Here is a 229,233-nt window from a genome sequence, read left to right on the forward strand (position 1 = left end):
ATCCGGTATGGGGACAGTGTCAGGTGGGCAGTTTGACTGGGGCGGTCGCCTCCTAAAATGTAACGGAGGCGTTTAAAGGTTCCCTCAGAATGGTTGGAAATCATTCGCAGAGTGCAAAGGCATAAGGGAGCTTGACTGCGAGACCTACAAGTCGAGCAGGGACGAAAGTCGGACTTAGTGATCCGGTGGTACCGAATGGAAGGGCCATCGCTCAACGGATAAAAGCTACCCTGGGGATAACAGGCTTATCTCCCCCAAGAGTCCACATCGACGGGGAGGTTTGGCACCTCGATGTCGGCTCATCGCATCCTGGGGCTGAAGTAGGTCCCAAGGGTTGGGCTGTTCGCCCATTAAAGCGGTACGCGAGCTGGGTTCAGAACGTCGTGAGACAGTTCGGTCCCTATCTGTCGCGGGCGTAGGAAATTTGAGAGGAGCTGTCCTTAGTACGAGAGGACCGGGATGGACGTACCGCTGGTGTACCAGTTGTCTCGCCAGAGGCACCGCTGGGTAGCTATGTACGGAGGGGATAAGCGCTGAAAGCATCTAAGCGCGAAGCCCCCCTCAAGATGAGATTTCCCAGTATGTAAGACCCCTTGTAGACGACGAGGTTGATAGGTTCGAGGTGGAAGTGCAGCAATGCATGCAGCTGACGAATACTAATCGGTCGAGGGCTTAACCACAAATCCTAAATAATACTTTACGCAAGTTTCGTATCTAGTCTTCAGGGAATAAATCCCTACTGTGGCGATCGTGGCGAAGGGGTTAACGCACTGGTTTGTGGATCCAGCATTCGTGGGTTCAAGTCCCATCGGTCGCCCTTTTCCCTTATCTTGTTGGGGATTAGCCAAGCGGTAAGGCAACGGACTTTGACTCCGTCATGCCTAGGTTCGAATCCTAGATCCCCAGTTTACTTTCCTTTAAGCGGTCGTGGTGGAACGGCAGACACACCATCTTGAGGGGGTGGCGCTCACAAGGCGTGAGGGTTCAAATCCCTCCGACCGCATCCCAGTTTTACGAGAAAACCTTACATATGTAAGGTTTTTTTGTTTTATAACAGAGTCACCAGATAACGAGAAACCTCCTATATCCAATTGCTGCTAATTGAGACAATCAATTTAAAGAACGACATTCGGAAAAACGGATATTTCACAAGAGATTAGGTCGAATTACGTTAAATTCCATATAAAATCACGAACAATAACCTTGATTAATTAAGGAATCCTATGTATTATTAGTATAGCTCGAAAAAATACAGATCAATTATTCCTCTTGAAGGTGATTTAATGTCCGTACCGGATGATTCTAATGAATACAAGAAGAAGCTGTGTCACCTGTATAACGAGATATCCAAAGAATTATTCGGTTTTGGTACAACCTTGCTGAAGGTTTCCTTGGATCAGAATATCATTACGTTTCATGCCAAGCATCGCCGGTCGCCCCGCTCAACGGCTTTAGAAGGAGAGGCTCCTACGCTTAAACACGAGGTCGATTTTTACATGTCCTCGATTTACAAGAAGAGAATCCGGGAAAAGCTGGAGCAAGAACTAGGGTTGTCCATGGATGCGGTGTTAAGAGACTATGATCCGCCGACGCAATGGGCCATCACGAACATTATTCTCAAACCAACTAAATAGTCTAGACCACGGCGTATCTCTTTTGATCTATCTTAAGGGCTTACCCGCTTGAATATCACTTGATGTCTCTTTCCATTGTTTACGATGAAAAGTGCTCTTGTTAGAAGTTATCTTCTATCAAGGGCACTTTTCTATTTTTTTCAGGTCTTAGCAAGAGCGCGGCATATATTTGTAAGCCGTTGTAGAATACTAGTAAAAATTTAACAAAGGGATTTTCGCTACAAATTATATATATGATATTGGGAGGATGTTAACGATGAAACAAAAAATGCTTCGTGGTTTGATTTCTTTATCCGTAGTAGGACTGGCTTTGACGGGATGCGGTACCGCGCCTGCGAAGGATCAGGGGAATACTGGCGCCGCAACAGCTTCACCTGCGGGAACATCAGGGGAACCTACACAATTGGTTATTTCCACTTGGGGTTTTTCCGATGATTTCTTCAAGAAAGAAGTTTATGCGCCTTTTGAGAAAGAGCATAATGTGAAGATTGTTTTGGAAATCGGCAATAACTCCGAGCGTTTAAACAAAGTGAAACAAGGCAGTTCCAAAGTGGATCTTATTTATTTATCCGACTACTATGCACAGCAAGGAATTGAAGCAGGACTATTTGAAAAAATCGACCGCAGCCGTATTCCGAATTTAAAAGATATCTACGATATTGCGAAAGCACCGCTTGGTGAAGACTACGGTCCTGCCTATACCGTTGGCCGTTTCGGAATTGCTTACAATCCGAAAGCAGTTGGCAAAGAGATTACGTCGTGGAGCGACCTGTGGAGTCCTGAACTCTCCAAGAAGCTGACGCTGCCAAACATTACGTCTACTACAGGTCCAATGGTGCTGGATGCAGCGTCACTGGTATCCGGTAATGCAAAGTTCAATGAAAATCAAGCTTTCACTAAGGTGAAGGAGCTGAATAAAGGAGTCGTCAAGTACTATGGACAAACTTCAGAATTCGTGAATATGTTCGCACAGGGAGAAATTGCTGCTGGTCCGATCATGGAGATGTATGTGAAGGATTTGAAAGCGGCTGTACCGGATACGAAGTTCATTTCCCCGAAAGAAGGGGCATATGCCGTAATGAATACGGTCAACGTTATTAAAGGAAGCAAAAATAAGCAGCTAGCGGAGGACTTCATCAACTGGCATTTGAGCAAAGAAGTACAAGAGAAATCTGCGAAAGCAAAAGTGGATTCACCTGTAAACACGACGCTGCAGCTTTCAGCTGATGAAGCTCAAGGGATTACGTATGGCGCTGATGTTGTAAACAAGCTGATCAAGATGGATATGAAATTCGTGAATGAGCATCTTAAATCTTGGATTGACCGTTGGAACAAGGAAGTTGCTCAATAATATCAAAGTGGACAAGGGTATATGCTTGGGTGTATACCTTTGTTTTCTTAAAAGGACCTTAAGGGGGCTTGGTTATGAAAAAGAAAGTCATCCTCGACGTGGATACAGGGATCGATGATGCGTTAGGCATCCTGCTTGCTGTACGAAGCGGAGAAATGGACGTACTAGGCATCACTACGGTGAATGGAAACGTATCGCTGGACCAAGCGACCAAGAATACATGCAAAATTCTCCAATTACTGGAGAAAGAGCATGAAATTCGTGTCATTCAAGGCGCGAATAAACCTTTGATGCGCCCGACGTTCTTTGAGCACCGCGTCCATGGTAAGGATGGGCTTGGCGGGGCATTACTTGACATGCCGGTTCACGTGGAGGCAGCGGACGGGCATGCCGTTGATTTCATCGTGGAACAAGTGAAACAGCATGCGGGAGAGGTCACGTTGGTTATGACGGCTCCACTGACGAATCTGGCATTGGCGGTTATGAAGTATCCTGAGCTGGTTCATCAGGTGAGAGAAGTGATTGTGATGGGCGGTGTCGTCCAAGGTTTCGGCAATGTGACGCCTACAGCGGAGTTCAACATGTACGTCGATCCGGAAGCGGCCAAAATCGTATTCCAGGCAGGTTTTCCAGACCTGACGCTTGTCGGGTTGGATGTAACAAGGAAAGCGCTGCTGACAGATGACCATATCCGTGCACTCGGAGACTCGCCGATAGCAAGGTATGTGAAGGAGAGCACTGCGGAATATATGGAACGTTACTATGAACGCAATGGTGTTAGAGCTTGTGCGCTTCATGATCCCCTTGCTGTCGGAGTAGCTCTAAATAAACAGCTGGTCACTACCCGCAAGTACTACGTCGACGTAGAAACCAAAAGTGAGCTATGCGATGGGCAAACGGTATGCGATTTTCAGAATCGCTTGTCCAAAGCGGCCAACGTGCACGTATGCACCGAGGTTGCGGCTGACAAATTTCTCGAACTTTTTATCCGCACTTTACGTGCATAGCGAACCAAGGAACAGGAGTATAGCTGCATGAAAAAAACGTACTTATTATTACTATTGCTGCCAGGCGTATTATTCCTGACGGTTTTCATGGTAGTTCCGATCCTTCTTACGATAGGTTCGACCTTTTTCGATAAAGGAACATTTACCTTTGCAGGGTATTTAAATTTTTTCAAAGATCCCTACTTCCTCAAAATTGTGTGGACGACGCTGCGTGTCAGCTTGGTAACCACGATTCTCTGTATCATTCTTGGGTTCCCGGTAGCCTATTTTATATCCAAACAAGGACCGAGACAGAAGGCGATTTTGCTTGCGCTGGCCATTTTTCCACTGCTGACAAGCTCTGTCGTTAGATCGTTCAGTTGGATGATTATTTTAGGTAAAAAAGGGTTACTCAACAACGCGCTGATCGCGATCGGTCTCATTAAGGAACCACTGGATATTTTGTACACGCCAACGGCCATGATGATCGGTCTCATCCATTTGTTTTTACCGCTCATCCTTATTACGTTGGTCGGTGTTCTTGAGAATATAGATCCGGATCTGATCAAAGCGGCGGAGAGCTTGGGAGCTAACCGATTTAAAGCCTTCGTGAAGGTCATTGTACCACTCAGCGTTCCCGGATTAATCATAGGAAGTATTCTTGTTTTTGTCGGCAGTTTGACGGCATATACAACGCCTGCCTTGCTCGGTGGCAAGCAGCGGGTCATCTCCACTTTCCTTTATCAGAATGCGATTACGCTTAACGACTGGCATCTTGCCTCCGTCATAGCCGTAATTATGATCGTGATTACCTTCGTCGTCATCGCGCTTATGAATAAACTGGCGACTAAATTAAATCCGAAGGGGTAGAAGTATGCGGGAAAAGAATCGAGGGCTGGCGTTTTTCACCCTTCTTGTCTATATTTTCTTGCTCGGGCCGCTCGTTATTATAGCATTTGCTTCATTTGAGCCAGGGAGTGTACTGAAATTCCCACCGACAGGATTTTCGTTGAAATGGTACCGCAACATTTGGGAAGTTAAGATGTTCATGACAACCGCGGGTACCTCTATTATTGTATCGCTGATCGGTAATTTGTTTGCTTTGCTGCTTGGAATTCCAGCGGCGTACGCGTTAAGCCGGTTTACGTTCAAAGGGAAAGAGGCGCTGAATGCCGTTTTTATTTCCCCCGTGCTTATTCCCGGTATCGTTCTTGGTTTTACGATGCTGAGGTATCTTATCGTCACGTATCACCTTCCGATCTATGCAGCTCTGCTGATTGGACATACGGTGATCATGCTTCCGTTCATTATCCGTGTCGTGGCATCAAGCTTATCGAACTTCGATTTCGCGGTAGAGGAAGCTGCTTTAAGTCTTGGCGCCGGACGGCTGAAAACTTTCTTTAAAGTGGTCCTGCCCAACATTAAATCAGGTATTATTGCAGCTATTCTGATTGCGTTCTTGGAATCTTTTAATAATGTCGACATCTCGGTCTTTATGACGGGTCCCGGAATCAGCACGCTGCCTATTCAGATGCTGACGTACGTGGAGAACCATTTTGACCCTACGATTGCTGCTATTTCGGTTTTGCTTATGATTTTAACTGCGGTACTTATGTTCATCATTGAACGGTTGATGGGTTTATCCTACTTCACCAAACGATAACGGAGGCTTTCATCCATGGCATTGCTTACTTTGGAAAATATTTCGGTTGCCTACGACCAGCAATATATTTTGAAGGACTTCAATTTAAGTGTAGAAAAAGGAAATTTAATATCGCTTCTCGGTCCAAGCGGATGCGGGAAAACGACGACCTTGCGGCTCATCGCCGGTTTTTTGGAAGCTAAATCAGGCAAATTTGCTTTAAATGGGAAGGACTATACGCGCATTCCAGTCAGCAAGCGTAACTTCGGCTTCGTTTTCCAGAGTTATGCGCTGTTCCCGCACTTGTCCATTTACGATAATGTGGCCTTCGGCCTTCGTCTTCGGAAGGTAAGCGGAGCAGAGCTTGATCGACGTGTTCGCAAAATTCTGGAAACGGTAAGCTTGTCCGGCTTCGAGAAGCGTTACCCGAAAGAACTTTCAGGCGGTCAAAGACAGCGGGTGGCCATTGCCCGGGCGCTAGTCATCGAACCTGAGCTGCTGCTTTTCGACGAGCCCCTAAGCAATCTGGACGCTAATCTGCGCATCAATATGCGTGTTGAGATTCGCCGTATTCAGCAGGAGCTTGGTATTACTACCGTCTATGTATCGCATGATCAGGAGGAGTGCTTCTCTATCTCGGATCAGGTGGCCATTATGAACAAAGGGATTATTGAGCAGCTGGGTGCTCCGGCGACGATTTTCAAATATCCCAAAACAGAGTTCGTAGCTCGTTTTATTGGTTTCACGAATTTTATCTCTTTTGAAACCAGATATGATGAAAAAGAAGTGATTGCCCTGAAAGTGAAAGATCATATGTTCACTGTAACCAAACATGCCAGTAAGGGAGAGCAGGTCGGGATGCAAGGCGCTATTCGTCCGGATGATGTCCTTCTAGGTATGCCGGGAGAGATTGAGGAAGGTCCCAATGTCGTGACAGGACGTGTGAAAGTGAGCACCTTCTTAGGCAGAAGCTATCAATACGTCGTTCAGACGATACTGGGAGACATTACGGTCAATAAAGAAATGGAATTCCCGTATCCAAGCGGTCAAGAGGTTCGGCTTCATTTTCCAAGCGAGAAATTGGTTCTAGTAGAGTAGTGTACTTGGAGGGAAAGGCATATGCAGGTTGATTTACTGATCGAAAATGTAAAGATTTATAATAGTTATTTTAAAACATTCATTGAAGGCAATGCAGCCATTCTGGATGGCAAGTTTCTATATATCGGGACTAGAGGTGCTGAGAGTTTTGCAGCTACCGAACGTTTGGATGGGCAAGGGCGCTACATGATTCCAGGGCTCATCGACATCCATCTGCACATCGAAAGCACAATGGTCACTCCGGAGACATTCTCGTACGGCCTTATTCGCAATGGGGTTACGACGATTGTTCCCGAGCCGCATGAAATTGCTAATGTTTTCGGACTTGATGGGGTAAAAGAATTCATCAAAGCAAGCCAAAATTGTGTAGCGGACATGTTCTATGCCCTTCCTAGCTCGGTTCCTGCCACATCGATGGAAACGTCCGGCGGCTCGATTGAAATCGAGGATATGGATGAGCTTCTGCGGACGGAGCGCATTATTTGCTTAGGTGAAATTATGAACTTCGTGGATGTCATCACCGATCCGGACTGCAAAACAAATCAGATTATCAACCATATTCGGAAACACTATCCGCACCTTATTATTGAGGGGCATGTGCCAAAACTGCTGGATTTGGACCTGCATAAGATGATTTACAGCGGAGTCGATTCCGATCACACGCATCAGACGATTGAGGGGATGGAAGCCAGAATCGCTGCGGGCATGTTTATTGAAATTCAAGAGAAATCAATGACATCTGAGGTGATGGATTATTTGATCGAGCATGAAGTATCGGAGCATTTTTGCTTTGTTACCGACGATGTCATGGCGGACTCTTTCGAGCGGCGCGGTCACTTGAATCACATTGTGCGTAAAGCCATCGAGATGGGCATGAAGCCTGAGCAGGCGATTTATGCCAGTACCCTTTCCCCAGCCAAAAGAATGCGGATGTATGATCGCGGTGTTATTGCACCGGGCAAAGTCGGCGATTTCCAGTTGATTTCTGATCTGGAGCTTCTGACGATTGACCAAGTGTTCAAACACGGACGCAAGGTTTATGATGTTCGAGAGGCTTATACGTCAGTTACGAACGAACCTGCTTTTCCGCCGCATTATTATCAAAGCGTCCAGATGTCGCCGTTAACAGAAGCGGATTTCTCAGTCAACGTTGACGTAGAGGACGGTTCTTATGCCAGCCGTGTCATGATGGTGAAAAACGGCTCTACCTTTACAGAGGAGCATCATACGGAGGTTCATGTCCGTTCTGGTGAACTTATGTGGCAGGATAGTGGAAAAGGACTTATTGCTACTTTTGAACGCTATGGTAAAAACGGAAATCGCGCTTATGGTTTAATTGGCGGCGATACGATTAAACGCGGAGCCGTGGCGACTACGTACTCCCACGATAACCATAATTTACTTGTTGTCGGTCACAATCCTCATGATATGGTTATCGCGGCGAACGAAGTGATTAACAATCAGGGGGGCTTTAGCGTCGTAGAAGACGGAAAAGTCATCGCTTCACTTAAGCTGCCTGTCGGCGGTATTTTGACGGAAGCTCCACTTGAGCAAGTTGCTAAAGAAGTAGAACATCTGCGTAAAGCGATGGAATCATTAGGCTACTGTCATTATAATCCTATTATGTCGATCAGCACGCATTCTTTACCTGTAAGTCCCGCTTTGAAAATTACCGACCATGGTCTAATCGACGTGAACAGCGGTAAAGTCGTGCCTTTAATCGTCTCTAATTAATATAAAATCCCGCACTCATTATGAGGCGGGATTTTTTGTGTTTATTTCTTGTCGGCAAGCCAAGTAGCGAGGGATGAAATTTCATCATTGGATAACTTGCCTTTGAAGCTAGGCATTGCGCCTTTCCCGTTTGTCACCGTTGAAGCAACTTGGTCCTTAGACAGCTTGTTGCCTACTTTTTGAAGATTAGGTCCTACAGCACCTTCCAAGTTGACGCCATGGCAGCTAACACAGTTGGCTTTGAACACAGCGGATGCTTCCACCTTCGTTGTAGTCCCTGTGCTCGCAGACGGGCTAGCTGACACGGCAGGGCTTGCAGAAGCGGCCGGGCTCGGTTTTGTTTCGGTTTTGCCGCAAGCAGCTAAAGAACTGGCGAGCAGCAGTGTGAGGACTAATAGCGTTTTCTTCATGTGAACTTCTCCTCATATACATAGGTTCAAGTGCAAGACAGCCACTGGTTGCATGCAAAATCTGCCTAATGACTGTAAATTTACATTGCCCGAATTGCTAATTTTTCATACAACAATGAATAAGATAACGGGTCTGAGCTCATGATATCCATAACTACCATAACTAACCTATCGTTCATAAAATTCCAAGGAGGCAATCAAATGGCTGAGAAAAATGTGGAAAATTCTCCTGACCAGTCGCGACGCAGTTTCCTGAAATATACCGGTACCGCCATAGGTGGAGTGGTGGTCGGAGGGGTGATTGGCAGCGCGATTTCCGGTGGATTTACCAAAAAGTCCACGACGCCAACCCCTTCGCCATCACCATCGGCATCCCCGCAAGCTCAAGCCGGAATGGACTACAACAGAGCGCCTATGTTCTTCAATCAGGCTCAGCTGCAAATGACGGAAGCTGCGGCTGAACGCATTTTCCCCAAAGATGAAAGCGGTCCGGGGGCGACGGACTTGGGAGTTGCCTTTTACATCGATCATCAGTTGGCAAGCCCATGGGGAGTGAATGCCCGCACGTATCGGACGGGTCCCTTTGTGAAAGGGGAAGCGACGCAAGGCGACTACTTAAGTATTCAGCGCCACGAGTTAATTACGATGGGCTTGCAGAGCATGGAGGAAACAAGCAAATCGAAATATACCAAATCCTTCGTGGAGTTGGCTCCTGAGGAACAGGATGCGATCCTGACCTCGATGGAAAAAGGCGAAATTAATGTGGTAAATGGCGTAACGGGTAAAACCTTTTTCAACCAATTCCGTGTGCTTGTGATGGAGGGCGTGTATTCAGACCCGCTATATGGGGGGAATAAGGATATGCAGGGTTGGAAGATGCGGAAATATCCGGGCAACCAAATGAGCTATACCAATATCATGGACAAGGATCAATTCGCTGTTATGGAACCGCGGAGCTTGCATGATCATTTTGTTCATTAAGTGTGAAATCCAATGAGGGAAGGGAATAAAGCACATGGCTACTAAAATGCCAAAAGTTCCGGTAGTTATTGTTGGAATGGGATGGGTCGGGGGCATCATCGCTGCCGAGCTGTCCAAGCAAGGAGTCAAGGTGGTTGGTTTGGAGCGCGGGAAGCCAAGAGACACCAAGGATTACTACATGGTGCATGACGAGCTGCGATACGCCTCCAGATACGATCTGATGCAGGATCTATCCAAAGAAACGGTGACGTTCCGTAATACGGATAAAGTAGCGGCAGTCCCCATGCGAGAATATGGTTCCTTTTTGCTGGGTGAAGGGCTTGGCGGATCGAGCATTCACTGGAATGGACAAACGTACCGGTTTCTTCCGTACGATTTTGAAATCTACAGCAAAACGGTCGAGAGGTACGGCAAACAGAAAATCCCGGACGGAATGACCATCCAGGACTGGGGTATTACATATGATCAATTAGAGCCTTATTTCGATAAATTTGAAAAGCTGGCTGGCATCTCGGGGGACCCGGAACAGAATCCGATGGTGGGCAAGCGTTCGAATCCGTTTCCAACCAAGGCCATGGTGAAAACGCCGATTCTGAAATTGTTCGAGGATGCGACGAAAAAATTGGGTTATCACCCTTACATGATGCCGTCTGCGAATCTATCCGAACAATATACGAATCCTGACGGGATCACCAGAGCAGCCTGCCAGTATTGCGGATATTGCGAGCGTTTCGGCTGTGAGTATGGAGCCAAAGCGGATGCTGTGGTCACTGTGCTGCCGATTGCTCAGAAGTCGGGTAACTTCGAACTGCGTTCTTATTCGAATGTGATCCAAGTGTTAAATGACGGCAAAAAAGCTAGCGGCGTTGTGTACGTCAACACTGTTACAGGTGAACAGTTCGAACAGCCTGCTGATGTGGTGATCATGGCCAGCTATGTGTTCAACAACATTAAGCTCCTGCTGACCTCCAAATTGGGTAAACCTTATGATCCAGCCTCCGGTAAAGGAGTAATCGGTAAAAATTACTGCTACCAAACGAACGGCGGGTCGGCTACCGGATTTTTTGATGACAAAGAATTTAATCTGTTTGCGGGTGCAGGATCGCTTGGGATGGAGATTCCGGACTTTAATGGAGATAATTTTGACCACAGTAGTCTTAATTTCCTTCATGGAGCCGGGATTCGGATATCGCAAACCGGACAACGTCCAATTGCTACCAACTCTGTTCCGAAAGGCACGCCAGCTTGGGGGAAAGATTTTAAACAGAAATCGCTCAAATACGCGAACAGTGTTTTGGCCGTATCCCCGCAAGGATCAAGTTTGCCTTGGAAGCATCACTATGTAGATCTCGATCCAACTTATAAAGATGCCTATGGGCTCCCGCTGCCGCGAATTACGTTTGATTTTGAAGAACAGGATCGGCAAATGATTAAATTCGTGAGCGGTAAAGCCGCTGAAATTATGAAGGAAATGAATCCAACGAGCATTGGTTCATCGGATCAGCTCGGGCCTTACAATATCGTGCCGTACCAGTCCACGCATAACACAGGCGGTGTGATCATGGGCTCGGATCCTTCGACTTCAGCTGTGAACTCCTATTTGCAAATGTGGGATGCAGAAAATGTATTCGTTGTCGGAGCATCGGCATTCGCTCATAACAGCGGGTATAACCCGACAGGTACCGTTGGGGCTCTTGCGTATAGAGCCGTTGAAGGGATCGCGAAATATTTGAAACAAGGCGGAATGGTCGTTTAAACATGCTGCCGATACGACCCTATAGATCGGAGGGATCAGATGGGGCAAGAAGATTTGATTTTGCATCTCACTGAGGTTCGCAAACGGTTGATTATTGTTCTTGCTTGGTTTCTGGTTATGCTCTGCGCAGGGCTGTATCTTTCCAGTGACATCTTGCTGTATTTGAAAACGCAGCCTATGATCGGTGAGATTAAGTGGAATGTGTTCTCGTTTACAGATGGGCTGATGATTTATATGAAGTGCGCTTTTCTCTTCGCTTTATTGTTTACAGTGCCGGTGATGCTCTACCAATTGTGGGCATTCGTCAGGCCAGGGCTGACAGAAGCGGAGTCTAAGAGCGCTCTTCCCTACATCCCTGTGGCTTTTGCGCTTTTTATTATCGGGGTAGCGTTCAGCTACTGGGTCGTCTTTCCTATGATGGTTCGCTTTATGATGCGCATGAATCAAACGATTGGCGCGGTGGAAACGTACGGCATTGACCGGTATTTTGGATTTCTGTTCCAAATCGTATTTCCAATGGCGATCGCGTTCGAACTGCCTGTGATTCTTCTATTTCTGACCAAAATAGGACTGCTGACGCCGGAGCGCTTGAAAATGTCCAGGAAATACGCGTACATCGCTTTAACGATCACAGGCTCCTGCATTTCGCCTCCGGATATGGTTTCCCATCTGTCGGTTACCGTGCCCTTGCTGCTGTTGTTTGAGATCAGCGCGTTGGCTTCCAACTGGCAGTGGAGAGCGATGAGGCAAGGTAGGCTGGAGAATAGTTGAAGGATGAGGCAGGGCAGCCCGGCGAAGAGTTGAGTATGAGGCAAAGCAGACTGGAGAAGGGCTGAGGAAGAGACAAAGCAGTCTGATAAGTAGCAAAGTTTTTATAAAAGGAGGATACGTATGTTTAACAATATTGGTGTATCAGGTTTAATCTTGATTTTGGCCATTGCTTTAATCGTCTTCGGCCCGTCCAAATTGCCGCAGCTTGGAAGAGCATTTGGCGATACGCTGCGAGAGTTCCGCAATTCAACGCGTAATATTATGGATGAGGGCGAACGTGAGCATCTGATTGAAAATGAGGGGAAGAAGCCTTTTTGAGCTGGTGAGTCGGCCGAATGGAAGATGAGGGGACACATCAAATGGGAGGAAGGGAACTATGGTCCCCTATTTTGATGAAATGGAACACTTTTCAAGAAGTAGGGGAAGTACGATCCTCTATTTTAGCAATTTGAGCTGAAAAATGCGCCACGGGAGACAAATAAGAGCCTGCAGTTCCGCTTAGAAAGGAAACAGCTCTTTTTGCTCCGAATAAGGGACTCTAGTTCCCTTGATATAGGGATGTTCGCTTAAAGGACCGTCAGGATGTGGAATCCCTGGCGGTTTTTTTACGGGGTGGGTTGTGGTCTCGTTCAGGAGTACGACGATACAACCAAACCTCGACCCTCCGCGAAGGATGGTCGAGGTTTGGCGTATTTATAGGATTAGCCGGGCAAATCCTTTTTGTTCGTTTGTTTCACAGCTGTATTTCCAAGCTGCAGGAACAAGTTTATCGTAAAGAGGATGATGCCAATTACGACAAGCAAGGAGCTGACAATGACAAGCGGGAGCATGGCGGAATTGCCGGAAATAATCTCAATCGCGAGTCCACCCTGCATGAGAGGCAAGCCAATGTTATGTAACCAGAAGTGAAGCTTGGCAAGGCGCGTTTCTGATGCATGAGGATAGAAGTGATAGATGAGACCGAAGAGCGCCATAGAAACCCAACCTAGCAAATTCAAGTGCGCATGGACCGAGGCCAGTCTAAAATCTTGAATAATGCCCATCAACATTCCGAGTAGAACAGCGAGCGTGATGTAAATCGCAGCAATTTTCAAAAATGTCTTAGCCATTCAGCGGATCCCCTCCAAATTTTTACTTCACACTTATTGTATGTTATATACAACGAAATACAAGTCACGAGGAATCAAATTGGATGAAATATTTTATTAAACGGATTAGACGGTACATTGTTATAAAATAAATTAAATTTTTGGTATTGTTTCACATATAATTTTATTATTTATATAATATATTGTAATTGTGTTTAATGTAGTAATACATTGATCGATATGATGAAGGGGGAGCATGTTATGAGCAGCTTGGCATCTTCGATGGAGTTCGAGAGTAAAAAGGTTCCACGCCACCGCACCTATGACTTTCAGAGAGTTATGGCAAATCGGCAGGAACGAAGAGAACACGAGGAGTGCGGAGAAACAGCTTTCTATCCTGTATCACCAGTAGCCTTGGCACTTTATTATGGATTTGATGATGAGACAGAGCCTGTCGGGTAACCCGGCAGGTTTTTATATTGGACAGCGGCTGGTGGAGCCTTCATCTTACTTTTTCCAGTTGAATAGACTATACTTATTTCAATGTTATAGCACAGTTCAGCGAGGTGTGAACGATGAGCACAGGCCATTCGGAGCTGCATACAAAGCATGAACAAATTACGAAGTATATTGAATCTGTGCCTGTCGGCACCAAGCTGTCTGTTCGGCAAATTGCTCAAGATTTGGATGTGAGTGAAGGAACGGCATATCGGGCCATCAAAGAGGCGGAAAACATCGGGCTGGTCAGCACCAAACGCCGGATTGGTACGATACGTATGGAGAAAAAAGAGGAGCCTGTCATCGATAAGTTAACGTTCGCAGAAATCGTGAATGTGGTGGAAGGCGTTGTTCTTGGAGGATCAACAGGCATACATAAGTCACTGAACAAGTTCGTAATTGGCGCTATGCAGCTGGAAGCGATGCTGAAATATATTGAAGTGGGCAACTTGCTAATTGTCGGTAATCGCGTGCAAGCCCATATGTGCGCACTGAGCCAAGGGGCCGGGGTGCTAATTACGGGCGGATTCGATACGACGCCTGAAGTCAAAGAGCTGGCAGATGAACTTCACCTGCCGATTATCGGAAGTTCTTTTGATACGTTCACGGTGGCTACGATGATCAATCGCGCGATGGAAGACAGGCTGATTAAGAAGAAAATACTGATGGTCGGTGACATCATGCGGAAGGACAGTCCGATTTACTCGCTGGAAGGAAAGGACACCGTCAAAGATATGCAAAAGCTGGCGGAGAAAACCATGCACACGCGCTATCCAGTCATCGACGGCAAAAGGGTGCCCATTGGGATGATTACCACCAAGGATATTGTCGGTGCGAAGCCGAGCCAACTCATCAGCAGCTTAATGACGCCGAATCCGCTCATGATTAATTTGAAAACATCGGTCGCTTCGGCAGGGCACATGATGGTGTGGGAAGGGATTGAACTCCTGCCTGTTATTGATATCGAGCGGAAAATGATCGGCGTCATTAGCCGCAAAGATGTCATGAAGGCAATGCAGCATATGCAGCAGCAGCCGCAGAACGCAGAGACGTTCGAGGTGCAGATCTATGCAGGGATCGACGAAGTGCGCGATGCCGAAGGCAAGTTGTCTTTCAGAGGAACGATTACGCCTCAAATGACGAATTTCGAGGGTTTGGTATCGGAGGGGGTGCTCACCACGATTATGATTCGTGCAGCTTATCGCACGGTGAAGGAGCATAAGAAAGGCGATCTCATTCTGGATAGCTCATCCAGTTATTTTCTGATTCCACTGCAAATGGACGAGGTCTTTGAAATTGTGCCGACGATTGTGGAAATGACGCGCAGATTCTGTAAAATTGATATGGAAATCACAGCGAATGGAGCTAGGGTGGCCAGATCGATGTTTACGGCACGCATCCTTTAAAATTTGATGGAAATCTAAGGAGGATATGCACATGCTTGCTTCGATTCATAAAAAGGATAACGGGTTTATCGCACAGTTCGAACGTCCGCTTGGGCATGCTGTCAGCGAGGTTTGGGCAGCCCTTACCGAGAATGTGCGTCTAGAGAAATGGATGACCAATCTGCAAGCCGATGATCTGCGCAAAGGTGGCCATATGAAATTTGATATGAAGGATGGCTCGGGTACTTTAATAGATATGGAGATTACCGACTATGAGCCGCTTTCCGTATTGGAGTTCACATGGGGGAAGGATCGTGTCCGGTTTGAAGTTTCGGCAAGATCAGAAGGTTCCTTGCTTGTTTTAAAAGAATTCATTGGCACGATGACGGACCACACGCCAAAAGACTTAGCCGGCTGGCATGTTTGTCTGGACATGATGTCTGCGCAGCTGGATGGGCAAGCGATGGAGTTCCCGATGGATGAGTGGAAGAAATGGTACGGGCAGTATGGTGAGCTGGTGAAACAGGCTGGTTGATAGATAGGCTGACCGGAACAGTTGGCCTGGTGCGCTGCCGCTTCCCTGACTGTCTAACGGACACAGTTGCTCTTATTTGGACGAATTATAGGCGTTTTGAAAATCTAACGGACACCAGCGCTGCTATTTGCTTGTTTCTGTCTTGATTTTGCCTCGAAATCGGCCAATAAGGTTTCCCGTGTCCGTTAGAAGTGGGATGGGGCTATTTTGACGATTTTAACGGCAGTGGAGTCCGTTAGACTTAGTTGGCAGGTTCATGGCAAAGGGGTATACCGTGAATCAGGACAGGACAGGACAGAACAGGACAGAACAGGACAGGACAGAACAGAACAGGACAGGACAGAACAGAACAGAACAGACCAGAACAGACCAGGACAGCTGGTTGCCAGGTAATTATGCTCGGGTGGCAAGTGTCTGAATGGGAAAAATTTCATAATATTCGCATAAAAAAGAGGCTGCTCATAGGTCGGTATAGACCCTATAAGGCAGCCTCTTTGTTTCGTTTCGGCTATTTGTTAGCGGAGACTGTTTCGATTTCTTTTACGCTTTGGTAGATGAGGTTGAACAGCTCTTCCAGGCTGCCTTCTTCAATACAGGAGAAAGCGACGCGAAGATCAGTCGCTCCAAGAGCGATAGTACCCACACCATGCTGATCCAGCAAGTGGACACGCAAAGCCTCGGCATCAACTGTTTTGAGCTTCAGGCACATGAAGTAACCGGAGTTGAACGGGTAGTAGCCCCATGCATCGTCGAACTTGCCGGAGTCCAGAATGGACTTCGTACGGTTAGCACGGCCTTTCATGATCTCATATTTCTCTTGCTTCTGCTGGTTGAACTCCGGGGAGTTAAGCGCATGAAGCACGAAAGTTTGCGATGGGTGAGGACCGCTGGAAATCGTTGCACGGATGATCCCCATTGTTTTTTGTTCTAGTGCGCTCAGCAACGCTTCGCTTTGGCCGGCATAAGTGACAAATCCAACGCGGAAGCCCCAGACGTATTCTTCTTTGGTAGCACCGTCAATTTTGACAGCGAGCACGCGTGGGTGAATGTCTGCTAATTTACCGAACAAGGACTCATGCAGGGAACCTTCGAAGAAAAGTCCGAAATAGGCATCGTCGGTTAGTACAACAACGTTGATACCAGCTTCAGCTGCATCTTTGATCGCGGCAGCAATCTCATTTCCTTCTTCAGCCCCAGGCGTGTAGCCTGTCGGGTTGTTCGGGAAGTTCAAAACAACAATGGCTTTGCCTTTGGATTGTTGAGCCAGCAGCGCTTCGCGCAGACCAGCGGCATTAAACTTCTGCTCCTCGTTGTAGAGCGGATAGTTCACAATTTTTGCGCCGCGGCGGATTTCGAAAGTGAGTTCGTAATTTTCCCAGTTTTTGTCTGGAATAATAACGGAGTCGCCTACATCAGCGAAAAGGTCCGCTGCAATACTAAGACCGTGAGTCAACGCATTCGTTACAATCGGGTTGCCGATCAGTTTGCTGCCGATCTCAGGGTTTTCTTCAAGCATTTTTTTGCGCCATGCGGTGCGGAGCTCGGGTTTACCGGCTGGCGGCGCGTATTCATATATATCTTTGGGAGCGTAGGTAGAGAGAGTATCTTGAATGACCTTCAAGTGCATCGGCTGACCGTTTTCGATCGCAATGCCAATCGTAGCATTGTATTTTTTGGCCTTTGCCTTGGCTTCAGCCGATTGGCTAAGAATGCCTTCTTTCGGGAAGTAAATCGATTTACCTAATGCAGAAAGCATGTCAAATACGTGAGAATTTTCACGTTCCAGGGTCTCGTTTAACTGTCGTGCCAGAGGATTCATAAGCATGGGTCATTCCTTCCAATTTGCTATTCATTTTTTGCAGTTATTATACCACTTTCCCTGGAGAACGTCACTGCGAGAAACAAATTTTTTTGGATGGATTTTTATTCGGATCTAAACGTTTACTCGATTTAAAAATCCTTCTAGGCGTTGCTTCACATCCACCCATTCGCGGTCAATGATGCTGAACATCACGGTGTCCCGCACATAGCCGTCATGAAGCACGCGATGTTGGCGAAGCGTACCTTCTTTCTGGGCGCCTATACGCGCAATTGCCGCTTGGGAGCGTTCGTTTCTTAGGTCTGTTTTAAGCTGCACACGCAGGAGGTCTAAAGTTTCGAAGCAGTGCCGCAGCAGCAAATACTTACACTCCGTATTGATTCTGGTTCGCCAAACACGCGGATTGTACCACGTATGGCCGATCTCGACATGCCGATTTACGGCAGAGTAGTCGAAAAGGCGCGTGCTGCCGACGAAACTGTCGGAGTGCTTGTCGTATACGCTGAATGGAATGCCTAGGCCGGCTTTTTGCTCATCCAGCGCTTGGCGGACAAATTGTTCAACGGCTGAAGGTTGAAGCAGCGGAGTCATGTAGGCAAAGATAGCAGGATCCGACGCTGCCTCCACTAGAGCGCTAATGTGAGATTCCTGCATCGGCAGTAGAGTAACTTGTGTACCTTCTAGCGTGATTGGTTGGAAATTCATGGGCATATTCTCCTTGTCAAAAAGCCGGATTTATGAGATTTTAGTAAGCATAATGGAAAAATGGTTTAATAAAAAGATCCAATTTAATTGTGTTTTTATGGACCAATTGAGAAAGGCAAAAAGGGGGGCGAGTATGGATTTTCATATACCGTACCATACTTACCAGGCGAAATACGGGAGTAAATATGCGGCTTTGTATCATGCGCTGCATGACAACATTTTGGCGAATAAGCTGCTGCGCCATACGAAGCTGCCATCAAGCCGTGAATTAGCTGCACTTTATGGGCTATCGCGGGGCACCGTTAATCAAGTGTACGATATGCTGATTGCTGAAGGTTATTTGCAAGCTGATGTGGGCAGAGGGACTTATGTTGTTTATAACGGGGTGCAGGAGAAGCAGGTGCCGTTCGAAGGGAAGGATATTCGGCTTTCGGATTGGGGGACGCGGGTTTGTGAGGCGGATCGGGATGGACGCTGGCAGAAGCGGGAGCAAGGACGGGAGTTAGAGCTGGAGCAAGGGCAAGGGCGAGAGCAAGAGCGAGAGCGAGAGCCAGGGCAAGAGCAAGAGCAAGAGCTGGAGCAAGAGCCAGGGCGAGTGCAAGAGCAAGGGAAAAAGATTGCCTTCGTGATGGGTCGGCCGCACTTGGATGAGTTCCCGCGGGAGCTATGGAACCGCGGGATGTATGAGCAGGTACGGCGGATGACGGAGTCGCCGCAGGAAGAGGCATACGTCGCCGAGGGACATTATGCGCTTCGCGAAGCGATCGCACAGCACCTGAGGCGAATACGCGGCATCGAGGCGCCGCCGGAGCGCATCGTCATCGTTAACGGGTCGATGCAAGCGATCGCGCTGCTGACCCAGGTGCTCGTGAACGAAGGCGATCCCGTCATCTTGGAGCGCCCGGGCTACCAAGGCGCCAGCCGCGCGGTGCTTGCGGCCGGCGGTGTGCCCATCCACGCTCCTGTGGATGAGCAAGGGCTTGTCCCGCAGCAGTGGAACGCACGGCTGCTGTTCGTGACACCCAGCCGCCAATTCCCTACGGGGGCGGTGCTGGGTCTAGAGCGCCGCCAGCAGCTGCTGCGCTGGGCGGCGGAGCAAGGCGCTGTCATCGTCGAAGACGACTATGACAGCGAGTTCAGGCACCGCGGGCGGCCGATCGAGCCGCTCAAGGTACTGGACCAGGAGGGCCGAGTGGTCTACATCGGCACCTTTTCCAAAACGATGCTGCAGGACCTGCGCATCGGATATGTCGTGCTGCCGGAGGCGCTGCACGACGCCTTTGTAGCCGCGAAGCGGCTATACGAGCCGCACCCTTCGGGGCTGCTCGAACAGCGCTCGCTCGCCGCCTTCATGGCGAGCGGCGGCTACGAGCGACACCTGCGCCGTATGCGGCGAGTGTACGCGAGCAAGTTCTTGCTCCTGCAAGCGCAGCTGCAGGAGCAGCTCTCCACCCTCTTCGACTGGGTGGAGAGTGATGCGGGGCTGCATCTGTTCGGCTGGTGGCGGGGAGATCCCCGCACCTATGCCGCTTATGCAGCCGAGTGCCGTAAGATCGGCGTCACCTGGAGCGACGCCGGTTCCTACGGCATCCCCCCGGGGAAGGCGGGGGCATGCTTCGGTTTTGCGCATCTCACGGAGCAGGAAATACGCCAAGGCGTTGCCGCCTTGCGAGAAGTTTCAGAAATTGTCATAAAATCAACAATATGATTTTGGCATGGTTGACAGAGTATGCTATGATCTAACATGTGGTCAATTAATCATTTTATTGTAGGAGTGATCCCTAAATGGCAGGATTAAATGGTGGAGGCACAAGCGTGATTGTGCGTTTGGAAATACATAAAGAACAGGTCACGTTTGGGAAAATTGCTACAGCCATAGGCGATGCCGGTGGCGATATCGTCGCGGTTGACGTGACGCGAGCCAGTAAAACAACAACAACACGTGATATTACCGTTCAAGTTAGCGATCCGGATCATACCGAAGTCATTGTTAAAGTATTGAAAGGTATTCCAGGTGTGCGGTTAATTAACGTATCCGACCAGACGTTCCTTATGCATTTGGGCGGTAAAATTGAAGTCACTCCGAAGATTCCGATTAAAAATCGGGACGATCTGTCCCGTGTATATACGCCAGGAGTCGCTCGTGTCTGTATGGCGATTCATGAGGATTCATCCAAAGCGCACTCATTAACGATTAAACGTAATACAGTTGCCGTCGTTTCTGACGGAACAGCCGTCCTCGGACTTGGCAATATCGGCCCTGAAGCGGCTATGCCGGTTATGGAAGGTAAAGCTATGCTCTTCAAGCAAATGGCGGGCGTTGACGCTTTCCCAATTTGCTTGGACACACAAGATACAGAGGAAATCATTCGTACTGTCAAAGCCATCGCACCTGCGTTCGGCGGAATTAACTTAGAAGATATTTCGTCGCCGCGTTGTTTTGAAATTGAAGAACGATTGATCAATGAATTGGACATTCCGGTGTTCCATGACGATCAGCACGGAACTGCGGTTGTTATTCTTGCCGGTTTGCTTAACGCAGTTAAAGTGGTGGGCAAACAGCTGGAGTCTTGTAAGGTTGTTATCACGGGCATCGGAGCGGCAGGAATTGCCTGCACGAAAATGCTGCTTGCAGCAGGCGTCACGAACGTCATCGGTGTAGACCGTCAAGGCGCAATCGTACGCGGTGAAAGCTATACAAATTCCATGTGGGATTGGTATGCGAATAACACGAATCCTTTCAAGCTAAAAGGGACTTTGTCCGATGTCATTGCAGACGCTGATATTTTTATCGGCCTATCCGGTCCAGGCGTTCTGAAGGTAGAAGATGTGAAGAAAATGGCTACGGATCCAATCGTATTCGCGATGGCGAACCCGACACCGGAAATCACGCCGGAAGAGGCAGAGCCTTACGTACGCGTCATGGCGACAGGCCGTTCGGATTATCCGAATCAGATCAATAATGTGCTCTGTTTCCCAGGTATTTTCCGTGGGGTGCTGGACTGCCGCGCTTCCCGGATCACGCAAGAAATGAAGCTCGCTGCAGCCAAAGCGATTGCCGCGGTAGTGAATGAAGATGAGCTAAATGAATATTATATTATTCCGAGCGTATTCAATCATGCCGTTGTTGAGAAAGTACGCGAAGCGGTTATGGAAGCAGCGTTTGAATCCGGTGTAGCTCGTCGCCGCAGCCAACGTGAAACACAAGAGTCTCATCACGAATAAAAATCAATAATTAAAGCCAAAAAAACCTTGCTCCAGCAGCTGTTTCCAGCTCGCAGAGCAAGGTTTTTTGTTTTAATTCTGTTCCTCCGTCCATTCTTTTAGCTTACGGTCAGAAGGGAGAAGGAAGGTTAGAATCCCGAGAAGCGGCAGGAACGCGCATAATTCCATCACACGCGTCGTACCGATCGCATCGCAGAGATTTCCAAGAACGACACTTCCGATACCGCCAAGTCCGAAGGCGAGCCCGGTAATTAGGCCGGATACGGTTCCTACTTTGCCAGGGAACAGGCTTTGGGCATAAACAACGGTAACGGAGAAGCTGGATAATTGAATGACGCCGATGACGACAAGTAAAATATAAGACCAAGTAATTCCAACATGCGGCAGCAGCAATGCGAATGGCGCTGAGCCCAGCATGGAGAAGAAAATGACATTGCGCTTACCGAACCGGTCCGCGATCGGACCGCCAAAAAAAGTACCTACAGCGCCGGCTGCGAGGAACAAAAAGATGAAGTCCTGCGCACGGTTGATGGATAAGCCGTATGTATCATGCAAGAAGAAAGCGAAGTAACCACTCATTGCAGCACCGTACCATGAACGTACGAATACAAGGAAAATCAATACATAAATAGCGAAAAACACACGTTTGCGATGCACGGGATTGACGGTCCGCTTCACAGTGGACTTGGCTCTAACCGGAGTCGTTGCGAGCTCGGCTTTGTACCAGCGAGCAATGAACATCTGAACGGCTATCGCAATCGCAGCAACGCCTGTGAACCATATGGAGCCGAAAAGTCCGAGCGGAATGAAAATCCATTTGGTCATGACCGGCGCCAAGGATTGGCCGAAGTTACCGCCCACCTGGAAGATGGACTGTGCCAAGCCTTTGCGTCCTCCGGCAGCCATATGCGACACTCGTGAGCCTTCCGGATGGAAAGCAGCGGAGCCAAGCCCCACAAAGCATACAGACAGCAGCACTACCCAATACGAGTGAGCGAAGGCTAACAGCAGCATCCCGGTAAGGGTCGATGCCATGCCAATCGGCAGCATATAGGGCGATGGCTTGCGGTCCGAGTATAAGCCGACTACGGGCTGCATGATGGAAGCCGTGAAGTTGATGGCGAACTGTACCCAACCGACTTGGGTATAACTTAATCCCATTTCACTTTTCAAAATGGGGAAGATGGCGGGAATGACGGATTGGATAGAGTCATTCAGCAAATGGACAAGGCCGATGGCAAACAGTATCCGGTAAACAGTTGGTTTGATATCTCCTGCACCCTGCAAGCTATTGGATTTGGGAGATGGTGTTGTTATGGCAGCCATGATGCGCTCCTCTCGCTATTTATCTAGGAAACGGCCGAGGTCTTCTCCCATTTTCACTTTGGAACCAAGCTTAAGGTCTGGGCGAGGTTCAAACATATCATCTTCAAAAAGCAGCACAACGGTTGAGCCGAACTCGAAATAAGCCAGCTCTTGACCGCGCTCCAATGTTTTGGGAATCGGTTTGACATATTGAATCGAGCTCACGTTCAGCGCTCCGACCTTTACGACGGCAACTTCACCTGTATGATGCTGAATGAAAGTGATTAATCGCTCATTGCGGCTAAGAACTCGCTTCATGTGGCGAAGGCCGAATTCATTCACCGGATAAACTTTGCCGAGCACGTGCTCTTTTTCAAGGATGTCCCCCGTAATCGGAGAATGGATGCGGTGATAATCGGTTGGGCTCAAATACAGGACGAAATAGAAGCCGTTTTTGTAATTGACTGTACGGGGCGACCGGTTAAGCAGCTCCTCAATGGTGTAATCTTGACCTTTGACGTTGACGATCAAGCCGTCTTTAATGTCCCCGATCCCAGTAATCATGGCATCAACCGGACTTACGACGCGCGTCTCGTCTTCGTGAATCGGGCGTAAACCCGGCTTTAAGCGGCGAGTAAAGAAATCATTTAGGGATTTGTAATCTTTTACATGCTTCTCAGCATCTTCAATACGTATACCGTAAGTTTGGGCAAAACGGGGAATGAACATCCGGCTTGCTCTGGACCTGGCAAAAGCTCCTGTCACTTGGGATACCCATTTACGTGAGGAGAGCTCGGTTAGCAATTTGAAGAACGGTTTTGACATAAATTAACTCCTGTTCATTCGTGGTTAGGCGGGCTTTTGACCAACGTTCAAGTTTCTTCAAAGATCCCTGTTTATGGTTCTTCGCTAATCTTGCCACAGAAAGGTAAAAGAATCAATTGTCGAATGAAGAAGAAACGGCAAGGTAGGCGGCTAAAAAAATAGTCTGAAGGCTGTTTGAGGTGAAATATGCTTGTCAATGCTGTTAATGAGGTGAACGGGTACAATGTCCATTATGATTATATTGATTCTGTTACTAATTCCAGCCTGCATGCTAGTTGGCTCATGGATGTTCATAAGCTGCCGTATTTGGTTTCATATTCTGGCAATGGTCAGTGCCTATGTCTTTGGTATTATTTCCGCTTTGGCGGTTAATGACATATTACGGGACGATACGGTATTTATGACGAATATTCATGGCGTTTTCAACAATCAATTATTCCTTTTAAGCGGAGGTTATTTGGGATGTTACGGGATCTACTTAATGTGGAAACGGCTGCTGATAGAGATCAGGAAAGAGTAGTTCTGTGTTATTTGTAACAACGTCCTATGTAACTATTTCATTTGGCACATCGTCTAATAGGCATGACTTATTATAAAGGCAGGTGTTAGAGTGAATTTTGTAATTCCTAGATATACCAAGAGTATGATGTGTGCGGCTGTGTTATCTCTCTTTTTAGCGGGGTGTGCATCTTCTCCAAAAGATAACACGTCTTCAGCTGCACCCCTGTCGCCATCGCCGTCTGCTTCTGCTCCGGCAGCTACGCCAGTTCCTACTGCAGCGCCGACCCCAAGTCCAACGCCAGCAAACCCGACGGCAGGCTTGTCACTGGACGAAAAGCTGGGACAGATGATCTTGGCCGGCATCGACGGATACAGCGTAAATGCGAATACCCAAGCGTTGATTTCAACGTACCACGTGGGAGGCATTATTTTATATAAGCCAAATGTCAAAGATTCAAGCCAACTGGTTTCGCTGGTGAATGAACTGAAGCAAAAAAATGCAAAAAATAAGCAGCCGCTCTGGATCGGTGTGGACGAGGAGGGCGGAAGGGTAACACGGCTGCCGGAGGAGCTTCAGAAAACGCCAACGAATCAGGAGATCGGCAAGACGAATAACAAGACGTATGCCTACAATATCGGCAATTTGATCGGTTCAGAGCTTCGTGCGTATGGATTAAACGTTGATTTCGCTCCTGTGCTGGATATTAACAGCAATCCGAAAAATCCGGTGATCGGCGACCGTTCTTTTGGAGCAAACGCTGCTGTCGTCAACGCTATGGGTATTCAAGAAATGAAGGGGCTGCGAGATCAACAGATTACGTCAGTCGTTAAGCATTTCCCGGGGCATGGCGATACATCGGTCGACTCGCATGTAGGGCTGCCCATTGTCCAGAACGATTTGGACAGATTGCGTAAGCTTGAATTAATCCCTTTCGCGGAAGCTTTTAAACAAGACGCAGATGCTGTGATGGTTGCCCATATTTTGCTGCCCAAAGTGGACGGACAGAACCCGGCATCGATGTCGAAGAAAATCATGACGGACTTGCTGCGCAAGGAGATGGGCTTCCAAGGTGTCATCATGACCGATGACATGACGATGGGAGCTATTGAACAAAACTATGATATCGGCGCTTCCGCTGTAAAATCCGTTTTGGCCGGAGCTAATGTGATTATGGTTGGACATGACTACAATAAAGTTGTAAAAGTGATCGAGGCGCTGCGGCAAGCTGTTCAGGACAAACGGATTCCGATGGAAACGATCGATCAGAGCGTAGCAAGAATTCAGAAGCTGAAGCAGAAATATAAGCTGAAGGATGAAAGCGTCGGTTCGGTTGATGTAGCCGCCCTCAATCAAGCTGTAAAGAAAGTGCTAAGTACGAAATAGCACAAATAAAAAGAGTGCCCCTAGTCATGTTATGACGCTTGGGCACTCTTTTTGATTTTTGGGGAAGGAGCGGGACCCATGCGGTGTCATTTTGAGCGATGGGAGCTGGAGCGGAACTAGGGGCTAATAAACCGGGGTACCGCCATCCAACAAATATTTGGCGTAAGCCATGGGGTTATAGTAGGTGGCTTTCCATTCTTCCAGCATGTTCGCTTCCCGGAAACTGTAACGCTGATCTTTGCCGTTGCATTCCTGTAATGTGAAGTGAGAGATACATCAGACTTCCCATATGATTTGAACGTCTTCACCATGTTTAATTATAATTTTATTAATAATTTGGCACAATGCTGACTTCACTCGTATTCGATCCCCAGATAGCAGTTCTTCCTCAAGTTCCTTTATCCGTGCCAATACTTTACTTTCATCGGACTTCTTTTCCGTATCATTCAATTCTTCAAGAGACTTAAGAATAGATGTTTTTTCATTATCGAGTCTAACCCTAGCCATTTTCAAGTCATCATCGGAAATTAAATCTTTCTCATACGCGGCAATTTGTTTTTGCATCCTTGCCTTGATTTTTTCTAATTGTTCCTCTAGAAGTTTACGTTGGTCTAGATTTTTATGTTTGTTCTCATTGTTTACAACGAGGAAAAGCTGCTTATTGGAATTCTGAGTAGTATTTAAAATTTCGATTGCTGACTGTAAGACTGCACTCTCCAAATCGTCCCTATAAATGTAATGAAAGTAACATCCACCTCGTTTAACATATTCCGAGCAAACATATTTTACATTTTTTAAATGGAACGTACGTCCATGCATTTTTTCACCGCAGTGTCCGCAATAAGTCAGACCCGACAGTAAGTACTTGTCGTCAGCTGCATACTTACGTGCTTTTTTCAATCTACCGTTCAAAATACCCTGCACTCGTTCAAACGTATTTAAATCGATTATAGAATCATGATGATCATCGATGACTATCCACTCATCCTCCGGCCGAATGAAGGTCTTTGACCCTTTTCTGTACGTCCTGTTGTAGATGAATTGTCCAGTCAATGTTTCTAGAGATAAAAGATAGCGAATTCTTCGCTCATCCCACCTAACATTATTTTTGGAGGGTATACCCAGCTCATTTAGCCTCTTAGCAATATGTCTAGATCCCACACCTTCAAGAAACCATTTAAAGATATTGTGGACGACTAATGATTCTTCAATGTTAATCTCGTAACTACCATCGACAATGTTATAACCATATGCAGCCTTGCCAATCATTTTCCCTTGCCGCGCCAATGACATATGGTTCTCTTTTACCCTTTCCCTGATCCGTTCGCGTTCAAACTCTGCAAAAGAACCAAGAATTTGCAATGCAAGCATTCCAGTTGGTGTCGATGTATCAAAATGTTCTGTTGATGAAGTGTAATTGCAGTCATATTTTTTAAAGTAATCGACCAAACTTAGCAGATCTAAGAGCTTCCTACATAGCCGGTCTGATTTTGTGGTAATAACCATATCGAAGTTCTTATTTTTAACGTCTTCGAGCAATTTTTTTATCGCTGGCCGGTTTAGATCCTTACCTGAGTATCCGTCTTCTTCATAAAAAGTTGGGTGGTCCCAGCCCATTGCTTTGCAATAAGATGTTAATCGCTCTTGTTGCTCGAAGAGTGAGTTACCCTTTAGTGCTTGTTCATCACTGGAAACACGATAATAAGCGGCAACGCGCAATGATATTCACCTGTCCTTTCCTACCAATCCTCGCTAAAGAACTGATTAATCCGGAGCCCTTTTGCTGTAAGGTCTGAAATATAAATAATAAATTGATTTATTTTATTATAGAAATTTGTGGTGTCTTCTAATGTATTAATGAAACCTTGCTTTCTTTCGGATGCAATTAATTTCTCGATTCTATTTACAACATTTGGTAAGTAAAGTCCTATTATATTTGCTTTTGCAGGGTGAATGAGGAGGTCTCCCTGGTTTACAGAGATACTCATAATATCTTCGTCAATACCCTCAAGGAATGCTTTTTCTAATTTATCAGGTAAAGAGATGTAAAAAAGTTTTTTATTCCAGTCAATTACGTTGTTTTCAAGAGATACGATTAATCTATATGGATTATAAGCATTATCTGGATCTTCATCGTAGTAAAATTTCACGGACTTCCTCCTCAATTGATTTCCTCTTCCGAACAAGTTCTGCAATTACACGCTCCACATGCCCTTCGTCAAGCTCTACTTTTAATTTTCTGGCTTCTTTCATACGCTCATCTTGTTCGAAAATATAAATTCGTTGTTTTATTTGCTCAAGTCGACGAATAACAAATTTCTCAGGCAGTAGAAACTCCTCAGCTAGAATTTTTGTGAGAAACCTTGGCTGAACATCTATATAGTTCTTCAATAAGTAAATTGGCAAAGCTGCACTATATTGAAATTGTGCTGCTTGAATTTCTTGAAATTCAATAAATGATTCTGTCATTTCTTCTTGGTTACCAATATGTCGAAGCGGATGGCAAAGTTCATGAAAGAATGCTTCCCGCTGTTTTTCAATGCTTTGTCTAGAATCAATAAAAATAACCATGTCTTCTGGGTCATCCCAGTCGGCTACACAAGGCCCCTCATAATAAACTATATGAATGTCAAACAAATCAGCTATTACAGGAATTTTCATATCGGAGGCAGAGTATATCCCTCCTAATTCGTAATGTTCGGTAATCCATATCTCTAAATCAGTCAATTTATAATGATCAAGATTCATGATGATTCTCCTAATTAATTGGGTTATAAACGATCGTATGTTCCTATTTTATTGGAAAATAAAAGCCCTCCTGGGCAATTATTTGATTCTTACTTTTTATCTTTTCGCTTTAATGCGCGGTAAGCTTCAATTGCGGCTCTCGCTACATCAAGTTCTTCTTCTGTATATTGGTCCGATCCACCAAAATAGGCTCGTCCGCCGGATGTAGCCGATTGATGCTTAGACTTTTCATTTTCGTTAAAAGCATCAGGCTCAGTTGGTTCTTTAATATAACCAGCTTTAATCATTAATTGCTCGTAGTCCACACCTTTCAAATGCTGGGCGAGCAACCTTAATGTTTCAGGTGTTACTTTTTGAGTGCCTGATTCAATTCTAGCAATTGTCCCATTACTTACTCCACTTTGAATAGCAAGCTGCCTTTGGCTCTTATAACCACTTTTCTCTCTAAGTTCAGCAAAATACAATCCAAACTCGACGATATTCATAAGAATAATCAACACCTCTTAAGTTATAACACTATTTTAACAAAAGTGTTTCGTACATGAAACAAAAACGCTGTGTAGTACACAACAAATTTTTGTTGCGTTTACTACACAACTGAGTTATATTTAGTGTGTAGAGAACGAAACAAAAGATTGAGGTGAGATTATTGAAAATAAAGTTAAGAGTTAGTGTTCTAGAAGAACTACAGAAAGAAGAGAAATTAACTGACACAAAACTTGCTGAGAAGATGGGAATATCAAGAAGCAGGCTGTGGAGAACAAAATTAGACGAAAACCATCCCGAGTACTGCTCACCAGGCGAAAGTCTAATTATTGGGACTCTACATGCTTTTCCAAATAAGAAATTTGAAGATCTCTTTTTTTTAATCTAAGTGTGTAGTTAAGTACACAGTTTGATGAATAATCCCAACCTTTTTCACATTAAATACTCACTGCTCATAGCATGGAGCAAAGGAGTTGAAGCCAAAATGAAAGCAAAAGAACGCAGAAAACCACGTGTTACTAACATGTCATTTGTTGACAAGGAGGGCAAGGTTATAGCTGAATGCTACTTCGATGAAAACGGAAAATTAGCCGGCGATGATCTAAGTAATCCTCTTCTAACTCCCTGGTTCGATAAAGTATCAATTTTCATTGCTGAAATGAAAAGTGGCTTTACCGAGAGATATGAAATAAAACGTGAAGGCAAAGTTAATTAAGTTTCGGAAGGACCCTAAGTCTTTCCATATATAAATTTAGGACAAGTTTCCTTTTTAAAAATTAACCCCCTGTTTCCAGAGGGGATATGAAGGGTGGTGATTCTGGTAGCCGACAGAATCAATCCGTTATAGGTAAATCATACATATTAATGGCGTCCAATATCTACCAAGTAATTAGGACTATATGTCCATAAGAAGTCTCAAAGCATTTTACTTAGAACCAGATTCTTTGAAGAATTAAATAATGAGAGGGGCAAAAGAGTTTGTCTATTGGAGAAGCATTTGTAACTTATCGAAAAACTAGACGCATGACCCAACAGGAGCTTGCAGTCAAATTGTCCATAGATCAAAGTTATTTATCCAAGATTGAGAAGGGAAAGAGAGATCTACCTGCAGGATATGATCAAATTGTGTCATCTAGGCTTGACTGGCGAACGACTTTGGAATTGATCGACGTGCGGACGGATGGTTTTATCTCCAACATTCTAAGACATGTACCAAATTTGGATCTTCATCCAGCCGCACTTAAAGATTTACTTCAAAAGGAAATTTCAGAGCTTACTGCAGCATTGGAGGGCCTCGTGACAGCTAAACATATCGATCCCGAGAAACGTCGGGAAGGCGCAGAGAGAGTTTGGTTTGAAATTAGCGATGTTATTGATAAGGCAATGGTAATGAAAGGCGTTTTAGAGGAAGAGTTTGGTCTGAATCGCAAGCGTTTGATGCAAAAACATCAAATGGAAGTCAAGCGCGGGGAAAGGTAGGCGAATCAAATGTTCATGCAAATGCTAAATGTATCAGGATTAAGCTCTGGAGTTGTGTATGCATCCGGAATTATGAAGGCTAGGGAAGTAATCAACATGGCAGCCGATTTCAGAGCACAAGAAACGATTAGCGAAATGACACAACGGATTCTAAGGGAAAATAATTATTTTCCAAACAAAGAAATAGCCACCGCTGCGAACGATGACTACTTCAAGATGATGCGTTTAGAAACAAATATCTACTAAAGTATACTTTAATTGTTATTAGAAGGCAAGAGGAGAGGAAGCACTAGTCATGTTCACACATATGGACTTTTTTAGAATATCATCTGCTTTGGAAGAAGCGATATATAGGAACAAAGAGCTTTTTTCTCACAACCAAAGGCAGCTTGAAGAAGCTACCAGGGTTGGCGATTCAAAGGGAATCGAAATATATATGCGTTCATTAAATAGGTGTGAGAAGAATATCGAAGAGAATAGAGCGTTAGTATTCAAAACAGAAGCAGTTAGACGGTGGACTGAGGCTGAAAAGATATTGTTCCCTGAACGTTTTGAATCTAACAAAGGAGGGCTCATAGAATGAAATCTAATTTTCAATGGACTGATCGTAACGCATGCGTCTCTGAATTAGCAAAGTTTTGCGTAGAGCGTGAAGCTAAATTTGACCAAGCGATTAAAGGTGTCCTGCTACACGTCTACTGCACAAACATTTCTAGTATGACTCAAAAACACATGACTGCTCTTAAGAAAGATGTCACGAAACGTGTGAAAGACATGAAGCTTGAGCTTAGAGCTCCAGAGATTGGCGATACGGTTCGTGTACCTAAGTTAGTCCCTAATCCGTTATTGGGAGGGTATAGACAGGATGATAAGAAGCTTGTGGAAGCTGTAGTAATTGATGTTCGTCGCATGTCATCGTGGATTCATTATAAGGTCAGACGAGTCCATGATGGCGAAATTCAAGAAGGCAATGGACATATGATCAAGAGTATTGTCAGACGTGCTAGTGAGGCATATAGCGCGGTTTAGCACTCTCGTGGAGGACAAGCTACGGCTTGTCCTGGGCGATGCTGCTAAGCAACATCAAGCAAGGTTAATTTTGAAAATGGAGGTGGCTGATTATACAAACAACAGTGCCAGTAGGTGGTCAGGATATATTCGAGAAACCTTTAACAAAATCGGGTATTAGCGAATCAATTTGGCAGTTAAGAGAAAAAGATCTTGATACGTTTAATAAGCGCATAAATGAATACTTTTCTATAGCTTACCCTGGATTCTCTGTAGTCGCTATCGAGTATCCTGTTATCTACTTGCGTGACGATCGGAGTCCGCGGAGGAGATGACTCATGAATGCCTGACAACCATATAATTCCTATCTCTAACGGGCTTTTTGAACACAGAAGTCGTTTAGGTCCTGCAATTTGGGAGTTCCTCTGGTGCATTGATGCAGTAAGTACAGAGGAAGTCGATGAACTTGGTGTGCATTGGGGGCTTGTTCATGGAGGGGCGCCAATAAAGCATGAAAGAATTGCTCGAGAAATTGGATCTAGCCAAGTAACTGTTCAACGTAACATGACCACTTTGAAGAACCAGGGATACATAAATTCAGTCAGAACAGCACGTGGTGAGATCATAAAAGTGGCTAAAAATAAGAAAGAAACGAACCGTAAGAGATACATCAAAAATGATAGATCACTCGAAAATGATACATCAAAAATGATAGATCATAACGAGAGATACATCACTTTTGATAGATCAGATGAAAGTGATCTATCAAAAGTGATAGATCTAAAAGACTTTAAAGATCTTACTATTACTACTGCTATTATTTATCCAGAATTTGAACCCGAGAATAAAAGCCCGTTACTACAATTGTTGGATGCTTACTGCCAGCTTAACCAGAAGTTTGACATTCACGTTAAACAAAAAGAGCGCGAAGCTATGGGTAAGATGGTCGCCGGAGGTATGCCAAACCCTTTTACCATCCGAACTATGGAGATCCTCCTTGAGGAAAAGCGTGAACGTGAAGGGGAAAGATTCAAGCTTCCATCCAGTTTTTTGTATTACGAGAAAGGGATTTGGGAGGCTTGGGAAAACGAGAATGTTCAAACTATGCCTGTACCGTCAGGTGAAGTAGCTACAGGTAAGGATCATAGAAACAAGCAATTACGAGCTTTTGATATGCTGGATCAAATCGCAAGGGAGGGACGAAAGCGTGAATAGAACGGAAGTTGCCCAGTTGCTCAAGAAGATTAAGGGGAAGTACCCAGGATTTCAGATTCCGGTAGATTTTCAAGTTCTACAATCCATGGTGGATGAATGGTTGGAAGACCTAGCACACACGCCAATCGAGGTAGCAACAGAGAATCTCCGCAGGCACTCAGATAACGCTACTCAATGGCCGCCAAGCATCGGACAACTTAAACAGCCACTAAAAACCGAAGAAGACTTGTATCACGATAACATGAAGAGATCAGCTCAAGAATTCCTTGCTCAAAAGGACGAGTGGATAAAGAAATCAGTTGGTCCGCCTGATCATATTAAGTCCATGATGAGCTTGCCGATTGAGGAAAGATTGGAGGCAATCCAGATATATGCAAGAAAGAATGTTGGACGAGAAACTCAGTGCTGAGCAAGCAGTACTAGGAGCAATATTTATCGAAAATGAATCGATTTCGCTTGTTGCTGAGAGGCTTGTACCTGATGACTTTTTGGAACCAAAGCACCGTGTCATCTACGAGTCCATGATTGAACTCTACGATGCAGCTGAGACGACTACACCAATTGATTTGCTTACGGTAGTAAATCACTTGCAGCGTCGTAAGCAGCTTGAACATGTTGGTGGCGTGACCTACCTGTCTGAGTTAGGGAATGCGGCACCGACAGCTGCGAACGTCGTTTACTATGCCAAGCTTGTTCTGGATTCATCGTTAGAACGGAAGACACGGTCTGGTATGCAAAAGATCTTTCAGAATAACGATTTGAATGCAGAAGAGATGGCAGCTGCAGCTCAGCAGGTAGCGGAAGAAGTAGTCGAACGATCAGCAAACAAACAGGGTGGATTCAAGCGGATCGATCAAGTCAGCATGCAAGTATTCGAGCAAATCGAGAAGAATAGTGCGAATCCTAATCAGGGGGGCGTCACAGGTATCCCATCCGGATTCGATGACTTAGACAAGCAGACCTCCGGTTTTCAACGTCAAGACCTTATAATCATTGGCGCTCGGCCATCAGTTGGAAAAACAGCGTTTGCTCTTAACGTAGCAAGGAGCGCGGGTATAACAAGCAATGAAACAATTGCAGTGTTTAGTCTTGAAATGGGGGCAGCGCAGTTAGTGCAGAGGATGCTGTCTGCTGAGGGACACATTGATGCGAGCCGCATGCGAAGCGGAGTAATGGAGAGCGACGACTGGGAGAAATTGACGATGGCAATAGGCGAACTATCAAGGTCAAACGTGTACATTGACGATAGCCCATCGATTACCGTTAATGAGATTCGCTCCCGTTGCCGTCAGCTTAAAAAAGATACGGGATCACTTGGAATGATTCTGATTGACTATTTACAGCTTATCAGCGGTGCAGGCCGTAGCGAGAACAGACAACAGGAGATTTCTAAAATCTCTCGTACGCTCAAACAAATAGCACGAGAACTGAATGTACCGGTTATAGCCCTCTCACAGTTAAGCCGTGGTGTAGAGCAACGGCAGGACAAGCGTCCCATGATGTCGGATCTCAGGGAATCGGGTTCTATTGAGCAGGACGCCGACATTGTTGCGTTTCTTTATCGGGATGACTACTACGATAAAGAATCCGAGAAGAAGAACATTATCGAAATTATTATTGCCAAGCAACGGAATGGCCCAGTTGGCACTGTCGAACTTGCATTCTTAAAGTCATTCAACAAATTTGTAAACCTAGATAGATCACACCAAGAGTCGATCATCCATGAGAAGTCTATACTTCCCGAAAAAAAGATTTACCAAAATTCTCGGAAAGGAACGGCCTAAATCGAAAATGACGCATGAAGAGTACAACGAAGATAATCAGGCAACTATTGAGGATTATATCAAGGATTGTATGGACCAAGAACCTAATTTTAAAAGGAGTGAACGGGGATAATGCAAGTGTCTATTTCTTTTCAAAGAGATGGAAACGGAAATTATGTGGTTCGTTACAATCGACAAACTATTGTTGTTTTGGGTAGAGCTTTCAAACGGCTTTCAGGAGTAAGTGAACAAACTGTGGTTGGTAGTAAGTATGTAGAATACAGCAGTATTCCAAACTACGGATTTATTCAAGAACCAGTAGTTAGCATTAGTCAGGAAAAGAAGATTGAAGATATGACTATTGATGAATTGTGGGAAGTGCTAGATCGGGAGGGTATTCAGATTCATTCCCCCTGAGGCATCACAATGAATATTGAAGGACATAAAAAGGCCACCTTTACCGGATTGGAACGGCAAAAGTGGCAAGGGGAGAAAGCGTAGGAGCGTTTTATAATTTATGCCAAGAATACGGTGAATGTCGTAGTTAAGGGCCTATTTTGGTTAGCTAAGGTGATTTAATCTCAATAAGTAAAGAATTCTTATTACTCTGTTCCATATTCTCCAAGAGCTTAATAAGTTTAAGAGCAGCTTGCCACTTTCTTTGTTCAATGCATGCCTGCACTATCTCAATGAGGTCTTGCTGGGTGGTAATGTTGTAGTGTTTAATCTAAATTCACCTGCCTTTGAAGAACTAAAAAAGCCACTTTTTCTTTTGAAAGCGAAAAAGTGGAGAAGGGCTGAGTTTGACAGTATTAATATATTCCATTTTTTAAAATCGTTACCCATTAATAAGCCCATCTTTGTTAGATGATGTAACCTGTCCATATCTAATAAAAAAGAGCAACTTCACAGCAATAGCAAAGTTGCTTTCAATGGCCAATATACCTGTTTTCATTATATGCACTATACAGAATTTTAACACCTAATTATCCGTTGATTGTTGTTGAATACTGAAATACATGTGAGGAAACGAAATGAGCAGCGCAAGTAACTTATATGCAATTAAGCTTATAGAGCAAACGCTAAAACCCATGGTCGAATACAGAAAAAGAGACATTTCGAAAATGGTAATGAATGTAACGGCATCCTCTCCTTTAGCCGAACAAGGTTATGTGGATACAAAATATGGTGTACTGGTTGTTGTAGGAAATGAACATCTTCAGAAAGGAAGTTCCTACATCATAGAAGCCACTAGCAAGGGGAGTACGTTTGGATGGGTAACACGAAAAAAAGAAGGAGGCAATTAAGATGGAGATTAGTGATGTAGAAAAATTAAAAGCATATGGACAGCTAAATCAATACTTTGCACAGTCAACAGAGATAAAACCAACTGAAGAGATGGCAGCAGCTGCAGTAATACAACTATGTAGAACTTACGGTGCTGAAAATGAAGAAGAACTTATGCAAAAGGCCCAGCCGGAACTAATAGAATATTATAAAGAAATGAAGTCAGGTATTTTAAAAACTGCACAATAGAAAAAATCCTCTGCGTGTAACCTTGGCCGGGCCCGCAGAGGATTAAGTAATTTCTTCACACCAATTATACAATAAACATGGGGTGTGTGGAATATGATGGTAGCCGAAATTGAAACAGATCAATTTTCATTATTTCCAGTGGCGAGCATTTCTGAAATTAACAAAATGCGTAAGGATCTTTCCAGATACAAAAAAGCGAAGAAAACAAAAGAAGACTTGGAAAGACATCACAATAGGGAAGTGCTAAATAGTTCTGATGTGTATTGTCGACTTATTGCAATGGTTAATAAGATTGACAGGGCATTTAACCTGATATTGGATGAAGAGGTAAAGGAGATTATAGAATACCGATTTATTCAGGGTCATGATCGAAGCGACACCATATGCAATTTCAATTTATGCGAACGGTCGATTGATAGAAAGATATTAGAAGGAATAGAATCGATCGCGAATACGTTCAAGTTATGGGAAGAACTGCATTAAAAACGTGTCTGTAATCTTGCAAGAATCAGTCGCATATCGTTCCGCAATCCCAACTTATGAAAAGGTACAGTTATAGATAGAAATACAGTCAGTTTACTGATAAATTTCTGCACTAATTCTGTACCTTGAAATTTTCATAGGTCGTATGAAAAGCCCGTCGGGCGAAGTAGTCAGGGAATAGTAGGTGCGGTATCCGAGGGGATCTCGGAGGTTCAGATGCCTTGCTCTGGAAAGCGACTCAAAAAAATTAAAATCCAGTAAAATTAAACACAAAAAATTCCGATAATTACCAAAGAGTTGCCTAACAAATAAAAATAGGGATTTCGGGGAGTGGGAATTAGTTGAAAGTAATTAAGTTATCCGCAATTGCATTAGTTTCTTCAGCTTTGCTATTTAGTGGTTGTACATCAGATGGGGGCAAGGGAAACTCGCAACCTGTAGTATCAAATGTAGGTGTTGTTATGCCGGATAATACATTCTTACAGTATGAGAAAGGCGAGACCAAAACTTATGGAAGTAATACTTCAGATCCTGATCCTGGGGATTCAGTAGTATATTTTTGGGAATTCTTCCGCGCTAACGCAAACGAGGAATGGAAATTATATAAAGAGGGAAAAGAAAATCCAAAATCAGTAAGTTTCACGGCTCCTGAAAAGGGGAGCTATCAAGTTGGTGTTGCTGTAATGGATAGTCATGGGGCAATTGGTAGCACCACAAAGGAACTAACTGAAATTGTGCCGAAAAAAGGGTACTATAATTTATTCAAGGAACTTCCTGATATGAAATCAAAAGTAAAGTAGATTATTTAGGCACCCAAATTAACGGGGTGCTTTTATTATTTAACTTAATGAGCAAAGCGAAGTGTATGTCTTTATTTGAAAGACACTTAGTTCCTTTTGTTCATACGGCTACCATGAGCAAAAGAAAATAAAATATATTGGTCTGTTTTTCCGACAAATAAACAGACAAAGTAAGCTGCGACAATCGCGGCTATTTTTTTAGTTGCAAAAGCCCCTTACTATTGAATACTCCGTGCCTCCCCAATTTCAGTCATGCGACGCATGTTGGGCATGTTTTCAGCTCACCGGCAGGGGGAAATGCCGAGACGCGAACTGACTCCTTTCTGCTGTGACCAGTGCAGCTAAGGTACGGATCCTGGCGGCAAGGGCGTAGCCGAAGAAATAACGCCCACTTTATTTGTCCTTTGCTCATCACATCGTGTAAAACCTCGGAATGATGCGGAGGGGATGAACGTGTTCGACATATGGGAGATATGGATTATGGCCGAACAATACAAACATTCAATAGAGGTGATGAATATGTTCAATTTGATTCTCAAATGGATGATACGCCATGCAGCATTATTGCCGGTTCCAATGAGACTAGAGAGAAATAGGGCTGAACGAAGGCGACTGAAAAAAGAAGGTTGGATCATATGAATTTCGTACAGCCAATTCGAGATCCGGAGATCATTTCAGACATTAAGAAGAGGTTACGGGCAGAGAAGGAGATTAGGAATTATATCCTTTTCGAAGTCGGAATTAACACTGGATTACGCATATCGGATATTCTACAGCTTAGGATTCGGGACCTAAAAAAAAGAGAGTTGTATTTGACGGAAATTAAGACAGGTAAGCAAAAAAGCTTTGAAATGAATCCAGAAGTAAGAAAAGAACTTCTCGCACTTGTACGTGATTGTGATGATGACGAATTTTTGATAAAGAGTAGGCAAGGCATAAACAAGCCACTAAAACGAAGCATGGCTTATAAGATCCTTCGCCAGATTGCTCGTGAATATAAGCTTGATGCCATCGGTACACATACGCTGAGGAAAACATATGGGTACCATTTCTATCAAGCCAGCAAGGATGTTGCGATGCTGCAGAAGATTTTCAATCATTCTGATCCAGCTTTCACACTTCGATACATTGGAATCATCCAAGATACGGTTAATGCAGCAACAAAAAGATTTAGAATTTAGATCACATAACCATATTTAGCAATTGTGTAACTCAAATTAATGAAAGCCGAGATCCCTTGTGCTGCATGGTTTGGGGGCGTAGTTTGAGTTAAACACAATATAAGATATGGGTAAGTGGTCATTTATGCATTCTATGCAAAAAAACGACTGTTAATAGTGTGAATAAGTCGAATATAAGTGGGTTTTTATCAATAAAATTAAGGCTGTAGTATCAACACACCTTGTGGATATGTGCATGAATATTTATACATAAGTGATAAATGAGGGTGATTAACATTGTACTGAAAAAGTTTTGTTGTAAATCAGGATGCACCAACCTTACCGAAGCAGGCTTTTGCAGTGATCATAAGGAGCAAGCGGCCATTAATGATAGGCTGCGAGGATCAGCGGCAAAGCGGGGGTATGACAGTCAATGGCGGAAGGCTCGCGTTTATTTCCTTATTAAGCATCCTCTCTGCGTGCACTGTGAGAGAGAGGGAAGCATTGGCGCAGCCACGGTAGTCGATCATATCAAGCCCCATAAGGGTGACAAGGCTTTGTTCTGGGATCGGAACAACTGGCAGCCTCTATGCAAGAAGCATCATGATATCAAGACTGCAACAGAGGATGGTGGCTTTGGGAGAGGGGGTTAGTTATATAAATTGAATCTTAATGAAATATTGAAAATGGACTGCATTGAAGGTATGAAACAAATTGGCAATCAAACCATTGATTTGGTTGTCACTGATCCTCCTTATCTCATGAACTATCAAAGCAATATGAGAAAAGAAAAGTTTGATTTCATTCACAATGACAGGAATTCACACGATCTTATATCAAAATATTTCGAGCAATGTGCCAGGATTATGAAAGATGGAACTGGCATTTATTCGTTCTGCAGCTGGCATCATTTTGACTTTTTTAAATCGGAATTTGAAAAACACTTCAAACTTAAAAACTTGATTATATGGGTGAAGAATCATCATGGAGCAGGAGATTTAGAAGGAGGCTATGCTCCACAGCATGAGCTTATTCTATTCGGTCACAAAGGAAGACATCTGCTTCGTGGAAAGAGAATCTCGGATGTAATCCATCATGCAAAAGTTGTCCCCGCCGATATGGTACATGCTACAGAGAAGCCAGTTGGCCTAATCGAGACGCTAATTAAAAAATCAAGTGATAAAGGCGAGATCGTATTCGATGGGTTCATGGGATCGGGTACTACTGCAGTAGCATGTTTGAACACAGACAGGCAATATATGGGGTTTGAAATGGACGATCGATATTATGAGACATGCATAAGACGAACAACAGTCGGCTATAGCCATCAAATGGATCTTTTTAATATAGATACGTAACAGGGGTGCGAAATTTAATGGTCCATACAGTTCCTAAGGGCTTAGTAGGGTAGGGGGGGGCTAAATCTCTATAGCTCTCGCCTTTGTAGACCGCGTGTCCCTTTTTTCGCGTAAAAACTCCCCATATAACTTTTTAGGCAGGAGGTGACAAGTTTGCCCCGAAATGGACAACCCATTGATTTGGTAATTGCAAACGGAAATAAGCATCTAACCAAAGCCGAGATTCAAGCGCGCAAGGACGGCGAAATTAAGCTTGGCAAAAAAGATTTAGACAAAATGAAGCCACCAGCCTACGTAAAAAATGATGCGGTGGCTTTTTCATATTGGAAGCAGCACATGAAAGAGTACAAGGATGCGGCAGATCAGGGAATTGAACTCATCTCATCTTCTGACATTGGGATCCTGTCTCTTTACTGCCAAACATGCGCTGAGTATGAACGGCTGCTTCGCTCCTATCAGCGAATTGATGAGATTGCCAAAGATGTACAGCCGCTTAATCAATTCATCTTTGAAGACGAAAACGAGTATCGCATGAAGGCGATGATGAGCCTTACAAATATCCTCTCCATTGAAGGGCTGCTACGGATTGAGACGGCGATTAATAAAAAGATGGACATGCTTCTAAAAATGCAGGACCGGCTTTTCCTAAATCCATTGGCTAAAGTGAAGAATGTAGCCAAACCGAAGAAGAACGATAAGCCGCCGAGCCGATTCAGCAAGTTCGGTGGTGGTCAAAGTGGATAATTATCCATTCCATGCCCTTACTGAAGACGATCGCGTCACACGTTATGCGCTGGATGTTGTGAATGGGCGGCTAGATCGGCGCGTTGGCAAAAGCGAAATCCAAGCGTGCCAGCGGCATCTGCGGGATTTAGAGCGGCAGGGCACAGATGAGTTTCCGTTCCTCTGGCATCCTGAAAAGGCACATGAGTTGATTGAGTTCACTGAAACGCTGACGTTGGCAGAAGGCGAAGATCCGCGCCCGATAGAACTCTGGGGGTTTCAAGATTTTATTCTTGGCTCTTGGCATGGCTGGCGGAAGTATTCTGGCCATCGACGATTCCGAACTTCGTATGTACAGGTTGCGAGGCAAAACGGAAAGTCACTCATGAACGCGGTACCAGCGATCTATTACGGCAATTTTGACGGTTACCAATATCCACAAATCTACTGTACCGCCACGAAAGAGCTTCAGGCGAAAATCGTACTTGGTGAATGCATCAAGTTTATTAATGCGGACCCAGAACTGTGCGGCAACGAGTATGAAGATGGCCTTTTCAGAGTCAAGGAATATGCCAACCTGATTGAGTGTAACGTGACCAATGGGAAAATTCGTGCACTGGGACGGGACACCAAATCTATTGACGGCTTCCGTCCATATTTCGCCTCTGTCGATGAATACCATTTACATCTGACGAACCAAATGTACAAACTGGCGACGGACGGAACCAAGAAGCTGCTTCAATGCCTTATCTCGGTCATTACGACGTCGGGCTTTGAACTAAATTCCCCGTGCTACGAACTGTACAAATACTGCAAAGGCATACTAGCTGGTGCGTTTGTGGACGAAACACAGTTTGTGTACATCTGTGAATTGGATAAAGAGGACATCGACAGCAAGGATGGCATCTGGATTCCAGAGAACTGGGGCAAAGCCAACCCCTTATGGACCGAGCAAACGCTTGAAAGTTTGCAGGCGGATGCGATTAAGGCCAAGGAAATGGGCGGCGAAGAACTGCGCAATTTCATGACCAAATCGCTCAACATCTGGGTACAGCATGCGGACAATCAATACATGAACGTCGAACACTGGGCAGATGCAGCCACCGACATGACTTTGGAGGATTTCCGCGGGTATGAATGTTACATGGGCCTTGACCTTTCCTCTGGTGGTGATTTAACGTCTGGCGTACTGGAGATTCCATTTGTCGTGAATGGCGTGCAAAAGTACTATGTGCATTCCCACAGCTTTATTCCTCTCGCGAGAGTCGCCGAGCATATCCGAACCGATCACGCGCCATATGATATGTGGATTCAGGCGGGATTGTTGACGACAACTGAAACGATGGGCGGCGTTAAAACAGATTACAAGTACATTTTGATGTACTACAAGGAACTTATCACCAAATATGGCTTGAAATTAAAAGGCATCGGTTATGACCCTCATAACGCAGATGCTTTTTTAAGTGATTTGGATGCTACGTTTGGCGTGGACTGTGTCGAGATTGTGCAGAGTGCACGCAGTTTGAACGATGCGACCGTCGATTTCCGACTGGAAGTAGAAGCTGGAAACGTGATCTATGACAAGAAAAACCATCTACTCACGTGGTCCATGGTGAATGCCAAAACCGAAAGTAACAGTTTTAAGGAAATCAAGATCATGAAACACACCCAAACAAAACGGATTGACCCGGTCGATGCGGTTATCGACGCTCACAAACTGCTATTGGCAAGCATCAAAAAGCCAAGCGCTAATCCGTATGAAAAACGCGGCATGCGAAGCCTGATGTAAAGATGGAAGGGAGGTGAGAGAAGAGTGAATTTGCTTCAGAAGGCGCGATTTCTATTTTCGAATAATTTTGACGACATGGTACAAAAATTTCTTATCGGCGACGACGAAGTCCGCATCCCATCAACGGGTGTCGGCCCCTTATCCACGACCGCCGCCATGAAATATTCGGTGGTATTAGCTTGTCTTCGTGTCCTATCCGAAACGATAGCCAGCGTGCCCGTGCAGCTCTACCGCAAGAAAGAAGACGGCGACCGCGAGGCGCGCAACGACTTGGCGGTTTATGATATTCTGCATAATCAGCCTAATGAGGAAATGAGTCCTTTCAATTTTAAAGAGCAGTGCATGATTCAACTCAACACCGGCGGAAATTCCGTCTGTGAGCGCCTAGTTGACCGAAGGGGCAACCTGGTTGGACTGTATCCCTATCAGCACCAACAAGTCGCAATCGGGCGCAACAAAGACACGATGAAGCTAGAGTATAAGGTTGGACCCAAGACGCTCACGCGTAACCAGGTATTTCACATTCCTGGGCTAAGTTTAGATGGTGTTATCGGGATCTCCCCGATCCAGTACGCTTCCTCTGCGATTTGGCTCGGTCAAGCGTATGAAAAATTCGGCGTGAACTTCTATAGGAATGGCGCAGCGCCAAGCGGCGCTTTTTCGTTTGAAGGCGAACTCTCTGACGATGCTTTTAAACGGTTGAAAGAAGAACTGAAGCAGAACTACCAAGGCACAATCAATGTAGGGACGCCGATGCTGCTAGAAGGCGGCGGGAAATATCAGCCCTTTGTTATTGCTCCGGCCGATGCGCAACTGATTGAAAATAAGAAATTTCAAATTGAAGATATCTGCCGAATTTACCGTGTGCCCTTGCATCTCGTACAGAACTTGGACAAGGCAACCAATAACAATATTGAGCAGCAATCTTTGGAATTTGTCATGTATACAATGCTGCCATGGTTCAAGCGTTGGGAAGAAAACATTAATATGCAACTCCTAACACCAGCCGAACGAATGGCTGGTTTTTATGTGGAATTTAAAATTGATGGCCTGCTTCGCGGAGATGCTAAAAGCCGCGCTGAATCGTATGCGCTCGGGCGACAGTGGGGTTGGTTATCGGTCAATGACATTCGTAAACTGGAGAATCTTAGCCCAATTCCAAATGGCGATATTTACTTAGAGCCACTGAACATGAACGAGGCTGGAAAACCGAAACCGGCAGGCAAATCCAGTGACACGAAAGCACTTGTCGATGAGATTTACAAGATGATAACAGAAAGAGAGGTGGCATAAATGTCGTTTTGGAGCTTCCGAAATGTGGGTGAGGATGGCGAAGATGTTGAACTGCGCATTCAAGGTGAAATTGTCAGTGATGATGACGCCTGGATTTATGAATGGTTCGAGATCCCTGCTGCCTCTCCCAATGCCTTCCGCCAGCAGCTCACTGAACACAAGGGGAAAAACCTGACGATTTGGATCGACAGTTGGGGCGGTGATGTATTTGCAGCCGCTGGGATGTATAACGCGATTAAAGAGCACAAAGGCAAGGTCACAGCCAAGATTGATGGCAAAGCAGTTTCCGCTGCTTCCGTCATTGCAATGGCAGCGGATGAAATACTGATGAGCCCGCCCAGCATCCTCATGATTCACAATCCATGGACCGGCGCGAGTGGGGAAGCCAAAGACATGCGGCATACCGCCGACGTGCTAGATGAGGTCAAGGAGACAATTATTAATGCGTATCAGGCGAAAACAAACCTGAGCCGTAACAAGCTTTCTAAATTAATGGATGAAGAAACGTGGATGAGCGCGCGCAAAGCGATGGCGGACGGATTTGCTGATGGCATGTTGTACGACTCGAGTTCGACCGTGAATGACGAACAACCACCCGTCGAGAATTCATCTTCGTTCAGTCGTGTAGCCATCATGAACAGCGCAAACTCGGTGATGTCTCGCTTTTTTGAGCAGTGGAAGAAAATGCAAGACCATAAGTCAAATAAAAACGATCCTGCTCCGGCAAATAGCCACAGCGCGGATGCATTTAAAATGCGCGTCAAAGTACGCGAATTACAAAACAGGAGGCACGCACTATGAACAAATTAACCCAGCTTTTGGCCAAACAGGATGTACTGCTGAAGAACATGCGCGCATTGACAGACAAAGACACCATGTCGGATGAAGATATCACGAACTATGAGAGCATGGAAAAGGAATATGACAACAACGAAAAACAGATCGTATTCCTTCAAAAACAGGCCGATCGTGAAGCCAATGATAAAGCGCCAGTGAACAAGCCCGTTTTGGATTATGTGAACGAGTCAATGCCAAAGCCATACAAAAACTTTGCGCAGCAGCTTCTCGATATTCGCGATGCAGCCAATGGAAATATTTCGGAAAACCTACGTACCGTTCAAAATGCCATGGGCGGAAACTCGGGTACTGGTGCTGACGGAGGCTTTGCCATTCAGACTGATTTCGCGGGACTTATGATGGATTCAGCAGCCAAAGCTGGCGACATCCTCCCAAAGGTGGACAGCTACCAGGTCACGGATGGTTCCAACTCAGTCAAATGGGTGGACATTGATGAAGACGATGTCAGTTCGTCAGTGTTTGGAGGCGTTAAAGTGTACTGGGCATCTGAGGCGGGTACCGTTGCAAAGTCCCAGCCGAAGTTGGCAGAGAAAGAACTCAAGCTTGAGAAGCTGATGGGATTTGCTTATTCCACCTATGAGCTTGATAGTGATTCCAGCTTTGTGAACACACTATACACAAGAGCGTTCCAGTTGGGCATTCAGCGCGCACTTGAGGGCGCTATTTTATCTGGCGATGGTGTCGGCAAGCCACAAGGGATTCTTTCTAGCGGCTCCCTGGTTTCCATTGCAAAAGAAAGCGGACAAGATGCTGGATCTATCAAATGGACAAATCTCTCGAAAATGTACAACCGCGTATTGAACAAGTCGAGAAGCATTTGGCTGGCTCACCCGGATGCGCATGAGCAGTTTGATTTCCTTGATTTCCCGGTTGGAAACGGCGGCGTTCCGATTTATCTGCCAGCATCGCAGGAAGGTACAATTGATGTGCTTCGCGGTCGTCCGATCGTGGACAGCGATCATTGCTCTGCACTCGGTACGCAAGGCGACGTCAATTTTGTTGACCTTTCCCAATACATGCTCGCATATAAAGGCGGCGTAGATGCAGCAACATCCATTCACGTGCAGTTCTTGACGGCTGAAAACTGCTTCCGCTTTATCTTCAGAGCTAATGGTATGCCGAAACAAAATAAGAAACTGAAAATCAAAAACTCCAACAATCTGCGAAGCTCGTTCGTTACACTCGATACACGCGGATAAAACAGCACGTAATCATTTCAAAGAGCCGTTTTAGTGAACGGCTCTTATTATAAGGAGGAACCCTCTATGTTTACGAAAATTTCCGATCGATTTCGCTCACGTCCTTTACTCGATGCCCAAAATACGGCAGCTGCCGCCCAAGCCTACGTAAAATTGACGCCTGGCACTATGGGCGCAACGCTTCGCGCGATCGTCACCAAAGGCAACGCCGCTGATTTAGTGTTATCACTGAAATATGCAGACAGTGCAGGTGGCCAGAACGCAGCAGCCTATCCTGTTGATGTGCCCATCTATGTAAATAATGTTCGCAAAGCAGATGGCAAGGCGGCAACCATCACCGGCGCAGCAGGTAGTTCGATCATTGATTTCTGTATTGATCCGGCGGCAATCCCAGACGGCAAGTTTGTCGGTCTTTCGTTCGCCGTTTCCAATGCAGCAACCCTAATCGCAGCAGAAGTGATTGAAGACGTCGCCTACCGAACTAGCTAACTAAAAGAAGCCGGAAGCCGCTTGAAACACTTCGAGCGGCTTTTTATTTGTGGAGGAAACCATGCTGACCTCAATTGCCATAGCTAAAAAGTTTATTCCAGGTGTTGAAGACGACTTGATTGGGTTTGCCCTTCAAGCAGCTTCCGTCGCGGTCGAAACCTACTGTAACCGTTCACTCGCTCTACTTACCAAAACGGAACGTGTGAATGGTGTTGAAGGCAAGGAACTCTTGCTTCGAAATTACCCAGTTCAAACCGTCTCATCGGTTCGTCATCACGAGACTTTAATTGAAGACTTTGATATCGTCCAGGAGCGCGGAACGTTGATTCGTACCTGTGGTTGGCTCGGGAGAAACCATACACTCGAAGTGACCTATACTGGCGGTTATGTCACCGACGAACAAGCAACGGAGGAACTTCCCGCTAATTTGCCCAAATCCATTGAAACGGCTGTGATTTTACTCGCGATGACCTTTTTGCGAACGCCTGGCGTTACTTCGGAACGTGTAGGCGACATTGCTGTCACCTATCAAAGCGAGGGAGATAACCTGCCTGGTCCCGTTCGTGCGCTGCTATCTCCCTATGTTAGTAGGAATGTGTAATGGCACCAAGACGAACACGAAGCCGTAGAGCTAACGTTGAAATCACGGAAAATACCTTTATGCCCTCCATTTTAAAGAAATTAAGGGCGCTAACCACACAAGAGGTTCATATTGGGGTCGAGAGCGATGCAGAAACCGCGATGATTGCCGGTATTCTCGAATATGGTTCAAGAAAAATGAACATCCCAGCCCGTTCGTTCATTGGATCAGGGAAAAAGAAATCAGCGGCAGCCATATCTAAACTGGTGCGCAAAGGCATCACGGAGCTTGTGCATGATCAAGGGGATGCACGCCGTTTGCTCATTAACATTGGCACAACGGGCAAGGATCGGACGCTGAAGAACTTCGATAAAATCAAATCGCCGCCGCTTAGTACCATCTATGCCAGGCGAAAAGGATCAAATAAGATTCTCGTCATGGAGGAACATTTGCGTAAATCAATTACGTTTGTCGTGGTGAGAAAAGGAAGGTGAATCCATGATCAGGTTTCAGTCCGTCATGCGGAAATATGAAGTGGCCTATGACCTTCTCGTATTAGGGCAATCGGGCCGCGATGGTGACGGCGTCTATCGAAAAGGAGAACTTGAAAGGTCAACGCTCAAAGGTGTTATTCAACCTCTAGGGGCGAGACTTCTTCAAGGTGAAGGCGGAAGATACACCGAAGACGATCGCGCGCTCTACACGGCGTACAAGCACGAGAATAGCCACATTGTGGAGTATGAGGGTAAGCAATACCGTGTGATTGTGGATGGTGATCGTTCGGGGCAATGCGACACCAACAAATATATCTTGAAACGGGTGACGACACATGATCCCCTTCCGTAGTATTCGGTCTTCCATCGTCCGGGGGCTTGCGACGGCAACAGGCTTGCCTCTAATAGAAATGAACGATAGCGGACCTGTGGATGCGTACCCGTACATTACCTACGATTTCGTTGAATTTCCCGGCACAGCGCTAGGATTGCCAGCGGAAGCGTTTGACGGTACCGTGAAAACACTCACGGAAACGATAGAGTTTACTGTGTCGTTTCATTCCTATGCGGCTTATAAGGACGAGAGCATTGAAAACGCCCTAAAAATCCGTGAATGGCTACTAACCGAAGGTCGAGAGATTCTCAGTTCTTCCGTCAATGTGGTTGTGATCCGCGCCGGACCCGTTCAAAACCGAGATGTGATGATTGGAAATGAATGGGAGCGCCGACACGGGTTTGATGTGGAAATGCGAACCATGAATACGATGCAAACCGCTGAATTCAGCATTGATTCAGCGGACATTCAAAGGAGTGAATGCAATTGACAAGCTCGAAAAACGACGTCATTGTCGTGATTGATATTCAAAAACCCACCCCGAAACTAGGTTTTGGGAAGCCACTCATTTTAGGCGCCAACGCGACAGGAAAGGCGTATAAGACATACTTGGATCTAGACGCCGTAAAAGTGGATTATGGCACGAGTACGGAAGAATATAAAGCTGCTGCTGCTCTTTTCGGACAGGGCGACGACTCACCGGCTGAGATTGCCATCTATGCTCGTAAAACGGGAGCAACGCCGGAAACACTAGAAGACGCACTATCGAAGTTGTTCTTACAGGACTGGTACTTTCTAGTGACAACAACAACAACCATCGACGATATTACAACCATTGCGGAAGCTGTAGAGCAAGATGACAGTCGGCAGTTCTTTGGACGGACCAGTTCGGCAACAGACTTGGCGGAAATCCTTGCCGAGAACTACACGCGAACCACCATGTTTTATCATACAGCGCAGGAAGTAGCCAAGTATCCAGAAACGGCATGGATTGGTCGCGCCGGATCAGCGCCTGTTGGCAGTGTCACATGGAAATTTAAAAAGCTAACGGGCATCCTCCCCATGGACATTGACGCTACCGAACTGGCCAACATTCATGCAAAGGGCGGAAATACATATGTACTTAAAGCTGGCGATCCTGTGACAAGCGAAGGAAAAGTTGTTAGCGGTGAGTACATCGATATTATTCATGCCAAGGATTACATCCGAGCATCCGTTGAATATGCCGTGCAAAAGTTGTTGAACGCATCACCAAAAATTGCTTATGACAATAACGGGATTGCGCAGCTGGAGAGCACTGTGAAAACCGTTCTTCAACGGGCTTATAATCAAGGCATGATTGCCTCTGATGAAACAGGTAACGGAATTTACGCCACGGAGTTTAAAAGCCGGGCGGATGTAGATCCCGCAGACCGGGCAGCGCGCGAATACAACGAAGGAAAATTTAGCTTTGAGCTTGCTGGAGCGATTCATCAAACGAAGATTCGCGGGATCATCAAAACCTAAGGAGGGCATATCCGATGTCAACAACGAAAACGTATGATGTGAACAATGTCTCTGCTATCGTGGATGGCGTGTATTTAACTGGGTTTTCTGATACGCCAGTGACGGTTGAAAAAGACGAAGACAACTATACGGTCAAGGTGGGTGCACAGGGCGACGTCGTTCGTGCAAAAGTCAATAACAAGCTCGGGACCATTAAAGCAACGCTGCAACCAACAAGCCCCCAAGTCGCTTTTTTAGACGGCCTAGCCAACAGCGGCAAACTAGTACCCATTACCGTCATTTATGCAGGTGATACGCGGGAAACATCAACTGCAACAGAAGCTTTTGTGAAGAAACCTGCCCCGCGTACATATGGTGCAGAAGCAGAGGACCGCGAGTATGAATTTCAATGCCTTGATTTGAAAATGGAATAGGAGACGATGACATATGAATTTTAAACAAAAGAACTTCACTTCTTGCGCAGGTAACACTTTTACTTTCCAGTTCCCAGGTATCCGCACAGCCACACAAATTCGTGATCGAGTAAAAAATAAATTTGGCGTTCCACAAGAAGAAAAAATTGCGGAAGAAATGCTGAAAACAGTCATTGTGGAGCCAAAAATGAAAATGGAGGACTTCTCCTCCATGAAGGAATATGACGAAGTTGTCGGTGCAGCCTACAAATTCGCCAATGGAATGGATGATGACGATGACAATCTCCAAGAAGGAAGCTCGAAGTAGGGCTGAAGCCAATTGGTTCCAGTGGCGATTAGTTATTGGCGGCGTTATTCGCTACAGTGAACTGGATTTATTAGATCCGGATGACATCCTTGAAGCAAACGCGGCACTGGACATCCATATTGAACAAGAAAAAGCAGCAGCAGAAAAGCATAAGAAAAGGTAAAAAGGGCGCCCTACAGGGCGTCCTTTCTCATTCCCGTCAAAAGAAAGGAGGTAGTATCATGGGCGTGGTGAGTAACCTCATGTACGCGGTCGGGTTTAAAATTTCCGATAAAGCCATTAAACAAGCTGACAATCAAGTCTCCTCATTAACTAAAGGCGTGGTTGCATTTGGCGTTGCGGCCGCTGCATCGATGGCCGGTTTTGGTATAGCTGCCATACATGCATCCAGCGAATTTGAAAAATCGATGTCCAAAGTACAGATGGCGACAGGGGCCAGCGCCGAACAGATGGCTGACACGAGAGAGATTGCCAAAAATCTCTATTCGCAGAATTTTGGTGAAGACTGGAACGATTTGGGCAATGCTATTTCCACCGTAAAGCAATTCACCAAACAAACAGGGTCTGAACTTGAGGAAACAACCAAAGAAGCTTTACTCATGCGAAATGCTTTCGGATATGAGGTACCTGAATCGGTCAAGACCGCCGATACCATGATGAAAAATTTCGGAATCTCATCGAAAGAATCCTTTTCATTGCTGGCGCAAGGTGCGCAAAATGGTTTGGATAAATCAGGTGAGTTGCTGGATACCGCGAACGAGTATGCGCCGCAGTTTAAGTCACTCGGATTTTCAGCGAATGATATGTTCGACACATTCAGCGCGGGACTCGATGCGGGGGCGTTTAACCTAGACAAGGTTGGGGATGCCGTCAAAGAGTTTAATATCCGTGCAAAAGATGGATCGACCACAACGGTGCAAGCCTTTAAAATGTTGGGCCTTGACGCAGATAAGATGATGCAAACCTTTGCACACGGTGGTCCAGAGGCTAAGAAATCATTTTCACAAATCATGCAGATGATTTCTGATATCGAAGACCCTGTCCAGCGAAATACAGTCGGCGTCTCATTGCTCGGTTCACAATTTGAAGACTTGGAAGCACCAGTCATTGCCGCACTCGGCACAGCGCGCAAACAATTCGATATGACGAAAGACAGCATGGACCAGGTTAACGAAATCAAATTTACCTCACCAGGGCAAGCCTTTGGCGTACTTGGCAGGCAAATTGAAGTGGGCATCCTTATTCCTTTTGGCGAAAAATTGCTTCCTTACCTGTCTGAATTCGGTCAATGGATGGCGAGCCATCAACCTGAAATTATGGCTGTAGGTGCAGCGCTCGGAGATACGCTTGGCGGAGCTATTTCGCTTACGGCGGACACGATCGGATTTTTGGCTGGCAAAATGGACTACATTATACCCGCTATGGCCGGTCTTGCCGCCGTCATTGGTTATGCCATGATTCCGACATTCACCGCATGGAGCATCCAGTTATATCTTTCCGCTGCCGCTGGCTGGGCGGCTGTAGCCCCGTGGCTGCCGTTTATTGCAATTGGTGTAGCGGTCGTTGCAGCAATCGTCGGCATTGTGTACGCCTTTAAACATTGGGGAGAAATTAGCACTTGGCTGAGTGAAAAGTGGAGTCTGTTCAAAGATTGGATTGTCGGCGTATTCCAATCGATCGGCGACTTCTTTGCAGCGTACTGGCCCTATGCGCTGGCGCTGCTGGCAGGTCCTCTAGCCCCCCTTGTAATGCTTGTCATTGGTTACTGGGATCAAATTAAATCCTTTACGGTTACAACTCTAACGGAAGTCGGCGACTTCTTTACGAATACTTGGAGTAATGTCATGAACTTTCTCACGGGGATTGACTTGTTTGATATCGGAAAAAACGTTATCCAAGGCTTAATCAACGGGATGAGCAACATGGCCAGTAGTGTGGGAGACACCATTAAAAATATTGGCAGCGGAATTACAGACGGCATTAAAGACTTTCTCGGCATTCATTCGCCTTCGCGTGTAATGATGGAAGTCGGATACTACACGGGTGCAGGTCTGGCCGATGGGATTTCTGGGACGGAATCCATGGTGTCACAGGCTTCGACGGATCTCGCCAGCGAAGTGACAGATGCACAAACTCAGCATCTCCCACCAGCACGCGCAAGCGCGTCCGTAGGAAACGAGAGTGCGAGCGCTGGAGGAAATTCACAACGGATCGAACTCTTCCTTACGGTCAAAGTGGAAGGCGAAACAACCAATGCACAAAACCTTGGTGCGAGTATTGTCGGCGAGGTCAAAGAGATTGTGCAGGATATTATTGATAGTTCAATTCGGCGTGCAGCGCTAGGAGGTTGATGTCAGATGGCGCTTATCAATGGGATCTACATCACGGTAGAGACAGAAGATCCTTCCTATGAAATTGACATGACCGAGCAGCCCGTAGAAAAAGGGGCTAATATCGCGGATCATGTTCAGCCGAAAGCAAAAGGCATGAGCATATCCGGCCTCATAGTTGGTGATGACGCTGCCCAAACCCGGGAGGCATTAATTGGACTCATGAACGCAGGTTCTATCGTTCAGTACGATGGACGAAATTTTTTCGTTGGTCTAATTCAATCTCTTTCAACCAAGCATGACTACACGGTCGCCAATGGCTATACGTTTTCCATGACGCTCAGAGAAATCAAAATTGCGGAATCCTCTTACGTCGACGAGCTTCCAGCACCCGTTCGTGCAGCGGCGGCACCCGTTATTAGTTCGGGAACCAAACAAAAGAAAAAGTCAACCAAGGGCAGTGAAAAAGAAGTTGAGAAAGTTACTTTCAAGGCAGGCAGTCCGTGGGCGACATGAGGTGATGATATGGAATATATCGATATTGAAAAACAAAATATCCCGTACCGTTTTGACATTGCGATCGCTGACGTCATGTTTACGTTTGAAGTTCATTACAATGGTGACTTCGATTTTTTTACAGTGGATTTATCTAAAAACGGCGAGGCGCTAGCGTATGGGGAAAGAATTGTATACGGCGTGCCTTTGTTCGGCGATGTTGCCGATTCTCGGTTTCCTACTGTTAAAATTATTCCTTATGATCTTTCAGCACAAAGCAATTCTGTTACTTGGACAACACTCAGCGAGACGGTTTTTCTTTATTTAGATGGTGGTGAGCTAGATGGCTAACTTTGGGCGTTATGTTGAAGTTATGATTGGTCAGCGCAGCTTTCAGAGTGACAAATTTACGATCGAAGGTACAATCCCCTTTGACAATGATCCACTACCCAACGAATCAGAAATTAAAATTTGGAATCTCAGTTTCGAAACCATTGCCGAACTAAAGCGCGGTCAAGTGGCCGTGATTAACGCCGGTTATCGTGGAGATATTGGTTTAATCCTTCACGGTTATGTGTCAAAGGTAGCTACGAAGCAAAACGGCGTCGATCGGATCACAAGCATCTATGTCCTGGACTCCGAGGACCTTTCCAAACGGAAAGTAGAAATTGCCTACGCCAACGGAACACTTGCCAGTTACATTCTAAAAGACATGGCCAAGCAGCTTGGACTTCCACTGGCACAATTTGATTTAAACCAAGATATGCGATACGAGGATGGATATACAGCCAAAGGCGAAGTTACAAAGATTATTAGTGATATTGCCGCAGATTGCGGAACGTCCGCTTATGTCAACAAGAATAAGCTTTACATCCGTAATCTACGATATGGAAGCGACGACGCTTTTGCCCTGTCAGTTTCCACAGGGATGATTGGTTCGCCGGAACCTTTTGAAGAAGATTCATTTAAGGGATTCAACATCAAATCCCAATTACAATATCGAATTACCACGGCTTCCGTCATTGACCTAGATAGCAGACTATTTCAAGGTCGCTTACATGTCCGCGCTGGTTCTCATTCCTTCAGTAATTCTGGCGACTTTATGACCGAAATGGAGGCAATCCAGCCATGACACAAGTTGACCCATCGAGCGCACTGGTTACGCTCATTCAAGGGCTTATTGATAGCAACACGTCTTCCCTTTGCGTATCTTTTCCCTGCAAAGTGATTTCCTTTAATGATGCCACCTGTATGGCCGTTGTTCAGCCACTTTTAAAAACGATGGGAGAAGCAGATCCATCACCTATCCAAAATGTACCCGCACTTGGCCAGCGGTTCATGATTGACGGCATGGAACGTATTTATAAGCCTTCCTTACGTGCAGGTGATGCTGTGTTGGTTGTTTGTTCGGACCGCGAATTGACGAAAGTACTCAGCGGACAAGTTGCACAACCTGATAGCAAACGCATGCACAGCCATAACGACGCCATTATTGTGGGGGTGATGCCGTGCAGTCTCCAAAATTAAGTAATGGCGATTTGACATTTGATAATAACGATCTTGTGCTGGTGGAGGGTACAGAAGAAATTGCGCAGTGCTGCGAAATCATTCTTGGTACGAATCAGGGCGAATGGTTCTTAAATCCCAGTATGGGCATTGATTTTGAAAAACTAAACGCCAAGAACATTCGCGAGGATGTAATCCGTGAAGAAATTCGATCAGGGTTGCGCCAAGAACCACGAATACAGACGATCGATGAAATCAAAGTCAATTTGAATACGAAAACGCGGGAAAGTGAAATCAGTTTTAAAGCTACCAGCACAACAGGGGAGGTGGTTACAGGTGGCACTGGATAAGAACGGTTTTAAGCGGAAGCGATTCGCTGATATTTTTGCTGAAATGGAAGCGAAAGCGAAAGAGGTTTACGGGCAGCAAATTAACACGTCTGAAAAATCCGTAATGGGCATCCTGCTTCGCATTTTCACATGGTTCCTGGCGACGGTTTGGCAACTCGCCGAAGATGTATATAATTCCGCCTACCCCAATACAGCAACGGGGGCTAATTTAAAAAAGCTTGGCCCCTATGCGGGAATCAAAGCGCTGCCACCTATGCAAGCGACAGGAACCATTCGGCTAATTGGTACGCCTGGTCACACACAGGCAGCTGGATTCCGAATTAAAACGAGCAGTGACATTGTATTTGAAACCGTGAGTGCGATCACGCTAACTGGCGGTACCGGTTCGGGCGAGATTCGCGCAGTCATGCCAGGGAAAACGGGTAATGTCGATGCGGGACAAATCACCCTTATCGTGAATCCTACTGCCAACATTACGGCAGCAACGAACATGGAACCCACAACTGGCGGCAGAGAAGATGAAACAGATCAAGAGTTCCGAGACCGTTTCACTATCTCTAGCGAAGGGAGAGGGAAGGCCACACACGGCGCACTCCGAGCAGAACTCTTAAAAGTAGCAGGCGTTCGTGCAGCAGCCGTCATTGAAAACTACACCAATGAAGAGGACATAAGCGGCAGACCTGCAAAGTCTTTTGAATGTTACGTGTTAGGCGGAACGCCTCAAACGATCGGCCAAGCCATATTAGACACGAAAGCGGCAGGCATTGAACCCCATGGCAATGAGCTTGTGACCGTGAAAGATGATGCTGGATTCGATCATATTATGAAATTTTCTTATGCGGACGAAATCCATGTTCATATCAGGTTTACGATCAAAAAAGATAATCGTTATCCCTCTGAAGGTGATGCACTTATTAGAACTTCCGCTATTAAATACTTGGGTGGACTCGATGAAGACGGCACCTTGTTTGTAGGTTTGAATATGGGGGATGACGTCATCCAATCTCGATTAATAGCAGCCGCCTTCCAAGTTGACGGAGTAACCGATGTGCAAGCAGAGATCAGTACAAACGGCACGACATGGACGCAAAGCAATTTACCCATTGCACCCAGTGAAGTCGCTCAGACTTCACACGCACTTGTGACGGTGGTGAGTATTCAATGATTAATCTGTTTACCATGATCAGCCGGTTATCGGATAAGTTCGCCAAAAACCCTGACAGTAATCTGGGGAAACTCTTAAACATCCTAGCGGATCAATTGCACGAAGTTGAGATAACATTTGAACGCATGCGGAATTGGCGGGAAATTGATGTAGCTGAAGGCACGACACTCGATAGAATCGGAAACATTGTTAATCAGTCTCGCGGGGTGGCGACGGACGAGGTTTATCGGATTTTGATTAAATCAAAGATTGCCCGAAATCTCAGCACAGGTGATATCAATACCATCATCGGCGTTATATCCACGGCGCTGAATTGCGAACCTAGTGAAATTGAAATTAAAGAACTGTATGCAGAATCCTTCGCCCCCGAACCTGCATCGATTTCACTTATTAAAATGCCGCTGAAGGCAGTTAACGAGGCAGGAATGTCACCACCGCAGTTCGCGCGTATTGTTCAACAAACCGTGGCTGCCGGGGTGCGTGTAGGGGCTGTTGAAATGACAGGTACGTTTCAATTCGCTAGCGGTGATACAACGGAGAGTAGCTCCACTGCCGGTTTTAGTAATGACGATGGGGTAATCGGTGGGTATTTAGGTGCTGCCTACGCGCCTGGTAACAACACGGACTTACCCATTTAGAAAGGATGATATTAAATGAGTTTTAATGAGGCACTTCCTGAATGGTTGGCAGAAGGAACTGAACCGCCGTTATCTAAAAAAACCAATGGCTGGCAAGCAGAAGATAAACCGCCAGCTAGTTATTTCAACTGGCTATTTCATCGAACATATAAAGCTCTTTTAGAAATTCGAGATAATTTCGCTGTAGCAGGGACGGCAAATCCAGGTATGAACGGTGCGGCAGCACCTGGAACGTCCGAAGCTTATTCACGCCAAGATCATATTCACCCATCTGATACATCGAGAGCGCCAGTCAATAATCCTGTTTTTACAGGCACAGGGATAACCCTTCCCGCCGATCCAACGGCACCCATGCACGCTGTGACATTACAGCTCTTAAATGCAAAATTTGCACAAGCGACAAAGTACGCTCCTTAATTGGGGCGTTTTCTTTTGGGGAAGGAGTAAATAGAATGGCAGTAATTTACACATCTTCGCAGGCAGCCGGTAGTGCTTCTGGACGTAAGGTCACCAAACTAAGCAACGGGTGGCTGATTGCTATAGTGTCTGAAGGACTAGCTAGTAACCGTGTCATGAAGTCCACGGATAATGGAAATACATGGACAGTTTTGACACAACTGTATTATCCATCTGCTAGTAGATATGCTTCGTCAAGTTCATCTATTGTTTCAACAGGCACAACCGTCATTGTATTGGCTACAGTGGACAACCCACAAACGAGTAGTGGATACCTGATTTGCTTTAGGTTTGATGCTACGACAGTTGGAGCTACAGCGAATGGGGTTGCGTACATAAACGGACCCGCAAGAGCTATTGATATGGTATATGACGCAAGTACAAATACCTTACACGCTGTAACGGCTCATTATCAGGGCGTTAACGGTAACTATGTAGCTTTCTATCTATGGTCGGGTGACTTAGGGACAACTTGGACTTCAGTTACGCTTGTACAGACATCCGGGCAAACCGTTGAAGAAGTTGCTATTACCGTAAACGCAAGTGGTCAGCCTATCGTAGCTTACCAAAATAGTATGACAGCCCATCTATTTCTAGGTAAGGGTACTGTGCAAAGACCTACGACACTTGCCCAATTGGGTATAGTGGATATGAACCAATTTGGTTATGCGCCGAATCCGCAAGGTCCATACAATGCTATGTCGTTGGTTAAGAATCCTACGAACGGCTACCTGTTCTTTGTGACAGCAGGTGGAGGGAATGGGTACATAACTGCTATGCGATCCGGGAACGGTGGGGTATCTTGGGAAACTAAGTACACTTTTGGTACGCAGAGTTTCAACATGCAAGACGTTCAAGCAACAATAGACAATCAGGGGCGCGTAGTAGCAATTTACAGTACTAAGAATTCTAGTACTACATCAACTTCTGAAGTCTTCATAGCCACTTCGGCTGTTAATGATGTGTCTTCATGGAGTGCTCCCACCCTATTGGACTCGGGTAATATTTCTACGACTCTAGTTAATTCGCCGTCTATGTCTCACGACCCTAATACCCTCGCTTCCACGTATTATTACATGTGGAGGAAGAACGCTAGCGGAACGTACACGGACCAGGCGAGAACGTCCAACACACAACCCAACGCACCTGTGATTACGTACCCTGCGGCGAATTCATGGATCAATACACGAACGCCGGTTGTCACTTGGAACTTCAGTGATCCAGATGCCGGTGACTACCAAAGTCAATACTGGATTCAGCTAGTAGATAGCGCTTATTCTTTCGTTATGAAAGACACTGGATGGCTAAACGGCAATGTGAGAAGTTGGCAGATGCCCGCCGATTGGATCACTTCGGACGGAACATATTATTTGCGAATGATGGTTCGCGACTCTGCGGGAGCTAATAGCGGGCCGGGTATAGGCACTCCCGGTGATACCACGTTCTACAACGTTTATTTTGGTGTGGATACAGCTATACCTGTTATCACTAGCGTATCAGCGCAACAATACATAACGGGTAACGCTGCGAGAGTATGGGCTTACGGTGTAGTCGATAACGTTGCGGTGCAGTATATTTCGGTATATGCAGTAAGACCGGATAGTAGTTATTATCTTTTGGGGAATATGACTAGGAACGGATCGACAAACGACTATTATTTCGATGTTACAGATATCAACATTGACGGAAATTGGCATTATGATTTCAGAGCGTATGATGCTGCGGGAAATGTATCTTGGATAGGGCAGCCTTTTGTATTTAGGGATACAGTTAAGCCGACTGCACCAACACAAACTAACGGCATACCCTACGCAATTTCAAATGGCGTTTCATGGTCTGCATTCAGTGACGGCGCAAACTCTTCAGGGTTATTGCTCACGACTCTGACACTTCAAAAATGGAACGGCAGCACATGGGTCACAGAATCAGGATTTCCCAAAAGCGTGGCAGGTCTGACCTATAGTTTCACTGGCTTGACTCCAGGAACCCAGTACCGTTGGGGAGTGACGTATACAGATAATTCTGGAAATACAGGCGTATTAAACTATACAACATTCACAACAAATAGCTATGCAGTAACGACACAAACGAATCTAGTTTCTGCGGGATATATATTCAACAGAAGACCAAAATTTAGATTTACACCAACGGACGCTAATGATAGTACTCTGACTGACTTTCAAATTCAGGTAAGTACGGTCAGCAACTTCTCATCTACGATTTTGGATACCAAAGCATCAACGGTCGTAAGTGGCTGGTCTGGATGGTCTGGCACAAGTGTCGCATCAGGAGGAGCTGTTTCTTATATTCCTCAAACGGATCTACCGTTAGGCACTCTGTATGTGCAGATTCGAGCGTATGATGGTAAGGATTGGGGAACTTGGAGTACAGCAGTCTCTATCTCGATACAGGCTGTTTCATGGACAACTACTATAGCTGCGGATGATACAGCTATCAGCAAACGAACAATTGATGAAATTAGAACGAATGTGAATGCAGTTCGTCAAGCTAGGGGATTGGCTTCTGTCGTTTGGACGGATTCGGTCATTACCGATTGGAATGGAGTAACTCCTACAAATGTTAGAGCGGCTCATCTCATCGAACTGCGACAAGCCATTAGAGACATCTACACGGCCTTAATCGTAACAGCGCCTACATGGTCGACAGATTCAATAATTGATACAACCGTAAACCGTAAGGGACAGCATTGGATTGATTTACGAAACGCAATAGTAGTAGCCTAACAGACGACTTCCTAAAAATGGTTGTTGTCTTTTCAATATTTAATCAAAAAGCCCTTCAAGGCAGAAAAGAGGAGTCATGAACAAATTTCTACAATCAGCGCTTACTCTAGAGACATTATTTAAACCCGCAAATGCAGGGGCAGCTACCATTGGAGCGATTATTGGACCATTTATTTTGCAGTCATTTAGCAATGGGAAGGCTTGGGCTTTTATATTGTTTATTGCGGTTATCATTGCTGATTGGATCACCGGAACTGCCGCAGCAAAGAAAGATAACACCTATGCTTCTGAGTATGGCATTCAAGCCATTCCCCGTACGATCTTAATGCTTTGGCTTCCAATCATTGGCGGGTTGCTTGATAAAGTTACGTTTACAGTGTTTGGCATAAATCAGCCAGGATACGCCTTCTTCGCAATCACAATTATGCTTATTTATCATACATGGGAGAGCATGACGGCTAATGCTTATAGAGCCGGTTGGGAGCAATGGATTCCGAAAAGCGTAACTGCTTTTGTGAGTAGTGAAATTAAAGCAAAGATCGAGCGAGCACAGGCAAGAAAGGGTGATGGTCAATGAGTAAGGGTTTCGATTGTGCAACACCGCTGAACGCCAAGACAGCGGCTCTTTTTGTTAATCAAGGATTTACGTTTGTATGTAGGTATCTCGCCCCAGTGGGTTCGTGGAAGCGTCTTACAGCTAGTGAAGCTAACGTTTGCACTAATGCAGGACTTTGGTTGGTTTCCGTCTTTGAACGTGGCGCAGAAAATGCGCTATCTGGGGCAGTTCAAGGGAAAGAAGATGGGGCTTTAGCACTCAAGTATGCAAAGGAGGTTGGGCAGCCGGAAGGAACTGTTATTTACGCTGCTGTTGATACGGATGTAAACACATCTCATTATAATGCGATTGAAGCTTATCTCCGTGCATTTGACGAGCAAATAGAAGGCTACGAACTTGGTATTTATGGCGAGTATGAAATATGCGAAGAGATGCGAAAACGAGATGTAGTCAACAAAATATGGCAAACATATGCGTGGAGTCGTGGCGCCAAAGTAAGTGATCCAAATGTTTATCAATACGAAAATGACGTCACCGTGAATGGGATCGGTATCGATCGAGATGAATCTAACGGGGATGCGGGAGGATGGAAAGTAGGAATGGCAATTCAACAAAAGGCAGTGCTTGATAGTGGAGTAGCAAATACAATCATCAATACATGGCTCTCACCAGATTGGGAGAAAGCCGACAAAGCAGGCGCGAATGATGAAGCTGTTTATATTCACTGGCTTGCTAATGAATTGCGCAAAGCTTCAGGACAACCATTACAATAAATAAGATTAAAGCGAAATAAAAAGCCCTCTTTCCCTAATAGGGATTGAGGGCCATTTTTATTTGAAAAGTTTCTTGATCAAGCTGAAAATATCAAACGTTCTTCGATTATATATCTTGTTATAGGCGGCTTTCTTCGGGTTTCTTAGCCATCCATAGCCCCTCGGCATTTTAATACCAATTCGATGTACAATCTGTCTCTTCAGGCTTGTACGCGCTGCGATTCGCTTCTTTAAACTGGGCGTGCGAAATCCATATTTCACGTTCATCATCCCCCGAGTAATAATTACCTAAGTTTACCATAGATAATCCATTTTGAGACATTTAAAAAACATCCAATAATTATTGCCCAGCAAAGACATATGTATAAAATTCGATATTTTGTGAATATGTCTGGAATTCCGGTTCTCAAATTCGTTCAAATTCCCCCATGAGCGCCGATTTACTCCCCGTGGAACATTTGATTTTTGTCGTAATTAATCAAACTTACAAACTCTCGTTTTCTTCGTTTTACTCCGATTTACTACCACAAACCATTTATATAAGATTAAGTTAATTATTTCATACAGAACAATTATTTTCCTTGACCTCCGATATCGGATATGATATAATTATAAATGTAAGGGAGGTGATGAAGTGCAAATGCTTCTAATGACAACGGGTATCCTGCTCATTCAGTTAATAACAGCAATCATTAATCTGAAAACAGCAAGGGTAAACAGTGGGAAAAGAAAAGTTCCTACACGTCAAATAAAAAGTAAAAACCCCAACCGCTCGCAACGGTTGAGGCGCTCTAGAAACAAACGAAGGAGTTAATACCTTCAGGAAGAGGGATGGTGCCCATCCCCTTCCTCCCTTACATTCTAACCCCATTATATCACGATTATGACAAGGAAAAAAGGAGGAACCGCCATGCTATTACTAACGATCATAAACTTTGCATTGATAATCGTCACACTTGGAATATGCTCGTATACGCTTTATCTAATTAAAGCTAGGCGGAAATGACATGAACCCTTTGGAACATATTATGGGCACCGAAGAAGCTGCGAGGCTTTGGGGATATTCCAATCAAGACACAGTAAAACATCTTTGTCGCGAGGGAAAGGTTAAAGCCATTCAGATCGGGAAAACTTGGGTACTAGATAAAGATCAGCCGAATCCAAGTCAGCCGGATCACCCTAAGAACTGGAGACGCAGTAGAAAAGAAAATGATTGAAAATTGGCTACAAAATAAATCAGTGGAGATAAGGTATGCATAGAAAAGTCCCTCAATCTTCTTAGATTAGAGGGGCTTTTCATAATTCTATTTACATAATATAGAAAAAAGGTTATTTCGAGAATCAATTTACTATAACTTTTATTTATTAGTTGAAAGAAAAATTTTATCGAATAAATTGTTGTTTTATGTCGAAATCATATATACGGCAAAACGGAAGCATGTGATAATAGCTTTACTAAGACAAGTCTTAGTAAAGTGGGCTTAAACTTTTCTTCCGAGAAAATGGAAATATTGGATGGGAAAGGCAGTGAAAATCTGCCTCAATATAGCATGAAAAAGGAGCCTGAAACATAATTATGAATTATGAAACAGTCAATTTAAATATCAGCCTTGTGAAATCAATTGGTGAGATTTCTGATAAAAAAATTAAACGTATTATTGAATCAGGCTATGACCTGATTCAAAACGTAAATGGTGTAATGGCTCATTTCATCGAAAAGTCAAGCGGCACAGTAATAGCGCTTGCACAAAATCAAATAACAATTGGCGCAAATTCGTCTATTGCTGAAGAACTGCTAAGAAAACCAGAAGCTGTTGTTGCAACATTTGACAAGTTTCTGGACATACTTTTCTTAGATGGTAATAATTCCTCGTTACAACTTAAACTTGAACGAGTTTATCCTTCTGAGAAGAATACCTTGGAACAAGGAAAGGGATTAACTCATGTAGAATTATTTGAAGGTGCACTTTCAGTCGGATTACGGATTCCATTTAAACGTGCAGACTTTGGTGGAGAACTAAAGATTGAACCGGTGTTTAATAATGCTCAAAGATATTTTATGGATTGTGTTATCCAAACTGAAAATTATTCAGTAGAGTCCCTAATGGCGATGGTTGACGTGATTGAGAAGGAATTCCAGCCTATGGCTCGCAGACTTTATAGCTAAATAAGCCTTTCCAAGAAGAGAGGTCTAATTAATGAGGGATTATAAAGGTCCGATGGAAAAGAAAAAACAATTGACGGATGCATTTAAACATCAGAAGGCAGCACAAGGTAAAAATGAGAGCACACCATTTAGATCATTCAAAGATCTTGGATTGAAAATTAACTCGAAAGCGTACGAATGTTACTCTGCTTCAAATGGAGGTAGAGTGGATGAGTAGTGCTGGAAGTATCTCTCAAGCCTTTAGTATCAGAAAAGGCAACTGGAATAATACTGGGGTTTTTTCAGACCTAGTTTACATCGAAGCTAACCCTGTTCTGGATATGGTATTAGGACGGCCACTCGGTCCCTTAGTAGAGGATTATCTTCAAGAGAACGTCAGACGAGGTGGAATGGCAACCTGGTCATACCACACGATAGATGAAGTGAAAAAAATTATCCATATAGGGAAATACGCTGATCATGCTTATCAAAATGGAATAAATGATTCTAATATAGGCGGTAAACATATTTACGCATGGAAAATTGCTGAGAATACAGTTGATGAGGCTACCTCCCAATCTATATCAGAGGATGTAGAAAATGAGACAGAGGCAGTTGTATCCCTTCTTGAGCAATACGGAATTGAAACTGATGTTGAGCAGCAAAAAGTAAGACGGCTTTCAAGTTATCTATACCGTAACTTTGGAGGCGGTCCGCAAGATGCTATGCATGTAGCCATTGCCAATCTTTCAGGGACTAATAATATTTTATCACAAGATTCTGGACTGTTACGGTACCCATCACAAAATATTTTTGGTGCCAGCAGGATAGTTGTAAGTAAATATACACCTTCACAACACGCAGTCGCATATGTTGACTTAACTCAGAGTCTACCTAGCACTGAAAAAAAGGCTGAAGGAACTTCTTAAAGTAAAAATCCTCCCATATTTGATGGAGGATTTTTTTAGTTTCAATAATCAGATGAACTGATCCTAGATGATCCCGACATTCGCTGCCACGGCTGTAACATTCAAGAAAGCTCTTTGAAATAAATATGAACTTATTCTCTAACTACACGTTACATTCAATGAATAGAGGATAACCATCCGTGGTGATCCCGATATCCAGTCCGAGATCGGCCAAATGCGGCAAATGCCTGCTTAGAAACCTCGCTACCTGAAGGGCGAACTCCGAAATTTGTTCACACACCGCGCGGGAATTCAGCGACGGATAGTCGGCCGCCAAAATTTCCGTCAGCGTCCTCACTTGGCCTCCTTGTGCCACATTGGTCAAGAACAGCTTGCGCGAAGCGACCTTGGCGACGATTCCTGTCACGCCCCAATCGCCGCAGGCTCCGCGCTGCACAGATACACGCATGTCGAAGGGACGTTTGTCATAGGTAGCCAAAGGCAGGCGCTGTTGCACGAGGTAGGCGCGGCTTTGGATTTTGCGCCGCAGGGTTAACGGCAGTTGTTTGCGAAAGTTGACCTGCCGCCAAACTTTATTGCTGATTTTCAGTGTCGCGGGATAAACAAGCTGCCAGCCCGTGGGGGTTCGGTCCATTTTCATAACACCGCGCCCGATGCTGGAGTTCGTTGGTTTGATAATGATAGAGTCGTAGGCACTCATCATGACTTTCATATTTTTGAGGGTGGCGGGGTAGGTGCCGGGCAGATGGGGTCTGATAGTGTCATCCAGCAGCAATATTTCGTGAATTTGCAGCTTGCTGTACCGATTCCATCGGTTAAAAACGTGAATGCCGTGCTGTGTCCAACTTTCCAGCTCCTGATCGGAGGTGGCGTCCAAGTAAATGGCGCGATTATGAATGATTTTCGGCAGGGCAATCCACTCACGCACATATCGAGTCCCTCTTTGCACATAGGCATGAACTCTCATCGTATGAATGTGAACATCCTGCATACGGAAGTAGCAAGGGGTGATGCCAAATTGTTTGCCAGCGTCACTGTAAAAATGGATGGCTTCATATTTTGTGTTCCCTAGGGGAATGCCTTCGTATAAGGAATCGTTCACTAATATACCCACATAGGGATTGACCATCTACTTCACTCCTTAGAGTTTTTCGTCAGAAAAACTGACGTCGAAAGCATAAGCTTAGAGTTTTTCGCCAGAAAAACTGGCTTGCCAACACGCCGCGACACGATAGAGGCTCCTTTACAGCTTATGGAAAAGCAGTGCAGCTTGTTTGTACGGATGCTGATACTTTTGCGCAAGTAGCGGACAGCTGCCCAAACTTTGCCTGTATATCCGCATATGTATAGAAGAGAAAGGGGGGAGTTACGTGTGAGCCAGAGACCTATGCGTGTTGTCATTGTTACGCCAGGTTCTTTTCCCATTCCCTCAGGAAAAAGCTCTTCGGTTGAACAGGTTGTCCAAAAAACGGCCGAAAAGCTCGTTACATTTATGCCCGTTTGTGTTCTGGGGAGAAGAACGAAGTATCAACCACGAAGTGAAATGCGGGAAGGATGTACGTATATAAGGGTTCCTTACGGGGGCTCTCGTTCCTATATTTCCGCCGTCTCTCGGAAAATCGCGATGCGAAAACCCAGCGTCATCCAGGTTGAGAATCGGCCGCATTTCGTGCTCTATCTGCGCAAACGTTTTCCAAGATGCTTCATTAGTCTGGTGCTGCACTCAAAAATATTTATTTCTTTGCCTTATATCTCACAGAAATATTTGAAGGCATGCCTAGCCGCGGCGGATGTCGTGATCGTCAATAGCGATTATCTCAAGCAGGCGGTGCAGGCGAAAGTACCGTCAGCCGCACATAAAATTGTGACGCAGCATTTGGGCGTCGATGTTACCAAATTTACGTCAAGATGGTCTCCGGAGGGGAATGAATCCCGCGCTCAAATGTTGCAAAAGCTCGGCTATGAGAACCGGAAGATCATTCTTTTCGTAGGTCGGCTTATCCCGAGAAAAGGGGTGCACCATCTGCTCAAAGCGATGAAAACGGTGATTCAGACGGAGCCGAATGCGGTCTTAATTCTAGTCGGCGGTGCCTTCTATGGCTCCAGGAGATCGACGGCTTACGTGAAAAGGCTGTTCCGGGAAGGGAGCAAGATGCCTCAGAATGTGAAATTCGTCCCCTACACATCACACGCTGACATCCCGAAATGGTATCACCTCGCTGACGTTGTTGCCGTGCCTTCCGAGGAAGGAGAAGCTTTTGGACTCGTAAATATTGAGGCTATGGCTTCTGGAGTTCCTGTCGTAGCGACAAATTCAGGCGGGATCGGCGAAGTGATTAAGAATGGGACGGTCGGGTGTTTAGTTGATTTGGGCAAGATCGAGTCGGACCTGCCTCTGTATTTATTGCGTCTTTTGGCAGATGAAGAGCTGAGACGAGCCATGGGGGAGCAAGGTATTCAAAGAGTCGATCAATTGTTCACGTGGGATAAAGCGGCAGAAATGAGGTATGAGTTATACAAGCATAAATTGGGGAGGTAACTATTTATCTGGGTGTCCGCACATTTTTCAGGGCTAACGTACATCTGGGATTGAGCTTGAATATGTTACAAATGACCAATTTATGTGGAATGGAGAGGAGTCTATGAGTAAGCGTAAGAGCAGCAGCAACAGAGAAAGGCCTTATGTGCAAAAAGTGAACTCCCGAACAAATGAGTTGAAATGGCTCGATGAAAGTGAACAGCCTTCACCTGCTCCGGTTAAGCAGGAGAAAGCGGAAACAAGTCCAAAAGTTGCACCCGTCGTTGAAACAAGTATTACTCCCAAAACGACGACGCCCAAAACACCGGCAGTGAAAACTTCGATTGTAGAGCCGGCCAAAGTAAATAAACCCGCAACGGTGGTAAATGTATCTCAGACCTCCGTGCCGGCACCTCCGCTGCTGCTGCTTTCTGAGCGTAAAACAGGCAAATTTGTAAACCCTGTCGTCTACACGGATGATATCGTGGAAGAAGCGATAACTTGGGAGAAAATTGCAAATCGTTCGGTTGACGAAAGTAAAATCAAGCCGCAAAGCATCGGGACGAAAGTCATTAAGGATTTTGCGATCGATCAGTCAAAGTTAGCATCAGCCAGCGTGACGCGTGATAAAATCGCCGGGCACAGCATTTATGATGAACATATCGCTCCACACAGCATCTCCGGTGACAAAATTCAGGATCAAACGATTCCCGGAAGCAAACTGCTGGATAACAGCATCACAGCGGATAAGCTTGCCGATCAAACGATTGATTCCATTAAGATTGCGGACGGCTCCATTTTGTCGCAGCATTTATCCGAGTTGGTTATTACGAATGAGCTGATTGACGACCAGTCGATTACAGCGGACAAAATACGTAGCGGCGCAGTGCAAGCCAAACATATTTCCAATTACAGCATCGATACCGCCAAGCTAATGGATGCCGCGATTACAACGGATAAGTTAAGAGATCAAGCTGTTACGGAAGAAAAAATTGCGAATGAAAGCATATGCTCCGTTCATATCCAGTCCAAAGTTATTTTCAACGAACATTTGGCCGATGGAAGCGTTCAGAGCCGGAGTATTGCGCCAGGTCAAATTGAAGCCGATCACATCGCTGACGGGGCAATCGACAGTTACCATCTGGAAAGTCAGATTATTACAGAAGATAAACTCGCTCCTTTATCGGTCTCAGAGGAGAAGTTGGCGAATCAAGCCGTTACGAATCAAAAGATCGCCCCGTTGTCGATTGAAGCTAAGCACATCGTGAAGTCTTCGATCCGCACGGAGCACCTCGCAGACGGGTCTATCCAAACCTCACATCTTGCTTCCGGCGTGATTCAATCCGGACATCTGGCAGAGGGTGCAATACACGCTAAACTGATCCAGGATGGCTCCATTACGGCAGACAAACTAGCTGCAAATGCGGTAGAGGATAAACATATTTTCCCGAAAGCCATTCAAATCGGACACCTCGCTGACAATATCATTTCTAATGCGAAGCTGCAGGATGAATCGATCACCTCTTCGAAGCTCGTGGAAAGCTCGATTGAAGCCAAACATATCCAACAACAGGCGATTCAGAGTGAACATCTTGCCAACAACAGCATATCCAATGCCAAGCTGCAAGATGAGTCGATCACTTCATCCAAGCTGGTTGAAGGCACGGTTGAAGGCAAACATATCCGGCAGCAAGTGATTCAAAACTGGCATCTGGCTGACGGCATCGTTTCCAGCTCGAAATTGCAAAATCAGTCCATTACATCAAGCCATTTAACGGAGAATCTCATTGAGGAAAGGCATATCAGCGAAGGGGCAATCACGCAGCTGCATTTGGCCGATGGGATCATTTCTTCCTCCAAATTGGAAGAGGGAGCTGTGACGACAGATGTATTGGCGGCAGGCAGTGTAGATACGTCGAAGCTGAAGTCGCAAAGCGTGACCGCTGATAAGCTTGCAGTAAGTTCGATCACCGCCGAGCATTTGAACCAAGGCATCGTGGCAAGTGAACATTTGGCCGAAGGGGCGATTCTTGGTATCCACTTTTCGCCAGAGACGATTGGAACGACACACCTGCTGGATGGGATCATTACGAGTGAGAAGCTGGGCTTAGGCGCTATCCGCTCGGAGCATATCGGAAATGGCGAGATTGGCGCTGAACAAATCGTGGAATCGGCGATTGGGCGCGATCATATTGCTGAAGAGGCCGTGACAACGCAGCATTTGCAGGATCAAACGATTACGACAAGTAAAATTGCTGAAGAAGCGGTGACGGGTACGAAAATTGCTTCCATGAGCATTGAAACTCGCCATCTTCAGGAAAACAGTATCGATGGCAGCCATCTGAAGCCGGGGGCGATTTCGTCCCAGCACTTGGCGCAGGGCTCGATTACACTCAATATTTTTGCTGACAGGAGCTTGGATGGAACGAAGTTAATGGAACAATCCATTACCGGAGAAACGCTTGCGAAAGCGGCTGTCACCGAAGATAAGCTGGCGAATGGTGCCGTTAGTTCGCAGCATATGCAACCAGGAGCGATCTCTACCAGGTCATTGCAGGAGCAGGCCGTAACAACTAGCAAACTAGGTGAGCAGGCTGTGACTGAAGCTAAACTGGCTGATTCCAGCGTAACGGGCCGCAAAATCTCCAACAAGTCTGTGCATAGCGAGCATATTGTTGACGGCGCAATTACGGCAGCGAAGCTGGCTAATGAGAGCATTCATGGCAGTAAGCTGGTAGCCGGTGCGTTAAGCTCAAGGCATTTGGCCGATGGAGCGATCAGCAGCGCGAAGTTGGCTGCACGGGCGATTAGCAGCGAGCACATCGCGGAAGGTGCTGTGACCGGCGCGAAGCTGGCGAAAGAAAGCGTGGATAGCGCGAAGCTGACAGCTGGTGCTGTGACCGGCGATAAGCTGGCCGATGGCGCCGTTAGTGGAGCGAAGATTGGACTTGGCGTAATCGCTAATGAGCATCTGGCAGAAGCGGCGGTCGAAAATAACAACCTTGCGGCAAATTCCGTGGATGGCACCAAAGTGAGCCTAGGCGCGATTAGCAATTATCATCTTGCGGATAGCTCGGTGTATGGCGCGAAATTGGCGACAGGCAGTGTGGACAGCAGCAAGCTGACCGCTGGCGCTGTGAACCATGAGCACATCGTGGACGGAGTGATTGACGCCAGTAAGCTTGCAAAAGGCAGCGTGGACGGCAGCAAAGTGGTTCCAAGCGCAATTCAACGGGAGCATTTGGCGGATAGTAGCATTGACTCCACGAAGCTGGCGGAAGGCGCTGTGCTGAGAAGCCATCTGGTAGCAGGGATCGTTGATGGGTCGAAGCTGGCGGATAGCAGTGTCGTTAGCTCTAAGCTGGCAGTAGGCGCTGTAAAAACAGATCATCTGGTTGACGGGGTCATCAATGGAGCGAAGCTGGCACCCGGCAGTGTGGACAGCAGCAAATTGGTGTCCGGCGCCGTGAACAGCGATCACATCGCACCAGGTGCCGTGAACGGCAGCAAGCTGGCGGCGCTTAGCGTGGACGGCAGCAAACTCGTAGATAACGCGGTGAGCAGCGAGCATCTTAATGTGAGCTCGGTGACAAGCGCGAAACTGGCAACAGGCAGCGTGGACGGCAGTAAACTGGTAGCCGGTGCAGTAAGCAACTACCATCTCGCTGACGGTGTAGTGGATGCTGTGAAGCTGGCGGCTGGCAGTGTCGACGGCAGCAAGTTGACCGCTGGCGCAGTGAACGGCAGCCATATCGTGGATGGCGCGATTGACAGCGGCAAGCTGGCTGCGAACAGCGTAGACAGCAGCAAATTGACCGCTGGCGCAGTCACAGGAGACCATTTGGCGGACGGCGCCCTGTTCGGCGCGAAACTGGCGGCAGGCAGCATTGACGGCAGCAAATTAGCCTCTAACGCGATCAGCAGCTACCATTTATCCGCCGGCAGTGTGGATGGCAGTAAGTTGGCAGCCGGTGCGGTGGGCAGCGGACATCTTGCGGAAGGTGCTATAGACGGCGGGAAACTGGCGTCAGGCAGTATCGATAGCAGCAAGCTTGCAGCCGGCGCGGTAAACGGCAGCCATATTGCGGATGGCGCGATCGACAGCAGCAAACTGGCTGTGAATAGCGTGGACGGCAGTAAATTGGCTCTGGGCGCAGTGACGGCAGATCACTTGGCCGACGGCGCGTTGAGTGGTTCGAAGCTGGCGGTAGGCAGCATCGATGGCAGCATTTTGGCAGCCGGTGCGGTGAGTGGTGAACATCTTGCGGAAGGTGCTTTGAATGGCGCTAAGCTCCAAGCGAACAGCATCGATGGCAGCAAGCTGGCTTCCGGCTCGATTAGCGCTTTCCATCTTGGAGCAGGCTGCGTTGACAGTTCCAAACTGGCGGCTAACAGCGTGGATAGCGGCAAGCTGGCGCCGGGCAGTGTGGATGGTAGCAAGTTGGTGTCTAGCTCGATTAGCAGCTTCCATCTGTCGCCGGGCAGCGTAGACAGCAGTAAAATCATCGCCGGCGCCGTTCATGGAAAACATTTGGCGGAGGGCGCAGTCGAAGGTACGAAGCTGGCGGCTGGGAGTGTGGATGAGAGCAAGCTTAGCTTCAATGCCGTGCATACTCCTGCGGCAAAGCCGGCGGCTCTGCAGCAATTCGGGTTGGTTCCTTTTGAATTGAAGGTGCAGGACGAAATCGTCGAGGTCACGTTACTCTTTGATGAGCCGTATGCCGATGTTAACTATGTCATCACAGCGACAACCAGCCATTCTTCGTGTTATGCCGTAATCAAACAAAAACAAACGAATTCAGCGCAAATGATTATTGTGCGTTCCCGTTTCTCACCGGACGCGTACGGGATCATAAACTGGATTTCCATAGGAACAAAAGGATAATGGCTTCCTCCAAAAGGATCGCGTCTAATGTGCGTGATCCTTTTTTTGTGTGTGATTCGCGGAGCTTTTTTTGGATATGTACAATCATTTATGTGTCTTGAAGAATAGGATAGAGAATAACCCTAAATGGCATGTATCTACGAAAGGAGGACTTTCATGAAAATTGCCTTAATCTGCCCGGATTCTTTGCCCTGTCCACCGATCAAAAGCGGAGCGATTGAATTATTGATTGATCGCATGGCTCCATACTTAAGCAGATTGGGCCATTCGGTTACTGTTTTTTCGATACAGGATCCTTCGCTCAGCAATGATGAACGGACGAATGGTGTGAGATTCATTCGTTATGACCAATCCACGTATTTCAATGATGTGCTGAGCTACTGTGAAAAACGATTGTTTGACGTAGTTCAATTATTTAATAGACCGAATTGGGTTGAAGAAATGAAGAGAGCCGTTCCGGATGCCCGCGTTTATTTATCGCTTCACAATTTATTAATCAATCATGAGACGCGTAATCAGGCTGCACTTCAAGCTTACGAACTAGCCGATCATCTCATTACGGTCAGTAAATTCGTTGCACAGGACATCATCAAAGCCATTCCTGCTGTCAGTAGCAAAATCACCACGCTCTATACGGGAGAAGATCCTAAGCGGTTTACGCCTCATTTTACAAGGGAAGGTAAAAAGATTGCTGACAAGCTAAAGGGAGAATTGGGTATCCCTCCTGGCTTCCATGTCGTCCTCTTTGTCGGCAGGCTGCTGCCCAAAAAAGGGTGCCATCATCTAATTAACGCCATGAAGCTCGTTATCAGAAAATATCCCAAAACAGCGCTAGTGATCATTGGCAGCAAGTGGTATGGTGACCGGACCATTAGCACCTATGTTACAAAACTTCGAAAAAGAGCTTTGGCTGTGTCCTCTTATATATATTTCACCAATTTTATACCGGTAGACAGGCTTCCCAGCTATTATACAATGAGCGACGTGCTTGTGGTCCCATCCCAGTGGCAGGAGCCGCTTGCAAGAGTTCAATATGAGGCTATGGCAGCCGGCATCCCGATCATCAGCTCGAATCGGGGCGGGAATCCCGAGCTTGTTCTAAATGAGAAAAACGGTTGTATCATTGATCTTTACACAGACCCAAGAGCTTACGCTCAGGCCATTATCACCTTGTTAAGCAACAGCGAGAAACGCATCCGAATAGGACGCGAGAATAGGAAATTGATTACGGATCGTTATAACTTTGAGAAGTATGCGCAACGACTATCGAATTTATATGAAACCACATGAAACCGTATACGATTGGAGTGAACAGGGTGAGGATTGCTTTGGTTTGTACAGAAATGCTAACCGTTCCTTCTATTCGGGGAGGAGCTATTCAAATTTTCATCGATGGCGTGATTCCCTATTTAAGCGAGAGCCATGAAATAACGGTATTTTGCATAAAAGATAATGACCTTCGTGACCGGGAGGTGGTAAAAGGTGTGACCTATATCCGGGTGCCGAAAAATGATTATCAAATAAACGTCGCCAACGAGTTGAAAAAGTTGAAGGCCAGTAATCGGACATTTGATGTTATCCATGTGTTTAACCGTCCCATGTATGTCCCTATTATCAAGCAGGCTATGCCTGAGAGCCGGGTTGTTTTGAGCTGTCATAATGAGATGTTTCGTCAACAGAAACTGCCCGATGACAAGGGTCGCCATGTGGTGAAGATAACCCACAACATCATGTCCATTTCCAACTACATTGGAAAAACGATCGTAGATCGGTTCCCTGAAGCTGCAAGTAAAGTGAAGACGGTGTACTCTGGCATCAATCTGGATCAGTACAAACCCATATGGCGGGAAGATGCTCAGGCCGAAAGAAAGGCATTGCGCAAAAAATACGGCGTCGAAAATAAAAAGGTTGTGTTATTCGTTGGACGGCTGTCTGCCAATAAAGGGGCCGATGTTCTGCTGCAGGCCATGCAGCGGGTCGTCCAAAAACATAATGACGCCGTGCTGGTCATTGTCGGAAGCAAATGGTTCAGCGATAACCGTGTAGACGATTATATCTCGAATTTGCGAAGGCTTGGCGATTCGTTGGGGAAAGACAGAGTTGTGTTCACGAACTTTGTGCCCCCAAGCAAGATTCCCTCGATTTACCTGCTCGGGGATGTGTTCGTCTGCAGCTCCCAGTGGCAGGAGCCGCTGGCCAGAGTGCACTACGAGGCCATGGGGGCGGGCCTCCCGATCATTACGACGAATCGCGGGGGCAATGCCGAGATCATTTCGAACCATAAGAACGGTATCGTCATAAGCGCCTATACCGATCCATGGGCATTCGCGAATTCGATCAGCCACATTTTCACGAATCCATCGAAAGCGAATGAGTTAGGCCGTGCTGGCCGCACATTTGTGGAGGGCAACTATGGGTTCCAGCATGTTGCTAAGCGATTGCAAGAGCTGTATGTGTGAGAGGTGGCGAGGGCGGCGGCAGTGTGTGGGAAGGCCAACTTTACGGTTGGCCTTTTTGGGCTGCGGGGCGGCTCCGCGTTAGGGGCTGCCGCCGACGGTTGGGTAGGGCGGAGCCGGTGGGGCCAGAGCAAGGGAGGGGCTGGAGCTGGGGCTAGGAGCAGGAGCAGAACCCGAGTCTGCCGCCCGGCCGAGGGGAACCACAGGGCGCTATTTCGGCGAAATGGGCCGTTTTCGCACGGAAGGGGAACTAGGGTCCCTTATTTCAACAATTTGGGCGGAATTTCAGCCCAATCCGTTGAAATAAGTCCCTGTAGTTCCCCAAGAATGTGAAAACGGTCCGAAACGCAGAAATAGCGCCCTCAGGTTCCTCTATGTGCTGCAAGGCGAGCATTCACTAAGACGCCTCAGCTAAAGTAGCTGGAAAAACTACCGTTCATCTGCGCTGCTCAGTGGCAGGGAAAGAATTAACGGTAGAAACCCCAGCTAAATCGCCGGTAGGAGGCGAGAATTGGGCATACTCGGCAAAACTAACGCCAGAAAATCCAGCTACTTTAGAAAAAGTGGAACAATTGCAGCAATTAGCAGGAGGAATCAGCGTTATCTACTAGTAGCATATGCTGTGTGTGAGGGCCAACTTTGCGGCCCGGCCGAGGGGAACCACAGGGCGCTATTTCGGCGAAATGGGCCGTTTTCGCACGGAAGGGGAACTAGGGTCCCTTATTTCAACAATTGGGCGGAATTTCAGCCCAATCCGTTGAAATAAAGCCCTGTAGTTCTCCAAGAATGTAAAACGGGCCGATACGGCAGAAATAGCGCCCTCAGGCTCCGCTAAGCGCCACCGCCCAAGGCCAAGCCGCTTAAGCCAGCGACTCCGCCTCCAGCCACTGCACGAAGCGCGCAATGCCAGCCTCCAAGCTCGTCGATGGCGTGTAGCCGAGTAGTGTGTGCGCTTTCTCGAAGTTGGCCCACGTTCGTGGGACATCGCCGATCTGCATCGGCTTCCAGTGGATGATTGCCTTCTTGTTCATCGCATTCTCCAACACGGTGACAAGGTCCAATAAACTGGTCGGGTGGTCGTTCCCGAGGTTAAACACTTCGTAGCCGGGATGGTCGAAGTCGATGGATTTACGGATGCCCCCAACGATATCTGCTACATACGTATAATCGCGACTGGTCGTGCCGTCTCCGAACAGGGAAATCGGTTCGCCTTTTGCGATTTTTTTGGCGAACAGATGAATGGCCAAATCCGGCCGCTGCCGGGGACCGAATACGGTGAAGAAGCGCAAAGCGACAATCGGCAAGCCGAAGCAATGGCTGTAGCTGCGGCACAGCGCTTCGCCTGAAGCTTTGGTGGCGCCGTATGGCGAGGCGATGAGCAGGGTAGGGTCCGTTTCTGAGAACGGCACCTTGTCATTCAAGCCGTACACCGAGCTGGACGATCCAAAAACAAACTTGGAAACGCCGTATTTGACGGCAGCATCCAGCAGATTGACCGTGCCCGCAAGATTGACGTCGACGTAGGTGCTCGGGATTTCGAGGGATGGCCGGACACCGGCTTTGGCGGCTAAATGGACGACGGCGTCCGGTTTCCAAGCGCTGAATATGCGGTCCATACCGGCTCTGTCGCGAATGTCGGCTTCGATTAGTTCATATCTAAGTGAACGCAAGTGATGCTGAATGTTGTTCTCTTTCACTTTGCGCTCATAGTAATCGTCAAAGTTATCGATTACAAGCACTTCGTAATTATCATCCAAGAGAAGAGAGTCCACCAGGTGGCTTCCGATGAATCCCGCCCCCCCGGTAACCAGAATTTTTTGTTTCATTATGGTTTCCTCCTTGGCTGCTTGATCATAATGCGCTTATCCAAGCGCGGACAGAATCGTCTTTGACGGGATGGGCAAACATGACTTCCGACTTCTGTGAAGCCGCTTGAATTTCTTGCAAGGAAATATTTGGCCGATAGCGGAAGCACTGCCTGATTTTGGCAGGATATTCTTGGCACCTGGCTCCGCACTGCATGGCTAACGTCATGTACAGGATCTCTCCCAGCGCAAAAACATCCGTTTTGGCAAGAATTTGCTCGAACAAAGGTTTGTTCACTCTGGCCAGCATCTTTTTCACAAGGCTATGCCGATAAACCTGCATCGGGTTGAACGTGCCGTAGAAGTGATTGCTTTGGAAAAACGGCTGCCAAAGTCCCCATTCCTTCCACATGCCGAGTGCTGTTGTCCAATTGCTTTTGTGAGGCGTCGTCTCTGTTTTGAGAGCCTCTACTAAACAATCGTAGTCCTCCATGTGATTGCTCAGGAACGACTCAAATCCGCCGTGAATGAACATCACATCATATTCGGTATACACCAAATATTCGTAGGGAATTCGGATATCTTCCAGCCATCTCATGACGTCGTAGAAGAATCTTCCGGTCCGTCCTCTGCGCAAGGGTCTGCTGTACGGACAATACAGGATGTGCTCGCTCTGGCAGACCTCTTTGCCGAAATTCCTGTCCGTGCCGCCATTATAAAGCACGATAAAAGCATTCGGGTTATACTTCCGAAGGTTTCGAATTTGTTGGCGAAGCGCAGGTTCGTTCTCGTGGGCTAATAGAGCGAAACAAATCATGCGGCTTCCTCCTTTATTTTTTAAGGTTGAAAATCCAATCGCGAACATCAGCGTCCTTGACCGGATGGACGAACATGACCTCAGACCGCGTACTTGCCTCTTTGGCGTCGTCCAGACGAATGCGATGGTACACGCGAAGATAGTCTACACTCGGTTTAGGGTAAGCTTTTAAGCGTCCGCCGCATTTTTTGGCCAGTGTAATATAGAGCATCTCGCCTAAGGCGTATACATTCGTAGCGTCAAACAACTGTTCCAGCATAGGCGTATCAATGATAGCCAACATCCGCTTCAGGATGGAACGCCTATACACTTGCATCGGATTAAAGGTCCCATAGAAATCGTCCGTCTGGAAGAACGGCTTCCAGCGGTGCCATTCCTTCCACATCGTTTTGCCGGGAATCCACCAATTGCGCTTACGGTCTTTCTCATGGCGGATTAATTTCACCAGAGCGTCGTGGTCTCTAAGCTCATTCTCGACCATTCGTTCAAATCCGTGATTGACGAACATCACATCATATTCGGTGTAGACTAAGTAATCGTAGTTGACGTTTTTCTCCTCTAGCCATCTCATAACGTCATAATAGAAACGCCCCGTCTTCCCTTTCTGCAAAGGCCTGCTGTAAGGGCAGTACATGACTTTCATTTTTTTGCAAAGGGCTTTGCCGAAGTTTGCATCCGGTCCGCCGTTGTACAAAACAATGAGTACGTTATTCGGGTTATATCTGCGAATGTTACGGATTTGTTTGTAGAGGGCGTTTTCATCGGCATGCGCTAATAGTGCAAAACAGAGCATGTTCCAGCCTCCTAAGGTTGATTAAAAATCCAATCACGAACTTCGGCGTCTTTCACGGGATGAACGAACATAACGTCAGACCGGCTTTTAGCCTCTTTGATTTCTTTCCGTGTAATGGCGGGGCGGAATCGTAGAAACCGTTTGGTGTTATCCCCGTAAATTTTACATTTGCCGCCGTATTTTTTGGCTAATGTAATGTATAGCATTTCACCCAGACAAGGAATGTTCGACGTATCAAACAGATGCTCCAGGCGCTTCTTATTCAGTCCTCCAAGCATCTTCTTAATGATGCCATGACGGAAGACGGACATCGGAGAGGAGGTACGGTAGAAGGCATCGGATTCGAAAATCGACTTCCACCGTTCCCAGTCCTTCCACATGTCCCTGGCAGGAGGCCACGAGGCATTTTTCGGATCGACTTCTTTGCGAAGTATTTTAACCAGGCAGTCGAAGCCTTCCATTTTACTTAACAAGTACTCGCGAAACCCGCCATTGACAAACATGATGTCATATTCCAAATAAACCAGGTACTCATAGGCTATTTTTTTATCCTCAAGAAACCTCATGACATCATAGAAAAACCGGCCGCTGGTGCGCTGCTTCAAAGGACGGCTGTAAGGACAGTACAGGACATTCTCGTCTTCACAAACCTTTTTACCGAAATTCGTATCCTGACCGCCGTTGTAGAAGACGATTTGGACATCCTGGGGATTATATTTGCGGATATTACGAATTTGATTGCGCAATGCTTGTTCATTCTCGTGAGCTAATAAAGCCATACAAATCATGAATGCAGCCTCCTCTGCCTATACGCTTATTTCTGAATCTCATTATGGAAAAGCGTTAACGCACGAGCGACGGCCTGATCCATATTGTAGTATTTGTAATCGGCCAATCTTCCCGCAAACAGCACGGTATCTTTGATTTTGTCAGCTTCCGCTTGATACAACTTGTAGAGGTCTTTGTTTTCATCGCGCGGAATTGGGTAGTAAGGTTCATTTTTACCTATGGTATAGGTTTCAGGGTACACGTAAGAAATGGTTGTTTTGGGAGATTGCTGACCCGTGAGATGCTTTTGTTCCAGAACCCTTGTGTAGTCGTATTCATGCGGATAGTTGACTGTCCCGACTTCCTGATGGAACTCGGTATCCAACGTGTCGAATTCAAAGCGCATGCTGCGGTATGGAAGCTGACCGTGCATATAGTCGAAGTACTCATCAATCGGTCCTGTATAGATCATTCGTTTGTACGTTATTTCGCCGATGAGCTCTTTGTAGTCGGTATTAAGTAAAGTTTTAATATTCGGATGATTGAGCATTTTGTTAAACATAGGCGTATAGCCGTGTTTGGGGAGTCCTTGATAGGTGTCTTGAAAATAGCGGTTATCCCGTGAGATGTAGACAGGGACTCTTGCGGTCACAGACGGAGCAAGTTGTTCCGGATCTAACTCCCAGTGCTTCAGCGTGTATTTGTAGAATACGTTTTGATAAATAAAATCAGCCAAGTCGCTTAGTTCTCCGCTTGCGCTTTGGCGAAGTTTCAAGATCGGCACTTTGACGCCATAACCGAAGTGGTCAATCAGCAGCGCTTCCAGCTTTTCTGCATATTTGGGAGGGAACAAGGCGTAGATGGAGTTGAGATTAAAAGGGACAGGCACCTTCTTGCCATCAATCACCACGCGCACTTCATGAAAGTAAGGACGCCACGGGGTGAACATGGAGAGGTAATTCCAAACCATACTCGAGTTCGTATGAAAGGTATGGGAGCCGTACTTATGAATCAGTATGCCGTGTTCGTCATAGCAGTCATAGGAGTTACCGCCAATATGATCTCTTTTGTCGACAATCAGGACTTTCTCTCCCCGTTGGGAGGCAATTCGCTCTGCCAGCGTTGCGCCTGTGAAGCCTGCGCCAATGATTAACCAATCTGTTTTCATTACTCGACCTCCTGAACGTTGGGTTGTGCCGCTAGTCTAGTTTCCAATTGGTTTTTTTCGCATATTTGAGATACTCATCTTTAAACTTGGGATTGTGCCAGCTGTTCCAAGGCTTTTTATCCGTTGTGTAATGAATGATGGCCGGAGCGAAACGCTGATGGTGGGAACGGTGCACTTGATAGTTCCACTTGGGGTCGAGCTTGAGCCACTTCTCGTGCAGAACGGCGTTTAAAGCATCTTGATCCATGAATTTAAGCTTCTCCGGATTTTTTCTCATATAATGTAGAACTTTCTCCGAGGTTTGGTTATCACGCCATTTTTTCAAGTTCAGGAGCAGCACGCCTGCGTTAAAATAGCCAAATTTTTCAGGAATGGAAAGTTCTTCGAAACGAAGCACTTTACCGGGGATCGGCACAGCGCCGAGATGGTACTTATCAATGTTGACATCCCACAGGTTGGTAATATCCTCTTTCACAATGAGATCACAATCCAAATAAAGCGCTTTGCGGACATCCTTCGGCAAGAGGGCTGGAATCGCAATTCGATAGTAGGTTTCTTTACTCAAATGGTAACGAACGACGACATCTTGAAAGAGAGAGTCCTCTACCGTTAAAAAAGAAAGCTCCACTTGGTAGGATTTCAAGGCATTATGAAGCTTCTGCTTGTTCTCGTTAGATATTTTGCCGTCGATCACATAGAGGGAGAGGGGCCGATTCGTTGATTTATGTTCGAATAAGGAAGTAAGCATCACTGCCAAATGCTTCACGTACTTGTCATTGGTAGCCACGACGATATGGATTCTTTCCAAGCGTAATCCTCCTTCGTACACATTGGTTTTTACCCGTCTAGATATTTGTATTACCGGAGGGAAAGGGTGGTTTGTACGTTTGTCCCGAAAAGCAGAATAAAGCTTGCTCAGGTAGGTAGAAGTTGATTTTTCCTAGGGGTTAGTTATCCGTCCGAGTTTGTAATAAGACAAGGCGCATACACTTTAAGATGACAGTGATTAATGTCTACCCGCACCTGCGGTTAGCATCAATGAACTCTACACAACAAGGGAGAGCGGCCATGAAGATTTGCATGATTGGAACTGGTTATGTAGGACTCGTGGTTGGGGCATGTTTGGCGGAAATGGGGCATGAAGTCATTTGCGTGGATAATAATCCCGCCAAAATATCCGCATTGCTCAGCGGTCAATTGCCCATTTACGAACCTGGATTGGAACGGCTGGTTGAACGAAATGTGCTAGAGAGTCGGTTAAGCTTTTCATTGGATATTAGCGAATCTGTTGCACAGAGCCAATTCATTTTCATCGCTGTAGGAACCCCTCCGTCTGAAGACGGGTCTGCCGATCTTACTTATGTGATGAAGGCCGTCGAGCAGATTGGTGCAAGCATCCGGGATTATGCCATTGTGATTACGAAATCAACGGTTCCTATCGGCAGCAGCGAGCGCATACGAGGCATCATTGAAGAGCAGTTGAAGAACCGAGGGCTCACGGACTTGGAGTTCGATATTGTTTCGAATCCGGAATTTTTAAGAGAAGGCGCTGCCGTCAATGATTTCTTGAACCCTAACCGAATTGTTGTCGGGATCAGCAACTCCAGAGCACTGGCTTATATGGAGAAGCTATATTTGCCGCTTACGAGCAAAGGATTTCCTATCGTCCACATGGATATTGCCTCTGCTGAGCTTGCCAAATATGCTTCCAACGCGATGTTGGCCACACGGATCAGTTTTATGAATGAAATGGCTGGAATCTGTGAAGCTGTCGGTGCCGATATTGAACGGGTTCGTCAGGGGATGGAGCTCGATCATCGGATTGGCCATTACTTTTTATCAGCTGGGGTCGGTTATGGCGGCTCTTGTTTCCCTAAGGATGTACGGGCTATTATCCAAAGCGCCACGGAGCGGAATATTCCAACGCATATCTTAGAAGCTGTCGATAAAGTGAACCATAAGCAGAAGCAAAAGCTGTTTGAGATGGTTGTAGGCCATTTTGGTGAAGATTTAAAGGGGCTTAGATTGGCCGTATGGGGATTATCCTTTAAACCGGAAACCGATGATATTCGGGAAGCACCGTCCATTGAGACCATCGAACAGTTAAGGAAACGCGGGGTCCAGATTCAAGTTCACGACCCGGTCGCCTTGCAGAATGCATACCAGGCTTTAGGTGAAGAGAATATTACGTATTTCACAGGGCTCTATCAAGCTCTTATGGATGCGGATGCGCTGTTGATATTTACAGAGTGGAAGCAGTATCGGTCGGCGGACCTTGGCCGTATCAAGAACTTGCTGAAGCAGCCGGTACTTTTTGACGGAAGGAACTTATTTAATCCCTACATGATGAAAGAAGAAGGATTCGTCTATCAAAGCATCGGTAGGATGAAGTGATCGTTCATCCTATCCCAATCCACACAGAAGGATGATGATCATTATGAAAGTTCGGAAAGCAATAATTCCTGCAGCAGGTCTGGGTACCCGGTTCTTGCCGGCAACCAAAGCGATGCCAAAAGAATTGCTGCCGATCATTGATAAACCTACGATTCAATTTATCGTGGAGGAAGCGGTTGCTTCAGGCATTGAGGATATCATCATTGTGACGGGAAAAGGCAAGCGTGCGCTGGAGGACCACTTCGACAACGCTTTTGAGCTGGAATACCATTTGCAGCAAAAAGGGAAGTTGAGGATGCTGGAAAAGGTGCAGGAACCGGCGCAACTGATCGATATCCACTACATTCGCCAGAAAGAGCCGAAAGGCTTGGGCCACGCCATCTGGTGCGCCAGAAAGTTTATTAATGATGAGCCGTTTGCTGTTCTGCTTGGCGATACATTCGTACAGTCCGATGTTCCCTGCTTGAAACAGATGATGGATTATTTCGATAGGTACAAAACATCGATTATCGGTGTGCAGCCTGTGAATCCCAAGGATGTTTCGAGCTACGGCATCATTGACGCCCAGCTGTTGTTTGATCGCTTTTACAATATTACGAAGCTTGTGGAGAAGCCGAAGCCTCAGGAGGCTCCGTCTAATCTGGCCATGATTGGCCGATATATTTTGACCCCCGCTATTTTCGACATCCTGGAGGGGCAGGAGCCGGGCGTCGGGCAAGAAATCCAGCTGACCGATGCGATCTCGAAGCTGAATGAGCAAGAGGCGGTTCACGCTTGTGAGATTAACGGCGTCTGGCATGACGTTGGCGATCATCTGGGTTATGTGAAAGCGATTCTTGATATCTCGGTGCAGCGGGAAGATTTGAGACAGCCTATTTTGGACTATATCCGGTTTATCGAAAGGAAATAACGATGGGGTTAAAAAGGAGCGAGCGAAATGACGCGATTTGAAGTCAAAGGTGACAAGAGGTTTCTTGTAATCGGCAGAGTGGGCGATACCTCTATCCATCAGCAATGGCTGCAGCCTGCGGAGTATAAAAACTTCGATCTTTGTCTTAGTTATTTCGGAAATACGCCGCAGAGGTATGTGAACGATTGTGACTTCTATCATGAAATCCCAGGGTTGAAATGGCCTACGGTGAAGGATACGATTGAAGCCTTTGGGGATGGCATCTACCACTATGATGCGATCTGGATGCCGGATGATGATATAAGCGCGAATGCTTCTGACATTAATCGCATGTTCAAGATTTTCATGGAGCAGGGTCTGGAGCTGGCACAGCCGAGCTTAACACAAGACTCCTACTATGGACATGGGATCACGCTGCAAAATAGCAACTACCATTTACGATATTCCCAGTTCATTGAACCTATGGTTCCACTCTACACGAGAGAAACTTTCCAGAAGCTTTTGCCTACGTTTGAAAAGAGTGAATCGGGCTGGGGCCTCGATTTTGTTTGGCCTAAGGTTCTGGGGTATCCGCATCAAAAATTAGCCATTATTGACGAGGTCGCTGTCAAACATACAAGACGTGTCGGGGGCGGCGATCTCTATAAAAATATATCAGGCTCCCAATGGGACGATTTGTACCGAATTACAGCCGAATATGATGCACCCATTAACTTCCGTATGACCCATTATGGCGGCAAACCGAAGGGCAAACGCGTCATGTTTGCGCTGTTGGCTCACAAAGATGAGCACGTCCTTGCCGCACAGATTGAAAATATTCGTAAATTCAACCCGGAAGCGGGCATTGTCCTTTATAACGGAGGCGAAGACAGCCAATTCGGGAAAGGCATGAATGCCGCCGTTTGCGAGTACAGCCGCCACTTGACCTGGGGACATCTGGCGCCCTTTCTATGGGACGTAATGAAATGGCTGGATGAGCATAAGGTGAACTACGAATATTTGGTCAATCTTGACGATGATATGCTCTTCGTGAAGCCTGGCTTCGAGGCTTATCTGGATCAAACGATGCGGGGCTACGACTGTATGGGTTGGGATATGCAAACCTGTCGCAACGTACGTGAGGCAGACAACATGAATAAGCAATCGATGTGGGAAGAATGGGGTCGTTGGGGCTCCTTGTTCCAGACAGACCATTTCCTTCGATACTTTAATCCTACGCAGGTTTACCGGCGCGGTATTGTGAAGAAGATGCTGAAAGCTGCGGATGTCTCGTTGGTCGATCAATGGCTCTCCGAGAGTCAAGTTGTGGCCTTGGAAGAATTTTTCTTTGTCACCTTCGCTGCCTCATTGGGTGGGAAATGCCGTGAGTTTCCACGGGACCAACGGTTGAATGTGATGCGGCATGAGCATGAGATTGAGCAGAATGAAGCGCACGCCGCCATGCACCATTACATGTATCATACGATCCATCCTGTCAAAGGAGATCGGCTCCTTCACCTGCACAACCAGCTGATGGCCGGGGATATTCCTTATGTGGATCCGAATCCGCCACAGCCGCAACCGCAGCCGAGTCCATCTGCGCAAGCAAGGCGCCCCTTGGTACGAAGGAAACGTGTTGTTCTGAAGAAAAGGCTGCTTCCAAGGAAAAAGCCGATGCTGAAAAAAGCAGCAGGCAAGAGAAAAAAAGTGCTGAACAATAAAAAGCCGCTTCTAAAGAAAAGAGTGAAGACGGTTAAGGCAGTTAAGACAGTTAAAACAATTAGAACAATCAGAACAGTTAAACCAGTGAAGGCAGTCATTCCTAAGAAGCCCAAAAGTGGGAAGAAGCGTATTCAGCCTAAAGTAGGCATGAAGAAACTTTCAGCTCCAGGAAGAGGTTGGGCTAAGCCCCAGTCGACCATATGGAGCAAGTTTGGTAAGAAGGTGGGCGCGTAAATCTAAGCATGTGGCATAATCATGAGGATTGAGGATTAAAACCTCCACGAAGAATCACTGATTGGAGTGGTAAAGATGAAGATTGCATTTATTTGCACTGAAATGCTTACCGTTCCGCCTATTAGGGGTGGCGCCATTCAAATTCTAATCAATGGCGTCACCCCGCATATTGGCAGTAGGCATGATCTCACGATTTTCTGCATTACGGACCCCGATCTCCCCAATCGGGAAGTGGTTGACGGAGTCAAATATATACGGATTCCGCGCGAGGATTACGTGAACGACGTTGCCAAGGAGCTGTCTAAGCAGCGCGCCGGCAACCAAAAGTATGATGTGATCCACGTGTTTAACCGTCCGAAAAATGTGCCTGCCTATAAAGCAGCCATGCCGAACGCCCGTTTTGTCGTCAGCTGCCATAACGAGATGTTCCGAGAAGGAAAGATCACACCGGAAGTGGGTCGTTCCGTGATCAAAATGGTTCATAAAATTATGTCGATTTCCAATTATATCGGCCAAACGATTATCAGCCGTTTCCCTTCGGCCAAGGGAAAAGTGAAGACGGTATACTCAGGTATCAACTTGCAGCATTATAAGCCGATCTGGACATCTGAAGCGCAGGATCTTCGGAAGGAACTCCGCCAAAAATATGGCGTGGACAATAAAAAGGTCATTTTATTCGTAGGGCGATTAAGCAAAACGAAAGGTCCCGACGTGCTGATCAAGGCCGTTGAGCAGGTAAGCAGGACCCAGAAAGATGTCGTGCTCGTTATTATCGGAAGTAAATGGTTCCATAATGAGCAGTTGGATGAGTACGGGGCAAATCTTCGCCAACTGGCCAAATCGCTTGGGGACCGGGTGATCTTCACAGGTTTTGTTCCACCGAGCGAGATTCCCGTCCACTATTTGCTAGGAGATATTTTCGTTTGCTCTTCCCAGTGGCAGGAACCTCTGGCGAGAGTTCATTTTGAAGCGATGGGCGCGGGACTTCCGATCATTACAACCAATCGCGGAGGGAATGCAGAAATTATCAAACCGAATGCTAACGGTATTGTGATCGAAGATTACAGCAATCCAGGGGCGTTCGTAAAGGCGATTACGTTTCTGCTATCCAATCCTGCCGAAGCACTGCGTCTAGGCAAAGCAGGCAGAGTGGTTGTAGAGAGCAACTTTGGTTTCGAGCATGCGGCTAAGCGGCTTGAAAACTTATACGCCCCAGACAAAAGCAAATGAGCTTAAAGCTTGAGGCCATACATCTACGGAGGTGTCAGCATGGATACTACTTTTTCGGACGTAGTGAAGAAGGTTATGACGCACTATCCTTTGAAGGTGAAAAATATTTATCTCTTATCCTTTAAAGGGAAAAAAGCAGTCTGGTCCATCCAAACCGACATGGGTGAATGGATTATGAAAAAGGTGCCATTCGATGAAACCCATATTGATTTCATGCTCCATGCCATTACCTATCTCAAAAACAATGGCGTTAACACGCCTGGCGTGCTCAAAACCAGTTCTGGCGAAGGTTATGTGAAATTAAATGGGGAATATTTCGTCGTTTTTGAAACCGTATACGGACGTTCACCGGAATATAACAATGATGGTGATTTAGCTCTCATGCTAAAAGGAATGGCAGCTTTTCATAAAGCATCAAGAGGGATCGAATCTCCCAACGGTTTCTACCCTTCCTATCTGTTGACGAAATGGAAATCGGATTTGCAAACGAGAATGGAGCGCCTGAAAGCCTGGAAAGAGCAGCGTCAGCAGGTTAAAAATAAAAATGAGTTTGACCGTGTCTTCCTAGCGAATATAGATACTTTCCTACAGCAAGCGCAAGCAGCACTTACGACGCTGAATCAGCCGTATTTTGAACAATGGGTGAAGGAAACGGAGAAGACCAAAACACTGTGCCATCAAGATTTTGCAGCGGGTAATTTGGTTGTAGGCAAAGATGGAAAACTCTATGTCTACGACATGGATTCCTTGACGGTAGATCTGCCTGTGCGCGATATGAGGAAAATATTAAACAAGGTCATGAAGAAAGACGCCAACTGGAACCTCCCGATGATGCTCAAAATGATGAAGTTTTACCAGCAGGTCAATCCTTTAACGAAAGAACAATATCTGATTCTGGCAGCAGATATTCAGTTTCCCCATTTGTTTTACGGACAAGTGTCCAAATATTATGAAAACCGCGAGGACCAATGGACGGTTGACAAACATATCGTTCGTTTGAAAGATATGATCTCTACCGAGCTGAGCAAAAATGCGGTTCTGAAATCGTTCCTCGCCCGTCTGGATGAGGTGGTGAAACGTGGTTCCTAGTCAGGAAGAACTCCATTTGGGGAAACGTCTCATGGCACAAAGTTATCCACAGATAGTCATTAAAAACATCCAGGTTATACAAAGCGGAGGCATTAAAACGATATGGAAGCTGGAGACTTCTGTAGGAACCGTTTGTCTGAAGCGGATACGGAAGTCCATTCCGATCGTCAAATTCACCACAGCAGCACAGGCTTATCTGTACCAAAAAGGAGCCAATGTTGCAGCGATTATTCCAACGAAGGATGGCCAGCTCTATTTTGTCCATGAAGGTTATGCGTTGGTTCTCTATGCTTGGGTCGTGGGAAGCGACTTGGAAATGGATCGGGTGCCGGAGCATCTCTATACGGGGTTGAAGGGTCTCGCTCAATTCCATAAGGATACCGTAGGGTTTATCCCTCCTGATGACTGTGAGGTCTATAACCGAATGGGGGTATGGCCGAGTCATTTTAGCGGGATGTGCGAAGAGCTCAAGCAGTGGAAAGAGCAGGCTAAGCAAGGAAAAACGCTTTTCCATCAGTCTTATGTGAAGACCGGCGATACGATGATTCAGATGGCAAGCCATGCCGTCAAGCTGCTGGAAGCGTCCTGTTATGCGGATTGGGTGGCTGACATCGGTCATCACGGTTACATGTGCCATCAGGATTACGGCAAGGGCAATGCGATTAGGACGGATCGAGGCGTGTGTGTGTTGGACTTGGATAATCTGACGTATGACATTCCATTGCGCGATATCCGGAAGCTCCTGACAAAGCGCATGGAAGAACTGGGACGCTGGGATGCCGATGAGCTGAAACGGTGCATGAGCTATTATGAAGCTGTTCTTCCGTTCACGCCTGAGCAAATGCAGGTGCTTTATATTGATTTGCTGTTTCCGCATAAGCATTATGGCTATGTCAAAACGCCTTTCAAAAAAGGCGAACCAGGGGACGAGAAAAAGCTGAACAAGATTGTGTTATTTGAAATGGAGAAGCTGCCTGTTCTTAAGAAACTCATCAAGGGATTTTGAGGGGGAACACTATGAGGTCAGAAGAGGAATTTGTCGGCCGGGGCTTGCAGTTTGCTGAACTGCTAAGAAAAATTGCGGATCAAATAACAGCAGATAATCTCGTTATTCGAGGTAAACAAATCACCTTGCCGAATGTTGATATGGAATTTAAAGTGAGTCATAAGAGCGATTTGGGTGCAAATAAACTGACAATCGGGATTGAATGGGTGGATAAATAAATAAGAGGACGGAGTGGGGATTATCCCAGCTTCGTCCTCTTTTTGGGTTTGGCCGTTTTTTGTTTCGTGGCAGATCGGGAACGCAGCGGCTTTTTGGCAAGCTTCTTTATCATTCTTTTTCGGCTGCGCTTTCCGAACTTGAGCTTACGCCGTTTGATGCGTCTTCGAGGAAGTGCTCTCTTCAGAAGTCTCCTGCGCCTGATTCTTTTTCTTCTTAGAGCGGCAGGGCGAGGAGCGGGCAAGGCAACTGGCATTGGTTCCGGTTTGGGAAGCAAAAGCTGATGCATCTCCAGCAGTTTATCCCCTTTTACCGGATGAATCCAATAGTAGTAAGGATGATCTCGATGCCGCTGTACATTTTCAAAGGTGACGTTTTCGCCCCAGCGGACCATATCGTTATACTTGGCTCCCTCGGGGTATTCCCGAACCCTGCCGCCGCAGGCCATAGCCAGTGTGACAAAGAAAACTTCTTCCAAAGCAGCGGCCTCCGTTATACCGAACAGGTGATCTACGGCGGCATGGTCGACATGTGCGAGCATACGTCTGACGATATCATGCCTGTAGACTTGGCCAGGGTTAAAGTAGGTCAGAAAGCCTTCTGTCCGGAAAACCGGCTGCCATAAATGCCATTCCTTCATCATGTTTCGTACAGGCAGGGAGAAGTCGTGATCCCGGTTGTTTTCGAGCCTCCAGCCCATGCTGTCGGACTCAGCCATCACCTCATCCAAGAAGGGCTGGAAGCCGTGTTTCACAAACATCACATCATGATCCAGCGACATGAGATATTCATAGCCGGCGCCAATTTCCTCCAGCCATTTCATGATCTCCCACATACCCGGCGCGATAATGCCGGCTTTTAAGGGATGGCTGTGCGGAAAGGACCAGATGTTCACGTTTTTTCCGAAATCGGGATTAGGCCCGCCGTTGTAAAGAAGAATGCCGGCTTCAGGATTAAAAAAATGAATATTTTCGACCTGTGCCGCCAATACCTGTTCGTTCTCGTGAGCGATTACGATAATGACCAATTTTTTTTGGATCAGTTCATTTATGTGAGTAGGCGTCATATCCATTGCGGCACTCACCACCTTATGATTTGTTTCGCTGATGCGCTGTATTTATCATATTCTGGAGCTGGCAAAGTGTGAGAGGCTAGTCAGCGTGTTTCATCCACGCATGCAAGTCAGCAATCATTTGGGGATAAGAAGAAACCGGATAGTTGAAGTCAGCTCTTGTGGAGACTAAGCTCTTGTCGGATAGGAATTCATCGTTAGCGTGAATGGTGACGGCATCATGATGGAACTGCTGCTGAATCAGCTTCAGCAAGTCATATTTGGAGAGCTTTGGCTGGCCGGCAAGGTGTACAAGCCCATCAATAGGATGCTGGAAGCACCAGTCGATGGCTTTAGCCAACTCCAACGTCGTAACCCCGTTCCAGAACACCTTGCGATAGCCCTGAATGTCGCCTTTCTGCTGCATAAACCAGTGAAAGAGCCCAATGCCGTTCTGCTTTAACTCAGGCCCGATAATCGAAGTGCGGATCGTCAACACGCTCTGGCCGATGACTTCGCCCAGGCTTTTGCTTTTGCCGTAAACCGACAGGGCATCCGCGGGATCAGATTCCGTGTAATCTCCGCGCGAACCTGAGAACACACAATCGGTGCTGATGTGAAAAAGGCGGAAGCCATACGGCTCCGCAAATTCAGCCAGCATATGGGGAAACAGGCTGTTGACATAAATGGCTTCAGCCTGCCGCGTTCTAGCCTCTTCATTCAGCAAGCCGACAGCGTTGATGACGGCATCCGGCCCAATCTGTTTCAGCAGATGCCGCAAGTGCTCATCGTTCCTGACGTCCAGCGCTACAGCCCGAGGGTCCGCCGGATCGGCGGATCGCACGGTCGTCCATACGTCACCCTTATGCTGACGGGTAAAATAGCTTTTCAACATGTGTCCGGCCATGCCCTGACCGCCGATAATGAGTAGTTTCAAGGAAGAAATCCTCCTTTAAGCAGCATCTGTAAAATCTCTTGGGATGTCATGAGTGAATCGTTGGAGGCATACTGGGTGAAGGTTGTTTTGGGCAAATGACTGTAATGGTCATAGAGGGAGGGCGTCGCATTCGCAGGGAGGATGACAAAGTATTTCTCGTTGTATTGGTAGGTATAAGGGATTTCATGTGAAGAAATAAGCACTTCATGCAGCTTCTCTCCGGGACGGATACCGACATCCTTCACGGACAGAGGTTGGTCCGATAATTGCTCCATGAGGACTTCAGCCAAATCAAGAATGAGGCAGGCATTCATTTTCATCACAAAGGTTTCTCCGCCTACAGCCGCTTTGGCCGCGCTTAGCAGCAATTCAATCGCTTCAGGCAGCGTCAGGAAGAAACGGGTCATGTCCTTGTGCGTAAGAGGGAGGGCTTCTCCTTGCAATATGCGGTTTTTGAAGAAAGGGACGACGCTGCCGTTGGTGCCAAGCACATTGCCGCCTCGAATACAGACAAACTGGGTTGTGGAGCTGAGATCATTCGCCCGAACCATGAGTTTCTCTCCCAAAGCTTTTGTCATCCCGTAAAAATTGATCGGATCTACGGCTTTATCGGTGGAGACGTCGATGACTTTTTTGACGCCGCCCCGAATACTGCCTCGGATGACATTTTCGGTTCCTTTTACATTCGTTTTGAGCGCTTCATCCGGTTGGGCTTCACAGATCGGCACGTGTTTGAGGGCGGCCAAATGAAAGACATAATCGACGTTCCGGCAGGCGTCCTCGACAGCTTCCTGATCCCGGACATCACCGATCATAAAAGTGAGAGAAGGATGGAAGGCGAAGTCTCGCTGCATCTTCACTTGTGAGAATTCGTTTCGGGAGAAAATGCGAATTTCCTTAGGTCCCTCCTGCAAGAGGCTGCGGGTAAGCTCCTGCCCCCAAGATCCGGTTCCCCCTGTGATGAGGATTGTTTGATTATGAAACATAGCTCTGTCCTCCTAGTACAATATTGACAACCTTACTCGATACATTCGGGTCCAGATAGCCATCTGGACACTGCCATGTATGGTGAGGCTGCATCATCAGCTTGACGCTGGCGGCGATCCGCTCAGGCACAAGACCGGAAAGTAAATTGCTGCCGCAAAGCAAAGTTTCCGGCCGCTCGGTGCTTTGGCGAATGGTGACGGCCGGTACGCCCAGAATGCAGCTTTCTTCCTGCACCGTGCCGCTATCCGTAATGACGCAGACGGCATGCTTCTGCAGCTTCAGAAAGTCGAAAAACCCAAATGGCGGAAGGAAACGAATGAGCGGGTGGGAAGCCATAACCCCAAGCTTATCGAGGCGGTCCTTCGTGCGGGGATGCGTGCTGCAGATGATAGGGAGCTGTGTATCTTCGGCTACAAGCTGCAAACCTTCGATAATTTGCCGCAGTCGGGCTTCATTATCGACGTTTTCGGCCCGGTGGGCGGTAACGAGGAGATATCCCTTATCCGATAGGCCTAGTTCGTCTAAAATACGACTCGCATCCGCCTGCCCTTTGTAATGCTCCATCACCTCATAAATCGGATTCCCCGTCATCCAAATTCGCTGAGAAGGAACACCGTCCCGCAGCAAGTTCTCGCGCGCGCCGGGCGTATAAGGCATATTGCAGGTAGAGATGGCGTCGATTGCTTTTCTATTAATCTCTTCAGGAACGCGGGTATCATAACAGCGATTTCCAGCTTCCATGTGATAGACGGGAACACCATGCCGCTCGCCTATGAGAGCGGTGAGCGCACTGTTGGTATCGCCAAGAACGAGCATGCGATCCGGTTTCTCCTTCAGCAGCACTTTCTCAACTTCGACGAACATTTGCGCAATTTGCTCGCCAACGGTTTGCGCTTGAAGCCGAACATGAACGTCGGGGAGCCGAATGCCCATTTGCTCGAAAAAGACGTCGCTTAGCGTGCGATCATAATTTTGTCCGGAATGCACGAGTAGATGTGAATCGGCAAGGAGATCCAGTTTGGCGATCACTAAGCTTAACCGGATAATTTCGGGGCGTGTTCCTAGGACTGTCATGATCTTCATCGCGTAAATCTCCTTTTCATATGAGGCTTCGATAGTAATCCAATGTATCGGATACCGACTGGGCGAGTGAAAGGGTGGGTGCCCAACCGGTTGCTGCGCGAAGCTTGGTGTTATCCCCTTGAACGAGGGGGGCTTCGTTAGGGCGTATTAAACGCTCGTCGACTACCACCTCGAAAGTGATTGCGGCATAATGCTGCAGCAGGTCAACAATGGCACTAATGGGGGAGGCTGCTCCACTGCATACATTAAATATTTGGCCGAAAGGTGCTGCGGTTAGCTGCAGGAGTGAGGCGTAGGCGATAACAGCATCACGTACGTCAAGAAAGTCGCGCTGTACAGCGGTGTTGCCCATAACGAGCTTAGGAGGGAGATGGCCTTTTTCCATCATCGCGACTTGCTTGGCGAGCAGAGCGCATACACCGGTTGCGTTTCCTGGGCCAATCAAATTGAAAGTCCTGGCTATGAACGTTGGAACGGCATATGCGCTGCCATACATTTGCATGAATGAAGTCATGATCTGTTTGCTCCAGGCGTAGGGGCTGACAGGCAGAATAGGCGAGGTTTCTGTTAAAGGCATCGTTTGAAAATCATATTCATAAGCGGTTCCTATGGCTAGAAACCCTTGAATTCTGCTTGTAGCAGCAGATCTTACAGCTTCCAGCATGTGTAACGTAGACCACGCGTTCGTATGCAGGACTTGAACCGGATCCGCATAAGATGCACTTACATCGTTAGCTCCGGCCAAGTGGACGATATGTGTGACCGGATGCTCTTGAAGAAGCTGTGTAAGGACAGCGCTCTGCGTGATGTCACCTGAAAGGTAGTGCAGATTCGGATGCTTCATAAGGCAGCCGGACCTGCGTCCGATCCCGAGCAGGTTCATGTTTTGGTGCAAGAGATAGGCCGCCATGTGCTGCCCGACGAACCCGTTGATCCCCGTAAGGAGCACGAGTGGAGGATTCGCCACCTTCGTCGTGCTCGTCATACCGGTTCGCCGGGCAGCAAGAGAGATTTGAGTTTGCCGAATTGCTCATTGGCCAAGGTATAATCCACCGGGCGGCCGATATCGAGCCAGAAATCATTGTTTTCATAATGGCGGACCTTCTCATCTGCGTCTAGCAGGGCATGAATCAAATCAGGAATGTCGAAATATTGATGGGAAGGGATATAATCGGCTACTTCCGGATTCATCATATAGATGCCCATGCTGACATAAGCCGATCGGGTAGGTTTTTCTACAAAGTTAGTGACATACTCATCCTTTGTTTCGAGGACCCCAAGCTCAATTGGAATCCCTTTTTTCTGTGAAGCGATAGTAAGTATGCTGCCGCCTTGGATATGAAAATCTCTAAAGCGGGAGAAATCCAAGGTAGTTAGGACATCACAATTAATTAACAAGAATGGACCGGACCTGCGGCTGATGAGTTTAATTGGACCCACAGTGCCCAGGGGCTCATTTTCTACATAATAAGAGATGGAGACACCCCGAGAGCTTCCATCTCCGAAATAGGTCTGTATAAGCCCCGACAAGTAGCCGCATGCCATGGTGATGGAGGTAAACCCATAATTACGGAGCTGTTTCACGATGATCTCCAGTATGGGTTGTTCGCCAACGGGTAATAACCCTTTTGGAAGCACCTTGGTATAAGGCGCCATGCGCATCCCCTTGCCGCCCGTCATGATTACGACTTCCACAGATATCAACTCCTTATACGACATATTCATTAGGCCGATACAGCTCGGGATGGTTGTTCATCCACTCAATCGTCCGAGTCAAGCCTTGCACCAGAGGAACGGTTGGCTTCCATCCCATCAAAGCTGCTGCTTTGCTGCTGTCCGAGAAGAGGCGGTCCACTTCGCTTTTTTCCGGCCGTACCCGTTCGCTGGCGATACGCACAGGCAGATCTTTTCCAACAATTTGCTGAATGGTTTGAGCAAGCTCGCCAATGGAGATTTCCGCCCCTGATCCGGCGTTTATCGTCTGCCCAATAGCTGCATCATGGCTGGCCGCACATATAAAAGCTCTGGCGGTATCTTCTACGAAAGTAAAATCACGGGTCGCACTGAGATTGCCGAGGACGATTTCGGGTTGATGCAGCGCTTGATTAATAATGGTAGGAATGACTGCTCGCATGGACTGTCGCGGACCGTAGGCATTGAAGGGTCTGACCGTTACGACAGGCAGTGAATACGAGCAATAAAAGCTTTCAATGATCTTATCGGCGCCGATCTTACTTGCGGAGTAGGGGGATTGGCCTTGCAGCGGATGCGTTTCATCCATAGGCACATAACGTGCGCTTCCGTACACTTCGCTGGTGGAGGTGTGAATCAGTTTCGCTGTCCCTAAATCCAAGGCGGCTTGCGCGATATTTAGGGTGCCAATGACATTGGCTTGCACAACATCCGTGGGATGTTGATAAGAATAAGGAATAGCGATCAGCGCTCCTAAATGAAAAATGGTATCCATGCCTTTCACGGCACGATAGACGCCATGAGGATCGCGCAAATCTCCTTTGACGACGTCAATTTCCTTCTGAATATCACGGGGCAGTTGATCGAGAAAACCGCGTGAATTCGTTGAGTTATATCGAATAAAGGCCCTGACCTTCGCACCTTCCGCAACTAGCTGGTGGACGAGATGACTGCCGATAAAGCCGGCTGCACCTGTTACCAGTACTTGCTTCCCTCTCATCATGAATGAGATCACTCCTTCCAACATATGGTTACAGTCTATTCCCTTTGTCTATGGAAGTAGTGGACTATCCCCCATTCGGAAGGATGATTAGGAAAAAATAGGTAAAAGCAGGTATGACGAAAAGACCACCCCAGCGGATCTTTGAAGATCTTTTTGGGGCAGCCTGTTTTATTCAAAGTTCTCCGTTAGCCATACGTATAAGAAATACCGGAGAGTGTAACTGGACCTGTAACCGTTGCCCCGGTTAATAAACCTGGTTCCAATTGTACAGTGAAGGAGTAGCCTTGGTTCGAAGTAGCTGGCACATTGGTATCAATGGCTTGGAAGGAGACGGTTAGTTCTTGCCCAGTGGACAGAAGGGCTTCTTGTCGGGCGGAGAAAATGACGGCGTTGCCACGCAACACGTTAAATAGGAGCACAGGAGCAAGAAGAGTAGAGGAGACACCAACGGTAGCCGTTAGAAGAACTCTGTTCGGTCCTTGTGGAATCGCTAATCCGAATTCTGCGAGTGTGATGGGCGTCGTGGAGACAACGCGATTGAGAGAGCCGCTAGATGATCCGGGAACGCTTGTCCCGATGCTAACAATGTTTGACATGAAAATCACCTCCTTTCCTATATTCTATTAAATTTAATAGAATTTGCTTGGATGGGAGTTGGTGTTTTCCATTTTAATGGTAAAATGTGTGCCTGTTCTAACTTTGTTAAGGGATATAGACGCATTAACAGGTCAAGTTGGTGCTGTGACACATACGCTAAATCTAAACAATTATTGGGAGGTGCTGCCGATCATGGATGCACGCAGAGCTTATCAGCTTCGGCCCGTTATTTTTCTAAATACTGTTCCCAAAAGTGGAACAAACCTTCTGAATCAGCTGTTGTTAGGCATTCCCGGTTCGGTCATGAACGACTATGTCTTTTATGAGGGTCTGGTTAAGGATTTGCCATTACAAGCTTCAATCCTGAGCAAGGCAGTCCCGAATGATGTGTATATGGGACATGTATACTACTCCCCCGAATGGGCCAAACTCCTTGTCCGGCCTGGCATTAAAACCATCTTTATGATCAGGGATTTGCGGGATGTGCTTGTGTCCCTAACGTATTACATCATCGAGAAACTCCCGGATTATCCTATTTATAAGGAGTTAGTCGCCCTGCCAACTCAGAAGGAACGTTATTTACTCCTGATTAATGGGCTGGATGACTACCCGAATATTAAAGACTGGTTCGGGGTCTTTCAGGGCTGGTTGTCCGTGCCGGGTATTTTTATCACGACGTATGAAGAGTTGATGATTTCCAAGGCGTCAAGGCGTAGAACGATTACAGCCATGGCGGAATTTTTGTGGAAGGGGAGCGTACCGCCCATGCCGATAGCGAAGTTGGTTCGCAGCATGGAAGCGAATATGGATAGCGGCAGCTCGTTTACTTTTCGCAAAGGTGTTGTAGGCGGTTGGAGAAATGAATTTGACGAAGAGGTTATAGCAGCCTTCAAACGTGTGGCAGGTGATGTATTGATACAAACCGGCTATGAAAAAGATATGTTTTGGTCATAACCGGAGAAATGGAGGTTAACCATGAAAATCGTAATACCTGCGGCTGATTTGCATATCGGTGGCGGTTGTAAGGTATTGGTCGATATCGCCGGAGCCCTTACGAAAAAGGGACATGAGGTTGAGGTCGTCATCCCCAGGACGGCAACCGTGAAGTATAACATTCCTTGCAAGCTGACGATCGTTCCGAAGCTGGAAGCAGAATATATTCCTTATGGTGATATTATTTTGCCTAATTTCTATACCACCTTTCAATCGGCTTTCGAGGCATGGCCAGAACAAACGGTTAGATTAAGCCTTGGCTTCGAGCCGCTTTGGGTACCTAACCGCGAGGCAGCTTTATGGACTTATGCCCAAGATGTCCCGATCCTTTCCATTTCCAGTTGGTTGGATCAGCAAATATTTGATCACGTAGAGCGGCGCAGCACCATTGTATCTCTTGGTATAGACCCTCGCATATTTCGTCCGCAAGGTCCTCGCATTCACCCGCATCCTAGCAAGAAAACGACGAAAGTGATTCTGTATATCGCACGGGATAGGAGAGATTATGCGCTAAAAGGATTTGATGATTTCTATGCTTGTATGGAAATTATCAAAAACGAGTACGCAGGCGATTATATGGTTTATCTGATCTGCCCGGATGGCGCAGTTTCACTTGTGACGCTAGGTATTCCGGAACGCATCTTTTATCCCAAAAATGAATTTGAGATGGCGAAGCTCTTCCGGACAGCCGATGTTTTCGTCGCATCATCTTGGTTTGAAGCCTTCTCGCTGCCTCCCTTGGAGGCCATGGCTTGCGGTACGCCTGTCGTGACGACGAATTCAGGCGGAGTCATGGACTTCTGCTCGCACATGGAAAGCGCGTATGTCACCAAACCAAGGGATCCCAGGCAGCTGGCGCAGGGCATTTGTGCCGTGTTATCCGATCGCCAGTTGGCGGAAAAACTCGCTCTTGGTGGCAAAGCCAGTGCGGCACGACTAACGAAAGCCCATTTTGAACGCAATATCGTGAACGCATTGGAGGAGATTTACAACAAACGTGCCTCGCTGAACTAAAAACAAGGTAGGTGTTTCAACCGTGAATGCAAATTCGAAAGTCTCCATTGTGATTCCTTTCTATAACTGTGCTTATGTCCGCACAGCGATTGAAAGTGCGTTGAGCCAAACCTATCCGAATATTGAAATCATCGTCGTTAATGACGGCTCAACCCAGCATATGGAGAAAATTGTTCCGTATATGGACCGGATTGTTTATGTGGAAAAAGAAAACGGCGGTACGGCGAGTGCGCTGAATGCCGGTATCCGGCGCGCCACTGGCGATTATTTTGCATGGCTTAGCTCCGACGATATGTTTGAGCCAAACAAAGTAGCTAGGCAATTGGCTTTTATGCAGGAAAAAGGGGCTAAAGTCAGCTACACCTCCTATGTTCATATGGATGGACAGGGGGCCATCTTTGGAGGCCCTTCAGGTATTGGCTGTTCCACCAAAATGGAATTCTATAAAACCATGCAAAAAGGCTGTATTATCAACGGTTGTACCGTGATGCTGCATATGGATGTCTTCCAGAAGACGGGTTACTTTAATGAGACTCGCAAATATACGCAGGATTATGATTTTTGGATGCGAGTCATGAAGCGGTTTCACTTCTTCTATTTAAATGAAAGCCTTGTTCGCTACCGGGTGCACCCCGAAATGGGATCTCGCAAGCATGAAAGCGCAATTGTCAAAGAGATCCAGTCGATTCAAGCCATCTACCGGAAACAGCTGGATGCCTTAATCGCCAAGGAGAGGTTGACGATCACTTTTCCTATTATTACACTCAGCATCGGCGGAGCTCAGAGAATGTTGGCTGAAATGGTCAATGGGCTTGCGGCCAAAGGGCATGACGTTAGCGTGCTAATGCCACCTGAGGGCGTCGTAAACTATACGATTAATGCCAAAATCATCCGCACCAAACAGAACTATATGATTCTTGAAAAAGATTATCCCAAAGCGGATATCATTGTTTCCAATTTCTATACGATTGTACCCGGAGCCCATCAGGCCAGCTTGAACGGAAAAGGCGTGCACGTCCGCTTAAGCCTATGCTACGAGCCTACCTTTCTCCCGGAGAATCAACTCTCTTTCCCTACTTATCATATTTCGAAACACACCGTTGTCCTCTCCAATTGGCAAAAGCAGCTTATTGCACTGAATCACGGTCATCAGGCGCATATTGTGCCGGTGGGCGTCGGTCATGCTTTCAGGAACCTCCATATTCGCAATACGCAGACCCAACTGCAAATATCGGCGATTATGCGGAGGCCGGAGGGCGGTTATTCCTGGCACAGAGAACAGGATTATTTGATCAACCAACTGGAAATGGTGCAGGCCAAGTATCCCCATGTCCGCATCAACCTGATGTCTCCTCCAGAAGAGTTTCGAAGCTCCCCTCTTTTACAGGCGATCAAAGCCAATCATCCGACTTTTCGCTACTTAACTCCCGGGCACGATGGTGCTATGGCCTATCACTACAACGAGACGGATATATTCGTTAACTCTTCTACCTATGACTCTGCCTCGCTACCAGGACTGGAGGCTATGCGCTGTGGGGCGGCTTTGGTCACAACCTACAATGGGGGAAATATGGATTACTGCCGGCATGAACAAAACGGTTTGATGTCTTACCGCTATGAGAACCGCTTGGCGGCCGATGTTGGCCGGCTGATTGAGGATGCCGATTTGCGCAGGAGACTGGCGGCTGCCGGGGAAATTGAGGCTTCGAAATGGACGTGGGAACGCAGCGTAGATGCCTTTGAAAGAGTGCTATATGACATTCGAGCATCGCGATAGATACCCAGATTTATATTTTTAGGTGATAGTCTAGGACGAGGGTCTATTCCGCTGAGTAGTATAGGAGTGTGATGGAATCCAATTTTTGTTAGGATATGTAAAAACTTTGGAGGTGCCCTATGTCCCGTATAACAGAAGACAACGTGGTTAAGAAAACCACTCGTGTTGTTAGGAAAAATGACTGCAGCACGAGGAAAAGAGGCAAGAAAAATAAGTGTCATGTATGCAAGAAAAGATTAAGAAAAAGAACGATCAAGGTCATATGCAAGCAGCCGAAAGCTCCTATTGTCCATGTTACGACCCCTCCAGCGGAAGTCAATGTGCAAACAAATCCCCCCGAAGTCCACGTAACAACCCCGGAAGTTCATGTCACAACACCTCCGCCTGTCGTAAACATAGAGACTCCTAAACCCGATGTTCACGTCAAAGTAGAAACACCAAAAACAGAAGTGAAGGTTAAAGTGGATTACCCGGATGAGAGTTGCAACGAAGAGTTGAGAGACTTATTGGAGCAATATTGGGATACAGAGGTTGAACTGTTCACATCAAGCGGAGCAGGTTCCGGGGGAGAGCCGCCAAACCGGATCGGAATGGTTGAGAAAATTGGGAAAACGACGTTGATTCTTCGCCCAACAACGGGGAACGACATGGATCAAATTGTGATTTTCTCGATTTGCCATATCATCGGTTTCAGGCCTTATACACCGGTTGCGGCTCCGTAACGGCAAATCAGATCCTATTACAACCTAATTGAAGGAGGAAGTGTTAGATGGATGTAATCGTTATTGTTGCTGGTAACAGTTATGCTACGCAGCGCGCCGTTATTAACTGTTTTGACGCTACATTGGATTTTCCCGGACTTGAGGTAGGGGCTAAGTTAACACCTGTTCTTGCATCATTGATGGAGGCAGGATTTTCAGTGGTGGATTTCACCGGTAACGGTAACGTTACGACGTACTTCATGGTCCGTGAACAGGCCGTCACAAGCTGTAATCCGTTAACAGCAGTCGAAGGACGCTCAAATACACAGGTCACCATTCAAACAGGCGCAGGAACAGAGAGCGGTACGCTGATCCTTGTTGGTTCCGATGTCATTGAAATTCTTGAGCCGTCAGGAGATATTCTCCTTATTCCAGCTTCCAGCATTGAATCCGTGATATAAGGAGGAGAAACTATGTCATTCGCAGAGTTACTGGCGAGTTTTATCGGTAGAACGGTTGAGGTGTACTTCACGAGTAATCCGCCTATTATTGGCACATTAGCTTCCGTAGATGATTGTATTTTTACGATACAAATCAATAACACGTATTACTATAGTCCACCAGTAATTATGACCATCGTGGCGGATCAGATTGATTATGTGCGCGTAGTAGCGTAATCGGAAGGGAGGAGATTACGTCAACGGCTGTGTGTCTCCTCCGTCCCCCCGAAGGAGGACGGTCTGTTCCTTCATCCACTTCATCCAGCCGGCATACTTCTCGGAATGTTGATGCGTAATGCTGGATTGGCGGACTCTCCGATGATAGAGAGGCTCAGGCAGATGTTTCAATCGATGAGCGTGCGACAAGCGGATGATGATTTCGAAATCCTCGTATAACCTCCCCCCATAAGGAGCATTCACCATCCAGCCATGGATGCTGTGAAGGGTCTCAACCCGATAGCATCGAGGTGCTATCGGAAGAGCTCCGGCAAGCAGCGCCTCAGCGTTAAAGGCAACAGGCGTCTTGCGTAACCCTCCGAAAATAAGCTGTTTTCGTGCTCCTTCTGTCCACTCGTAATAATCCCCGTACAAGAGTGAAGTATCCGGTGCTAGGGTATCGGCCGTGTTAAGCAAACGCCGAATGGCGTCTGGGGGCAGCCAGTCATCGGCATCAAGCTCCAGCAGCCAAGGGGCCTCAGCTGCCGATAAAGCAGCATTCAAACAATGGGATTTGCCATAGTTAGCTTGGTTTACATACGTACGAATACGCGGATCTGCGGGTAAGGATGCCAGTTTCATCTGCGTGTTGTCGCTGGAGGCATCATCCATAATAATGAGTTCCCAATCAGGCATGCTTTGTGCAATAACGCTTCGAATCGCCCAAAGGAGATAGTCGGCATTATTGTAGGTGCATATCACGATACTAATGGCGGGAGTTGGCTTTGCTTTCGGCAGGGCAGTGTTTGATCCTGCTTCCAGAATGGGTCTGATCAGGTCCCACTCTTCCTGCGCCTTTTGCCATTTGGGGTAATGTTTGGCCTGGGGCTGCCACCATTTGCTATCGATGGTCTGCCATGACCATTCTCTCTTTAAATGAAACTGATTATCGTAAAGCAAATAATTGGCAAAGGGCAGTTCATCCTTCTCCAGGAAAAAGGGACGGCCACTGGATCGCGCTGCGCTTGTTCTCCAAACAAGAGGAGGGGAAGAAAGATTGTGCAGGGTATTGGCGGCCCCGCGTTCATAGACCATGCCGGCACAATGCTCCGGCAGCGCTGCAAGCTGCGTGGACAGCTCGGAGATAAAGCTGCTGCTTAGTAAGTCTCCTGCATGCAGAGTCATAAAAAAGGATTGATCATAAGCAAGTAGATGATCGTTCAAGGCGGCTGCGTCGTAATCATGCAGGAGCATAACGGACCAATTCGGAGCGATATGGGACAGATTGGCCATCGTAGCATTGGTATGAGCTTTGTTGGACGTTCCTAGCACGTAGACCAGCATAGGCGAATAATTCCCCCGATCATCAGCAGGCTTATTGCATTCTATGCGGATGGCAGGGGTGTGGTTCTGCTGCGGGCAAGCTCGCACTACGAATAGTTGAGCCTATTCATTGGGACTTGTCCCGAGCGGGACACGGTTTTAAAGCGTGAAGCTCGATTGTGGAGCAATCACTTTATGGACAATGAGATAATCATAGATTCGAGAGGCTGATGCTTGTAAGGAGTGTTGATTGGACGAAACCACGATTTCGGGTCTGCCGGGCTGCTCATAAGGTGCTGAAATTCCCGTAAAGTCAGGAATAACGCCTGCCCGCGCTTTTACATAAAGCCCTTTCGGATCTCGTTTCTCGCAGATTTCAAGAGGGCAATCGATGAAAACCTCGATAAATTCCCCAGCGGCGTATAAGGAACGCGCCAGCTCCCGATCCGCGCGGTAGGGCGAAATGAGAGCAACAATCGTAATGATGCCAGCGTCCATGAGCAGCTTGGCCGCTTCTGCCGTCCTACGGATGTTTTCACTGCGATCATTCGGGGAAAAACCAAGGTTGCCGTTTAAACCATGCCGAAGATTGTCTCCATCCAAGACGTAAGAACGTATATGTTGGGTGAAGAGCAGTCGTTCCATTTCATAAGCAATTGAAGATTTGCCTGAGCCGGAAAGCCCTGTGAGCCATAGCACACAGCTTTTGTGGGAATTCAGATGGTGCCTCTCGCTCCTGGATACGTTGGAAGGCTGCCACTGAATGTGTTTATCGGACAAAGGGTTTCCCTCCTTAGCAAGTATTTCTATATGTATATGTTAGAAGAGAGTGTCAGGTTCTGGTCTGAAATCCTTATAGGAATCCAATCTGATAGATGAAAAACTAGATTTTGAAAAATTGGATGAATGGGGTGTATTCCCACTTCAACCCGAACCGCATATGTTAATTGGGATAGCCTAAGCGCATGAGGAGGGAAATACACATGCAGGATCAGATTACTTCGATTCTGGAGCATATGGCGAAGTCGCAGCACGAGTTGGCACGTACCCTGGAAGCCAAACGCGAGGTGATTGCTCATATGGCGAAGATGGTTAGTGAAATCCCTGACCATCATCCTTCCTTCGGAGAAATTGAAGCATTAATGGAACATTCCTTGAGTATAACCAAAGGGATAACCAGCTATTTAAACAGTCTTGCCGATTTAGAGGATGCCATCGCGGACAATCTTTCGCCCATTATGAAGGTTATGAAAGAACAACCCGCTGATGAATAAATGAGGGGCAGGGAGTGGAGACATTGAGCAGAAATGATAGTTACTTGTCTTACCTGGATGCTACCGCCAAGATTCAATATAATGTAGCTCTCATTCTGGAGGCTAAGGCGCTGCATGCCGAGAAGTCGCGCAACTGGATATGCCAGCACCTGTCAACAGCCGCCTATGAAAGCAATGCCGAGCATGTGAAACAAGCGGTGGATATCCATGAACAGCTCATTGAGGTGATTGATGGCATTACCAAGATGGAGGTAGCCTTCGCCAAAAACTTGGGCGTGCTCATTGCAGAAGAGGATAATTCCAGCCTTGGCGGCAGTGCTGGCGGCGGATTTGGCGATTTGTTCGGAGGTTCAGGCCTCGACTTTAACAAATGAAGATAAATGAAAGAGAGCAGCAGATTAAGCTGGATATACTAGATTCTCTCGCAAAGAGCCAACGGGCCTTGGCCCGAATCATTGAGAGTGTGGCCGATTCGGTAGAGAGTTCGCCGAAGCTGGCCGGTCAAGTTGCTGACAATCTGACAGCTATCGTGAGTTATCAACGGATTTTGACGAGGAAAATCATCGGATTACCGATTCGTGTGAAACAAAAAGGAACGGCCAAACAACCGTGGTTAAACGCGAATACCGGCGTTCTTCAAGGCAAGCGCAAACGCAAGCCCCCCTCTTCTTCTAAGGCATAGAAGGGGATGGGGCTTTTTTACATACACGATGCTAATTTCCTTTTGACTATAAGCGCTTTCATCAAAACCGCAGTAGTCATTCGCCAATTTCTAGCCAAGCTAGGTAAGTGCATATGAATCTGTCCCAAGGCAGTCATACTATAAAAGCAGGTCGAACGTACATGATCCAGTTGCCTTGCAGGCGATCTGTGATAGATGTCCTATTTTGAGCTAGAGATAATACGGGCTTAAACGTATGCCGTGTCCATCGGGATGGATAAACATACAATGGGAACGAAAACGAATGCACATCACAGTGGGAGGGTGTGGACATGAAACAGCGTGGGCAGCGAAAGTTGTTAGTACCCAGGAGGAGAACGAGGCCTGTTTTCAAGCCCATTTCAAATCATCAATCGCCAAAAGTATCTGTCGTCATCCCTGCAATGAACGAAGGGAAGACAATCGCGTCCGTCATTCGTCAAGCCCGATTGGTTCATCCAGCTACAGAAGTCATTGTGGTCGTCAATGGCTCCTACGATGAGACGGAGCGAATCGCCCGCCAGATGGGGGCACGGGTGATTTCATTTAAGGAATCGTTAGGGCATGATGTCCCCCGAGGCATTGGCGCGAGTCATGCGAGAGGGAACACCATCCTGTTCATTGATGCGGATATGGTGATTGCAGCCAAGGATTTGCGGCCATTCGTGCAGGCGGTGGATCGTGGGGTGGATGTCGCGTTAAACAGCTACTCTGGCAAAACAGAGAAGGTGGATGTGCATCCTGTAGTGCTAGCTAAACACGCGCTTAATGTTGCACTTTCCCGGCCAGACTTGCGAGGAGCTTCGATGACGACAATCCCGCACGCTATTAGTCGTAAAGCGCTAAACGAGATTCATGCCGCTAATTTAGCCGTGCCGCCACTGGCTCAGACGATAGCATGTGTGAAAGGACTCACGCTGCACAAGGTTTACAACGTGAATGTGGGTCGGACGAATCCTAGAAAACGAAGAAAATTTAAGGTGGACCCGCTGCAAAATCTTATTCTTGGAGATCACCTCGAAGCCCTGAATTGGCTGCATGAACAGACGAATGAGCGTGGTCAGCTAACGGATTTAACAAGGGACCGAACCTTTGTGGGGTGAAGCTGTTGAATAAACCAGTGAAGAAACGTGTGAAACAAAGGCCAAAAGTGAGAACCCTGAGAACGGTGAGAATCCCCGTCCCTGTACGCCGCCTGCGCAGGGGCTCCAGACCAACCAGAACAGCAGCGACGCTGTCTGTCGCGTTAAAAAGAAGAGTACACGCAATTGGCGCTCGTTATGCTACGGACCACCCGTTGATCGATGGGGTGGATCCGAACTCGTATATCAACTCTCTATGGTGTTCCTTTTATACATCCGGGGAAATTGGGACGATTTCGGTGGGGCAGTACCTTCCTGTCTCCCGAGCGTTCCTTGAAGGTTATAGCGAGAAACAGGGGATGCCAACCCCGAATCTCGTACTTGTTCCGACAAGGCAATCCATTGGAGCCGTCATTACGGTTTCTAATGAGGAAAAGACGATTGCGCGCGTGCTGAACGCACTGGAAAGAATGCCGATGAAGGAAATTATTGTCGTCATTAACGGCTCAATCGACAATAGCGTTCATATCGCCAAGCAGTGTCCAAGGGCAACAATTGTTCATTATCCGAATCTCGTTGGCCATGACGTTGGCAGGTCTATTGGCGCCAAGCTTAGCACAGCCGACATGGTGCTGTTCCTGGATGGCGATATCCCGATTCAAACCGAGGAATTGTTGCCTTTCATTCGGGCCATCGACCAAGGCTGGGATGTTGCATTAAACGACATTTCCCCTTATATCGGTCTCTTCACGCATCGCGATGGCGTGTCTATGGTGAAACAATTCGTAAACCGGGTTCAGGGTCGACCGGAACTGGGTGCCAACTCCATGACGGCGATTCCCCACATGCTTTCCCGCAAAGCGCTCCAGGTTATCGGCAGCGCAGCGTTAATGGTACCTCCTAAAGCGCAGGCGAAGGCAATCCGTTATGGATTGCGTATTTGTGCACCAGCAAGCATCGATGTGGTTACGGCCAACAAACCTACCCGATTGAACACAGGGAGTACGAATCCCGTTTCAAATCTGATTGTAGGCGATCATTTGGAGGCCCTCCATATGCTGCTTCATGAACGTGGAAGAAGACTTGAATTTAAGGATGTTCTTCGTACGAGAACTGCTCTGTCGGGGGGATCCATATGAACAGCACAAGTATCATCATCCCAAGCTTTAATGAAAGACAGTTGCTTCTAGATTGCATCTACTCCATCAGAGAACATACACGAATCCCCTATGAAATTATTGTGGTCGACAATGCCTCTACCGATGGGACCCTGGATGCTTTGATTCGTGAGCAGGTTCCCTTCGTGTCCTTCTCCGAAAACAAAGGGTTTCCTGCAGCCTGTAACGCCGGCATGAAGCTGGCCAGGGGCAGCTCCGTGCTTTTGCTGAATAATGACGTCCTGCTAACACCTAATTGGTTGGATCATATGCTCACTTGTCTGTATTCTCGACATGATATTGGCATCGTAGGTCCAATGACCAACTATGCCAGCGGTATTCAACAAATGAAAGAGCCATATACGAATCTGCCGGATATGGTTCTGAAGTACAATGTGGGAAATAAGGGGAAATACAAAGAAGTTCAGCGTTTGATTGGCTTTTGCTTTTTATTCAAACGTGAAGTGATGGATAAGATCGGTTACCTGGATGAACAATTCAGTCCCGGGCATTACGAGGATGACGACTACTGCTATCGCGCGAGGAAAGCCGGCTACAAGCTGATGCTGACCGAAGACACCTTTATCTTCCATCATGGCAGCGCAAGCTTCGGCAAGAAAAGCGAAAGCCAACTGCAAGCTATCGTGGAGCGTTCGCGCAAGATTTTTATAGAAAAGTGGGGCGTCGATCCCCAAGCATTTTTTGAGAAAGCATGATGAAAGGATGTCGTTGCTATGAAGGGAGTCATTCTAGCCGGGGGAACTGGCACACGTCTGCGACCCTTGACGAAAATGATTAACAAACATCTTCTACCCGTCGGTAAATATCCTATGATTTATTATGGGATTGAGAAGCTGAGAGCAGCGGGAATCACCGATATCCTTCTGATCACGGGTAAACACTCCGTTTCCCTCTATACGGATTTCCTGGGGAGCGGGAAGGAGTGGGGCGTTAACATTTCCTACAAAATACAGGAAGAGGCCGGCGGCATTGCCGATGCGCTGGAGCTTGCCCAGAACTTCGTGCATCCGGGCGAGAAGCTGCTTGTGCTGCTTGGCGATAATCTGTTCGAGGATTCGCTGGCTGGGTATGTGAAGCAATTTGAAGCTCAGCCGGAAGGAGCCAAAGTGTTTCTGAAGGAAGTAGAGGACGCCAGAAGATACGGGGTTCCGGTCATGGAAGGCGACTTGATCAAGCGGATTGAAGAGAAACCCGAGCATCCGCAATCCTCGTATTGCGTCACAGGGATTTATCTGTACGATTCTACGGTATTCGACTTAATTAAGACGGTAGAGCCGTCTGCGCGAGGCGAGATGGAGATTACCGATGTGAATAACTTATATGCGATTCAAGGCAAGCTCAGCTATCACCTGCTGACAGGGTGGTGGATCGACGCCGGCACCTTTCCTTCTTGGTTCGAAGCGTCCGATAAGCTGCGCGAATATCCGAACGTTGAGGCTGCAGCACCCAAGTCGGGCGCCGGTGATGACAAGTGAGGAAGTACGATTACATCATCATCGGAGCGGGGATTATTGGCCTCACGATCGCCCGTGAGCTGAAGAAAAGAGAGCCGGAAGTGTCCATTTGCATCCTGGAAAAAGAGTCCGATGTGGCTGCACATGCAAGTGGACGCAACAGTGGAGTTCTGCACGCCGGCTTCTATTATTCAGCGAACAGCTTGAAAGCGAAGTTCACGAAAGATGGCAATCAGGCCATGCGAGCTTACTGTAAGCTTAATGGTCTGCAGCTGAATGAATGCGGCAAGCTGGTCGTCGCCAAAGATGAAACAGAGTTAGCCGGCTTGGAAGAGCTGAAGCTGCGCGCAGACATCAATGGCGTGCAGCTCATCTGGTTGAATGAGCAAGAGATTGCTTCCATTGATCCGAATGCGAAGACATACCGGAAAGCTTTGTATTCACCAACAACGGCGTCGGTTGATCCCGTAGAAGTTTGCAGGACTCTGAAACGTGAAAATGTAGAGAACGGTGTAGAGTTCCATTTCTTGACGAAATACCGCAAGCACCGGGGAGATCTCCTTTTTACGAGCTCAGGCACCTTCAAGTACAACTATTTGATCAATTGCGCCGGGCTTTACGCCGACAGCATTGCCCATGATTTCGGATTTGGCGGGAAATATACGATCATTCCGTTCAAAGGCATTTACTTGAAATATACGAAAAACAAAACGGATGTCGTCACGAACATCTATCCCGTCCCCAATTTGAAAAACCCATTTCTCGGGGTTCATTATACCAAAACGGTGGATGGCAGCATTAAGATCGGGCCTACGGCAATGCCGGCTTTTTGGCGGGAAAATTACCAAGGATTGCAGGGCTTCAACCTGAAGGAATTCCTGCAAATTGTCGGCTTTGAGCTGAAGCTGTTTATCACAAATTCGTTTCACTTTAGACGCTTGGCCTTTCAGGAAATGCGTAAATATATCAAATCCTATTTCATCGGGTTAGGGATGGGAATGGTCAGAGAAATCGACCCCAAGGGCTTCGGACATTTTCTAAGACCGGGTATTCGAGCGCAGCTGCTCAACGTTGAAACCTTGGAGCTCGTACAAGACTTTGTCATCGAAGGCGACAAACGCTCGATGCATGTACTCAATGCGGTCTCACCGGCATTTACTTGTTCGATGCCTTTTGCCGCTTATGTCGTGGATCATATTATGAAACAACGAGGAGGAGCCCTTTCATGAAAGTGATTTCGACCAAGCTGCCGGGGGTCCTGGTGCTCGAACCGAAAGCGCATGGTGATCATCGCGGTTTTTTTATGGAAAGTTACAACCAACAAACGTTAGCTGGCGAGGGTATTCATCATGCCTTTATTCAGGATAATCATTCCCTTTCCGTAGAATCGGGGGTTCTTCGAGGCCTGCACTACCAATTGGCGCCGAAAGCGTTAACGAAACTCGTTCGCGTTGTATCCGGTGCGGTTTATGACGTCGTCGTTGATATCCGCAAAGGTTCCCCGACTTATGGACAGTGGGTCGGCGTTATCTTAAGCGCAGAAAACAAACGGCAAATCTTGGTTCCGAAGGGCTTTGCCCATGGCGCATGCACCTTGGTTCCGAACACGCAGCTGCTCTACAAAGTGGATGATTATTATTCCCCTGAGCATGACCGAGGCATCGCGTGGAACGATCCTGACCTTGGTATCGACTGGCCGGTATCGAATCCGATCTTGTCGGATAGGGATCGTCAGCAGCCTACGCTTGCGCTGGCGGACAATAACTTTGTTTATGGAGGGGACTTATCATGAAAACCATTATGGTGACGGGAGCGGGCGGCTACATCGGCAGTGTGCTGGTTCCGAAGCTGCTGGATAAAGGTTATGCCGTTAAGGCGGTTGACCGCTTTTTCTTCGGTATCGATAAGCTCCCGCAGCATCCGAATCTGGTAACGATCAAGGAGGATTCCCGCCGTCTGAAGGAGGAAGCCTTCGCTGACGTGTATGCCGTCATTGACTTAGTGGCGATCTCGAACGACCCGAGCGGTGAATTGTTCCAGGAAGCAACGCACCAAATTAACCATATTTCCCGTGTGAGCACGGCACATAAAGCGAAGAAACTTGGCGTGAAGCGATACATTCTTCCGTCTTCCTGCAGCTTATACGGCTTCCAGGCGCCGGATGTCATCGTCGATGAAAATTCGCCGACAAACCCGCTCACGACCTATGCCAAAGCAAACGAAATGGCGGAACACGGCGTGCTTCCACTAGCTGATGAGGCCTTCACCGTCGTTGTCATTCGGCAGGCCACCGTCTACGGCCATTCTCCCCGCCTTCGCTTCGATTTGGCCATTAATGGCATGGCGTTAGGCGCTTATCAGAATGGGGTTATTCCCTTAATGAGAGACGGTTCCCAGTGGAGACCGTTCGTTCATGTTCAAGACACAACGGATGTCATGTGCTTGCTGTTGGAAGCTGATCCGAAAGTCATCAACGGCGAAATCTACAACGTGGGTTCGGACAGCAACAATTATCAGCTCGGCCAATTAGCGCAAGAGATTACCGCAGTCATTCCTAAACCTGTAACGATTGCCTGGTATGGAGCGCCCGACCACCGTTCCTATCGCGTCAATTTTGACAAAATCGAGAAAGCCTTAGGTTGGCAAGGCAAATGGACGGCTGCACAGGGGGCATTAGAGATTTATAACGCTCTGGCTGCAGGCGATGTACCAAGCATGGATCAAACGATTACGCTGGATTGGTACAGCGAGCTTATCAAGTGGCACAAAATTATTAAGGACGCTACGCTCTATGGCGGTATCTTGGATATTCAAGGATCGAGCGAGTAATGAAACGCATCGCGCTGCTAGGCGCCAAAGGCCAGCTAGGCTCCGATATTCATCGGGTATTGAAGGAAAACAGCCAGTTCGAGATCATCCCGGTGACGAGGGATATGCTGGATGTGGAGAATACAGAAACGATTATCCCCATTCTTGAAAAGCTTGGCCGCATTGACGTACTCATTAACTGTACGGCGTTTCATAACACCGAACAGTGTGAAGCCGATCCGCTCAAGGCTCTCCGCATTAATTCCATTGCCGTCCTGCGTATGGCGACTTATTGCAAACAGAATAGCACGCTTTTCATTCATTTCAGCACGGATTACGTGTTCGACGGCAGCAAGCAGGCGCCATATACGGAGGAAGATCGGGTCAGTCCCCTGAATGCTTACGGCAGCAGCAAAGCAGCAGGAGAGGAAGCTATTGCGGCTTACTTGGATACCTACTTTGTTTTTCGTGTATCCTCGTTGTTTGGCGAAGCTGGGGCCAGTGGAAAGGGCGGCAATTTTGTAGAGACAATGATTAGACTCTCGAAGCAAGGTAACCCTATTTCGGTTGTTCAGGATGTCATCATGTCACCGACGCATACACAAGATGTGGCTGAAACTGTGCGGGTTTTCCTTGAAAAAGAGATAACGGATTACGGTGTGTATCACTGTTCGGGTGAAGGCGCGTGCAGCTGGTATGAGCTGGCGGTCCAAACGTTTGCGTTTTGCGGTATTACCTGCGAGACGATACCGATTATGAACAGCGCGTACGCTGCCAAAGTGCGCAGACCGTTATATAGTGTGCTGGACAACAACAAACTGAATCGTATTTATCCGATGAGAAGCTGGCAAAGCGCCTTGGAGCAATATTTGCAGCGCAAAGGATATGTCGTTATCCATGGAGGTGAGATGGAATGAGCGCTTTAAGAGCCGTGAAATCGAGGAAATTGCCGATCAGACCGCTGAAAAATCAGAGGAGACGTGTGCGCAGAGCCGTGAAAGTGAAGAAGCAGCCGGCTCCCCTGTCTCGCTACCAGGATGAATGGCGAAGAGGGAGTGACCAAGGGTACGGAAAGGGCTGGTCGCATGGTTTTCACATGGGACGCTGCCAAAGCATCATGCGGGACATTCCGCAGGAGCGGGGCATTATCTGGGATTTAAAGGTGATGTTCGTTAGGGCGAACGGACTGCCTTATACCGCGATGGATGAAGGGATCGAGGCTAGTCTGCGGGATATGGTGAGAGAAGTCATTGTCGTGAATCCCGTCGACCCTCTTGTTCAAATTGCGGCGGAGACAAGGCCGGACCTTGTTCTGGTGCTCGATGCCATTGGGCAATCCTTGCCGGGAGATGTGGTGCAGGCCATTCGGGCGCACGGTATTCGTACGGCGATTTGGCTGCCGGACGATCCGTATCATTCGGATCAGTCGACAGGGCTCGTCCCGCACTTTGATTATGTGTTCACCCTGGAGAAAAGCTGTGTTGAACCTTATAAGGCACTCGGCTGCCAGAATGTGCATTATTTGCCGTTCGGCATAAATCCGGATTCCGTGAAGCTGGACTATGTGCCTACGAATTTTCGCAAAGATATTTGTTTCATTGGCACAGCTTTCTGGAATAGGGTTGCGTTCATTGATGAAATAGCCGATTATCTGCAGCACAAGGACGTCATGATTAACGGCTATTGGTGGGATCGGCTAAGTTCTTACGACAAGTTGTCTTCCAAAATTCAAGGCTTATGGTTGAGCCCGCAAGATACGATGAAGTATTATCATGGGGCCAAAATCGTGATCAATCTTCACCGGGCGACCGATGACAAATCCCATAACAGCAACAGCAGGCAAATCCCCGCTTTCTCCCCTAATCCTCGGCTTTTTGACATTACAGCAGCGGGCACATTGCAATTAACGGATGTCCGTGACGAATTGGCAACCTTCTATAAACCTGGGGAAGAAATTGACACCTTCAGTTCTCCACAGGAGCTTATCCAGAAAATAGAGTACTATTTAGCCCATGAAGAAGAGCGGCAGCATATCGCATTGCGAGGATTGGCGCGGACGCTGAAGGATCATACGTATCGCAAACGATTGAATGAATTGTTAACGATAACGAACAAAGGCGGGTGAACGTATGTTGCCCATAAAAAAGAAACAAGGCGGTAAGAAGTTAGGCAAAGTGATCTCCTTCCGGCGAGGCAAGCTTTCTCGCAAGCGCAAAGGTTTGTTCTCTTCTCTGCGCAAAAAGAAAAAACGCCGAAGACTTGCCGCGCTGCCGCTGACACGGCTCATGCCGATTGAAACCGTGACCGTCTACGATCAGGGGTATAATGCGGGGTATGACAAAGGTTTCGATAAAGGGTACCGGGATGGAAAACATGATGGGGGCGATGCGATTGTCGATCGCTTGCTGCCGGACTATCAGATCCTGCCCGAAATTACGATTGACCAGATTGTTGCCGCCGGCGTGGAACATTTGCGGCCGCACATCTATCACTTGCTTACCGCAAGGGATCTGGGAGACCGGATCATCGCTGCGCTTGACGCCAGAGCGCCATTTTCCCTCGTCCGACTAGGTGACGGGGAGCTGCTTACCTTAGCGCAGGAGACTATTTTACCGATTGAACAGATTAAGCAAGACGGCCCGTTTCTCCCGTATGCCGGCGTCGAAGTACCGGATCTGGAAATTAAAGCGGAGCTAGTGCAGGCGATTCGCGGAGCTAGCGTCGTAGGTATTCCGAAGCTGCGGGTACGCAATTTCCAACCGCTCGCGTTCGCGGTGTTTAAAGCTGAACATATAAACTACCATGAACTTACTTTGACGGACTCGCTGGTGAATTATTATATCTATCACGAGGGTTATCTGTCACGGATTACACAAGGCAGAAGGGTGCTGCTGGTTGGCAACTTAGCGCCGCATTTGGCAGAAGTACTTCGCGCGAACGGCGTGAATATTGTTGGCGAGATTACGCCGGTCCATGGCGTGAAGGATATCCCGCACATCAAGGAAAACATCGCCGGTTACGATTTTGATATCGCGCTGGTCTCCGCAGGGATTTCGGCTGTCATCATTTCCGAATGGATTGCGTCGAGTATGGGGAAAGTAGCGATCGATTTCGGGCATTTGGCGGATTCTATCGTGAAAGGGGAGGCTCCTTACCGATGAGAACAGCAGTGAAGCGACGGGGCCACAAATCCATGGGCAAATCCCGCAAGTTTCGTAAGATTGGCAAACTGGGCAGGGTAGGCAAGACGGGCAAGGTTGCCTCCTCCTCCCAAGCAAGTTATAACCGCGGTTACAATGAAGGTTTTAACATGGCCTACGATAGCGCGCACGATCATGCCTTCCAGCTTGGCTGGGATGCGGGGGTCACCCCCTCGAAGTTTCAGGGAACGAGCATCATCATCGTTACGACGAACGATCAGCGCCACCACCTCCAGAATTGTATCGACAGCATTTATGAATATACGCCGGAGCCCTTCGAACTCATCGTGATCGATAATGCCTCAACGGATGATACGGCCGAGTATTTGAAGTCTCTGACGGGGAAAATCCGTTACAAGATCTTTACTTCCAACCTTGGCTTCGCCGGAGGGACGAATCAAGGTTTAAGGATGGCGCGCGGTTCCAACCTGCTGTTTTTAAACAATGACACCATTGTGACCAAGGATTGGCTGGAAAATATGCTGACTTGCCTTAACAGTAATGAGAAATTCGGGCTTGTCGGCCCGATGACGAATTACATTAGCGGCGAGCAATTGCTGCAGACGAATTACACCTCCACGGAGGAAATGCACCATTTCGCTGCAAACTTTAATCAGTCGAACCCTGCCAAATGGCATGTGACCACGAGATTAACAGGCTTCTGTGTCCTTATGCGGCGCGAGGTTTTCGAGCGGTTGGGGTATTTGGATGAAGGTTTTGAGATTGGAAACTGCGAGGATGACGACTTCGGTTTTCGAACGCGCATCATGGGATTAGAACTTGTTATTGCTATGGATACCTTCATTCATCATGTCGGAAGCGTCTCGATTAAAGCGTTGGGCGAGAAGCGTTTTGAAGAAGTATATGGCAGAAATTTAGAGTTTTACGCGCGAAAATGGGGAGAAACCCACAGTTTGCTGCATGAAGTCCACCAAAAGCTCGGTGGCGGAAGTGCAGCGATGGTTGATTTCTACCCAAGTCATATCGTTGTGAGAGGGGTAACATCCGAGCTCTATTGGATCGAGAATGGCCATCGCCACCCGATCGAAGGGGAGTCGCATCACTTGTCGGCTACCCGCGTCTCGCAAGTCGATCTGCGGAGCTGGCCGAAGGGACATTCCTTATCGCAACATGACGTACAGAACAAGCTTGCCGCTCTTGCACAGGGTGTTTGCGTCGATGGGCACTTGCAAGAAGGTGCGCTTGCGCGGACCGAAGATCATGCCGTCTATCAAGTCAAAAACGGCAAAATGCAGCGATTCATTAATGAATGGCCGCTGCGCTACTGGAATTTGGATCTGCGTCACCAAACGGCCATGAGCTGGGATGACTTTCATCGGTTTGCGCCAGCGCTGCCGATTATTGCCCCCGCCATCATCGCGGCGAATAATGTCTAAAGGAGTGAGGTATCTATGAAAGTAAAGTCATCTGTGCGCAGAAAGGTTACTGGTAAGCTTCTCAAGAAAGCGAAGCCGGTTCGTGGCAAAAAAGTGCTCCTGAGAAAAAGAAATCGCCCTGCCAAAGCGCTCCTGACACATCGGGGAGGCTTCGATAAGGGCTTTGACAATGGATACGATAGAGGGTATATGGATGGGTTTCACAAAGGTTTTGAACAAGGCTTCGACCATCTCTATTCAGCCTCTTAAGCAAGGGGCGGCAGCTTAATCGTGGTACGTAGGTGCTGCCGCCTCCTTTGTTTCACTTAAACCGTGCGTTTATCCCCAACGTAAAATAAGTCCAGCGTGCGTTAGTCCCCCGCCAAAACCGTATAACAGGAGCGTATCGCCTGCCTGCACCCTGCCATCTTTTACGCCGAGATCAAGCGCCAGCGGAATAGAGGCGGCAGAGGTATTGCCGTAATACTCAAGGCTGTATATGGCCTTTTCAAAAGGAATTTCACTCTTTTCACAAATCGACTGAATAATCCGCAGGTTAGCGCTATGCGGGATGAACCAATCAATCGCGGAACTCGGCAGCCCGCTTTTGGTTAGCAAGTGCTCGATCCCTTCCGGTACGGTCGATACCGCAAATTTATAAACTTCGCGGCCGTTTTGGACTAGCTTGCCGCCGCCGGTAAGCGGTATGTCCTGCCACTGCTCTGACAGGCCGGTGCGATACACATGCTTACCGCCGGAGCCGTCTGAGCCAACATGATGCGCCAGGAATGCCGGATGTTCCTCCTCGCGTTCCACCACCACGGCTCCTGCGCCGTCGCCGAACAGAATGCAGGTCGACCGGTCCGTATAGTCGGTGATTTTAGACATCGCGTCTCCGCCGACCACGAGCACTTTGCGGTGCAAGCCAGCCGCGACTAGTCCGCTTGCGGTATGGACCGCATAGGCGAACCCTGCGCAGGTGGCGTTAAGGTCGTAAGCGCCGACAGCAGGGAGGTCGAAATGAGCTTGAATCATACAAGCTACCGGTGTTGATGGCAGGTCTGGCGTATGCGTAGTGACAATGATCAGCTCCACATCGTTCAGCGCTTCCGGATATCGGTCAAGCATGTTTTGGACAGCAGCTATACATAAATGGCTAGTGAATTCCTCGGGAGCGGCGATTCTGCGTTCCCGCATGCCAGTGCGTTGAACGATCCACTCATCGTTGGTTTCCACCATAGCTTCAAGATCGGCGTTGCTTAAAATATGCGAAGGCACATAACTGCCTATTGCTGAAATACGGGCATTCAAGGGATTTGAGACAGGCATGAGAAGCTCGCTCCTTTTGTTATCAAGTATTAGTACCAGGTACTAAATATAATTTAACTTTACTGTAAAATGTGGTTGCTGTCAATGTGTTGTTTTGCTCAATTATTTCGATCTGATCTGTAAATTCGGAGTAATTCATAAACAAACGGAGGATATTAAAAGGAGAGGAAATTACATGTAAAAGGCGAGATGAGAGATGAATACCTCGACAAGGGCAGCAAAATTAGCTTATATCGATCAAATTTTTGAGCTTAATTCTGATTTTGTAAATAGGGAAGTCTATATTTATCAAGATCGAGTCCAAGTATGCTATTTGGAGACACTGGTTCATTATGAACAAACGTATGACACATTGATAACGAGATTGTCACATTTACACGGCACGGATAGCCCGATCGACCAAATCGCGTTATCTCCTTCAACGAGGGTGAATGTCCCTTTAACCGAGCTTGTGAACGCGATATTAGTAGGTATGTTGATTATTATTCCCCAAGAAGGTTACGACAACATCGTGATAGAGCCCTCTTCGGTCAACAACAGTAGAAGCATAGTGGAAGCCCAAACGGAGAATCCGATCCAGACCTCACTAGATGCTTTTACGGAAGATATGTATGTCAACATAAGTCTCCTTCGCAGAAAAATGAGAATCAAAAACTTGCATATTCAGAACTACACCCTGGGTACGGATCTTCCTCGTGAAGTAGCTGTTCTTTATGTGGAAGGGCAAGCCGATCCGAAGATCGTTCAACTCATCGATACCTATTTGAATGAAAACGCCATGATGGATATTTCTGATGTTCAAGGACTACTCAAAGCTCTTAAACAGCCTAGTTATAGTCTTGTTCCTACTTACATAACTTCTGAGCTTCCTGCCACTACCAAACATAATTTAATGGAAGGCCGAGTGGTACTCCTATTGGATCATTTTCCGTTCTCACTTTCGTTTCCCTCTATTATTTCGGACTTTTGGAATGTAAAAACGGATAAAGACCAACCTAAACTGTTTATGTATTTATACAAGATTATTCGTATCGCAAGTTTAATCATCGCCATTACGTTGCCAGGGTTATATGTGGTTCTCAATTCTGTCAACCCTGAACTTTTGCGTATTCAGCTGGCTGTATCGATCACAGACTCCAGGGAGGGCGTTCCTTATCCTGTTCTTGTGGAATTGTTGATGATGCTGTTCATCATTGAAATGGTCATAGAAGCGAGTATTCGTCTCCCCAAAAGTATTGGCCCAACCATTACGATGGTTGGAGGTATTATTTTGGGTCAGGCCGTCGTTTCAGCCCGGTTAGTCAGTTACTTTCTTATTATTGTCGTAGCCGGCTCGACTATCGCGCATTTTACGATGGGCACATATATGAACACAGTCTCCATTCGGTTGTACAAGTACGTCGTAATCTTGTTTAGCGCTTTGTATGGCATACTTGGCCTTATGTCGTCGATTGTCTTGTTTTGCTTTTACCTTGGCACGATTACAACGTTTGGGGTGCCCTATTTGAGCCTCTCCACCAAAAGGGGGAGATCCGAACCGAATGAGCAATAGAGCCCTATTAACGATGTTCGTAGTCGTTCATCTCTCGTTGTATTTTTATATCTATCCTGTAAAAATGATTGAAGCCACATCCTCAGGGCATTGGGAACCTATTCTTGTTGGTTTTCTTATAGAAATGTGTTGTATATGGGTATATGTAAAGGGGCTTTCTGCTTTTCCTGGAAAGGACATTGTAGATATATGTATAACTGTAATGGGGAAATGGTTTGCTCTCCTTCTGCTTATTCCTTTGCTGCTCTATTTTTTTCTGAGCTCCAACATTACCCACAGTTTTGAGATGGCATCGATCAGCATCCTTCTGCTTCCTAATACCCCAACGTATTTCATTTTGTTTCTTTATATTATTCCTCTGTATATTGCATGGAAAGGCTATGAAGCCATTTCACGAGGAGGAATCTTAGTATTTATTTGTGTGCTTCCTTTGGTTATTTTCTCGTTGGTAAGCTCGATGAGTAATTTTGATTTCGATAACATCTTTCCCATCTATGATACTCGCTTGAGTTTCTTCAAGAAGCCGATGTTTTATTCTGCTTTTTTTGCGCACGCCGGTTTCTTGTTTTTAGGTTTTGTTAAGATGAAACACAAATTTCCGATGCGTAAAGTCGCTCCTATTTTAGGGGTGCTTCTTATTTTTGCTTTATGCTCTGTCTATGTGCCCATGCTCATTTTCGGTCAGGAATCGATTATCTATTTCCGCTTTCCGAATGTATTGACATCAGATACGGTTGACAGTGAGTGGGTTGTATTTGATTGGCTTCCTACTTTTTTTGTTATTGCGATGATTGCCATCGCGATGGTTGAAGCAGCAGTGAGTTTCTGGATGATGGTAACTTTGATCGAAAAGCTACTTATGAAGAAGAAGTGGAAGCAGAAAAGGGGGATAGCTGTCATCATCGTTGCCATACCCTCTTATTTCTTCAGCTTATATTTGGACAATATTGATACTTTGGCGCATTATACTCGCGTGAGTACCTACCTCTGCTTTTACAGCATTATAGGTATACCGCTTGCCGTCATTCTCATGAGTTTGAGGTATAGGAGGAAACCTGCTTGATCCATCGCTCATTCCTATCGGTTATACTGTTGCTATGCACCTTAAGCACGCTCCTTACAGGCTGTTGGGACACCAAAGATATTAATAAGCGGCTCATGCCCGTTGTTATGGGAATTTGTAAGGAGAAAAATCAGGATTATCGAATTGTCTTGCAAATTCCTAGTCCTGAAAAGCAAGGATCTCAGTATATGGAGAGCAGCTCCGCGACAATCACCAATGCGATTGACAACATTCGAACAAAAGCAGAAAAAAGTATCGACCTTCTACATATCCGATTGTTTCTTGTCTGTGAAAAAACGGCAAAAGAAGATATTGGTGATATTATCGATTATGCGATTCAGGCAAACGATATCTCCATTAAAGGGTTGCTAGCGATTGTTAGGGGGGACTTCGACGAAGTGATCCATCATCAAATAAAAGCGAATCCAGAGCTCTCTTCTTATGATTTTTTCAGTGAACAATCTGGCTGGACGCCTGAAAGTACGATCATACGCCTATGGGAAGCATACCGGAATATCAAGTCTTATACACAGGATATGTCCATTCCGATTCTCACAAAAGGAACGGATACGTTGTATCAATTTGATGGCTCAGCCATCATAAGTGTTGATAAAATGGTAGGTGAAATTTCTACAAATGAAGTATTGATTTACAATATTTTTCAGGAGAAGTACAATGGCGGCACCATTGAGATTGCCGATCAAAGCAGTGTTAAGATTAAAAGAGCAAGTATCAAACATGACATCGCTTGGACGTCATCAGGGCCTCAATTAAAGAGTCGTATTCTGTTGAAAGTAGAGATTATTGAGAATAAAAATGAACAATCAGAAGAGAAGATTACAGCGAAGCTCAAAGAAGCCATTGAGAAAAGAGCTAATAAATTACTAACTCAGCTTAAAAGTGAGAAATCAGACGCCCTTGGCATAGGACAACTCTTTCGAAGAAAGATGAACGAAGATCAGCTTAAACAATGGAAACAACAATGGTATTTGGATTTGGACCACGAAATTACGGTAGAAGTTACCATACTCAACAGCATTTATTTAAAGTCTCCGAATAAGATCAAAAAACCTGCCAACTAGAAAACGAATCGAATACACAAAAGAAATAAATCCCCATTCAGGGGATTTATTTCTTTTGCACCGCTATTTCATGCAATAAATTCTCGCTGCTTTGTTCCAGTTTCATAGGGAATAGCAACGTTTTGTCAGGCTGCAGCTTCTTCAGTTCAGAAAATACGGCGGCAGATGCGTAGATTTTGTGCGAGTGCTGAAGAGCTTCATTCAGACGATCGGATTCGTTCATGCCTACAATCTCAACATGAAGCTGATGAATCCCTGCTTCCCGAATCCGGTTGGCCATCCATTCCCCGCCTGTTCTACCCAGACAAACAAAGGCGACATGTGTGCCCGGCTGCAGTTTGGCAATCTCAAGCAGCTGTGAGGCCTCAAGCGTTGCTCCGATCACAATCACTTTACTGTCATAGCGAGCAAACAGTGCTTTGGTCTCCTCGGCATGATTCAAGGTTGTAATGACGACGTCCGAACGCATAACGGCGTCTCTTACGACATCCTCATTAAGGGAACTGTCACCGAGAAATAAAGTCTCCACTTCACCATCGGTTGCTCGTTCAATTTCCTGCCGGTAGAAAGGGTAATCATGCCCTCGGCATTCCACCAGCAAAATCCGCAGCTTGCGGGCAGGGGAGGGAGGCTGCAACAAGGAGTAGGCAAGGCCCGCGATGAAGAAGGATGGCAAATCAAATCCCATAGCCGCGGCCTCGCGAATCGTATCATTCAAAAGCTGCTGCATGGGTTTGCGCTCTTCCAAGAGATGCTTGGTCTCGAACCCGCTAGCGATCTGCGTACCGCGTCCTTTCTGTATGGACACAAGCCCCTCATCACGCAATTGGTTGTATACCCAGTTAACCGTATTTCGATTGAGGCCAAGCTCATCCGCCAATTGACTAGCCGTCGGCAGCATATCGCCGGCTTCCATTTGTTCAATGCCGATTAACCATTTCAGTTGTTCTTTGATTTGTGTATTTACGTTAAAGGTTAATTGGGGATTAACCTGAAGGATATATTTTTTATCTTCTTCCACAACAAACAACCTCTTTTCATAGTTGACTAGTTATATTATAACCCTTATTCCTTCGAAATCCAACAAAATGCGTGATAAGAGAGGGAAATAAACAGTTGACATAACGGCGAATAAATTATATAACTAGTTGACTAGTTCTTTAACGTAAAAGGTGGTGAACAAAATGAATACCCATGAAGAGTCAGGATTCTGGCGCAAAATGAGAAGCAAAGACAGAAGTCCGCTAAAAGTCGTTCCAAAAAATGCCTTGATCGGCTCGATGGGGGGATTTATCGCTATAGCTCTTTTAGCTTTCCTAACGGATTTGACCGCGAATGCTTGGATCATGGCCCCATTTGGTGCAACCTGCGTGTTGGCTTTTGGCCTTTGGGATGCGCCGCTATCTCAGCCGCGCAATATCATCGGAGGGCATTTGATTTCAAGCTTAGTAGGACTCATCTTTTTCCATCTGTTTGGCCGAGGCTTTTGGGTTATGGCCATTGCTGTAGGATTGGCCATCGGCTTGATGATGCTGACCAAAACAACACATCCCCCTGCCGGGGCCGATCCTTTAGTCGTTATTTTAAGCGGCAGCAGCTGGTCCTTCCTGTTTGCACCGGTATTGATCGGTTCTGTGCTTATCGTAGTTGTTGCTTTGTTAATTAACAATTTGGACAAAAAGCGTAGATATCCAACATTTTGGCTTTGATTGGGGGAAAGCAGCATGAATGATGTGTTTCATCAAGGTGAATTGATCGTTCAGAATCGAACGGGAGAAGGGGCTAATGCTGCTCAAAATTCGAAGATGATCTCTTCTTATTTCTCGAACGGGATCATGACATTTCTCCAATTTCAACAGTTCGCCGTATTGTCGTCAACGGATCGCAATGGAAACGTATGGGTCACATTTTTGACAGGACAGCCGGGGTTTGCTGAAATAATAGACGAAAAAAGGTTGGTCATACGCGCTGAATTGCTTAAAGCTGACCCTCTCGCGGAAGAGGAGCCGGACAAAGAGAAGCAAATAGGGCTGCTCATTATCGATACGAATCGGAGAATCAGGCTGCGGATTAATGGAACGGCCAGGATGAACAAAGAACTCATGGTTACCGCTAAGCAGATTTACGGGAATTGTCCGAGATTTATTCAAAAGAGATCGTTTCGCCCGGAGAAAGCCGCTTCTAGAGTATTGAAGTCGGCACAACGAAATCAATCACTTAGCCAGCAACAGCAGGAGTGGATTGCTCGTACCGATACATTCTATATTGGCAGCATGAACGATAGGGGAGAGATGGACGCCTCGCATAGGGGAGGAAACCCGGGGTTCGTTCATGTGTTGGATGCGCAGACCATCCTGTTTCCTGATTACTCCGGCAATTCGCTGTTCAATACTTTGGGAAATATTTATTTGAACCCCGCATCAGGATTGTTATTTATCAACTATGAACATGGTCACTCGCTGCATCTAACGGGCACCGCCGAAATTATCTGGGATGAGGAAAAGTCGGCAGATTTTCCTGGCGCAGTAAGACTAGTACGTTTTGAAATTAGAGAAGTCGTGCAGTTGGAGAATGCTGCAGAGATGCGTTGGGAAGGAACAGAATTGTCAGCATATAATCCATAAAGCCATAGCCATTTATTATACGTTTACCCCGGTTAGAGGGACATCCCATTACCATTATTAGAAAGAGGTTGTTATCTATGAATATTCAGAAGCTTCCTTGGGCGGGCATTCGCGTTGAATTAGAAGGTTTTGCAATTGCCATCGACCCCGTTTATCATTTTCCTGCCATTCTAGGCGAGCCGAAAGAGCCGTTTTTTCCTTTGGAGTCGTTCGGGCCTGCTGGCGCAGTTTTGATCACGCATCAGCATGCGGACCATTTCGATCCGCAAGCTATTATTGCCGCATATGGCGCTGACGTCCCGGTATTCGTTCCAAAGGAAATCGTCGAAATAGCTACTTCCAGTGGTTTAAAGGACGTAACTGGCGCTGCTGTCGGAGACACTTTCACCGCCCAGCCATTCACGTTGATCGCGGCGCAATCCGTGGACGGCACGGGTGACCCGCAAGTATCCTGGATCGTACGCGGCGGCGGCAAGCAGATGATTCATGCTGGAGATACATTATGGCACGGATATTGGTGGAAGCTGGTTCAAGCTTACGGCGCGTTTGATGCCGCATGTTTGCCTGTGAATGGCGCAGTGATCCAATTTCCCGGCGTTGCCCCTCACAGTGATCAGCCAATCTGTCTCACACCGGAACAAGCGGTTATAGCGGCACAAATCCTTGGAGCGAAGACACTTATTCCGATCCATTATAAGGCAGCGCACAATCCGCCCGTTTATTCGCAGACACCTGATCTGTTAAACCGTTTAACGCAAAGCGCTCAGGATCGCGTTCATTTAAACATCTTACAAACCAGAGAGACGGTTACGATTTAAAAATACGCTGCAATTGCCGCTGCTAGCAAGCTTGTCAGCTCTTTCTGCGAATTATTCATGCAAATGGATAAAATCCAAAAAATAGGTCACTCTAAGGGCAGTCGCCCGTGTCGGGCGAATGAAACTGACGACGACAGGGAGTGAACGTAAACGCATGTTTCATGGCAAGAAAAAGCATGTCTGGATCATACTTATCTGTATCGCCTTGTTCTGCTCTACCTCAACGACCGCTTTTGCCTATGGAAAAGGGGCCAAGGGGCCGGATGTTTATGCGGTTCAAGGGATGCTGAAATCTCTGGGTTACTATAGCGGACCCATTACAGGCTACTATGGTAATCAAACACAATCTGGTGTTAAAGCTTTTCAGAGCCGTTACGGCCTTCCGGTTACCGGAAACGTTGATGATCAAACCCTGCAGTCCATCCTATGGGCTTATGGAAATTTGAAAATTCCCAAGAAGCAGACGCCGCCAACCCCAGCACCGCCGCGTTCCGAACCGCCACCGTCCCAGCCTGAGCCAGCACCTGCACCGGCACCCCAAGCTCCTCCGAGTGCGAATCTGACGGCAGAGGAGCAGCAAATGTTGGACTTGGTGAACAAGGAGCGAGCTGCTGTGGGATTAGCAGCCCTAGTCGCCGATCCTGAGCTGACTAAGACAGCAAGACTCAAAAGCCAGGATATGGTCGATAACAAATATTTCTCTCATGATTCACCGACATATGGCTCGCCTTTTGATATGATGGAGAAATTCGGTATTACCTATAACGCGGCAGGAGAAAATATCGCATGTAATCAATCGGTGCAAGCCGCGCATGAGGCGCTGATGAATTCGCCTGGCCACAAAGCGAATATTCTAAGCAAAGATTATACGCACATTGGCATCGGTATTGTTGCCGGGGGACCGTGCGGTAAAATGTTCACCCAGCAGTTTATCGGAAAGTAAATAACTTAGTAAAAAAATATAAGCCCTCAGCAGAAAGTTTCTGCTGAGGGCTTATAAGCATTTGTTAAGTTGCAGACACCGGCTTAATCGCTTCCGTCCACTCGGTGTAGGTCTGAAGTGCTTTTCCTTGCTCGATCGCATGACGGGCCATGTAGATGCCTTCTTCAATGGAGCCGGCTTTCTGGGAAACCCAGAGGCGAACAGCGCTGTTGAGCAGCACCATGTTCAAGTAAGGAAGTTCAGCTTCTCCTCGTAATACGGCCATCGCCGTTTCACCTTGCAGCTGCGCTGTCCATTCGACTTCAGGCACTTCAACCATTAATTCATAGATTTCAGGATCTACAATGAATAATTCACTGGAGCCATTTTGAATCACATAGGTCCTCGTACGTTTTTCGATGGATAGATCTTCCGAGCCTTCCATGCCTTGCACAACGATTCCGTTGGTAATCCCCAGTTCGATGAGTAAATTCGTTATTTTCTCGAAAACCGTACCATGAAACACACCGACGGCCATGAACGGGGCTTCCGTGAAACGAAGCAGCTTCTCGGCGGTGTTAAACACAGTCCGCAAGCCGAGCTCCTTGCGGAGCTCGCGCAGCTCGCCAAGCGGTGCGCACCAACTTTCTGTAGGCGCGAATAGGAAGCCTGTTCGCGCCGCTGCGGATACTAGCGCCTCGCGCGACGAGGTTAGCGCCGGTACGCCAAGTGCGTCCAGCACGTCAGTCAGCGTGATGCCCCATTTGGGCGGCATGCTCGGGCTGCCGTGCAGCGTAGTCGGGAGACCGCAAGCCGCAAGCACAAATGCGGTCGGCAAGGTCGCAATGAACGTGCGGGTGCGGCCGTCATAAGGTCCTGCGCAGTCCATGCTGCCAGGTATCGGATAAGAAAACGTACGTTTACGCAGCACGTGGATGAAGGCTTTAATCTCATCCGGCGATTCCATTTTAATACGCTCAGCTACAAGAAATGCGCCCATTTGGGCCTGAGTAGCGCCGCCGGTTAACATAAGTTCTGCTGCTTGGGATGCCTCTTCATACGAAAGATCTCTTGCCCCGCGCTTTCCGCGTCCTACTTCTTTTAGTAAAGATATCATCGTTTGCGGCCTCCTTGATTCTGATCTCGTAGTATTTGGTACACCTTGACGATGGAGGTAGCGACATCTACCATACGTTTACGCTCATTCATGGCTTGTTTGCGCAGGAAGTCGTAGGCTTCCGCTTCGGAAATTCCTTTAATCTCACATAAGATCCGCTTGGCTTGATCGACCCATTTGCGCTCCTCCAGCTTGGAGAGAAGCTGTTCGCGCTCCTGCTGCCATTCGGTTCGATGAAAATAGTGATTTACGCCTAATAGCAGAGCGCAGTGAATTTCAAGCGGACTCATCGTTGAACCGATTAAACCATCTATACCTGCATCCATTCTGCATTCATTAGAAGGAAAAGTGTGCGAATCACACCACCAGAAGAGGGGAAGGCTGCGCTCAGCCAATACGCGTTTGCGCCAGGTCTCCACTTGATCGGGGCTTACACTTAGTAGAACAGCATCAACTTTGGGAATGATGAAGGAAATTTCTTTGCCAGTAGATGCCGTATAGACGCGAAAGCCCAAGTCCTTCAATACCTCGTCAGGTATGGATGCTTGTGTACGATTAGAATAGCTCATCTCGTTTGTGGATGGTGAGGAGGTAGCTGAGCGAGTTTGCTTCAACTCGTCGATCAGTATAAATGATTGCAACATTTGAATACCTCCATCGTTGTAAGCTTTTTAATCTATGGTAACTTTATGTGAGGTTTCTCGGGTGTTTGAATGGTTATACGGCATAACTATAGCATATGAATTTGTTTTTTGTCGATATAATAGGTGACATGGAAGGGTTAAAATATTTTTATGTTATGTTTATTGACATAGTTGTAAAGCCGTACTATAATCAAGTTAGAAATCGGCACAATGGTGTGCCCCTAACGCAGGCAATGGCGCCTATCCCCTTACAAATACGTAACCGGATAGGCTTTTTATGTTTACTTTTCAAAAAACGACGAAACATGCTGTTCACGAAGATGTGGCAGCAGTGGCAAAGAGGCCGACAAACATCCCGATGTATGTAGGGGTATGTTTGTCGGCCTTTTCTGTCCATGGGTGTGCAGACAGAGAGAAAACAGGATAGGGAAAAAAGGAGAAGGCGAAAAGCCTCAAAAGGAGAGGGACGCACATGGTTGATCGGAAAAGTTTTCTGCAAGTGGGACACAAAGGGTCTTTGTTCAGTGCATTCTTGTATTTTGACATGAGCTTCATGGTATGGGTCATTTTAGGGCCGTTGGCGGTCGTACTGGCGAATGATTTTCACCTAAACGCTGCTGAAAAAGCAAACCTCGTTGCCTTGCCTACATTAGGCGGAGCGGTACTCCGACTGGTGCTGGGCGTACTTACCGATAAAATTGGCCCTAAGCTGACAGGGCAAATTGGACTCTCGCTAACCCTGATCCCCTTGTTCTGGGGATGGCAGTTCGCTGACACGATGGGTGATATGTATTTCGTAGCGTTGATGCTCGGTATTGCCGGAGCGAGTTTTGCAGCCGCACTGCCGTTAGCCAGCTCTTGGTACCCACCACAATATCAAGGTCTGGCGATGGGCATCGCCGGAGCAGGGAACAGCGGGACGATCTTCGCTACGCTTTTTGCCAACCGGATTGCTCAGCATTATGGCGACTGGCACGTTGTTTTCGGGATTGCGATGATTCCAATTGCGATCACGTTGATTGTTTTCAGTATTTTGGCTAAAAACAGCCCGAACAAACCAGCACCCAAAACGGTTGCTGAATATGGCAGAGTTTTGAAACAGAAGGATTCCTGGTTGTTCTGTATTTTATATAGCGTAACGTTCGGCGGTTTCGTTGGCATGTCTACGTACTTAACCATCTTCTTTAATACACAATACGGTCTTTCACCGGTCCGTGCTGCTGATTTTACAACCTTATGCGTTATCGGTGGCAGTTTCTTCCGGCCTGTAGGCGGTTGGTTAGCCGATAAAATTGGCGGCATTCGGATGCTGATGGGATTGTATGGGGTTGTCGCATTAATGATGGCGGGGATTTCTACGCTTCCAGCGCTTTCGGTTACAACGGTCTTGTTATTCATCGCAATGATGGCGTTTGGTATGGGGAACGGTTCTGTCTTCCAGCTTGTGCCTCAACGCTTTAAATCGGAGATCGGCGTGGTTACGGGAATTGTCGGCGCTGCCGGCGGCTTGGGCGGATATTTCTTACCTAAAATTCTCGGAAATGTGAAATTGGCAACAGGTTCTTTCGCACCAGGATTCCTTATTTTAAGTGCAATCGCCGTGTGCTGCGTTATTTTGATCGCCTCTGTGCAAGGGCAGTGGAAACGCAGCTGGATTGGCGACGGCGGCAAAGTGAAAGTTGCTCCATCAGCCATTGATAGCGTTCATGCTTAAGTAATGGGTAGACTGCTGGTCCTGTGGGGAGTTAACAACAGGATCGGCAGCTTCTGCCAAGTGAAGTAAAGGGTTTGCTCATGCAGCTTGCGCCCTCCTGCAGGCTGTATGCGCAAAGACGTTTACGACTTGCCGTCTTTGGCAGCTCAACCCGAGCTGCTTAAGCTCCATATCCCATAATTGCCATTTGGGAGTATCCGTATCGAGCAGATCGCTGCTCCCGAGTGGACTTTTTTAAAGGGATATGTGTAACAAAATGGGATATAGAGATAGACACAGTAGAGAGGAAGATGAGACCATGACTCAAAAAGAAAAGTTGGTTTTAGTCGGAAATGGCATGGCCGGTGTTAACGCAGTTGAACATTTGCTTAAACTAGCTCCGGATAAATATGAGGTAACTATTTTTGGGAGTGAGCCTCATCCGAACTATAATCGGATTTTGCTGTCCTATGTCCTTTCGGGGGACTCCAACATTGAAGATATTGTTATCCATCCTTATGAATGGTACAGAAACAACCATATAACGCTTTATACCAACCAAACTGTGACGGCACTCGATACCGCAGCTCAAACGGTCACGAGCGATAAAGGTGTAACCGTTCCTTATGATAAATTGATTTTGGCAACAGGGTCCAATCCTTTCATGATTCCAATGCCTGGTGCAGATAAAGAGGGGGTCATGGCCTACCGGACCATCCGTGATTGTGAAATTATGATGGAATCCGCGAAAAAGTATAAAAAGGCGGTTGTTATCGGCGGGGGTTTGCTCGGATTGGAAGCCGCCAGAGGTTTCTTGAACCTAGGAATGAAAGTGGATGTCGTTCATATTTCAGATGCGATCATGGACCGTCAGCTGGACCGCACAGCATCCAAAATGCTGCAAGCGGCTCTGGAAGAACAAGGAATTAACTTCTTGCTAGCGAAGCAGTCCGCAGAAATCGTCGGTCACAAACGGGTTACCGGGTTGAAATTCAAAGACGGCACAATGACGGATGCGGACCTGGTCGTCATGGCGGTGGGAATTAGACCGAATGTAGAACTTGCCAAAAATTCTGGTGTAGACTGCAATCCCGGTATTATTGTAAATGATTATATGCAAACAAGTGTTCCTGGTGTGTATGCGGTTGGGGAATGCGCGATGCACCGTGGCGTTGCCTACGGGCTGGTTGCGCCGCTCTACGAGCAAGGCGCTGTGTTAGCGAAGCATTTGGCAGGCGTGGAAACAGGTCCTTATGAAGGCTCGGTTCTTTATACGAAGCTGAAAGTGTCTGGTGTTGACGTTTTCTCTGGCGGGAAATTCGTGGATGAAGAAGGCACCAAAGCGATTCGAATTCATGACGAGTTCACAGGTGTATACAAAAAAGTGATCATTAAGGACAACAAAATTGTTGGTGCTGTGCTCTTTGGAGATACGTCAGACGGCACGCGGCTCATGCAAATGATTCGTGAGGAAACCGATATCAGCGGGATGGCCAAAACAGCGATTTTGACGGATTCAGCGAGCGGCGGCGGAGCAGCATCCGGTGTTGCTGAGATGAAAGACGATGCGATCATATGCGGGTGTAACGGGGTAACGAAGGGAACGATTTGTTCTGCGATTAAAGATCAAGGTTTGACCTCAGTTGAAGAAGTGAAAAATTGCACGACAGCTTCCCGTTCCTGCGGCGGATGTAAACCGCTTGTCAGCGATTTGTTGGCTTATACGCTAGGCTCCTCCTACGATAAAAATGCCGTTAAAGAATCCATTTGTTCTTGCACAGCACATACACGGGATGAGGTTGTCGAAGCGATTCGCGAAAAAGGATTGTCGCATGTACGTGAAGTCATGAGCGTGCTTGGTTGGAAAAATGAAGAGGGCTGCTCCAAATGCCGCCCTGCGCTTAACTACTACCTGGGCATGATTAGCCCTGAAACGTATAAGGACGATAGCACTTCGCGCTTCGTTAACGAGCGTATGCATGCGAATATTCAAAAGGACGGTACGTATTCCGTTGTTCCACGGATTTATGGCGGCGTTACGAATCCGACGGAATTGAAGCGTATTGCCGAAGTAGCAGAGCAGTTCAATGTTCCGACTGTGAAGTTCACGGGCGGGCAACGTCTAGATTTGCTAGGCGTGAAAAAGGAAGATCTGACGGCCATGTGGGAAGCGCTGGATATGCCGTCCGGTTATGCCTACGGTAAAGCCCTGCGTACGGTCAAAACATGTGTCGGCGACACGTTCTGCCGGTTCGGCACAGGGGATTCCATGGCCGTGGGCATCGAGCTGGAGAAGCGTTTTGAGCGCTTAAATACACCGGCCAAAGTGAAGCTCGCGGTATCAGGATGTCCCCGGAACTGTGCGGAATCCGGTATTAAGGATTTGGGCATCGTCTCCGTCGATGGCGGGTGGGAGCTGTATGCCGGAGGTAACGGCGGTGTGAAGGTGCGCGTCGGCGATCTTTTAACAACCGTGAAAACAGAACAAGACATTATTGAATATACCGAAGCTTATCTGCAATATTATCGCGAAACTGGGAAATACGGCGAGCGTACAAGCGAATGGGTACACCGTTTGGGAATTGAGCATATTCGTGCTGTCGTTGAAAACGAGGAAGAGCGCAAACAACTATGCGCCCGGATTGATCAAGCGTTGGCCGTTACGAAAGACCCTTGGAAACAAGCCATCGATAGCAAAAAAATTCAACGCGATCTCTATGAAGTCGTCGAGCTTACCAAATGAAATCACTCAGGAGGAGAAGACCATGAAGACACAAGAAGAGCAAATGATTTGGGTTGAGGCCGTATCTTATGAGGATTTGTCGGTAAATACAGGCAAGACGATTCGGTATCAAGGGGAGGAAGTAGCCCTCTTCAAGATGAACAGCGGCAAACTGACGGCGATTCAAAATCGATGTCCGCATAAAGCAGGCGTGCTTGCGGAAGGTATCGTCTGTGATGAGCATGTCTTCTGTCCGATGCATGATCGCAAAATCCATCTTTCAACGGGGCTCGTGCAAGCCCCGGATACGGGATGCGTACGGACCTATTCGACGAAAGTTCATAATGGCCTTGTATTCATTGGGTTTCTGGTATGACCATACCGAAAGATCAACCTTCCTCCCATTGCTGCTTCTGCAGCATGCAGTGCGGGCTAGAGATCGTAACAAGTGACAAAACAGCCGGCCTCATTACCAAACCAAGCCAGAACTTCCCGGTTGCAACAGGCCGTCTGTGCCAAAAGGGCTTAAATGCTTTGGATCATGTGTTTCACTCCGAACGCATTCTCGAGCCTTTGCTCAAATCCGCTGCCGGATCGGGGCATTGGCAAACGGTGACATGGGACCACGCCTATACCGATATTGCCAGGCGCATCCAAAGCCTGCAAGCGGAATTTGGCGCAGATGCAATCGGCGTCTACGGCGGCGGATCTTTAACCAATGAGGTCTCTTATTTGCTGGGCAAGTTCACTCGAGTTGCTTTGAGCAGTAAATATATCGATTACAATGGCCGTTACTGCATGTCTTCCGCAGCGGCGGCTTCCAACCAAGCATTCGGTATTGATCGAGGCATGTCGATGCCTTTGTCCGAAATTCCGAATGCCAAATATATCATTCTAGCGGGCACCAACATTGCTGAATGTCAGCCGACCATGATGCCGTATCTGCTTGAAGCGAAAAAGAAAGGTGCGGTCATTGTCACGATTGATCCACGCAATACCATGACTTCGAAGGTCGCTGATATTCATGTTCGTTTGCAGCCCGGGTTCGATTCGGTGTTTGTTAATGGTCTACTGTATGTCATGCTGGAAGAGAAGCTTGTCGACGAACGTTTCATTCAAGAGCGGACATCGGGCATCGAGAGTTTGCAGGAAGCGGTGAGATCTTACACGCCGGAAAGAGTGGAGGAACTGACTGGTGTTCTGGAGCCTGTCATTCGAACCATCGCTCGCGGCTTTGCCAAAGCGGAAACGGGAATCGTTCTGACGGCACGAGGACTGGAACAGCAATCCAACGGTGTGGAGAATACGCTGAATTACATTAATTTATCCTTGATTACGGGAAAAATAGGGCGTAAAGGCTGCGGTTATGGGGCCGTTACCGGCCAAGCAAACGGCCAAGGCGGTCGCGAGCATGGCCAAAAAGCCGATCAACTGCCCGGTTACCGCTTAATCGAGGATCCTGCTGCGCGTGAGCATGTTGCGAAAGTATGGGGCATCGATCCCAGCGAGCTGCCAGGCAAAGGGGTCTCCGCCTACGAACTTCTGAAGAAAGTCGATGAGGGTGAAATCAAGGCCTTATTTGTACTTGGATCGAATCCGCTAGTTTCTAGTCCGAATAACCGCATGGTGGAGCGGGCGCTGCAAAAGCTGGATCTGCTAGTTGTTGTGGATATGTTTGAAACAGAAACAGCACGCTACGCCCATTACTTGCTGCCTGGTTCTTCCTTCGCAGAAGCGGAGGGCACGATGACCAATCTGGAGGGGCGTGTGTTCCATCGCTCCCAAGCGATGGAGCTGCCAGGAAACAGCAAGCTCGATTATCATATTATTTGTGATTTAGCCGAAGCGCTGGGGCGCGGAAGGTACTTTCAATATGAAGGCATCGAAGACGTGTTTCGCGAATTGGCAGCCGCATCCGCAGGCGGGAAGGCCGATTACAGCGGTATCACGTACCACAAGCTTCAAGAGGAAAAAGGAATATTCTGGCCATGTCCGGCTCCTGATCACCCGGGAACACCGCAATTATTCGCCGATCATTTTCATCATCCCGATGGTAAAGCCAAATTATTCGGCATTCAGCCCAAAATGCCGGCAGAGCCGATCGATAGCGAGTATCCTTTCGTCTTAACTACAGGGCGTCTGGCAAACCATTATTTGAGCGGCGTTCAAACGCGCCGGACGGAAGCTCTGCATAAGAAAGCTCCCGTACCCGTGGCGGAAATACATCCATGGCTGGCCAAGCGAATCGGACTTGGCATGAATAGCAAAATCCGGTTAACGAGCCGCCGGGGTTCACTTGTTTTCGAAGTGAAGGTAACCGAAGGCATCCAGCCTCGTACGGTGTTCGTTCCCTTCCATTGGGGGGATGAACACTCGATCAACGTGCTGACGAACGATGCCCTTGACCCGACGAGCCGGATGCCGGAGTTCAAAATATGTGCTGTACAAGTGGAACGTGCATAGAAGACCGTATCAGCTTAATTGGCTAGGCCAAAGAACGAAGCTGGTGCGGTCTTTTTCTGCGCCAAGAAGCTTCAAAACTTCCTGTTCAGGCGCATCGGAAATACGGACACCGTTCCATGTCTCGATGACGATTTTGCGCAGTTGGTGCTGTTTCAGCAGTTGCCGGAACATGAGCTTGAGCTCGTGGGCAGTCTCCGTCAATTCATGGCTATGTGCAGAGAGCTGGTAGATGCGCTTCCCGTTGTTTTCGATCCAATACAACCACTCGCTGCCTTTGAGAGCTAAGTAATTGCCGGTTTTGCGGGAGAAGGAAATACCGGGTTTTTCAGGCCAGGGAACAAGCAGCCCACAAGGATTGGCTGGATCGACTGCACTAACTAGCGTGAAAGAAGATGAGTGGTCAGATCCTTGTGCCACTGGCTGTTGCAGCAGACGAATAAAGTCTTTCGTCGCGAATTGAAGAGCATGCAAATCGGTGATGAACAGCCCTCGGACGACAAGTCCCCATTCTTCCAATTGACGCAAGGCAGTATGAATCGCTTCCCATGGATAGGGGCAAAGCGCAGAGACGAGGTCCTTGGTAATGAGACCATAACGCTCTAACAGATGATGCGTCCACTGCATGGCGGAGGATTGCCTATCAAAAGCCGCATTATGCAGTGTGCTTAGGGCATACCAACGGCCAAGCCCTGATTGGAATTTGTCCCCTTTCTTCGAAGAGGAATTGCCCGTGGCATGAAGCCGCAGCGGCGCGAACTGATCATTGGCCGCCTGACCATCCCAGACAAGCTGGAGCAGCTCTTCTAATAATAAGGAAGGGGTTTTTCCGGTTTCAAGGCCAAGCTTGCTGAGAAACACAGCCCCTTTGGCTTCCATAAGGCTCAACAGTTCTGGAGAAGAGGCAGGTCTATGGTGCATCCCGGCAAGGCAGGGTTCGAAAAGTGTGGAACTTTCGGCTAGAAAGAAAGCGATGCGACCTTCTTTTTCACCCTCATCTTTGTGGCCTATCCAAAAAACTTCACCTGATGAACATAACATATCCAAGTCCTGTTTCCGGTAGGATAACTGCCTTGTCGGGAAAAAAACGGATTCCCAGAGTGAAACGGGCAGGAAGAAGCCCTGCAAATCCGTGATTATTTCCCGCAGCTGCTCCATACCGGGAACGCTTGATCTTCCGATGAGTTTGCGCATAAGCGGCATGTGCAGCAGATAGGTGAGCGGAGGAATAGCTGAGTTCTCGCGTCTCAGAATCTGTAGCGATTGGCGTACTAAGCGGGAAGCGACCTTGCTGCTTGTCCAAAGCGACTCCACTTCAGGATCGGCGAAAGATGCAGGTTCTAATAAGCGGGAAGCGATAGCTTCTTCGATCCAGCTTTCAATATGCGCAATCTCCAGCTCGTAGCGGTCCGCAAGCTCCTCAGCGGTGAAAGACAGCCGCCCGTCCGCATACCTCTGGAAGACGAATGTTCTGGAGAGCGGATCTAAGGTGAGCGAAGTATAAAATGTGACTTCATCGCTGCATATATAACGCGTCTCGCCGGTGAAGGAGATGGCTGAGGTTTTGCCTTGCTCCAGCAGTTCCTTTATCCAGGTCTGAGCGGAGGAAGCAGTGGTAGACCCAGCTTTGACGAGTTCGGTGACGGAGGCGTCTCCGCGTTCTTTTAAATAACGAAAAACATGCTGAGCTGACGTCCATGCTTCTTCCGCCCAGGCAAGTTTGGCTTCTTCGTCTTCCAGGACTTGAGGATTTATCGCGTTACGAACAGTCTCTGCGCCAAAAATATCGGCAGCCATCTGCCGGCTGAAGCCTAGTAATTCGACTTGCAAATCCTGAGATAAGCTGTCGGATTCATATATTTTTTGGGCGACATAATCGGATTGAAATTGAGCCGCCAGCGGTGAAGGGAAGTGGTTGCGATGAACCGCAAAGTGGATTTCACCAGCTTGCATCCCGTCCAGGATACTCCCCAGATGCTCCAAATCCACATGCTCTTGCAAGCATTCGCGCATGGCTTCTTGAAAGAGCGGAAATCGCTCTTTGTAGGGCAGCGCTTCTTTCATCAACTCCTGGCCGCGAAGCCTTTTCAGCCAAGCAGGCATTCGTGTGAAACTGCGGGAAAGCAGCAGGGAAGTTTCCGCAAGCCGCTGGAAAGCCGCACCGAACATGCCGGATTCCGCGACAGCTCCGATAACCAATTGTTCCGCTTCATGATAAGAAAGGGACATGATAGCCTGCGTAACCGTTTCTTGATAGCTGGGAAAAATCAATTCGATGCCGTTGTCCTTGGCATTTGTATAGATAGCCTGGTGTCCGTTCTGGCTCAGATGCTTCTCGAGCGCCATAAGCCAAGTCCGGTTTACTTTCCGTCCAAATAAACTGTGCAGTACGTAATGCGTTTGGTTCTGTTCATCGGCAAAAGTTTCAATAACAACCGTTTGATCGGTCGGTACTGTATTGACCGCAATTTGATTGCGAATGAGCCCGATCAGGGCATGGCTGGCTTCTGTATCGAAAAAATACTGCTCCATGAGCCATTCTTGGACGTCGACATCTCCCTTTGTATGAGACTGCGCGTTCAATCGATCCCGCAGCTCACGCCAAAGCAATCCCGTTTGAACCCCGAGCTGATAGGATTTCCCGCCAGTCTCCCCGCGCCAGAAAGGGATTTCGCTGTACCGGTTCTCGGCTTCCTGCACATAAATGCGTTCCGGGCGCTTGCGAACGATGCGCCACGAAGCCGTACCCAGCTGGAATACGTCGCCGATCGACGATTCGTGAATGAACTCTTCATCCAGCTCGCCTAGATGAAGGCCGGTTTCGTTATGATGCACGGGATAGGCCGTGCTCTGCGGAATCGTGCCCGCGCCTGTCAGCGCGGCCATCTGTGAAGCCGCTACGCGTTCCAAGCGGCCGGTTTCGCGGTCCCATGCGATGAGCGGACGCGCAAAGGGGTATAACCCCGCGAGCACCTCCAGCATCGCGAGCCAGCGCTCCCGCGGCATCTCGCGGAAGGAGTCGCTCTGCGCGAGCAAGCGCGCCAGGAGCGCGACATCCAGCTCGTCGCCGAGCGCGGCCATCGCGACGAGCTGCTGCGCCAGCACATCGAGGCTGCCCCGCGGGATGCGGATGGCCTCGATGTCGCGCGCGGCGATCCGCCGGCTGAGCACGGCGAGCTCCGGCAGCAGGCTGCGGCTGCGCGCCAGCAGCACGCCGCGGCTGACGCTGCCGACGGCGTGGCCGGCGCGGCCGATCCGCTGGATGCCTGCGGCAGCGGTGAAAGGCGAGTCGATCTGGATGACCAGATCGACATGGCCGACGTCGATGCCGAGTTCCAGCGACGACGTGGCGACCAGGCAGCGAAGCTCGCCGGCTTTGAGCTGGCGCTCGACTTCGAGCCGGATCTCGCGGGCTACGCTGCCGTGGTGGCTTCGCGCGATCTCATGACCGACATGGTCATTGAGGCGCAGGGTTAACCGCTCGCACAGTCTGCGGCTGTTGGCGAAGATGAGCACCGTGCGGCAGCCTTCCATTAGCTGCAGCACACGTTCTACAAGAGGCGTCCAGATGGCCTCTTTATCCGCTCCGGCACGTGCCGGCTCCGGCATCGTGACCTGCAGGGCGTAGTGCTTCTCAGCTTTGCTCTCGATAATCGCGACAGGGCGCGGCTCGCCGGCTTCCCATCCGCCGAGATAGCGTGCGACGCGTTCGATCGGCTTTTGTGTGGCAGAGACGCCGATCCGCTGAACGGATCGCCCGCACCACACCTCCAGCCTTTCCAGCGTCAACGACAAATGCATGCCGCGCTTATCCGCTGCCAAATCGTGAATCTCGTCGATGACGACTTGCTCCACGCTCTTGAGCATTTCTCTCGCGCGCGGCGAAGTAAGCAGCAGATAGAGCGACTCTGGCGTGGTCACCAGCAGATCCGGTGGATGCTTTAACATCGAAGCTCGCGTACTCTGCGTAGTATCGCCGGTGCGGACGCCGACACGCAGTCCGTGCCAGGCGGTGTCCTTTTCAAATGAGGCGGCAAGCTCCTCAATCTCCGCCATAAAATGAAACAAATGATCATGAATATCATTATTCAGCGCTTTTAGCGGCGTAACGACCAGAACGCGTACACCGGGAGCGTAGGGCTCGCCGCCAGCCTGTTTCATTTTCACAATACGATCCATACAAGGCAGTAAGGCCGCTAATGTTTTACCTGAACCCGTAGGGGAGGAGATGAGGGTATGCTTTCTGGCAGTTATCTCTTTCCACGCCTGCTTCTGTACGTCGGTAGGCTCGCCGAAACGTGAAATAAACCACTCCTTCAGAATCGGGTGGAAAAGAGACAGAGGTCCCTCTGCAAGTGCCGTCATTTCGTTCGCTCCCTTGCTCATAATTTCTTCCAACATAGCATAATGTAGGCGCTTTCGCCAATGGCGTGCCCAAAAGATAGGAAAATAAAAGTGCACCCTCCTAAAAATAACCAATTCAACGAATTGATTTGATACATGTGATTATTTAAGGTGAAGGAGTGTGAGTAAAGCTTGATGCTCAAAAAAGTAATTGCGACGGGCCTTGCTTTCGTAACAATCATGGGGAGCAGCACAGCTGTTCTAGCTAAAGACAATGGCAACGGCAGCGGTAACGGCAATCGGAAAGATGACGGAAAGGTCGAAATCCACCTCACTTTTAACGATTTGAAAACCGCGGAATGGGCCATACGCTATATCGCGAGCTTAGCATCCATGCGTGTATTTGAGGGGTATGAGGATGGTACCTTTAAACCGCAAAACACGGTTTCACGCATTGAAGCGATAACAGCAGCCGTCCGGCTTATGGGGCTTCGCAGCCAAGCAGAATCTTCAGCCAAAATGAGCACACATCTCAATTTCAAAGATGCCAATCAAATTCCGGCCTGGGCGGTAGGCTATGTAGCTGTTGCACTGGAAAATGACCTGTTTTCCGAAAATGACGACTCCGTTCAGCCTCAAAAAGAAGGCGATCGGTTATGGGCGACGACGCTTTTGGTCAAAGCTCTGAAGCTGGACGCTCAGGCCAAATCCAAAATGAACACGGCCCTTCCGTTCAAAGATGCAAAGCAGATTCCTGCAGGTTCTGTTGGTTATGTCGCTGTGGCCATTGAAAAAGGCCTGGTTGATGGCTTTGAGGATAACACGTTCAGGCCGAATCAGCCGGTTACTCGGGCTCAACTTGCCGCATTGCTTGACCGTACAGGAGGTCAATTGCCGGATCAAGGAAATAACACACTGACGGGAACTGTAAAAGGTGTAGTTAACGGGAACGCCTTAGTATTGGCAACCTCAGGTGCGACATCAACCTATGCCTTGCATCCGGACGTTTACATTTACAAAAATGGAGTGAAAATCGCTCCTTCGGCTTTGCAGGCTGGAGACGAAGTGAGTGTGCGGACTTTTAACAATCAAATTATATATATTGAAGTAACTAAACCAGTGCAAACCATTATAACTAGCGGTACCGTCAGCGCAGCGGTTGCCAACAATACATTGACACTTACCAAATCGGGCGTTACCTCATCTTTGCAGTTCCATCCGGATATTGTCGCCTACCGCAATGGTGTGAAAGTGAGTCCTTATGAGCTGAAAATCGGGGATGAAGTTAACATTCGCACCTCGGATAACAAAGTCATCTATGTTGAAGTGACCAAATCGGTTGTTCCGATATCCAGCAGCGGTACCGTCACAGCCGTTGTGAATAACAATGTCCTTAAGCTTACCAAGTCAGGAGTTACAACCAACTATACGCTGCATCCAGACATCGTTATTTATCGAAATGGCGTCAAAGTTGCGGCTACCGCTCTGATGGTCGGTGATGAGGTGAATGTTCGGACCTCGGACAATAAAGTTATTTTTATTGAAGTAACACAAACGGCGCAAGCAATTACGAATAGCGGAACGATCACGGCAGCGGTGAGTAACAACGTACTAAAGCTCAAGAAAGACAATGTGAATTTTGAAATAAAGCTGCATCCGGATGTCGTGGTGTATCGCAATGGTTTGAAAGTGGCTCTATCCGAACTGAAAATTGGGGATGAAGTTAACGTTCGCACCTCCGAGAACAAAGTCATTTATATTGAAGTGACCAAAATGGTGCAGCCTATCACGAATAACGGCACCGTTAGCGCAGTTGTTACCAATAACGAGCTGAAGCTAACGAAATCGGGAGTTACAACCGCTTTTACCTTGCATCCGGATGTCATCGTCTATCGTGGCGGCGTGAAGGTTAGAGCCATTGACCTTAAAGTAGGCGACGAGGTCGATATCCGCACTTCTGACAATAAAGTCATCTATATTGAAGTAACGAAAAGCGTTGACGAGAATTTGCCTTTTGATCTTCAAGGGAAATTGAAAGGAACGACGCTTAATGCGCAAGGCGAGCTTGCTACGATTTCTATCGTGCAATCGATTAATGGCAAGGATCAGACGACCGTGTATCAAGTTGCTTCCAGCGTGACTATTGCAGGCAACTTGGCGTTATTTAAGGAAGGACGGCTTGTTCAGCTGAAAGGCGCGAATAAGGTTGTGACTTCTATCACGATAAAGTGATGGAGAGAGACTAGTGGGAGATAGGGAAGAGGTTAGAAAAAGAGAGAAGAAGGAGCCCTGCATGGGGCTTCTTTTTTTGTGATGGGAACTGTGGGTCACTATTTTAGCGAGTTCGAATCCTTGGCGATCTTGGTTCGTAAGTAGAAATTTATTTTTGTGGTCGCTGCTTATGCATGTGTGTCACCCTTACTTGTGCCTACCGGGTCTGTTCCATAACACGAGAAAGTCGAAAAGGCCATTTCAAGTGAAAGAAAAGTTCGTATAGATCGTGAGACGTTCGAAAAAGCCGGCTCAACCGCTATTTCTCCTCGGAAACAGCTGGCATGTCGTGCGTGAGTTCAAAAAAGGCTCTCTCACGAGCCTTTAAGACCGTAGCCCTATTGTGAGAAGTTCAACATTGACGTCTCACCAACATACAAACTGATTATTTATCCGCTGCACTAAAACAAGCTAAACACCCAAAAGGAGCCTCACTCAGTGCTTCGCTCCTCCAGAACTCATCCCGAAGCTCCTCTCTGGGCCTCGCTCCCCTCCGACCTACCACAAGCAAACAAAAAAGCCCATTAATAATGGGCTAAAATCACAGCAATATCATTATCATTGAATTGGAAGGCGCCTTCTTCTGATTTCGTGAAATGATGGCCCCTTGACTCAATATACTGGCAGAGCCGAAACAGAATGCCTGGTTCCACATTCAGGAGTTCTGACAAGGAAAACACATTTTTTTGCTCGGTAATCATTTCGATCATGGATTGAAATAGCCCCCTAAAGGTGTAATGTACTTGTTAGTTACTACTATAGTACATGCTAAGGATCATTTACTGTCGAAATGTTGGGTTAACAAAACGTTCACTTTTTAACGCGCGCGCGAACAACATAAAAGCCCTCGAATCCTCCAATAGGAGGCATCGAAGGCTTACATGGATCCGTTTGCTGACGGAATCAGATCTTTAATTCCCCAAGCTTGATCAGTTCTACAACCGCTTGTGAACGACCCTTTACGTTCAGCTTTTGCATGACATTGGAGATATGATTTCTCACAGTTTTTTCACTGATAAAAAGCTGCTGTGCGATATCTTTCGTCGTTTTGTCCTGCACTAATAGTTCGAATACTTCGCGTTCGCGGTTCGTAAGTAGAAATTTGTTTTTGTGGTCGCTGGCCATGGATGTGTGTCACCCCTCCTTGCTCGGGTATTGGGAAATACAAGGTTTAGGGATACAGTCAAAATTAGTTTATGAAGGGCTGCTGCCAATGGTGCGGTGTATATGGAAAAATAGGCGATATCCGCTTTTGAGTTTCTATCCGAGGCGTGGTAAGCTGAAACGAGGCATATCATTTGGGCACGGGAGGGTTTCTTATGTTCAAACGTGATTATTTTATGCGGCAGATTGAGCAGATGACTCAGGTCCTGCATCGCATTCTTTTTAATAAGGAACATATTCCACTGGCGGATGCCCAGCAGTTGTTGGACGAAGCCAGCCGGCATTTGCTCGGGCTCAATGTTCGTTCGTTAATGGCTTTATCAAGCAAGGATATCCTGGAGCTGCTCTCCTATCATGGAAATTTGGATACGGCGAAAGCGATGGTCATTGGAGATATGTTCGTCGGTCGCGGAGATCTGTTGAAGCAGCATGAACAAATGGACGAGGCCTACCATGCCTATGTAAAATCTCTCGATTTACTGCTGCACTTGTCTCTTTCTCCCGAAGTTAGTCCTAAGGATGATGAGAGCGTAGAAGTGGCTGCTCGCATACAAACCAGTCTGGATCGGCTCACAGCCTGGATGGTTCCGGAGGATATGAAGAGGTTGCTTTTTGCCCATTATGAAAAACAAGGCGACTACGCGAAGGCGGAGGACGTGCTGTTTCATTATATGGAGGACCATCCGGACCAATCGGAGTTCCTGCGGCAAGGCGTTACCTTTTATAAAACACTGCTAAATACCGAAGAAAAGTTGCTCGAAGCAGGTAACTTTAGTACGGAGGAAGCCGCAGAAAGCTTGCGCCGGGTGCAGATGAAACTGGACTCTTTTTAAAACTTCTAACGATTATGAATAGAAATTGCAGGTGATAAAATGGCTTGGTATCAGGAAAGCTTTGGAAATGATTATTTATTAGTATATAAGCATCGGGATATGCAAGGCGCTTATCATGAAGTGAAAAAAATGATGGATTGGCTTGACCTGGAGCAAGGGGCCGAGGTGTTGGATTTGTGCTGTGGGATGGGGCGTCATTCCTTGGCACTGGCTGATTTTGGTTATGAAATCACGGGTGTTGACTTGTCTGAAGTGCTTTTGACAGAAGCGGCAGAATTGGATAAGCAGAAGCGTGTGACATGGGTGCGCGGTGATATGCGGGAAGTTCCCTTGGGGCGCCAGTTTGATGCGGTTGTGAATTTATTTACTTCATTTGGCTATTTTGATGAGGAAGATCAGAATGCCAAGGTGTTTTACGAGATGCATCGTCTCTTAAAAGAGGGCGGTCGTTTTATCATCGATTTTCTGAATCCGATTTATGTTCAAACTCATCTCGTACCGCAATCACAGCGGATGGAGGGAGACATTCAAATTCTCGAAACGAGAGCCATTGAAGATGGCTGTGTGCGTAAGCGAATTGTGATATCGCAGGAGGGATCTCCGGAGCGGAAATATTTGGAACAGGTGAAATTGTACGACCGAGTGGCGTTTGAGGCGATGCTGCAAAAAGCAGGTTTACATATAGATCACGTATACGGCAGCTATGACGGTCATCCGTATGAGGCTGACGCATCGTGCCGGATGATTTTTGTAGGGCATAAGGAAGGATGACGACTCGCTAATGAACATCGTAACCGAACATACAGATGAAATTACGCAAGTGAAGGTGCCGCTGCCTTTTCCGCTTCGTTGGGTGAACGCCTACCTGATTCGCGGCAGCAAAGGATACACGGTCATGGATCCGGGGCTGCATACCCCGGACGCGGAAGCGCTCTGGCTGCAGGTGCTGCAGGAGCACGGGATCGGCTTCGAGCACGTCGAGCAGATCGTGCTCACCCACCACCATCCCGATCACTACGGGATGGCAGGTTGGTTCCAGGAGCGCACGGGCGCGCCGGTTCTCCTCTCGGAGACCGGTTACGCGCAAGTGCAGCTCCTGTGGGGGCCGGAGCAGCCGATGTCGGCGCGGCTGCTGGAGCTTTTTGCCCGGCACGGCTTCCCGGAAGCCGGGCTGGCGGAGATGACGAAGCACATGGTGAGCTTCGTCGATTTGGTTTCCCCGCAGCCGCAGGTTACGCTGCTGCGTGAAGGCCCTGTGCGCCTCGGGGACCGCGTATACGAAGCCATGGAGACCCCCGGCCATGCCGCGGGTCACCTGGTCTTCTACGATGCCGAGGCGGAGGTGATCTTTTGCGGCGACCACGTCCTGCCACAAATATCGCCGAACGTTTCCTTCCTCCCGCAGGTGGAAGAGAACCCGCTCGGCGAGTACTTGCGCAGCCTGCAGGAGATCGGCAGGCTGCCGGTCAAGATGGCTTACCCGGGGCACCGGGAGCCTTGGTCCGGCTTTGGCGCACGCACCGAGGAGCTGGTGCGCCATCATCATGAGCGGCTTGCGCTCATGGAGGGTCAGCTAAGCGCGCCGCTTAGCGCTTATGAAGTGTGCCGCGCGACCTTCGGCGACCGGCTCAGCGTGCATCAGATGAGGTTCGCGTTGTCGGAGACGATCGCTCACCTCATCTTGTTGGAGGCGGAGGGCCGCGTTCAGCAGGTCGACCCTGCCGCGGAGCTTGTGCGCTACGTAGCTATCACCCGCTAAATGAATAAAAGCACATCACATCCCCATGTTGAGCGGATGTTGATGTGCTTTTTTGTCATTGGCGGCGGCTCTACGCGAGTTAGAGGGAACTATGGTCCACTATTTCCGCGAGAAACAGTCACTTCGCGGTCTGAAGGGAACTACGATCCTCTATTTTCTCGATTTTAGCTGAAATTTGGCGGTTTGAGATCAAATAGCGCCCTGTAGTTCCGCTAAAATCAATAAATCGCTTATTTCCCGTGAATAGCGTCCTCTGGTTCCCTTAACCTACTCCTGACTCGCTCAAGCATCTCTCTGCCTTCATCTTTACGACATCTCCGCGAGTTCGCATCACGCGTCAGTCTCGGTCTTCATCGTCTCGGCGACTCCGCGATTTCGCATCACGCGTCAGCACCGCTTTCATCGTCCCGGCATCGCCGCTAGCTCCGCCTTCATGTTCTCGGCATTCCGCGAGTTCGCATCACGCGTCAAACCGCCTTCATCTTCTCCGCCATCATCCTACACTACTTCAAAGGCTTACTGTAAGTAGGAATATTATTATGCGCTAACCGGCCGCAAGCAGCAGCCACAATGCCGCAAACCATATCGTCAATAAACGTATTGCATTTCCCCTCGGAATGATCGCTGTCCAAATCTTTAATGATCCCGATTTTCTCTTTGTCCAAGTAGCCGAAATTCGTAAGCGCAATCGTTCCATACATCAGCGGTACAGCGGTTGCGATACTTTCATCTACTCCGAAAAGCCCTTCGTCTTGCCCGACAATATGGTTATATTGCGGATTGAATTCGCCGGCTTCGACGGCGGTGTCTATTTTGATCGCCAACTGCAGCGCATGGAAGGTCTGTTGTTTGCGCAGCACAGCAACAATATGTTCTTCGCATAGGCTGCGCTCCATGTCAGGATTGTAGGGACGCTGAAGCTGGTCCAGAATTTCCACCATATCTTCAAGCTGGACACCTCTCTCAGCCAGGAGAGCGAGATTGCGCTGCGAATAGTCGACTTTTACATTCTCCGAAATGATGACACTTGCCGTTGAAGCAACAATCGCGCAAATGCCTTTTGAAATAAACGATTTAGGGCGTTTGGTCGGAAAGAAAAAACGGAATTTACAATCCATGAAACCGAAAAGGGAGGCTGCGCCGCTGCCGTACAAGCCACAGATTGACATGGCAATGGTTCGATGTACGTTGTAGGCAGGGTCTTTCATGCTAGCTAAAAGCTCGGAGTCATGTTTGACCTTTTTTTGCAGCTCCATGAGTGTGGTCATGACGTTATAAGTTTCTGTTTTGCTTAAAACACCTAATAAAGTCGTGGTGATCGTCTCGTAAGGGATTTTTTTGATGCCTTTGATTTCCACAAGCAGGCGGGCAACAGCTTCTTCGATGACGGCTTGTGGATAGTGACTGAATACTTCATCCCGGAATTCGTTGAAAATGAGCGTTTTATCTTTGAGGAATGTTCTCATCTGTGCGCCTCCAGTTAGATCAAATCTGTCTATTTTTACAAGTATAGCATATCGCGTTAAGAAGCCGAAAAGGCATGGATGGGGCAGAAAAAGGGTGGGGACTTTTCGGGACTAGTTTTTTGAACATGTGGACAAAAAGTAGTTATAAATCGGACAAATCCCCGTATACATAATAATACGAAAAAGCAATGTACAGGCCATGCCGAAAAGTAAATAAGCGGCAGACGCTTCAGAAGAGGCTTCTGCGAAAACTCGAAGGAGGAAATAAGCAAATGAAACATCAACATTGGATTCGTTCAGCCGCTATCGCGGGGGTGATTGCCTTGCTGACCACAGGATGTTCGGTCCTGGGCACTGGGAAAAAAGCTGACATTGATGCACCTCCGACCACGGGTGCGGAAGCAGGCGTTCAGACGACATCTGCTGCGGTCACGATCGATATGATCGACGATAATTCATCCCAAATGACGGTGTATGTGAAGGACGCCAAAGGCTTCGTCGCTCCGCTGAGTCTGGGATTGCCGAAATCGGTGTCGGTTGCGAAGACGACGCTGGAGTACATGGTGGATGGCGGTCCGGTCTCCAGTTTACTCCCATCTGGCTTCCAGGCCTTGCTGCCAAAAGGGACGAAAGTCATCAGCCTAAATGTAACTTCAGACAAACGCGCCATTGTCGATTTTTCAAAAGAGTTCCTCACGTATGATCAGCAAAACGAAAGAAAAATATTAGAAGCAATCACTTGGAATCTGACGAATTTCCCAACGGTAGAGAAAGTACAACTCCGTGTTGAAGGTAAGGATCTCAAAGAGATGCCAAAAGGCAAGACGCCGCTTGATACTCCGCTGGCGCGTTCGATGGGGATTAATCTTGAGAAGGCAGAAGACGCGGAATTCGGGCAATCCACACCGGTTACGCTTTACTTCCTTAATCAAAACGATCAAAACTACAAATATTATGTACCTGTAACAAGGCTCGTCAAAAGAACGGATAATGTAGCGAAAGCCGTTGTAGATCAGCTGATCAAAGGGCCTGATCAGAAGAAAGGGCTGGCTAGCGTACTGAACGCCGCAACGGAAGTGAAGAGCATTAACCCGGCGGACGCTTTGATTACGGTGGACTTCTCGAATAAGCTGCTGGGCGCTGATCAGAAAGCGCCTGAAGATGCGCTGAAATCCGTTATTCTTTCCTTGACGGAGAATACAGGCTTTAAGCAAGTTCAGATCAAAGTGGATGGCGCAGTGAAATTTACATCTTCGGATAGCACTCAGAACTATACGAAGCCAGTTGCAAGACCAGCTCATATTAATCCGACCAAGTCATAATCAGCTTGCGTCGCTTCATAGACCTCTATGCAAGGAATCTTGCATAGAGGTTTTCGCATCCTTTTGATCAGCCGGGTATCATTGTTCTTGTTGAGGGTGCTTTTCTCCGGCTACTTTGTTACAATGGGGCGAGAGTATTCAGCTTCCCTTGGAAGCGACAGGAGGAGAACACGATTTATGCGAATTGGCGGAAGAACAAATGAAGAATTGCGCCCTATGAAAATAACCCCTCATTATATAAAACACGCTGAAGGCTCGGTGCTCATTGAGGTCGGGGATACGAAAGTGATTTGCACAGCAACGGTTGAAGAGCGTGTCCCGCCTTTTATGAAAGGACAAGGCAAAGGTTGGGTAACCGCCGAATATTCCATGCTTCCTCGCGCCACGCAAGTGAGAAATCAGCGTGAAGCGGCCAAAGGCAAGCTTGGCGGACGGACGATGGAGATTCAGCGTTTGATCGGCAGGGCGCTGCGTTCCGTCGTTAACTTGGAAGCTTTGGGAGAAAGATCCATCACCTTGGACTGTGATGTTATCCAAGCTGACGGAGGTACTCGGACCACTTCGATTACCGGTGCATTCGTAGCGATGGCATTCGCGATCAACAAACTGGCAACGGATAAAAATTTGGCGAAGTTTCCGATTAACGACTTTTTAGCTTCTGTTTCTGTTGGCGTTATCGGCCAAACACCGCGATTGGATCTCAACTATGAAGAGGATTCGCAGGCTAAGGTGGATATGAACGTTGTTATGACGGGGCAAGGCCAATTTGTTGAAATCCAAGGAACGGGCGAGGACTCTCCGTTTTCACGCAAGGAATTGGATGAGCTCCTTGCGCTTGCAGAATCAGGGATTCATACGATGATTGAAGAACAGTCTAAAGTGCTAGGCCCTATAGCGGATCGTATTCGGGGTGTACAACATGCGGCTACGAAGTAATATCGTTGTGATTGCAACCCGCAATGAGGGGAAGGTCAAGGAGTTTGAAAGTCTTTTTGGCCCAAAAGGGTACAAGGTCCGCAGTTTGGCCGATTATACGGATCTTCCGGAAATCGTCGAAAGCGGCAAAACGTTTGCGGAGAATGCGCGAATCAAAGCACAGATTATTTCGGCGCATCTGCATGTTCCTGTCCTTGCCGACGACTCAGGCTTGTGCGTGAAGGCGCTCGGCGGTGACCCCGGTGTTTATTCGGCTAGATATGCCGGTGAGAACGCAACGGATGCAGCCAACAATCACAAACTGCTTCAAGCTTTGAGTGAGTCCGCGGCGGCTGATGGGTTGCCTATGGAAGCGGGACATCCGAAGTTTTTAAGCGAGGCTGCCTTTGTTTGTGCCCTTGCTCTTATCGATCCGGTGGCGAATGAAACCATTGAGGCTGAGGATTCTTGCGCGGGGTACATTATTGCGGAACAACGCGGTGAGAGTGGCTTCGGCTACGATCCGCTGTTTTATATTCCTTCTCTGGGAAGAACCATGGCGGAGCTGACGGTGGAAGAGAAGAATGAAATTAGTCACCGCGCCAAAGCCTTGAGATTATTCCTGGATAGGCTTCCTGATCAAAATGAATCCTAATGAAAAGGCCTGCTCCCACATCAACAGTGGACAGCAGGCCTTTTTCTATTAACGAATTGATATTTTATAGTTTCGCAACCACATATCCACTTGTGCCAAATAGGCGAACAGCTGAGGTCCCGTCATCAACTGGCCGAACCATGGGAGATCGAAGTCGTTCGTGTCGGAGCTGGCGAGTGCCCGTATTTTTTTTACATCAATGAAGGGCAGCAGCGGTGAGCCGGGGTCATCCAAAATTTCCAGCACCCATTTGCGAACAGCCGTTAAATAATTAGGGTTGTGCGTCTTTGGATACGGACTTTTCTTGCGGGTTAAGACATCATCAGGCAGAACGCCTTTGAGTGCTTTTCGTAAAATGCCTTTTTCCCGGTCTCCGGATGTTTTGATTTCCCAGGGAATGTTCCACACATACTCAACGAGACGGTGATCGCAGAATGGAACACGCACCTCAAGCCCGACAGCCATGCTCATGCGGTCTTTGCGGTCGAGAAGAGTCGGCATGAAACGGGTGATGTTGAGGTAGGACATTTCCCGCATCCGGTTTTGCTGCTGCGTTTCTCCTGCTAGCCGCGGTACCTCGCTTAAGGCCTGCTGATAGCGATTGCTGACATATTCAACTGGCTTAATCCAGTCAACTAGGTCAGGTGCCAGCAGATCGACTCGGTTAGGCAATTTCAGTGACCAAGGGAACGTATTGGCAGAGAGGGCTTCTTCGTTGTGGAACCAAGGATATCCGCCAAAGATTTCATCAGCAGCTTCGCCCGAAATGGCGACCGTGGCTTCCTTTTTGATTTCCCGGCAAAACAAATAAAGGGATCCGTCAACATCGGCCATTCCCGGGGTATCCCGGGCAAAAACGGCTGTTTTCAGGGATTCCACTAGTTCAGGCGTATCGAACTCAATATAATGGTGCTCGGTGCCAAGATGCTCTGTCATCCGCTTAATCCAAGGGGCATCCGAGTTTGGCTGAAAAAGGTTGGCTTTGAAGTGCTTATCATTATCTTTGTAATCGACTGAGAAAGTGTGCAGAGCGCCTTTTCCGCTTTCTTTGTAATGCTCCGCGGCAAGTGAGGTCAGTGCGCTGGAGTCAAGCCCTCCGGATAGCAGCGTACAAATCGGTACGTCGGAGACGAGCTGCCGCTGGGCTGTGTCGCTCAGCAATTGTTGAACCTGAAGCGCCGTCGCTGCCACATCATCTGGATGAGGTTGGCTTTCCAGCTTCCAGTACGTTCTGATGGATAGGCCGTTGCGGTCAAAAATAGCGCATTGTCCCGGTTTCAGCTCCGACATATTGCGATATATGCCATGTCCCGGTGTGCGCGCGGGACCTACTGCGAAGATTTCGGCCAACCCTTCCGCGCCGACTTCCGCTTGAAAGTCAGGATGTGCGAGGATCGCTTTTGGCTCAGAACCGAATAGAAGGACACTGTTCTGATGAGAATAAAAAAGCGGCTTTACGCCAAGCCGGTCTCTGACCAAATAGAGGGATTGCTCCTGGTCGTTCCATGCTGCGAAGGCGAATATGCCATTCAGACGGTCTACACAAGCCCGCCCCCATTCAATGAAGGCAACAAGCAGCACCTCGGTATCGCAGGTTGTTCGAAAATGATGTCCGCGCAATTCGAGTTCTTTCTTCAGCTCGGGGGCATTGTAAAGTTCGCCATTATATACGATCGTATAGGTGTAGTCTCCTTGTTTCCGGATCATAGGCTGAGCGCCGTTTTCCGGATCCATTACACTAAGACGTCGATGGCCCAGGGCGCAATGCTGTGAGATCCAGGTGCCAGAAGCATCCGGTCCACGCAAATGGAGCGTTTCCGTCATATTTTCTAGAATGGACGGGTACCCGGTCAAGTCTTTCCGCCAATCTATCCAACCCGTTATTCCGCACATAGACGTTCCTTCCTTTCTTTATGAAGAGAGCATGATGATAAAGGGTATGCAAATTGGGAATATATAATGTCTGTCCAAGAATAGCGAGAAATGTCATCGGATAGATTTTGTGTTTTAAATCCAAGCCTGTTATTATTAATGAATTATTATTACTAAACAGTAAAGGTGATGGCCATGAAAAAGAAACATTCCAAAGCACAAATCGATTATCTAGCCTCCAGAGAGCATTTTTTGCAAATTAGTAATCAAGCGGATAAACGGATTGCCGATTTGAAAGAGGCTGGCCAAGAAGTCGGACAGGCTGAAATGGAAGATATCATTGAACGCGTTGGCCTGCACCGTGCCTATAATGAACTGACACAAGCGGAGAATTTGCTGATTAATTGGACGCAAATCGCCATTAAAACAGAGCCTGAATTCATTGCAAATCGCAGTAATTTCGAGGAACTCTATGAAAGAGTCAAAACAGATGCAGAAGCTAGAGGCGCTCTTCTAAATTTAGCCATGCGTTTAAATCTTGACCTTGCGTGACATTCTAAAGGGGTAGTGCCATTCTTTCTTCAGGAGGCGAATGCTCATGGATAGTCATTTCATTAGCAAGCTGCACGACAAGCAGAGGAAAGCCGCGAAGAATTTCAAGACACAAGGTGACGGTCAGCCAGGCAGTAACTTGCCTCACAAGAAGCACTAAAGTCTAATGGCATTAACAAGAGCCTGTAGAGATCACTCTACGGGCTCACCTTACTAGGAGGGAATTCATCATGGGCAAAAAAAGTATGAAACAAAAAGCGCAAAGCACGATCGATCATTCCAAGCAATCGTCACGCGTGCAGTCTAATTTGGATTCAACTGAGCCTGGCCATCATCAGCCGAATCGGCCTTCTGTGTAGGAACGGATTGTATTTTAAAATAATGCTTCAAGAAGCCGCAACCGTAGGTTGGCGGCTTTTTCTATTTAGAGGACTTACGGGCCACTATTCTAGCAAATTCAGCCCGTTGCCGCGTTCAGCGGAACTACAGGGTCTTATTTGACCCACTCATCCCGTTTTCTTCAAGAAAACGGATAAATAGAAGCCCACAGTTCCCCTCGCGCGAAAAAATGGCTATTTCGATGAAATAGCGCCCTGCAGTTCCTTCGTAAAGTACCGTTGGAGGAGTTATCTTCTTCCGTAGTTTAGCTTGTTAAGAGCGCCACGCGATAGCAACTAATTTCATTGGGTAGTTTGCTCCATACAATTAGAGGAGAAGCTTCGCTTACCTCAAAAAAACAAAAAAAGACCGCGAAATCTCGCGGTCTTCTCTCCTTGCAATACGTCCCAGGAGGGATTCGAACCCCCGACCGCACGCTTAGAAGGCGTGTGCTCTATCCAGCTGAGCTACTGAGACATGGACCTCTTCTTACCTAGCAGCGTGTAGCTGTTTGGCGAAGCAAGAGTTATATTATCATATCTTTTTAAGAGAAGTCAACACTTGTTTAAAAATTATTTTGCAATCACCCGAACAATCAAGTAAACTGTCACCAGCAGACCAAGATTTCTGAGGTGATCCACATAACCGAGTTGTCGATGAATAATGTTATTCTTTTCCCGAAAACAGAGCAATATTACGAAGAGGAACTTACCAGGTTTCTAAAAAACGAACAGTATAGCGATGCTCTTCAACTGCTGACATTTCTGCTTCAATTTCCAGCTGCGCAATCGGATAAGATCGAGCAGTGGGAAGCATTGCGGATTTGGCTGCAAACGATGTTTCCAGAAGAGCTATTCCCTATGCCGAGTCCATCGGAAGAGGATTTAGAGGAAGAAGAGGATTTATTAAGGCAATACATACATGAGAAGTCGTCAGATGATGGGGCATATGCCTTGAAGCTGCTGGACTTGCTCAAAGAAGGTAATTTGGAGCAGCAAGTAAGCAGTCTTGAGCAATTGGGTTTTATCGATCAACCCGGCATAGGCTCGGCTATCAAAGAATGGCTCAGCGAAAAACCGCGGCACCCGCATATCCAATTCAAGGCGCTGCAGGCGCTTAAGCAAATGGGGGAGCAAGGATTCATTGAGTTTCCCAAAAACGGGAATAGGATTGCCGTCCAGATCGAGGAGACACCGCTGTGCCCGGAGGATTTTCCATCCCAAATTCGTGATATGATTCGCAGAGTCGGGGATATTAGTGAAATAAGCCAGCCGGATTTTGTTTATTTTGCCAAACAAACTTGGCAGGAATTTTTGGCCTATGCCTATGGAACAGCCATTTATTCAGACTTGCTGAAAACCGAAGAAGGCGCCGTTGACGTTTGGGCATCTGCCTTGCACGCGATTTTGCAAGAACGATTATTCGGTTCTGTTAACAAAGAGGAATTGCTAGATAATTACGGGATTGTAGGGTCGATGGCGCTGCAATGGAAGCGGGCGCATCTCGTACTGCAAGCGTTTGTGAAGCAGTTTAACCCGGATCCGTTTTAGGGGCGAAAGGTCGCCTTGAAATGAATTTGTTATATGTTATAATAGAATGGTTATAATGAGCGTAACGTGAAAATATGTCATCGTACATTTTTGGAAGGGGAAAGCATAAAATGAAAGCAAGTTGGGAAAAAATAGAGAAGAACGTAGGCGTTCTTGAAGTGGAAGTTGGCGCAGAGCGCGTCGCAGATGCATTGGATAAAGCTTTCAAAAAAGTATCCGCGAAAGTAAATGTACCAGGTTTCCGTAAAGGGAAAGTGCCACGTTCAATCTTTGAAGCTAAATTTGGTGTAGAAAGCCTATACCAAGATGCACTAGACATCATTTTGCCAGAAGTTTACGTACAAGCGATTGAAGAGGTTAAAATCGAGCCTGTTGATCGTCCGGAAGTAGACGTAGAGCAATTCGGCAAAGGACAAGTTCTTAAATTCAAAGCGAAGGTTACTGTTAAACCGGAAGTAACGCTTGGCGATTACAAAGGCATCGAAGTTGAAGCTGTAGATGCTAACGTAACGGACGAAGAACTGGACAGCGAGCTTTCCCGTCTGCAACAACGTCATGCTGAATTGGTTGTTCTTGAAGAAGGACAAGCAGCTAACGGCGATGTAGTTGTTCTTGATTTCGAAGGTTTCGTTGATGGCGAAGCATTCGAAGGCGGAAAAGCAGAGAAGTACTCCCTTGAGCTTGGCTCCAACTCCTTCATTCCAGGGTTCGAAGAGCAGCTTGTAGGACTTGGTAAAGGCGAAGAGAAAGATGTTAACGTTTCTTTCCCTGAGAACTACCACTCCGAAGATCTGAAAGGCAAAGCGGCTGTGTTTAAAGTGAAAATTCACGACATCAAACGCAAAAACTTGCCAGAACTTGATGACGAGTTCGCTAAAGATGTGAGCGAGTTCGACACGCTTGTTGAGTACAAAGAAGAATTGAAAAACCGTCTTCAAGAGCGCAAAACAAAAGATTCAGAAGCTGCTCTGGAAACAGCTGTTGTTGATAAGGCTGCGGCTAACGCTGATGTTGAAATTCCAGCATCCATGGTAGAAGCAGAACTTGATGTAATGGTGAAAGAATTCGAAAGACGTCTTCGCTCCCAAGGCATGACGCTTGAGATTTACTTCCAGTTCTCCGGTCAAAACGAGAGCGTGCTGAAAGATCAAATGAGAGAAGATGCTGAGAAGCGTGTTCGCAACAACCTTGTTCTTGAAGCCATTGCAGCTGCAGAAAACATCACAGTATCCGACGAAGAAGTTGACGCGGAACTTGAGAAATATGCACCATCCTACCAAAAATCAACGGCAGAACTTCGTGAGCTGTTTGCTTCTAACGGCAGCCTAGATGGTCTGAGCAATGATCTTGTGATTAGAAAAACGGTTGACTTCTTGCTTGAAAATAGCAAGCATGTTTCCGCAGCAGTATAAATAAGGTAAGTAAAGGCACGTACGTAAGCAACGTGCCTTTCTTTTACCCTATTTTAGCCACAAACTGCCTACAAACATAAGAAATTCATTGAATACATAGCAGTCTTCTGAAAAAATGACTTTGCTGCTCAAACATGTTAAACTGTTACTGAATCCCAATTTGGAAAACATGGCTTTGGCCACAAAAGGAGTTGGTACAATGAGTCTTATTCCTATGGTTGTTGAACAAGAGGCACGTGGGGAACGCTCTTACGACATCTACTCGCGTCTACTTAAGGACCGCATTATTTTCATTGGGACTGCCATTGATGATGATGTGGCTAATTTGGTCATTGCCCAGCTGCTTTTTTTATCTGCTCAGGATCCCGAAAAGGATATCCACTTATATATCAACTCACCAGGTGGATCTGTAACAGCTGGAATGGGTATCTTCGATACCATGCAATTTATTAAACCGGATGTATCTACGATTTGTGTAGGTATGGCCGCAAGTATGGGTTCCTTGCTGTTAACAGCGGGCGCCAAAGGCAAGCGATACGCGCTGCCGAATGCTGAAGTTATGATTCACCAACCGCTCGGCGGTGTAAGAGGTCAAGCGACCGATATTAAGATTCACGCGGATTGGATTATCAAAACGAAACAAAAACTCAACCAGATTTATGTGGATCGTACGGGACAGCCGCTTGAAAAGATCGAAAGAGACACCGACCGGGATAACTTTATGAGCGCTGAAGAAGCGAAGGCATACGGGTTAATCGACGAGGTTATCACTCGAAACGACTTGAAATAAAGGAGTGATCCCATGTTTAAATTTAACGATGAAAAAGGCCAACTCAAATGTTCCTTTTGTGGAAAATCCCAAGACCAAGTTCGCAAGCTTGTTGCAGGTCCGGGAGTTTACATTTGTGATGAATGTATAGAGCTTTGCACGGAGATTGTGGAAGAAGAACTAGGCCACGAAGAAGAACTGGATCTGAAGGATGTTCCGAAACCGAAGGAAATCCGCAACATTTTGGACCAGTACGTCATCGGCCAGGAACAAGCGAAGAAATCACTTGCTGTAGCGGTTTATAATCACTACAAGCGTATCAATTCCCAAAATAAACTGGAAGATGTTGAGCTTCAAAAAAGTAACATCGTTCTTCTAGGACCAACAGGAAGCGGTAAAACGCTTCTTGCACAAACGCTTGCCAAAATCTTGAATGTTCCTTTCGCTATCGCGGACGCAACTTCATTGACGGAAGCAGGTTATGTAGGGGAAGACGTTGAGAACATTTTGCTCAAACTGATTCAAGCTGCAGATTACGATGTGGAGAAAGCAGAACGCGGCATTATCTACATCGATGAGATCGATAAAGTAGCACGCAAATCCGAGAACCCGTCTATTACTAGAGACGTTTCTGGTGAAGGCGTTCAGCAAGCTTTGCTGAAGATTCTTGAAGGTACGGTTGCATCAGTTCCTCCGCAAGGCGGACGCAAACACCCGCATCAAGAGTTTATTCAAATCGATACAACCAACATTCTGTTTATTTGCGGCGGAGCTTTTGACGGTCTGGAGCAAATTATCAAACGCAGAATCGGTAAAAAAGTGATCGGCTTCAGCACAGACGGAGCTAAAGTAGATTTGAAACCGGGCGAGTACCTGTCCATGGTACTTCCTGAAGACCTGCTCAGATTCGGATTGATTCCGGAATTCGTAGGCCGTCTGCCGGTTATCTCTACCCTAGAGCCGCTGGATGAAGCAGCACTGGTTCGTATTCTTTCCGAGCCGAAAAATGCGCTCGTGAAACAATATCAGAAGATGCTCGAAATGGATAACGTTTCACTCGAATTCGACGCAGAGGCGCTTGATGCCATTGCGAAAGAAGCGATTAAACGGAATACCGGCGCGCGCGGTCTGAGAGCAATCATCGAAAGCATTATGCTTGACGTGATGTTTGAAGTCCCTTCAAGAACCGATGTCTCTTCTTGTGTAGTCTCCAAGGAGACTGTTCAGAACAAGCTAACGCCTGTGCTGACAACGAAAGACGGTTCACAAGCGTCAGGCAAGAAAAAAGAAGAAAGTGCGTAACCCATAATTTCATTAACGAACACACAGCCTCCAATCCGGTTTCCTTATTCAGGAAATTGGAGCGGAGGATGTTTGGTGTCATGGGGAGAGAAACCATAATGTTCCATAGAAAAGATACGCGGCCCGTTCGAGTAGGCGATCTGACCATCGGCGGCAGCAATGAAGTCATCATGCAAAGCATGTGTACGACGAAAACAGCGGATGTAAAGGCCACTGTTGCTGAAATTCTTCGTCTGGAAGAAGCAGGCTGTCAATTAGTTCGCGTAACCGTGAACAATAAGGAAGCCGCTGAAGCGATTAAAGAAATTAAGAAACAAATCCATATTCCGCTAGTTTCCGATATTCATTTTGACCATCGTCTAGCGCTTGCTGCAATTGAGAACGGGATCGATAAAGTGCGGATTAACCCGGGCAATATCGGTCGCCGAGAGAAGGTTGAAGCGGTAGTTAAGGCTTGTAAAGAGCGCGGGATTCCAATCCGAATCGGTGTGAATGCAGGTTCGCTGGAGAACCATCTGCTCGAGAAGTATGGTTATCCGACGCCGGAAGCTATGGTGGAAAGTGCTTTATTTCATATCAACATTCTAGAAGAATTAGATTTTCATGATATTATCGTCTCCCTCAAAGCTTCTGATGTACCGATGGCGATTGCCGCTTATTCACAAGCTGCGAAAGCTTTTAACTACCCACTTCACCTTGGTATTACGGAAGCGGGAACGCTCTTTACGGGCGCAGTGAAAAGTGCCGCGGGTATTGGAACGCTTCTCAACATGGGCATCGGGAACACGCTTCGTATTTCACTTAGCGCGGATCCGGTTGAAGAGATTAAGGTGGCGCGTGAGCTTCTCAAAACGTTCGGGTTAATTACGAACGCAGCAACGCTTGTATCCTGCCCGACTTGCGGACGTCTAGACATTGACTTGTTCTCGATCGCTAACGAGGTAGAGGACTACATCGCCAAGATTAAGGTGCCGATTAAAGTATCCGTCCTAGGCTGTGCCGTAAACGGTCCTGGAGAGGCTCGTGAGGCGGACATCGGGATTGCCGGAGCTCGTGGTGAGGGCATGCTGTTCCGCTATGGAGAAATGATCCGTAAGGTGCCGGAAGCCGAACTGCTCGATGAGCTGAAGAAAGAAATTGATATTATCGTCAAAGCCTATGAAGAAACAGGCGTCATTCCTGGTCGTAAGCACTAATTTTTCTTTAACATAAGTAAAGCCGTTAAGAACCCTTGTAAGGGATCTTGACGGCTTTTTGTTATTCAACGCGCGCATATTTGAGACGTAAGAGAAGCATAATGAGAGAACTGGAAAGCTTGCTCAATTCGCGCAAGTTTTACTATGGATGAAGGAGAATGACCATGAATTTGTTAAAAAAGAACGCTGCAACACGTCGAATTTCCTTAGCAGTTACGATGGGGATTTCGCTGTTCCTGCTGCCCGCACATTCCGGCGCTGCTGATAGCCTGAACCCCAATCAGCCTGTTGCTGAATCAAAAACGAAAAAGGTAGCCATTGTCATTGATGACTTTGGCAACAATATGGATGGCACCACGGAAATGTTGAATCTACCCATCCCATTCACAGTAGCTGTGATGCCATTTCTGCCCTCTACCAAGCAAGACGCTCAACTAGCACATGACAAAGGCCATGAGGTCATCCTGCACCTGCCTATGGAGCCAGTGCGAGGTAAGAAGAGTTGGCTTGGCCCCGGAGCCATTACTACGGACTTATCCAGTGATGAGATTCATAAGCGGATCGTAGCGGCAATAGAAGATGTCCCTTATGCGATAGGGATCAATAATCATATGGGCTCTAAAGCGACAGCCGATGAAAGAGTTATGAATATTCTCGTTGATATCTGCAAAGAGAAAAATCTCATTTTATTGGACAGCCGCACGACACCGCATAGCTTGATCGGGAAATTGGCGGGCCAGAAGGGCGTTCCATTTTCGGAAAATCAGCTGTTTTTTGACGACCTCTATACCTACAGCCACATTAGCAAGCAGATGGTAAAGTTTAAGAAGTTTGTGAAAGACAGAGATTTGGTCATTGCAATTGGACATGTTGGCCCTCCAGGCAAGAAAACAGCTCAAGTCATCAAAGAGGCCATTCCAACGATTCAAAAAGATGCAACCTTTGTACCTCTTTCGCATACGGTGAATCTTAACGCGAGATAGTAGGATTATCGACCATCCCAAAGTATTCATCAATAGCCCGGGCAACGGCATCCGCAAGTTTGGCTTGATGGTGAGAGCTATTCAACAGCTTGCGGTCGGATTTATTCGAAATAAAGCCGAACTCCACGATAACAGCCGGGTATTTGGTATTTCGGAGCACATAATATTTTTTCCCGAGAATAGGCAGTTCCTTTGAGCCGTACACACGATTAAGCGAGTTTTGCAGCAAATTGGCAAACAGGATACTTTCGGATCGATTTTGGTGAAAAACAAGTGGTCCTCGCCGATTTGGTTTGCCCGACCAGTTAATATGCATGCTGAGCATCATTTTGGGCTTAATCGTGTTGGCTATTCCGGATCGCTGTGCCAAATCTTTGCGATGTCTTCCTCCATAGGACCATTTATTATCTTGGCTCAAGGCATAATCATCGGTTCGGTTAATAATGACACGGTAGCCTTTTTTCTGAAGTAATTTGTAAGTCTTTTTAGAAATTGCTAAGTTCATATCTTTTTCTTGGTATTTGCCGTATTTAGCTCCGGAATCAACACCGCCGTGGCCTACATCAATAATGATATCGGCATAAGGGAGCAGGGGGTTTCCTGCAAAAGCATAAGCATCAGAGCCTGCTGCTGCGAGGAGGCACAGAAAAAGAAGGACGATTGTCAATAAGCGCTTCAAAATGCCACATCCTTTTGCATGAAAGGTCATCTCTTATCCTTCTTCATAAAGGGAGCTTACATACGCCATTCAAAAGTTTGCATGGATTGGATTAACCTTCTTTTACACGGGAATAATGGAAGTTATCGCTAAGGTTTTACTAAGGAGGCATGACAATGAGTCTAAGTATTATTTTAATGGTAATTCAAGTGTTTTTTGCGGTTGTTATCGGGCTGTATTTCTGGAATTTACTGCGTAACCAACAGACGAATCGGACTGCTGTCGATAGAGAATCCAGAAAAGAATTGGAGAAGCTCAGAAAGCTTAGATCCATATCACTGACAAAGCCGTTATCGGAGAAAACGAGACCTTCCTCCATGCAGGATATTGTTGGCCAAGTGGAAGGCTTGAAGGCTTTGAAAGCCGCTCTGTGCGGCGCTAATCCACAGCATGTTCTCATTTATGGGCCTCCGGGTGTCGGTAAAACGGCTGCTGCCCGCGTCGTATTGGAGGAAGCGAAGAAAAATCAGGAATCTCCATTCCGCGCGGATTCTAAGTTCACGGAGATTGATGCGACAACAGCTCGCTTCGATGAGAGAGGGATTGCCGATCCCTTAATCGGTTCTGTTCACGACCCTATTTATCAAGGTGCAGGCGCAATGGGCGTAGCGGGAATTCCGCAGCCGAAGCCAGGCGCTGTAACCAAAGCGCATGGGGGCATTCTGTTCATCGATGAAATCGGTGAATTGCACCCAACGCAAATGAACAAATTATTAAAGGTGCTGGAAGACCGTAAAGTATTTCTTGAGAGCGCGTATTACAGCTCGGAAGACACGAATATTCCAGGTTATATCCATGATATATTTCAAAATGGCCTTCCTGCGGATTTCCGTTTAGTGGGGGCTACGACCCGTACGCCAAGCGAGATTCCACCAGCTATTCGGTCACGGTGTCTGGAAATCTTTTTCCGCCCTCTTTTACCGGAAGAAGTTGGAGAGATTGCACGCAAAGCTTTGGATAAGATCGGCTTTAAGAAATGCGAAGCAGCCGTCGGGGTTGTCATGAAGTATGCAACGAACGGCAGGGAAGCTGTGAACGTTATTCAACTTGCAGCCGGTATCGCTTTATCGGATAAAAGAGATGAAATTACGGCTTCCGACATAGAATGGGTTGTAAATTCATCACAAATCCCTCCCAGACCTGAACGCAAAGTACCTGCCCAACCGCAAGTCGGATTTGTTAACGGGTTAGCTGTCTATGGTCCTAATTTGGGTACCTTGCTTGAGATTGAAGTATCAGCCATTCCGATTGCTGTCGCAGGTACAGGGAAATTCAACATCACAGGTGTGGTGGATGAAGAAGAAATGGGAGGAGGATCACGGACAATTCGCAGAAAAAGCATGGCTCGCGGCTCTGTAGAAAACGTGCTGACAGTCCTCCGCAAGCTCGGATTCAACACTTCCGATTATGACCTGCATATTAACTTCCCCGGCGGTGTGCCGATTGACGGGCCTTCTGCCGGTATTTCAATGGCAACAGCTATCGCATCTGCGATACACAGAATTCCTGTCGATAACAAACTGGCCATGACGGGTGAAATGAGCATACATGGGAAAGTCAAACCGGTAGGCGGCGTAGTCGCGAAAGTGGAGGCCGCATTCCAAGCTGGAGCAACCAAAGTCATCATCCCGAAGGAAAATTGGCAGGAGATGTTTGCCGATTTGCCAGGCGTAGAGGTCATTGCTGCGGAATCCATTGAGGAAGTTTTGAGTGCTGCGCTGGGAATTGAGCTTCATGACAATGTCATTCCTATGCCTTTTGCCGCGGAAAGAACAATTGCTTCATCGACTTTGCCGATTCTGCATGCGAATTCACAGCATACGATTGATTCCTAAATTCAGCTGCAATTACCTTACATGCCGCGTTAGGTGCCAATTGGTGTTTTCTGTGCAGTTTTGATAAAATGTAAAGGGCAACGGATGAATACAATAATGAGAGACTTTGAGCAGGGCTCAGAGCTCCCTATATATGGAGGTGCAGAGGATGGGACCCGGAAAAATCAAGGTGCGCAGATTGCCGCTATTGCCTCTAAGGGGACTGCTGGTTTATCCGAGCATGGTTCTACATCTGGATGTAGGGCGGGAAAAGTCGGTTAAAGCATTAGAGCGGGCAATGGTGGATGACAGCATGATACTCCTCTGCTCTCAATCTGAGATCAACATTGAAGAGCCTTCCAAAGAAGATATTTATCGCATCGGGACCATTGCGAAGGTGCGGCAAATGCTGAAGCTGCCGAATGGAACGATTCGTGTCTTAGTAGAAGGCGTGTTGCGTGCTGAGATTGTAGAGTACCTCGTGAATGACGAATACTACGAAGTGACGGCCAGAGAGCTGCCTGAGCAAGAAATAACGGATCCAGAGATTGATGCGCTGATGCGTACCGTCCTGAACCAATTCGAGCATTATATCAATCTATCCAAAAAGGTGACACCAGAGACGCTCGCGGCTGTATCCGATATCGATGAGCCAGGCCGTTTAGCTGATGTCATCTGCAGTCATTTGTCGCTCAAAATCAAGGATAAGCAAGACATTTTGGAGACCGTGGATGTGCGCGAGCGGCTTGAGAAAATGCTGAATATTCTCAACAATGAGCGAGAAGTGCTTGAACTGGAGCGCAAAATCAGCCAACGCGTCAAAAAGCAGATGGAAAAAACGCAGAAGGAATACTACCTTCGCGAGCAGATGAAAGCGATCCAGAAGGAACTTGGCGATAAGGAAGGCCGCGCAGGCGAAGTCGATGAGCTGCGGAATCAATTGTCGGAAGCTGAGCTGCCTGACAAGGTGCGTGAGAAGGTCGAGAAAGAAATCGACCGTCTGGAGAAAATGCCGGCAACCTCTGCAGAGGGCGGCGTCATTCGCAACTACATTGATTGGCTGCTTGGGCTGCCATGGTCCAAATCTACCGTAGATGATCTTGATTTGAACATCGCCGAAGAAATTCTCAATGAAGATCATTTCGGGCTTGAGAAACCGAAGGAACGCGTGCTGGAGTACCTGGCCGTACAGAAGCTGGTCAAAAAGCTGAAAGGTCCTATCCTTTGTTTGGTGGGTCCGCCAGGGGTTGGTAAAACGTCCATCGCCCGTTCAATCGCAAGATCCATGGGCAGACAGTTTATCCGCATCTCGCTCGGCGGTGTCAGGGATGAAGCGGAGATCCGCGGCCATCGCCGCACGTATGTTGGAGCTATGCCCGGCAGGATCATCCAGGGGATGAAAAATGCCGGAGCCAATAATCCCGTTTTCTTATTAGACGAAATCGATAAAATGGCCATGGATTTCCGCGGTGATCCCGCATCGGCGCTGTTGGAAGTTCTGGATCCCGAGCAAAATAGCACTTTTAGTGATCATTTCATTGAAGTTCCGTTCGATTTGTCCAATGTCATGTTCGTCACAACTGCTAATGCCGTTCACAATATTCCGCGTCCTTTGTTAGATCGGATGGAGGTTCTATACATCCCGGGCTATACGGAAATTGAGAAAATGCAAATAGCCAAGAAATATTTGCTGCCGAAGCAAAAGCGCGATCATGGTTTAGAGGAAGAACAACTTGTCGTTGACGACGCAGCGTTGATGAAAATCGTCCGTGATTACACACGAGAAGCCGGTGTTCGTAATTTAGAGCAGCAAGTTGCCGGGATGAACCGTAAGGCAGCCAAGAAAATTGTGTCCGACCCATCCACGCCGGTACATGTAACGGAAGAGAACCTGAAGGACTACTTGGGTCCTGTTAAGTTCCGGTACAATGTAGCGGAAGAGAAGGATCAGATCGGAGCGGTCACAGGGCTTGCCTGGACGGAAGTCGGCGGAGATACGCTGGTCATTGAAGTGACTGTGATGCAAGGCACAGGCAAGCTGACTCTGACAGGTAAGCTCGGAGATGTCATGAAGGAGTCCGCACAAGCAGCGTTCAGCTATACGCGAACACGCGCTGATGTGCTTGGGATTGCACCTGACTTCCACGAAAAGAATGACATCCATATCCACATCCCGGAGGGTGCGATACCCAAAGATGGCCCTTCCGCGGGGATAACGATGGCAACCGCCTTGATCTCGGCTTTGACGAATATCCCGGTTTCCCGCTCAGTGGCGATGACAGGCGAAATCACACTTCGCGGCCGCGTACTGCCAATCGGAGGACTGAAAGAAAAGGCACTTGCTGCGCATCGTGCTGGTATTCGTACCATTCTGCTGCCTCAGGATAATGAGAAAGATATCGTCGAAATTCCAGAAAGTGTCCGCGATGAGATGACCTTTATACCGGTCAGCCACATGGATCAAGTGCTCGAACATGCACTTGTGAAGAATAGGCCGCCAGCTCACGTCGGATAACCATAGAAAGTAGTTGAACATTCTTGAAAGTCAATCAAGCTGAGTTTGTTATCAGTGCGGTTGGACCTAGCCAATATCCAGAGGATGCCTTGCCGGAGATTGCTCTGGCAGGGCGTTCTAATGTCGGGAAATCCTCGCTCATTAACTGCTTGATCTCCCGCAAAAACTTGGCCAGAACCAGCTCCCAACCGGGTAAAACCCAAACACTGAACTATTATAGAGTAAATCAGGACTTATATTTTGTTGATCTTCCCGGTTATGGTTACGCGAAAGTATCCAAAACAAAAAGAGAACAATGGGGAAAATTCATTGAGAATTACTTGTTGAACCGCGAAACGTTGCGTCTTGTCATGCAGCTGGTGGATTTAAGACATCCGCCGTCCAAGGATGACCAAGCGATGTATGAATGGTTAAGACATAACGATGTGCCTGTTCTCGTGGTTGCAACGAAAGCAGATAAGATTCCCAAAAGCCAATGGGCCAAACACCTTAAAATCGTGCGAGAAACATTGGGAATGGATAAAGGCGTTCAGCCTCTGATGTTCTCTTCTGAGCTTACGCTCGGGAAGGACGAGCTGTGGGGGATCCTGGAGCAAGCTATCGCTTATGGAGAGCCGGAAGCGGAAGCAGCTGAAGCCCCGGCTGGAACGATTGAAACAAACGAAGAAGTAATCCAGCGAGAACCGTCCTGATTCTAAGGGCGGTTTTTGCGTATAGTTGAGCAAGATGCCAAAAGAGAGAGCAAATCAAGAAGAAGCATACAGGAAAGTGAGGTTTTCTAGGGAAAATTTACTGGCATTCCGTATTTCCTTGGTTTTTTCAGAATATTTGGCGGATTATCATGAAATGCACGCAGGAATATTAATGCCGCTTGTAGTATAATAATAAACAAGGTAATTGTTCATTGCTTGAAAACAAAGAATCGAGGGATTTTTATGGCACAAAGGTTAGCGACTGAATATGTCAAGACCTGCCTCCAGTTAACAGAAGCCGAGATGTTCAGGTTTTTTCAAATGTTCGTGGACCATCAAGTGACTTTGCAAGTGAAGGTTTTGGAAAATGGCAATCAAGAAGTTGTTTTTCAAGATGGTGCAGGTCAAGAAATCGTCCTTTCATTTGAGAAGAAATCGGGCCTATATGAATGTACAGGATCCTGCAGATTAAGTAATACTTTACTGGCTAATTTAATGCGAAAAGCTGTATCAGAGTTCAAAGGAAGCGCGACGGTAAACCGAATTTATTCCAGTTATACCATGGTGTACTACTATGAACGCGGCACTGTTGTGAAGATTGAAGAAGTTAAAGGGCAATTGATAACGGTCATTTATGAGTTCCGAGATACCATTGGCCTCATGCAGGAAATGTTCCAAAAGAGAGAAGTCGAACAAGAGATCGAAATGATCTACGACCAAATTAATCACCTTCTCGACTTGCGCAATATGGTGCAGGATCAAGGAGAACATCAGCAGATCGACACTCGCCTCAATGAGCTCACACATCGTTTGTTTATTTTGGAGGCTTAACAACCACATATACATGCAAATGGAAGACCCGATTAAGGGTCTTTTTTGTGTCCAAATTACGACTTTTTGAGTCGAATGAACAAGTTAAACGCCTTCTACATAGATTAGATATTGCGTGCTCGGATGAGAAGGGCTTTGGCAAAAAAAACTATTGCATTTCTCGTCGATAGATGTTATTTTTATTCTCGTTGAAACAATATAGGAACCAGGATTCACTCAGGACATTGAATGTTGCGAGAGATAATACCCTCGGGAAGTGAATGACGTAGGTCCTAGCGGATGAAATTTTTACACACATTTTATTCCTAGGAAGGGGGAACCGAAAGATGGAAACTGAATACTCAACTTTCGGAAGACACGTTGCTGTAGATACTTGGGGGGTAGATTTCGAACTTCTGAACAATGCAGAATGGTTGCAGGCTCAGATGGTAGAAGCTGCCGAGGTATGCGGAGCAACCGTACTATCTGTACAATCCAAGCAATTTGAACCACAAGGAGCAACTGTACTTGTTATGTTGTCCGAGAGTCATCTCTCCATTCACACTTATCCTGAGAGAGGTTTTGCCGCGCTTGACTGTTATACTTGCGGTGAGACAGTGGACCCTCAATTAGCAATTGATTTTATGGTATCCGTATTGAAACCAGAAACATTCCATGCGAAGAAACTAGTTCGCGGAATGGGTGAATTGCAAGTAGAAACTCCTGAAATTAAGCTAGCAGAGCTTGTGAAATAAGGTTCTGCACATAACAATAACGATGGCCACGGAGAAATCCGTGGTTATTTGTTTGTCCTTCTTCCCATACAATGTTATTGCGGCACATGTCCAATAAGGGAAGCGGGGAGTTAAGCAGTGAGACGAAAATTAACGAGAAAAGCAGTCCTGTACAGTATTGTTCTGTTTCTTATCATTTGGCCCATCTATCAGCTGTCACAAATGCTTGGCCATCATAAAGAAAAACATGACGCATCCCATCTGCTGTATCAGGTTTCGTTATTTCAGATGGAACTGTTAATGAGCTACCTGGAGGAAGCCGCGCAAAGCAAAACGACGGATGAGCTGGCGGCGAGCCAGCAGGCCTTATACTCTGCGGGCTATACGCACGAACGTCTTGTACTGGCGGCAGGAGGATCGGATTATCTCACTCCCATGTCCAGTATGATACAGTTATCGCAGTACTTGCAGCGACTCCAGATCGGCGGTGAACGGGCATTAAAGCCTGATGAACTGCAAACGCTCAAAGAAGCGGGGCTGCAATATAAAAGCATGTATGAGATATATGAGAAAATCATGGCCTCCAATGGAGAAATTGTGGCTTCCCAAAACACGAAACTGGCGGAGCTCGATAGCAATTTAACGGCTTTTCTCCGCAAAAAACTGCTTCAATAAATGGGCTTCTTGCCAATTCAGGTATAGGCGAGCCGAATGCTGTTAAAACTAACGAGCATAGTGAAGCATTCATAATTTATTCAAAAATTTTGTCGGATTGAATAGTTTGCTGTGCTATAATGTTCATAGAAAATGAAAGAAGGGCAGGTGGTACACTTGCATATCGTAACAGTTGGTCTTAATTATCGAACAGCTCCAGTTGAAATTCGCGAGAAGTTTGCTTTTTCCGAACAAGATTTGCCGATCGCATTGGCGGAATTGAAAGAAACAAAAAGCATCTTAGAATGTGTAATTGTCGCCACCTGCAATCGCACGGAAATTTACGCCGTTGTGGATCGACCACAGATGTGCAATCATTATTTAACACATTTTATTGAGCGGTGGTTCCAAGTTCCAAAGGCTCAGTTTCAGAAACATTTATATATGCATGAAAATGAGAAGGCGATTGAGCATTTATTCCGCGTAACCAGCGGTTTAGATTCTATGGTGATAGGGGAAACCCAAATTCTAGGACAGGTCAAAGAAGCTTTTTTATCGTCTCAAAAAATGAAAGCGACGGGTTCGTATTTCAATACGTTGTTTAAGCAATCCGTTACTTTAGCCAAAAAGGCGCATTCCGAAACGGGCATTAGCAATAATCCGGTTTCTGTTTCTTATGCTGCGGTGGAGCTCGGTAAGCGGATTTTTGGTACATATAACAATAAAACCGTTATGATTATCGGTGCCGGGAAGATGAGCGAGCTCACGGTTAAGCATTTGTATGCGAACGGGGCTAACAAAGTTATCGTCGTTAACCGTACGTTTGAGCGTGCAGCCGAGTTAGCGGATAAATTCAACGGTATTCCGTGCACTATGGACAAAATGGCATCGTATTTGCCTGAGGTGGATATTATTATCTCCTCGACAGGTGCTCCGGGTTATGTTTTAACAAAAAATGATATTCAGTCTTATGTCCAAAAGAGAAAATCGCGCCCATTGTTCATGATGGATATTGCCGTGCCTCGTGATTTGGATCCGCAAATTAGCGAACTCCCGAATGTGTTCCTGTATGATATTGATGACTTGGAGCATATCGTTGATAAGCATTTGCAGGAGAGAAAGAAAGAAGCCGCCAAGATTGAGACGATGATTGAAACGGAAATCGGTGTGTTTGAACAGTGGACAAAGACACTTGGCGTAAGTCCGGTGATTAACGCTCTTCAAGCGAAAGCCAGCCAGATTCACGAAGAGACGATGGAAAGCATGCTGAATAAGCTGCCTGATCTCGATGAGCGTGAAATCAAAGTGATCCGTAAATTAACCAAGAGCATCGTGAACCAAGTGCTGCGCGACCCTATCCTGCGTATTAAGGAAATGGCGGGAGAACGCCATGGGGAAGAAGCGCTTGACCTCTTCACGAAATTATTTGCCCTGGAAGAGACATTAGAACAACAAGAGCAAGCCAATCAATTAGCACAAGAGCTGGAAGCCGGTCAGAAAGCGCAGGAAGCGAAACAGCTTCTGGAAGAGAAACTGTCCGTACGCGGGTTACAAGCCGCGGACATTCTGGCAAAATCTTGAGAATAAAGGCGCTAATCGCCTGGGAGAGGTGCCATGGTAACTCGTAGCTGGTTGTTTGATGCGATGATTTATATGTATGCCCTGAGCCTATTGTTTTACTTTTCGGATTTCGCGAATGCGAACCGAAGCGCAAAACGGATGGGGACGGGGCTCCTTTTATTTGTATGGGTCCTGCAAACCGCGTATTTAGCAATTAATTTATACAATCATTTAACAGAATGGGCATTTGCCGGAACAGACGTCCTGTTTATGTTTTCATGGTTGATCGTGTCTATTTCCTTGCTGGTCAACCGATTTTTCCGAATCGAATTGTTCGTGTTTTTTGTTAACGTTTTTGGTTTCGCCATACTCGCCTTAAACATATTTGGAAACCCGAATGTCATGCCGATCAAAGCTGGTTGGGACGTCAACGATGAGCTCTTATTTATACATATTTCCCTAGCGATCGGCAGTTACGTAGCATTTTCCATTGCAGCCATTTTCTCTTGCATGTATGTGTTTTTACACAATATGTTAAAGGCTAAAAAGTTTTCTCAAACCGTGATGCGATTGCCTTCGCTTGAGAAAATTGAGCATTATACGTATTTTTCCGTCATTATCGGAGCTCCATTGCTGCTGATGGCGTTAAGTCTTGGCGTGGTTTGGGTTGTCCTGGAGGGGAATCACAACTTGCTCTATGATCCGAAGGTGATTAATTCATTCTTTGTGCTCGCCGCCTATGCGTTCTATTTATTTCAACAGAAGTCGATGCGGATTTCCGGCTACAAATTAGCGGCTTGGAACCTGGCTGCTTTTTTCATTGTCGTGGTTAACTTTGTTGTTTCCAATTTAGTTTCCGGTTTTCACGACTGGATATGGAGCTATTGAACATGAAGTACCCGTACCCGATTATGGTGAATCTCGCGGGAAAGCAATGTTTGGTAATTGGCGGTGGTCCTGTTGCTGAACGTAAGGTTTTCTCATTGCTTGAAGCTGAGGCCCGCGTGACGATGATCAGCATGGAGTTCACGGAGGGATTAGTCGAACTGGGCAATCGTTCGGAAGTAGTCCTGCACAGGCAGACGTTTCATCCGTCTATGATGACCAGTGAAGAATTTATGCCTTTTACACTGGTAGTTGCGGCAACTAACAGCGCTGAAGTAAATGCACAAGTCTATGAATTTGCAACGGCGCAGGGGAAGTTGGTCAACGTGGTGGATCAGCCGGAGCTTAGCTCGTACATACAACCTTCAGTTGTACGAAGAGGGAAGCTGGTGATTGCCGTTTCAACCGGGGGAGCAAGTCCTTCGGCAGCACGTAAAATCGCTCGGGAGCTGGATAACAATTACGGTGAGGAATACGAGATTTATCTTGATTTTCTCAGCGAAGTACGGCATCTCGTTCAAAGTAAAATAGCGGACAAGCAAGCCAGACAGCGAATGTTCAAAGAAATGCTGGACTGGGACGTGCTGGACAAAATTCGTGACGGTTCGTTCAACAGTTGGAAGGACAAGCTTTACTTGGCGATAGAAAGAGGACCTTGGCCGAATGGATTAGTAGGTCAAGTGGATACAGACCGGCCTTCATGGTCAACGATTACAGATTTCGGACAGCGAGTTTAGGAGGCGGGTAGAGATGAGAACCATTATTGTAGGTACTAGACAAAGCGCACTAGCGTTAACCCAAACGGGGCAGGCGGTAGAGCTCTTAAAGCAACTTGCTGCGGAGCACGGGATTGACTGTCAATTTGAAATCAAGAAAATTGTCACGAAAGGCGACCGCATTTTGGACGTAACGTTATCCAAAGTAGGCGGGAAGGGGCTGTTCGTCAAGGAAATCGAACAGGCGCTTACGGACGGCGAGATCGACATCGCTGTCCATAGCATGAAAGATATGCCCTTCGAGCTTCCTGAAGGGCTTGTGGTCGGAGCGATACCGAAGCGTGAGGATCCGCGAGATGCGCTTATCACACGCGGATACGGCTCCCTGCAGGAGCTGCCGCAGGGCGCGCTTGTAGGGACCAGCTCGCTGCGCCGTGCCAGCCAGCTGCAGCATCTCCGCCCGGACCTCCGCATCGAGTCGGTCCGCGGTAACATTGATTCGAGGCTGCGCAAGCTCGATGAAGAGAACTTCGATGCGATCATGTTGGCCGCAGCCGGTTTGCACCGGATCGGCTGGCAGGATCGCATCAGCGCGTACTTGCCGCCCGAAGAGTGCCTCCCTGCCGTAGGGCAGGGGGCGCTCTGCATCGAGTGCCGGGGCGGCGATGCTTTCGTGCTGGACTTGCTGGGCAAGTTCCAGCATGAGCCTACTGCGCTCGCGGTGCGGGCAGAGCGGGCATTCCTCGGCAGACTCAATGGAGGCTGCCAGGTGCCGCTCGGCGCATACGCGAGCGTAAGCGAAGAAGGCAGCGAGTCTGAAGGACCGCTGCTTACGCTGACAGGCATGGTCGGAACGCCGGATGGCGCGACCATGCTGAAGGAAACGGCTTCCGGGCGTGATCCGGAAGCGCTTGGCGAACTTATTGCGGCCAAGCTGATTGAACAAGGCGCTGAACGTATCCTAGCTGAGGTAAGGGAGTGAGCCACTTGAACAAGGGAAGAGTTTATCTCGTTGGCGCGGGTCCTGGCGACCCGAAGCTGATCTCGGTTCGTGGTTTGGAAGCCATTCAGAAAGCGGATGTCATTGTCTACGATCGTCTGGCGAATCCCCGTTTACTCAAGCATCGCAGACCGGACGCTGAGCTGATCTTTGTCGGCAAGCTTCCGGATAAACATATTTTAAAGCAAGAAGAAATCAATCATTTACTCGTAGATTTGGCTTTGCAAGGCAAGGTCGTGACGCGTCTAAAGGGCGGCGATCCCAGCGTTTTCGGACGTGTGGGGGAGGAAGCGGAGCTGCTCGCGGAGCACGATGTGACCTACGACATCATTCCGGGCATTACGTCTTCCATTGCCGTTCCGGCTTATGCGGGCATTCCAGTCACACATCGCAATTTCACGTCGTCCTTCGCGATTATTACGGGTCACGAGTATCCCAATAAAACGTATTCCGGTCTGGACTGGGAGCATCTGGCCAAAGCAATCGGCACGATGGTCTTCTTGATGGGTGTTGCGAATATCGAACAAATCAGCCGTGAATTAATACGCTGCGGCAAGCCCCCGGAAACGCCGGTAGCATTGGTCAGATGGGGCACTTGGGCTGACCAGGCAACCATCACAGGCACGCTTTCCGACATTACGGAGAAGGTGAGAGAAGCTGAATTCAAATCACCGGCTGTCATCATTGTCGGCGAAGTTGTGAAGCTGCGTGAGAAACTGGCTTGGGTCGAGAAGAAGCCGTTGTTTGGCCGTCGAATATTGGTGACGCGCGCCAGAAGCCAAGCCAGCGAGCTGGTTGATCTGATCGATGACCTCGGCGGAGAAGCTGTCGAGTTCCCGGTGATCAAGCTGCAGCCGCCAAGCCGTCCTGAAGCCCAGCAAGCGTTGGACGAGGCTTTAGATGAACTGCATACTTACGATTGGATTTTATTGACCAGTGTGAATGGGGTGGAGTTTTTCTTCAACCGGCTGCGCGAGCGGAGGATCGATGTTCGCAGAATGGGCAATGCCCGCATTGCGGCAGTTGGCCCCAGAACGGCTGAGGCGCTTGCTGAGCGAGGCATTATCGCCGATGTACTTCCAAGCAAATATCAGGGTGAAGGCATGCTGGAGGCCATTCAGGCTGATCTGATAGCCGGTCAGAAGGTCCTGCTGCCAACAGCCGATTTGGCACGTGATTATTTACCTGCTAAGATGCGCGAGCTTGGTTTGCAAGTGACAGAAGTTGATGTGTACGAGAATGTGCTCACAGCGGATGACGGAGATGAAATCATTCATCTGCTGCAAAATCATAGCATTCATATTATTACTTTTACGAGCTCATCCACCGTTACGAATTTGATTGAAGCCTTGAAGCAGCTTGGCATTGAAGAGCCTTTATCTCTGCTGCAAGGTGTTGAAATTGCCTGTATCGGACCCAAAACCGCAGAAACGGTAAGTCAATATGGACTGCCGATTACGTATATGGCTGAAGAGGCCACCATTGCTTCACTTGTTCAAAGCATGATTCAACCTAAATAATGGCATTAAAAAAGGAGGCGGAATCTTCTATGAGTTTCCCCATTGTTCGTAATCGCCGCTTACGCGGTAATGCAGCTATTCGTAATTTAGTTCGTGAAAATCAGGTGACGGTCAATGATCTGGTACAGCCTATTTTTGTAACCCATGGCACGAACGTAAAGTCCGAAATTGCTTCTATGCCTGGTGTTTACCATCTGTCATTAGACATGCTGAAAGCCGAGATTGATGAAATTACATCGCTTGGTATCCAAGCCATTCTCCTGTTCGGAGTTCCCGACTTCAAGGATGCTAAAGGCACATCCGCTTACATGGATGAAGGCATCGTGCAGCAAGCAACACGTTTTATCAAAGAATTGAACCCGAACTTGCTCATTATTGCAGATACTTGTCTGTGCCAGTTTACAGATACAGGGCATTGCGGTGTCATTCATCATCATCCGGTTACAGGCGCAGCCGACGTTGCGAATGATGCTTCCCTTGAGCTTCTGGTCAAAACGGCGGTTTCCCAAGCGAAAGCCGGTGCTGATATTATCGCCCCATCGAATATGATGGACGGTTACGTTCATGCGATCCGTTCCGGATTGGACGAAGCAGGCTATGAAAATACACCGATCATGGCCTATTCGGTGAAGTATGCGTCAGCTTATTACGGCCCGTTTCGGGACGCTGCACATTCCACACCGCAATTCGGCGACCGCAAAACGTATCAGATGGATCCTGCGAACGGAAGAGAAGCGCTGCGTGAAGCGGAAAGCGATGTTGTAGAAGGCGCTGACTTCTTAATGGTGAAACCGGCTCTTGCTTACATGGACGTCATTCGGATGCTCAAAGATAATTTCGACCTGCCTGTCGTGGCTTACAATGTGAGTGCTGAGTACTCCATGATTAAGGCTGCTGCCCTGCAAGGATGGGTTAATGAAGAAGCGATCGTGATGGAAACCATGCTGAGCTTCAAGCGCGCCGGTGCGGATATTATCCTGACCTACTTTGCCAAAGATATTGCCCGTTATTTGAAAAACAGTTAATTTTAAAAGTTAGAACCATCCACCTAGAAGGCGCAGCCAGGCAGTTTCCCGAGGAAATTGAACCGCTGCCACACCTAGTCGCGGGTGGTTCTTTTGTCATACATTTGTCGCAAAACGTAAGCTTACGTCGGTTGTGACAGGGGTATAATTAGGGCATAATGAATGAGAATAGATGGAAACCAGAGGAAGGTGCCTCATGAGCTACAACGACAATTTTATTAAAGCGTGCCGGAAAGAACAGGTGGATACGCTGCCGGTATGGTACATGCGCCAAGCTGGCCGTTACGATCCGGATTATCGGAAAATTAAAGAAAAGTTCACTCTGCTCGAGATTTGCAAACAGCCGGAGCTTGCTGCAGAAGTTACGATGATGCCCATTAAGAAGCTTGGTGTTGATGCGGCAATTTTATATTCAGACATTATGAATCCCGTTGCTTCACTTGGGATCGATTTTGATATTGTCAAGGATGTTGGTCCAGTTATTCATACACCGGTTCGGACGGCGCAGGATGTTGAACGTTTGCGTCCGATTGATGTGGACAAAGACCTGTCCCATATCATTGAGACGATCCGCATATTAGACAAAGAGCTTGAAGTTCCGCTGATTTCATTCGCCGGCGCGCCATTTACGATTGCCAGCTACTTGATTGAAGGGAAGCCGTCCAAGAGCTATATTCGTACGAAGCAGCTTATGTACTCTGAACCTGCTGTTTGGTTTGCGCTGATGGATAAACTTGGTGACATGGTGATTACTTATTTGAAAGCCCATATTGCCGCAGGTGCGAAAGCTGTTCAAGTATTTGATAGCTGGGTAGGGGCGCTGTCTCCTGCAGATTTCCAAGTGTATGTATTGCCTACAATGGAGCGGATTTTCAAGGAGCTGTCTTACTTGAAGGAGCCGAAAATCTATTTCCCAGGCGTAAGCTCAGGCGAATTGCTTCCTTATTTGCACAATCTGCAAGCGGATGTCATTGGTTTGGATTGGCGTATTCCGATCCCGGTAGGACGTGAGCGGGTAGGCGAGCGCTTCGCGGTACAAGGCAACCTGGATCCTTATATCCTGACGGCTCCTATGCATGTCATCGAGCAGCAGGCGAAAGCGATTATGGATGAGGGCATGAAGAAGCCAGGTTATATTTTTAACCTTGGACATGGGTTATTCCCGGAAGCGCCGCTGGAAAAGCTCAAAGATTTGACGGCATTCATTCATGCGTACTCGCATTCCGTGTTAACTCAACAAGCAGAAAAGAGTGGTGTTTAGGATGACAAAACGTCGTGTTGGTATATTAGTCATGTCCTACGGGACACCGGAAAGTCTTGATCAGGTGGAAGCGTATTACACGCATATTAGACGCGGGCATCCGCCTACACCTGAGCAGCTGCACGAATTAACTGCGCGTTATGAAGCAATTGTAGGCGGGTTCTTCCCACTGCGCGAAAATACGAATAAGCAGGTCCAAGGTCTTGAGGACACATTGCGCGCCGAGCATCCGGAAGTTGAGTTTGTGTGCTATCAAGGCCTGAAGCACGCGCAGCCGTATGTTGAAGACGGTGTGGAGCAAATGGTCAAAGACGGGATCACAGAGGCTGTAGGAGTCGTTCTGGCCCCTCACTACTCGACGATGAGCGTTGGCGGCTATGTGAAGAGGGCGAAGGACAAGGCAGAGGAGCTTGGACTTAAGATGAGCTTCGTTCTGGATTACCATCTTCATGCGAAATTGATTGATGCTCTGAGCACTCGGGTCGAAAAGGCGCTAACGAAGTTCAATGTTGCGGAGCGGAGTGACATCCGTGTTATTTTTACGGCACATAGTTTACCTGAGAAAATTCTGGAAATGAAAGATCCATACCCGGATCAATTGCTTGCGACTTCCAAAGCTATCGCTGAACGCGTACAGTTGACCAATTGGCAGTTCGGTTGGCAAAGCGCAGGCCAAACGGCCATGCCATGGCTTGGACCTGACATTTTGGACGTGCTCAAGCAAATTCATAAAGAAGAAGGCGTGAAGAGCGTTCTGCTCTGCCCAATCGGTTTCGTATCCGATCATTTGGAAGTTCTTTATGACATTGATATTGAAGCGCAGGCTTTGGCTAAGGAGCTGGGCTTGCATTTAGAACGAACGGAATCGCTTAATACGGACCCGTTATATATGCAAACACTTAGTGATGTTGTTTACACCAAATGGCAGGAAGAAAGTAAACAGTCATGAGTACCCCTACACCTCACTACATGATCGTTGGCGGGGGGATTACGGGACTTAGCGCTGCGTTTTATCTAAAGAAACGCTTGGAAGCGGAAGGCAGGCCATTTCGTATTTCTGTGGTGGAAAAAGCGGCGGCGTTTGGCGGGAAAATTCGTACGATCGAGAAAGAGGGCTTCGTTATTGAAAAGGGGCCCGACTCCTTTCTTGCCCGGAAACGGCCTATTATTGATCTGGCGTATGATCTTGGACTTGAGCAGGAGCTTACCGGCACGAATCCGAAGGCCAAAAAGACATATATTGTGCGTCAAGGCAAACTGCATCGGATGCCTCCGGGTTTAGTGCTTGGGATTCCGACACAAATGACTCCGTTCATGAAAACAGGTCTCATCTCTCCGCTTGGCAAAGTGCGGGCAGCTTTAGATTTGATTTTACCTAAGCGTGAAATAACGAACGATGAGTCTTTGGGACATTTTTTGGAACGCCGATTAGGGAAAGAAGTCCTGGAGCGGATTGTGGAACCGCTGTTAGCGGGGATTTATGCGGGAGATACGTTCAATCTCAGCTTGAAATCAACGTTTCCTCAATTCCGAACGATGGAGCAGAAGCATCGCAGCCTGATCCTAGGCATGATGGCGAGCCGCAAAAACGTTCCGGAAGAAACGGCACATTTGCCTGCAGCGATTCGTAGTTCGGTTTTCGTCACGTTCAAGAAAGGGCTACAATCGCTTGTTTCGGGCTTAGTGGCAGCACTGGAGTCAGCGGACTTGCGAACGGGGGTAGGGGTTGCTTCTATTCGTCAGGCAGGGCAGCAGACAGAGGTCTTATTCGAAGATGGCAGCAGCGAAATCGTCGATGGCGTGATTGTAACGTCGCCGACTTATCAGGCTGCCCAAATGTTGGGTCATTTCCCTCCAGCAAGCGAATTGAAGAAAATCGATTATATTTCCGTGGCGAATGTCATCATGGCATTTGATCGGAAAGATATTCCATTTGAACTGGATGCCTCGGGCTTTCTAGTTCCGCGAAATGAGGGCAGCACGATCACTGCGTGCACGTTAACCTCCGCCAAGTGGCTGCACACGGCGCCAGAAGGCAAAGTGCTGCTGCGCTGCTACATCGGCCGCTCAGGCGAGCAGGAATGGCCTGCATGGTCTGATGAGCAGTTGATCAGCAAAGCGCGCCATGATCTGCGTAACTTGCTCGGTTTAACGGCTGAGCCGCTGTTTACGGAAGTAACGCGTCTCAACCATTCAATGCCCCAATACCCGGTAGGTCATCTGGAGCAGATTGCTCGCTTCCGCGAAGAGCTGAATGCCGCAATGCCACAGGTTCTGGTGACAGGGGCAGGTTTCCATGGGGTTGGTCTTCCTGACTGCATCAGGCAGGGGAAAGAGGCTGCCTGGCAGCTTGCAGACCGTATCATACATCAATCCGCTAAGGAGCCGGCTGTAACATCCGCCTCCGTCTAGCGCAGCTTGGCCAGATCCAACTTGAAGTCCGAAGGGGAGATGGCCAAAATTTGTTTTTCCTCTAGATCGCGAATCACTTGCATGAGGATCCCCTTTTGCACACCGGCGAGCTGCGAAATTTCATCGAAATTGAGCACGAGCTTGATGGTGATCTGGTTCTCTGAGCGAATGCCATGTTTGTTAGCCAATGTAATCAAGCTTTTGATAACCCGCGTTCTGGCGTCTAAAAAGGTTAAATCATAAACCTGCTGATTCGTATCGCGAAGCCGGTTGCTAAGTTCCTGCATAATGACTAACGTGATATCAAAATGGTTGCGCAGCAGCTCGAGGAAGTTTTGCGCTGTCATGGAAAGCAGCACACAGTTTTCCAAGGTTTGCGCCGAGGCTGACCGCGGCTTGCCGTCGATCAGAGACAGCTCGCCGAAGCTCTCGCCGGATTTGCAGATGGACAGTATTTTCTCCTCGCCGGAGCTGCCGGTTGTGAAGATTTTAACGGACCCGCTGACAACCATATAAAACACGTTGCCGATTTCTTTTTCGGAAAAAAGGACGGTATTCCCTTTGTAAGAGCGTCTTATGCAAATCTGTGCCAGCGCGTTCTGCTGATTTTCATTGAGCCGAGCGAATAAAGGGACTTTTTTAATATAATCAAGCATGTCAGTACCGCCTTTTTATAGGTATAATGTCAATATTTTAGCATAGAAAGTATAACGGGGGGTATTAAATTATGGAAAATTCGAGCAGAATCGACACGCGCTCTGCAGCCGCTTTTCAAGAATCCAAGAAGGTTATTCCCGGTGGCGTCAACAGCCCTGTTCGCGCCTTTAAATCGGTGGGACTCACACCGTTGTTTATGGAGAAAGGTGTTGGATCCCGCGTTACGGATATCGACGGCAACACGTTTATTGATTATGTAGGTTCTTGGGGACCGCTTATCGTTGGACATGCACATCCTGCCGTGCTGGAAGCGATTAAAGCGACGGCCGAGAAGGGGACGAGCTTTGGCGCTCCGACGCTTCTGGAGACAGAAATGGCGCAGATGGTCATCGATCGTGTGCCGTCTATAGATATGGTTCGAATGGTAAACTCAGGTACAGAAGCGACGATGAGCGCATTGCGATTGGCTCGCGGTTATACGAAACGCGACAAGATCGTTAAGTTCGAAGGAAGCTACCATGGTCACGCGGATGCGCTGCTAATCAAAGCGGGTTCGGGTGTAGCTACGCTGGGCTTGCCTGATAGTCCGGGTGTCCCTAGCAGTGTGGCAAGCAATACCATTACAGTGCCTTATAATGATCTTGCTTCTGTGCAGTTAGTTTTTGAGAAGTTCGGTGAAGAAATCGCCGCTCTGATCGTTGAACCTATTGCTGGCAATATGGGCGTTGTCCCTCCAGCACCGGGGTTCTTGGAAGGACTACGTGAAATTACGAAGCAATACGGTTCCTTGCTTATCTTCGATGAAGTGATGACGGGCTTCCGAGTGCATAAGAACTGCGCACAAGGCCTGTACGGCGTTACACCGGACTTAACCTGTCTGGGTAAAGTAATCGGCGGCGGACTTCCTGTAGGCGCTTATGGAGGCCGTCTGGACATCATGGAACAAATGGCTCCGGCTGGTCCGATCTATCAAGCGGGCACGTTGTCCGGAAATCCACTGGCGATGGCAGCAGGGTATGCCACGTTGTCGCTACTGGGCGAGCCAAACGTCTACGAGGAGCTGGAGCGCAAATCTGCCATGTTGGAAGCCGGGTTTACGCGCAATGCCGCTGAATTCGGTGTGGCAAGCACGATTAATCGCGTAGGCTCGATGATTTGTCCGTTCTTTACCGAGACGAAGGTCACGAATTATGAGACGGCCAAAACGTCCGATCTGGCGAAATTCAATGCTTACTTTGGCCATTTGCTTGATCTAGGCGTATCGGTTGCGCCTTCGCAGTTTGAAGGGATGTTCGTATCCACAGCGCATACGGATGAAGATATCGCGGCGACGATTGATGCTCATCGCGAAGCGTTGAAAAGATTGTAAGACCAGCATGAACAACAAAAGAGGCTGTATCTGAGTCATCTGCGATCGATGACTTCGGATACAGCCTCTTTGGCGGTCTTATGTAGCCCGGACCTATTCGGTTTTCACCGGAGGACTAGTCACGGGCTGAGAAAGGTTTGCACCGTTACTGTTGCCCTGCTGGCCTTGCGAAGCGTTCGAGCTCGGCGTCGGTGTCGCGCTCGGTTTTGGTGTTGCGGAAGCTCCTGTCGAGGAGCCTCCTGTTGTGCCGCCGCCTGTTCCCGGTGTCGGCGTCGGGGTTGCCGATGACGCTGGTGGAGTCGGCGTTGGTGTTGATGTAGGTGTTGTTGTCGGTGAAGTTTGCGGTTTCCCCGTCGAATTTGGCTTGCCAGAACCGTTATTTGATTCTGAAGGGTTCTGTGTTGTCCCGCCGTTCTTGACTGGATCACTGCTGGATTCAGGCTTTTGGGACGGTGTAGGAGTAGCTGATGGTTTCGGTGTTGCTTTTGGCGGATGCGCTTTGAGTTCAGCTTGTTCTTTCAAGAAATCTGGGTGATCGTAAGCGCCGCCTGGATCGATGTTGGTCAATCCTGCCCAAACGTTTTTCACTTTTACTTCATCCGGATGATCGAAAACAAGGAAGGCTGACGGCAAGCGGCGCTCGCCATAACGGCTGGAAGGACTCGTGATCAACTCATCGTTGTAAACCATCTCGGAAGAAGCTCCGCCATCCAAGAAACCTGCATTAATAACGCCGTCTGCCAGGAAAATATCCTGTACTTCTTTCAAGGTAGCACCCACACTGTGAGTTTGACGGCCGTCGATGACGATGAAAATAACAGTGCCGTCTGCTTTTTGGCCTACAGCCGTACGAGGAGCGCGTCCCCAACCGCCATCTCCGCTTGTAATAAGCGGTTTGCCGTTTGCGATAACACGCGGATAGAATGAAACCGCATCTGTAACGCCTAACTTCAATAGATCGTCAATCGTATATTTTCCGATAATGAGTGTACCTTCTTTGGTAAATCCTACAATATGCTGAGGAATGCTGCCTTCTTGGTCGGTATAAAGAATTTCGCCGCCGGACATAATAGCTCCAATTGGGGCAAATCCGTTTCCTAAACCGTCCGGATCGTTAAATCCGCCGCCGTTGACGCCTGCGACAGCGCCTGTGCGCTGAACCATCGAGGTGATTCTCTCGCCTTCGCCTTGCTTATCAGGAACGACAACGCGAATCGTACGCGGATCGTAGACATACATCTTTTTACCTTTCCAGAATTGACCGGAAATATCTTCGACCTTCACGAGGCTCTCTATGGAACGGTTCTTATTAAATTGAACAGCTTGCAAGTCTTGTTTTTCTACTGAGTTAACTTCGGTTAAATTTTGCATTTCAAGAACCATCTGGTCTCTGCGCTGGGCGCCAACGAAAATCCAGGCCCAATCCCGGTGCTGCGTGGTGATGACCGTTTTGGCTAAATACTCACGAATAAATGTCCCTGGTGGGGTCAGAAACAAAAAGCTTGAAGTAAGGAAAGTACATACAGCTATAACAAGTAAAGTGCGCTTCAACCAACTATAGTTGCGAAAATGATCTAAAATTGAACTGCCCAATTTGTTCCTCTCCTGCTCTAGTATTCTATTTGATGATTCAATGTCGAAAAAAATCAATACTAGAGTTATATTATCATATTTTTGCATGCAATTGATATTGGTAATTGTTAAAATAAAATGTACGTCATCCAATACCCATATCCAATATCCATAAGGAGTTATTGATCCATGAAACGTTATTACTTTTTTGATTTTCCTATAGATTTAATGGCTTTGACCTTGTTGTTTCTACTGATTCTACTTGCTATCGTCATTTCTTTTCATAGAGGGACACGTTCATGACGGTGTGGAAACGCAGCGGGGAATGGCTGGAACTTCCTCTTCCGAGTGAGACATGGAAACCCTTGAAACCCGGTGCTGTAGATGAAATCGCTGCTTTACTGCCGGTTCCGCGCAAGTACTTCCTGCGTTTAGCTTCCCAAGGACGCATCCGTGTGCAAGACAATCAGGTAAGGCTTCATGTGTTTGCGAACGAAGAGGCTGCGTTCCGAGCTGAACGCCAAGCCGTTGACGTCCTGTTCGAGGACGATTTCTGCCTTGTCGTTAATAAGCCGGCAGGCATGTCGGTGCATCCTTCCGAGGCAGGTCAAGGCGGCACGCTGGCTTCTGCCGTAGCCTATTATTATGAATCGACCGGTCAAGCCTGCGCCGTGCGGCATATCCATCGTTTGGACCAGGATACGACTGGCGCTGTTTTGTATGCCAAAAATGAATGGGCACATGTTCTGCTTGATGAAGCCATGCGCGATAAGCGGATCGATCGCCGTTATGTCGCTCTGGCCCAAGGAATTTTCAAAAGAAAGCAAGGAACAGTGGACGCGCCAATCGGCAAAGACCGGCATCAATCGGGCAAACGCAGAGTGACGGCAGGCGGCGATCAAGCAGTGACGCACTATCAAGTGCTTCGTCAATTGAACCATGCTGCCCTTGTGGAACTGGAATTGGAAACAGGGCGTACGCATCAGATTCGGGTACACCTAAGCCACTTGGGGCATCCGCTAGTTGGCGACGCTTTGTACGGGGGATCTTCCCTTTTGTTTCATCGTCAGGCCCTGCATGGAGAGAAGCTTACGTTCGAGCATCCGATTACTCAAAAGCTGATTGAGGTTCATGCGCCGCTCCCGCTTGATTTTCAGCAATTGCTGGACAAAGTCGAGCCGACAACAAAAATGTAGTCATGCCTCGCCCCTACCACCCATATACTTAGAAAGACAAACAAGTAAATGGACCAGCAATCCGAGAATGCCTTCGGCATCCGGGTTTGATGGAAGGGAGGATTAATCCGGTGTCTGAACAACAACCAGGTCTGAGATTCGATATCTACGAGCGTGTTCATTTGCAGGAGGATTTGGCGGGGATACAAGAGTTGAATGATGTAGAATTGGTTCCTCATATTCAGGTGCTTACTTTGGATAATCAGGCGATCCTTAAAGGGAATTTGCTGCTAACAGGCAACTATGCCAGCGAAGAAGGGGGAGCACCAAGACTACTTGAACATTTGATTCCGGTAGAGATCACATTGCCCCTCAATCGTATTCATCGTGTAGAAGAAATTCAAGTGGATATTGAGAATTTTGACATTGATTTATTATCAGCAAGAAGTTTGAATGTGACAGGTGTGTTATCTCTGCAGGGCGTCGAAATTGTTTCGGCTCCGGTCGAGAGCTGGAGAGAGGAAGAGGAAGTTACGTTCGTGCATGAGATTAATTTCCCACGGTACGAGCCGCCGCCTGCCAACTATCCGACTCAGCCGATCCAAGAGAATCCGTCGATTCAACCGATCCCAATGCCTTATATGCAGCCGACTCCCCAGGTTCAGGAGCCAATAGAACAACAGATGCCAACGCCTACACAAATGCCAGTGAAAGAAGAGCCCGTTCCTGAGCTTTTGCAGCCATCGCCTTCGTTGATTGAGGAAGACGACTGTGAGGACGGCGGCTCGGCAGTCGTAGATATTGAGCAAACGGAATTGAAGGTGAGCCCCCATTCGGACAGCACGGTTGTTACGGAGGAGAAAAAGGATCTCAAAGTTGCGTTCGGGAAGAAGGCCAACGAGGCTGTCGATCTCAACCCGTACGGCCTCAAGTCGCTGCTCTCGAAAGCGGGCTCGTACCTTACGGACAAGAGGCGGGCTGAGGAGGAAGCGCAAGCTGCTCTCGCCGAGGAGTCGCGGATAGATGCCGTTGAGTGGAAGCGCCTGTTTCTTCAGAACCAAACGAATTCGCAAGAGTTCAGAAAGCTGAAAATGTGCATCGTTCAAAAAGAAGAAACGTTAGAGACGATTGCCAAGCGCTATCAGATCAACCCGCGTGAGCTGCAGCTACTGAACAGGCTCGGCGATCAAGAGATTTCCGTAGGGCAGGTTATTTATCTCCCTAGATAATAAGCTGGATACATAGGCAAGAGCCTCTGGCCGTTTTCACGGCTGGGGGCTCTTCATTTGTTGCGGAACATCTTTTTTGAAAGCGGCATATTTTACTTATAAACGGTAATACTTGAATGATATATTGACTCTATTTCAAATGTTCGTTATCATATGATGTAATCCTTTTGAGTAATATTGGAAACGTTGATAGGGAGTAGTAGGCGGAATGCCCTTCAGAGAGTGGAACTGCAGCGCTGAAAGGTTCCATAGGAAGCAACCGAACGAAGTCGCCCTGGAGTTGTGAATGTGACGGGAAGCGCCCGCGATCCGCGGAGTAGCTCACTTAGCATTTGCCGGCCGCAGCCGTTATCTGTTTGAGAGCCACGCGCTTCATGTTGAAGCTGCGCGGAATAAAGGTGGTACCACGGAAGCAAGCCTTTCGTCCTTTGCGGGCGGAGGGCTTTTTTTGTTTGATTTAACCTAGCAGACGAGCTTAATGACAGGCCTCAAAAGCCTATTTAACAGAGATAACAGTAATGGAGGTAATCTTATGACCGAAGCGAATGAAACGAAAGAGCAATTGCAAATGCCTACCACGTACGACCCCAAAGAAGCGGAGCGAAAGTGGTACGATTACTGGATTAAAAATGAGTTTTTCAAAGCGGGCGGCCGTCCGGACGCGGAAACCTACACCATTGTGATTCCGCCGCCTAACGTAACAGGTATGCTGCATATCGGGCATGCGCTTGATTTCACGCTTCAGGATATTTTGGTTCGTACGAAGCGGATGCAAGGGTATGACACGCTTTGGCTGCCTGGTTCCGACCATGCGGGCATTGCGACACAAACGAAAGTGGAACAAAAGCTCCGCGAGGATGGCCAATCCCGTTATGATCTGGGACGCGAGAAGTTCCTGGAGAAAGTTTGGGAGTGGAAAGAGCAGTATGCGAACACGATTCGCGAGCAGTGGGCTAAAATGGGCTTTTCTTTGGATTATTCCCGTGAGCGTTTCACGCTGGATGAGGGGTTGTCCCAAGCCGTTCGTGAAGTTTTCGTCAGCTTGTATGAAAAAGGGCTTATCTACCGCGGAAACTATATTATTAACTGGGATCCTGCGGCTCGCACGGCGTTATCAGACATTGAAGTTGAATATAAAGAGGTTCAGGGCGCACTTTACCATTTATCTTACAAAACGACAGACGGCCTGGATTCCATTGTTGTCGCTACAACGCGTCCTGAGACGATGCTTGGGGATACGGCGGTTGCTGTACATCCGAAGGACGAGCGCTACCAGCATTTGATCGGCAAGAAGTTGCTGCTTCCAATTGTAAATCGCGAGATTCCGGTTATTGCCGATGAGTATGTTGAGAAAGAGTTCGGAAGCGGTGCTGTGAAAATTACACCTGCTCACGACCCGAACGATTTCGAAGTAGGAAAACGCCATGATCTGCCGCAAATTCTTGTCATGGATGAAACGGGTACGATGAATGCGAATGCGGGCCCTTACCAAGGCAAAGATCGTTTCGAATGCCGCAAGCAAATCGTTGCTGATCTGAAAGAACAAGGCGTTCTGATCAAAATCGAAGAGCATGTTCACCAAGTAGGCCACAGTGAGCGCAGCGGGGCGGTCATCGAGCCGTACTTGTCCACGCAATGGTTCGTGAAAATGCAGCCGCTTGCCGATCAAGCGATCGATGCGCAAAAATCAGGCAAAGGGGTCAATTTCGTACCAGACCGCTTTGAGAAGATTTATTTGAACTGGATTGAAAATGTTCGCGATTGGTGTATTTCCCGTCAGCTATGGTGGGGTCACCGCATTCCTGCTTGGCATTGCGCGGATTGCGGCCAAATTACGGTATCCCGTGAGGACGCTTCAGCATGCACACACTGCCAAAGCACGAATCTGAAACAAGATAACGATGTTCTTGATACATGGTTCAGCTCAGCTCTATGGCCGTTCTCCACATTGGGCTGGCCGAACGATACGGAAGACCTTAAACGCTACTATCCTACGAATGTTCTAGTAACGGGTTATGATATTATCTATTTCTGGGTAGCTCGCATGATCTTCACGGCCCTTGAATTTACGGAGCAAATTCCGTTCAAAGACGTGTTGATGCACGGACTTGTACGCGATTCCGAAGGCCGTAAGATGTCCAAATCGCTTGGTAACGGCGTAGATCCGCTAGAAGTGATTGAGAAATATGGCGCAGATGCTATGCGCTATATGATTTCTACAAGCAGCACGCCGGGACAGGATCTCCGCTTCCGTTGGGAGCGAGTAGAGCAGGCTCGCAATTTTGCCAATAAGATCTGGAATGCATCCCGCTTTGCGCTTATGAACCTTGAAGGCGTAAAAGCTGAAGATATCGATCTGACAGGCCAACTTGGCACAGCCGATCGCTGGATTCTGCATCGTTTGAATGAAACAGTTCGTGATGTAACTCGCTTGATCGACAGCTATGAATTCGGTGAAACCGGCCGGTTGCTGTATAATTTCATCTGGGATGACCTGTGCGATTGGTACATTGAGTTCAGTAAACTCAGCCTATACGGCACAGATGCAGCTGCGAAGAAAAAGACGCAATCCGTATTAGCTTACGTGCTTGATCGTACACAGCGCCTTATTCATCCGTTCATGCCGTTCATCTCCGAAGAAATTTGGCAGCATTTGCCGCATGAAGGCGATACGATTACGCTTGCTTCTTGGCCGACTGAGAACCCGGCGTTCGAGTCTCCGGATGCTGTTCGCGAGATGGAGCTGCTGATGGATGCGATCCGTTCCGTTCGTAACATCCGCGCCGAGGTTAACGTTCCGATGAGCAAAAAGGTTGAGCTGTTGGTCAAACCGGCAAGCAGTGAGACGCAAAGTATTCTTCAAAGGAACGAAGAGTACCTGAAGCGTTTCTGCAACACATCCCTGCTGCAAATCGACGCTGACATGGGCGCACCGGAAAAAGCGATGACAGCAATCATCACAGGAGCAGAGCTGTTCTTGCCGTTGGCAGGGCTGATCGATATCGCGCAAGAACTTGTGCGTTTGGATAAAGAGCTGCAAACTCTGCACGGGGAAGTTGAACGTATCGAGAAAAAGCTGGGCAATGAGGGCTTTGTGGCCAAGGCGCCTGCAAAGGTGATTGAGGAAGAAAAGGCTAAGCTTGCAGATTATGCGGATAAGCGGGATAAAGTGATTGCTCGTTTAGCGGAATTAAAGGGATAATTTCAATAAAACCAACGATTGCCTAGTTACGTATACAAGGTGATTCATATAGTAAATGAGGATGAGATCGATGAACGAATTCAAAGACAACCATCCGGCTGCTTTCCAAAGCGCGCAAGAAGCGATCGCTTGGATTGTCGGGCGGATGGAGAAACTCGGTATCAAACCGGGACTCCAACGGATGCAGATGTTGATGGAGAAACTCGGTCACCCTGAACGCAGATTGAAATTCATTCATGTGGCGGGTACGAATGGCAAGGGCTCTACATGTGCTTATTTAACCTCTGTCTTGCGGGCATGCGGGTATGATGTGGGGACGTTCACGTCCCCGTATTTGGAAAAGTATACGAATCGTATCCAAGTGAACGGTGAGGATATTCCAGATGCTGATCTGCTTAGACTAGTGAATGACATGAAGCCTGTGATTGACGAGATTGCTGAAACCGAACTCGGCGCTCCGTCGATGTTTGAAATTTCTACGGCGCTCGCTATCATGTACTTCGGCAAGGTGGCTTATCCCGATTACGTCGTATGGGAAACAGGCTTGGGGGGAAGGCTGGATAGCACGAATATCGTGAATCCGGTCGTAACCGTCATTACCAATGTGGGTCATGACCATATGGACATTTTGGGAGATACCATCGAAAAAGTAGCTGCTGAAAAAGCGGGTATCATTAAAGCCGGTGTCCCTATTATTACGGCAGCCCAGCCTCATGAAGGCTGGAGTGTTATCGAACAAACGGCGAAAGCCAAGAAAGCGACGCTTTACTCGCTTGGAGATCAATTCAATTACGCGAATGTGACGAGTCAATTGGATCTTCAGACCTTTGATTTCACGGGTCCATTCCGGCCGATTCCGGGCGTGCCGATTTCGCTGAATGGCGAACATCAGCTCAAAAATGCCGCTGTAGCTGTGATGACGCTGGAAGTACTTCGTCAATACTATGCATGCATTGTGGACGATGAGGATTTGTATAAAGGGCTGAAAGAGACTCGCTGGCCTGGACGGCTTGAGATGATTTCGAACGAGCCTCGTGTATTGCTCGATGGTGCGCATAATCCTGAAGGTGCCGCGACACTTGCTGCTGCGCTTCAAACGGTCTATAGCTACCGAAAGCTGAATCTCATGATGGGAATGCTTTCGACAAAGAATCATACGGGCTACCTCAGGCATATACTACCATTGGTGGATACACTTATCATTACGGAACCCGATTTTCATAAAAAAGGGGATGCCGAGATGCTCGCGGAGCTAGCACGTGAACTTCTTCATGATATGGGCCGTCAGGTGGATATCGTGGTTGAGCGCGATTGGAAGCGGGCATTAGAAATCCTTACAAGCAGAACTGAGCAGGATGATCTGGCGGTCGTATCCGGCACGCTGTATTTAATCTCTGATGTTCGTTCTTGGATTACCTATCAAACCGATTCTGAAAAAGGATGGTGAGAACGGCGTGAGTCAAGCAGAACACGTACATTTTATAGGCATCGGCGGATACGGCATGAGTGCTATTGCCAAAGTCATGCTTGAAATGGGTTACCGGATTTCCGGTTCCGACCTGGCACACCAAGAGTTAACGGAAAAGTTAAAAGCGAAGGGTGCGCAAGTTTTCATAGGGCATGAAGCTCGCAATGTTTCAGGTGCTGATTTGGTTGTTTATTCGACAGCCTTATCCAAAGATAATGTGGAGATGCAAGCGGCGGAGGAATTAAACATTCCGGTCATTCACCGCTCACAGATGCTGGCAAGACTTATGAACGAACGCAAAGGCATTGCGGTTGCAGGAGCACACGGCAAAACGACGACCTCCTCAATGATCGCTTTGGTTATGGAAATTTGCGGAATAGATCCGACTTATATTATCGGCGGCGAAATCATGAATGTCGGCAGCAATGCCAAAGCAGGCAAAGGTGAATTCGTTGTAGCGGAAGCCGATGAAAGCGATGGTACGTTCCTTCAATATCATCCAACGCTTGCTCTAGTAAATAACATTGAAGCTGATCATTTAGAGAACTATAATGGCGACTTCGAGAATTTAAAGCAAGCTTATAAGCAATTCCTCAGCCAAGTAAGACCTGGCGGAAAAGCGATTGTTTGTCAAGATGATATGTTTTTACGTGAGATGATTCCAGCCATTCAAAGCGAAGTCATCACGTATGGAATAGATAATGACGCTGACTATGTAGCCAGCGATATTTCGTTAGGCGACCGCAAGGTTACGTTTAACGTTCACAACAAAGGCGCGCTGCTTGGGCAGGTTAGCTTATCTGTGCCAGGGAAGCACAACGTGTATAACGCATTGGCGACATTGATCACATGCCTGGAAGCGGGACTGCCTTTTGAGAAAATTGCTGAGGCTATTCAAGAGTTCCGGGGGGCGAAGCGTAGATTCCAGGTGCTTGGGGAAGTAGAGAATATTTTGGTCATTGATGACTATGCGCATCATCCGACTGAGATTCAAGCAACAATCTCTGCTGCCAAAGCAACAGGTAAACGGATCATTGCCGTTTTCCAACCTCAACGCTATACGCGTACCTATTATTTATTTGAGCAATTCAGCCGTTCTTTTGATGAGGCGGACGAGGTGATTATTACCGATATTTATTCTCCTGCGGGCGAGAAGCGGATTGAAGGAGTAGATTCAGCTAAACTAGTTGAATTGATCAAGAGCAATAGCAATCCTAATGTTCAGCACATTGCCACAAGGGAAGATGTTCTTGGGTATTTAATCGATCATGTGCAGCCAGGTGATTTGGTGCTGACGATGGGTGCCGGGGATATTTGGAAAGCGGCCGACGGTTTAGCGAAGTCACTGCGCAAGAAATACGAGACGAACGGTTAGAGGAAAGATCGCTGTAAGCCAATTGGCTGCAGGCGGTCTTTTTTTGCTTAACCAAACATATTTCAATTCTCTCAATCATAATCTAGTAACAGAAGATTTGGACAAGATGACGGCGGGTCCGTTTCCAAATACATTTTATGAGGAGTGAATGGAATGAGTAAAGCAAGAATCACGTATCGTTTCGACACCAAGGAGCCGGCAGAATCGAACCGTAAAGCCTCGCGAGTACCCGGTCCGGAAGAAAAGGTGATTCCACTCTATCAGGAAGAGTATAAGGTTGTAACGAATTCTCCCAATGACGGGCAAAACTCAGAGGAGATAACACCCTATCAACAAGCTGAGAGAGAGCAAGTAGAGAGCTTATTTGAACCGCATGCGCTGAATACGTTTACTACTGATTTCGGCAGCTGGAACAGCCAGATTGAGACGGAAGGCGAAAGAGTTGAACGAATTATCCGCGAGTCTCAGGCCATCCGGGAACAGCAAGTGAGGTCAGAGGTTCCTGTCCAAAGACCAGAGCCGATAACAGAGCAAAATCGTGATGAATGGTCCAGCTGGACGCATAAGGGGCCTTATATCGAACCGGAAGTTGGTACTAGATATGCTAAATCAAACGGTGCGCCTTGGATTCGTATTGCAACCTCCGTAGCAGGAGCTGTCGTGACGGGAGTCGCTTTCGGATTTTTTGTCCTCTCGATGTTCTCGCCATCTGACCGCACCCCGACGGACACAGCGCCTGGCAAGACTACGATTGCTGTTCCTTCCGCTAACGTAGCGGCTGTTTCTTCGAAAGCGCCGGGTGGTGCTACCAAAACAGGCACAGATCAAGCAGCTGGCTTGCCTGCAACGGCTGGCGCTGTCACACCGGTTCAAATTCCGGCTAAATCCTATACATTCCTGCAAAATGGGGTGTTCAGCTCCATGCAGGGTGCCCAAGCCATCCAGGATACGCTGAAGAAGAAAGGTTTGGCTTCCGCCCTGGACAGTTCGGATAAGCCCACGGTTTTTGTAGGATTTGCCAATAACAAAGATGACGCCACAGCCTTGAGACAACAAGTCCAATCCGTGGATAAAACGATAGAAGTGTACATCAAAAGTTTAGACATCCCGGCAGTGACAGGAATTCGTTGGGGCGGCCAAAAGCCCGATTCAGTGCCTGCATTCCTAACGGAAGCAAATAAGCTTGTGAATACAATCAATGAATTGGCACTTATTCATCTGGCTGAAACGAAGCCTAGCGCGCTTTCAGATAGCTCTCTGCAAACGATTCACACTTCTCACCAATCGCTGACTACGTTGTCTACGGCGCTTAATGAAGGCTTAAGCGATGACGCCAAGCCTATCGTCCAAAAGATGACTTCCTCCTTGAACAGTGCCGTGCAATCGATGGATGAGTACAAGAAAAGCCCGTCCACGGCGATGCTCTGGCAAGCTCAAACCTCCATGATGCAGTACATTCTGGCACAGAAAGATCTGCTGAAGAAAATAAGCGTTTCTTAACTTGAAAAAAACAGGTGTCCTCAGAGCTCGTCGGAGCTTTGAAGGACACCTGCTTTTTTATTTCGTGAAGTAACGATCTAACAGGGCAGCCATCTCTGCGCGTGTCATCGTTTGCTCCGGTTTAAACGAAGTATCTGTGATTCCGTTAATGATACCCTTCTGTTTCAAAGCATAAATGGCTTTGGCGCTCCACAAGTCCGCCGGCACATCGTCAAAAGTTGCTTTAGGGGACGGGCTTTGCCCACCACTTTTTGTAGACAATTGAATGAGGCGGTCGAAAAGATAAGCGACTTCGCCACGGGTGATCGGTTGTTCAGGGCGAATCGTTCCATCGGCATATCCTTGAAGCAGATTTAATTGTTGCGCTTTGGCGAAAACGGGGCTTGCCCAGTAAGAAACGGGCAGGTCTTTGTACGTTTGGTCAGCCGTCTGGCAGCTGTATACCGCTGAGGTGACGGTTCCACTTGGCGTACAAGCGGCTGCGAGTTTGTCGAATGAAAACGCCCGGTCCATCAAAGTGAGGAATTCCGCTCTTTTCAAAGCACGATCCGGTTGATACTGATTGTATATTCCATCAATAATGCCTTTATTTTTCATGCGCAGAATGGACTCTCTTGCCCAATGCCCAAGGGTATCTGTGAACAAGGGCGGCGCATAGCCCGCAATGCCGTTCGCAATCCCAACGGCCATTTTCGCTCGAACGGCGTCGCTTGCAAGCAATGCTGCATCGTTGGGTTGGTTTAGAAAGGCAGTTTCCACAAGAATACTTGGAATGCTGCCCATTCTCGCTACGTAAACCGCGCTTGGAACTAAACCTAAGTTCTTCGTGCCAGCTGCCGAAACCAAGGAATCCAGAACATGCTGGGCCAAATCTTTACTGTAGGGTGTCAACTGTTTCATTTTGTCGCTTGCGGGATAATCTTCTTGGGGGTAATCGTTGTCGTAGTAAAGCACCATACTGCCTCTGGTTGTGCCATTGGGATGTGAATTGGCGTGGACGGATACGAATAAATCCGCTTGCAAGGCATCCGTGAAATTCACGCGCTCCGCGAGTGACCAATACGTGTCATCGGTTCTTGTCAGGACGACCTCGTAACCTCGCTTCGTTAGCTCGTCCCGTAGCTTTCGCGTGATGTCGAGATTGACCTCTTTCTCCTTCAAACCGTTCACGCCCAAGGCACCGGGGTCGCTTCCGCCATGTCCGGCATCAAGAACGATTTTATAGGCAAAAGCTTGATAAGGAAACGCTATCGTAAGTATAAAGGTGAGCAAAATAAGTCTTTTAAGTAAAGTCATAAGTTGAAGTACCTCCAAAATCTATCTTACTAGGAACAGCTAAGGATGTAAGCAGGTAAGAATCACCATCCGGCTACATTTTTCATGGAAAAAATTAGAGTGTGCCCGTATAATAGGGCTTGTACATAGAAGAGAGGATGACAGCGATGAAAAAAGGCACTTTTACCTTAGTCATATTTTTAATCATCGGATTAATAACCGGGATTATCGTCGGCCAGCTGCTGACTCCTGTGCCTGCTCTATCTTTTTTAACCAAATCGGCCTCAATTACTTGGGATCCAAAGGCAGATCTGCAAGTTGTGAAATATGAGCTGCATCTTCTGGTGAGACTAAATTTGTGCAGTATTCTTGGATTAGTGGGTGCTTTCCTCCTGTATCGCAAGCTGTAATCGGCATTGAATCCTATACGGACATTATCATAAGCTAGGAGTTGTTTCTGTTGAATATTTCACCAAACCACGAGCAAAGATTAATTCTTGCTTCATCCTCGCCGCGGAGGCAGGAGCTGATTCAAGGACTTGGACTACCCTATATCATTCGGGTGAGCGACGCGGATGAGACCGTAGAAGGAAAAATAACGCCTTCAGAACTAGTAGAAGTTCTGTCGGTACGCAAGGCGTCAACGGTTCTCGAGATGCTGGAGACCAGTGAAAAGCACGGGATTATCGTTGGTTCTGATACGGTTGTTGTGCTTCATAATGAGGTTCTTGGCAAACCTGTGGATGAAGAGGATTCTTTCCGGATGTTGAAAGGTCTGCAAGGCACAACGCATCAGGTATACAGCGGAGTGGCTTGCATCGATGCAGCTACAGGCAAGCAGGCGGTCTCGCACAGCGTAACGAATGTGAAGATGAAAGCCATGTCAGACGAGCAGATTCGTCGATATATCGCGACAGGCGAGCCTAAGGACAAAGCCGGCTCGTATGCGATTCAAGGGATTGGCGCAACCATCGTTGAAGCCATTGAAGGGGACTATTTCACAGTTGTTGGCTTGCCGCTTTCCTTGCTTAGTGATTTGTTGTTAACCTTCGATATCCAAGTATTGTAATCTCTCCTTTCTAATCGTTCACACATTGACTGTGCAATCTGTAACGGTTACAATGACAGTAAGCGACATGACATCGCAACTTCAGGGAGGATTGGCCATGAACAGCGAATTTACAATAGCCGTCCACAGTCTCGTATTTCTTGCAAATTTGCCTGATCATATGGCAACCAGTGAAGAAATTGCTACGAATGTATCCACACATTCTGCTCGCATACGCAAAGTAATGGGCTTTCTGCGAAAAGCAGGTTACGTTTCAACCAAAGAAGGCATCGGGGGCGGATTCATTCTCTGCCGTAATCCGGATGATGTGACACTCGGTGAAATTTACCGATTAACGTGTCACGGTTCTTTGAAACCAAGCTGGTGTTCCGGCGATGAGAAGAATAACGATTGTATCATTTCATCCAAAATGGATAAATTGATGGGCAACGTTTTCGCAGACGCCGAAAAGCAGATGGAATTGTACTTCGATGGTTATACCATCGGCGGTATGCTGGAACGAATTAAAGCATACGGATGCCCGGAATTGAATAATGAGCAGTTATCCTAGAAGCCCTCGGATCTTATAATCCGGGGGTTTTGTGTCGTTTTAAGACCCTTATCGCGATGAATGGGATACCGATAAGTAACACAACCTACAGATGGAAAGAGGGGAATTGATGGAAGTCACAAGTTTAATGCTTCGTGAAGTACCGACAGAAGAAAGACCTAGAGAGCGAATGCTTCAATATGGAGCTGAGGCGTTAAGCCACGCCGAGCTGTTGGCGATTATTCTTCGAACAGGAACGGTTTCGGAGTCAGCGGTTCGTCTGGCAAGCCGCATCTTAAGCGAGTCCGGAGGATTGCGCAGCCTTGTGGACATGAGCAAGGATCAGCTTACGCAAATCAAAGGCATTGGTGATGCCAAAGCGCTGCAAATTCTAGCCGGTATCGAGCTCGGTCGACGAATTGCCAAAAGCACTTTCGCAGAGCGGATTACGATTCGATCACCGAAGGATATCGCGAATTTAATGAGCGAAGAGCTTCGATATTTGCAGAAGGAGCATTTCGTTTGCTTGTTTTTGAATACGAAAAATCATGTGCTTGCGCAAGAAACACTCTCCATGGGCAGCTTGAACGCGTCCATCGTCCATCCCCGCGAAGTTTTCCGTGCAGCCATAAAAAGAAGCAGTGCTTCTATTGTTTGTGTACATAATCATCCTAGCGGGGACCCCACACCAAGCCCGGAAGATATACAGCTAACCCACCGTTTGGTGGAAGCGGGAACTATTATTGGTATTGAAGTGTTGGATCATGTTATCATAGGTGATCAGAGATTCATAAGTTTGAAGGAAGAAGGCTTTATGTAATATAATAGGTTGGCAATAGGAAAGGAGTAACTGCCATGTTTGGAGGCTTTACGAAAGATCTGGGAATTGATTTAGGTACAGCGAATACACTGGTTTATGTAAAAGGCAGAGGAATAATCGTTAGAGAACCATCGGTGGTTGCTCTACGTACGGATACGAAAACAATCGAGGCTGTTGGGGACGCAGCCAAAAAAATGATCGGCCGCACGCCAGGCAACATTCGTGCGATTCGCCCAATGAAAGATGGCGTTATTGCTGATTTTGAAACAACGTCAACCATGATTCGCTACTTTTTGAGACAGGCTCAAAAACAGCGCTGGTTATTCCAACGTCACCCTAATGTGATGGTTTGTGTGCCTTCTGGCATCACGGCCGTAGAGAAACGTGCGGTGGAAGACGCAACGAAACAAGCCGGAGCGCGCGAAGCCTATACGATTGAAGAGCCGTTTGCGGCAGCGATCGGCGCAGATCTTCCCGTGTGGGAACCAACGGGTAGCATGGTTGTTGATATCGGAGGGGGAACCACGGAAGTAGCGGTCATCTCACTTGGGGGCATTGTTACGAGCCGTTCCATCCGAATTGCCGGGGATGAAATGGACGAGGCCATCATTCAATACATTAAACGTACATACAATCTGATGATTGGGGAACGCACATCGGAGACACTCAAGATGGAGATCGGTTCTGCGCTGCCAATGGAACAGCCGGAAACACTGGAAATCCGTGGACGTGACCTTGTTTCCGGTCTGCCGAAGACAATGAGCGTAACCTCTGATGAGATCACAGAGTCATTGACGGATACGGTAAATGCGATTGTTGAAGCTGTGAAAGTTACGTTAGAGAAGTGTCCGCCCGAACTGTCAGCGGATATTATGGACCGCGGGATTGTGTTAACCGGCGGTGGCGGTTTGCTGCGCAACTTGGATCGCTTACTTGCCAGAGAAACCGGCATGCCCGTTCTGGTTGCAGAGAATCCGCTCGATTGCGTAGCGATTGGGACAGGCCGCGCCTTGGAAAATATTCATTTATTTAAAAATAAATCAGGTTCAGGTTCGCGCTATAAGCGTTAATATTCGTCAAGAATTCGTTAGAAGGTGCTCATTTTGTTCAAATTCATGGGAAACAAGAGGCTGATTTTCCTGATGTTCGGTTTAGTCTGCTTCTTTATATTGATGGGATTAACGCTGGGAAACCGGGGACCGATGACATGGCCGGAGAAATTCCTCAAAGACTCGGTATCGTGGACGCAAGGACTCTTCTACAAGCCCGCTGCGCAGGTAGCGGGTTTCTTTGAAGACATTCGGCAGCTTAGAGTCATCTATGAAGAAAATAAGGCGCTGAAGCTGACCTTGACGCAGTATGCGCGAGACACCCAACGTCTGAACGATCTGGAATCGCAAAATAAACGGCTGATGGAAGCCCTGGGCTTTACAGAACGACAGCGTCAAGCCAACGCATACACGTATCGGATTGCCGAGGTTGTTACGGTGGATAATGATCCGTACAACAGTACAGTGACGATTAATTTAGGCGACAAGGACGGCATCAAAGAGAATATGGCGGTTATGACGGTCGACGGATTAGTTGGCAGAGTGAGTAAAGTGTTCGGCTTTCATTCCAATGTGCAGCTGTTGAAAGAAATCACGGATTCCGACAACAACTCCAAAGCGATAGCGGTTACTGTGAAAGGCAATGCGAGCCAGCCGTTCGGCATGATTGAGTCTTATGACAGCAACACAGGGGAACTCGTGATGAATAAGGTGGAACATGCGGACGACATGAAAGTCGGGGATACGATTATTACATCAGGCTTGGGGCAAGTATTCCCTAAGGGAATTGAAGTAGGGACGATCTCTTCCATAGGTCCAGGGGAATTCGGAATCACCTACAAAGTTATGGTGAAGCCCAAAGCTTCGTTTAACCGTATTCGCGAAGTGTTCGTCGTCGAAGTTCCGGAAGTGAAATGAGGTGAGCCGTTACGTGACTCGACATTTGCTGTGGCTCATTCTATTAGGCTTGTTTATCCTGCAAGGCTCCATTGTGGTTTGGCTGATCCCATCTGCGTGGCAAAGCAGCGTTCATGTTACCCCCCATTTTACACTGGTCTTTATCTTGTTCATCGGACTTTTCCATCATCGACATTCTGCACTGATTTATGGGCTTTTGTTCGGTCTGCTGCACGATTTTAACTATTATGGGGCGATGCTCGGCGTGTATTCCTTCGGGATGGGACTCACCGGGTATTTGGCGGGACTGGCGCAGCGCAGGCAGCCTAACCTCATCTTTTATAATCTGCTCATTATAGGCGTCGGTCTGCTGTTGTTTGAGTTCATCGATTTTGGCATTAACCATTTGTTTAAGCTTATTGATATTGAACTGAAATTTGCTCTCACCCATTACATGCTCCCAAGCGTGCTGTTTAATTTGCTTTTCGCCTTGATTTGCTACGTACCGATTCGCAAGCTGCTCGAAGGAAAGCGGATCGTACCTGCGAATACCGAAGATTAATTTTCCAGGCGGTTAGCAGGAGAATCCACGACAAGAGCCGAAATGTATAGGTTGGGAGGTCGTCATTCAATTATGTCTGTAGCTAAGCACCATGTGATGATAAAAGGGGTCAAGGATGGCCTTGTTTTTTTACTAAACGATGCATGTGAGTGGCAAGATTTGCTGAAAGAGCTGCAGCATAAGCTGGAGAAAACCCATCAGCAAATACTGACCGGACCGATTATTCATGTGCACGTTAAATTAGGCAGCAGGGAAGCAACCGAGGAGCAGAAAGAAGAAATCAGATCTGTCATTAAGCAAAAGGGCAATCTGCTAATTCAATCGATCGAAAGCGAACCTCGGAAGGAAGTAGTCGTAGAACCTGCTGCAAGAATGTCAACGCTAAGAGGCATGATTCGTTCGGGACAAACCCTCCATCATGAGGGGGATTTACTTTATTTAGGCGATGTTAATCCAGGCGGAACAATTACCTCTACCGGGAACATTTACATTATGGGCTCGCTTCGCGGAATGGCGCATGCCGGGATTGACGGCGATGATAAGGCGATTATTGCCGCTTCTCATATGCGTCCGACCCAATTGCGGATCGCTGGAATTATTAGTCGTTCTCCGGATGAATGGGGCATTGAAGAGGCTTTTATGGAGTTTGCTTATGTGAAAGATGGTAAAATGGAAATCGATAAGCTTCATCAGCTTCATCGGATTTCTCCTGATTCGAATTTGAAATTATAGACTTATATACGTTATAGAAAATAGCGCGTGGGGTGAGAACATATGGGAGAGGCAATCGTTGTTACTTCGGGAAAAGGCGGCGTTGGCAAAACAACGACTTCAGCAAATCTTGGAACAGCATTGGCGCTTTTAGGGAAAAAAGTATGCATGGTGGACACCGATATTGGCCTGCGCAATTTGGATGTCGTCATGGGACTCGAGAACCGAATCATTTATGACCTTGTGGATGTCGCGGAAGGACGCTGCCGTTTACCACAAGCCTTAATCAAAGATAAGCGCTTCGAAGAACTGTATCTGCTGCCTGCCGCTCAGACGAAGGACAAGCATGCGGTATCGCCGGAGCAAGTCAAAGATATTATTCTTGATCTAAAAAAAGACTTTGAATTCGTCATCATAGACTGCCCCGCAGGCATTGAGCAAGGCTTCAAAAATGCGGTAGCGGGCGCTGACAAAGCGATCGTTGTAACGACTCCGGAGAACGCTGCTGTACGGGATGCCGATCGCATTATCGGACTGCTGGAGAATGAGAAAATTTCTTCGCCGAAGCTCATCATTAACCGGATTCGCCCAATGATGATGAAAAAAGGCGAGATGCTGGATATTGACGAAATCTGCTCAGTGCTAGCCATCGATCTGCTCGGCATTGTGCCAGATGACGAACATGTCATTAAGGCGGCCAATGCAGGTGAGCCGACCGTGATGAACCCATCGTCCCGCGCTGCGATTGCTTATCGAAACGTGGCTCGCCGGATCTTGGGCGACACGGTGCCTCTCATGCAGCTCGAAGACAAGACTGGCTGGGTCAAACGTATGAAAAAGTTTATCGGAATAGGATGATCTTGCTGTGCTCGCAAAACTGAAAAACATCGACATTCCTATTGTTGTTATTTTGTTCGCCTTCATGGTTATCAGCACAATGACGGTCTACAGTGCGTCCGTGGATCATCCGTCGATTGTCATCTCGATATCCAAAATTCTTATTCTCTATGCCGTTGGATTACTTGCCTTTCTAGCCTGCAGCCTTTTTGATTATCGTGTACTCATACGGATTGCTCCAGTCTTGTACGGTATCGGTATCGTATCTTTGGTGGCCGTTTATTTTTTCGGTAAAAAAATTCACGGAGCGCGCGGCTGGTTTGAACTTCCGGGAGGCCTGACCTTCCAACCGGCGGAACTTGTGAAGCTGATTTTGATCATTTGTGTGACAGCGCTACTGGCCAAACGCGGCGGCGAGCTGCTGCAAATCAAAAACGATCTGATCCCTGTATGCGCGGCTGTTCTGCTTCCGTTTATTCTCGTCTTGATTCAGCCGGACTTGGGGAATGCGATCATCTTCGTTATTATCCTGCTCGGTATGCTTTGGATCGGGAACATCAAATACACGCACGTTTTATTGAGCGTCGTTATCTTTGCAGGGCTGGGTTTCCTGCTGCTCACCCTTTATAAGACGTTTCATACAAGTTTGTTTGAAACACTCAAAGCGTACGGCTTCAGCCACTGGATGGACCGTATCGACACCTACCTATACCCGCAAGATGTAACGGAAGATGATAGTTATCAAGTGAAAAATGCGATTCGAGCAATCGGTTCAGGCGGTCTTGAAGGGGAAGGCTATCTCAAGGGTACTTCTGTCCACAGTAACTTCATTCCTTTTGCATATTCGGATTCCATCTTTGTCGTGGTGGGGGAAGAATTCGGCTTTAGAGGTTCTGCCGTTCTGCTGCTCATCTATTTCTTGCTTATCTACCGCATGATTCTGATCTCCATTCAAAGCACTCAGCTTAGCGGAGCCTATATCGTGGTTGGCGTTGTCTCTATGTTCGTCTTTCAAATTTTTGAAAATGTGGGCATGATGATCGGCATTATGCCATTAACGGGGATCACCTTGCCATTCGTTAGTTATGGGGGAACCTCGCTTTTGATCAACATGCTGTCGCTTGGCCTGGTGATGAGTGTTAAGCTCCATCAGGATCGTGAACCGGAATTGTTTTAAAAAGGATAAGTCCCTGGCGTTCAGCCAGGGGCTTTTTTCTGTCCGATCGTAGGCGTTTCCCTGCGGATTATCACATAATCTTGTCCTTCTTCTCATAGGCTGTACTATGCGAGAATTGTGAATACAGCGATATGAAGATTGTTTTCCGTGAGGAAAACGTTTGGGAGGGGCTTCCATGGAAGTCAAAGATAAAGTGAAACAAAGGCGATTGGAACGGCTTCGCCATTTGCGCGAATCATCGGAGCATGCGAACGTCAAGGGAAGTCCGGAGAGAGCAACCAGAGTGATGGAACATGCGCCTGTGCCGCCGCCACGGCAGCAGCAGGTGGAGCTTCCGCTTTATGTGGATGCGGACTGGAAAAGGCGTATGGAAGATCCCGAATATGCTTGGCAGCAAAAAATATTGATGGACAAGACGCTAAGCGGCGGCGGACCACCGGAAGATGGAGAGAGAGGGCTGTTTGCGCCTCCTTCACCACGCAAAATAGCGGTCAAGCTGTTAGTTAGCTGTGTGCTATTTGCCTCTCTGTACGGCATGTTTCAGTTGAATCAGCCATGGGCGGATAAAGGTAAGCAGTTCGTTGCGGCTTCGTTAACACAGTCTTATGATTTCAACGCCTTATCGACTTGGTATACGAATCAATTCGGTGGCTCGCCGTCCTTTATTCCGAGCTTTAATCGCGTAGGGGACGAAGCCGTAAAGGTAAGTACCTCTAAGCGGACCCTGTATGCCCCTGTAAAAGGGAGTATCATTAAGCCGTTCGATGGGACCAACCAACTTGGCGTCACGCTAAATACGGCGGAGTATGCGCCTGTCTATGCGCTGGACACGGGACAAGTCGTTTTCTCCGGGGTTTCGGCTGAAACGGGTACAACGGTTATCATCCGCCATCCAGGAGGAATGCAGTCCCTGTATGGGGGGTTAAGCGAGGTTAGCGTTGAAACAGGAGATTGGATGAAGGTAGGAGAACTCGTCGGCAAAGCCTCTAAGAAAGATCCGGCCAAAGGCACACTTTATGTTGCGTTTACGAGAGATGGCCGCCCTGTGAACCCAACGGATGTGATCTCCTTTGATTAAATTGGCCGGAACAACCTATCGGTTTCACCCTTTATTTACACTTGTTCTAATAGGCTCTGCTTTGACGGGCTATTTTCTAGAAGCGATTACCTTATTCGGTATCGTTCTCGTTCATGAACTCGGTCATCTAGCTGCTGCTAACGGCTTCGGCTGGCGGGTGCGGGAGGTTCAATTGCTCCCTTTCGGCGGCGTGCTTGTTGTTGATGAGCTAGGAAGTGTACCGACCTGGGAGGAACTCGTGGTTGCTTTAGCGGGGCCGCTGCAGCACGTATGGCTGATTATTCTGGCGCTTCTTATGAAGTGGCTGGAGGTTGGGACCGCGAGTTGGTGGGATTACTTTATTGAAGCTAACATCATGATCTGTCTGTTCAACCTGCTTCCGGTCATGCCGCTGGATGGCGGAAAAGTGATGCAGTCCTTACTTGGGTATTTATTGTCGTACCATAACACGATTTTATATTCGGTTTGGATATCGATGTTCTTAAGTCTTGGCATCATTGTGATGGCCATTCTACAGCTGATTAGCGGTCAGCTGCCGCTGAATATATTAGTGATCGGCATTTTTCTGCTAGTGTCAAATTGGTATGCGTACCGGCAGCTGCCGTATCACTTTTTTCGCTTTCTGATTGGCCGCGGGAGCCGGGTAAGCCTGCTGCTGAGTCGCGGTACTCTGGCGCAGCCGATTGTCATAACGAAACATCGGACAATGGCCGATACGTTGAAGCTTTTTATGCGGGAAAAATACCATTTAATTTACATTGTCAACGAGGCCGGACGCATTCAAGCTATATTGCCTGAACAGCAGTTGGTGAGCGGTTATTTGGATGGAAAAAAACCGGGGAGTGCAGTTTCCGATCTTTTCATGTAAAATAACTGGTGAGGTGAACGTGTATGAAGCAACTTATAATTCACTGCGCACCGGAGCTTACACAAGCGGCATTGCTGGAAGAAGGTCGCCTTGTTGAGTATGATTCGCAGTATCCGCTTGATTCCCAACGAGCAGGCAGCATCTACATGGGTCGCATCGTCAACGTACTTCCCGGCATGCAGGCGGCATTTGTCGATATTGGACTTGCGAAAAATGCCTTTCTTTATATAGACGATCTCCTCCCTGTCCATTTGGACAAGCAACCTAAGATTAAACCCTCAATAACGGAGCTTGCTGAAGTTGGGCAATTGCTTATGGTACAAGTATCCAAAGACCCGCAAGGCACGAAAGGCGCAAGAGTAACGACGCATGTTTCAATTCCTGGCCGCTGGATTGTGTATATGCCAGGTGCCGACTACATCGCAATTTCCCGTAAAATTGACCTGGAAGTTGAAAGACAGCGCCTCAAGCAGCTGGCCGAAGGCAATTTGCTCCCTGGCGAAGGGGTTATCCTTCGGACGGGTTCTCTTGGCCAAAGCGAAGAAGCGATCCGCGACGATTTGCAAAATTTGCGTGAATTGTGGCAGATGATTCAGTCCAAAGCACAAGGCGCAGAGGCTCCTGCGCAGCTTTATCAAGATCTGGATCTCTTGCCGCGCCTAGCCCGTGACGTGATCACTTCGGAAGTGAACGAAGTTTGGCTTAATGATTCCAAAGTGTTCGAAGAGATGAGACAGCTGCTTCGCAAGCAGCACCCGAGTTGGCGGGGGCGAATCGCTTTCTACGACCGGAAGACTCCGCTGTTCGATCATTTTGGCGTAACGGAAGAGTTGAATGTAAGCTTTAGAAGGAAGATATGGCTGCCGAGCGGCGGCTACTTGATTATTGATCAGACCGAAGCGCTGACGGTTATTGATGTGAACACAGGCAGATATACCGGATCGATTAATTTGGAGCAAACAGTCACGGATATTAATCGTGAAGCGGCAAGTGAGATTCCAAGGCTTCTGCGCCTGCGGAATATTAGAGGCATTATTATCGTTGATTTTATTGATATGATTTCGGAAGTCAACCGCGCGGCGGTTATGGAGAACATTACGCAGGCTGTGCGCAAGGATCGTTCCAAAACGATCATCGTTGGCTGGACGAAGCTAGGCTTGCTGGAAATGACGCGAAAACGCAAATAAAACATTGCATATCAAAATGTTTCTGTGATATAATACTCGGAGTGTGTTGTTTAGGCATGCTGTAACCGCACGAAACGGGTTGAAGCACGGTTGGATATTCATCCGGACCGTCACCTGGACAAGGCGAGTCTGAGACATGAGGAGGTCATGAAAATGTACGCAATTATTGAAACAGGTGGTAAACAGTACAAAGTTCAAGAGGGCGATGTTCTTTACATCGAGAAATTGAACGCAGCTGAAGGTGAAGTTGTTTCTTTTGATCGTGTGCTTATGGTATCCAAAGAGAGCGGCGTAGTTGTAGGTGCTCCATTGGTATCCGGTGCTGCAGTTTCCGCGAAAGTGGAGAAACACGGCAAAGGCGCGAAAGTTATCGTGTATAAGTACAAACCGAAAAAGAACTACCACAAAAAGCAAGGTCATCGTCAACCATACACAAGAGTTGTAGTTGAGAAAATCCAAGCGTAAGAGGCGAGCTTATGATCTACGTGACCATAAAGCGTCTAGTACCGGATTCACCTCAAATTGTATCTTTTGTAGTGGAAGGCCATGCTGAATTTGACGTACCAGGCAAAGACTTAGTCTGTGCTGCAGTATCGGCGGTAACGTTCGGTACATATAATTCGATTGAATCCTTAACGGGAGTCATTCCTATTCACGAGATGGAACGCGGCTTTATGGATATTACGATACCAGACAGCGCACGGACTGTACCGGAGAAATGGAGCCAGATTCAAGTGATTCTGGAATCGATGGTCGTCATGCTAGAAACCATTGCAGACAATTACGGTGACTATATAACGATTAAAACAATCTATAACAAAGGAGGATAACATCATGTTGAAATTGGATCTCCAGTTTTTCGCTTCCAAGAAGGGTGTAGGTTCCACAAAGAACGGACGTGACTCCCACTCTAAGCGCCTTGGCGCTAAACGTGCAGACGGTCAAACCGTAACTGCAGGAAGCATTCTCTATCGCCAACGCGGTACGAAAATTCACCCAGGAACGAACGTGGGCATTGGTTCGGATGATACGCTTTTCGCTTTAGTACCAGGCGTAGTGAAATTCGAGCGTCTTGGCCGCGATCGCAAAAAAGTGAGTGTATACCCAGTTGATGTAGCTCCTGTGGCTGCAGCTCTAGAAGCGTAATGAGAATCCCTGGCGAGCGATAAGCCCGTCAGGGATTTTTTCCTCATATGAAGATAACCTCTAATCGCGGTCAGTCATTATGGATGGCCAAGGGCAGAGGTTTTCTCATTTGTTTGGTGACGTTTGCAAGATGGCCATGCTATACTGGATAAACGGTTACAAAGCAGGGAGAACGGAGCGGACGAGGAATGAAACGAGTGAGCAGCGCACAGGCTTATTTATTGGCACTTGTGCTCATTGGGTTAACGGGAATGTTATTTCTAGAACCCTGGATTGTCAGGGTGGCAATACTCCTAATCATCGTCATCAGTGGTTACACGGCTTTTAAATTGCAGACAAGCAGCGTTCAAGAGAAACAGCACCAAGAACTTCAGGAGCAGGAAGAGCTTGCTCAGAGGAATTTGATACAGGTCATCAACCGATTGCGCCATGATTGGATGAACGATACCCAGATTTTATTTGGTTATATTCAGTTGAAGAAGTTTGATAATTTACAGCCTTATATGGAAAAAATAAAAATGACTATGCAGCAGGAAAGCAATCTATCCAAGCTGGGTATCCCCTCTTTAATTGCTTACTTGCTGTTGTTCCGAGTGCAGTCAAAGTCCTTAGAGCTCGAAGTCGCCTTAGACGAAGAGATAAATTTGGGACAGCTTCCTTTGCGAAGCGGGCTAATTGAGAGATTAGTCAGGCAAACGGCTGAATGCGTGCAGGCGCATGCGGCAACAAGTGACGGTGAGAGCGGCAAACTAAGCTTGGAATTCGAGCTTCAAGAAGATGGCTTACTGCTTGATTTCGTATATCAAGGTCCTTATCGCAGGGACCAGCTGGAAAGCGCAGTGAAGGAAATGTTACGCTCCCATGCCCATTCATCTTCACTTGAGAATAGCGATTGGCAAGAGGAAGAAGCGGTTATCACGGTACGACTGCCGTTTCTTACATAATAGAGGGATCTTGGACTTTCATTGACCAAAGTCCTATCTTAGTTGAGGTGTAGAAATGTTTGTAGATAAAGCGAAGGTTTTTGTAAAAGGCGGCGACGGCGGCGATGGTTTAGTTGCATTTCGGCGCGAGAAATATGTACCGGAAGGCGGTCCAGCCGGCGGTGACGGAGGCAATGGCGGCGATGTGATTTTTCGCGTCGACGAGGGTCTGCGTACCCTGATGGATTTCCGCTATCAGAAGCATTTTAAGGCGGATCGCGGCGAGAAGGGCCGCAATAAATCCATGCACGGCGCTAACGCGGAGGACATGATCGTTCGCATCCCGCCGGGCACAACCGTGATTGACGATGATACGCAAGAAATCATCGCAGACTTGACGCGCCATGGCCAGGAAGTCGTTGTGGCCAAAGGCGGCCGGGGCGGCCGGGGCAACACGCGTTTCGTCACACAGCGCATCACAGCGCCGGAGATTGCCGAGAACGGTGAGGAAGGTGTAGAGCGCTGGGTTGTGCTGGAGATGAAAGTGATGGCGGACGTCGGCCTAGTTGGTTTCCCTAGCGTAGGGAAATCTACGCTGTTGTCGGTTGTTTCTGCCGCGAAGCCCAAGATCGCAGCGTACCACTTTACAACCCTTACCCCGAATCTTGGGGTTGTCGATGTCGGTGATGGACGCAGCTTCGTTATGGCGGACCTTCCCGGTTTGATCGAAGGCGCGCACGAAGGCGTAGGCCTTGGGCATGAGTTCCTGCGTCATGTGGAACGGACGCGGGTTATCGTGCATGTCGTGGACATGTCCGCAGCGGATGGACGCGATCCTTATCAAGATTTCCTGATGATCAATGAGGAAATAAAGCTCTATAACGCTAAATTGGAGCAGCGTCCGCAAATCGTTGTTGCTAATAAAATGGACATGCCGGAGTCCGAGGACAATCTTGCTTTGTTCAAGGAACAGCTTGCTGCTGATGGCAAAGAGTTTGAGGTGTATCCAATCTCGGCTTTAACCCGTGGCGGCGTGCAGGAGCTTCTCTATAAGATTTCTGACATCGTAGAGAGCATTCCGCAAGCGCCTGAAGTGGAAGGCGTAGCAGAGAAAGAAGAGCGTAAGGTGTATCGCTTCGAGAAACAAGAAGAGAATGATTACACGATTCGTCGCGTAAACGATGTCTTCGTGATCGAGAGCCCTTCGATTGACAAGTTGATCAAACGTACGAACTTCAGCACGCAGGATGGCGTCGCGCGATTCGCCCGCATTTTGCGGAACATGGGGATTGATCAAGATTTGCGCAGCAGGGGTGCTGTGCATGGACAGACGATTCAGATCGGTGATTTTGATTTTGAGTTTGATGAAAAAGGCTAATGGGAACACTCATCCTTTGGGATGGGTGTTTTTTTGTTGTGGCGTGCCCTGATTAATGTCACAATACTTGACATATAAATTGGAAAGTATTACGATTTCCTTATAAAAGCAATTTTTATGTTATTAAACATGACATTGATTTAAGAGCTGGAGCTCTAATAGGAAGGAGGATGAACGATGAAAAGATGGATTCAAGCGATCGGTTCGGGCCAGCAGGGAACCACGCGCGATCTCACGTACGAAGAAGCTTTGGAAGCAGCGCATGAAATGGCCAGAGGAAATTCTACCGACGCGCAATGTGCAGCTTTCTTGATGGCGCTATGTATGAAAGGTGAAGCTGATGAAGAGATGAGGGCGTTTATTGACGTTTTTCACAGCTATGCTCAACCTTATCATCCATTTGCGGATTCGCTTAATTGTGCAGGCCCTACGGAAGGGCGTCAATTTTTTCCCGTTACACTACCTGTTAGTCTCTTGCTTGCCTCAGTAGGTTTCTCCCAAGTGCTGCACGGAGGAGATTCTCTCCCGTCAAGGCAGGGAACAGCCATGCAAGAAATTTTGGAAAGCTTCGGCGTTGCCATGGATTTATCGGCCAAAGCTTGGGAAACCATGCTGTTTCACTTGCACATTGGCTTCCTGCATACTGATCAACTCTGTCCACCGCTTGGAAAGTTGAAACAGGTTCGTGAACAGATAGGGCTGCGAACGGTTATCGATATGATTGAGAAAGTGATGAATCCTGTACAGTCCATGAATATGATTATTGGCGTCAATCAGCGGAAAACGATGGAGTCGCTCATTCCCATCTCTATGAGATCCGGCGTACAAAGTATTTATCTGGTGAACGGTATCGAGGGCTCTGAAGATTTGCCGATTTACCAAAACAGCACAATCCGCATCGTTACCCCTTGGGGAGACGAGTCGCGCGTGGTGGAACCGCAGAAATTCGGTTTTCTGAGCGGCCCCCTGCAGCCCATGGAGAAGGCTGAACAGCTCTCGTCGCTGCGCCGAATTATCGGCGGTGAGAATACCGAAGAGCTGAAGCGGGAGCGTGATCACGTTATTTTTAATGCTGGATTGAGATTGACGTGGTTCGATAAGGTGGGAAGTTATGAGGAAGGCTTTCAATTAGCGGAATCTTTGTTGCAAAGGAGAGAAGCTCAGAAGGTGATGCAGAAATGGGTGGATCAGAGTCAGCGTTTCACACTGCAAGACTATCCTCACAATGATTCCTCTTCAAAAATTGGATAAAAAGACCATTTTGCGGTTAATTCGGCAAAGATGGTCTTTTTTTTATCTCTACCCTCTGAAACAAGCTCCCCCCTGCGAAATGATATAAGAGGCAACGCTTTCGGTGCCGGACAACCTGGCACAAGCAAGATCACGAAAGTCGATGCACAACGTGAAAAGCAGAACGCTAAGGAGGCATACAACATGAAAAAACAAATACTCACCCTAGCGCTGGTTCCAGCACTTATTTTCGGCGCAGTTACCGTTCCTATGGCCAAAGAAGCTTCGGCCGCTACGACGACCACAACTGGTCAAATCGTAAGCTCCGTCAGTTTCCGTCAAGGTGCAAGCACGGATGCTGCACGTATTCGCTACTTGAAGGCAGGCGAGAAAGTAACCATCTTGTCCAAAGTGAATAGCTATTGGTACAAAGTAAGAGCATCCGATGGCAAGGAAGGATATGTAAGCACCGACTCCAAATACATAAAAACGTCTAGCGTGACAACGCCGGATGGTTCCGATAATAACAGCGGTTCAACGTCAACGGGACAAATTGTAAGCTCCGTCAGTTTCCGCCAAGGTGCAAGTACGGATGCTGCCCGTATTCGTTACTTGAAGGCAGGCGAGAAAGTGACCATTTTGTCCAAAGTGAACAGTTATTGGTACAAAGTAAGAGCGTCCGATGGCCAGGAAGGGTATGTAAGCACGGATTCCAAGTACATTAAAACTTCAGGCGTAACATCGCCGGGAGATTCAAACAATAACGGTGGTACAAGCGGCGGAACCGCCAGTGAAAAAGCGCAAAAAGTGATTGCGGCCGGCAAAAAATATTTAGGAACACCTTATGAATATGGCTCTAGCCGTGATAATACCAACACGTTTGATTGCTCTGACTTCGTTCGTCAAGCTTTCTTGGACGGTATTGGGTTGAAATTGCCAAGTGACTCCAGAGGGCAAGGGAGTTATGTGAAATCACTCGGTAACGCCAAAACCGATTGGCATGATTTGAAACCTGGCGATCTCATGTTCTTCATGGATTACAAAGGGACAAGCAAGTCAAATTACAGCGGTATCGATAAATCGAAACAAACGATCTCACACGTGGCCATATACTTAGGCAATGGGCAGATTTTATCGACGTATTCCAAGGAAAGCGGCGGAGTTCGCATTGATTCCTTTGAAAATCGTCACTGGGAATACCGTTTCTTATATGGCGGCAGCGCACTTTAAAATTCAAAAAGCAGACTTCGAAATCGAAGTCTGCTTTTTTTTATACTTCCATAGGATCAACAAATGGATGCCAATGAATGGTAGGTAAATTGCTTTGTTCACTTACGCCAGCAGAACCGATCCAGGGGGTTGTTGTAGGTCCAGCAACTAAATAATGCTCCAGCAAATTGCGGAAAATAAATGGAAGAGGACGTTCTAGAACAAGATCTTTCGGAACCCAGTGCAGCTCACCTTCAGGGGTGGTGATACGGGGATTCACATCGGTGGAGCCGACGTAGAAAAACTGCTGCCGAACTTCTTGTCCATTTAGACGCAGTAAAATATACTGCAAGCGAAGTCCTTGGATTTCATCGTGTTCTATGCCAGTTTCCTCCCATATTTCACGTAAGCACGCGGCACGCGGGTTGTTTAGTTCATCTGGTTCTAAATGGCCCCCGATAGCGGCCCACAGCCCAGGGGACAGTGTGCGCGTTAAAGAGCGTTTCATCATAAGCAATTCATTCCGGCTGTTCCATAGGAGAGCGGTAGACATCATACGCAATGTAATCATGGTGGCGATCCCTTTCTTTTTCTAGTACACTCAGCTTAGCACAAGTAAACTAGCTCCTGCAAAGAAGGTAGTTTCAGAGCAATTTGCCTATTGCTTCAGACCTCGTGATTCGATATAATGTCCTCTATAGGTAAACAATAGTCTTTCTAGAGAGGACGGTAAGGTCGTGCCGGAAAGCAAAGAGTTTCTACAAACGATCAAGCACACCGGTCCTGAGAGGTACTACTTAGTCCGGGAAGATATTTTGCCAGAAGGTGTACTGAAGACAGTGCAGGCCAAAGAGCTGCTCGCTCGGGGTGAAGTGAAGACGATTCATGATGCCGTGGAACAGGTTGGGCTCAGCCGCAGCGCTTTTTATAAGTACAAGGATGGCATTCATTCGCTAAATAAGCTGGAAAGAGAGCGTATCGTAACGATTTCGATGGATTTGGAGCATCGGTCGGGGATTTTGTCCCGCGTTCTTGCGCTTATCGCTAATTTGGAAGGGAATGTGCTTACTATTCATCAGACGATTCCGCTGCAAGGGATGGCCAATGTCGTCATTTCTGTTGAAACCTCAACGATGGGGGAAGAGATTCGTCAGATTTTGGACCGGCTGCAGTCGCAAGAAGGAGTTAAGCGTGCCGTGATTATCGGTCAGGGCAGTTAAGATAAACATACTACTATTCGGGAGGACAAATGAAATGAAACCGATCAAGGTTGGATTACTGGGACTAGGCACAGTAGGAACAGGTGTCGTACGTATTATTGAAGGACATCAAGAGGATTTACACCGTCAGACAGGCTCTGCGATCGAAATTGCCAAAATTTTGGTGCAAGATAAATCAAAGCTTCGCAACATTTCCGTAGACGCGGACAAGCTGACGGAGAATGTTTGGGATGTTATCAGCGATAGCGAAATTGATGTCGTTGTTGAAGTGATGGGCGGCGTTTCCGCTACGAAAGATCATATTCTAACGGCTCTGGGCAACGGAAAGCACATTGTGACGGCGAATAAGGATCTCATGGCGATGCACGGCGCTGAAATTTTGGCGAAAGCAGCTGAGCACGGCTGTGATGTTTTCTATGAAGCAAGTGTTGCCGGCGGTATTCCGATCATCCGTGCACTCGTAGAGGGCTTCTCCTCTGACCGTATTACGAAGATCATGGGGATTGTTAACGGAACAACGAACTATATTTTAACCAAAATGAGCCAAGAAGGCGCTGCTTACGCGGATGTGCTGAAAGAAGCCCAAGCGCTTGGTTATGCAGAGGCTGACCCGACGTCCGATGTTGAAGGACTTGACGCTGCCCGCAAGATGACGATTCTTTCCACACTTGGTTTCCATGCCAATGTTAGCCTTAGCGATGTCGAAGCAAAAGGAATTTCTAAAGTAACAAAAGAAGACATTCAATACGGCAAGAAATTAGGATACGAAGTGAAGCTGCTTGGTATTGCTGAAAATCATGACGGACATATCTCCGTAAGTGTTCAGCCTACGATGGTGAAGAGCTCTCACCCGCTTGCTTCCGTAAATGGCGTGTTCAATGCCGTGTACGTGACGGGCGAAGCGGTTGGCGAGACAATGTTCTACGGAGCCGGCGCAGGCGAACTGCCTACAGCCACATCTGTTGTAGCGGATTTAGTTGCCGTTGTCCAGAACTTGAAGCTTGGTGTGAGTGGGCGCAGGGTGCTTGCTCCTTACAAAGAGAAGAAGCTGAAAACGGATGAGCAAATCGCATGCAAAAACTTCATTCTTTTGCACGTTGAAGATAAAGCTGGTGTGCTTGCGCAAATTACACAAATTTTTGCTGAGCATGAAGTCAGTTTGGAGTCTGTCTTCCAGCATCCCAACAAACACAACCCGAAAGCTGAAATTATCATCATTACGCATGACGCCAACCAAGCCAGCATGAAAAATGTGCTGAAGCAGTTTGAATCCATGGACGTTATCCACGCCATCAAAAGCGTCTACCGCGTTGAAGGCTAATCTATTGAAAAGAGGCGCAATTTCGAAATGAGTTATAAGGCAGTGCAAAAGGTAAGAGTGAAAGTGCCGGCAAGTACGGCAAACTTAGGTCCTGGCTTTGACTCACTGGGGATGGCCTTGAATTTATATGCCTGGATTGATATGGCCATCTCGGAGCAAACCACGATTGATTTGATCGGTGATCAAATGCACGGGATTCCAACGGACAAGACGAATCTCATTTATAAAGTTGCGCAAATGGTATTTCAAGAAGCGGGCGTTTCCCACCCGGAGCTGTCTATCTCGATGTACAGCGATATTCCGCTAACCCGCGGACTGGGCAGCAGCGCGTCGGCGATTGTTGGCGCTCTGGCCGGAGCCAATGCACTGATTGGCAATAAGCTCACAGAATATGAGCTGTTCCAAATTGCAAGCCGCCTGGAGAAGCATCCTGACAATGTAGGGGCGAGCCTTTTTGGCGGCATCGTGGTTGCGTTCTGGGACGGAGAGAAGGCGGAATCCATCCGGATCGAGCCGGACCCGAACCTGGAGGTGCTGGTGGCGATTCCAGCTTTCCAATTGGCTACAGAGAAGGCGAGAGGCGTTATGCCGAAGCAGGTAGCCATGAAGGATGCGGTGTTCAACCTCAGCCACTCATCGCTGCTTGTTGCCGCGCTAATCACAGGCAACCTGGGGATGATCCGCCATGCCATGAAGGACGCGCTGCATCAGCCGTATCGCGCGCCTCTTATTCCCGGCATGAAGACGCTGCTCGAGCAAGCCGAGAATCACGGCGCGCTTGGGGTTGCACTAAGCGGAGCGGGCCCAACCATGCTAGCGCTGGTGGACCAGCGAAGCGGCCGCAAGGCGGAGCTGGAAGGGTTTTTGAAAGAGACGCTGGCTAAGGAAGGTATCGAGGCACAGACGTTGTGGTTAAAGCCAAGCTGTGAAGGTGTAACAACGACTGCGCTGCAGGAAAACGACGGGGATCTCCAGTCCTTCGTAGACAAGGAGGTTCATGCATGAAGCGAGTCGCGATTCTTGGACCGAGCACTTTTTCGGAAGAGGCTACCCGTCATTTTTTGGGCGAGGACTTTACCTATGTTTCTTATAAGTTAATTTCCGAAGTCTTCAACGCAACATCGTCCGGTGAAACGGATCTGGGCGTTATCCCCATCGAAAATACACTTGAAGGCTCCGTCCATCTGCATGTGGACTGGCTTGTTCATGAAGTGGATCTTCCGATTCGGGCGGAGTGGGTGTTTCCCATCGATATGAATCTCATTGGGTACCCTGGTCCTGAGGGGAGAACGGATGATTCGAATCCTTTTGGATATATCCGCAAGGTGCTGTCTCATCACGTCGTGCCTGCACAGTGCAGCCGTTTTATGAAGCAATATTTAAGCGGAGCGGAATTTGAACAAGTCAGTTCTACGGCAGAAGGAGTACGGATTGTTTCTTCTCTTCAGGATCCTTCGGTTGCTGCCATCGGAACGGCCATTGCTTCTACGAACTATGGCGTGCCTATGCTGCAAAAAGAAATCCAGGACCACAAAGACAACATGACACGTTTCTTGCTGGTCGGCAAGGAAGCTTCCGAGCTGAAACCCTCGGAGGACATGAAGACGACGATTCTCGTCACGCTGCCGGAAGATTATCCGGGCGCTCTTCACCAGGTGCTCTCAGCCTTCGCTTGGCGGAGAATCAATCTTTCCAAAATTGAGTCCAAGCCAACGAAGAAAAAACTGGGCACTTATTATTTTTACATTGATATAGCGGGATCCTTGGACTCCGTTCTGCTCCCGTCTGCGATTCAAGAAATTGAAGCGATTGGGTGTCAGGTGCGCATATTAGGCTGTTATCCTAGCTATCCCTATACGAATTAACTCAAAGATCCTCCCGCTCTCCAGCGCGGGGGATTTTTTTTGTCCGAAAGGGGCAAAAGCCTAGAAACGTGCATAAGATGTAATATCATTGTGAATATGTAGGTGGCTTAGCTAGCAGGGTTTATGAAAAATTGCTTGTGAATAAGCTTCCAAAGCCAGTTTTTTCTAACGAAAAAAGGAGGTAAGGTGTTGAAAATCCATATTGTCAAAAAGGGAGATACCCTGTACGAACTCGCAAAAAAATATCATAGTACATTGGATCAGATCATTGCATTCAATCCGCAAATTGCAGACCCCAATGTGCTGGACATCGGCATGAAGGTGAAAATCCCTTCCAAACCGAAGCCGGTCGATCCGCCTGCGTCAGAGTTCGTTTACAAGCACATTGTTCAGCAGGGAGACAGCTTATGGAAGCTTGGAAAAGCCTGGGATGTACCTCTACAGGCGATGATTGGGGCTAATCCGCAGCTGAAGAATCCCAACGTACTTATGACAGGGGAAGTTGTTTTTGTTCCCAAAATGCATCATGGAGCTGCGGACACGACGCATCATTCCCCTCCAAAAGCGTCGACGATGCCTTTCGATCATATGCCGGAGGCACAGCCGACGACGCCAAGCGATGCAAGCCCGCCGCCATATATCCCGGCTCCGGAAGAAACGATGCCAGAGGCAATGCAACCAATGCCAATGCAACCAATGCCTACTGTTCCTGCACCTGCCCCAGAGCAGACTTTGATGCCTGAAGTGCCAAGTGGAGAGCCAGAGGATATTGCGCTGCAAGAACCTTACGAGCAGCCAGCCACTCATCCTTTCAAGCAGTTTCATATTACTGCGACGGAAGTATTCGCTTATCCGGAGGCGAACCAGCAAGAAGCAGCGGCGCATCCGGCATTTATGCCGTATCAACAGCAGCCGTGGGAACAAGCGCCTCATCATACTCAGATGCCCACATTCCCTGTGAGCAACGAGGGGTGCGGCTGTGGGGGCCCTGCCATCATGGAGCAGCCATGGATGACAGGACCAGAAGGATTTGCTGCTAACCCATTAGGAAATCCATGGGAAGGGCAGCATCATGGCTACCATCACGGCATGCCATCAATGCCGTACATGGCTGACATGAACACAATACCATCGATGCCGAATGTGGCTGACATGAACACAATGCCATCGATGCCGAATGTGGCTGACATGAACACGATGCCATGGATGCCGAACATGGCTGATATGAACACGATACCATCGATGCCGAACATAGCTGATATGAACACAATGCCGTCGATGCCAAACATGGCTGACATGAACACAATGCCATGGATGCCGAACATGGCTGACATGAACACGATGCCGTCGATGCCGAATATGCCTTACATGCCCGACTTATATCCGCAAGGATCTCCTTTTGACATGGGGCAATCCGGGCATAATCCGTTTGCTTTTCAACCGGGTCCATATGGAATCCCTTATGCCGGAGCTCACTATCAAGCGCCTTTCGAGTCGCCAATGATGCCGCAAGTTCATACGCATGAACTTACGAAAGAAAGCGACAAAGATGAAGTCGTAGAAATCGATATTCGCACGAACAAGTCAGGGAAAGCCAAACATAGCGGCGGTGCTTCCAAAAAAGCGAAATTGACCGGAACAGATGCGCTCAATGCCTTCGTAAGACGTCAGCAAAGAGCAGTTTTAGACCCCCAGGAATCCAGACCCAATGTTCCTTGGATTAATTTCTGAATAACAAAAAAGCCTCCTAAGTCCACAGTCCGTGGATTGGGAGGCTTTTTAATATTTTAGCTGATGGAACCATTATGCAATCATTCCGATGGTGAAGAAGACCATAAGGCCAACGACGAAATTCATGCCCCATTTCTTGCGGAGCAGCTCCCGCCCGCGGTGCAGACGAGTTTTCACCGTTGTAATCGGCAAGTTAAGCTTGGTGCTAATTTCTTGAAGCGAAAGCTCTTCCAGATAATAAAGCGTAATGACGCTTTTATATTTGTCGGCCAACTTATTGATGGAAGTGTGCATGTGATCTTGGATTTCTGTTTGCAGCACAGCGTGCTCCGGCGATTGATCCTGGCTTGCGAGTTTACTGTAATAGCTGTAATCATCGTCGTGATCGCTCAGCTCAGCATCTAGGGATTGAACAGGCCGCTTTTTGCGCAACAAATCAATCGCGACATTTTTGCCGATCCGATAAATCCAGGTAGAGAAGTTCTGGCTTTCATCGTAGTGATTCAAATTCAAGTATACGCGAATAAATGTCTCCTGAACGATATCCTCCGAATCAGGCCTGTTATGAAGCATGCGGAATGCAAGCTTTTGTATTTTATTCCGGTATAACTCGACTAATTCAACGAAAGCGTTGCGATCGCCTCGTCTGGATAATTGAATTAATTGAAGTTCTGCGACATTCATGGTGTTTCCCCTCCTTAGCGTTTTCGTAAGAAAACTGTCTTCGAAAGATCAGGCTTAGCATTTTCTTGAAGAAAATCAGCTGGCAGCCTTTTCAGATATATATCGTTTTTCATGAATAAGTATGAGAATATTTCATCTACTTCTGACTATATCATTTCTGTGGCAACAGTCAAATTTTATAGTTATTTTATACTCAGAACATTCCCATTATTTGCCGAATTTATGGATGTTTGGTTACTTTTCATGTCAGTGGTCGGAAATGAGGCTGAAGTTGAGCGAGGTGTAGGCACGCCTTTTTCAATTTTGAGTACTTCATTCCAAATAGCAACGGCTCCCCATAATAGGACAACTCCAATAATCAGGAGTGTTGTACGCTTGATTCGTCTTTTACCTTTCATGATAGAGCTTCACCGTCCGTCTTGATTGGTTTGATGCTACTCTCCCTATGGTAAATGATGTATAGCGTCTCATGCAAATGGAAACAATACGAAAAAAGAGAATAGAAGGGGATACCAGTGAATGTACAACGTTTTTTGAAGCATTGGAAAAGAAGGCTGCGCTGGAAACGCAGTTGGTTGACATTAGGGATGATCTTCCTTGTAGGTACGGTTTGCTTCATTGGGTACGCAACAGATGGTTTTTCAGGTACTGACCATTCTCCGACTCAAGCTGCGATGGCTCAATTAACGCCGGAAGACGATGAGCGTCTGAAAGAAGCGGAAGCAACGCTGAAGCGGATTACAGATACTAGGGAAAGCTACCTGCTTAAATCTTACGTTTGCGGTGAAGAGAAGAGCACACTCGGTCAGCAAACCTCAGAGCAGCTGCTTGATATGCAAATGAAACATCCGAACTGGCTGCTCAGTGTCAGCCCTAGCGGAGAGGTCACATTTACCGAGAATATTGAAGATTTGTCTCCGGCATGCAAAGAGAAAGCGGTATTCGGCATTGACGGAAGCAGCAATCTCTCGTTGTTTAACGGCACTCCTGCCAAAGATAACGTGATACGGACATTTTTCCAACTAAATATCAAGCATTTGGAAAGCAGCCTGCCCCCGGATACGGTGGAAAAGCTGCGCGAGGGCATTCGCATCTCGGATATGGAGGAGTATAATAGCGTATTATCAACATTCAGCGATTATGCCGTGGAAGAAACAGAAAAAGCGATGACAAGGCCATAATGGAGCAAAAAAGTGTGGTAGATAAGGGGAAATCCCTAGTCTATCTCTTTTTTTTGTTATCTGCTATAATGAGAAATGACTACATATGTTCGCTTTTTTTAGATGGGAGAGAAATGCTGTGCGTATTCTGGGGATTGATCCGGGGATCGCGATTGTAGGTTTTGGCTTTATTGATAAAATTGGCAGCAAGCTTGTTCCTGTGCAATATGGTTCAATTCAGACGGAAGCACATACCGATCCGGGCCTGAGACTGAAGGATGTCTACGACGCTACAACGCAATTGATAGAAAAGTATAAACCGGACGCAATGTCCATAGAGAAGCTTTTTTTTAACCGAAATGTAACGACGGCATTTACCGTAGGCCAAGCACGTGGTGTCATGATTCTAGCGGGTGTTCAGGCAGGTCTGCCCATAGCGGAATATACGCCTCTTCAAGTCAAACAATCCGTTGTCGGCTACGGGAATGCGGAGAAGAAGCAAGTCCAGGAAATGGTCAAAATATTACTCAAACTATCGCAGGTGCCTAAGCCTGATGATGTAGCTGATGCTCTGGCGATTGCTATTTGCCATGCACATTCTTCTGCTTTGCAATCTAGAATAAATGAGGTCAGAAAAAGATGATAGATTTCTTACGAGGAAAAGTGGCGCTGCGCGAGAGCGAGTATGCTGTGCTGGATGTGAACGGCGTAGGTTATCGAGTATTTTGTCCTAATCCCTATGCGCTTTCGCATAAGGATAATGAAGAAGTTACGATGTTCATTCATTATCACGTGAGGGAAGACGCTCATTTGCTATTCGGTTTTGTCTCGCGAGATGAGCAGGCTTTATTCCGTTTGCTGCTGGATGTGACGGGGATTGGACCTAAAGTGGCTTTGGGTATCCTTGCTGCAGGTGGAAGGCCGGAAGCTGTTATTTTGGCAATTAGCCAAGAAAATTTGGCTTTCCTCACGAAGTTGCCAGGCATCGGCAAAAAGACGGCGCAGCGGATTATTTTGGACCTTAAGGACAAATTAGGTTCAGTGACGTTCTCGAGTCCTGAAGCTGCTGTTGCTTTAAGCGTTGTGGGTTCAGCCCAAATTACGGAGGGCGGCCAAGTTTGGACGGAAGCGAAAGAGGCTCTGATGACGCTTGGTTACACGGAAGCGGAAGTGGACCGCGCATGGCTGCAAGTGAAGCCCAAAGCAAATCCTTCGGATTCTACAGATGTTTTGATGAAGCTTGCCCTGCAAGCCTTGTATACGATGTAGCAAGTATTAGCCAATGAAGAAAGCTTTCCTAGGGAAAGCTCGTAGGAGGATCACCATGGATAATGACCGGATTATATCGGCTAATTTGATGATGGAGGACAACGTCATAGAGTACAGTCTGCGTCCCCGTTATTTGGCTGAATATATCGGCCAGAAGCAGGCTAAGGAGAACCTCAAGATCTATATCGAAGCCGCCAAAATGCGCAAGGAAGCGCTGGATCATGTGCTGCTTTATGGACCGCCGGGGCTCGGGAAGACGACCCTGTCCAATATCATCGCCAACGAGCTTGGCGTGAACATCCGAACAACCTCCGGCCCCGCCATTGAACGGCCGGGCGATTTGGCTGCCATCCTGACGAACCTGCAGGAGGGCGACGTGCTGTTCATCGACGAAATTCACCGCCTCCACCGTACGGTGGAAGAGGTGTTATATCCGGCGATGGAGGATTTTGCCCTTGATATTATCATCGGCAAGGGGCCGAGCGCGCGCTCGGTGCGGCTGGACTTGCCGGCGTTTACGCTGGTCGGCGCGACGACGCGCGTCGGTTTGTTGTCTGCGCCGCTGCGCGACCGTTTCGGAGTCGTCAGCCGGCTGGAGTTTTATACGGTGGAGGAGCTCACCTACATCGTCTCCCGGACGGCCGACATCCTGCAGGTCGGCATCGTCGGTGAAGCCGCGCGCGAGATCGGCATGCGCTCGCGTGGCACACCGCGTATCGCGAACCGCTTGCTGAAGCGGGTGCGCGACTTCGCGCAGGTGAAGGGCGATGGCATCATCACGCTGGACATTGCCAAAGAGGCGCTGAAGCGCATCCAGATCGATGACCTGGGTCTGGATGAGATCGACCATAAGATGCTGAGGGCGATCATCCAGAGCTTCCAGGGCGGCCCTGTAGGGCTGGAGACGATCGCAGCCACCATTGGTGAAGAGAGTCAGACGATCGAAGACGTCTACGAGCCGTATTTGCTGCAAATTGGATTTTTGCAGCGTACGCCGAGAGGGCGAATCGTTACGCCGCAGGCCTACCATCATTTGGGCTTGCCGGTACCGGAACAGCGGTCATGAGGAACTTGAGAGGGAGCCGGGAGGCTCCCTTTTTTCGTTACTTGTTGCTGTCGTATCCTTGTCCTCGTCTTCGAGTTTACATCTAGGCCAGACACTCGTTTACTAACTGTTTGCACTCCTGAGCCATACCTCCTTACTTCCAGCCCGAACACCTGAGCTAGTCACTCCTTTTACTTCCAATTGCTATGTTAGCACCGCTCGCTCGTCCGATTTCAGCCTCTATTCCCTCTTGTGAGCACAAGCCGAAGGCTAACGGACTGAGATGACCCTATTTGCCACTTTTGTCGCAAAATTAGCATCTAACGGACTCAGGAGCCGCTATTGAGCATGAATATGCTTAAAACAGCGACAAAGTCCGTGAATAACGTCACCTCAGTCCGTTAGCGCCTCAAATCCAGCCGAATTTGCCCATGTAACGGCTCCTGAGTCGGCTACGAGATGAGCCTACGCGAGCGACGTCTGAGGTTTCATTTCCTAGAACGACAACATACACCTGAGCAGCAACTTAAAGTCTTACCATTTTATTCTACTAAAAAACAAAACTTCTGCGCTTTGCCAGAGTCTAACTTAGTAGAATGCTGCAAAAGAAAGGAAATATTGTCGAATGAAACGAACAAAAAAGCTGTTAGCCCCCAGAACACTAGCTTTGATTACGACGGCTGCTTTAACGTTTGGAACAGTTCCAGTGTTAACGATTCCTGCGCATGCAGCGGGAATATCGCATTTGGATGAAGTACGTGTTGCCTTATTCATAGATTCTGCCAAATATAAATTAATAGAACCGGTTACGACACTTAGCTCGACTGGCGGAATGGATATCAGTGTACGCAGTTCAGCCGCAGCCGCCGAACAGCTCTGGCTCACTCTCCAAGACAGCACCATCCGCATGTCTTTGGATCAGTACAGTGTCATGATGCTGGAAACGACAGATTTCGCTGCTGCTAAAGGTTTAAGTACGAAACTCGCCACCATGTCAGCGGATGGTTACGTGTTAAGCCGGGTGAAACAAGGAAAAACGGTGTTTCAGGTATTTTACGGCAGCTTCCCTACGATGGAAGCAGCAGAAAGCGCTTCAGCCCAAGCGCTAAAAGATGCGACAGTGGCTGCGTTCACGAAGCAAGCCCCTCCTGCAGTGACAGGGCCGCTCCATTTAAGCGCGGGTACGTTTGCGTCAGAGGCTGCTGCATTGCAGCAAGCGGCTGTTTATGCTGGAGCTGGAATTCAAGCAGATGTAGCCTTGCAAGATGATACCACAGGTAAGCCGGCATATAGTGTATGGATTGGCAACGAAGCGAGTCTTGCTCAGTTAGAAACGGTGAAACAGGCCGCTATGCGTGCGGTTCCTGCCATTCCTTTGCAAGCCGCCAATACGAAGGCGTCCTATCTTATTCGCAAATCAGACGTAACCGCGTCGACGAATGGAACTACACCTGTCCCGCATTTCGCTGCAGGAGCTGGTCAGCAAAAAACGTTGGTTCACTCCAAAGGTGAAGCGATAACTGTAAAAGAAAAAGCAGACCGCAAATATCGTGGCGACATGGAAATCAGTACATATCAGAATAAATTAGCATTGGTAAATGAAGTGCCGATGGAGTCCTACTTATATGGCGTTTTAGGCGCGGAACTTGGCTCCGGATGGCCAGCAGAGGCATTGAAGGCTCAAGCGGTCGCGGCCCGCACGTTTGCCATTAAACAGGGAAATAAATACGAAATCGCTCAAGTGACGGATACGACGCTAGATCAAGCTTATTACGGCATGCAAAAAGAGTTCCCGGCAGGCAATCAAGCGGTTGATGCCACGAAAGATGAAGTCATTTCGGATAAAAGCGGGTTGATTTCACCTGTATTCTCATCGAATTCCGGTGGGAAAACGGCAGATCCATCCGAGGTTTGGGGAAATCCAGTGGGTTATTTGCGCAGCGTGGCTAGTCCTGATCAAGGAGCGGAAAATGGCAAAGCAACATGGTACCGCATTCAATTGACGGATGGCCGTCTGGGCTATGTCTCCGCGGAGTACTTGAAGGATACAGGCCAGAAAGACAAGAACGGTACCCCTTACTACGAGTCTACCGATCAAAACGTCAATGTCCGTTTGGCGCCGTACGTGGACAATACAGCGAATCCTTCTATTGATCAGCTTGCAGCTAAGGAAAAAGTACTCGTCATAGGGCAGGAAAGAGAATCTAATGCCTACTCTTGGATGAGAGGCCCATATACGCCGAGTGAGATGAAGAACAAATTAACGGCGGCAGGGGTAAAAATAAACGGTGAACTAACATCCCTGGAGATATCTGCACGAGGCCCATCTGGAAGGGTTACAGAGCTCAAAGCAAATGGCGTGGTAGTGAAAGTGCCTTATCCTGACGCCCTGCGCACTGTGCTTGGCGGCTTGCCCAGCACCCTGTTTGAAATTGAAGGAGCAGGAAGTTATACTGGTAGTACCCCGCAAGGAGCGAATCTGGCGATCGTGGGGAGCGGAAGTGCCGGGACAGGCACTACAAGCGCTGATACCGTCTATGTGCTTTCCGGTAATCAATCCCAGCCTACCTCGCTCAAGAAAACGGATTTGACCGCATTAGGCACCACAGGGTTGGCTAAACCAACGGATCCAGTTGGAACCCCGAACACACCTACGGTAACACCAACGCAAGGCAAACAATTCGTATTCCGCGGCACAGGATATGGCCATGGATTAGGAATGTCCCAATGGGGAGCAAGAGGTTTTGCAGAACAAGGCTATGATTATAAAAAAATACTTCAGACATATTATACTGGAGTCAACATAACTAAGGAATGAATACACACTCATGGATGTACAAGCATTTGACTTTGAATTACCTGAATCATTGATTGCCCAGACGCCGCTGCTTAATCGCACGGCGTCTAGACTGCTTACGCTGAATAAACAGACCGGAGCAATTGGCCATCAGACTTTTGAACAACTGATTGATTATCTGGAAGCCGGGGACTTGCTCGTGATGAATGATACACGAGTCATTCCAGCACGGCTCTTTGGCATGAAGAAAGATACGGGAGCTAAGGTTGAGCTTCTGCTATTGAAACAGCTCGGTGAAGACCGCTGGGAGGCTCTGGTGAAGCCCGGGAAGCGCATGCAGCTGGGGGCTGTGGCCGTTTTTGGAGTGAACCAGGAGGAAGAGCCTCTGCTGACGGCGGAGGTCGTTGAAGTGGGAGAGATGGGAGCACGCGTGCTTCAATTCAGCTATAAGGGCATTTTTAATGAAATTTTGGATCGATTAGGGGAGATGCCCCTGCCTCCTTATATTAAAGAACAGTTGCCGGAGAGGGAACGCTATCAAACCGTATATGCGAAACACGAGGGCTCGGCCGCGGCGCCAACAGCAGGACTTCATTTCACAGAAGCTTACTTGGAGAAGCTGCAAGCGAAGGGGGTTCGTCTTGCATTCGTCACGCTGCATGTGGGATTAGGCACATTCCGTCCTGTGTCCGTAGACACTATTGAAGAGCATCAAATGCACGCGGAGTATTACGTGCTTTCCGCTGAAACCGCAGCGGCGATCAATGAAACCAAAGCGAACGGGAAACGTGTTGTTGCTGTAGGAACAACATCTGCCCGAACGCTGGAAACCGCCGCAGGTATCAGTCGTGAGCAAGGAGGAGCGGAAGCTGGGAAACCATTAGTTATCCAGCCTTCGCAGGGATGGACGAGTATCTTTATTTATCCGGGATATACTTTTGGGGTCGTGGATGCTCTGTTAACGAATTTCCATTTGCCGAAATCAACCCTTCTCATGCTGATTAGCGCTCTGGCTGGAAGGACGCATATCATGCAAGCTTATGAAGAGGCTGTCCGAGAAGAGTATCGCTTTTTTAGCTTTGGAGACGCCATGCTTATTTACTAAATAGAAACAAAGACTAGAGGAAGCTTAGAATAGGAAGTGGATGTAATGGCAGCAGCAGTAACGTACGAACCGATCAAAACTTGTAAACAATCCGGTGCCCGCTTGGGTCGGGTTCACACCCCGCATGGCGTTATTGAAACGCCGGCTTTCATGCCGGTTGGTACGCAGGCTACGGTGAAAACGATGAGTCCGGAAGAGTTGAAAACGATGGATGCCCAAATTATTTTGAGCAATACGTATCATCTATTCATTCGTCCTGGACATGAGATCGTGAAATCCGCAGGAGGCTTGCACAAATTCATGAACTGGGATCGCCCGATTTTAACGGATAGCGGCGGGTTCCAAGTGTTTAGCCTGAGCAATATGCGCAAAATTACCGAAGAGGGCGTTACGTTTAAATCTCATTTGAATGGCGACAAGCTGTTTCTCTCGCCGGAAGTAGCCATGGAAATCCAAAATGCGCTTGGATCCGATATTATGATGGCCTTCGATGAATGCCCTCCGTTCCCGGCAGAGTACGATTATGTGAAGAAATCATTGGAACGAACGACACGCTGGGCCGAGCGCTGCCTGAAAAGTCACAGCCGACCGGAAGACCAAGGTTTATTCGCCATTATTCAGGGCGGGATGCATGAGGACCTGCGCAGAATGAGTGCGGAGCAGTTGACTTCCATGGATTTCCCGGGGTATGCTATTGGTGGACTGAGCGTTGGAGAGCCTAAGCATTTGATGTATGAAGTGCTTGATTATACAACACCATTGATGCCGGCTAACAAACCGCGTTACCTGATGGGTGTGGGTTCACCCGATGCGTTAATTGAAGGCGCTATCCGCGGGATCGACATGTTCGACTGCGTACTGCCTACAAGGATTGCCCGAAATGGGACTTGCATGACAAGCGAAGGCCGTCTTGTGATTCGGAATGCGAAGTTTGCGACGGATTTTGGCCCGCTGGATCCCAAATGTTCATGTTATACTTGCACAAATTACAGCAGAGCCTATATTCGTCATTTAATTAAAGCGGATGAAACCTTTGGAATCAGATTGACAACGATTCATAACCTTCACTTTCTGCTACAGCTTATGCGCGATGTCAGAGGGGCCATTATGGAAGATCGCTTGCTCGATTTCCGTGATGCATTCTTTGCCTCCTATGGGCTGAATGATAATGAAAGAGGATTTTAAGAAAGGAGGATACCTATGTTTCTATTGGCTGAAACTACAACTGCGAATACTGGCGCGGTAGGATATTTGTATACATACGGGCCGTTAGTGCTCATGTTCGTGGTTCTCTATTTCTTACTTATTCGTCCACAGCAAAAAAGACAGAAAACACGCAATCAAATGCTCGGCTCTTTGAAAAAAGGAGATAAGGTCGTTACGATTGGCGGTCTTCACGGCACGATTATGGAGATCACTGACGACATTTGTGTGCTTCGTGTCAACGATGCAACGAAAATGACTTTTGATCGTTCTGCCATCAATGCTGTTTCACAAACAACAGCAAAGGAATAAAATAAAAAAGCGAGAACCTTCATCAGGCTCTCGCTTTTTGTTTGGCTTTTAAAGCTCATTATTTTTGAAAGATCGTTTAAGCAGTACTTGTTCTCCAAGAACCAGGCGTCCTTCGGAAATGCGCAGTCCTAATCTTGCGGCTACAACGCCTAGCACGACACCGGCACACATATCGGATAACCAGTGGATACCGAGATAGAAAATCGTGAAAATGATAAAAGCTGAGGAAATCGGAACGAAAATTTTCCAAAATGTATTGCGGCTCTTCACAGCAATGACGGCCATCGATACGGAGATCGACGTATGCAGGCTAGGGAAGCAATTATCCAATCCCGATAGCGGGCGATAGTCCTGCTCGAAGGTTGGGAATACATCAAGAATTAGCAGCTTAACACTCGGATGAAACGACCAGACTTCGTTAACTGGAAAGAACAGATAAAACGGAATGGCTATCATATAGTTGAACATGAGCGCGTAACAAATCGCGTAGAATAGTTTGTAATTTTTCTGAAATGTATATAGGGCAATGGATGTAATCATGACGGATGGAAAGATCACGACATAGAAGTAACTGCTAATCACGGTCAATATATCATTGTGGAAGAAATGTTGAATCGTAGAAACAAAGTTTCCTTCTATGCTATAGATGGATTTGGTAAAATCAGCTTTATAGTCAATTCGTTTCTCGACCCACATCTCAAGTTTATTGAAAAAAAGGATTGTGATGAGTGCTGCGAAGTGGATTAAATATTTGCGGGATGTAAATATTTCTTGAACGAAGCTTCCAGCGATAACGAACGGATTTTTGCGTGTTGCGGCAATTAGAAAGACGATGACAGTAATTACTATATAGACCGTCGCATGTGTCATAGACTGAAACGGGCTCATGGTGTTTTCCCCCTAATATTGGAAATTATTGCGAATATAACTATGATAGTATACCACAATCAAAGGGGGATAGTGAATTTTCACGGAAACGTCTTATTTCGTCGTGTTAACGCCAAGGATGCCTCCAAGTGCTCCTGCTGCAAATAAAATACCGAGCAATTGCAGGGATTGAAGATTCAATCCTGCGTCAAAAGCTAGAAAGCCAACCAAGAAAATAAGAATAAAATAGACGAATCCGACGAGTCCCCCGTGGTACCAGCCGCGGTTACCGGCTCTTTTGCCTGAAACCCAGCCTCCAATAAACAATGCTGCAGCATGGATAATCGTAGTTAACGTATGCAAGGAACTCTCTTGTGTGCTAGTTAGAAGCAAAAATAATGATGTTACTATTGTCCCAATTGTCATCATGCTTAATGAATAGGCAAGTCCGGAAAATAAAGGTGATGTTATTCGAACCTGACTGACCGTTTTCATGGGATTCACAGGCACCAATCCTTTCTTATATTCGTTCTTTTCATTATCATCATTGTATGGCCAAGCACATAGAATTAGTACAGACTGTTCAAAGGGAAGGTGAATAATTATGACGGAATTTTCTCAAGGACCCGCTCTGTGGCAGGCTATTGCAGCTCTTATTATTTTTTTTGCCGCTTATATTTGTATTTTGATTGAGAAGTGGGACCGTACATATACGGCGCTTGGAGGAGCCATCCTGATGCTTCTGCTGGGCATTATTCCAATTGGAAAGGCGCTTACAACATACGCAAATTGGCATGTTCTTTTATTTCTTGTTAGTTTATTCGTCATTGCCGGTCTATTTCAGAAAACAGGACTTATCGCATTCTCCGCAAGCAAGATCGTACGCGTGTTTCGGTTACAGCCTTTTACGATATTAATAGGTTTGTCGGTACTGGCCGCTGTAAGTTCTGCCTTATTAAACGCTTTGCTCGCCATCGCTGTTATCGTTCCGATCCTGCTCAAAACGACGAAGATGATGAAACTGTCTCCTGTCCCTTTTTTGATTTCTGTCTTGTTATCGGCGAATCTCGGTGGCGCAGCAACGCTTATGGGCAATTGGTCCAATAGGCTGATTGGTGCAGCTGAGCATATAACTACAGGTGAGATGCTGATCAAAATCGGACCGCTAATTATTCTCATGCTGGCTATCGTCTATCTAGCAATCTGGTTTTTTTATGGAAAGAAAATGATTATTCCTGAAACGTACAAGCGGGAGGTGCTTAGTTTACAGCCCGAAACCTACTTAACGGAAGATCGCGTCCAATTTATCGGGGGCAACGCCATTGCCGGGGCAACGCTGCTTGCTTTTTTACTGCAAGGTATCTTGGGGTGGCAAGCCTCCTATATTGCTGCAGGCGGAGCCGTAGCGCTAATCGCGCTTAACTATCAGGACCTCATTCAGCTTTTCAAAAAGAGAGATTACCGTTCCATCTGGAGTGGGGTACTAGAAACACAGGGATTGTTTTTTCTAGGATTGTTTATCATGGTTGGCGGATTAACGTATGCCGGGATATCGGGATTCATCGCTGTTAGAGGTTTGGAATTGAGCCAAGGTTCCATGTCATTCTTATCCATGCTTCTGTTATGGTTGACGGGGTTTGGTTCATCGGTTGTGGATTATATGCCATATACTGCGGCGATGATTCCTGTGATAGAACAAATAGGAACAGAAATGCAGAGTTTTTCTCAAGCATCCATTCAGCCTCTGTGGTGGTCCATCATTATTGGAACCGCGATTGGAAGCGGGGTTACGCTCTTCGGTTCGATATCAAGCATGTATGCGGCAGCACTCGCGGAGCAAGAAGGAGGAGGGCTTAATCCCCGTAATTATTTCATGATTGCAGGGCCGATCTCCTTGGTTTTATTCATCGTAGCTACGATCTATTTCAAGTTATTTCTGTTGTAATTCCCAACAATTGAATACGTAAAATCTGCATGATGAAGTGCATGAGCGGTCAGAATACCAGTGAACTCCGAGAACAAGCAAGAAGCTTAGATCAGGGAGGCTATCGATGGATATTCTGACCATTTTTTTACGTACCGTGCTGATCTACTTTGTCGTTTTTCTAATGCTCCGTCTGATGGGGAAGCGGGAAATCGGGAAGTTATCGCTGTTTGATCTTGTTATTTCGATTATGATTGCCGAGATTGCCGTGTTCGTGCTTGAAGATGTAAAGAAGCCAATCATAGATGGGATTGTCCCGATGGCGACACTGGTGTTGATCCAAATCATCATCGCCTATGTCACCTTAAAAAATAGAAATCTCCGGATTCTATTTGACGGGAAACCTAGCGTGATCATCAAACAAGGATTGATCGACCGTGAAGAAATGAGGAAACACCGTTACAACCTGGATGACTTAATGCAGCAGCTCAGGCAAAATAAGATCATGAATGTCGCAGACGTGGAGTTTGCCGTTCTTGAGCCCTCGGGGAAGTTAAGCGTAGTGGAGAAAAGCTTGAAAGCGAAAGAGACAGCGATTGACGAACAAGGCCTGAAGGGCACGATTCGATATGAGGGTCTACCGCTGCCTCTCATTATGGACGGCAAAGTACAGGACGATAATTTAGAGAAAATAGGCAAAACGAGATTTTGGCTAAAAAACCAGCTTCAATTCAAGGGAGCGCGCGATTTCAAAGAAGTGTTTTATTGCTCCATTGATCACAGAGGGAGAATGTTTCTTGACCGCAAAAGATAGGTTAGCGGATAATTTTTTTGCCCATGTTGAGAACCCGGGTCAGGTCCTTTAAACGAATCAATCGGAAAAGCGTAATCGAAAACAAATAAACAATAAACCCTACGAGCGTCGAAGATACAAAACGGAGCCATTCAATGGTAGTCCATGGCATGTACATGATGAAGTAACAACATAGACCTGAGAGGACCATAGCCGCTCCAATTTTGCCGAAATCACTGCCTTCCATACGAAACTTCAACAAACGCACAACGCTGTTCCAATGTAGGAGCGTAACCAACACAATGTTTACATTGATCGCAAAAACAGCTCCTTGAATGCCGAGTTCCGGCTTGCTGGCCAGCCAATAAATGAGGATTAGTTTGACGGTAGAGCCTATCAAGGTATTGATCAAAGCGGATCCGGGTTTATTCAAAGCTTGCAGAGTCGACTGCAGGGGTGCCTGGAAATAGATGAATATGGCAATGGGAGCCATCATTTTGAGCATAATACCGACATCGGGTTGATTGTACATATACCTGCAGATGGGTTCGGCCAGGACGAACATGACGACAGCAAACGGAGCACCCGTGACTAAAGCCAGCTTTAAGGATTGGTGCAGGCGCGCATGGATCGTTTTCATATCTTTGCGAGCAGCAGCTTCGCTTAAGGATGGAACCAGCGAGACCGATAAAGACATCGTCAGTGCGCTCGGAAGCAGAATGATAGGGATAATCATACCTTGCAGCGCACCGTACTGCGCTGTTGCCAGAGAAGTGGCAATGCCTGCAATGGCTAGACTTTGCGCAATGAGAATAGATTCGAATAAATAAGAGCTTGCCCCAATTAACTTGCTGCCCGTAATCGGAATGGAAATGCGTAATATCCGCCGTAAGTTAGCCAACCGGCCATTCGTTTTCGTCGTACCGATCTGAGCGACAGGAAGTTTCGGTGATGATTTTTTATCGTACCTGAAATGGATGGCCAGAACGGCTAGACCGCCAATCTCACCGGCAAGAACGCCTACCATGGCGCCGGCGGCGGCATATTCGATCCCGTACGGGATCATAACATATGAGCAGACAAGCACCATCACAATACGAATCAGCGTTTCCATAATCTGTGATGAGGCCGTGGGAATCATATTCTGTCTGCCTTGAAAGTATCCGCGGTAAACAGCGGAAACCCCGATGATCGGGATCATTGGACTCATGCACAAGAAGGTGTAATAAACGCGAGAATCGGTTAACAAATGGGAGGTGATCCAAGAGGCGCCTGCGACGCAAGCAATGGTGAATAGGATGCTCAAGCCAATTGTGATCACTAAAGAAATTCGAAGAATGCTGCGAATTCTCGATTCATTATGCTCGGCTTCAGCCTCGGCAATCAGCTTGGCAATGGCAATAGGTATGCCTCCCGTTATGATCGTCAAGATGACGGAAAGGAAAGGCCAGCCCATTTGATAAAGGCCAATGCCTTCTGCGCCGATGACACGAGGTAAAGTAATTCTAGGGATGAAGCCGAGAATACGGTTCAAAATGCCTGCGGCCAAAAGAATCATCGTGCCCCTGATAAATGACTGCTTGGTCATGCCATACCCTCTTCCGATACTTGTCTTACCTTATGGATATGCGAGAGTTGGTCAGGCTCATGCTAACATTTTATGGACAGGTTAAAGCTAGCAGGAAATTGGGGTGTGAATATCGAATAACATGTCAAGTTAACTATGATAAACTGACCTTAGGAGGATCTCTCTATGAATGGAGAAGATAATGATCAAGTTCCTCATCATCCTGAGGACAAGGCAAGCGAACAGATAGAGGAAAGCGATTCAGCCCCCCATCACGCGGACAAGGAAGAAGCGGAAGTTGCACTTTCCGATTTTGAATTGAGCGAGCTCATCGAGAATCTTTGTTTGAGCAAAGTGGAGGAGTTTGTGCTGCTTGGCTATGAACATGTCACTGGAAAAGAGATCTGGGATTGTGTGAGTGACAAATACCGTAAAACGGGTGTCCCTTCTCTTCATCAAATCGTGAATGACATCTTATCACTGAAATCGACCCAGTTTATGAACTGGCTGACGATAAGCATGTATAGAGGGGCCCAATTCTAAGAATAGGGCTTATTTTTTCATGTTACGACTTAAATTGACTCGATTTTCAGACCTGTATATAATAGGCATATTGAGTATCGAAGGGAGACAAGCAAGAGATGCTGGATTGGAAAAGAATATCGTTCTTTTTTCTAACGGTTGTAATTGTTCTCGGCGCAATCGGAGCAACAAGCCCTAGACTTGTAGAACGAATCAAGCTTGGTTTGGATTTAAAAGGCGGATTTGAAATTTTGTACACCGCGGAACCACTAACAGCTGGGCAGCCTTTAACGAAGGAAACGCTTACGCAAGCAGCGGAAAGTCTTGCCAAACGGGCTGACTCCCTTGGTGTAGCAGAGCCTGAGGTTTACCCGGAAGGAACAGATCGGATTCGTGTGCGTCTGGCAGGCGTGGAGAATGAGGAAGAAGTTAGAAGTTTGATGTCCAAGCCATCTGTTCTTACCTTCAGAGGTCCGGACGGTACAGTGTACATGAATGGTACTGACTTCGTGGAAAACGCAGCGAAATTAAGCTACGATCCGAATACGAAACAGCCGATCGTCGAGATCAAAATGAAAAGCAGAGAGAAATTCAAGGAAGTTACGACTAAGCTGGTGGGCAGCACATTGTCCATCTATCTGGACGATCAAGTG

Annotated in this window: 229 protein-coding genes, 4 tRNA genes, 1 rRNA gene, 1 pseudogene and 1 other annotated feature (1 of these 236 only partly in view); of the genes and pseudogenes, 187 read left to right on the forward strand and 48 right to left on the reverse strand. The window is 47.4% G+C overall.

Annotated elements, in window-relative coordinates:
- The 11 genes from AC3WTJ_RS00005 to AC3WTJ_RS00055 form a co-directional block, all read left to right on the forward strand.
- Positions 1-680, forward strand: a 23S ribosomal RNA gene (locus AC3WTJ_RS00005); the annotation flags it as partial.
- A gap of 64 nt (positions 681-744) precedes the next feature.
- Positions 745-817 (forward strand) — tRNA-His (locus AC3WTJ_RS00010).
- 17 nt (positions 818-834) lie between these two features.
- Positions 835-906 (forward strand) — tRNA-Gln (locus tag AC3WTJ_RS00015).
- Between the two features lie 15 nt (positions 907-921).
- Positions 922-1,003, forward strand: a tRNA-Leu gene (locus AC3WTJ_RS00020).
- Positions 1,004-1,283: 280 nt separating this feature from the next.
- Positions 1,284-1,634 carry a DUF2294 domain-containing protein gene (locus AC3WTJ_RS00025; protein ID WP_127456545.1) on the forward strand — a complete coding sequence of 117 codons (351 nt, stop codon included), beginning with the start codon at positions 1,284-1,286 and terminating at the stop codon, positions 1,632-1,634.
- A 256-nt stretch (positions 1,635-1,890) separates the two neighbouring features.
- A complete protein-coding gene (locus AC3WTJ_RS00030; protein WP_492520031.1) occupies positions 1,891-2,985 on the forward strand; it encodes an ABC transporter substrate-binding protein in 1,095 nt (364 codons plus the stop codon).
- Between the two features lie 74 nt (positions 2,986-3,059).
- Positions 3,060-3,992, forward strand: a complete 933-nt coding sequence (locus AC3WTJ_RS00035) for a nucleoside hydrolase (protein ID WP_492520032.1) — start codon at positions 3,060-3,062, stop codon at positions 3,990-3,992.
- A 27-nt stretch (positions 3,993-4,019) separates the two neighbouring features.
- Positions 4,020-4,841, forward strand: coding sequence for an ABC transporter permease (locus AC3WTJ_RS00040; protein WP_127456548.1), 822 nt, complete (start codon positions 4,020-4,022; stop codon positions 4,839-4,841).
- Positions 4,842-4,845: 4 nt separating this feature from the next.
- Positions 4,846-5,634 (forward strand): ABC transporter permease, encoded by a 789-nt coding sequence (locus AC3WTJ_RS00045; protein WP_492520033.1) that lies wholly within the window; start codon positions 4,846-4,848, stop codon positions 5,632-5,634.
- A 15-nt stretch (positions 5,635-5,649) separates the two neighbouring features.
- A complete protein-coding gene (locus tag AC3WTJ_RS00050; protein ID WP_492520034.1) occupies positions 5,650-6,711 on the forward strand; it encodes an ABC transporter ATP-binding protein in 1,062 nt (353 codons plus the stop codon).
- 21 nt (positions 6,712-6,732) lie between these two features.
- Positions 6,733-8,445, forward strand: a complete 1,713-nt coding sequence (locus AC3WTJ_RS00055; RefSeq protein ID WP_492520035.1) for an adenine deaminase C-terminal domain-containing protein — start codon at positions 6,733-6,735, stop codon at positions 8,443-8,445.
- 41 nt (positions 8,446-8,486) lie between these two features.
- Here AC3WTJ_RS00055 and AC3WTJ_RS00060 read toward each other — a convergent pair whose 3' ends face one another.
- The gene (locus tag AC3WTJ_RS00060) at positions 8,487-8,855 is read right to left on the reverse strand and encodes a c-type cytochrome (protein WP_492520036.1); all 369 of its coding nucleotides are present in this window, start codon (positions 8,853-8,855) and stop codon (positions 8,487-8,489) included.
- Positions 8,856-9,056: 201 nt separating this feature from the next.
- Between AC3WTJ_RS00060 and AC3WTJ_RS00065 the strand changes: the two genes are divergently transcribed.
- The 4 genes from AC3WTJ_RS00065 to tatA all read left to right on the forward strand — a co-directional run bounded on the left by AC3WTJ_RS00065 (position 9,057) and on the right by tatA (position 12,681).
- A complete protein-coding gene (locus AC3WTJ_RS00065; RefSeq protein WP_127456553.1) occupies positions 9,057-9,836 on the forward strand; it encodes a gluconate 2-dehydrogenase subunit 3 family protein in 780 nt (259 codons plus the stop codon).
- A 34-nt stretch (positions 9,837-9,870) separates the two neighbouring features.
- Positions 9,871-11,592, forward strand: coding sequence for a GMC family oxidoreductase (locus AC3WTJ_RS00070; protein WP_492520037.1), 1,722 nt, complete (start codon positions 9,871-9,873; stop codon positions 11,590-11,592).
- Positions 11,593-11,631: 39 nt separating this feature from the next.
- Positions 11,632-12,363: a twin-arginine translocase subunit TatC gene (gene tatC / locus AC3WTJ_RS00075; RefSeq protein ID WP_407869297.1), complete on the forward strand. Its 732-nt coding sequence runs from the start codon at positions 11,632-11,634 to the stop codon at positions 12,361-12,363.
- A 120-nt stretch (positions 12,364-12,483) separates the two neighbouring features.
- Positions 12,484-12,681, forward strand: coding sequence for a twin-arginine translocase TatA/TatE family subunit (tatA, locus tag AC3WTJ_RS00080; RefSeq protein ID WP_127456556.1), 198 nt, complete (start codon positions 12,484-12,486; stop codon positions 12,679-12,681).
- A 383-nt stretch (positions 12,682-13,064) separates the two neighbouring features.
- Here tatA and AC3WTJ_RS00085 read toward each other — a convergent pair whose 3' ends face one another.
- Positions 13,065-13,472 (reverse strand): cytochrome-c oxidase, encoded by a 408-nt coding sequence (locus AC3WTJ_RS00085; RefSeq protein WP_492520038.1) that lies wholly within the window; start codon positions 13,470-13,472, stop codon positions 13,065-13,067.
- A gap of 240 nt (positions 13,473-13,712) precedes the next feature.
- Between AC3WTJ_RS00085 and AC3WTJ_RS00090 the strand changes: the two genes are divergently transcribed.
- From AC3WTJ_RS00090 to AC3WTJ_RS00100, 3 genes are all read left to right on the forward strand, one after another.
- Positions 13,713-13,913 carry a hypothetical protein gene (locus AC3WTJ_RS00090; RefSeq protein ID WP_492520039.1) on the forward strand — a complete coding sequence of 67 codons (201 nt, stop codon included), beginning with the start codon at positions 13,713-13,715 and terminating at the stop codon, positions 13,911-13,913.
- A 113-nt stretch (positions 13,914-14,026) separates the two neighbouring features.
- Positions 14,027-15,355, forward strand: a complete 1,329-nt coding sequence (locus AC3WTJ_RS00095) for a DRTGG domain-containing protein (RefSeq protein WP_492520040.1) — start codon at positions 14,027-14,029, stop codon at positions 15,353-15,355.
- A gap of 31 nt (positions 15,356-15,386) precedes the next feature.
- On the forward strand, positions 15,387-15,869 hold the full coding sequence (locus AC3WTJ_RS00100; RefSeq protein WP_492520041.1) for an SRPBCC family protein: 483 nt from the start codon (positions 15,387-15,389) through the stop codon (positions 15,867-15,869).
- A gap of 508 nt (positions 15,870-16,377) precedes the next feature.
- On the opposite strand, the gene AC3WTJ_RS00105 is transcribed toward AC3WTJ_RS00100, so the two are convergent.
- On the reverse strand, positions 16,378-17,688 hold the full coding sequence (locus AC3WTJ_RS00105) for an aminotransferase class I/II-fold pyridoxal phosphate-dependent enzyme (RefSeq protein WP_492520942.1): 1,311 nt from the start codon (positions 17,686-17,688) through the stop codon (positions 16,378-16,380).
- Between the two features lie 114 nt (positions 17,689-17,802).
- Positions 17,803-18,393, reverse strand: a complete 591-nt coding sequence (locus AC3WTJ_RS00110; RefSeq protein WP_492520042.1) for a GNAT family N-acetyltransferase — start codon at positions 18,391-18,393, stop codon at positions 17,803-17,805.
- On the opposite strand from AC3WTJ_RS00110, the gene pdxR reads away from it, so the two are divergent.
- Positions 18,392-20,101, forward strand: a complete 1,710-nt coding sequence (gene pdxR, locus AC3WTJ_RS00115) for a MocR-like pyridoxine biosynthesis transcription factor PdxR (protein WP_492520043.1) — start codon at positions 18,392-18,394, stop codon at positions 20,099-20,101. The two genes, AC3WTJ_RS00110 and pdxR, sit on opposite strands and share 2 nt — an antisense overlap.
- A gap of 77 nt (positions 20,102-20,178) precedes the next feature.
- Positions 20,179-21,618: an NAD-dependent malic enzyme gene (locus AC3WTJ_RS00120; protein WP_127456564.1), complete on the forward strand. Its 1,440-nt coding sequence runs from the start codon at positions 20,179-20,181 to the stop codon at positions 21,616-21,618.
- A gap of 72 nt (positions 21,619-21,690) precedes the next feature.
- On the opposite strand, the gene AC3WTJ_RS00125 is transcribed toward AC3WTJ_RS00120, so the two are convergent.
- Both AC3WTJ_RS00125 and asd read right to left on the reverse strand, forming a co-directional pair.
- Entirely contained in the window at positions 21,691-22,944 is a 1,254-nt protein-coding gene (locus tag AC3WTJ_RS00125; protein ID WP_127456565.1) for an MFS transporter, read from the reverse strand.
- A 15-nt stretch (positions 22,945-22,959) separates the two neighbouring features.
- Positions 22,960-23,748 carry an archaetidylserine decarboxylase gene (gene asd, locus AC3WTJ_RS00130; protein WP_492520044.1) on the reverse strand — a complete coding sequence of 263 codons (789 nt, stop codon included), beginning with the start codon at positions 23,746-23,748 and terminating at the stop codon, positions 22,960-22,962.
- 223 nt (positions 23,749-23,971) lie between these two features.
- Here asd and AC3WTJ_RS00135 point away from each other — a divergent pair, with 223 nt between their 5' ends.
- Both AC3WTJ_RS00135 and nagZ read left to right on the forward strand, forming a co-directional pair.
- Positions 23,972-24,268 (forward strand): transposase, encoded by a 297-nt coding sequence (locus AC3WTJ_RS00135; RefSeq protein WP_407869290.1) that lies wholly within the window; start codon positions 23,972-23,974, stop codon positions 24,266-24,268.
- Between the two features lie 90 nt (positions 24,269-24,358).
- Positions 24,359-25,633: a beta-N-acetylhexosaminidase gene (nagZ, locus tag AC3WTJ_RS00140; RefSeq protein WP_492520045.1), complete on the forward strand. Its 1,275-nt coding sequence runs from the start codon at positions 24,359-24,361 to the stop codon at positions 25,631-25,633.
- A gap of 123 nt (positions 25,634-25,756) precedes the next feature.
- On the opposite strand, the pseudogene AC3WTJ_RS00145 reads toward nagZ, so the two are convergent.
- The 5 genes and pseudogenes from AC3WTJ_RS00145 to AC3WTJ_RS00165 all read right to left on the reverse strand — a co-directional run.
- Positions 25,757-25,885: pseudogene (locus AC3WTJ_RS00145) on the reverse strand (YheC/YheD family protein); the annotation flags it as partial.
- Positions 25,886-25,909: 24 nt separating this feature from the next.
- Positions 25,910-27,352 (reverse strand): recombinase family protein, encoded by a 1,443-nt coding sequence (locus tag AC3WTJ_RS00150; protein WP_492520046.1) that lies wholly within the window; start codon positions 27,350-27,352, stop codon positions 25,910-25,912.
- 20 nt (positions 27,353-27,372) lie between these two features.
- Complete coding sequence (locus AC3WTJ_RS00155) at positions 27,373-27,783, reverse strand: hypothetical protein (protein ID WP_492520047.1); 411 nt, start codon at positions 27,781-27,783, stop codon at positions 27,373-27,375.
- Positions 27,764-28,381 (reverse strand): ImmA/IrrE family metallo-endopeptidase, encoded by a 618-nt coding sequence (locus AC3WTJ_RS00160; RefSeq protein ID WP_492520048.1) that lies wholly within the window; start codon positions 28,379-28,381, stop codon positions 27,764-27,766. The genes AC3WTJ_RS00155 and AC3WTJ_RS00160 overlap by 20 nt, the downstream gene beginning before the upstream one ends.
- Positions 28,382-28,470: 89 nt before the next feature.
- On the reverse strand, positions 28,471-28,866 hold the full coding sequence (locus AC3WTJ_RS00165; RefSeq protein ID WP_492520049.1) for a helix-turn-helix domain-containing protein: 396 nt from the start codon (positions 28,864-28,866) through the stop codon (positions 28,471-28,473).
- Between the two features lie 155 nt (positions 28,867-29,021).
- Between AC3WTJ_RS00165 and AC3WTJ_RS00170 the strand changes: the two genes are divergently transcribed.
- The 43 genes from AC3WTJ_RS00170 (at position 29,022) to AC3WTJ_RS00380 (ending at position 60,667) form a co-directional block, all read left to right on the forward strand.
- Positions 29,022-29,255, forward strand: a complete 234-nt coding sequence (locus AC3WTJ_RS00170) for a winged helix-turn-helix domain-containing protein (RefSeq protein ID WP_492520050.1) — start codon at positions 29,022-29,024, stop codon at positions 29,253-29,255.
- A gap of 96 nt (positions 29,256-29,351) precedes the next feature.
- On the forward strand, positions 29,352-29,582 hold the full coding sequence (locus tag AC3WTJ_RS00175) for a hypothetical protein (protein WP_492520051.1): 231 nt from the start codon (positions 29,352-29,354) through the stop codon (positions 29,580-29,582).
- 263 nt (positions 29,583-29,845) lie between these two features.
- Entirely contained in the window at positions 29,846-30,346 is a 501-nt protein-coding gene (locus AC3WTJ_RS00180; protein WP_492520052.1) for a helix-turn-helix domain-containing protein, read from the forward strand.
- A gap of 15 nt (positions 30,347-30,361) precedes the next feature.
- Complete coding sequence (locus AC3WTJ_RS00185) at positions 30,362-30,592, forward strand: hypothetical protein (RefSeq protein ID WP_492520053.1); 231 nt, start codon at positions 30,362-30,364, stop codon at positions 30,590-30,592.
- Between the two features lie 49 nt (positions 30,593-30,641).
- A complete protein-coding gene (locus tag AC3WTJ_RS00190) occupies positions 30,642-30,929 on the forward strand; it encodes a hypothetical protein (protein WP_492520054.1) in 288 nt (95 codons plus the stop codon).
- On the forward strand, positions 30,926-31,375 hold the full coding sequence (locus tag AC3WTJ_RS00195; protein WP_492520055.1) for a hypothetical protein: 450 nt from the start codon (positions 30,926-30,928) through the stop codon (positions 31,373-31,375). Before AC3WTJ_RS00190 ends, AC3WTJ_RS00195 begins: the two co-directional genes overlap by 4 nt.
- Positions 31,376-31,696: 321 nt before the next feature.
- Positions 31,697-32,569 (forward strand): hypothetical protein, encoded by an 873-nt coding sequence (locus tag AC3WTJ_RS00200; RefSeq protein WP_492520056.1) that lies wholly within the window; start codon positions 31,697-31,699, stop codon positions 32,567-32,569.
- Positions 32,562-32,978 carry a replicative helicase loader/inhibitor gene (locus AC3WTJ_RS00205; protein WP_492520057.1) on the forward strand — a complete coding sequence of 139 codons (417 nt, stop codon included), beginning with the start codon at positions 32,562-32,564 and terminating at the stop codon, positions 32,976-32,978. The genes AC3WTJ_RS00200 and AC3WTJ_RS00205 overlap by 8 nt, the downstream gene beginning before the upstream one ends.
- Entirely contained in the window at positions 32,941-34,353 is a 1,413-nt protein-coding gene (gene dnaB, locus AC3WTJ_RS00210; RefSeq protein WP_492520943.1) for a replicative DNA helicase, read from the forward strand. Before AC3WTJ_RS00205 ends, dnaB begins: the two co-directional genes overlap by 38 nt.
- A gap of 111 nt (positions 34,354-34,464) precedes the next feature.
- A complete protein-coding gene (locus AC3WTJ_RS00215) occupies positions 34,465-34,749 on the forward strand; it encodes a hypothetical protein (RefSeq protein WP_492520058.1) in 285 nt (94 codons plus the stop codon).
- A gap of 617 nt (positions 34,750-35,366) precedes the next feature.
- Positions 35,367-35,639, forward strand: a complete 273-nt coding sequence (locus AC3WTJ_RS00220) for a hypothetical protein (RefSeq protein WP_492520059.1) — start codon at positions 35,367-35,369, stop codon at positions 35,637-35,639.
- A gap of 1 nt (position 35,640) precedes the next feature.
- Positions 35,641-35,868 carry a hypothetical protein gene (locus tag AC3WTJ_RS00225; RefSeq protein WP_492520060.1) on the forward strand — a complete coding sequence of 76 codons (228 nt, stop codon included), beginning with the start codon at positions 35,641-35,643 and terminating at the stop codon, positions 35,866-35,868.
- 93 nt (positions 35,869-35,961) lie between these two features.
- Complete coding sequence (locus tag AC3WTJ_RS00230; protein ID WP_492520061.1) at positions 35,962-36,351, forward strand: hypothetical protein; 390 nt, start codon at positions 35,962-35,964, stop codon at positions 36,349-36,351.
- Between the two features lie 341 nt (positions 36,352-36,692).
- Positions 36,693-37,151, forward strand: a complete 459-nt coding sequence (locus tag AC3WTJ_RS00235) for a hypothetical protein (RefSeq protein ID WP_492520062.1) — start codon at positions 36,693-36,695, stop codon at positions 37,149-37,151.
- Positions 37,152-37,786: 635 nt separating this feature from the next.
- Positions 37,787-38,332 carry a site-specific integrase gene (locus tag AC3WTJ_RS00240; RefSeq protein ID WP_492520063.1) on the forward strand — a complete coding sequence of 182 codons (546 nt, stop codon included), beginning with the start codon at positions 37,787-37,789 and terminating at the stop codon, positions 38,330-38,332.
- 260 nt (positions 38,333-38,592) lie between these two features.
- Positions 38,593-38,964, forward strand: a complete 372-nt coding sequence (locus tag AC3WTJ_RS00245; RefSeq protein WP_492520064.1) for an HNH endonuclease — start codon at positions 38,593-38,595, stop codon at positions 38,962-38,964.
- Positions 38,965-38,973: 9 nt separating this feature from the next.
- Complete coding sequence (locus AC3WTJ_RS00250; protein WP_492520065.1) at positions 38,974-39,669, forward strand: DNA-methyltransferase; 696 nt, start codon at positions 38,974-38,976, stop codon at positions 39,667-39,669.
- A gap of 153 nt (positions 39,670-39,822) precedes the next feature.
- The gene (locus AC3WTJ_RS00255) at positions 39,823-40,413 is read left to right on the forward strand and encodes a P27 family phage terminase small subunit (protein ID WP_492520066.1); all 591 of its coding nucleotides are present in this window, start codon (positions 39,823-39,825) and stop codon (positions 40,411-40,413) included.
- Positions 40,406-42,181, forward strand: coding sequence for a terminase large subunit (locus tag AC3WTJ_RS00260; RefSeq protein WP_492520067.1), 1,776 nt, complete (start codon positions 40,406-40,408; stop codon positions 42,179-42,181). The genes AC3WTJ_RS00255 and AC3WTJ_RS00260 overlap by 8 nt, the downstream gene beginning before the upstream one ends.
- 24 nt (positions 42,182-42,205) lie before the next feature.
- Positions 42,206-43,474, forward strand: a complete 1,269-nt coding sequence (locus tag AC3WTJ_RS00265) for a phage portal protein (RefSeq protein WP_492520068.1) — start codon at positions 42,206-42,208, stop codon at positions 43,472-43,474.
- Complete coding sequence (locus AC3WTJ_RS00270; RefSeq protein WP_492520069.1) at positions 43,475-44,275, forward strand: head maturation protease, ClpP-related; 801 nt, start codon at positions 43,475-43,477, stop codon at positions 44,273-44,275.
- Positions 44,272-45,531, forward strand: coding sequence for a phage major capsid protein (locus AC3WTJ_RS00275; protein WP_492520070.1), 1,260 nt, complete (start codon positions 44,272-44,274; stop codon positions 45,529-45,531). Before AC3WTJ_RS00270 ends, AC3WTJ_RS00275 begins: the two co-directional genes overlap by 4 nt.
- A 33-nt stretch (positions 45,532-45,564) precedes the next feature.
- Positions 45,565-46,020 (forward strand): hypothetical protein, encoded by a 456-nt coding sequence (locus AC3WTJ_RS00280; protein ID WP_492520071.1) that lies wholly within the window; start codon positions 45,565-45,567, stop codon positions 46,018-46,020.
- Positions 46,021-46,081: 61 nt separating this feature from the next.
- Complete coding sequence (locus AC3WTJ_RS00285) at positions 46,082-46,621, forward strand: phage gp6-like head-tail connector protein (RefSeq protein ID WP_492520072.1); 540 nt, start codon at positions 46,082-46,084, stop codon at positions 46,619-46,621.
- Positions 46,621-47,094, forward strand: a complete 474-nt coding sequence (locus AC3WTJ_RS00290) for a phage virion morphogenesis protein (protein WP_492520073.1) — start codon at positions 46,621-46,623, stop codon at positions 47,092-47,094. Before AC3WTJ_RS00285 ends, AC3WTJ_RS00290 begins: the two co-directional genes overlap by 1 nt.
- 4 nt (positions 47,095-47,098) lie before the next feature.
- Positions 47,099-47,446, forward strand: a complete 348-nt coding sequence (locus AC3WTJ_RS00295) for a hypothetical protein (RefSeq protein ID WP_492520074.1) — start codon at positions 47,099-47,101, stop codon at positions 47,444-47,446.
- Complete coding sequence (locus tag AC3WTJ_RS00300) at positions 47,430-47,918, forward strand: phage neck terminator protein (RefSeq protein ID WP_492520075.1); 489 nt, start codon at positions 47,430-47,432, stop codon at positions 47,916-47,918. Before AC3WTJ_RS00295 ends, AC3WTJ_RS00300 begins: the two co-directional genes overlap by 17 nt.
- Positions 47,915-48,934 (forward strand): DUF3383 family protein, encoded by a 1,020-nt coding sequence (locus AC3WTJ_RS00305; RefSeq protein ID WP_492520076.1) that lies wholly within the window; start codon positions 47,915-47,917, stop codon positions 48,932-48,934. The genes AC3WTJ_RS00300 and AC3WTJ_RS00305 overlap by 4 nt, the downstream gene beginning before the upstream one ends.
- Before the next feature lie 14 nt (positions 48,935-48,948).
- The gene (locus AC3WTJ_RS00310) at positions 48,949-49,347 is read left to right on the forward strand and encodes a phage structural protein (RefSeq protein ID WP_492520077.1); all 399 of its coding nucleotides are present in this window, start codon (positions 48,949-48,951) and stop codon (positions 49,345-49,347) included.
- A gap of 13 nt (positions 49,348-49,360) precedes the next feature.
- The gene (locus tag AC3WTJ_RS00315) at positions 49,361-49,654 is read left to right on the forward strand and encodes a hypothetical protein (RefSeq protein WP_492520078.1); all 294 of its coding nucleotides are present in this window, start codon (positions 49,361-49,363) and stop codon (positions 49,652-49,654) included.
- Complete coding sequence (locus AC3WTJ_RS00320; RefSeq protein WP_492520079.1) at positions 49,623-49,817, forward strand: hypothetical protein; 195 nt, start codon at positions 49,623-49,625, stop codon at positions 49,815-49,817. The genes AC3WTJ_RS00315 and AC3WTJ_RS00320 overlap by 32 nt, the downstream gene beginning before the upstream one ends.
- A gap of 58 nt (positions 49,818-49,875) precedes the next feature.
- On the forward strand, positions 49,876-52,005 hold the full coding sequence (locus AC3WTJ_RS00325) for a phage tail tape measure protein (protein WP_492520080.1): 2,130 nt from the start codon (positions 49,876-49,878) through the stop codon (positions 52,003-52,005).
- Between the two features lie 6 nt (positions 52,006-52,011).
- Complete coding sequence (locus tag AC3WTJ_RS00330; RefSeq protein ID WP_492520081.1) at positions 52,012-52,500, forward strand: phage baseplate protein; 489 nt, start codon at positions 52,012-52,014, stop codon at positions 52,498-52,500.
- 9 nt (positions 52,501-52,509) lie between these two features.
- A complete protein-coding gene (locus AC3WTJ_RS00335; protein ID WP_492520082.1) occupies positions 52,510-52,830 on the forward strand; it encodes a phage baseplate plug family protein in 321 nt (106 codons plus the stop codon).
- Positions 52,823-53,611 (forward strand): phage protein, encoded by a 789-nt coding sequence (locus AC3WTJ_RS00340; protein ID WP_492520083.1) that lies wholly within the window; start codon positions 52,823-52,825, stop codon positions 53,609-53,611. Before AC3WTJ_RS00335 ends, AC3WTJ_RS00340 begins: the two co-directional genes overlap by 8 nt.
- Positions 53,608-54,006, forward strand: coding sequence for a Gp138 family membrane-puncturing spike protein (locus AC3WTJ_RS00345; RefSeq protein WP_492520084.1), 399 nt, complete (start codon positions 53,608-53,610; stop codon positions 54,004-54,006). The genes AC3WTJ_RS00340 and AC3WTJ_RS00345 overlap by 4 nt, the downstream gene beginning before the upstream one ends.
- A complete protein-coding gene (locus AC3WTJ_RS00350) occupies positions 53,988-54,335 on the forward strand; it encodes a DUF2634 domain-containing protein (protein WP_492520085.1) in 348 nt (115 codons plus the stop codon). Before AC3WTJ_RS00345 ends, AC3WTJ_RS00350 begins: the two co-directional genes overlap by 19 nt.
- Positions 54,322-55,500, forward strand: a complete 1,179-nt coding sequence (locus tag AC3WTJ_RS00355) for a baseplate J/gp47 family protein (RefSeq protein ID WP_492520086.1) — start codon at positions 54,322-54,324, stop codon at positions 55,498-55,500. Before AC3WTJ_RS00350 ends, AC3WTJ_RS00355 begins: the two co-directional genes overlap by 14 nt.
- Positions 55,497-56,138: a hypothetical protein gene (locus tag AC3WTJ_RS00360; RefSeq protein WP_492520087.1), complete on the forward strand. Its 642-nt coding sequence runs from the start codon at positions 55,497-55,499 to the stop codon at positions 56,136-56,138. The genes AC3WTJ_RS00355 and AC3WTJ_RS00360 overlap by 4 nt, the downstream gene beginning before the upstream one ends.
- A gap of 15 nt (positions 56,139-56,153) precedes the next feature.
- Positions 56,154-56,555, forward strand: a complete 402-nt coding sequence (locus tag AC3WTJ_RS00365; protein ID WP_492520088.1) for a hypothetical protein — start codon at positions 56,154-56,156, stop codon at positions 56,553-56,555.
- Positions 56,556-56,590: 35 nt separating this feature from the next.
- Complete coding sequence (locus AC3WTJ_RS00370; protein WP_492520089.1) at positions 56,591-59,338, forward strand: phage tail protein; 2,748 nt, start codon at positions 56,591-56,593, stop codon at positions 59,336-59,338.
- Between the two features lie 76 nt (positions 59,339-59,414).
- Positions 59,415-59,915, forward strand: coding sequence for a phage holin family protein (locus AC3WTJ_RS00375; RefSeq protein WP_492520090.1), 501 nt, complete (start codon positions 59,415-59,417; stop codon positions 59,913-59,915).
- Entirely contained in the window at positions 59,912-60,667 is a 756-nt protein-coding gene (locus tag AC3WTJ_RS00380; RefSeq protein WP_492520091.1) for a glycoside hydrolase domain-containing protein, read from the forward strand. Before AC3WTJ_RS00375 ends, AC3WTJ_RS00380 begins: the two co-directional genes overlap by 4 nt.
- Positions 60,668-60,836: 169 nt before the next feature.
- Here AC3WTJ_RS00380 and AC3WTJ_RS00385 read toward each other — a convergent pair whose 3' ends face one another.
- Entirely contained in the window at positions 60,837-60,989 is a 153-nt protein-coding gene (locus tag AC3WTJ_RS00385; protein ID WP_492520988.1) for a hypothetical protein, read from the reverse strand.
- Positions 60,990-61,674: 685 nt separating this feature from the next.
- Here AC3WTJ_RS00385 and AC3WTJ_RS00390 point away from each other — a divergent pair.
- From AC3WTJ_RS00390 to AC3WTJ_RS00405, 4 genes are all read left to right on the forward strand, one after another.
- Positions 61,675-61,884: a helix-turn-helix domain-containing protein gene (locus AC3WTJ_RS00390; protein ID WP_492520092.1), complete on the forward strand. Its 210-nt coding sequence runs from the start codon at positions 61,675-61,677 to the stop codon at positions 61,882-61,884.
- A gap of 359 nt (positions 61,885-62,243) precedes the next feature.
- A complete protein-coding gene (locus AC3WTJ_RS00395; RefSeq protein ID WP_492520093.1) occupies positions 62,244-62,834 on the forward strand; it encodes a hypothetical protein in 591 nt (196 codons plus the stop codon).
- A 31-nt stretch (positions 62,835-62,865) separates the two neighbouring features.
- Positions 62,866-63,051: a hypothetical protein gene (locus tag AC3WTJ_RS00400; protein WP_492520094.1), complete on the forward strand. Its 186-nt coding sequence runs from the start codon at positions 62,866-62,868 to the stop codon at positions 63,049-63,051.
- Positions 63,044-63,742 carry a hypothetical protein gene (locus AC3WTJ_RS00405; RefSeq protein ID WP_492520095.1) on the forward strand — a complete coding sequence of 233 codons (699 nt, stop codon included), beginning with the start codon at positions 63,044-63,046 and terminating at the stop codon, positions 63,740-63,742. The genes AC3WTJ_RS00400 and AC3WTJ_RS00405 overlap by 8 nt, the downstream gene beginning before the upstream one ends.
- A 142-nt stretch (positions 63,743-63,884) precedes the next feature.
- On the opposite strand, the gene AC3WTJ_RS00410 is transcribed toward AC3WTJ_RS00405, so the two are convergent.
- The gene (locus tag AC3WTJ_RS00410) at positions 63,885-64,871 is read right to left on the reverse strand and encodes a YheC/YheD family endospore coat-associated protein (RefSeq protein WP_492520096.1); all 987 of its coding nucleotides are present in this window, start codon (positions 64,869-64,871) and stop codon (positions 63,885-63,887) included.
- A 243-nt stretch (positions 64,872-65,114) separates the two neighbouring features.
- Between AC3WTJ_RS00410 and AC3WTJ_RS00415 the strand changes: the two genes are divergently transcribed.
- The 4 genes from AC3WTJ_RS00415 (at position 65,115) to AC3WTJ_RS00430 (ending at position 73,604) form a co-directional block, all read left to right on the forward strand.
- Positions 65,115-66,281: a glycosyltransferase family 4 protein gene (locus AC3WTJ_RS00415; RefSeq protein ID WP_492520097.1), complete on the forward strand. Its 1,167-nt coding sequence runs from the start codon at positions 65,115-65,117 to the stop codon at positions 66,279-66,281.
- 103 nt (positions 66,282-66,384) lie between these two features.
- Entirely contained in the window at positions 66,385-71,145 is a 4,761-nt protein-coding gene (locus AC3WTJ_RS00420) for a WIAG-tail domain (RefSeq protein ID WP_492520098.1), read from the forward strand.
- A gap of 156 nt (positions 71,146-71,301) precedes the next feature.
- The gene (locus tag AC3WTJ_RS00425; RefSeq protein WP_492520099.1) at positions 71,302-72,435 is read left to right on the forward strand and encodes a glycosyltransferase family 4 protein; all 1,134 of its coding nucleotides are present in this window, start codon (positions 71,302-71,304) and stop codon (positions 72,433-72,435) included.
- 26 nt (positions 72,436-72,461) lie between these two features.
- On the forward strand, positions 72,462-73,604 hold the full coding sequence (locus AC3WTJ_RS00430) for a glycosyltransferase family 4 protein (RefSeq protein WP_492520100.1): 1,143 nt from the start codon (positions 72,462-72,464) through the stop codon (positions 73,602-73,604).
- A gap of 857 nt (positions 73,605-74,461) precedes the next feature.
- On the opposite strand, the gene AC3WTJ_RS00435 is transcribed toward AC3WTJ_RS00430, so the two are convergent.
- From AC3WTJ_RS00435 to AC3WTJ_RS00460, 6 genes are read right to left on the reverse strand one after another with little or no spacing between them, the layout of a single operon-like run.
- Positions 74,462-75,427 (reverse strand): GDP-mannose 4,6-dehydratase, encoded by a 966-nt coding sequence (locus tag AC3WTJ_RS00435; RefSeq protein ID WP_492520101.1) that lies wholly within the window; start codon positions 75,425-75,427, stop codon positions 74,462-74,464.
- A gap of 25 nt (positions 75,428-75,452) precedes the next feature.
- Positions 75,453-76,223, reverse strand: a complete 771-nt coding sequence (locus AC3WTJ_RS00440; protein WP_492520102.1) for a hypothetical protein — start codon at positions 76,221-76,223, stop codon at positions 75,453-75,455.
- Positions 76,224-76,236: 13 nt separating this feature from the next.
- Entirely contained in the window at positions 76,237-77,016 is a 780-nt protein-coding gene (locus tag AC3WTJ_RS00445) for a hypothetical protein (RefSeq protein WP_492520103.1), read from the reverse strand.
- 11 nt (positions 77,017-77,027) lie between these two features.
- The gene (locus AC3WTJ_RS00450) at positions 77,028-77,804 is read right to left on the reverse strand and encodes a hypothetical protein (protein WP_492520104.1); all 777 of its coding nucleotides are present in this window, start codon (positions 77,802-77,804) and stop codon (positions 77,028-77,030) included.
- Between the two features lie 26 nt (positions 77,805-77,830).
- Positions 77,831-78,952: a UDP-galactopyranose mutase gene (glf, locus tag AC3WTJ_RS00455; protein WP_492520105.1), complete on the reverse strand. Its 1,122-nt coding sequence runs from the start codon at positions 78,950-78,952 to the stop codon at positions 77,831-77,833.
- Between the two features lie 31 nt (positions 78,953-78,983).
- Complete coding sequence (locus tag AC3WTJ_RS00460) at positions 78,984-79,760, reverse strand: glycosyltransferase family 8 protein (RefSeq protein WP_157325908.1); 777 nt, start codon at positions 79,758-79,760, stop codon at positions 78,984-78,986.
- Positions 79,761-80,020: 260 nt separating this feature from the next.
- Between AC3WTJ_RS00460 and AC3WTJ_RS00465 the strand changes: the two genes are divergently transcribed.
- The 7 genes from AC3WTJ_RS00465 (at position 80,021) to AC3WTJ_RS00495 (ending at position 87,734) form a co-directional block, all read left to right on the forward strand.
- On the forward strand, positions 80,021-81,346 hold the full coding sequence (locus AC3WTJ_RS00465; protein ID WP_492520106.1) for a UDP-glucose dehydrogenase family protein: 1,326 nt from the start codon (positions 80,021-80,023) through the stop codon (positions 81,344-81,346).
- A 43-nt stretch (positions 81,347-81,389) separates the two neighbouring features.
- Positions 81,390-82,256: a UTP--glucose-1-phosphate uridylyltransferase GalU gene (galU, locus tag AC3WTJ_RS00470; RefSeq protein ID WP_127456578.1), complete on the forward strand. Its 867-nt coding sequence runs from the start codon at positions 81,390-81,392 to the stop codon at positions 82,254-82,256.
- Positions 82,257-82,283: 27 nt separating this feature from the next.
- Complete coding sequence (locus tag AC3WTJ_RS00475; RefSeq protein ID WP_492520107.1) at positions 82,284-84,191, forward strand: DUF707 domain-containing protein; 1,908 nt, start codon at positions 82,284-82,286, stop codon at positions 84,189-84,191.
- A 75-nt stretch (positions 84,192-84,266) separates the two neighbouring features.
- Positions 84,267-85,421, forward strand: coding sequence for a glycosyltransferase family 4 protein (locus AC3WTJ_RS00480; RefSeq protein WP_492520108.1), 1,155 nt, complete (start codon positions 84,267-84,269; stop codon positions 85,419-85,421).
- A gap of 39 nt (positions 85,422-85,460) precedes the next feature.
- Complete coding sequence (locus tag AC3WTJ_RS00485) at positions 85,461-86,510, forward strand: CotS family spore coat protein (protein WP_492520109.1); 1,050 nt, start codon at positions 85,461-85,463, stop codon at positions 86,508-86,510.
- Positions 86,511-86,541: 31 nt separating this feature from the next.
- Positions 86,542-87,516 carry a CotS family spore coat protein gene (locus AC3WTJ_RS00490; protein WP_492520110.1) on the forward strand — a complete coding sequence of 325 codons (975 nt, stop codon included), beginning with the start codon at positions 86,542-86,544 and terminating at the stop codon, positions 87,514-87,516.
- A gap of 11 nt (positions 87,517-87,527) precedes the next feature.
- Positions 87,528-87,734 (forward strand): hypothetical protein, encoded by a 207-nt coding sequence (locus AC3WTJ_RS00495; protein WP_315953694.1) that lies wholly within the window; start codon positions 87,528-87,530, stop codon positions 87,732-87,734.
- 20 nt (positions 87,735-87,754) lie between these two features.
- Here AC3WTJ_RS00495 and AC3WTJ_RS00500 read toward each other — a convergent pair whose 3' ends face one another.
- The 8 genes from AC3WTJ_RS00500 to AC3WTJ_RS00535 all read right to left on the reverse strand — a co-directional run bounded on the left by AC3WTJ_RS00500 (position 87,755) and on the right by AC3WTJ_RS00535 (position 95,081).
- Positions 87,755-88,804, reverse strand: coding sequence for a hypothetical protein (locus tag AC3WTJ_RS00500; protein ID WP_492520111.1), 1,050 nt, complete (start codon positions 88,802-88,804; stop codon positions 87,755-87,757).
- 79 nt (positions 88,805-88,883) lie between these two features.
- On the reverse strand, positions 88,884-89,720 hold the full coding sequence (locus AC3WTJ_RS00505; RefSeq protein WP_492520112.1) for an SDR family oxidoreductase: 837 nt from the start codon (positions 89,718-89,720) through the stop codon (positions 88,884-88,886).
- Positions 89,717-90,706 (reverse strand): polysaccharide biosynthesis protein, encoded by a 990-nt coding sequence (locus AC3WTJ_RS00510; RefSeq protein WP_407869271.1) that lies wholly within the window; start codon positions 90,704-90,706, stop codon positions 89,717-89,719. Before AC3WTJ_RS00510 ends, AC3WTJ_RS00505 begins: the two co-directional genes overlap by 4 nt.
- Positions 90,696-91,790, reverse strand: a complete 1,095-nt coding sequence (gene wecB / locus AC3WTJ_RS00515; protein WP_492520113.1) for a non-hydrolyzing UDP-N-acetylglucosamine 2-epimerase — start codon at positions 91,788-91,790, stop codon at positions 90,696-90,698. Before wecB ends, AC3WTJ_RS00510 begins: the two co-directional genes overlap by 11 nt.
- Before the next feature lie 16 nt (positions 91,791-91,806).
- Positions 91,807-92,775: a GDP-mannose 4,6-dehydratase gene (locus AC3WTJ_RS00520; RefSeq protein ID WP_492520114.1), complete on the reverse strand. Its 969-nt coding sequence runs from the start codon at positions 92,773-92,775 to the stop codon at positions 91,807-91,809.
- Positions 92,772-93,485 carry a sugar phosphate nucleotidyltransferase gene (locus tag AC3WTJ_RS00525; RefSeq protein WP_492520115.1) on the reverse strand — a complete coding sequence of 238 codons (714 nt, stop codon included), beginning with the start codon at positions 93,483-93,485 and terminating at the stop codon, positions 92,772-92,774. The genes AC3WTJ_RS00520 and AC3WTJ_RS00525 overlap by 4 nt, the downstream gene beginning before the upstream one ends.
- 13 nt (positions 93,486-93,498) lie before the next feature.
- A complete protein-coding gene (locus AC3WTJ_RS00530) occupies positions 93,499-94,482 on the reverse strand; it encodes an SDR family NAD(P)-dependent oxidoreductase (RefSeq protein ID WP_492520944.1) in 984 nt (327 codons plus the stop codon).
- A gap of 188 nt (positions 94,483-94,670) precedes the next feature.
- Complete coding sequence (locus AC3WTJ_RS00535; protein ID WP_127456591.1) at positions 94,671-95,081, reverse strand: hypothetical protein; 411 nt, start codon at positions 95,079-95,081, stop codon at positions 94,671-94,673.
- Between the two features lie 193 nt (positions 95,082-95,274).
- Here AC3WTJ_RS00535 and AC3WTJ_RS00540 point away from each other — a divergent pair, with 193 nt between their 5' ends.
- From AC3WTJ_RS00540 to AC3WTJ_RS00565, 6 genes are all read left to right on the forward strand, one after another.
- On the forward strand, positions 95,275-96,036 hold the full coding sequence (locus tag AC3WTJ_RS00540) for a sulfotransferase domain-containing protein (protein WP_492520116.1): 762 nt from the start codon (positions 95,275-95,277) through the stop codon (positions 96,034-96,036).
- A 21-nt stretch (positions 96,037-96,057) separates the two neighbouring features.
- Entirely contained in the window at positions 96,058-97,089 is a 1,032-nt protein-coding gene (locus AC3WTJ_RS00545; protein WP_492520117.1) for a glycosyltransferase family 4 protein, read from the forward strand.
- Between the two features lie 22 nt (positions 97,090-97,111).
- A complete protein-coding gene (locus AC3WTJ_RS00550; protein ID WP_492520118.1) occupies positions 97,112-98,866 on the forward strand; it encodes a glycosyltransferase in 1,755 nt (584 codons plus the stop codon).
- A gap of 119 nt (positions 98,867-98,985) precedes the next feature.
- Positions 98,986-99,588, forward strand: a complete 603-nt coding sequence (locus tag AC3WTJ_RS00555) for a hypothetical protein (protein WP_492520119.1) — start codon at positions 98,986-98,988, stop codon at positions 99,586-99,588.
- A gap of 47 nt (positions 99,589-99,635) precedes the next feature.
- Positions 99,636-100,028 carry a hypothetical protein gene (locus AC3WTJ_RS00560; RefSeq protein ID WP_492520120.1) on the forward strand — a complete coding sequence of 131 codons (393 nt, stop codon included), beginning with the start codon at positions 99,636-99,638 and terminating at the stop codon, positions 100,026-100,028.
- Positions 100,029-100,040: 12 nt separating this feature from the next.
- The gene (locus tag AC3WTJ_RS00565) at positions 100,041-100,244 is read left to right on the forward strand and encodes a hypothetical protein (RefSeq protein WP_492520121.1); all 204 of its coding nucleotides are present in this window, start codon (positions 100,041-100,043) and stop codon (positions 100,242-100,244) included.
- Positions 100,245-100,259: 15 nt separating this feature from the next.
- Here the strand turns inward: AC3WTJ_RS00565 and AC3WTJ_RS00570 are convergent, their stop codons facing one another.
- Both AC3WTJ_RS00570 and cysC read right to left on the reverse strand, forming a co-directional pair.
- Positions 100,260-101,567 carry a glycosyltransferase family 2 protein gene (locus AC3WTJ_RS00570; protein ID WP_492520122.1) on the reverse strand — a complete coding sequence of 436 codons (1,308 nt, stop codon included), beginning with the start codon at positions 101,565-101,567 and terminating at the stop codon, positions 100,260-100,262.
- 138 nt (positions 101,568-101,705) lie between these two features.
- A complete protein-coding gene (gene cysC / locus AC3WTJ_RS00575; protein WP_492520123.1) occupies positions 101,706-102,326 on the reverse strand; it encodes an adenylyl-sulfate kinase in 621 nt (206 codons plus the stop codon).
- 203 nt (positions 102,327-102,529) lie between these two features.
- Between cysC and AC3WTJ_RS00580 the strand changes: the two genes are divergently transcribed.
- From AC3WTJ_RS00580 to AC3WTJ_RS00650, 15 genes are all read left to right on the forward strand, one after another.
- On the forward strand, positions 102,530-102,820 hold the full coding sequence (locus AC3WTJ_RS00580; protein ID WP_492520124.1) for a hypothetical protein: 291 nt from the start codon (positions 102,530-102,532) through the stop codon (positions 102,818-102,820).
- 23 nt (positions 102,821-102,843) lie between these two features.
- Positions 102,844-103,194, forward strand: a complete 351-nt coding sequence (locus AC3WTJ_RS00585; protein ID WP_157325868.1) for an alpha-helical endospore appendage domain-containing protein — start codon at positions 102,844-102,846, stop codon at positions 103,192-103,194.
- A gap of 68 nt (positions 103,195-103,262) precedes the next feature.
- On the forward strand, positions 103,263-103,502 hold the full coding sequence (locus AC3WTJ_RS00590) for a hypothetical protein (RefSeq protein WP_407869259.1): 240 nt from the start codon (positions 103,263-103,265) through the stop codon (positions 103,500-103,502).
- Positions 103,503-103,813: 311 nt separating this feature from the next.
- Complete coding sequence (locus AC3WTJ_RS00595) at positions 103,814-104,623, forward strand: glycosyltransferase family 2 protein (RefSeq protein WP_492520125.1); 810 nt, start codon at positions 103,814-103,816, stop codon at positions 104,621-104,623.
- Positions 104,624-104,628: 5 nt separating this feature from the next.
- Complete coding sequence (locus AC3WTJ_RS00600) at positions 104,629-105,741, forward strand: glycosyltransferase family 2 protein (protein WP_492520126.1); 1,113 nt, start codon at positions 104,629-104,631, stop codon at positions 105,739-105,741.
- The gene (locus AC3WTJ_RS00605; RefSeq protein WP_127456604.1) at positions 105,738-106,475 is read left to right on the forward strand and encodes a glycosyltransferase family 2 protein; all 738 of its coding nucleotides are present in this window, start codon (positions 105,738-105,740) and stop codon (positions 106,473-106,475) included. Before AC3WTJ_RS00600 ends, AC3WTJ_RS00605 begins: the two co-directional genes overlap by 4 nt.
- Before the next feature lie 18 nt (positions 106,476-106,493).
- Complete coding sequence (locus tag AC3WTJ_RS00610) at positions 106,494-107,255, forward strand: sugar phosphate nucleotidyltransferase (protein ID WP_492520127.1); 762 nt, start codon at positions 106,494-106,496, stop codon at positions 107,253-107,255.
- Positions 107,252-108,463 (forward strand): L-2-hydroxyglutarate oxidase, encoded by a 1,212-nt coding sequence (gene lhgO / locus AC3WTJ_RS00615; protein WP_492520128.1) that lies wholly within the window; start codon positions 107,252-107,254, stop codon positions 108,461-108,463. Before AC3WTJ_RS00610 ends, lhgO begins: the two co-directional genes overlap by 4 nt.
- Positions 108,460-109,026: a dTDP-4-dehydrorhamnose 3,5-epimerase gene (gene rfbC, locus AC3WTJ_RS00620; protein ID WP_492520129.1), complete on the forward strand. Its 567-nt coding sequence runs from the start codon at positions 108,460-108,462 to the stop codon at positions 109,024-109,026. The genes lhgO and rfbC overlap by 4 nt, the downstream gene beginning before the upstream one ends.
- A complete protein-coding gene (locus AC3WTJ_RS00625) occupies positions 109,023-110,063 on the forward strand; it encodes an NAD-dependent epimerase/dehydratase family protein (protein WP_492520130.1) in 1,041 nt (346 codons plus the stop codon). Before rfbC ends, AC3WTJ_RS00625 begins: the two co-directional genes overlap by 4 nt.
- Complete coding sequence (gene rfbD, locus AC3WTJ_RS00630) at positions 110,063-110,959, forward strand: dTDP-4-dehydrorhamnose reductase (protein WP_492520131.1); 897 nt, start codon at positions 110,063-110,065, stop codon at positions 110,957-110,959. The genes AC3WTJ_RS00625 and rfbD overlap by 1 nt, the downstream gene beginning before the upstream one ends.
- Positions 110,956-112,167 (forward strand): CgeB family protein, encoded by a 1,212-nt coding sequence (locus tag AC3WTJ_RS00635; protein WP_492520132.1) that lies wholly within the window; start codon positions 110,956-110,958, stop codon positions 112,165-112,167. Before rfbD ends, AC3WTJ_RS00635 begins: the two co-directional genes overlap by 4 nt.
- Positions 112,168-112,171: 4 nt before the next feature.
- Positions 112,172-113,203: a GT-D fold domain-containing protein gene (locus AC3WTJ_RS00640; RefSeq protein ID WP_492520133.1), complete on the forward strand. Its 1,032-nt coding sequence runs from the start codon at positions 112,172-112,174 to the stop codon at positions 113,201-113,203.
- Positions 113,200-114,639: a glycosyltransferase family 2 protein gene (locus AC3WTJ_RS00645; RefSeq protein ID WP_492520134.1), complete on the forward strand. Its 1,440-nt coding sequence runs from the start codon at positions 113,200-113,202 to the stop codon at positions 114,637-114,639. Before AC3WTJ_RS00640 ends, AC3WTJ_RS00645 begins: the two co-directional genes overlap by 4 nt.
- Before the next feature lie 15 nt (positions 114,640-114,654).
- Positions 114,655-114,888: a hypothetical protein gene (locus tag AC3WTJ_RS00650; protein ID WP_407869247.1), complete on the forward strand. Its 234-nt coding sequence runs from the start codon at positions 114,655-114,657 to the stop codon at positions 114,886-114,888.
- A gap of 69 nt (positions 114,889-114,957) precedes the next feature.
- On the opposite strand, the gene AC3WTJ_RS00655 is transcribed toward AC3WTJ_RS00650, so the two are convergent.
- Positions 114,958-115,947, reverse strand: coding sequence for a ketoacyl-ACP synthase III (locus AC3WTJ_RS00655; RefSeq protein ID WP_492520135.1), 990 nt, complete (start codon positions 115,945-115,947; stop codon positions 114,958-114,960).
- Between the two features lie 196 nt (positions 115,948-116,143).
- Between AC3WTJ_RS00655 and AC3WTJ_RS00660 the strand changes: the two genes are divergently transcribed.
- Genes AC3WTJ_RS00660 through AC3WTJ_RS00670 form a run of 3 tightly spaced genes read left to right on the forward strand, consistent with a single transcriptional unit; the run spans position 116,144 to position 119,644 of the window.
- Positions 116,144-117,499 (forward strand): spore germination protein, encoded by a 1,356-nt coding sequence (locus AC3WTJ_RS00660; protein WP_492520136.1) that lies wholly within the window; start codon positions 116,144-116,146, stop codon positions 117,497-117,499.
- Positions 117,489-118,562 (forward strand): GerAB/ArcD/ProY family transporter, encoded by a 1,074-nt coding sequence (locus AC3WTJ_RS00665; protein ID WP_492520137.1) that lies wholly within the window; start codon positions 117,489-117,491, stop codon positions 118,560-118,562. Before AC3WTJ_RS00660 ends, AC3WTJ_RS00665 begins: the two co-directional genes overlap by 11 nt.
- Positions 118,559-119,644 (forward strand): Ger(x)C family spore germination protein, encoded by a 1,086-nt coding sequence (locus AC3WTJ_RS00670; protein WP_492520138.1) that lies wholly within the window; start codon positions 118,559-118,561, stop codon positions 119,642-119,644. The genes AC3WTJ_RS00665 and AC3WTJ_RS00670 overlap by 4 nt, the downstream gene beginning before the upstream one ends.
- Before the next feature lie 46 nt (positions 119,645-119,690).
- On the opposite strand, the gene AC3WTJ_RS00675 is transcribed toward AC3WTJ_RS00670, so the two are convergent.
- On the reverse strand, positions 119,691-120,665 hold the full coding sequence (locus tag AC3WTJ_RS00675) for a GntR family transcriptional regulator (protein WP_492520139.1): 975 nt from the start codon (positions 120,663-120,665) through the stop codon (positions 119,691-119,693).
- A gap of 163 nt (positions 120,666-120,828) precedes the next feature.
- On the opposite strand from AC3WTJ_RS00675, the gene AC3WTJ_RS00680 reads away from it, so the two are divergent.
- From AC3WTJ_RS00680 to AC3WTJ_RS00695, 4 genes are all read left to right on the forward strand, one after another.
- A complete protein-coding gene (locus AC3WTJ_RS00680) occupies positions 120,829-121,353 on the forward strand; it encodes an HPP family protein (RefSeq protein ID WP_492520140.1) in 525 nt (174 codons plus the stop codon).
- A 15-nt stretch (positions 121,354-121,368) separates the two neighbouring features.
- The gene (locus AC3WTJ_RS00685) at positions 121,369-122,268 is read left to right on the forward strand and encodes a pyridoxamine 5'-phosphate oxidase family protein (protein ID WP_492520141.1); all 900 of its coding nucleotides are present in this window, start codon (positions 121,369-121,371) and stop codon (positions 122,266-122,268) included.
- Positions 122,269-122,345: 77 nt separating this feature from the next.
- Positions 122,346-123,086: an MBL fold metallo-hydrolase gene (locus AC3WTJ_RS00690; protein WP_492520142.1), complete on the forward strand. Its 741-nt coding sequence runs from the start codon at positions 122,346-122,348 to the stop codon at positions 123,084-123,086.
- A 118-nt stretch (positions 123,087-123,204) separates the two neighbouring features.
- Positions 123,205-124,029: a peptidoglycan-binding protein gene (locus AC3WTJ_RS00695; RefSeq protein WP_492520143.1), complete on the forward strand. Its 825-nt coding sequence runs from the start codon at positions 123,205-123,207 to the stop codon at positions 124,027-124,029.
- Between the two features lie 64 nt (positions 124,030-124,093).
- On the opposite strand, the gene AC3WTJ_RS00700 is transcribed toward AC3WTJ_RS00695, so the two are convergent.
- The gene (locus AC3WTJ_RS00700) at positions 124,094-125,125 is read right to left on the reverse strand and encodes an anthranilate phosphoribosyltransferase (RefSeq protein ID WP_492520144.1); all 1,032 of its coding nucleotides are present in this window, start codon (positions 125,123-125,125) and stop codon (positions 124,094-124,096) included.
- The gene (locus tag AC3WTJ_RS00705) at positions 125,122-125,769 is read right to left on the reverse strand and encodes an ANTAR domain-containing response regulator (protein ID WP_492520145.1); all 648 of its coding nucleotides are present in this window, start codon (positions 125,767-125,769) and stop codon (positions 125,122-125,124) included. Before AC3WTJ_RS00705 ends, AC3WTJ_RS00700 begins: the two co-directional genes overlap by 4 nt.
- 472 nt (positions 125,770-126,241) lie before the next feature.
- Here AC3WTJ_RS00705 and AC3WTJ_RS00710 point away from each other — a divergent pair, with 472 nt between their 5' ends.
- The 4 genes from AC3WTJ_RS00710 (at position 126,242) to AC3WTJ_RS00725 (ending at position 132,647) form a co-directional block, all read left to right on the forward strand.
- A complete protein-coding gene (locus AC3WTJ_RS00710) occupies positions 126,242-127,483 on the forward strand; it encodes a nitrate/nitrite transporter (RefSeq protein WP_492520146.1) in 1,242 nt (413 codons plus the stop codon).
- Positions 127,484-127,781: 298 nt separating this feature from the next.
- Positions 127,782-130,205: a nitrite reductase large subunit NirB gene (nirB, locus tag AC3WTJ_RS00715; protein WP_492520147.1), complete on the forward strand. Its 2,424-nt coding sequence runs from the start codon at positions 127,782-127,784 to the stop codon at positions 130,203-130,205.
- A 22-nt stretch (positions 130,206-130,227) separates the two neighbouring features.
- Positions 130,228-130,560 (forward strand): nitrite reductase small subunit NirD, encoded by a 333-nt coding sequence (nirD, locus tag AC3WTJ_RS00720; protein ID WP_492520148.1) that lies wholly within the window; start codon positions 130,228-130,230, stop codon positions 130,558-130,560.
- Positions 130,557-132,647: a molybdopterin oxidoreductase family protein gene (locus AC3WTJ_RS00725; protein WP_492520149.1), complete on the forward strand. Its 2,091-nt coding sequence runs from the start codon at positions 130,557-130,559 to the stop codon at positions 132,645-132,647. Before nirD ends, AC3WTJ_RS00725 begins: the two co-directional genes overlap by 4 nt.
- Positions 132,648-132,656: 9 nt before the next feature.
- On the opposite strand, the gene AC3WTJ_RS00730 is transcribed toward AC3WTJ_RS00725, so the two are convergent.
- The gene (locus AC3WTJ_RS00730) at positions 132,657-137,009 is read right to left on the reverse strand and encodes a DEAD/DEAH box helicase (protein ID WP_492520150.1); all 4,353 of its coding nucleotides are present in this window, start codon (positions 137,007-137,009) and stop codon (positions 132,657-132,659) included.
- A gap of 174 nt (positions 137,010-137,183) precedes the next feature.
- Between AC3WTJ_RS00730 and AC3WTJ_RS00735 the strand changes: the two genes are divergently transcribed.
- Entirely contained in the window at positions 137,184-139,220 is a 2,037-nt protein-coding gene (locus AC3WTJ_RS00735; protein ID WP_492520945.1) for an S-layer homology domain-containing protein, read from the forward strand.
- A gap of 563 nt (positions 139,221-139,783) precedes the next feature.
- Here the strand turns inward: AC3WTJ_RS00735 and AC3WTJ_RS00740 are convergent.
- The gene (locus tag AC3WTJ_RS00740) at positions 139,784-139,969 is read right to left on the reverse strand and encodes a hypothetical protein (RefSeq protein WP_127455261.1); all 186 of its coding nucleotides are present in this window, start codon (positions 139,967-139,969) and stop codon (positions 139,784-139,786) included.
- A 193-nt stretch (positions 139,970-140,162) separates the two neighbouring features.
- Positions 140,163-140,384 (reverse strand): helix-turn-helix domain-containing protein, encoded by a 222-nt coding sequence (locus AC3WTJ_RS00745; protein ID WP_145661635.1) that lies wholly within the window; start codon positions 140,382-140,384, stop codon positions 140,163-140,165.
- Between the two features lie 194 nt (positions 140,385-140,578).
- Between AC3WTJ_RS00745 and AC3WTJ_RS00750 the strand changes: the two genes are divergently transcribed.
- From AC3WTJ_RS00750 to AC3WTJ_RS00760, 3 genes are read left to right on the forward strand one after another with little or no spacing between them, the layout of a single operon-like run.
- Entirely contained in the window at positions 140,579-141,256 is a 678-nt protein-coding gene (locus AC3WTJ_RS00750) for a DUF6483 family protein (protein ID WP_492520151.1), read from the forward strand.
- Positions 141,257-141,295: 39 nt separating this feature from the next.
- On the forward strand, positions 141,296-142,027 hold the full coding sequence (locus tag AC3WTJ_RS00755; protein WP_157319248.1) for a class I SAM-dependent methyltransferase: 732 nt from the start codon (positions 141,296-141,298) through the stop codon (positions 142,025-142,027).
- Between the two features lie 10 nt (positions 142,028-142,037).
- Positions 142,038-143,015: an MBL fold metallo-hydrolase gene (locus tag AC3WTJ_RS00760; protein WP_492520152.1), complete on the forward strand. Its 978-nt coding sequence runs from the start codon at positions 142,038-142,040 to the stop codon at positions 143,013-143,015.
- Positions 143,016-143,518: 503 nt separating this feature from the next.
- On the opposite strand, the gene AC3WTJ_RS00765 is transcribed toward AC3WTJ_RS00760, so the two are convergent.
- A complete protein-coding gene (locus AC3WTJ_RS00765; RefSeq protein WP_157319246.1) occupies positions 143,519-144,481 on the reverse strand; it encodes a phosphatidylglycerophosphatase A family protein in 963 nt (320 codons plus the stop codon).
- A 272-nt stretch (positions 144,482-144,753) separates the two neighbouring features.
- Here AC3WTJ_RS00765 and AC3WTJ_RS00770 point away from each other — a divergent pair, with 272 nt between their 5' ends.
- The 3 genes from AC3WTJ_RS00770 to AC3WTJ_RS00780 all read left to right on the forward strand — a co-directional run bounded on the left by AC3WTJ_RS00770 (position 144,754) and on the right by AC3WTJ_RS00780 (position 147,373).
- Positions 144,754-145,803, forward strand: a complete 1,050-nt coding sequence (locus tag AC3WTJ_RS00770) for a GerMN domain-containing protein (protein ID WP_492520153.1) — start codon at positions 144,754-144,756, stop codon at positions 145,801-145,803.
- 177 nt (positions 145,804-145,980) lie between these two features.
- The gene (gene rph / locus AC3WTJ_RS00775; protein WP_157319244.1) at positions 145,981-146,739 is read left to right on the forward strand and encodes a ribonuclease PH; all 759 of its coding nucleotides are present in this window, start codon (positions 145,981-145,983) and stop codon (positions 146,737-146,739) included.
- Complete coding sequence (locus AC3WTJ_RS00780) at positions 146,723-147,373, forward strand: XTP/dITP diphosphatase (protein ID WP_492520154.1); 651 nt, start codon at positions 146,723-146,725, stop codon at positions 147,371-147,373. The genes rph and AC3WTJ_RS00780 overlap by 17 nt, the downstream gene beginning before the upstream one ends.
- Positions 147,374-147,421: 48 nt before the next feature.
- On the opposite strand, the gene asnB is transcribed toward AC3WTJ_RS00780, so the two are convergent.
- Complete coding sequence (gene asnB / locus AC3WTJ_RS00785) at positions 147,422-149,266, reverse strand: asparagine synthase (glutamine-hydrolyzing) (protein ID WP_127455269.1); 1,845 nt, start codon at positions 149,264-149,266, stop codon at positions 147,422-147,424.
- A 174-nt stretch (positions 149,267-149,440) separates the two neighbouring features.
- On the opposite strand from asnB, the gene AC3WTJ_RS00790 reads away from it, so the two are divergent.
- The 3 genes from AC3WTJ_RS00790 (at position 149,441) to AC3WTJ_RS00800 (ending at position 150,156) form a co-directional block, all read left to right on the forward strand.
- Positions 149,441-149,797 carry a hypothetical protein gene (locus AC3WTJ_RS00790; RefSeq protein WP_127455270.1) on the forward strand — a complete coding sequence of 119 codons (357 nt, stop codon included), beginning with the start codon at positions 149,441-149,443 and terminating at the stop codon, positions 149,795-149,797.
- Positions 149,798-149,843: 46 nt separating this feature from the next.
- The gene (locus AC3WTJ_RS00795) at positions 149,844-149,957 is read left to right on the forward strand and encodes a DUF4023 family protein (protein ID WP_492520155.1); all 114 of its coding nucleotides are present in this window, start codon (positions 149,844-149,846) and stop codon (positions 149,955-149,957) included.
- A gap of 70 nt (positions 149,958-150,027) precedes the next feature.
- The gene (locus AC3WTJ_RS00800) at positions 150,028-150,156 is read left to right on the forward strand and encodes a hypothetical protein (protein WP_258567559.1); all 129 of its coding nucleotides are present in this window, start codon (positions 150,028-150,030) and stop codon (positions 150,154-150,156) included.
- A 422-nt stretch (positions 150,157-150,578) separates the two neighbouring features.
- Here AC3WTJ_RS00800 and AC3WTJ_RS00805 read toward each other — a convergent pair.
- Positions 150,579-150,652 (reverse strand) — tRNA-Arg (locus AC3WTJ_RS00805).
- Between the two features lie 173 nt (positions 150,653-150,825).
- Here AC3WTJ_RS00805 and AC3WTJ_RS00810 point away from each other — a divergent pair.
- The 6 genes from AC3WTJ_RS00810 to AC3WTJ_RS00835 all read left to right on the forward strand — a co-directional run bounded on the left by AC3WTJ_RS00810 (position 150,826) and on the right by AC3WTJ_RS00835 (position 157,387).
- Positions 150,826-151,725: a hypothetical protein gene (locus AC3WTJ_RS00810; RefSeq protein ID WP_407869223.1), complete on the forward strand. Its 900-nt coding sequence runs from the start codon at positions 150,826-150,828 to the stop codon at positions 151,723-151,725.
- A gap of 110 nt (positions 151,726-151,835) precedes the next feature.
- Positions 151,836-153,137, forward strand: a complete 1,302-nt coding sequence (tig, locus tag AC3WTJ_RS00815; protein WP_407869222.1) for a trigger factor — start codon at positions 151,836-151,838, stop codon at positions 153,135-153,137.
- A gap of 199 nt (positions 153,138-153,336) precedes the next feature.
- Positions 153,337-153,927, forward strand: coding sequence for an ATP-dependent Clp endopeptidase proteolytic subunit ClpP (gene clpP / locus AC3WTJ_RS00820; protein ID WP_127455273.1), 591 nt, complete (start codon positions 153,337-153,339; stop codon positions 153,925-153,927).
- A gap of 12 nt (positions 153,928-153,939) precedes the next feature.
- Positions 153,940-155,208, forward strand: a complete 1,269-nt coding sequence (clpX, locus tag AC3WTJ_RS00825; protein ID WP_127455274.1) for an ATP-dependent protease ATP-binding subunit ClpX — start codon at positions 153,940-153,942, stop codon at positions 155,206-155,208.
- Between the two features lie 98 nt (positions 155,209-155,306).
- Entirely contained in the window at positions 155,307-156,404 is a 1,098-nt protein-coding gene (gene ispG, locus AC3WTJ_RS00830; protein WP_492520156.1) for a flavodoxin-dependent (E)-4-hydroxy-3-methylbut-2-enyl-diphosphate synthase, read from the forward strand.
- 158 nt (positions 156,405-156,562) lie between these two features.
- Entirely contained in the window at positions 156,563-157,387 is an 825-nt protein-coding gene (locus AC3WTJ_RS00835; RefSeq protein WP_492520157.1) for a divergent polysaccharide deacetylase family protein, read from the forward strand.
- Here AC3WTJ_RS00835 and AC3WTJ_RS00840 read toward each other — a convergent pair.
- On the reverse strand, positions 157,374-158,066 hold the full coding sequence (locus AC3WTJ_RS00840) for an N-acetylmuramoyl-L-alanine amidase family protein (RefSeq protein WP_492520158.1): 693 nt from the start codon (positions 158,064-158,066) through the stop codon (positions 157,374-157,376). The two genes, AC3WTJ_RS00835 and AC3WTJ_RS00840, sit on opposite strands and share 14 nt — an antisense overlap.
- Before the next feature lie 155 nt (positions 158,067-158,221).
- On the opposite strand from AC3WTJ_RS00840, the gene lonB reads away from it, so the two are divergent.
- The 15 genes from lonB (at position 158,222) to hemG (ending at position 175,703) form a co-directional block, all read left to right on the forward strand.
- Positions 158,222-159,940: an ATP-dependent protease LonB gene (lonB, locus tag AC3WTJ_RS00845; RefSeq protein WP_407869220.1), complete on the forward strand. Its 1,719-nt coding sequence runs from the start codon at positions 158,222-158,224 to the stop codon at positions 159,938-159,940.
- A 148-nt stretch (positions 159,941-160,088) separates the two neighbouring features.
- Positions 160,089-162,434 carry an endopeptidase La gene (gene lon, locus AC3WTJ_RS00850; protein ID WP_492520159.1) on the forward strand — a complete coding sequence of 782 codons (2,346 nt, stop codon included), beginning with the start codon at positions 160,089-160,091 and terminating at the stop codon, positions 162,432-162,434.
- A 23-nt stretch (positions 162,435-162,457) separates the two neighbouring features.
- Positions 162,458-163,126 carry a ribosome biogenesis GTP-binding protein YihA/YsxC gene (gene yihA / locus AC3WTJ_RS00855; protein WP_492520160.1) on the forward strand — a complete coding sequence of 223 codons (669 nt, stop codon included), beginning with the start codon at positions 162,458-162,460 and terminating at the stop codon, positions 163,124-163,126.
- Positions 163,127-163,369: 243 nt separating this feature from the next.
- Complete coding sequence (locus AC3WTJ_RS00860; RefSeq protein ID WP_127455281.1) at positions 163,370-163,957, forward strand: non-ribosomal peptide synthetase module; 588 nt, start codon at positions 163,370-163,372, stop codon at positions 163,955-163,957.
- A 326-nt stretch (positions 163,958-164,283) separates the two neighbouring features.
- Positions 164,284-164,691 (forward strand): adenosylmethionine decarboxylase, encoded by a 408-nt coding sequence (gene speD, locus AC3WTJ_RS00865; protein WP_127455282.1) that lies wholly within the window; start codon positions 164,284-164,286, stop codon positions 164,689-164,691.
- 117 nt (positions 164,692-164,808) lie between these two features.
- Positions 164,809-165,345, forward strand: coding sequence for an S-adenosylmethionine decarboxylase (locus AC3WTJ_RS00870; RefSeq protein ID WP_492520161.1), 537 nt, complete (start codon positions 164,809-164,811; stop codon positions 165,343-165,345).
- Positions 165,346-165,501: 156 nt separating this feature from the next.
- Positions 165,502-166,905 (forward strand): glutamyl-tRNA reductase, encoded by a 1,404-nt coding sequence (gene hemA / locus AC3WTJ_RS00875; RefSeq protein ID WP_492520162.1) that lies wholly within the window; start codon positions 165,502-165,504, stop codon positions 166,903-166,905.
- Positions 166,906-166,938: 33 nt separating this feature from the next.
- A complete protein-coding gene (gene ccsA, locus AC3WTJ_RS00880; protein WP_127455285.1) occupies positions 166,939-167,772 on the forward strand; it encodes a cytochrome c biogenesis protein CcsA in 834 nt (277 codons plus the stop codon).
- Between the two features lie 2 nt (positions 167,773-167,774).
- Positions 167,775-168,506, forward strand: coding sequence for a precorrin-2 dehydrogenase/sirohydrochlorin ferrochelatase family protein (locus AC3WTJ_RS00885; RefSeq protein WP_492520163.1), 732 nt, complete (start codon positions 167,775-167,777; stop codon positions 168,504-168,506).
- Between the two features lie 13 nt (positions 168,507-168,519).
- Positions 168,520-169,467, forward strand: a complete 948-nt coding sequence (gene hemC, locus AC3WTJ_RS00890) for a hydroxymethylbilane synthase (RefSeq protein ID WP_492520164.1) — start codon at positions 168,520-168,522, stop codon at positions 169,465-169,467.
- Between the two features lie 5 nt (positions 169,468-169,472).
- A complete protein-coding gene (cobA, locus tag AC3WTJ_RS00895; RefSeq protein WP_492520165.1) occupies positions 169,473-171,005 on the forward strand; it encodes a uroporphyrinogen-III C-methyltransferase in 1,533 nt (510 codons plus the stop codon).
- Positions 171,006-171,034: 29 nt separating this feature from the next.
- Complete coding sequence (gene hemB, locus AC3WTJ_RS00900) at positions 171,035-172,030, forward strand: porphobilinogen synthase (RefSeq protein WP_492520166.1); 996 nt, start codon at positions 171,035-171,037, stop codon at positions 172,028-172,030.
- A 196-nt stretch (positions 172,031-172,226) separates the two neighbouring features.
- On the forward strand, positions 172,227-173,291 hold the full coding sequence (gene hemE, locus AC3WTJ_RS00905) for a uroporphyrinogen decarboxylase (RefSeq protein ID WP_492520167.1): 1,065 nt from the start codon (positions 172,227-172,229) through the stop codon (positions 173,289-173,291).
- Position 173,292: 1 nt separating this feature from the next.
- Positions 173,293-174,240 carry a ferrochelatase gene (hemH, locus tag AC3WTJ_RS00910; protein WP_492520168.1) on the forward strand — a complete coding sequence of 316 codons (948 nt, stop codon included), beginning with the start codon at positions 173,293-173,295 and terminating at the stop codon, positions 174,238-174,240.
- Positions 174,237-175,703 carry a protoporphyrinogen oxidase gene (gene hemG / locus AC3WTJ_RS00915; RefSeq protein WP_492520169.1) on the forward strand — a complete coding sequence of 489 codons (1,467 nt, stop codon included), beginning with the start codon at positions 174,237-174,239 and terminating at the stop codon, positions 175,701-175,703. Before hemH ends, hemG begins: the two co-directional genes overlap by 4 nt.
- Here the strand turns inward: hemG and AC3WTJ_RS00920 are convergent.
- The gene (locus tag AC3WTJ_RS00920; protein WP_492520170.1) at positions 175,700-176,359 is read right to left on the reverse strand and encodes a Crp/Fnr family transcriptional regulator; all 660 of its coding nucleotides are present in this window, start codon (positions 176,357-176,359) and stop codon (positions 175,700-175,702) included. The two genes, hemG and AC3WTJ_RS00920, sit on opposite strands and share 4 nt — an antisense overlap.
- Positions 176,360-176,430: 71 nt before the next feature.
- Here AC3WTJ_RS00920 and hemL point away from each other — a divergent pair, with 71 nt between their 5' ends.
- A complete protein-coding gene (hemL, locus tag AC3WTJ_RS00925; RefSeq protein WP_492520171.1) occupies positions 176,431-177,729 on the forward strand; it encodes a glutamate-1-semialdehyde 2,1-aminomutase in 1,299 nt (432 codons plus the stop codon).
- 93 nt (positions 177,730-177,822) lie between these two features.
- Here hemL and AC3WTJ_RS00930 read toward each other — a convergent pair whose 3' ends face one another.
- Positions 177,823-179,322 (reverse strand): phosphodiester glycosidase family protein, encoded by a 1,500-nt coding sequence (locus AC3WTJ_RS00930; RefSeq protein WP_492520172.1) that lies wholly within the window; start codon positions 179,320-179,322, stop codon positions 177,823-177,825.
- 278 nt (positions 179,323-179,600) lie between these two features.
- Between AC3WTJ_RS00930 and AC3WTJ_RS00935 the strand changes: the two genes are divergently transcribed.
- The 6 genes from AC3WTJ_RS00935 (at position 179,601) to AC3WTJ_RS00960 (ending at position 189,250) form a co-directional block, all read left to right on the forward strand.
- Positions 179,601-180,497 (forward strand): RluA family pseudouridine synthase, encoded by an 897-nt coding sequence (locus AC3WTJ_RS00935; protein WP_492520173.1) that lies wholly within the window; start codon positions 179,601-179,603, stop codon positions 180,495-180,497.
- Positions 180,498-180,607: 110 nt separating this feature from the next.
- The gene (locus tag AC3WTJ_RS00940) at positions 180,608-181,705 is read left to right on the forward strand and encodes a LysM peptidoglycan-binding domain-containing protein (protein WP_492520174.1); all 1,098 of its coding nucleotides are present in this window, start codon (positions 180,608-180,610) and stop codon (positions 181,703-181,705) included.
- A 532-nt stretch (positions 181,706-182,237) separates the two neighbouring features.
- Positions 182,238-184,907 carry a valine--tRNA ligase gene (locus AC3WTJ_RS00945; RefSeq protein ID WP_492520175.1) on the forward strand — a complete coding sequence of 890 codons (2,670 nt, stop codon included), beginning with the start codon at positions 182,238-182,240 and terminating at the stop codon, positions 184,905-184,907.
- Positions 184,908-184,968: 61 nt separating this feature from the next.
- Entirely contained in the window at positions 184,969-186,354 is a 1,386-nt protein-coding gene (locus AC3WTJ_RS00950) for a bifunctional folylpolyglutamate synthase/dihydrofolate synthase (protein ID WP_407873159.1), read from the forward strand.
- 7 nt (positions 186,355-186,361) lie between these two features.
- Positions 186,362-187,750, forward strand: a complete 1,389-nt coding sequence (gene murC, locus AC3WTJ_RS00955) for a UDP-N-acetylmuramate--L-alanine ligase (protein ID WP_492520176.1) — start codon at positions 186,362-186,364, stop codon at positions 187,748-187,750.
- Between the two features lie 153 nt (positions 187,751-187,903).
- Positions 187,904-189,250 carry an SPOR domain-containing protein gene (locus AC3WTJ_RS00960; protein WP_492520177.1) on the forward strand — a complete coding sequence of 449 codons (1,347 nt, stop codon included), beginning with the start codon at positions 187,904-187,906 and terminating at the stop codon, positions 189,248-189,250.
- A 57-nt stretch (positions 189,251-189,307) separates the two neighbouring features.
- Here AC3WTJ_RS00960 and AC3WTJ_RS00965 read toward each other — a convergent pair whose 3' ends face one another.
- On the reverse strand, positions 189,308-190,546 hold the full coding sequence (locus tag AC3WTJ_RS00965; RefSeq protein ID WP_492520178.1) for an N-acetylmuramoyl-L-alanine amidase: 1,239 nt from the start codon (positions 190,544-190,546) through the stop codon (positions 189,308-189,310).
- A 146-nt stretch (positions 190,547-190,692) separates the two neighbouring features.
- Here AC3WTJ_RS00965 and AC3WTJ_RS00970 point away from each other — a divergent pair, with 146 nt between their 5' ends.
- From AC3WTJ_RS00970 to AC3WTJ_RS01065, 20 genes are all read left to right on the forward strand, one after another.
- Positions 190,693-190,935 carry a DUF4321 domain-containing protein gene (locus AC3WTJ_RS00970; RefSeq protein WP_127455301.1) on the forward strand — a complete coding sequence of 81 codons (243 nt, stop codon included), beginning with the start codon at positions 190,693-190,695 and terminating at the stop codon, positions 190,933-190,935.
- Positions 190,936-190,991: 56 nt separating this feature from the next.
- Entirely contained in the window at positions 190,992-191,594 is a 603-nt protein-coding gene (locus AC3WTJ_RS00975) for a Maf family protein (protein ID WP_492520946.1), read from the forward strand.
- Positions 191,595-191,691: 97 nt separating this feature from the next.
- Positions 191,692-192,144, forward strand: a complete 453-nt coding sequence (locus AC3WTJ_RS00980; protein ID WP_127455302.1) for an RrF2 family transcriptional regulator — start codon at positions 191,692-191,694, stop codon at positions 192,142-192,144.
- A gap of 109 nt (positions 192,145-192,253) precedes the next feature.
- The gene (radC, locus tag AC3WTJ_RS00985; RefSeq protein WP_157319215.1) at positions 192,254-192,943 is read left to right on the forward strand and encodes a RadC family protein; all 690 of its coding nucleotides are present in this window, start codon (positions 192,254-192,256) and stop codon (positions 192,941-192,943) included.
- A gap of 35 nt (positions 192,944-192,978) precedes the next feature.
- Positions 192,979-194,013: a rod shape-determining protein gene (locus tag AC3WTJ_RS00990; protein WP_127455304.1), complete on the forward strand. Its 1,035-nt coding sequence runs from the start codon at positions 192,979-192,981 to the stop codon at positions 194,011-194,013.
- 33 nt (positions 194,014-194,046) lie between these two features.
- A complete protein-coding gene (gene mreC / locus AC3WTJ_RS00995) occupies positions 194,047-194,910 on the forward strand; it encodes a rod shape-determining protein MreC (RefSeq protein WP_492520179.1) in 864 nt (287 codons plus the stop codon).
- 13 nt (positions 194,911-194,923) lie between these two features.
- Positions 194,924-195,451, forward strand: a complete 528-nt coding sequence (gene mreD, locus AC3WTJ_RS01000; protein ID WP_127455305.1) for a rod shape-determining protein MreD — start codon at positions 194,924-194,926, stop codon at positions 195,449-195,451.
- A 72-nt stretch (positions 195,452-195,523) separates the two neighbouring features.
- Positions 195,524-196,183: a septum site-determining protein MinC gene (gene minC / locus AC3WTJ_RS01005; RefSeq protein ID WP_157319213.1), complete on the forward strand. Its 660-nt coding sequence runs from the start codon at positions 195,524-195,526 to the stop codon at positions 196,181-196,183.
- 42 nt (positions 196,184-196,225) lie between these two features.
- Complete coding sequence (minD, locus tag AC3WTJ_RS01010; RefSeq protein ID WP_127455307.1) at positions 196,226-197,020, forward strand: septum site-determining protein MinD; 795 nt, start codon at positions 196,226-196,228, stop codon at positions 197,018-197,020.
- A 7-nt stretch (positions 197,021-197,027) separates the two neighbouring features.
- Positions 197,028-198,176 (forward strand): FtsW/RodA/SpoVE family cell cycle protein, encoded by a 1,149-nt coding sequence (locus AC3WTJ_RS01015; RefSeq protein WP_181646267.1) that lies wholly within the window; start codon positions 197,028-197,030, stop codon positions 198,174-198,176.
- Positions 198,177-198,351: 175 nt separating this feature from the next.
- Complete coding sequence (locus AC3WTJ_RS01020) at positions 198,352-199,254, forward strand: peptidoglycan DD-metalloendopeptidase family protein (RefSeq protein WP_492520180.1); 903 nt, start codon at positions 198,352-198,354, stop codon at positions 199,252-199,254.
- Complete coding sequence (locus AC3WTJ_RS01025) at positions 199,247-200,122, forward strand: M50 family metallopeptidase (RefSeq protein WP_492520181.1); 876 nt, start codon at positions 199,247-199,249, stop codon at positions 200,120-200,122. Before AC3WTJ_RS01020 ends, AC3WTJ_RS01025 begins: the two co-directional genes overlap by 8 nt.
- A 23-nt stretch (positions 200,123-200,145) precedes the next feature.
- Positions 200,146-201,309: an Rne/Rng family ribonuclease gene (locus tag AC3WTJ_RS01030; RefSeq protein ID WP_127455311.1), complete on the forward strand. Its 1,164-nt coding sequence runs from the start codon at positions 200,146-200,148 to the stop codon at positions 201,307-201,309.
- A gap of 53 nt (positions 201,310-201,362) precedes the next feature.
- Positions 201,363-201,450: a sequence feature (ribosomal protein L21 leader region), on the forward strand.
- 12 nt (positions 201,451-201,462) lie between these two features.
- A complete protein-coding gene (gene rplU, locus AC3WTJ_RS01035) occupies positions 201,463-201,774 on the forward strand; it encodes a 50S ribosomal protein L21 (RefSeq protein ID WP_127455312.1) in 312 nt (103 codons plus the stop codon).
- Between the two features lie 11 nt (positions 201,775-201,785).
- Positions 201,786-202,139 (forward strand): ribosomal-processing cysteine protease Prp, encoded by a 354-nt coding sequence (locus AC3WTJ_RS01040; protein ID WP_127455313.1) that lies wholly within the window; start codon positions 201,786-201,788, stop codon positions 202,137-202,139.
- A 4-nt stretch (positions 202,140-202,143) separates the two neighbouring features.
- Complete coding sequence (gene rpmA / locus AC3WTJ_RS01045) at positions 202,144-202,455, forward strand: 50S ribosomal protein L27 (protein ID WP_127455314.1); 312 nt, start codon at positions 202,144-202,146, stop codon at positions 202,453-202,455.
- A 188-nt stretch (positions 202,456-202,643) separates the two neighbouring features.
- On the forward strand, positions 202,644-203,399 hold the full coding sequence (locus AC3WTJ_RS01050; protein WP_492520182.1) for a Spo0B domain-containing protein: 756 nt from the start codon (positions 202,644-202,646) through the stop codon (positions 203,397-203,399).
- Positions 203,400-203,454: 55 nt separating this feature from the next.
- The gene (gene obgE / locus AC3WTJ_RS01055) at positions 203,455-204,756 is read left to right on the forward strand and encodes a GTPase ObgE (protein ID WP_127455316.1); all 1,302 of its coding nucleotides are present in this window, start codon (positions 203,455-203,457) and stop codon (positions 204,754-204,756) included.
- A 177-nt stretch (positions 204,757-204,933) separates the two neighbouring features.
- The gene (locus AC3WTJ_RS01060; protein ID WP_492520183.1) at positions 204,934-206,007 is read left to right on the forward strand and encodes an anthranilate phosphoribosyltransferase; all 1,074 of its coding nucleotides are present in this window, start codon (positions 204,934-204,936) and stop codon (positions 206,005-206,007) included.
- Positions 206,008-206,190: 183 nt separating this feature from the next.
- The gene (locus AC3WTJ_RS01065; RefSeq protein ID WP_407869195.1) at positions 206,191-207,216 is read left to right on the forward strand and encodes a C40 family peptidase; all 1,026 of its coding nucleotides are present in this window, start codon (positions 206,191-206,193) and stop codon (positions 207,214-207,216) included.
- A 40-nt stretch (positions 207,217-207,256) separates the two neighbouring features.
- Here the strand turns inward: AC3WTJ_RS01065 and AC3WTJ_RS01070 are convergent, their stop codons facing one another.
- Positions 207,257-207,766 carry an NUDIX hydrolase gene (locus tag AC3WTJ_RS01070; protein ID WP_157319205.1) on the reverse strand — a complete coding sequence of 170 codons (510 nt, stop codon included), beginning with the start codon at positions 207,764-207,766 and terminating at the stop codon, positions 207,257-207,259.
- A gap of 166 nt (positions 207,767-207,932) precedes the next feature.
- Between AC3WTJ_RS01070 and AC3WTJ_RS01075 the strand changes: the two genes are divergently transcribed.
- The 5 genes from AC3WTJ_RS01075 to AC3WTJ_RS01095 all read left to right on the forward strand — a co-directional run bounded on the left by AC3WTJ_RS01075 (position 207,933) and on the right by AC3WTJ_RS01095 (position 213,332).
- The gene (locus AC3WTJ_RS01075; protein ID WP_407869193.1) at positions 207,933-208,415 is read left to right on the forward strand and encodes an ACT domain-containing protein; all 483 of its coding nucleotides are present in this window, start codon (positions 207,933-207,935) and stop codon (positions 208,413-208,415) included.
- A gap of 34 nt (positions 208,416-208,449) precedes the next feature.
- Positions 208,450-209,736: a homoserine dehydrogenase gene (locus AC3WTJ_RS01080; RefSeq protein ID WP_127455320.1), complete on the forward strand. Its 1,287-nt coding sequence runs from the start codon at positions 208,450-208,452 to the stop codon at positions 209,734-209,736.
- Positions 209,737-209,763: 27 nt separating this feature from the next.
- A complete protein-coding gene (gene thrB, locus AC3WTJ_RS01085) occupies positions 209,764-210,741 on the forward strand; it encodes a homoserine kinase (RefSeq protein ID WP_492520184.1) in 978 nt (325 codons plus the stop codon).
- The gene (gene pheA / locus AC3WTJ_RS01090; RefSeq protein ID WP_492520185.1) at positions 210,738-211,601 is read left to right on the forward strand and encodes a prephenate dehydratase; all 864 of its coding nucleotides are present in this window, start codon (positions 210,738-210,740) and stop codon (positions 211,599-211,601) included. Before thrB ends, pheA begins: the two co-directional genes overlap by 4 nt.
- A gap of 189 nt (positions 211,602-211,790) precedes the next feature.
- Positions 211,791-213,332 carry a LysM peptidoglycan-binding domain-containing protein gene (locus AC3WTJ_RS01095; protein ID WP_492520186.1) on the forward strand — a complete coding sequence of 514 codons (1,542 nt, stop codon included), beginning with the start codon at positions 211,791-211,793 and terminating at the stop codon, positions 213,330-213,332.
- A gap of 72 nt (positions 213,333-213,404) precedes the next feature.
- Here the strand turns inward: AC3WTJ_RS01095 and sigW are convergent, their stop codons facing one another.
- On the reverse strand, positions 213,405-214,016 hold the full coding sequence (gene sigW, locus AC3WTJ_RS01100; protein WP_127455323.1) for an RNA polymerase sigma factor SigW: 612 nt from the start codon (positions 214,014-214,016) through the stop codon (positions 213,405-213,407).
- A 515-nt stretch (positions 214,017-214,531) separates the two neighbouring features.
- On the opposite strand from sigW, the gene AC3WTJ_RS01105 reads away from it, so the two are divergent.
- The 8 genes from AC3WTJ_RS01105 (at position 214,532) to yajC (ending at position 222,907) form a co-directional block, all read left to right on the forward strand.
- Positions 214,532-215,197 (forward strand): BofC C-terminal domain-containing protein, encoded by a 666-nt coding sequence (locus AC3WTJ_RS01105; protein ID WP_157319201.1) that lies wholly within the window; start codon positions 214,532-214,534, stop codon positions 215,195-215,197.
- Positions 215,198-215,315: 118 nt separating this feature from the next.
- Positions 215,316-215,819 (forward strand): crossover junction endodeoxyribonuclease RuvC, encoded by a 504-nt coding sequence (ruvC, locus tag AC3WTJ_RS01110; RefSeq protein ID WP_127455325.1) that lies wholly within the window; start codon positions 215,316-215,318, stop codon positions 215,817-215,819.
- Positions 215,816-216,445 (forward strand): Holliday junction branch migration protein RuvA, encoded by a 630-nt coding sequence (gene ruvA / locus AC3WTJ_RS01115; protein ID WP_127455326.1) that lies wholly within the window; start codon positions 215,816-215,818, stop codon positions 216,443-216,445. The genes ruvC and ruvA overlap by 4 nt, the downstream gene beginning before the upstream one ends.
- Positions 216,446-216,500: 55 nt before the next feature.
- Positions 216,501-217,511: a Holliday junction branch migration DNA helicase RuvB gene (gene ruvB / locus AC3WTJ_RS01120; protein ID WP_127455327.1), complete on the forward strand. Its 1,011-nt coding sequence runs from the start codon at positions 216,501-216,503 to the stop codon at positions 217,509-217,511.
- A gap of 604 nt (positions 217,512-218,115) precedes the next feature.
- Positions 218,116-220,308, forward strand: coding sequence for a SpoIID/LytB domain-containing protein (locus tag AC3WTJ_RS01125; protein WP_492520187.1), 2,193 nt, complete (start codon positions 218,116-218,118; stop codon positions 220,306-220,308).
- Between the two features lie 10 nt (positions 220,309-220,318).
- Positions 220,319-221,392, forward strand: coding sequence for a tRNA preQ1(34) S-adenosylmethionine ribosyltransferase-isomerase QueA (gene queA / locus AC3WTJ_RS01130; RefSeq protein WP_492520188.1), 1,074 nt, complete (start codon positions 220,319-220,321; stop codon positions 221,390-221,392).
- Between the two features lie 45 nt (positions 221,393-221,437).
- On the forward strand, positions 221,438-222,577 hold the full coding sequence (gene tgt, locus AC3WTJ_RS01135; RefSeq protein WP_492520189.1) for a tRNA guanosine(34) transglycosylase Tgt: 1,140 nt from the start codon (positions 221,438-221,440) through the stop codon (positions 222,575-222,577).
- Positions 222,578-222,592: 15 nt separating this feature from the next.
- On the forward strand, positions 222,593-222,907 hold the full coding sequence (gene yajC, locus AC3WTJ_RS01140; protein ID WP_157319197.1) for a preprotein translocase subunit YajC: 315 nt from the start codon (positions 222,593-222,595) through the stop codon (positions 222,905-222,907).
- Positions 222,908-222,955: 48 nt separating this feature from the next.
- Here the strand turns inward: yajC and AC3WTJ_RS01145 are convergent, their stop codons facing one another.
- The gene (locus AC3WTJ_RS01145) at positions 222,956-223,795 is read right to left on the reverse strand and encodes a phosphatase PAP2 family protein (RefSeq protein ID WP_492520190.1); all 840 of its coding nucleotides are present in this window, start codon (positions 223,793-223,795) and stop codon (positions 222,956-222,958) included.
- 93 nt (positions 223,796-223,888) lie between these two features.
- Positions 223,889-224,269, reverse strand: coding sequence for a TIGR04086 family membrane protein (locus AC3WTJ_RS01150; RefSeq protein WP_246238978.1), 381 nt, complete (start codon positions 224,267-224,269; stop codon positions 223,889-223,891).
- Positions 224,270-224,378: 109 nt separating this feature from the next.
- On the opposite strand from AC3WTJ_RS01150, the gene AC3WTJ_RS01155 reads away from it, so the two are divergent.
- Positions 224,379-225,719 (forward strand): ArsB/NhaD family transporter, encoded by a 1,341-nt coding sequence (locus AC3WTJ_RS01155; RefSeq protein WP_492520191.1) that lies wholly within the window; start codon positions 224,379-224,381, stop codon positions 225,717-225,719.
- A 106-nt stretch (positions 225,720-225,825) separates the two neighbouring features.
- Entirely contained in the window at positions 225,826-226,512 is a 687-nt protein-coding gene (locus AC3WTJ_RS01160) for a DUF421 domain-containing protein (protein ID WP_492520192.1), read from the forward strand.
- Position 226,513: 1 nt separating this feature from the next.
- Here the strand turns inward: AC3WTJ_RS01160 and spoVB are convergent, their stop codons facing one another.
- Positions 226,514-228,079: a stage V sporulation protein B gene (gene spoVB / locus AC3WTJ_RS01165; RefSeq protein ID WP_492520193.1), complete on the reverse strand. Its 1,566-nt coding sequence runs from the start codon at positions 228,077-228,079 to the stop codon at positions 226,514-226,516.
- Between the two features lie 165 nt (positions 228,080-228,244).
- On the opposite strand from spoVB, the gene AC3WTJ_RS01170 reads away from it, so the two are divergent.
- Positions 228,245-228,601: a post-transcriptional regulator gene (locus AC3WTJ_RS01170; protein WP_492520194.1), complete on the forward strand. Its 357-nt coding sequence runs from the start codon at positions 228,245-228,247 to the stop codon at positions 228,599-228,601.
- 101 nt (positions 228,602-228,702) lie between these two features.
- Positions 228,703-229,233: the start of a protein translocase subunit SecD gene (secD, locus tag AC3WTJ_RS01175; protein WP_492520947.1), read on the forward strand. The gene runs 702 nt beyond the window's last position; only the first 531 of its 1,233 coding nucleotides appear in the window; it begins with the start codon at positions 228,703-228,705; the stop codon falls past the right edge of the window.

This window comes from Paenibacillus sp. FW101-FHT12H11 (assembly GCF_058790355.1).

What these genes read in the sequence shown, in the direction of transcription:
- AC3WTJ_RS00025 (WP_127456545.1), top strand. Translation starts at nt 1,284, where the DNA reads ATGTCCGTACCGGATGATTCTAATGAATACAAGAAGAAGCTGTGTCAC.
- AC3WTJ_RS00030 (WP_492520031.1), top strand. Translation starts at nt 1,891, where the DNA reads ATGAAACAAAAAATGCTTCGTGGTTTGATTTCTTTATCCGTAGTAGGA.
- AC3WTJ_RS00035 (WP_492520032.1), top strand. Translation starts at nt 3,060, where the DNA reads ATGAAAAAGAAAGTCATCCTCGACGTGGATACAGGGATCGATGATGCG.
- AC3WTJ_RS00040 (WP_127456548.1), top strand. Translation starts at nt 4,020, where the DNA reads ATGAAAAAAACGTACTTATTATTACTATTGCTGCCAGGCGTATTATTC.
- AC3WTJ_RS00045 (WP_492520033.1), top strand. Translation starts at nt 4,846, where the DNA reads ATGCGGGAAAAGAATCGAGGGCTGGCGTTTTTCACCCTTCTTGTCTAT.
- AC3WTJ_RS00050 (WP_492520034.1), top strand. Translation starts at nt 5,650, where the DNA reads ATGGCATTGCTTACTTTGGAAAATATTTCGGTTGCCTACGACCAGCAA.
- AC3WTJ_RS00055 (WP_492520035.1), top strand. Translation starts at nt 6,733, where the DNA reads ATGCAGGTTGATTTACTGATCGAAAATGTAAAGATTTATAATAGTTAT.
- AC3WTJ_RS00060 (WP_492520036.1), bottom strand. Translation starts at nt 8,855, where the DNA reads ATGAAGAAAACGCTATTAGTCCTCACACTGCTGCTCGCCAGTTCTTTA.
- AC3WTJ_RS00065 (WP_127456553.1), top strand. Translation starts at nt 9,057, where the DNA reads ATGGCTGAGAAAAATGTGGAAAATTCTCCTGACCAGTCGCGACGCAGT.
- AC3WTJ_RS00070 (WP_492520037.1), top strand. Translation starts at nt 9,871, where the DNA reads ATGGCTACTAAAATGCCAAAAGTTCCGGTAGTTATTGTTGGAATGGGA.
- tatC (WP_407869297.1), top strand. Translation starts at nt 11,632, where the DNA reads ATGGGGCAAGAAGATTTGATTTTGCATCTCACTGAGGTTCGCAAACGG.
- tatA (WP_127456556.1), top strand. Translation starts at nt 12,484, where the DNA reads ATGTTTAACAATATTGGTGTATCAGGTTTAATCTTGATTTTGGCCATT.
- AC3WTJ_RS00085 (WP_492520038.1), bottom strand. Translation starts at nt 13,472, where the DNA reads ATGGCTAAGACATTTTTGAAAATTGCTGCGATTTACATCACGCTCGCT.
- AC3WTJ_RS00090 (WP_492520039.1), top strand. Translation starts at nt 13,713, where the DNA reads ATGAGCAGCTTGGCATCTTCGATGGAGTTCGAGAGTAAAAAGGTTCCA.
- AC3WTJ_RS00095 (WP_492520040.1), top strand. Translation starts at nt 14,027, where the DNA reads ATGAGCACAGGCCATTCGGAGCTGCATACAAAGCATGAACAAATTACG.
- AC3WTJ_RS00100 (WP_492520041.1), top strand. Translation starts at nt 15,387, where the DNA reads ATGCTTGCTTCGATTCATAAAAAGGATAACGGGTTTATCGCACAGTTC.
- AC3WTJ_RS00105 (WP_492520942.1), bottom strand. Translation starts at nt 17,688, where the DNA reads ATGAATCCTCTGGCACGACAGTTAAACGAGACCCTGGAACGTGAAAAT.
- pdxR (WP_492520043.1), top strand. Translation starts at nt 18,392, where the DNA reads ATGGGCATATTCTCCTTGTCAAAAAGCCGGATTTATGAGATTTTAGTA.
- AC3WTJ_RS00110 (WP_492520042.1), bottom strand. Translation starts at nt 18,393, where the DNA reads ATGAATTTCCAACCAATCACGCTAGAAGGTACACAAGTTACTCTACTG.
- AC3WTJ_RS00120 (WP_127456564.1), top strand. Translation starts at nt 20,179, where the DNA reads ATGGCAGGATTAAATGGTGGAGGCACAAGCGTGATTGTGCGTTTGGAA.
- AC3WTJ_RS00125 (WP_127456565.1), bottom strand. Translation starts at nt 22,944, where the DNA reads ATGGCTGCCATAACAACACCATCTCCCAAATCCAATAGCTTGCAGGGT.
- asd (WP_492520044.1), bottom strand. Translation starts at nt 23,748, where the DNA reads ATGTCAAAACCGTTCTTCAAATTGCTAACCGAGCTCTCCTCACGTAAA.
- AC3WTJ_RS00135 (WP_407869290.1), top strand. Translation starts at nt 23,972, where the DNA reads ATGTCCATTATGATTATATTGATTCTGTTACTAATTCCAGCCTGCATG.
- AC3WTJ_RS00160 (WP_492520048.1), bottom strand. Translation starts at nt 28,381, where the DNA reads ATGAATCTTGATCATTATAAATTGACTGATTTAGAGATATGGATTACC.
- AC3WTJ_RS00165 (WP_492520049.1), bottom strand. Translation starts at nt 28,866, where the DNA reads ATGAATATCGTCGAGTTTGGATTGTATTTTGCTGAACTTAGAGAGAAA.
- AC3WTJ_RS00175 (WP_492520051.1), top strand. Translation starts at nt 29,352, where the DNA reads ATGAAAGCAAAAGAACGCAGAAAACCACGTGTTACTAACATGTCATTT.
- AC3WTJ_RS00185 (WP_492520053.1), top strand. Translation starts at nt 30,362, where the DNA reads ATGCAAATGCTAAATGTATCAGGATTAAGCTCTGGAGTTGTGTATGCA.
- AC3WTJ_RS00190 (WP_492520054.1), top strand. Translation starts at nt 30,642, where the DNA reads ATGTTCACACATATGGACTTTTTTAGAATATCATCTGCTTTGGAAGAA.
- AC3WTJ_RS00195 (WP_492520055.1), top strand. Translation starts at nt 30,926, where the DNA reads ATGAAATCTAATTTTCAATGGACTGATCGTAACGCATGCGTCTCTGAA.
- AC3WTJ_RS00200 (WP_492520056.1), top strand. Translation starts at nt 31,697, where the DNA reads ATGCCTGACAACCATATAATTCCTATCTCTAACGGGCTTTTTGAACAC.
- dnaB (WP_492520943.1), top strand. Translation starts at nt 32,941, where the DNA reads ATGCAAGAAAGAATGTTGGACGAGAAACTCAGTGCTGAGCAAGCAGTA.
- AC3WTJ_RS00215 (WP_492520058.1), top strand. Translation starts at nt 34,465, where the DNA reads ATGCAAGTGTCTATTTCTTTTCAAAGAGATGGAAACGGAAATTATGTG.
- AC3WTJ_RS00220 (WP_492520059.1), top strand. Translation starts at nt 35,367, where the DNA reads ATGAGCAGCGCAAGTAACTTATATGCAATTAAGCTTATAGAGCAAACG.
- AC3WTJ_RS00225 (WP_492520060.1), top strand. Translation starts at nt 35,641, where the DNA reads ATGGAGATTAGTGATGTAGAAAAATTAAAAGCATATGGACAGCTAAAT.
- AC3WTJ_RS00230 (WP_492520061.1), top strand. Translation starts at nt 35,962, where the DNA reads ATGATGGTAGCCGAAATTGAAACAGATCAATTTTCATTATTTCCAGTG.
- AC3WTJ_RS00240 (WP_492520063.1), top strand. Translation starts at nt 37,787, where the DNA reads ATGAATTTCGTACAGCCAATTCGAGATCCGGAGATCATTTCAGACATT.
- AC3WTJ_RS00245 (WP_492520064.1), top strand. Translation starts at nt 38,593, where the DNA reads ATGAGGGTGATTAACATTGTACTGAAAAAGTTTTGTTGTAAATCAGGA.
- AC3WTJ_RS00270 (WP_492520069.1), top strand. Translation starts at nt 43,475, where the DNA reads ATGTCGTTTTGGAGCTTCCGAAATGTGGGTGAGGATGGCGAAGATGTT.
- AC3WTJ_RS00275 (WP_492520070.1), top strand. Translation starts at nt 44,272, where the DNA reads ATGAACAAATTAACCCAGCTTTTGGCCAAACAGGATGTACTGCTGAAG.
- AC3WTJ_RS00285 (WP_492520072.1), top strand. Translation starts at nt 46,082, where the DNA reads ATGCTGACCTCAATTGCCATAGCTAAAAAGTTTATTCCAGGTGTTGAA.
- AC3WTJ_RS00290 (WP_492520073.1), top strand. Translation starts at nt 46,621, where the DNA reads ATGGCACCAAGACGAACACGAAGCCGTAGAGCTAACGTTGAAATCACG.
- AC3WTJ_RS00295 (WP_492520074.1), top strand. Translation starts at nt 47,099, where the DNA reads ATGATCAGGTTTCAGTCCGTCATGCGGAAATATGAAGTGGCCTATGAC.
- AC3WTJ_RS00300 (WP_492520075.1), top strand. Translation starts at nt 47,430, where the DNA reads ATGATCCCCTTCCGTAGTATTCGGTCTTCCATCGTCCGGGGGCTTGCG.
- AC3WTJ_RS00310 (WP_492520077.1), top strand. Translation starts at nt 48,949, where the DNA reads ATGTCAACAACGAAAACGTATGATGTGAACAATGTCTCTGCTATCGTG.
- AC3WTJ_RS00315 (WP_492520078.1), top strand. Translation starts at nt 49,361, where the DNA reads ATGAATTTTAAACAAAAGAACTTCACTTCTTGCGCAGGTAACACTTTT.
- AC3WTJ_RS00320 (WP_492520079.1), top strand. Translation starts at nt 49,623, where the DNA reads ATGACAATCTCCAAGAAGGAAGCTCGAAGTAGGGCTGAAGCCAATTGG.
- AC3WTJ_RS00325 (WP_492520080.1), top strand. Translation starts at nt 49,876, where the DNA reads ATGGGCGTGGTGAGTAACCTCATGTACGCGGTCGGGTTTAAAATTTCC.
- AC3WTJ_RS00330 (WP_492520081.1), top strand. Translation starts at nt 52,012, where the DNA reads ATGGCGCTTATCAATGGGATCTACATCACGGTAGAGACAGAAGATCCT.
- AC3WTJ_RS00335 (WP_492520082.1), top strand. Translation starts at nt 52,510, where the DNA reads ATGGAATATATCGATATTGAAAAACAAAATATCCCGTACCGTTTTGAC.
- AC3WTJ_RS00340 (WP_492520083.1), top strand. Translation starts at nt 52,823, where the DNA reads ATGGCTAACTTTGGGCGTTATGTTGAAGTTATGATTGGTCAGCGCAGC.
- AC3WTJ_RS00345 (WP_492520084.1), top strand. Translation starts at nt 53,608, where the DNA reads ATGACACAAGTTGACCCATCGAGCGCACTGGTTACGCTCATTCAAGGG.
- AC3WTJ_RS00360 (WP_492520087.1), top strand. Translation starts at nt 55,497, where the DNA reads ATGATTAATCTGTTTACCATGATCAGCCGGTTATCGGATAAGTTCGCC.
- AC3WTJ_RS00365 (WP_492520088.1), top strand. Translation starts at nt 56,154, where the DNA reads ATGAGTTTTAATGAGGCACTTCCTGAATGGTTGGCAGAAGGAACTGAA.
- AC3WTJ_RS00370 (WP_492520089.1), top strand. Translation starts at nt 56,591, where the DNA reads ATGGCAGTAATTTACACATCTTCGCAGGCAGCCGGTAGTGCTTCTGGA.
- AC3WTJ_RS00375 (WP_492520090.1), top strand. Translation starts at nt 59,415, where the DNA reads ATGAACAAATTTCTACAATCAGCGCTTACTCTAGAGACATTATTTAAA.
- AC3WTJ_RS00380 (WP_492520091.1), top strand. Translation starts at nt 59,912, where the DNA reads ATGAGTAAGGGTTTCGATTGTGCAACACCGCTGAACGCCAAGACAGCG.
- AC3WTJ_RS00385 (WP_492520988.1), bottom strand. Translation starts at nt 60,989, where the DNA reads ATGTCTCAAAATGGATTATCTATGGTAAACTTAGGTAATTATTACTCG.
- AC3WTJ_RS00390 (WP_492520092.1), top strand. Translation starts at nt 61,675, where the DNA reads ATGAACCCTTTGGAACATATTATGGGCACCGAAGAAGCTGCGAGGCTT.
- AC3WTJ_RS00395 (WP_492520093.1), top strand. Translation starts at nt 62,244, where the DNA reads ATGAATTATGAAACAGTCAATTTAAATATCAGCCTTGTGAAATCAATT.
- AC3WTJ_RS00400 (WP_492520094.1), top strand. Translation starts at nt 62,866, where the DNA reads ATGAGGGATTATAAAGGTCCGATGGAAAAGAAAAAACAATTGACGGAT.
- AC3WTJ_RS00405 (WP_492520095.1), top strand. Translation starts at nt 63,044, where the DNA reads ATGAGTAGTGCTGGAAGTATCTCTCAAGCCTTTAGTATCAGAAAAGGC.
- AC3WTJ_RS00410 (WP_492520096.1), bottom strand. Translation starts at nt 64,871, where the DNA reads ATGGTCAATCCCTATGTGGGTATATTAGTGAACGATTCCTTATACGAA.
- AC3WTJ_RS00420 (WP_492520098.1), top strand. Translation starts at nt 66,385, where the DNA reads ATGAGTAAGCGTAAGAGCAGCAGCAACAGAGAAAGGCCTTATGTGCAA.
- AC3WTJ_RS00425 (WP_492520099.1), top strand. Translation starts at nt 71,302, where the DNA reads ATGAAAATTGCCTTAATCTGCCCGGATTCTTTGCCCTGTCCACCGATC.
- AC3WTJ_RS00435 (WP_492520101.1), bottom strand. Translation starts at nt 75,427, where the DNA reads ATGAAACAAAAAATTCTGGTTACCGGGGGGGCGGGATTCATCGGAAGC.
- AC3WTJ_RS00440 (WP_492520102.1), bottom strand. Translation starts at nt 76,223, where the DNA reads ATGATTTGTTTCGCTCTATTAGCCCACGAGAACGAACCTGCGCTTCGC.
- AC3WTJ_RS00445 (WP_492520103.1), bottom strand. Translation starts at nt 77,016, where the DNA reads ATGCTCTGTTTTGCACTATTAGCGCATGCCGATGAAAACGCCCTCTAC.
- AC3WTJ_RS00450 (WP_492520104.1), bottom strand. Translation starts at nt 77,804, where the DNA reads ATGATTTGTATGGCTTTATTAGCTCACGAGAATGAACAAGCATTGCGC.
- glf (WP_492520105.1), bottom strand. Translation starts at nt 78,952, where the DNA reads ATGAAAACAGATTGGTTAATCATTGGCGCAGGCTTCACAGGCGCAACG.
- AC3WTJ_RS00465 (WP_492520106.1), top strand. Translation starts at nt 80,021, where the DNA reads ATGAAGATTTGCATGATTGGAACTGGTTATGTAGGACTCGTGGTTGGG.
- galU (WP_127456578.1), top strand. Translation starts at nt 81,390, where the DNA reads ATGAAAGTTCGGAAAGCAATAATTCCTGCAGCAGGTCTGGGTACCCGG.
- AC3WTJ_RS00475 (WP_492520107.1), top strand. Translation starts at nt 82,284, where the DNA reads ATGACGCGATTTGAAGTCAAAGGTGACAAGAGGTTTCTTGTAATCGGC.
- AC3WTJ_RS00480 (WP_492520108.1), top strand. Translation starts at nt 84,267, where the DNA reads ATGAAGATTGCATTTATTTGCACTGAAATGCTTACCGTTCCGCCTATT.
- AC3WTJ_RS00485 (WP_492520109.1), top strand. Translation starts at nt 85,461, where the DNA reads ATGGATACTACTTTTTCGGACGTAGTGAAGAAGGTTATGACGCACTAT.
- AC3WTJ_RS00490 (WP_492520110.1), top strand. Translation starts at nt 86,542, where the DNA reads ATGGCACAAAGTTATCCACAGATAGTCATTAAAAACATCCAGGTTATA.
- AC3WTJ_RS00495 (WP_315953694.1), top strand. Translation starts at nt 87,528, where the DNA reads ATGAGGTCAGAAGAGGAATTTGTCGGCCGGGGCTTGCAGTTTGCTGAA.
- AC3WTJ_RS00500 (WP_492520111.1), bottom strand. Translation starts at nt 88,804, where the DNA reads ATGGATATGACGCCTACTCACATAAATGAACTGATCCAAAAAAAATTG.
- AC3WTJ_RS00510 (WP_407869271.1), bottom strand. Translation starts at nt 90,706, where the DNA reads ATGTTTCATAATCAAACAATCCTCATCACAGGGGGAACCGGATCTTGG.
- wecB (WP_492520113.1), bottom strand. Translation starts at nt 91,790, where the DNA reads ATGAAGATCATGACAGTCCTAGGAACACGCCCCGAAATTATCCGGTTA.
- AC3WTJ_RS00520 (WP_492520114.1), bottom strand. Translation starts at nt 92,775, where the DNA reads ATGACGAGCACGACGAAGGTGGCGAATCCTCCACTCGTGCTCCTTACG.
- AC3WTJ_RS00530 (WP_492520944.1), bottom strand. Translation starts at nt 94,482, where the DNA reads ATGAGAGGGAAGCAAGTACTGGTAACAGGTGCAGCCGGCTTTATCGGC.
- AC3WTJ_RS00535 (WP_127456591.1), bottom strand. Translation starts at nt 95,081, where the DNA reads ATGTCAAACATTGTTAGCATCGGGACAAGCGTTCCCGGATCATCTAGC.
- AC3WTJ_RS00540 (WP_492520116.1), top strand. Translation starts at nt 95,275, where the DNA reads ATGGATGCACGCAGAGCTTATCAGCTTCGGCCCGTTATTTTTCTAAAT.
- AC3WTJ_RS00545 (WP_492520117.1), top strand. Translation starts at nt 96,058, where the DNA reads ATGAAAATCGTAATACCTGCGGCTGATTTGCATATCGGTGGCGGTTGT.
- AC3WTJ_RS00555 (WP_492520119.1), top strand. Translation starts at nt 98,986, where the DNA reads ATGTCCCGTATAACAGAAGACAACGTGGTTAAGAAAACCACTCGTGTT.
- AC3WTJ_RS00560 (WP_492520120.1), top strand. Translation starts at nt 99,636, where the DNA reads ATGGATGTAATCGTTATTGTTGCTGGTAACAGTTATGCTACGCAGCGC.
- AC3WTJ_RS00565 (WP_492520121.1), top strand. Translation starts at nt 100,041, where the DNA reads ATGTCATTCGCAGAGTTACTGGCGAGTTTTATCGGTAGAACGGTTGAG.
- AC3WTJ_RS00570 (WP_492520122.1), bottom strand. Translation starts at nt 101,567, where the DNA reads ATGCTGGTCTACGTGCTAGGAACGTCCAACAAAGCTCATACCAATGCT.
- AC3WTJ_RS00580 (WP_492520124.1), top strand. Translation starts at nt 102,530, where the DNA reads ATGCAGGATCAGATTACTTCGATTCTGGAGCATATGGCGAAGTCGCAG.
- AC3WTJ_RS00595 (WP_492520125.1), top strand. Translation starts at nt 103,814, where the DNA reads ATGAAACAGCGTGGGCAGCGAAAGTTGTTAGTACCCAGGAGGAGAACG.
- AC3WTJ_RS00605 (WP_127456604.1), top strand. Translation starts at nt 105,738, where the DNA reads ATGAACAGCACAAGTATCATCATCCCAAGCTTTAATGAAAGACAGTTG.
- AC3WTJ_RS00610 (WP_492520127.1), top strand. Translation starts at nt 106,494, where the DNA reads ATGAAGGGAGTCATTCTAGCCGGGGGAACTGGCACACGTCTGCGACCC.
- rfbC (WP_492520129.1), top strand. Translation starts at nt 108,460, where the DNA reads ATGAAAGTGATTTCGACCAAGCTGCCGGGGGTCCTGGTGCTCGAACCG.
- AC3WTJ_RS00625 (WP_492520130.1), top strand. Translation starts at nt 109,023, where the DNA reads ATGAAAACCATTATGGTGACGGGAGCGGGCGGCTACATCGGCAGTGTG.
- rfbD (WP_492520131.1), top strand. Translation starts at nt 110,063, where the DNA reads ATGAAACGCATCGCGCTGCTAGGCGCCAAAGGCCAGCTAGGCTCCGAT.
- AC3WTJ_RS00635 (WP_492520132.1), top strand. Translation starts at nt 110,956, where the DNA reads ATGAGCGCTTTAAGAGCCGTGAAATCGAGGAAATTGCCGATCAGACCG.
- AC3WTJ_RS00640 (WP_492520133.1), top strand. Translation starts at nt 112,172, where the DNA reads ATGTTGCCCATAAAAAAGAAACAAGGCGGTAAGAAGTTAGGCAAAGTG.
- AC3WTJ_RS00645 (WP_492520134.1), top strand. Translation starts at nt 113,200, where the DNA reads ATGAGAACAGCAGTGAAGCGACGGGGCCACAAATCCATGGGCAAATCC.
- AC3WTJ_RS00650 (WP_407869247.1), top strand. Translation starts at nt 114,655, where the DNA reads ATGAAAGTAAAGTCATCTGTGCGCAGAAAGGTTACTGGTAAGCTTCTC.
- AC3WTJ_RS00655 (WP_492520135.1), bottom strand. Translation starts at nt 115,947, where the DNA reads ATGCCTGTCTCAAATCCCTTGAATGCCCGTATTTCAGCAATAGGCAGT.
- AC3WTJ_RS00660 (WP_492520136.1), top strand. Translation starts at nt 116,144, where the DNA reads ATGAATACCTCGACAAGGGCAGCAAAATTAGCTTATATCGATCAAATT.
- AC3WTJ_RS00665 (WP_492520137.1), top strand. Translation starts at nt 117,489, where the DNA reads ATGAGCAATAGAGCCCTATTAACGATGTTCGTAGTCGTTCATCTCTCG.
- AC3WTJ_RS00680 (WP_492520140.1), top strand. Translation starts at nt 120,829, where the DNA reads ATGAATACCCATGAAGAGTCAGGATTCTGGCGCAAAATGAGAAGCAAA.
- AC3WTJ_RS00685 (WP_492520141.1), top strand. Translation starts at nt 121,369, where the DNA reads ATGAATGATGTGTTTCATCAAGGTGAATTGATCGTTCAGAATCGAACG.
- AC3WTJ_RS00690 (WP_492520142.1), top strand. Translation starts at nt 122,346, where the DNA reads ATGAATATTCAGAAGCTTCCTTGGGCGGGCATTCGCGTTGAATTAGAA.
- AC3WTJ_RS00695 (WP_492520143.1), top strand. Translation starts at nt 123,205, where the DNA reads ATGAAACTGACGACGACAGGGAGTGAACGTAAACGCATGTTTCATGGC.
- AC3WTJ_RS00700 (WP_492520144.1), bottom strand. Translation starts at nt 125,125, where the DNA reads ATGATATCTTTACTAAAAGAAGTAGGACGCGGAAAGCGCGGGGCAAGA.
- AC3WTJ_RS00705 (WP_492520145.1), bottom strand. Translation starts at nt 125,769, where the DNA reads ATGTTGCAATCATTTATACTGATCGACGAGTTGAAGCAAACTCGCTCA.
- AC3WTJ_RS00710 (WP_492520146.1), top strand. Translation starts at nt 126,242, where the DNA reads ATGGTTGATCGGAAAAGTTTTCTGCAAGTGGGACACAAAGGGTCTTTG.
- nirB (WP_492520147.1), top strand. Translation starts at nt 127,782, where the DNA reads ATGACTCAAAAAGAAAAGTTGGTTTTAGTCGGAAATGGCATGGCCGGT.
- nirD (WP_492520148.1), top strand. Translation starts at nt 130,228, where the DNA reads ATGAAGACACAAGAAGAGCAAATGATTTGGGTTGAGGCCGTATCTTAT.
- AC3WTJ_RS00725 (WP_492520149.1), top strand. Translation starts at nt 130,557, where the DNA reads ATGACCATACCGAAAGATCAACCTTCCTCCCATTGCTGCTTCTGCAGC.
- AC3WTJ_RS00730 (WP_492520150.1), bottom strand. Translation starts at nt 137,009, where the DNA reads ATGACGGCACTTGCAGAGGGACCTCTGTCTCTTTTCCACCCGATTCTG.
- AC3WTJ_RS00735 (WP_492520945.1), top strand. Translation starts at nt 137,184, where the DNA reads ATGCTCAAAAAAGTAATTGCGACGGGCCTTGCTTTCGTAACAATCATG.
- AC3WTJ_RS00740 (WP_127455261.1), bottom strand. Translation starts at nt 139,969, where the DNA reads ATGATCGAAATGATTACCGAGCAAAAAAATGTGTTTTCCTTGTCAGAA.
- AC3WTJ_RS00745 (WP_145661635.1), bottom strand. Translation starts at nt 140,384, where the DNA reads ATGGCCAGCGACCACAAAAACAAATTTCTACTTACGAACCGCGAACGC.
- AC3WTJ_RS00750 (WP_492520151.1), top strand. Translation starts at nt 140,579, where the DNA reads ATGTTCAAACGTGATTATTTTATGCGGCAGATTGAGCAGATGACTCAG.
- AC3WTJ_RS00755 (WP_157319248.1), top strand. Translation starts at nt 141,296, where the DNA reads ATGGCTTGGTATCAGGAAAGCTTTGGAAATGATTATTTATTAGTATAT.
- AC3WTJ_RS00760 (WP_492520152.1), top strand. Translation starts at nt 142,038, where the DNA reads ATGAACATCGTAACCGAACATACAGATGAAATTACGCAAGTGAAGGTG.
- AC3WTJ_RS00765 (WP_157319246.1), bottom strand. Translation starts at nt 144,481, where the DNA reads ATGAGAACATTCCTCAAAGATAAAACGCTCATTTTCAACGAATTCCGG.
- AC3WTJ_RS00770 (WP_492520153.1), top strand. Translation starts at nt 144,754, where the DNA reads ATGAAACATCAACATTGGATTCGTTCAGCCGCTATCGCGGGGGTGATT.
- rph (WP_157319244.1), top strand. Translation starts at nt 145,981, where the DNA reads ATGCGAATTGGCGGAAGAACAAATGAAGAATTGCGCCCTATGAAAATA.
- AC3WTJ_RS00780 (WP_492520154.1), top strand. Translation starts at nt 146,723, where the DNA reads ATGCGGCTACGAAGTAATATCGTTGTGATTGCAACCCGCAATGAGGGG.
- asnB (WP_127455269.1), bottom strand. Translation starts at nt 149,266, where the DNA reads ATGTGCGGAATAACGGGTTGGATAGATTGGCGGAAAGACTTGACCGGG.
- AC3WTJ_RS00790 (WP_127455270.1), top strand. Translation starts at nt 149,441, where the DNA reads ATGAAAAAGAAACATTCCAAAGCACAAATCGATTATCTAGCCTCCAGA.
- AC3WTJ_RS00795 (WP_492520155.1), top strand. Translation starts at nt 149,844, where the DNA reads ATGGATAGTCATTTCATTAGCAAGCTGCACGACAAGCAGAGGAAAGCC.
- AC3WTJ_RS00800 (WP_258567559.1), top strand. Translation starts at nt 150,028, where the DNA reads ATGGGCAAAAAAAGTATGAAACAAAAAGCGCAAAGCACGATCGATCAT.
- tig (WP_407869222.1), top strand. Translation starts at nt 151,836, where the DNA reads ATGAAAGCAAGTTGGGAAAAAATAGAGAAGAACGTAGGCGTTCTTGAA.
- clpP (WP_127455273.1), top strand. Translation starts at nt 153,337, where the DNA reads ATGAGTCTTATTCCTATGGTTGTTGAACAAGAGGCACGTGGGGAACGC.
- clpX (WP_127455274.1), top strand. Translation starts at nt 153,940, where the DNA reads ATGTTTAAATTTAACGATGAAAAAGGCCAACTCAAATGTTCCTTTTGT.
- ispG (WP_492520156.1), top strand. Translation starts at nt 155,307, where the DNA reads ATGTTCCATAGAAAAGATACGCGGCCCGTTCGAGTAGGCGATCTGACC.
- AC3WTJ_RS00835 (WP_492520157.1), top strand. Translation starts at nt 156,563, where the DNA reads ATGACCATGAATTTGTTAAAAAAGAACGCTGCAACACGTCGAATTTCC.
- lonB (WP_407869220.1), top strand. Translation starts at nt 158,222, where the DNA reads ATGAGTCTAAGTATTATTTTAATGGTAATTCAAGTGTTTTTTGCGGTT.
- lon (WP_492520159.1), top strand. Translation starts at nt 160,089, where the DNA reads ATGGGACCCGGAAAAATCAAGGTGCGCAGATTGCCGCTATTGCCTCTA.
- AC3WTJ_RS00860 (WP_127455281.1), top strand. Translation starts at nt 163,370, where the DNA reads ATGGCACAAAGGTTAGCGACTGAATATGTCAAGACCTGCCTCCAGTTA.
- speD (WP_127455282.1), top strand. Translation starts at nt 164,284, where the DNA reads ATGGAAACTGAATACTCAACTTTCGGAAGACACGTTGCTGTAGATACT.
- ccsA (WP_127455285.1), top strand. Translation starts at nt 166,939, where the DNA reads ATGGTAACTCGTAGCTGGTTGTTTGATGCGATGATTTATATGTATGCC.
- AC3WTJ_RS00885 (WP_492520163.1), top strand. Translation starts at nt 167,775, where the DNA reads ATGAAGTACCCGTACCCGATTATGGTGAATCTCGCGGGAAAGCAATGT.
- hemC (WP_492520164.1), top strand. Translation starts at nt 168,520, where the DNA reads ATGAGAACCATTATTGTAGGTACTAGACAAAGCGCACTAGCGTTAACC.
- hemB (WP_492520166.1), top strand. Translation starts at nt 171,035, where the DNA reads ATGAGTTTCCCCATTGTTCGTAATCGCCGCTTACGCGGTAATGCAGCT.
- hemE (WP_492520167.1), top strand. Translation starts at nt 172,227, where the DNA reads ATGAGCTACAACGACAATTTTATTAAAGCGTGCCGGAAAGAACAGGTG.
- hemH (WP_492520168.1), top strand. Translation starts at nt 173,293, where the DNA reads ATGACAAAACGTCGTGTTGGTATATTAGTCATGTCCTACGGGACACCG.
- hemG (WP_492520169.1), top strand. Translation starts at nt 174,237, where the DNA reads ATGAGTACCCCTACACCTCACTACATGATCGTTGGCGGGGGGATTACG.
- AC3WTJ_RS00920 (WP_492520170.1), bottom strand. Translation starts at nt 176,359, where the DNA reads ATGCTTGATTATATTAAAAAAGTCCCTTTATTCGCTCGGCTCAATGAA.
- hemL (WP_492520171.1), top strand. Translation starts at nt 176,431, where the DNA reads ATGGAAAATTCGAGCAGAATCGACACGCGCTCTGCAGCCGCTTTTCAA.
- AC3WTJ_RS00935 (WP_492520173.1), top strand. Translation starts at nt 179,601, where the DNA reads ATGACGGTGTGGAAACGCAGCGGGGAATGGCTGGAACTTCCTCTTCCG.
- AC3WTJ_RS00945 (WP_492520175.1), top strand. Translation starts at nt 182,238, where the DNA reads ATGACCGAAGCGAATGAAACGAAAGAGCAATTGCAAATGCCTACCACG.
- AC3WTJ_RS00950 (WP_407873159.1), top strand. Translation starts at nt 184,969, where the DNA reads ATGAGATCGATGAACGAATTCAAAGACAACCATCCGGCTGCTTTCCAA.
- AC3WTJ_RS00960 (WP_492520177.1), top strand. Translation starts at nt 187,904, where the DNA reads ATGAGTAAAGCAAGAATCACGTATCGTTTCGACACCAAGGAGCCGGCA.
- AC3WTJ_RS00965 (WP_492520178.1), bottom strand. Translation starts at nt 190,546, where the DNA reads ATGACTTTACTTAAAAGACTTATTTTGCTCACCTTTATACTTACGATA.
- AC3WTJ_RS00970 (WP_127455301.1), top strand. Translation starts at nt 190,693, where the DNA reads ATGAAAAAAGGCACTTTTACCTTAGTCATATTTTTAATCATCGGATTA.
- AC3WTJ_RS00980 (WP_127455302.1), top strand. Translation starts at nt 191,692, where the DNA reads ATGAACAGCGAATTTACAATAGCCGTCCACAGTCTCGTATTTCTTGCA.
- radC (WP_157319215.1), top strand. Translation starts at nt 192,254, where the DNA reads ATGGAAGTCACAAGTTTAATGCTTCGTGAAGTACCGACAGAAGAAAGA.
- AC3WTJ_RS00990 (WP_127455304.1), top strand. Translation starts at nt 192,979, where the DNA reads ATGTTTGGAGGCTTTACGAAAGATCTGGGAATTGATTTAGGTACAGCG.
- minC (WP_157319213.1), top strand. Translation starts at nt 195,524, where the DNA reads ATGTCTGTAGCTAAGCACCATGTGATGATAAAAGGGGTCAAGGATGGC.
- minD (WP_127455307.1), top strand. Translation starts at nt 196,226, where the DNA reads ATGGGAGAGGCAATCGTTGTTACTTCGGGAAAAGGCGGCGTTGGCAAA.
- AC3WTJ_RS01020 (WP_492520180.1), top strand. Translation starts at nt 198,352, where the DNA reads ATGGAAGTCAAAGATAAAGTGAAACAAAGGCGATTGGAACGGCTTCGC.
- AC3WTJ_RS01030 (WP_127455311.1), top strand. Translation starts at nt 200,146, where the DNA reads ATGAAGCAACTTATAATTCACTGCGCACCGGAGCTTACACAAGCGGCA.
- rplU (WP_127455312.1), top strand. Translation starts at nt 201,463, where the DNA reads ATGTACGCAATTATTGAAACAGGTGGTAAACAGTACAAAGTTCAAGAG.
- AC3WTJ_RS01040 (WP_127455313.1), top strand. Translation starts at nt 201,786, where the DNA reads ATGATCTACGTGACCATAAAGCGTCTAGTACCGGATTCACCTCAAATT.
- rpmA (WP_127455314.1), top strand. Translation starts at nt 202,144, where the DNA reads ATGTTGAAATTGGATCTCCAGTTTTTCGCTTCCAAGAAGGGTGTAGGT.
- AC3WTJ_RS01050 (WP_492520182.1), top strand. Translation starts at nt 202,644, where the DNA reads ATGAAACGAGTGAGCAGCGCACAGGCTTATTTATTGGCACTTGTGCTC.
- obgE (WP_127455316.1), top strand. Translation starts at nt 203,455, where the DNA reads ATGTTTGTAGATAAAGCGAAGGTTTTTGTAAAAGGCGGCGACGGCGGC.
- AC3WTJ_RS01060 (WP_492520183.1), top strand. Translation starts at nt 204,934, where the DNA reads ATGAAAAGATGGATTCAAGCGATCGGTTCGGGCCAGCAGGGAACCACG.
- AC3WTJ_RS01065 (WP_407869195.1), top strand. Translation starts at nt 206,191, where the DNA reads ATGAAAAAACAAATACTCACCCTAGCGCTGGTTCCAGCACTTATTTTC.
- AC3WTJ_RS01070 (WP_157319205.1), bottom strand. Translation starts at nt 207,766, where the DNA reads ATGATTACATTGCGTATGATGTCTACCGCTCTCCTATGGAACAGCCGG.
- AC3WTJ_RS01080 (WP_127455320.1), top strand. Translation starts at nt 208,450, where the DNA reads ATGAAACCGATCAAGGTTGGATTACTGGGACTAGGCACAGTAGGAACA.
- thrB (WP_492520184.1), top strand. Translation starts at nt 209,764, where the DNA reads ATGAGTTATAAGGCAGTGCAAAAGGTAAGAGTGAAAGTGCCGGCAAGT.
- pheA (WP_492520185.1), top strand. Translation starts at nt 210,738, where the DNA reads ATGAAGCGAGTCGCGATTCTTGGACCGAGCACTTTTTCGGAAGAGGCT.
- sigW (WP_127455323.1), bottom strand. Translation starts at nt 214,016, where the DNA reads ATGAATGTCGCAGAACTTCAATTAATTCAATTATCCAGACGAGGCGAT.
- ruvA (WP_127455326.1), top strand. Translation starts at nt 215,816, where the DNA reads ATGATAGATTTCTTACGAGGAAAAGTGGCGCTGCGCGAGAGCGAGTAT.
- ruvB (WP_127455327.1), top strand. Translation starts at nt 216,501, where the DNA reads ATGGATAATGACCGGATTATATCGGCTAATTTGATGATGGAGGACAAC.
- AC3WTJ_RS01125 (WP_492520187.1), top strand. Translation starts at nt 218,116, where the DNA reads ATGAAACGAACAAAAAAGCTGTTAGCCCCCAGAACACTAGCTTTGATT.
- queA (WP_492520188.1), top strand. Translation starts at nt 220,319, where the DNA reads ATGGATGTACAAGCATTTGACTTTGAATTACCTGAATCATTGATTGCC.
- tgt (WP_492520189.1), top strand. Translation starts at nt 221,438, where the DNA reads ATGGCAGCAGCAGTAACGTACGAACCGATCAAAACTTGTAAACAATCC.
- yajC (WP_157319197.1), top strand. Translation starts at nt 222,593, where the DNA reads ATGTTTCTATTGGCTGAAACTACAACTGCGAATACTGGCGCGGTAGGA.
- AC3WTJ_RS01145 (WP_492520190.1), bottom strand. Translation starts at nt 223,795, where the DNA reads ATGAGCCCGTTTCAGTCTATGACACATGCGACGGTCTATATAGTAATT.
- AC3WTJ_RS01150 (WP_246238978.1), bottom strand. Translation starts at nt 224,269, where the DNA reads ATGAAAACGGTCAGTCAGGTTCGAATAACATCACCTTTATTTTCCGGA.
- AC3WTJ_RS01155 (WP_492520191.1), top strand. Translation starts at nt 224,379, where the DNA reads ATGACGGAATTTTCTCAAGGACCCGCTCTGTGGCAGGCTATTGCAGCT.
- AC3WTJ_RS01160 (WP_492520192.1), top strand. Translation starts at nt 225,826, where the DNA reads ATGGATATTCTGACCATTTTTTTACGTACCGTGCTGATCTACTTTGTC.
- spoVB (WP_492520193.1), bottom strand. Translation starts at nt 228,079, where the DNA reads ATGACCAAGCAGTCATTTATCAGGGGCACGATGATTCTTTTGGCCGCA.
- AC3WTJ_RS01170 (WP_492520194.1), top strand. Translation starts at nt 228,245, where the DNA reads ATGAATGGAGAAGATAATGATCAAGTTCCTCATCATCCTGAGGACAAG.